General features: G+C 69.3%; 194 protein-coding genes (2 of these 194 only partly in view). 96 read left to right on the top strand and 98 right to left on the bottom strand.

Annotated features, from left to right (window positions below; genetic code table 11):
* The 9 genes from OF380_RS01580 to OF380_RS01620 form a co-directional block, all read left to right on the top strand.
* A protein-coding gene (locus tag OF380_RS01580) for an ABC transporter substrate-binding protein (protein ID WP_264049044.1) crosses the window boundary here: on the top strand, positions 1-153 show its end. Its footprint begins 1,464 nt before the window's first position; 153 of the gene's 1,617 nt are visible here — the last part of the coding sequence; its start codon lies off the left edge, out of view; it ends in the stop codon at positions 151-153.
* A 298-nt stretch (positions 154-451) separates the two neighbouring features.
* Positions 452-1,432, top strand: coding sequence for an ABC transporter permease (locus OF380_RS01585; RefSeq protein ID WP_264049045.1), 981 nt, complete (start codon positions 452-454; stop codon positions 1,430-1,432).
* Positions 1,429-2,379, top strand: a complete 951-nt coding sequence (locus OF380_RS01590) for an ABC transporter permease (RefSeq protein ID WP_264049046.1) — start codon at positions 1,429-1,431, stop codon at positions 2,377-2,379. The genes OF380_RS01585 and OF380_RS01590 overlap by 4 nt, the downstream gene beginning before the upstream one ends.
* Positions 2,376-3,359: an ABC transporter ATP-binding protein gene (locus OF380_RS01595; RefSeq protein WP_264049047.1), complete on the top strand. Its 984-nt coding sequence runs from the start codon at positions 2,376-2,378 to the stop codon at positions 3,357-3,359. The genes OF380_RS01590 and OF380_RS01595 overlap by 4 nt, the downstream gene beginning before the upstream one ends.
* Positions 3,356-4,360 (top strand): ABC transporter ATP-binding protein, encoded by a 1,005-nt coding sequence (locus tag OF380_RS01600; RefSeq protein WP_264049048.1) that lies wholly within the window; start codon positions 3,356-3,358, stop codon positions 4,358-4,360. Before OF380_RS01595 ends, OF380_RS01600 begins: the two co-directional genes overlap by 4 nt.
* Before the next feature lie 123 nt (positions 4,361-4,483).
* Entirely contained in the window at positions 4,484-5,911 is a 1,428-nt protein-coding gene (locus OF380_RS01605) for an amidase (RefSeq protein WP_264049049.1), read from the top strand.
* 16 nt (positions 5,912-5,927) lie between these two features.
* Positions 5,928-6,821 (top strand): polysaccharide deacetylase family protein, encoded by an 894-nt coding sequence (locus OF380_RS01610; RefSeq protein WP_264049050.1) that lies wholly within the window; start codon positions 5,928-5,930, stop codon positions 6,819-6,821.
* A gap of 96 nt (positions 6,822-6,917) precedes the next feature.
* Positions 6,918-7,664 (top strand): PIG-L deacetylase family protein, encoded by a 747-nt coding sequence (locus OF380_RS01615; protein WP_264049051.1) that lies wholly within the window; start codon positions 6,918-6,920, stop codon positions 7,662-7,664.
* Entirely contained in the window at positions 7,664-8,515 is an 852-nt protein-coding gene (locus OF380_RS01620) for a glycosyltransferase family 2 protein (RefSeq protein ID WP_264051144.1), read from the top strand. Before OF380_RS01615 ends, OF380_RS01620 begins: the two co-directional genes overlap by 1 nt.
* A 2-nt stretch (positions 8,516-8,517) precedes the next feature.
* On the opposite strand, the gene OF380_RS01625 is transcribed toward OF380_RS01620, so the two are convergent.
* Genes OF380_RS01625 through OF380_RS01635 form a run of 3 tightly spaced genes read right to left on the bottom strand, consistent with a single transcriptional unit; the run spans position 8,518 to position 11,751 of the window.
* Positions 8,518-9,576 (bottom strand): glycosyltransferase, encoded by a 1,059-nt coding sequence (locus OF380_RS01625; RefSeq protein ID WP_264049052.1) that lies wholly within the window; start codon positions 9,574-9,576, stop codon positions 8,518-8,520.
* The gene (locus OF380_RS01630) at positions 9,573-10,667 is read right to left on the bottom strand and encodes a glycosyltransferase (protein WP_264049053.1); all 1,095 of its coding nucleotides are present in this window, start codon (positions 10,665-10,667) and stop codon (positions 9,573-9,575) included. The genes OF380_RS01625 and OF380_RS01630 overlap by 4 nt, the downstream gene beginning before the upstream one ends.
* 1 nt (position 10,668) lies before the next feature.
* Positions 10,669-11,751, bottom strand: coding sequence for a glycosyltransferase family 4 protein (locus tag OF380_RS01635; protein WP_264049054.1), 1,083 nt, complete (start codon positions 11,749-11,751; stop codon positions 10,669-10,671).
* A 294-nt stretch (positions 11,752-12,045) separates the two neighbouring features.
* On the opposite strand from OF380_RS01635, the gene OF380_RS01640 reads away from it, so the two are divergent.
* Positions 12,046-12,204 carry a hypothetical protein gene (locus OF380_RS01640; protein ID WP_264049055.1) on the top strand — a complete coding sequence of 53 codons (159 nt, stop codon included), beginning with the start codon at positions 12,046-12,048 and terminating at the stop codon, positions 12,202-12,204.
* Positions 12,205-12,325: 121 nt separating this feature from the next.
* A complete protein-coding gene (locus tag OF380_RS01645) occupies positions 12,326-13,390 on the top strand; it encodes an HD-GYP domain-containing protein (protein WP_264049056.1) in 1,065 nt (354 codons plus the stop codon).
* A 35-nt stretch (positions 13,391-13,425) separates the two neighbouring features.
* Here OF380_RS01645 and OF380_RS01650 read toward each other — a convergent pair whose 3' ends face one another.
* The 5 genes from OF380_RS01650 to gltB form a co-directional block, all read right to left on the bottom strand.
* Positions 13,426-14,808: a class II 3-deoxy-7-phosphoheptulonate synthase gene (locus OF380_RS01650; RefSeq protein ID WP_264049057.1), complete on the bottom strand. Its 1,383-nt coding sequence runs from the start codon at positions 14,806-14,808 to the stop codon at positions 13,426-13,428.
* A gap of 189 nt (positions 14,809-14,997) precedes the next feature.
* A complete protein-coding gene (locus OF380_RS01655) occupies positions 14,998-15,303 on the bottom strand; it encodes an RNA polymerase sigma factor region1.1 domain-containing protein (protein ID WP_264049058.1) in 306 nt (101 codons plus the stop codon).
* A 60-nt stretch (positions 15,304-15,363) separates the two neighbouring features.
* Positions 15,364-17,667: an FdhF/YdeP family oxidoreductase gene (locus OF380_RS01660; protein ID WP_264051145.1), complete on the bottom strand. Its 2,304-nt coding sequence runs from the start codon at positions 17,665-17,667 to the stop codon at positions 15,364-15,366.
* A gap of 117 nt (positions 17,668-17,784) precedes the next feature.
* Positions 17,785-19,215 (bottom strand): glutamate synthase subunit beta, encoded by a 1,431-nt coding sequence (locus tag OF380_RS01665; protein WP_264049059.1) that lies wholly within the window; start codon positions 19,213-19,215, stop codon positions 17,785-17,787.
* 127 nt (positions 19,216-19,342) lie between these two features.
* Positions 19,343-24,058, bottom strand: a complete 4,716-nt coding sequence (gltB, locus tag OF380_RS01670) for a glutamate synthase large subunit (protein WP_264049060.1) — start codon at positions 24,056-24,058, stop codon at positions 19,343-19,345.
* Positions 24,059-24,705: 647 nt separating this feature from the next.
* Here gltB and OF380_RS01675 point away from each other — a divergent pair.
* A complete protein-coding gene (locus tag OF380_RS01675) occupies positions 24,706-25,620 on the top strand; it encodes a hypothetical protein (protein WP_264049061.1) in 915 nt (304 codons plus the stop codon).
* A gap of 60 nt (positions 25,621-25,680) precedes the next feature.
* On the opposite strand, the gene OF380_RS01680 is transcribed toward OF380_RS01675, so the two are convergent.
* The 6 genes from OF380_RS01680 to OF380_RS01705 form a co-directional block, all read right to left on the bottom strand.
* On the bottom strand, positions 25,681-25,971 hold the full coding sequence (locus OF380_RS01680) for a formate dehydrogenase subunit delta (RefSeq protein ID WP_264049062.1): 291 nt from the start codon (positions 25,969-25,971) through the stop codon (positions 25,681-25,683).
* 36 nt (positions 25,972-26,007) lie between these two features.
* Positions 26,008-26,871 (bottom strand): formate dehydrogenase accessory sulfurtransferase FdhD, encoded by an 864-nt coding sequence (gene fdhD, locus OF380_RS01685; RefSeq protein ID WP_264049063.1) that lies wholly within the window; start codon positions 26,869-26,871, stop codon positions 26,008-26,010.
* Complete coding sequence (gene fdhF, locus OF380_RS01690) at positions 26,858-29,719, bottom strand: formate dehydrogenase subunit alpha (protein WP_264049064.1); 2,862 nt, start codon at positions 29,717-29,719, stop codon at positions 26,858-26,860. Before fdhF ends, fdhD begins: the two co-directional genes overlap by 14 nt.
* Before the next feature lie 13 nt (positions 29,720-29,732).
* Positions 29,733-31,292 (bottom strand): formate dehydrogenase beta subunit, encoded by a 1,560-nt coding sequence (locus OF380_RS01695; protein WP_264049065.1) that lies wholly within the window; start codon positions 31,290-31,292, stop codon positions 29,733-29,735.
* Entirely contained in the window at positions 31,289-31,762 is a 474-nt protein-coding gene (locus OF380_RS01700; protein ID WP_264049067.1) for a formate dehydrogenase subunit gamma, read from the bottom strand. Before OF380_RS01700 ends, OF380_RS01695 begins: the two co-directional genes overlap by 4 nt.
* Before the next feature lie 166 nt (positions 31,763-31,928).
* Positions 31,929-32,837, bottom strand: coding sequence for a LysR family transcriptional regulator (locus OF380_RS01705; protein ID WP_264049068.1), 909 nt, complete (start codon positions 32,835-32,837; stop codon positions 31,929-31,931).
* A gap of 313 nt (positions 32,838-33,150) precedes the next feature.
* Between OF380_RS01705 and coxB the strand changes: the two genes are divergently transcribed.
* From coxB to OF380_RS01775, 14 genes are all read left to right on the top strand, one after another.
* Positions 33,151-33,990 (top strand): cytochrome c oxidase subunit II, encoded by an 840-nt coding sequence (gene coxB, locus OF380_RS01710; RefSeq protein WP_264049069.1) that lies wholly within the window; start codon positions 33,151-33,153, stop codon positions 33,988-33,990.
* An 86-nt stretch (positions 33,991-34,076) separates the two neighbouring features.
* The gene (ctaD, locus tag OF380_RS01715) at positions 34,077-35,708 is read left to right on the top strand and encodes a cytochrome c oxidase subunit I (protein WP_264049070.1); all 1,632 of its coding nucleotides are present in this window, start codon (positions 34,077-34,079) and stop codon (positions 35,706-35,708) included.
* A 166-nt stretch (positions 35,709-35,874) separates the two neighbouring features.
* A complete protein-coding gene (locus OF380_RS01720; protein WP_264049071.1) occupies positions 35,875-36,825 on the top strand; it encodes a heme o synthase in 951 nt (316 codons plus the stop codon).
* Complete coding sequence (locus OF380_RS01725; RefSeq protein WP_264049072.1) at positions 36,822-36,986, top strand: hypothetical protein; 165 nt, start codon at positions 36,822-36,824, stop codon at positions 36,984-36,986. The genes OF380_RS01720 and OF380_RS01725 overlap by 4 nt, the downstream gene beginning before the upstream one ends.
* 25 nt (positions 36,987-37,011) lie before the next feature.
* Positions 37,012-37,635 (top strand): cytochrome c oxidase assembly protein, encoded by a 624-nt coding sequence (locus tag OF380_RS01730; RefSeq protein WP_264049073.1) that lies wholly within the window; start codon positions 37,012-37,014, stop codon positions 37,633-37,635.
* A 135-nt stretch (positions 37,636-37,770) separates the two neighbouring features.
* Positions 37,771-38,628, top strand: coding sequence for a cytochrome c oxidase subunit 3 (locus tag OF380_RS01735; protein WP_264049074.1), 858 nt, complete (start codon positions 37,771-37,773; stop codon positions 38,626-38,628).
* 135 nt (positions 38,629-38,763) lie between these two features.
* Positions 38,764-39,132, top strand: a complete 369-nt coding sequence (locus tag OF380_RS01740) for a DUF983 domain-containing protein (RefSeq protein WP_264049076.1) — start codon at positions 38,764-38,766, stop codon at positions 39,130-39,132.
* Entirely contained in the window at positions 39,132-39,902 is a 771-nt protein-coding gene (locus OF380_RS01745) for an SURF1 family protein (protein ID WP_264049077.1), read from the top strand. The genes OF380_RS01740 and OF380_RS01745 overlap by 1 nt, the downstream gene beginning before the upstream one ends.
* Positions 39,903-39,985: 83 nt before the next feature.
* Positions 39,986-40,399: a DUF4864 domain-containing protein gene (locus tag OF380_RS01750; RefSeq protein WP_264049078.1), complete on the top strand. Its 414-nt coding sequence runs from the start codon at positions 39,986-39,988 to the stop codon at positions 40,397-40,399.
* A gap of 66 nt (positions 40,400-40,465) precedes the next feature.
* Positions 40,466-41,878, top strand: a complete 1,413-nt coding sequence (gene thrC / locus OF380_RS01755; protein WP_264049079.1) for a threonine synthase — start codon at positions 40,466-40,468, stop codon at positions 41,876-41,878.
* 6 nt (positions 41,879-41,884) lie between these two features.
* Positions 41,885-43,180, top strand: a complete 1,296-nt coding sequence (locus tag OF380_RS01760; protein WP_264049080.1) for a M16 family metallopeptidase — start codon at positions 41,885-41,887, stop codon at positions 43,178-43,180.
* A gap of 352 nt (positions 43,181-43,532) precedes the next feature.
* Positions 43,533-46,286: an EAL domain-containing protein gene (locus OF380_RS01765; protein WP_404810589.1), complete on the top strand. Its 2,754-nt coding sequence runs from the start codon at positions 43,533-43,535 to the stop codon at positions 46,284-46,286.
* A gap of 132 nt (positions 46,287-46,418) precedes the next feature.
* On the top strand, positions 46,419-46,769 hold the full coding sequence (locus OF380_RS01770; RefSeq protein ID WP_264049082.1) for a hypothetical protein: 351 nt from the start codon (positions 46,419-46,421) through the stop codon (positions 46,767-46,769).
* 61 nt (positions 46,770-46,830) lie between these two features.
* Entirely contained in the window at positions 46,831-47,775 is a 945-nt protein-coding gene (locus OF380_RS01775; protein ID WP_264049083.1) for a ferredoxin reductase domain-containing protein, read from the top strand.
* A gap of 106 nt (positions 47,776-47,881) precedes the next feature.
* Here the strand turns inward: OF380_RS01775 and OF380_RS01780 are convergent, their stop codons facing one another.
* On the bottom strand, positions 47,882-50,416 hold the full coding sequence (locus OF380_RS01780) for a glycogen/starch/alpha-glucan phosphorylase (protein ID WP_404810523.1): 2,535 nt from the start codon (positions 50,414-50,416) through the stop codon (positions 47,882-47,884).
* A gap of 799 nt (positions 50,417-51,215) precedes the next feature.
* Here OF380_RS01780 and glgA point away from each other — a divergent pair.
* Positions 51,216-52,721 carry a glycogen synthase GlgA gene (gene glgA / locus OF380_RS01785; protein ID WP_264049084.1) on the top strand — a complete coding sequence of 502 codons (1,506 nt, stop codon included), beginning with the start codon at positions 51,216-51,218 and terminating at the stop codon, positions 52,719-52,721.
* 150 nt (positions 52,722-52,871) lie between these two features.
* On the opposite strand, the gene glgB is transcribed toward glgA, so the two are convergent.
* The 7 genes from glgB to OF380_RS01820 form a co-directional block, all read right to left on the bottom strand.
* Complete coding sequence (glgB, locus tag OF380_RS01790) at positions 52,872-55,175, bottom strand: 1,4-alpha-glucan branching protein GlgB (RefSeq protein WP_264049085.1); 2,304 nt, start codon at positions 55,173-55,175, stop codon at positions 52,872-52,874.
* Entirely contained in the window at positions 55,176-58,433 is a 3,258-nt protein-coding gene (treS, locus tag OF380_RS01795) for a maltose alpha-D-glucosyltransferase (protein ID WP_264049086.1), read from the bottom strand. It abuts the gene before it with no gap.
* A 172-nt stretch (positions 58,434-58,605) separates the two neighbouring features.
* Positions 58,606-61,986 carry a maltotransferase domain-containing protein gene (locus tag OF380_RS01800; RefSeq protein ID WP_264049087.1) on the bottom strand — a complete coding sequence of 1,127 codons (3,381 nt, stop codon included), beginning with the start codon at positions 61,984-61,986 and terminating at the stop codon, positions 58,606-58,608.
* Between the two features lie 159 nt (positions 61,987-62,145).
* On the bottom strand, positions 62,146-67,047 hold the full coding sequence (locus OF380_RS01805; RefSeq protein WP_264049088.1) for a malto-oligosyltrehalose synthase: 4,902 nt from the start codon (positions 67,045-67,047) through the stop codon (positions 62,146-62,148).
* Positions 67,047-68,849, bottom strand: a complete 1,803-nt coding sequence (treZ, locus tag OF380_RS01810; RefSeq protein WP_264049090.1) for a malto-oligosyltrehalose trehalohydrolase — start codon at positions 68,847-68,849, stop codon at positions 67,047-67,049. The genes OF380_RS01805 and treZ overlap by 1 nt, the downstream gene beginning before the upstream one ends.
* Positions 68,850-69,079: 230 nt before the next feature.
* Positions 69,080-71,179 carry a glycogen debranching protein GlgX gene (gene glgX / locus OF380_RS01815; protein WP_264051148.1) on the bottom strand — a complete coding sequence of 700 codons (2,100 nt, stop codon included), beginning with the start codon at positions 71,177-71,179 and terminating at the stop codon, positions 69,080-69,082.
* 67 nt (positions 71,180-71,246) lie between these two features.
* Positions 71,247-72,668, bottom strand: a complete 1,422-nt coding sequence (locus OF380_RS01820; protein ID WP_264049091.1) for an alpha,alpha-trehalose-phosphate synthase (UDP-forming) — start codon at positions 72,666-72,668, stop codon at positions 71,247-71,249.
* Positions 72,669-73,014: 346 nt separating this feature from the next.
* Between OF380_RS01820 and OF380_RS01825 the strand changes: the two genes are divergently transcribed.
* The 5 genes from OF380_RS01825 to OF380_RS01845 all read left to right on the top strand — a co-directional run bounded on the left by OF380_RS01825 (position 73,015) and on the right by OF380_RS01845 (position 75,760).
* Positions 73,015-73,491, top strand: coding sequence for a hypothetical protein (locus OF380_RS01825; RefSeq protein WP_264049092.1), 477 nt, complete (start codon positions 73,015-73,017; stop codon positions 73,489-73,491).
* A 9-nt stretch (positions 73,492-73,500) separates the two neighbouring features.
* Positions 73,501-73,896, top strand: coding sequence for a phage holin family protein (locus tag OF380_RS01830; protein ID WP_264049093.1), 396 nt, complete (start codon positions 73,501-73,503; stop codon positions 73,894-73,896).
* Positions 73,893-74,285 (top strand): DUF3618 domain-containing protein, encoded by a 393-nt coding sequence (locus OF380_RS01835; RefSeq protein WP_264049094.1) that lies wholly within the window; start codon positions 73,893-73,895, stop codon positions 74,283-74,285. The genes OF380_RS01830 and OF380_RS01835 overlap by 4 nt, the downstream gene beginning before the upstream one ends.
* A gap of 66 nt (positions 74,286-74,351) precedes the next feature.
* Positions 74,352-75,062 carry a DUF883 family protein gene (locus tag OF380_RS01840; RefSeq protein ID WP_264049095.1) on the top strand — a complete coding sequence of 237 codons (711 nt, stop codon included), beginning with the start codon at positions 74,352-74,354 and terminating at the stop codon, positions 75,060-75,062.
* 146 nt (positions 75,063-75,208) lie between these two features.
* On the top strand, positions 75,209-75,760 hold the full coding sequence (locus tag OF380_RS01845; RefSeq protein ID WP_264049096.1) for an RBBP9/YdeN family alpha/beta hydrolase: 552 nt from the start codon (positions 75,209-75,211) through the stop codon (positions 75,758-75,760).
* A gap of 13 nt (positions 75,761-75,773) precedes the next feature.
* Here the strand turns inward: OF380_RS01845 and OF380_RS01850 are convergent, their stop codons facing one another.
* From OF380_RS01850 to OF380_RS01880, 7 genes are all read right to left on the bottom strand, one after another.
* Complete coding sequence (locus tag OF380_RS01850; protein WP_264049097.1) at positions 75,774-76,796, bottom strand: YcjF family protein; 1,023 nt, start codon at positions 76,794-76,796, stop codon at positions 75,774-75,776.
* Between the two features lie 22 nt (positions 76,797-76,818).
* Positions 76,819-78,258, bottom strand: coding sequence for a YcjX family GTP-binding protein (locus OF380_RS01855; protein ID WP_264049098.1), 1,440 nt, complete (start codon positions 78,256-78,258; stop codon positions 76,819-76,821).
* A 109-nt stretch (positions 78,259-78,367) separates the two neighbouring features.
* On the bottom strand, positions 78,368-79,642 hold the full coding sequence (locus tag OF380_RS01860; protein WP_264049099.1) for a hypothetical protein: 1,275 nt from the start codon (positions 79,640-79,642) through the stop codon (positions 78,368-78,370).
* A gap of 84 nt (positions 79,643-79,726) precedes the next feature.
* Positions 79,727-80,245, bottom strand: coding sequence for a SixA phosphatase family protein (locus OF380_RS01865; RefSeq protein WP_264049100.1), 519 nt, complete (start codon positions 80,243-80,245; stop codon positions 79,727-79,729).
* 236 nt (positions 80,246-80,481) lie between these two features.
* Complete coding sequence (locus OF380_RS01870) at positions 80,482-81,333, bottom strand: AAA family ATPase (RefSeq protein ID WP_264049101.1); 852 nt, start codon at positions 81,331-81,333, stop codon at positions 80,482-80,484.
* A gap of 133 nt (positions 81,334-81,466) precedes the next feature.
* Positions 81,467-82,117 carry a hypothetical protein gene (locus OF380_RS01875; RefSeq protein ID WP_264049102.1) on the bottom strand — a complete coding sequence of 217 codons (651 nt, stop codon included), beginning with the start codon at positions 82,115-82,117 and terminating at the stop codon, positions 81,467-81,469.
* Positions 82,114-83,352 carry an ATPase gene (locus OF380_RS01880; RefSeq protein ID WP_264049103.1) on the bottom strand — a complete coding sequence of 413 codons (1,239 nt, stop codon included), beginning with the start codon at positions 83,350-83,352 and terminating at the stop codon, positions 82,114-82,116. The genes OF380_RS01875 and OF380_RS01880 overlap by 4 nt, the downstream gene beginning before the upstream one ends.
* A gap of 270 nt (positions 83,353-83,622) precedes the next feature.
* Here OF380_RS01880 and OF380_RS01885 point away from each other — a divergent pair, with 270 nt between their 5' ends.
* The gene (locus OF380_RS01885; protein ID WP_264049104.1) at positions 83,623-85,467 is read left to right on the top strand and encodes a cation:proton antiporter domain-containing protein; all 1,845 of its coding nucleotides are present in this window, start codon (positions 83,623-83,625) and stop codon (positions 85,465-85,467) included.
* Positions 85,468-85,488: 21 nt separating this feature from the next.
* Here OF380_RS01885 and OF380_RS01890 read toward each other — a convergent pair whose 3' ends face one another.
* Positions 85,489-85,983 carry a hypothetical protein gene (locus tag OF380_RS01890; protein WP_264051149.1) on the bottom strand — a complete coding sequence of 165 codons (495 nt, stop codon included), beginning with the start codon at positions 85,981-85,983 and terminating at the stop codon, positions 85,489-85,491.
* Between the two features lie 263 nt (positions 85,984-86,246).
* Here OF380_RS01890 and OF380_RS01895 point away from each other — a divergent pair, with 263 nt between their 5' ends.
* Together OF380_RS01895 and OF380_RS01900 are read left to right on the top strand one after the other, a co-directional pair.
* A complete protein-coding gene (locus OF380_RS01895; protein ID WP_264049105.1) occupies positions 86,247-87,422 on the top strand; it encodes a vWA domain-containing protein in 1,176 nt (391 codons plus the stop codon).
* Positions 87,423-87,463: 41 nt separating this feature from the next.
* Positions 87,464-87,916 (top strand): bleomycin resistance protein, encoded by a 453-nt coding sequence (locus tag OF380_RS01900; protein WP_264049106.1) that lies wholly within the window; start codon positions 87,464-87,466, stop codon positions 87,914-87,916.
* Here OF380_RS01900 and OF380_RS01905 read toward each other — a convergent pair.
* Together OF380_RS01905 and OF380_RS01910 are read right to left on the bottom strand one after the other, a co-directional pair.
* Positions 87,891-88,211, bottom strand: coding sequence for a 2Fe-2S iron-sulfur cluster-binding protein (locus tag OF380_RS01905; RefSeq protein ID WP_264049107.1), 321 nt, complete (start codon positions 88,209-88,211; stop codon positions 87,891-87,893). The two genes, OF380_RS01900 and OF380_RS01905, sit on opposite strands and share 26 nt — an antisense overlap.
* A gap of 205 nt (positions 88,212-88,416) precedes the next feature.
* Entirely contained in the window at positions 88,417-88,758 is a 342-nt protein-coding gene (locus OF380_RS01910) for an Hpt domain-containing protein (protein WP_264049108.1), read from the bottom strand.
* A gap of 303 nt (positions 88,759-89,061) precedes the next feature.
* On the opposite strand from OF380_RS01910, the gene OF380_RS01915 reads away from it, so the two are divergent.
* A complete protein-coding gene (locus OF380_RS01915; protein ID WP_264049109.1) occupies positions 89,062-97,344 on the top strand; it encodes an apolipoprotein A-IV repeat region-like domain-containing protein in 8,283 nt (2,760 codons plus the stop codon).
* An 85-nt stretch (positions 97,345-97,429) separates the two neighbouring features.
* Here the strand turns inward: OF380_RS01915 and OF380_RS01920 are convergent, their stop codons facing one another.
* Both OF380_RS01920 and OF380_RS01925 read right to left on the bottom strand, forming a co-directional pair.
* Complete coding sequence (locus OF380_RS01920; RefSeq protein WP_264049110.1) at positions 97,430-97,882, bottom strand: DUF1489 family protein; 453 nt, start codon at positions 97,880-97,882, stop codon at positions 97,430-97,432.
* A 78-nt stretch (positions 97,883-97,960) separates the two neighbouring features.
* A complete protein-coding gene (locus OF380_RS01925) occupies positions 97,961-99,073 on the bottom strand; it encodes a hypothetical protein (RefSeq protein ID WP_264049111.1) in 1,113 nt (370 codons plus the stop codon).
* Positions 99,074-99,223: 150 nt separating this feature from the next.
* Here OF380_RS01925 and OF380_RS01930 point away from each other — a divergent pair, with 150 nt between their 5' ends.
* From OF380_RS01930 to OF380_RS01950, 5 genes are all read left to right on the top strand, one after another.
* Entirely contained in the window at positions 99,224-100,447 is a 1,224-nt protein-coding gene (locus tag OF380_RS01930) for an MFS transporter (protein ID WP_264049112.1), read from the top strand.
* Positions 100,448-100,510: 63 nt separating this feature from the next.
* Entirely contained in the window at positions 100,511-101,650 is a 1,140-nt protein-coding gene (locus OF380_RS01935) for an ABC transporter permease (protein ID WP_404810590.1), read from the top strand.
* 21 nt (positions 101,651-101,671) lie between these two features.
* A complete protein-coding gene (locus OF380_RS01940; RefSeq protein ID WP_264049114.1) occupies positions 101,672-102,508 on the top strand; it encodes an ABC transporter ATP-binding protein in 837 nt (278 codons plus the stop codon).
* Between the two features lie 68 nt (positions 102,509-102,576).
* On the top strand, positions 102,577-103,659 hold the full coding sequence (locus tag OF380_RS01945) for an MlaD family protein (protein ID WP_264049115.1): 1,083 nt from the start codon (positions 102,577-102,579) through the stop codon (positions 103,657-103,659).
* Between the two features lie 105 nt (positions 103,660-103,764).
* Positions 103,765-104,358, top strand: a complete 594-nt coding sequence (locus tag OF380_RS01950) for an ABC-type transport auxiliary lipoprotein family protein (protein ID WP_449818057.1) — start codon at positions 103,765-103,767, stop codon at positions 104,356-104,358.
* Between the two features lie 90 nt (positions 104,359-104,448).
* Here OF380_RS01950 and OF380_RS01955 read toward each other — a convergent pair whose 3' ends face one another.
* From OF380_RS01955 to thiE, 15 genes are all read right to left on the bottom strand, one after another.
* A complete protein-coding gene (locus tag OF380_RS01955) occupies positions 104,449-105,960 on the bottom strand; it encodes a class I adenylate-forming enzyme family protein (protein ID WP_264049117.1) in 1,512 nt (503 codons plus the stop codon).
* Positions 105,957-106,757, bottom strand: a complete 801-nt coding sequence (locus OF380_RS01960) for a VOC family protein (protein ID WP_264049118.1) — start codon at positions 106,755-106,757, stop codon at positions 105,957-105,959. Before OF380_RS01960 ends, OF380_RS01955 begins: the two co-directional genes overlap by 4 nt.
* Complete coding sequence (locus OF380_RS01965; protein ID WP_264049119.1) at positions 106,754-107,173, bottom strand: PaaI family thioesterase; 420 nt, start codon at positions 107,171-107,173, stop codon at positions 106,754-106,756. Before OF380_RS01965 ends, OF380_RS01960 begins: the two co-directional genes overlap by 4 nt.
* Before the next feature lie 11 nt (positions 107,174-107,184).
* Positions 107,185-108,201, bottom strand: a complete 1,017-nt coding sequence (locus tag OF380_RS01970) for a zinc-binding dehydrogenase (RefSeq protein ID WP_264049120.1) — start codon at positions 108,199-108,201, stop codon at positions 107,185-107,187.
* Between the two features lie 59 nt (positions 108,202-108,260).
* On the bottom strand, positions 108,261-109,247 hold the full coding sequence (locus tag OF380_RS01975; protein ID WP_264049121.1) for an ABC transporter substrate-binding protein: 987 nt from the start codon (positions 109,245-109,247) through the stop codon (positions 108,261-108,263).
* Between the two features lie 58 nt (positions 109,248-109,305).
* Positions 109,306-110,124: an ABC transporter permease gene (locus OF380_RS01980; protein WP_264049122.1), complete on the bottom strand. Its 819-nt coding sequence runs from the start codon at positions 110,122-110,124 to the stop codon at positions 109,306-109,308.
* Positions 110,124-110,885: an ABC transporter ATP-binding protein gene (locus OF380_RS01985; protein ID WP_264049123.1), complete on the bottom strand. Its 762-nt coding sequence runs from the start codon at positions 110,883-110,885 to the stop codon at positions 110,124-110,126. The genes OF380_RS01980 and OF380_RS01985 overlap by 1 nt, the downstream gene beginning before the upstream one ends.
* Positions 110,882-111,640 (bottom strand): GntR family transcriptional regulator, encoded by a 759-nt coding sequence (locus OF380_RS01990; protein ID WP_264049124.1) that lies wholly within the window; start codon positions 111,638-111,640, stop codon positions 110,882-110,884. The genes OF380_RS01985 and OF380_RS01990 overlap by 4 nt, the downstream gene beginning before the upstream one ends.
* A 460-nt stretch (positions 111,641-112,100) precedes the next feature.
* Positions 112,101-112,475 (bottom strand): hypothetical protein, encoded by a 375-nt coding sequence (locus OF380_RS01995; RefSeq protein WP_318784420.1) that lies wholly within the window; start codon positions 112,473-112,475, stop codon positions 112,101-112,103.
* Complete coding sequence (locus tag OF380_RS02000) at positions 112,466-112,573, bottom strand: gamma-glutamyltransferase (RefSeq protein ID WP_264049125.1); 108 nt, start codon at positions 112,571-112,573, stop codon at positions 112,466-112,468. Before OF380_RS02000 ends, OF380_RS01995 begins: the two co-directional genes overlap by 10 nt.
* Entirely contained in the window at positions 112,570-112,707 is a 138-nt protein-coding gene (locus tag OF380_RS02005) for a hypothetical protein (protein ID WP_264049126.1), read from the bottom strand. Before OF380_RS02005 ends, OF380_RS02000 begins: the two co-directional genes overlap by 4 nt.
* Before the next feature lie 129 nt (positions 112,708-112,836).
* Positions 112,837-113,298, bottom strand: coding sequence for a hypothetical protein (locus OF380_RS02010; RefSeq protein WP_264049127.1), 462 nt, complete (start codon positions 113,296-113,298; stop codon positions 112,837-112,839).
* A 204-nt stretch (positions 113,299-113,502) separates the two neighbouring features.
* Positions 113,503-114,132 carry a helix-turn-helix domain-containing protein gene (locus tag OF380_RS02015; protein ID WP_264049128.1) on the bottom strand — a complete coding sequence of 210 codons (630 nt, stop codon included), beginning with the start codon at positions 114,130-114,132 and terminating at the stop codon, positions 113,503-113,505.
* Between the two features lie 86 nt (positions 114,133-114,218).
* Positions 114,219-115,025, bottom strand: coding sequence for a bifunctional hydroxymethylpyrimidine kinase/phosphomethylpyrimidine kinase (gene thiD / locus OF380_RS02020; protein ID WP_264049129.1), 807 nt, complete (start codon positions 115,023-115,025; stop codon positions 114,219-114,221).
* A 28-nt stretch (positions 115,026-115,053) separates the two neighbouring features.
* Complete coding sequence (thiE, locus tag OF380_RS02025; protein ID WP_264049130.1) at positions 115,054-115,764, bottom strand: thiamine phosphate synthase; 711 nt, start codon at positions 115,762-115,764, stop codon at positions 115,054-115,056.
* 200 nt (positions 115,765-115,964) lie between these two features.
* Here thiE and OF380_RS02030 point away from each other — a divergent pair, with 200 nt between their 5' ends.
* The 6 genes from OF380_RS02030 to OF380_RS02055 all read left to right on the top strand — a co-directional run bounded on the left by OF380_RS02030 (position 115,965) and on the right by OF380_RS02055 (position 122,325).
* A complete protein-coding gene (locus OF380_RS02030; RefSeq protein ID WP_264049131.1) occupies positions 115,965-116,546 on the top strand; it encodes a sugar O-acetyltransferase in 582 nt (193 codons plus the stop codon).
* Between the two features lie 151 nt (positions 116,547-116,697).
* Complete coding sequence (locus OF380_RS02035) at positions 116,698-117,687, top strand: NUDIX hydrolase (RefSeq protein ID WP_404810591.1); 990 nt, start codon at positions 116,698-116,700, stop codon at positions 117,685-117,687.
* A gap of 151 nt (positions 117,688-117,838) precedes the next feature.
* A complete protein-coding gene (nadA, locus tag OF380_RS02040; RefSeq protein ID WP_264049133.1) occupies positions 117,839-118,864 on the top strand; it encodes a quinolinate synthase NadA in 1,026 nt (341 codons plus the stop codon).
* On the top strand, positions 118,861-120,414 hold the full coding sequence (locus OF380_RS02045; protein WP_264049134.1) for an L-aspartate oxidase: 1,554 nt from the start codon (positions 118,861-118,863) through the stop codon (positions 120,412-120,414). Before nadA ends, OF380_RS02045 begins: the two co-directional genes overlap by 4 nt.
* Positions 120,415-120,466: 52 nt before the next feature.
* A complete protein-coding gene (gene nadC, locus OF380_RS02050) occupies positions 120,467-121,330 on the top strand; it encodes a carboxylating nicotinate-nucleotide diphosphorylase (RefSeq protein ID WP_264049135.1) in 864 nt (287 codons plus the stop codon).
* Between the two features lie 332 nt (positions 121,331-121,662).
* A complete protein-coding gene (locus OF380_RS02055) occupies positions 121,663-122,325 on the top strand; it encodes a L,D-transpeptidase (RefSeq protein ID WP_264049136.1) in 663 nt (220 codons plus the stop codon).
* Positions 122,326-122,389: 64 nt separating this feature from the next.
* Here OF380_RS02055 and OF380_RS02060 read toward each other — a convergent pair whose 3' ends face one another.
* A complete protein-coding gene (locus tag OF380_RS02060) occupies positions 122,390-122,737 on the bottom strand; it encodes a DUF6460 domain-containing protein (RefSeq protein WP_264049137.1) in 348 nt (115 codons plus the stop codon).
* Between the two features lie 265 nt (positions 122,738-123,002).
* Here OF380_RS02060 and OF380_RS02065 point away from each other — a divergent pair, with 265 nt between their 5' ends.
* From OF380_RS02065 to pdeM, 3 genes are read left to right on the top strand one after another with little or no spacing between them, the layout of a single operon-like run.
* Complete coding sequence (locus OF380_RS02065) at positions 123,003-123,965, top strand: alpha/beta hydrolase (protein ID WP_264049138.1); 963 nt, start codon at positions 123,003-123,005, stop codon at positions 123,963-123,965.
* 14 nt (positions 123,966-123,979) lie between these two features.
* The gene (locus tag OF380_RS02070) at positions 123,980-126,493 is read left to right on the top strand and encodes a ligase-associated DNA damage response DEXH box helicase (RefSeq protein WP_264049139.1); all 2,514 of its coding nucleotides are present in this window, start codon (positions 123,980-123,982) and stop codon (positions 126,491-126,493) included.
* A gap of 42 nt (positions 126,494-126,535) precedes the next feature.
* Positions 126,536-127,249 (top strand): ligase-associated DNA damage response endonuclease PdeM, encoded by a 714-nt coding sequence (pdeM, locus tag OF380_RS02075; protein WP_264049140.1) that lies wholly within the window; start codon positions 126,536-126,538, stop codon positions 127,247-127,249.
* 22 nt (positions 127,250-127,271) lie between these two features.
* Here the strand turns inward: pdeM and OF380_RS02080 are convergent, their stop codons facing one another.
* Together OF380_RS02080 and OF380_RS02085 are read right to left on the bottom strand one after the other, a co-directional pair.
* The gene (locus tag OF380_RS02080; RefSeq protein ID WP_264049141.1) at positions 127,272-127,709 is read right to left on the bottom strand and encodes a DUF3429 domain-containing protein; all 438 of its coding nucleotides are present in this window, start codon (positions 127,707-127,709) and stop codon (positions 127,272-127,274) included.
* Between the two features lie 166 nt (positions 127,710-127,875).
* Positions 127,876-131,175, bottom strand: coding sequence for an SEL1-like repeat protein (locus OF380_RS02085; RefSeq protein WP_264049142.1), 3,300 nt, complete (start codon positions 131,173-131,175; stop codon positions 127,876-127,878).
* Between the two features lie 279 nt (positions 131,176-131,454).
* Here OF380_RS02085 and OF380_RS02090 point away from each other — a divergent pair, with 279 nt between their 5' ends.
* The 3 genes from OF380_RS02090 to OF380_RS02100 all read left to right on the top strand — a co-directional run bounded on the left by OF380_RS02090 (position 131,455) and on the right by OF380_RS02100 (position 135,248).
* Positions 131,455-133,242, top strand: coding sequence for an acyl-CoA dehydrogenase C-terminal domain-containing protein (locus OF380_RS02090; RefSeq protein WP_264049143.1), 1,788 nt, complete (start codon positions 131,455-131,457; stop codon positions 133,240-133,242).
* Between the two features lie 206 nt (positions 133,243-133,448).
* Positions 133,449-134,657: an acetyl-CoA C-acetyltransferase gene (locus OF380_RS02095; RefSeq protein ID WP_264049144.1), complete on the top strand. Its 1,209-nt coding sequence runs from the start codon at positions 133,449-133,451 to the stop codon at positions 134,655-134,657.
* A gap of 102 nt (positions 134,658-134,759) precedes the next feature.
* Positions 134,760-135,248, top strand: coding sequence for a DUF2059 domain-containing protein (locus OF380_RS02100; RefSeq protein ID WP_264049145.1), 489 nt, complete (start codon positions 134,760-134,762; stop codon positions 135,246-135,248).
* Positions 135,249-135,278: 30 nt separating this feature from the next.
* Here OF380_RS02100 and OF380_RS02105 read toward each other — a convergent pair whose 3' ends face one another.
* Positions 135,279-136,079 (bottom strand): EAL domain-containing protein, encoded by an 801-nt coding sequence (locus OF380_RS02105; RefSeq protein WP_264049146.1) that lies wholly within the window; start codon positions 136,077-136,079, stop codon positions 135,279-135,281.
* A 118-nt stretch (positions 136,080-136,197) separates the two neighbouring features.
* Between OF380_RS02105 and OF380_RS02110 the strand changes: the two genes are divergently transcribed.
* Positions 136,198-138,402 carry a 3-hydroxyacyl-CoA dehydrogenase NAD-binding domain-containing protein gene (locus OF380_RS02110; RefSeq protein WP_264049147.1) on the top strand — a complete coding sequence of 735 codons (2,205 nt, stop codon included), beginning with the start codon at positions 136,198-136,200 and terminating at the stop codon, positions 138,400-138,402.
* 45 nt (positions 138,403-138,447) lie between these two features.
* Here OF380_RS02110 and OF380_RS02115 read toward each other — a convergent pair whose 3' ends face one another.
* The 4 genes from OF380_RS02115 to mnmA all read right to left on the bottom strand — a co-directional run bounded on the left by OF380_RS02115 (position 138,448) and on the right by mnmA (position 142,795).
* Complete coding sequence (locus tag OF380_RS02115; protein ID WP_264049148.1) at positions 138,448-139,953, bottom strand: sensor histidine kinase; 1,506 nt, start codon at positions 139,951-139,953, stop codon at positions 138,448-138,450.
* Between the two features lie 188 nt (positions 139,954-140,141).
* The gene (locus tag OF380_RS02120; protein ID WP_264049149.1) at positions 140,142-140,939 is read right to left on the bottom strand and encodes a TVP38/TMEM64 family protein; all 798 of its coding nucleotides are present in this window, start codon (positions 140,937-140,939) and stop codon (positions 140,142-140,144) included.
* A complete protein-coding gene (locus tag OF380_RS02125; RefSeq protein WP_264049150.1) occupies positions 140,936-141,589 on the bottom strand; it encodes a class I SAM-dependent methyltransferase in 654 nt (217 codons plus the stop codon). Before OF380_RS02125 ends, OF380_RS02120 begins: the two co-directional genes overlap by 4 nt.
* A gap of 54 nt (positions 141,590-141,643) precedes the next feature.
* Complete coding sequence (gene mnmA, locus OF380_RS02130) at positions 141,644-142,795, bottom strand: tRNA 2-thiouridine(34) synthase MnmA (RefSeq protein ID WP_264049151.1); 1,152 nt, start codon at positions 142,793-142,795, stop codon at positions 141,644-141,646.
* A gap of 261 nt (positions 142,796-143,056) precedes the next feature.
* On the opposite strand from mnmA, the gene OF380_RS02135 reads away from it, so the two are divergent.
* The 8 genes from OF380_RS02135 to flbD all read left to right on the top strand — a co-directional run bounded on the left by OF380_RS02135 (position 143,057) and on the right by flbD (position 150,899).
* Positions 143,057-144,385 carry a flagellar hook-length control protein FliK gene (locus OF380_RS02135; protein ID WP_264049152.1) on the top strand — a complete coding sequence of 443 codons (1,329 nt, stop codon included), beginning with the start codon at positions 143,057-143,059 and terminating at the stop codon, positions 144,383-144,385.
* A gap of 12 nt (positions 144,386-144,397) precedes the next feature.
* A complete protein-coding gene (locus tag OF380_RS02140) occupies positions 144,398-145,072 on the top strand; it encodes a flagellar hook assembly protein FlgD (protein ID WP_264049153.1) in 675 nt (224 codons plus the stop codon).
* A gap of 101 nt (positions 145,073-145,173) precedes the next feature.
* On the top strand, positions 145,174-145,449 hold the full coding sequence (gene sciP / locus OF380_RS02145) for a CtrA inhibitor SciP (protein WP_163641852.1): 276 nt from the start codon (positions 145,174-145,176) through the stop codon (positions 145,447-145,449).
* Between the two features lie 352 nt (positions 145,450-145,801).
* Complete coding sequence (fliF, locus tag OF380_RS02150) at positions 145,802-147,415, top strand: flagellar basal-body MS-ring/collar protein FliF (protein WP_264049154.1); 1,614 nt, start codon at positions 145,802-145,804, stop codon at positions 147,413-147,415.
* A gap of 39 nt (positions 147,416-147,454) precedes the next feature.
* On the top strand, positions 147,455-148,507 hold the full coding sequence (gene fliG, locus OF380_RS02155; RefSeq protein ID WP_264049155.1) for a flagellar motor switch protein FliG: 1,053 nt from the start codon (positions 147,455-147,457) through the stop codon (positions 148,505-148,507).
* Positions 148,504-149,103 (top strand): FliH/SctL family protein, encoded by a 600-nt coding sequence (locus OF380_RS02160; protein WP_264049156.1) that lies wholly within the window; start codon positions 148,504-148,506, stop codon positions 149,101-149,103. The genes fliG and OF380_RS02160 overlap by 4 nt, the downstream gene beginning before the upstream one ends.
* 27 nt (positions 149,104-149,130) lie before the next feature.
* Positions 149,131-149,475: a flagellar motor switch protein FliN gene (fliN, locus tag OF380_RS02165; protein WP_264049157.1), complete on the top strand. Its 345-nt coding sequence runs from the start codon at positions 149,131-149,133 to the stop codon at positions 149,473-149,475.
* 56 nt (positions 149,476-149,531) lie between these two features.
* Positions 149,532-150,899 (top strand): sigma-54-dependent transcriptional regulator FlbD, encoded by a 1,368-nt coding sequence (flbD, locus tag OF380_RS02170; protein ID WP_264049158.1) that lies wholly within the window; start codon positions 149,532-149,534, stop codon positions 150,897-150,899.
* 4 nt (positions 150,900-150,903) lie between these two features.
* Here flbD and OF380_RS02175 read toward each other — a convergent pair whose 3' ends face one another.
* Both OF380_RS02175 and OF380_RS02180 read right to left on the bottom strand, forming a co-directional pair.
* Entirely contained in the window at positions 150,904-151,170 is a 267-nt protein-coding gene (locus OF380_RS02175) for a hypothetical protein (protein ID WP_264049159.1), read from the bottom strand.
* Between the two features lie 37 nt (positions 151,171-151,207).
* On the bottom strand, positions 151,208-152,521 hold the full coding sequence (locus tag OF380_RS02180) for a capsule biosynthesis protein (RefSeq protein WP_264049160.1): 1,314 nt from the start codon (positions 152,519-152,521) through the stop codon (positions 151,208-151,210).
* A 269-nt stretch (positions 152,522-152,790) separates the two neighbouring features.
* On the opposite strand from OF380_RS02180, the gene OF380_RS02185 reads away from it, so the two are divergent.
* The 3 genes from OF380_RS02185 (at position 152,791) to OF380_RS02195 (ending at position 155,219) form a co-directional block, all read left to right on the top strand.
* Positions 152,791-153,171 (top strand): (2Fe-2S) ferredoxin domain-containing protein, encoded by a 381-nt coding sequence (locus OF380_RS02185; protein ID WP_264049161.1) that lies wholly within the window; start codon positions 152,791-152,793, stop codon positions 153,169-153,171.
* A gap of 63 nt (positions 153,172-153,234) precedes the next feature.
* A complete protein-coding gene (locus tag OF380_RS02190; protein WP_264051151.1) occupies positions 153,235-154,293 on the top strand; it encodes a lysylphosphatidylglycerol synthase domain-containing protein in 1,059 nt (352 codons plus the stop codon).
* 11 nt (positions 154,294-154,304) lie between these two features.
* Complete coding sequence (locus OF380_RS02195; protein ID WP_264049162.1) at positions 154,305-155,219, top strand: EamA family transporter; 915 nt, start codon at positions 154,305-154,307, stop codon at positions 155,217-155,219.
* Between the two features lie 765 nt (positions 155,220-155,984).
* On the opposite strand, the gene OF380_RS02200 is transcribed toward OF380_RS02195, so the two are convergent.
* From OF380_RS02200 to OF380_RS02245, 10 genes are all read right to left on the bottom strand, one after another.
* The gene (locus OF380_RS02200) at positions 155,985-157,397 is read right to left on the bottom strand and encodes a dihydrolipoyl dehydrogenase (RefSeq protein WP_264049165.1); all 1,413 of its coding nucleotides are present in this window, start codon (positions 157,395-157,397) and stop codon (positions 155,985-155,987) included.
* A 128-nt stretch (positions 157,398-157,525) separates the two neighbouring features.
* A complete protein-coding gene (gene gmk, locus OF380_RS02205) occupies positions 157,526-158,170 on the bottom strand; it encodes a guanylate kinase (RefSeq protein ID WP_264049166.1) in 645 nt (214 codons plus the stop codon).
* 12 nt (positions 158,171-158,182) lie between these two features.
* Positions 158,183-159,061, bottom strand: coding sequence for a YicC/YloC family endoribonuclease (locus OF380_RS02210; protein WP_264049167.1), 879 nt, complete (start codon positions 159,059-159,061; stop codon positions 158,183-158,185).
* A 13-nt stretch (positions 159,062-159,074) separates the two neighbouring features.
* A complete protein-coding gene (gene mltG, locus OF380_RS02215) occupies positions 159,075-160,439 on the bottom strand; it encodes an endolytic transglycosylase MltG (RefSeq protein ID WP_264049168.1) in 1,365 nt (454 codons plus the stop codon).
* A gap of 794 nt (positions 160,440-161,233) precedes the next feature.
* On the bottom strand, positions 161,234-161,410 hold the full coding sequence (locus OF380_RS02220) for a hypothetical protein (protein WP_404810524.1): 177 nt from the start codon (positions 161,408-161,410) through the stop codon (positions 161,234-161,236).
* A 143-nt stretch (positions 161,411-161,553) separates the two neighbouring features.
* Positions 161,554-162,816 carry a beta-ketoacyl-ACP synthase II gene (gene fabF / locus OF380_RS02225; protein WP_264049169.1) on the bottom strand — a complete coding sequence of 421 codons (1,263 nt, stop codon included), beginning with the start codon at positions 162,814-162,816 and terminating at the stop codon, positions 161,554-161,556.
* A gap of 86 nt (positions 162,817-162,902) precedes the next feature.
* Positions 162,903-163,139 (bottom strand): acyl carrier protein, encoded by a 237-nt coding sequence (locus OF380_RS02230; RefSeq protein ID WP_018044468.1) that lies wholly within the window; start codon positions 163,137-163,139, stop codon positions 162,903-162,905.
* Positions 163,140-163,630: 491 nt separating this feature from the next.
* Positions 163,631-164,371: a 3-oxoacyl-[acyl-carrier-protein] reductase gene (gene fabG / locus OF380_RS02235; protein WP_264049170.1), complete on the bottom strand. Its 741-nt coding sequence runs from the start codon at positions 164,369-164,371 to the stop codon at positions 163,631-163,633.
* Between the two features lie 15 nt (positions 164,372-164,386).
* Entirely contained in the window at positions 164,387-165,328 is a 942-nt protein-coding gene (gene fabD / locus OF380_RS02240) for an ACP S-malonyltransferase (protein ID WP_264049171.1), read from the bottom strand.
* Positions 165,329-165,416: 88 nt separating this feature from the next.
* Complete coding sequence (locus OF380_RS02245) at positions 165,417-166,139, bottom strand: carbonic anhydrase (protein WP_264049172.1); 723 nt, start codon at positions 166,137-166,139, stop codon at positions 165,417-165,419.
* Between the two features lie 253 nt (positions 166,140-166,392).
* Between OF380_RS02245 and rpoZ the strand changes: the two genes are divergently transcribed.
* The 3 genes from rpoZ to OF380_RS02260 all read left to right on the top strand — a co-directional run bounded on the left by rpoZ (position 166,393) and on the right by OF380_RS02260 (position 170,373).
* Positions 166,393-166,803 (top strand): DNA-directed RNA polymerase subunit omega, encoded by a 411-nt coding sequence (gene rpoZ, locus OF380_RS02250; protein ID WP_238279753.1) that lies wholly within the window; start codon positions 166,393-166,395, stop codon positions 166,801-166,803.
* 182 nt (positions 166,804-166,985) lie between these two features.
* Positions 166,986-169,229, top strand: a complete 2,244-nt coding sequence (locus OF380_RS02255; protein ID WP_264049173.1) for a RelA/SpoT family protein — start codon at positions 166,986-166,988, stop codon at positions 169,227-169,229.
* 454 nt (positions 169,230-169,683) lie between these two features.
* Positions 169,684-170,373 carry a LabA-like NYN domain-containing protein gene (locus OF380_RS02260; RefSeq protein ID WP_264049174.1) on the top strand — a complete coding sequence of 230 codons (690 nt, stop codon included), beginning with the start codon at positions 169,684-169,686 and terminating at the stop codon, positions 170,371-170,373.
* 127 nt (positions 170,374-170,500) lie between these two features.
* Here the strand turns inward: OF380_RS02260 and smpB are convergent, their stop codons facing one another.
* Together smpB and dapA are read right to left on the bottom strand one after the other, a co-directional pair.
* Positions 170,501-170,974, bottom strand: a complete 474-nt coding sequence (gene smpB / locus OF380_RS02265; protein WP_264049175.1) for an SsrA-binding protein SmpB — start codon at positions 170,972-170,974, stop codon at positions 170,501-170,503.
* A gap of 82 nt (positions 170,975-171,056) precedes the next feature.
* The gene (gene dapA / locus OF380_RS02270; protein WP_264049176.1) at positions 171,057-171,956 is read right to left on the bottom strand and encodes a 4-hydroxy-tetrahydrodipicolinate synthase; all 900 of its coding nucleotides are present in this window, start codon (positions 171,954-171,956) and stop codon (positions 171,057-171,059) included.
* Positions 171,957-172,167: 211 nt separating this feature from the next.
* Between dapA and OF380_RS02275 the strand changes: the two genes are divergently transcribed.
* The 3 genes from OF380_RS02275 to OF380_RS02285 all read left to right on the top strand — a co-directional run bounded on the left by OF380_RS02275 (position 172,168) and on the right by OF380_RS02285 (position 176,169).
* Entirely contained in the window at positions 172,168-174,453 is a 2,286-nt protein-coding gene (locus OF380_RS02275) for a transglycosylase SLT domain-containing protein (protein WP_404810525.1), read from the top strand.
* Positions 174,454-174,528: 75 nt separating this feature from the next.
* On the top strand, positions 174,529-175,275 hold the full coding sequence (locus OF380_RS02280) for a competence/damage-inducible protein A (protein ID WP_264049178.1): 747 nt from the start codon (positions 174,529-174,531) through the stop codon (positions 175,273-175,275).
* A 48-nt stretch (positions 175,276-175,323) separates the two neighbouring features.
* Positions 175,324-176,169, top strand: coding sequence for a formate/nitrite transporter family protein (locus OF380_RS02285; protein WP_264049179.1), 846 nt, complete (start codon positions 175,324-175,326; stop codon positions 176,167-176,169).
* Between the two features lie 136 nt (positions 176,170-176,305).
* Here OF380_RS02285 and OF380_RS02290 read toward each other — a convergent pair whose 3' ends face one another.
* Positions 176,306-176,485: a hypothetical protein gene (locus OF380_RS02290; protein ID WP_264049180.1), complete on the bottom strand. Its 180-nt coding sequence runs from the start codon at positions 176,483-176,485 to the stop codon at positions 176,306-176,308.
* Positions 176,486-176,721: 236 nt separating this feature from the next.
* Between OF380_RS02290 and OF380_RS02295 the strand changes: the two genes are divergently transcribed.
* Positions 176,722-177,567 (top strand): outer membrane protein, encoded by an 846-nt coding sequence (locus OF380_RS02295; protein ID WP_264049182.1) that lies wholly within the window; start codon positions 176,722-176,724, stop codon positions 177,565-177,567.
* Positions 177,568-177,687: 120 nt separating this feature from the next.
* Here the strand turns inward: OF380_RS02295 and OF380_RS02300 are convergent, their stop codons facing one another.
* The 9 genes from OF380_RS02300 to OF380_RS02340 form a co-directional block, all read right to left on the bottom strand.
* On the bottom strand, positions 177,688-178,122 hold the full coding sequence (locus tag OF380_RS02300; RefSeq protein WP_264049183.1) for a GlcG/HbpS family heme-binding protein: 435 nt from the start codon (positions 178,120-178,122) through the stop codon (positions 177,688-177,690).
* Between the two features lie 179 nt (positions 178,123-178,301).
* Complete coding sequence (locus OF380_RS02305; protein WP_264049184.1) at positions 178,302-179,276, bottom strand: HpcH/HpaI aldolase/citrate lyase family protein; 975 nt, start codon at positions 179,274-179,276, stop codon at positions 178,302-178,304.
* Positions 179,277-179,406: 130 nt separating this feature from the next.
* Complete coding sequence (locus OF380_RS02310) at positions 179,407-182,166, bottom strand: phosphoenolpyruvate carboxylase (protein ID WP_264049185.1); 2,760 nt, start codon at positions 182,164-182,166, stop codon at positions 179,407-179,409.
* A gap of 271 nt (positions 182,167-182,437) precedes the next feature.
* Positions 182,438-183,331, bottom strand: coding sequence for a succinate--CoA ligase subunit alpha (gene sucD, locus OF380_RS02315; protein WP_264049186.1), 894 nt, complete (start codon positions 183,329-183,331; stop codon positions 182,438-182,440).
* 19 nt (positions 183,332-183,350) lie between these two features.
* Positions 183,351-184,529 (bottom strand): malate--CoA ligase subunit beta, encoded by a 1,179-nt coding sequence (locus OF380_RS02320; RefSeq protein ID WP_264049187.1) that lies wholly within the window; start codon positions 184,527-184,529, stop codon positions 183,351-183,353.
* Positions 184,530-184,753: 224 nt separating this feature from the next.
* Positions 184,754-185,392, bottom strand: a complete 639-nt coding sequence (gene fchA, locus OF380_RS02325; RefSeq protein ID WP_264049188.1) for a methenyltetrahydrofolate cyclohydrolase — start codon at positions 185,390-185,392, stop codon at positions 184,754-184,756.
* A gap of 5 nt (positions 185,393-185,397) precedes the next feature.
* Positions 185,398-186,258, bottom strand: a complete 861-nt coding sequence (locus tag OF380_RS02330) for an NADP-dependent methylenetetrahydromethanopterin/methylenetetrahydrofolate dehydrogenase (RefSeq protein WP_264049189.1) — start codon at positions 186,256-186,258, stop codon at positions 185,398-185,400.
* A gap of 186 nt (positions 186,259-186,444) precedes the next feature.
* Positions 186,445-187,383 carry a D-2-hydroxyacid dehydrogenase gene (locus OF380_RS02335; RefSeq protein WP_264049190.1) on the bottom strand — a complete coding sequence of 313 codons (939 nt, stop codon included), beginning with the start codon at positions 187,381-187,383 and terminating at the stop codon, positions 186,445-186,447.
* Positions 187,384-187,467: 84 nt separating this feature from the next.
* The gene (locus OF380_RS02340; RefSeq protein ID WP_264049191.1) at positions 187,468-188,676 is read right to left on the bottom strand and encodes an aminotransferase class V-fold PLP-dependent enzyme; all 1,209 of its coding nucleotides are present in this window, start codon (positions 188,674-188,676) and stop codon (positions 187,468-187,470) included.
* Between the two features lie 640 nt (positions 188,677-189,316).
* Here OF380_RS02340 and OF380_RS02345 point away from each other — a divergent pair.
* The 3 genes from OF380_RS02345 to OF380_RS02355 all read left to right on the top strand — a co-directional run bounded on the left by OF380_RS02345 (position 189,317) and on the right by OF380_RS02355 (position 191,841).
* Positions 189,317-190,087, top strand: coding sequence for a UDP-2,3-diacylglucosamine diphosphatase (locus tag OF380_RS02345; RefSeq protein WP_404810592.1), 771 nt, complete (start codon positions 189,317-189,319; stop codon positions 190,085-190,087).
* Entirely contained in the window at positions 190,084-191,163 is a 1,080-nt protein-coding gene (locus OF380_RS02350; RefSeq protein ID WP_264049193.1) for a glycosyltransferase family 4 protein, read from the top strand. The genes OF380_RS02345 and OF380_RS02350 overlap by 4 nt, the downstream gene beginning before the upstream one ends.
* A gap of 69 nt (positions 191,164-191,232) precedes the next feature.
* Positions 191,233-191,841: a ribonuclease HII gene (locus OF380_RS02355; RefSeq protein ID WP_264049194.1), complete on the top strand. Its 609-nt coding sequence runs from the start codon at positions 191,233-191,235 to the stop codon at positions 191,839-191,841.
* Here the strand turns inward: OF380_RS02355 and OF380_RS02360 are convergent.
* Complete coding sequence (locus tag OF380_RS02360) at positions 191,828-192,937, bottom strand: PA0069 family radical SAM protein (RefSeq protein ID WP_264049195.1); 1,110 nt, start codon at positions 192,935-192,937, stop codon at positions 191,828-191,830. The two genes, OF380_RS02355 and OF380_RS02360, sit on opposite strands and share 14 nt — an antisense overlap.
* A gap of 167 nt (positions 192,938-193,104) precedes the next feature.
* Here OF380_RS02360 and OF380_RS02365 point away from each other — a divergent pair, with 167 nt between their 5' ends.
* The 3 genes from OF380_RS02365 (at position 193,105) to OF380_RS02375 (ending at position 196,115) form a co-directional block, all read left to right on the top strand.
* Positions 193,105-193,626 (top strand): hypothetical protein, encoded by a 522-nt coding sequence (locus OF380_RS02365; protein ID WP_264049196.1) that lies wholly within the window; start codon positions 193,105-193,107, stop codon positions 193,624-193,626.
* Between the two features lie 438 nt (positions 193,627-194,064).
* On the top strand, positions 194,065-194,973 hold the full coding sequence (locus OF380_RS02370; protein WP_264049197.1) for a hypothetical protein: 909 nt from the start codon (positions 194,065-194,067) through the stop codon (positions 194,971-194,973).
* Positions 194,974-195,053: 80 nt separating this feature from the next.
* On the top strand, positions 195,054-196,115 hold the full coding sequence (locus tag OF380_RS02375; protein WP_264051153.1) for a TAXI family TRAP transporter solute-binding subunit: 1,062 nt from the start codon (positions 195,054-195,056) through the stop codon (positions 196,113-196,115).
* A 67-nt stretch (positions 196,116-196,182) separates the two neighbouring features.
* Here the strand turns inward: OF380_RS02375 and moaB are convergent, their stop codons facing one another.
* The 3 genes from moaB to OF380_RS02390 all read right to left on the bottom strand — a co-directional run bounded on the left by moaB (position 196,183) and on the right by OF380_RS02390 (position 198,703).
* Positions 196,183-196,740 carry a molybdenum cofactor biosynthesis protein B gene (gene moaB, locus OF380_RS02380; protein ID WP_264049198.1) on the bottom strand — a complete coding sequence of 186 codons (558 nt, stop codon included), beginning with the start codon at positions 196,738-196,740 and terminating at the stop codon, positions 196,183-196,185.
* Between the two features lie 78 nt (positions 196,741-196,818).
* Entirely contained in the window at positions 196,819-197,730 is a 912-nt protein-coding gene (ypfJ, locus tag OF380_RS02385) for a KPN_02809 family neutral zinc metallopeptidase (protein WP_264049199.1), read from the bottom strand.
* A gap of 103 nt (positions 197,731-197,833) precedes the next feature.
* Entirely contained in the window at positions 197,834-198,703 is an 870-nt protein-coding gene (locus tag OF380_RS02390) for a uracil-DNA glycosylase (RefSeq protein WP_264049200.1), read from the bottom strand.
* Positions 198,704-198,925: 222 nt separating this feature from the next.
* Between OF380_RS02390 and OF380_RS02395 the strand changes: the two genes are divergently transcribed.
* From OF380_RS02395 to OF380_RS02405, 3 genes are all read left to right on the top strand, one after another.
* Entirely contained in the window at positions 198,926-200,587 is a 1,662-nt protein-coding gene (locus OF380_RS02395) for an electron transfer flavoprotein-ubiquinone oxidoreductase (protein ID WP_264049201.1), read from the top strand.
* Positions 200,588-200,752: 165 nt separating this feature from the next.
* Complete coding sequence (locus tag OF380_RS02400; RefSeq protein ID WP_264049202.1) at positions 200,753-202,606, top strand: tetratricopeptide repeat protein; 1,854 nt, start codon at positions 200,753-200,755, stop codon at positions 202,604-202,606.
* 77 nt (positions 202,607-202,683) lie between these two features.
* Positions 202,684-203,559, top strand: a complete 876-nt coding sequence (locus tag OF380_RS02405; protein ID WP_264049203.1) for a 4-(cytidine 5'-diphospho)-2-C-methyl-D-erythritol kinase — start codon at positions 202,684-202,686, stop codon at positions 203,557-203,559.
* Positions 203,560-203,938: 379 nt separating this feature from the next.
* Here the strand turns inward: OF380_RS02405 and OF380_RS02410 are convergent, their stop codons facing one another.
* Complete coding sequence (locus OF380_RS02410; protein ID WP_264049204.1) at positions 203,939-204,958, bottom strand: polyprenyl synthetase family protein; 1,020 nt, start codon at positions 204,956-204,958, stop codon at positions 203,939-203,941.
* A gap of 176 nt (positions 204,959-205,134) precedes the next feature.
* On the opposite strand from OF380_RS02410, the gene OF380_RS02415 reads away from it, so the two are divergent.
* Together OF380_RS02415 and OF380_RS02420 are read left to right on the top strand one after the other, a co-directional pair.
* Positions 205,135-205,359 carry a putative signal transducing protein gene (locus tag OF380_RS02415; RefSeq protein ID WP_264049205.1) on the top strand — a complete coding sequence of 75 codons (225 nt, stop codon included), beginning with the start codon at positions 205,135-205,137 and terminating at the stop codon, positions 205,357-205,359.
* Positions 205,352-206,131, top strand: coding sequence for a tRNA1(Val) (adenine(37)-N6)-methyltransferase (locus OF380_RS02420; protein ID WP_264049206.1), 780 nt, complete (start codon positions 205,352-205,354; stop codon positions 206,129-206,131). The genes OF380_RS02415 and OF380_RS02420 overlap by 8 nt, the downstream gene beginning before the upstream one ends.
* A gap of 59 nt (positions 206,132-206,190) precedes the next feature.
* Here the strand turns inward: OF380_RS02420 and OF380_RS02425 are convergent, their stop codons facing one another.
* Complete coding sequence (locus OF380_RS02425; RefSeq protein WP_264049207.1) at positions 206,191-206,511, bottom strand: hypothetical protein; 321 nt, start codon at positions 206,509-206,511, stop codon at positions 206,191-206,193.
* 163 nt (positions 206,512-206,674) lie between these two features.
* On the opposite strand from OF380_RS02425, the gene OF380_RS02430 reads away from it, so the two are divergent.
* Complete coding sequence (locus OF380_RS02430) at positions 206,675-207,538, top strand: S49 family peptidase (RefSeq protein WP_264049208.1); 864 nt, start codon at positions 206,675-206,677, stop codon at positions 207,536-207,538.
* A gap of 69 nt (positions 207,539-207,607) precedes the next feature.
* On the opposite strand, the gene OF380_RS02435 is transcribed toward OF380_RS02430, so the two are convergent.
* Entirely contained in the window at positions 207,608-207,847 is a 240-nt protein-coding gene (locus tag OF380_RS02435) for a hypothetical protein (protein ID WP_264049209.1), read from the bottom strand.
* A 229-nt stretch (positions 207,848-208,076) separates the two neighbouring features.
* Between OF380_RS02435 and OF380_RS02440 the strand changes: the two genes are divergently transcribed.
* From OF380_RS02440 to OF380_RS02455, 4 genes are all read left to right on the top strand, one after another.
* Complete coding sequence (locus OF380_RS02440; protein WP_264051154.1) at positions 208,077-209,006, top strand: glycine--tRNA ligase subunit alpha; 930 nt, start codon at positions 208,077-208,079, stop codon at positions 209,004-209,006.
* Between the two features lie 1,200 nt (positions 209,007-210,206).
* Positions 210,207-210,737: an endonuclease domain-containing protein gene (locus tag OF380_RS02445; protein ID WP_264049210.1), complete on the top strand. Its 531-nt coding sequence runs from the start codon at positions 210,207-210,209 to the stop codon at positions 210,735-210,737.
* A complete protein-coding gene (gene glyS / locus OF380_RS02450) occupies positions 210,662-212,809 on the top strand; it encodes a glycine--tRNA ligase subunit beta (protein ID WP_264049211.1) in 2,148 nt (715 codons plus the stop codon). Before OF380_RS02445 ends, glyS begins: the two co-directional genes overlap by 76 nt.
* A gap of 110 nt (positions 212,810-212,919) precedes the next feature.
* On the top strand, positions 212,920-213,159 hold the full coding sequence (locus OF380_RS02455) for a hypothetical protein (protein WP_264049212.1): 240 nt from the start codon (positions 212,920-212,922) through the stop codon (positions 213,157-213,159).
* A 114-nt stretch (positions 213,160-213,273) separates the two neighbouring features.
* Here OF380_RS02455 and OF380_RS02460 read toward each other — a convergent pair whose 3' ends face one another.
* On the bottom strand, positions 213,274-213,768 hold the full coding sequence (locus OF380_RS02460; protein ID WP_264049213.1) for a GNAT family N-acetyltransferase: 495 nt from the start codon (positions 213,766-213,768) through the stop codon (positions 213,274-213,276).
* On the bottom strand, positions 213,765-215,339 hold the full coding sequence (locus tag OF380_RS02465; RefSeq protein WP_264049214.1) for a glucan biosynthesis protein: 1,575 nt from the start codon (positions 215,337-215,339) through the stop codon (positions 213,765-213,767). Before OF380_RS02465 ends, OF380_RS02460 begins: the two co-directional genes overlap by 4 nt.
* Positions 215,340-216,015: 676 nt before the next feature.
* Here OF380_RS02465 and OF380_RS02470 point away from each other — a divergent pair.
* Together OF380_RS02470 and OF380_RS02475 are read left to right on the top strand one after the other, a co-directional pair.
* Positions 216,016-217,182, top strand: a complete 1,167-nt coding sequence (locus tag OF380_RS02470; RefSeq protein ID WP_264049215.1) for a type III PLP-dependent enzyme — start codon at positions 216,016-216,018, stop codon at positions 217,180-217,182.
* Between the two features lie 144 nt (positions 217,183-217,326).
* Positions 217,327-217,914, top strand: coding sequence for a GNAT family N-acetyltransferase (locus OF380_RS02475; RefSeq protein WP_264049216.1), 588 nt, complete (start codon positions 217,327-217,329; stop codon positions 217,912-217,914).
* Between the two features lie 24 nt (positions 217,915-217,938).
* Here the strand turns inward: OF380_RS02475 and OF380_RS02480 are convergent, their stop codons facing one another.
* Positions 217,939-218,115 carry a hypothetical protein gene (locus OF380_RS02480; RefSeq protein ID WP_264049217.1) on the bottom strand — a complete coding sequence of 59 codons (177 nt, stop codon included), beginning with the start codon at positions 218,113-218,115 and terminating at the stop codon, positions 217,939-217,941.
* Between the two features lie 319 nt (positions 218,116-218,434).
* Here OF380_RS02480 and OF380_RS02485 point away from each other — a divergent pair, with 319 nt between their 5' ends.
* The 4 genes from OF380_RS02485 (at position 218,435) to OF380_RS02500 (ending at position 221,804) form a co-directional block, all read left to right on the top strand.
* Positions 218,435-219,880: a homospermidine synthase gene (locus OF380_RS02485; protein ID WP_264049218.1), complete on the top strand. Its 1,446-nt coding sequence runs from the start codon at positions 218,435-218,437 to the stop codon at positions 219,878-219,880.
* A 270-nt stretch (positions 219,881-220,150) separates the two neighbouring features.
* The gene (locus OF380_RS02490; protein WP_264049219.1) at positions 220,151-220,492 is read left to right on the top strand and encodes a hypothetical protein; all 342 of its coding nucleotides are present in this window, start codon (positions 220,151-220,153) and stop codon (positions 220,490-220,492) included.
* Between the two features lie 27 nt (positions 220,493-220,519).
* Positions 220,520-221,362, top strand: a complete 843-nt coding sequence (locus OF380_RS02495; RefSeq protein ID WP_264049220.1) for a DUF1206 domain-containing protein — start codon at positions 220,520-220,522, stop codon at positions 221,360-221,362.
* A gap of 106 nt (positions 221,363-221,468) precedes the next feature.
* Complete coding sequence (locus tag OF380_RS02500) at positions 221,469-221,804, top strand: PepSY domain-containing protein (protein ID WP_264049221.1); 336 nt, start codon at positions 221,469-221,471, stop codon at positions 221,802-221,804.
* Positions 221,805-221,855: 51 nt separating this feature from the next.
* On the opposite strand, the gene OF380_RS02505 is transcribed toward OF380_RS02500, so the two are convergent.
* The 4 genes from OF380_RS02505 to leuD all read right to left on the bottom strand — a co-directional run bounded on the left by OF380_RS02505 (position 221,856) and on the right by leuD (position 225,301).
* The gene (locus OF380_RS02505) at positions 221,856-222,779 is read right to left on the bottom strand and encodes an NAD-dependent epimerase/dehydratase family protein (RefSeq protein ID WP_264049222.1); all 924 of its coding nucleotides are present in this window, start codon (positions 222,777-222,779) and stop codon (positions 221,856-221,858) included.
* Between the two features lie 31 nt (positions 222,780-222,810).
* Positions 222,811-223,197 (bottom strand): RidA family protein, encoded by a 387-nt coding sequence (locus OF380_RS02510; RefSeq protein WP_264049223.1) that lies wholly within the window; start codon positions 223,195-223,197, stop codon positions 222,811-222,813.
* Positions 223,194-224,354, bottom strand: coding sequence for a lytic murein transglycosylase (locus tag OF380_RS02515; protein ID WP_264051155.1), 1,161 nt, complete (start codon positions 224,352-224,354; stop codon positions 223,194-223,196). Before OF380_RS02515 ends, OF380_RS02510 begins: the two co-directional genes overlap by 4 nt.
* A gap of 344 nt (positions 224,355-224,698) precedes the next feature.
* On the bottom strand, positions 224,699-225,301 hold the full coding sequence (gene leuD, locus OF380_RS02520) for a 3-isopropylmalate dehydratase small subunit (RefSeq protein ID WP_264049224.1): 603 nt from the start codon (positions 225,299-225,301) through the stop codon (positions 224,699-224,701).
* A 174-nt stretch (positions 225,302-225,475) separates the two neighbouring features.
* Between leuD and OF380_RS02525 the strand changes: the two genes are divergently transcribed.
* Positions 225,476-225,643 carry a hypothetical protein gene (locus OF380_RS02525; RefSeq protein ID WP_264049225.1) on the top strand — a complete coding sequence of 56 codons (168 nt, stop codon included), beginning with the start codon at positions 225,476-225,478 and terminating at the stop codon, positions 225,641-225,643.
* A gap of 31 nt (positions 225,644-225,674) precedes the next feature.
* Here the strand turns inward: OF380_RS02525 and ccrA are convergent, their stop codons facing one another.
* On the bottom strand, positions 225,675-226,952 hold the full coding sequence (gene ccrA, locus OF380_RS02530; protein WP_264049227.1) for a crotonyl-CoA carboxylase/reductase: 1,278 nt from the start codon (positions 226,950-226,952) through the stop codon (positions 225,675-225,677).
* 398 nt (positions 226,953-227,350) lie between these two features.
* Between ccrA and OF380_RS02535 the strand changes: the two genes are divergently transcribed.
* Complete coding sequence (locus OF380_RS02535) at positions 227,351-229,417, top strand: protein meaA (protein ID WP_264049229.1); 2,067 nt, start codon at positions 227,351-227,353, stop codon at positions 229,415-229,417.
* A gap of 55 nt (positions 229,418-229,472) precedes the next feature.
* Here the strand turns inward: OF380_RS02535 and OF380_RS02540 are convergent, their stop codons facing one another.
* On the bottom strand, positions 229,473-230,648 hold the full coding sequence (locus OF380_RS02540; RefSeq protein ID WP_264049230.1) for a CynX/NimT family MFS transporter: 1,176 nt from the start codon (positions 230,646-230,648) through the stop codon (positions 229,473-229,475).
* Positions 230,645-230,686: the 3' portion of an apolipoprotein N-acyltransferase gene (gene lnt / locus OF380_RS02545; protein ID WP_264049231.1), read on the bottom strand. 1,635 nt of this gene lie beyond the right edge of the window; only the last 42 of its 1,677 coding nucleotides appear in the window; its start codon lies beyond the right edge, outside the window; it ends in the stop codon at positions 230,645-230,647. The genes OF380_RS02540 and lnt overlap by 4 nt, the downstream gene beginning before the upstream one ends.

Genomic DNA, 230,686 nt, shown 5'->3' on the forward strand with positions numbered 1-230,686 from the left:
CAGATCAAGGAAGGCTTCGACCAGATCCAGGCCGATTGGGGCTTCATTCCGCTCCACCAGCAGGCGCTCGCCTGGGGCGTGTCGAAGAAGGTCACCCTGACCCAGCGCCCTGACAACATGCTGATGCTGTACTGGGTGTCGAAGCAGCCGTGAGATCCCGCGAGAGGTTTGTAGAGGTGCGTGGGCCGGGCTTCGATCTCGGGCGGCAACCGGAATGGGTTCGCAGCCGAGGATCATTCCACAAAGCACGCCGTCATCGTGGGGCCGCCCAGCGGTGCCCAGGATCCGGACCCGCCGTCCAGGCAGGAGTTAACGCCATCAGCGGTTCTGGATTGCACGCCGCTGGGGCGCCCCTGCGGGTCCGGGCTCGCCTCCAGCGCGCCGGAATGACGGCGCGCTTCCCCTGGCCGGTGATCGGCCGGACCGGATCTCCCGCGGAAGGCCTTCACCGATGATCGCCTTCATCCTCCAGCGCCTGCTCCAGTCCATCGCGGTCCTGTTCGCGGTGGGCCTGATCGCCTTCTCGATGTTCCGCTTCGCCGGTGACCCGGTGAATCAGATCGTCGGCGTCGACACGCCCTACGAGGAGCGCGTCGCGATCCGGAAGGACCTCGGCCTCGACGATCCCGTGGTCGTGCAGTTCCTGCGCTATGCCGGCAACGTGGCGCGGGGCGAATTCGGCACCTCGTACCAGTTTCGCCAGCCGGTCTCGGCCCTGCTCGCCGAGCGCATGCCCGCGACCCTCGAACTCGCCCTCTGCGCCACGCTGTTCGCCCTCACCGTGGGCATCCTGATGGGGGTCTACTGCGCCCTGCGGCGCGAGACCTGGCTCGCCAAGGTGTTCCTCGCGGTCTCTCTGATCGGGATCAGCCTGCCGACCTTCCTGATCGGCATCCTGCTGATCTTCCTGTTCGCGGTGACGCTGGGCTGGCTGCCCTCGTTCGGTCGGGGCGACACCGTTCGACTCGGATGGTGGACGACAGGGTTCCTTACCGCGTCCGGCCTGCGCGCCCTCATCCTGCCCTCGGTGACGCTGGGCCTGTACCAGATGACGCTGATCATGCGGCTGGTGCGGGCCGAGATGCTGGAGGTGCTGCGCACCGACTACATCCGCTTCGCCCGGGCACGGGGCCTGACCACCCGCTCCATCCACCTCGGGCACGCCCTGAAGAACACGCTGGTCCCGGTCATCACCATCGCCGGCCTGCAACTCGGTTCGGTAATCGCCTTCTCGATCATCACCGAGACGGTGTTCCAGTGGCCGGGCATGGGCCTGCTCTTCGTCCAGGCGGTGCAGAACGTCGATATCCCCATCATGGCCGCCTACCTGCTGCTGGTGGCCGCCATCTTCGTCGTCATCAACCTCGTGGTGGACGTGCTCTACACCATCGTCGATCCCCGCCTGCGCCTGTCCACGGGACGGGCCCCATGAGCGCGTCCGTGCAGGAGATGCCGGCGCCGCCCCGGCGCTCGACCCTGGCCCGCTTCCTCGATTCCGACGTCTACGCCAGCTTCCGGCGCTCGAAGCTGGCGATGGGCGCCTTCGCGGTGACGCTGCTCTTCGTCGTCCTGGCGGTCGCCGCGCCATGGATCTCGCCGCAGAACCCCTACGACCCGGCCCAGCTCGAACTGATCAATTCGAGCCTGCCGCCGCTCTGGTATCCGGACGGCGTCGCGCCGTTCACGCTGGGCACCGACGACCAGGGCCGCGACGTGCTCTCGGCGGTGTTCTACGGCCTGCGGCTCTCCCTCGTGGTCGGCCTCCTCGGCGTCCTCGTCTCGGGCACCCTCGGCATCCTGCTCGGGCTGGTGGCCGGATATTTCGGCGGGTTCATCGACACGCTGATCATGCGGGTCGCCGACGTGCAGCTCACCTTCCCGGCGATCCTGATCGCCCTGGTGGTGGACGGCGTCGCGAAGTCCGCGCTCGGCAGCCAGATGGACACGGAGGCCGCCATCGGCCTCATCGTCCTCTCCATCGGCCTCTCGTTCTGGGTGCAGTACGCCCGCACCGTGCGCTCCTCGGTGCTGGTGGAGAAGAACAAGGACTACGTCCAGGCCGGGCGGCTCATCGGCCTGTCCGCACCGGTCATCATGGTCCGCCACGTGCTGCCGAACGTGCTCGGGCCGGTCTTCGTCATCGCCACCATCAACCTCGCGCTGGCCATCATCACCGAGGCGACGCTCTCGTTTCTCGGCACCGGCCTGCCCGATTCGATGCCTTCGCTCGGCACCCTGATCCGCACCGGCAACCGCTTCCTGTTCTCCGGCGAGTGGTGGATCGTCGCCTTTCCGGGGCTGGCGCTCGCCGGCCTCGTCCTGGCGATCAACCTGCTCGGCGACTGGCTGCGCGACGCCCTGAACCCCAAGCTGCAATGACAGAACCCGTTCTCTCGGTCCGCAACCTGCGCGTAGCCTTCGCGGGCCGGCGCGGCACCCTGACCGCCATCGACGACGTCTCCTTCGACATCGCGCGGGGCGAGATCCTTGGCGTCGTCGGGGAATCCGGCGCCGGCAAGTCGGTGACCGGCTCGGCCGTGATCGGGCTCATCGATCCGCCCGGCGGCATCGTCGGGGGACAGATCCTGCTCAAGGGCGAGCGGATCGACAATCTGTCCCCGGAGGCCATGCGGCGCATCCGGGGCCGGCGCATCGGCATGATCTTCCAGGATCCGCTCACCAGCCTGAACCCGCTCTACCGGGTAGGGCGCCAGATCGTGGAGACCATTCGCACCCATACCGACCTCTCGGAGCGGGCCGCGCGGCAGCGAGCCATCGACCTCCTCACAGAGGTGGGGATCCCGGCCCCCGAGCGGCGGATCGACGGCTACCCGCACGAGTTCTCCGGCGGCATGCGCCAGCGCGTGGTGATCGCCCTGGCGCTCGCCGCCGAGCCGGAGCTCATCATCGCGGACGAGCCGACGACCGCGCTCGATGTCTCCGTGCAGGCCCAGATCATCGCGCTCCTCAAGCGCCTCGGCACCGAGCGCGGCACCGCCGTGATGCTGGTGACCCACGACATGGGCGTGATCGCGGAGGCCGCCGACCGGGTGGCGGTGATGTATTCGGGCCGCATCGCCGAGATCGGCCCCGTGCGCGACGTCGTGCAGAACCCGCTCCACCCCTACGCCAAGGGCCTGATGGGGGCGATCCCGACACTCGCCCAGGAGACCGACCGGCTGGCCCAGATCCCCGGTTCGATGCCGCGCCTCTCGAACATCCCGACGGGCTGCGCCTTCAACCCGCGCTGCCCCTCCGCCTTCACGCGCTGCGTGGCCGAACGGCCCGACCCGATCCCCGTCGGCGACCACCGCGTCGCCTGCCATCTCTACGACCGGTCGGAGGCGTCGGCCGCATGAACGCACCCGTGACACCCGCGCCCTACGTCGCCATCGACGGTCTGCGCCGGACCTTCGATGTGTCGCGCCCCTGGCTGAACCGCGTCATCGAACGCCAGCCGAAGCAGATCCTCAAGGCGGTGGATGGCGTCAGCTTCGCCATCCGCCGGGGCGAGACCTTCGCGCTCGTCGGCGAATCCGGATCCGGCAAATCCACCGTCGCCCGCATGGTGGTGGGCCTGCTGCCGCCGAGCGCGGGGGACGTGCGCATCACCGGAATCTCGATGACCGACCCGCGCGAGGCCGCCGCCCGGCGCCGGCTGCGGCGGCGGATCCAGATGATCTTCCAGGATCCCTACGCCTCGATGAACCCGCGCTGGCGGGTCCGCCGGATCATCGCCGAGCCGATCCGGGCCTTCAACCTCCTCCAGGGCGAGGCCGCCATCGGCGCCCGCGTCGGCGAACTCCTCCGGCTCGTCGGGCTGCACCCCGACGACGGCGTGAAGTACCCGCACGAATTCTCCGGCGGCCAGCGCCAGCGCATCGCCATCGCGCGGGCGCTGGCATCGGAAGCCGAGTTCCTGGTGGGCGACGAGCCGACCTCGGCCCTCGACGTCTCGGTGCAGGCCCAGATTCTCAACCTGATGCGCGACCTTCAGGACCGGCTCGGGCTGACCTACCTGTTCATCAGCCACAACCTCGCCGTCGTCCGTCACATGGCGAACCGCATCGGTGTGATGTATCTGGGACGCGTGGTCGAGATCGCAGACGGACGGGAACTCTTCCGTGCTCCGAAACATCCCTACACGCGCATGCTCCTCGACGCGGTGCCGGATATCGGCCTCACCGGGCGCAAGCGCATCCCCGTCTCGGGCGAAATCCCGAACCCGATCAATCCGCCGTCGGGTTGCGCCTTCAACCCGCGCTGTCCCTTTGCCAACGACCGCTGCCGCGCGGAAGTGCCGGCCCTCGTGGAGGGGGTTGCCTGCCACGCCTTTCAGGAGCGCCGGCTGCCGGCCTGACGCTCGGCCGCGCGCCCGAACGTGCCTCAGAGGCAGAGCATGAGTCCGAACCCAGCTCGATCCCCGGTCGAACCGACCGGCGCACCGCCCGACGCCGAGCCCGACAAACCGGCGCCTTCGATTGTGGAACTCAGCGCCGTCGAACTCTCTGCCGCGATCCACGCCCGACGCGTCTCCTGCGTCGCGGTCATGACGGCCTATCTCGACCAAATCGAGCGGCTGAATCCCGCCGTCAACGCCATCGTGGCCCTGCGCGACCGGGCGGACCTTCTGGCCGCCGCCGAGGAGCGCGATGCGCAAGCGACGCGGGGCGAGTTCCTCGGCCCCCTGCACGGCTTCCCCCTGGCGGTGAAGGACATCGACGCGGCCAAGGGGCTGCCCTTCACCCAAGGCTCGCCGATCTTCCAGGACCGCATCGCGGCGGCCGATTCCATTATGGTCAAGCGCCTGCGCAAGGCGGGTGCGATCGTGATCGGCAAGACGAACATGCCGGAATTCGGCCTCGGTTCGCACACCTTCAACCCGGTCTACGGCACCACCCGGAACGCCTACGACCCGGAGAAGTCCGCCGGCGGTTCCAGCGGCGGGGCGGCGGTCTCGGTGGCCCTGCAGATGCAGCCCGTGGCCGATGGCAGCGACCATGCCGGGTCACTCCGCAACCCGCCCGCCTTCAACAACCTCTTCGGCCTGCGCACCGGCTACGGCCGCATCCCGATCGAGAGCCGGGACGCCTTCACCGCCGGCCTCGGGGTCTCGGGTGGCATCGGGCGTTCCCCCGCCGATATCGGCCTGCTGCTCTCGGTGCAGGCCGGCTACGACGCGCGGGTGCCCTACTCGAACACCCAGGACCCGAGCGTCTTCGCCGAGGACCTCAAGCGGGACTTTTCCGGCGCGCGCATCGCCTGGTTCGACGATTTCAACGGCTACCTGCCCTTCGAGCCCGGCGTTCTCGACCTCGACCGCAGCGCGCTCGCCGCCTTCGAGGCGATCGGAGCCCGCGTGGAATGGGACCGGCCCCGCTTCGACATGGGCAAGGTCTGGCGCGACTGGCTGACCCTGCGGGCCTGGATGACCGCCGCCAACCTACGCCCGCTTTACGACGAGCCCGCCTACCGCGCGCTGCTCAAGCCCGAGGCGGTCTGGGAGGTGGAGCGCGGGCTCGCCCTCTCCGCCGATCAGGTCACCGCCGCGCAGGAGGGCCGCACCGCCTGGTACGAGGCCGTGCGCCGCTTCCAGGAGCGCTACGACTTCCTCGCGATGCCCTCGACGCAGGTGTTCCCCTTCGACGTCGCGGAGCGCTGGCCGACCTGCGTGGGGGGACGTCCCATGGACACCTATCACCGCTGGATGGAGGTGGTGATTCCCGTCACCATGAGCGGCCTGCCGGCCCTCAACGTGCCGGCCGGATTCGATCCCGCCGGCCGGCCCTCCGGCATCCAGATCGTCGGGCCGAACAACGGGGAGCGCGCCTGCCTGCAACTCGGCGCCGCCTACGACGCCGCGACGAACTGGGTGTCCCGCCGCCGGCCCGCCCTGCTGAACCCGTCCTGATCCCCCGAGACACCCGATGACCGAGACCGCCCGGCCCCATCACGGCCGCTATGCCTACAGCGCCCTGCCCGACCGGCCCGTCTACGACTGGCCGGGGGGCAAGCGCCTCGCCGTCTACATCGCCCTGAACCTGGAGGGCTTCGATTTCGGGGGCGGTCTCGGCGCCGAACTGGCACCCGGCGGGCCGCAGCCGGACGTGCTGAACTACGCCTGGCGCGACTGGGGCAACCGGGTCGGCGCATGGCGGGTGAAGGACACCCTCGATGCGCTGGAGCTTCCCGCGAGCGTCCTCGTCAACAGCCGCCTCTATGCGGATTGCCCCGGCCTGATCGAGGCGTTCCGGGCGCGGGGTGACGAGATCGTCGGGCATGGCCGCACCAATTCCGAGCGTCAGGGCGACCGCGACGAGGCGGAGGAGCGCGCCCTGATCGCGGAGGCGACGGCGGTGCTGACGCGGCACGAGGGCAAGGCTCCGGCGGGTTGGCTCGGACCCTGGATCTCGCAGAGCCGGACCACCCCCGACCTGCTGGCGGAGGCGGGCTACCGCTACCTGCTCGACTGGTGCCACGACGACCAGCCGACCTGGTTCGCGACGCGCGACGGCGGGCGCATCCTGGCGGTGCCCTATCCGCAGGAACTCAACGACATCCCCGCCGTCGTGGCGCGCAAGGAGACGGGGCAGCAATTCGCCGATGCCCTCGTGCAGGCGTTCGACGAGATGCGGGAGCAGTCGCGCAGCGCCCCCCTGGTGATGGGCATCGCGCTCCACCCCTACATCGTCGGCCAGCCGCACCGCCTGCGCCCCTTGCGTCGGGCGCTCGCCCATATCGCGGCCCACCGCGAGGAGATCTGGCTCACGAATGCGGGCGGCATCGCGGCTTTCGCCGAGGCGAGCGGCACGGCGCTGTAAGAAGGCCCTGCAAGGGGGGGCCGTTCAGGCATCGATCAGGCTGGGGCGTCTAACAGGAGCGCTCGCGCTTCGAGCGCCGTGACCCGAGCCCGTCCCATGCACGCCGATGCCTTCCTCGCCGACGCCGAACGCCTGCCCGTTGCCGACCTCGATGCCCTGACCGGGGGAACCGGCCTCGTCGTGGTGGCACCCCATCCGGACGACGAGAGCCTCGGCTGCGGTGGCGTGATGGCGGCGGCGCGCGCCCGGGGGCAGGCGGTCGCGGTGGTGATCGTCAGCGACGGCTGCGGCTCGCACACCCATTCCGCCCTGTACCCCCCGGAGAAGCTGCGGGCCCTGCGCGAGCAGGAAACCCTGGCAGCCGTGGCCGCCCTCGGCGTGCCGGCCGAGGCCGTCACCTTCCTGCGCCTGCCCGATGCCGGGGTGCCGAGCGCCGGCCCCGTCGCCGAGGCGGCCGCCGCCCGGATCGCGGAGATCGCGCGGCGCAGCGGCGCCGGGGCGGTCTGTGTGACCTGGGGACACGATCCGCATTGCGACCATCAGGCCGCCGCCGCCATCGTGCGGTTGGCGCGGCCGCATCTCGGCCCGATCGCCAGTTTCGCCTACCCGGTCTGGGGCTGGACCCTGCCCGAGGGCACCGAGGTGGGCGATCCGCCGACGGGCTTCCGGATCGATGTCGGCGCCCACCGCGCCGCCAAGGCCGAGGCGATCGCGGCCCATCGCTCGCAGACCACCGACCTTATCTCGGACGACCCCACGGGCTTTCGCCTGGAGCCCGCGATGATCGCCCGCTTCACCGGCACCCACGAGATCTTCATTCGCATGGACGCGTCCGCCCCGTGATCGCCGACACCACCGTCATCACGCTCAACAAGGGGCGTGACGCCCACCTCGCCCGCCTGCTCGAAGGCCTGGCGCGCGGCCCTCATCCCGAAGCCTGCATCGTCGTGGAGATGGGGGCAGAGCCCGAACCCCTGCCCGATCTCGGCTTTCCGATCCGTCGGATCGTCCTCGACGCCGACGGCCTTCCCCTGGCCCGGGCCCGCAACGCCGGGCGGCGCGCGGCCACGACCGAACGGCTCGTCTTCCTCGACGTCGACTGCATCCCGTCCGCCGACCTGGTGCCGCGCCTCAGCGACGACCTGACCCGGGCCGATGGCCTGATCTGCTGCGAGATCCGCTACCTGCCGGCGGGTGCCGTGGCCGATGGCTGGACGGAGGCGGGCCTGCGGCAAGCCGGACAGACCCATCCCGTCCGCGAATTTCCCCGGGATGGGATGGCGCGTTGCGAGAATGCCGGCCTGTTCTGGTCCCTCGCCTTCGGCGTGCGCGCCACCACCTTCGATCGCTTGGGTGGCTTCGACGAAGGCTTCGACGGCTACGGGGCCGAGGACACGGACCTGGCCTTCCGGGCCGATGCGCTCGGCATCCCGGTGCTGTTCACCGGCGGGGCCCAGGCCTTCCATCAGCACCACCTCGCCTGCGACCCGCCGCTGCAGCACTTCGCCGACATCCTGCGCAACGCGACGCGTTTCCAGGCGCGGCACGGCCTCTGGCCGATGGATGGCTGGCTCGACGCCTTCGCGGCACGCGGGCTGATCGGTGCGGACTGGCGCAGCGGCCCGACGATCCTGCGCCAGCCTACGCCGGACGAAATCGCCGCCACCCGGCTGCCCGCCGAGCGCCCCTTCTGACCTCAGGGGCGGCGCGCTTCTGCCCGATCGGCGACCGCGCCGATCAGGCGAGCGGCTCGTGCCACCGTACCCGGCTGACCGAGGGCGCCGATGCGCGCCGGATCGAGGCGCAAGCCCGCCGCGATGACGCCGGGCCATTCGGATGCCGTGGGCCAGGTGGGGCAGTGGATCGCCGCGCCGAGCGCCGCCAGGGCTTCCGACTTGGCGACCTGCTCGTCGAAGGCTCGGGGCTCCGGCAGGCAGACGAAGCGCTTGGCCTGCGCCGCGACGGCTGAGACGACGCCGTCGCCCCCCCCGCCCACCACCAGAGTGGCGCGGGCGAGATGCGGACCCGGATCCGCGACCCATCCGTGCAGGTGAAGGTTCGATGGACGCTGCCCGGTTCCGCCTTCCACGGGGCCGAGGACGTGCCAGGACCGGTCGGGCACCGCGCGCGCCGCCTGCGCGAGGTCGGCGATCTGTCCGCCCGCGCCGCCGCGCCCGTAGATGACGAGGATGGAACCGTCCTCAAGGGCCGTGCCGCCGGAAATCTCGGGCGCCGGCATTCCCGCATAGAGGGTTTTCGCCCGCACCCAGTCCGGGGTGCCGGCGGCTTCGAGTTCCGGCGGGAAGAACGCCAGCACCGCCTCTGCGCTGCGGAAGGCCTCGCGATGGGGCGTGTCGGTGCGGTTGCCGGAGAGGCGCACGGCCAGGGTCGGCACGGACATCAGGCGTGCGAACAGGGTGATCTCCACCGAGACGTCGGTGACGATCAGGGCCGGATCCGATTCGGTGATCCAGGCGGCCAGACGCCCCATGCGCGCCCGGACGTTGTCGGCCCCCACGGGCGCGTAGTGCAGCGCCTCCGGCCGGTCGGCCGCGCCGTCCCGCCCGTCGAAGGCGGTGAGCAGGCGGTCGTCCGGCAGGTCGAGGACCGGGACGGGGGCCTTCCCGGTATCCAGCCCGGCCAGGGTGCCGATCAGCGTGACAGGGCGGTCGAGGGCCTCGGCGATGAGGCAGGCCCGCTGCCAATGGCCCGCCCCCTGGTGGTGGACGTAATAGCCGATGGGGCGCCGGCTCATGCGACCCGCGCCGGACGCGCCTCGGCGAGCATCGCGTGCAACCCGGCCAGGGCCTCCTCCAGCGGCACGGAGACCGCCTCGGGGATCCCCTCGCCGATCCGGGCCTCGACACGCTCGACCAGCGCGATGGCGTTGGGACAGTTGGTCGGGTCGATGGCGGCGATGTCGTCCGGCGCGATGCCGAGCGCCGCCAGACCCGCCGCGACTCCTGCACGATCGGTAAAGCTGGCGGCCACCGCGCGGCGACGCGCGATGAGGGCGCGCCAATGCGCGGCCGGGGGCAGGCAATAGGTCTCGCCCCCGGTCGCCACGCGGGCCCGTCGCGTCATCTCGGTGGCCATGCCGCCTTGGACGCGGCCGATGCCGCGATCCGAGACTGCCACGGAGACGTGGGGGCAGTGGCGGACCCGGCCGCCGTGCAGGCGGACGCGCGAGACCAGGGCGTTGTCCTCCCCGCAGGGCAGGACCGGCAGGCCGCCGACCGCGCGGTAGAGATCGGCCCGCGGGCTCAGGCTCGCGGCCACGTGGTCGCCGTGGCGCGGCGCCGGATCGTGCGCGGGCGGATCGAACGCGTCCTCGAGCCCGCGCACCGCGGACCAGTATTCCTCGATCCGGTCGTGCAGGGCCCGCAACACCGGCGTGTCGGACACTTCGTCGGCCTGGAGCACGAGGCGCCCGCCCACGAGTTCGGCCCGGCGCAGGGCGCGCAGGTTGGCCCGGACCCAGTCCTCGGGGACGATCGCGTCGGCATCGGTGCTGAGCAGGACCCCGTCCGCGACGCGATCGCCGGCGAGCCATTCCACCCCGGCGTCGAGGGCGCGGCGGCGCGCGGTCCCGACATGGGCGTCCGGAGGCGGTATCGTCGCCTCGACGACCCGGAGGTCGAGGTTCGGCACATCCCCGGCCCGTGCCATCGCCCGGAGCGTGTCGGCGGTCGCGTCGGTACAGTTGTTGGCCAGCACCAGGACGCGCAGGCGGGCCCCGTCCCCCGTGCCCTGCTGTCGGTCGAGGGAGCGGATCAGGCGCGGTAGCGCCTCGGCCTCGTTGCGGGCCGGGACGCAGACCACGGCCCGGCTCAGGGACAGGTCCATCTCAGGCATTGCTGACGCGGGCCCCGGTCGCCGCGCGGGCGGCGCGCTCCAGTTCGATCGCGTAGAGTTCCTCGTAGCGCTGGGTCATCACGTCGGCATCGAACAGGTGCTCGGCCCGGCGGCGGCAATCGGCGCGGTTCAGGCGAATGGCCCGGGTCACGGCCCGTCCGAGATCCGCGACATCGTCGGCATCGGCGAGCACGCCCGAGGACGCGTCGAGGATGTCGGGGATCGCACCCCGGCGGAAGGCGGCGACCGGGGTGCCGCAGGCCAGGAACTCGGCCAGCACGAGGCCGAAGGGCTCCTCCCAGCGCGGCGTGCACAGGGCGACGTGGGCCTCGCCGACACGGCGGGCGAGGTCGTCATGCCCGAGATGGCCGAGATAGGTGATGTCGGCACCGAGGCGCGGCGCGATCTCGCTGTCCCAGTAGGCGGGGTTCGAGCGCGGCCCGGCGAATTTCAGCGGCAGGCCGGCGGCGCGGGCGGCGTCGATGGCGAGGTGGGGGCCCTTCTCGGGCACGAGGCGCCCCATCCAGATCGCGTGCGGCTCGCCTGTCGGGGTCGGCGCGTAGCGGAAGGCACCGAGGTCGATCCCGTTGCCGATGACAACGGGTTCTCCGATGAGCTCGTGCCATTCACGCGCCAGGGAGGGCGATACGGCGGCGAAGGTCATGTCGCGGGCCCGTGCCCGGACGCCGCGCACGAACGGTTCGAAGGGCGGCGTGTGCAGGGCGGTGACCATCGGAACCGCGAGCTCGCCGGCCCGCAGCAGGGGCAGGTAGTGCAGGCTGTTGTTGTGGACGAAATCGTATCCGCCGGCCGCGACGGCATCCATGATCCGCACATAGGCGGCGTGCTCGGCCGCATCGATCCGCGCCTCCGAGACGTCGTCGAAGGCGCACCCGGTCGGCGGGCAGACGGGGACGAGGTCGAACACCCCACGCGACCCTTCGGACGCATAGAGGGTGACGGAATGTCCGCGCGCCTGGAGCGCCGATGCGAGCAGATGGGTGTGCATCTCCAACCCCCCCGAGAACGGCTGGGCGATCGGGAACTTGAGATGCGCGATGATGGCGATCTTCACGGGATGCGGATCACGACGGTTCGAGGGAGGAAGCCCCCCGGTCGCGAGGACCGGGACCGCTCCCGATGGGAGTCTGCCAGGCCATCTGGCCATCCCGATCCCCAACGCCACGTGAACAAATGAGAGATTGGCGTCTCCTGGTGTACCACATGCACGATCCGAGGCGGGACGGCCGAGTCTTTCCGCCATCGAGCATCGCTGGATACTCCGGCCGCCCTGCGACATCGAAAGCATCCCAGCGGCCAGCCGGGACCGGACGGTCGCGTCAACGACGGCCGATAGGTGCCCTCCGGCTTGGTCGCGGACCTGTGGCGCCGCTTCACGAACTCAAAAGCTTTTCGCGCCAAGGTGATCGGGCTCGGCGTGGTGAACGCTTTCATGCGGGACGTCGCCCGCTTCACCGCTGCCTGCGCACCGACCCACGGATTGGCGGCTTTCATCGCCGAAACGTGATGAGAATCGTTCGATACGGATTCTCCCTCCCATCCTGCGCTGGAGCGCTCGGGCTTCCGCCGGATAAACAACTTGTTGGCGAATAGTGTCCATGGATTGCGGAGGGAGGAGCCGAGGCGACATGCAGCATGGTGCGATCTATCTGCTGACGGACCGACCCGACCGCAGTGCCGCCCTCGAGGCGATCATCAAGTCGGTCGGACGTTGCGAGGTCGTCGCCAGCGGCGATGAGCGCACCCGCGCGGTTCCCCCGCGCGCGATCGTCTCCGACCTGACGCTCAGCCGCCGTGAGGCCGTGACCCGCCTGCGCGCCTTCGTTCCGCACGGCAAGGCCATCAAGATCCCGCTCGTCTGCGTGTTGCGCTCGACCTCGGACCACGACCTGCGCCTGGCGCGTGAACTCGGCGCCACGGTCTGCTTTCCCGCCTACACGGCGCCCCACGTCGTGGTGCAGGCGCTTCTCGACCAGATCGACACCAACGAGGCCGATCCCAAGGTCGCGCCGGTGGTGCAGGGCGTCGGACGCGCCTCGGAGGTCCTCACGGGCCTGTTCAACGATGTCCGGGACGGCGGCACGATCTCGCTGCCCCTCGTCGATGCCGGTCTGGACCCGATCCTGTCGGCGGTGCGCGAAGGCGGGCTGACGCGCTGGCTCGAAACCGTCTGGACCCACGATGACGCGACCTACCAGCACTGCCTGCTGGTCGCGGGCGTCGCGGCGCAGTTCGTGCTGCATCTCGGATTCCGCGCCGAGGACCGCGAGCACTTCGTGCGGGCGGCCCTGCTGCACGATGTCGGCAAGGCGCGCATCCCCCGCGAGATCCTGAACAAGCCCGGCCGGCTCGATGCGGAGGAGATGTCGATCATGCGTCAGCATCCCGTGATCGGCTACGAGATCCTGCGGGACAGCGGGTGCGACGCCCCGACCCTCGGAGCCGTCCGGCATCACCACGAGATGCTCGACGGGTCGGGTTACCCGGACGGGCTGATCGGTGCGGAGATCGGCGACACGGTCCGGCTCCTGACGATCTGCGACATCTACGCGGCGCTGACCGAGCGGCGCGCCTACAAGGAGCCGATGTCGTCGCGCGCCGCGATGACGATCCTCGAAAGCATGACCGGCAAGCTCGAGATGGGGCTGGTGCAGCGCTTCGGCGAGGCGATGATGCCGAACGGACAGGACTGACGGACCAGCGCCGCAGCGCCGGTCCGTCGATTCGCCTATTCCGCCGCGTCGAGGCGGGGCCGCTCCACGGCGCTGCGCTCGCGCTTCACCAGTTCGGCCGTGAGGAAAGCGACCTCCAGGGCCTGCTCCGCGTTGAGGCGCGGATCGCAGTAGGTGTGGTAGCGGTCCTGCAGGTCGTCGGCCGTCAGGGCCCGGGCGCCGCCGGTGCACTCGGTCACGTCCTTGCCGGTCATCTCCAGGTGGATGCCGCCGGCGACCGTCCCTTCGGCACGGTGCACGCCGAAGAAGCTGCCGATCTCCTGCATCACCCGCTCGAACGGCCGGGTCTTGTAGCCGCCCGCCGAGATCGTGTTGCCGTGCATCGGATCGCAGACCCAGACCACGTCGCGGCCCTCGCGCTCCACCGCCCGGATCAGGCCGGGCAGGTGATCGCCGACCTTGTCGGCGCCGAAGCGGCAGATCAGCGTCAGGCGCCCGGCCTCGTTGGCCGGGTTGAGCTGATCCACGAGCCGGATCAGGCCCTCGGCATTCATCGAGGGACCGCACTTCAGGCCGATCGGGTTCCGAATGCCGCGCGCGTACTCCACGTGGGCATGGTCGGGCTGGCGGGTCCGGTCACCGATCCAGAGCATGTGCCCCGAGGTGGCGTACCAGTCGCCGGAGGTGGAATCGACGCGGGTGAGCGCCTCCTCGTAGCCCAGCAGCAGGGCCTCGTGGCTCGTGTAGAAATCCGTGGTGCGGACTTCCTGGTGCGTCTCGGGATTGATGCCGATGGCGCGCATGAAGTCCAGCGCGTCCGACATCCGGCCGGCCACGTCCTGGTAGCGGGAGGATTGGGGCGAATCCTTCACGAAGCCGAGCATCCAGCGATGCGCGTTGTCGAGGTTGGCATAGCCCCCGGTCGCGAAGGCGCGCAGCAGGTTGAGCGTCGCCGCCGACTGGCGGTACGCCTCCAGCTGCCGGCGCGGATCGGGCACCCGGGCCTCTTCCGTGAAGGTCAGCCCGTTGACGATGTCGCCGCGGTAGCTCGGCAGCGTCAGGCCTTCCATCGTCTCGGTGGGCGAGGAGCGAGGCTTGGCGAACTGTCCCGCGATGCGGCCGACCTTCACCACGGGCGAACCGCCCGCGAAGGTGAGAACCAGGGCCATCTGCAGGAACACCCGGAAGAAATCGCGGATGTTGTCGGCCGAATGCTCATCGAAGCTCTCGGCGCAATCACCGCCCTGAAGCAGGAAGGCCTCGCCGGTGGAAACCCGCGCCAGCGCGGATTTCAGCTTGCGCGCTTCGCCTGCAAAGACGAGGGGCGGAAAGCTCGCGAGCTGCGACTCGACCGATTCCAGCGCGGCGGCATCCGGATAGGCCGGCACCTGCTGGATCGGCAGGTTTCGCCAGGTCTTCGGTGTCCAACGCTCGGCCATAATCGTCTCCGCTCCGCCTTTCGGTCGGTTCCGCGCGACGGAACGCCACGCGGAAGAGCGCGGTGTATAGAGCGGTTCGTCCGTCGAGGCGAGAGCGCGCGGACGCGGCAGCCATTCGCACCGCGCCCGATGCGCCGGACCTTCGGGATGCCTATGGCAAGAGGCCTGTCCGCCCGCCTCGCCGGATCCTCAATCCCCGGTCTGGTCGCCGTCCTCGATGGCGATGCCGTGCTCGGACAGGATCCAGAAGATCGCCTCCAGATCCTCCGCTGTGACGTCGCGGGGCGGCAGGGCCTCCTCCAGATCGTCGTAGGTCAGGCTGCGCTGCCGCTGCGCCTCGGCCTTGGCGATCAGCGTATCCACGGTCCGGCGCATATCGTCGGACAGGGCGTCGTGGCTCCGGCTGCGCTCGTTCACGGACGGATGCAGCGCCTCGGCGAGCATGCGGTCGATGATGGCCTGGCGCCGGGCCTGTGCGTCGTCGGGACGTTCCATGCGGTCGATTATGGGCCTCGGACGCCGGCCGTCGAGGGACCGGCGCCCGAAAAAACCGGATCAATCCGCGACCGCGAGGGGCGCAGCCCGGCGGATGCGCACCGGAATCGCCTTGGCGGCCGGGGTCTTGGCCTGCGCGTCGTGGTGCCAGAGCGGGATCAGCGGATTCAATTCGGGATAGTAGCCGCCGACATTGCCCTCCGGGATCCCGTACTGGATCACCCGCAGGCCCTTCACCTCACGGGCGAAATCGTCAGCGGCCTCGGTGAGGAGATCCACGCTCTCGCCGTCCGCCAGCCCGAGGCGCTCCATGTCGCTGGCGTTCATGAACAGGATCATCCGGGTGCCCTTCACGCCCCGGAAGCGGTCGTCATAGCCGTAGATCGTCGTGTTGAACTGATCGTTGGAGCGCAGGGTGATGAGGTCGAGCACGTCGCGCCGGTCGGAGCGCATGTCCGGATCGGCCTCCAGCCCGCCGGGGATGGTGAAGTTCGCCTTGCCGGTCTCGGTCTCCCACTTGCGGTCGCGGGCTGCGAGCGGCTTGTGCAGCCCGCCCGGCTGGAACATCCGCCCGTTCAGGTCATGGAAGACGTCCGGGTAGGTCGCTTCGATCGCGTCGCGGACGCGGGCGTAATCGCCGACCCAGGCATCCCAATCGACCTTCGGGTTCGGCGGCAGCAGGGCCTTGGCGATCTCGCCGACGATCCAGGCCTCGGAGCGCACGGCGTCGCTCACCGGCTTCGTCTGACCGCGCGAGCCATGGAAACAGGAGGTCGAATCCTCCATCGAGACCGCCTGGGGCCCGCTCGCCTGCATGTCCACCTCGATCCGTCCGAGGCAGGGCAGGATGTAGGACACTGCCCCGTGCACGAGGTGCGAGCGATTGAGCTTGGTTGAGATCTGCACGGTGAGACGCAACGACCGCCAGGCCTCCTCCATCCGCACCGTGTCGGGTACGGCCCGGATGAAGTTGCCGCCAAGGCCGATGAAGGCCTTCACCTCACCCGAGACGATGCCCTCGCAGGCCTCCACCGTGTTGCAGCCCTTCTCGCGGGGAGGCTCGAAACCGTAGAGCTCCTTCAGCTTGTCGAGGGGCGCCAGCTCCGGCTTCTCGGTGATGCCGACCGTGCGCTGGCCCTGCACGTTGGAATGGCCCCGGACCGGGCAGAGACCGGCGCCGGGACGCCCGATGTTCCCCCGCAGGAGCATGAGGTTGACGAGCATCTGCACGCCCTCCGTCCCCCGGCGGTGCTGGGTCAGGCCCATGCCGTAGACGGCCACGACGGAGCGGGCGCGGGCATAGGCGGTGGCGGCGGCCTCGATGCCCTCGCGGGTCAGACCCGAGCGGGTCTCGATGGCGGGCCAATCCTGCCCGTCGCAATAGTCCACGAACGCGCGGAAGCCGTGGGTGTGCTCGGCGATGAAGTCGACGTCGAGGATCCGGGGGCGCCCCACCGCCATCGCCTCGCGGTCGGCGGCGATGAGCACCTTGCACATGCCGGTGATGGCGGCGATGTCGCCGCCGGCCTTGACCTGATGGTACTGCGTCGAGATCTCCGTGGAGGTCCGCGTCAGCATCTCGGTGGGCGATTGCGGGTTCGTGAAGCGCTCCAGGCCCCGCTCGCGCAGCGGGTTGAAGGTGATGATCGGGACCCGGCGCCGGCGCGCCTCCTGCAGCGGGTGCAGCATGCGCGGCGCGTTGGATCCGACATTCTGCCCGAAGAACAGGATCAGGTCGGTGGCCTCGAAATCCTCCAGGATCGTGGTGCCGACCGGGGAGCCGATCGAGGATTTCAGGCCCACCGAGGTCGGCTCGTGGCACATGTTCGAGGAATCGGGGAGATTGTTGGTGCCGTGCATGCGCGCCATCAGGCCGTACATGTACGACGTCTCCAGGGAGGCGCGGCCCGAGGTGTAGTAGATCACCGAATTGGGATCGAGCGCGCGCAGCTCCCGCCCGATCTCCGCGACGGCATCCTCCCAGGACACGGGCACGTAGCGGTCCGAGCCGGAATCGTAGCGGAGCGGATGCGTCAGCCGGCCCTTCTCTTCCAGGGCGTAATCCGTCCAGGTCAGGAGTTCGGTGACCGAGTGGCGCGCGAAGAAATCCGGCCCGACGCGCTTGGCGGTCTGCTCCCAGACGGTGGCCTTGGCGCCGTTCTCGCAATACTCGAAGGTGTTGGGCTTGGCCGGTTTCGACCAGGCGCAGGACACGCACATGAAGCCGTCGGGCTTGTTCTGCTTCATGAGCAGGGCAGCCCCCGAGACGGGGATCTGCTCGCGCGTCAGGATCTCGGCCAGCGACCCCGCCGAACCCCAGCCCCCGGCTGGTCCATCGTAGGGTTCGATCTTCGGCTCGGCCATCGGCTCGGTCATGTGCGGGTCCCGACGTCTGAATGTCGGGAGTGCAATGACGGGGAGGCTCGCGGTGTTCCGGACTGCGACGGTGGGGCCGCCGCAATCCGGTGTCGGTGAGGCGCCTCAGCGCGGCAGGATGCTCGCGCCCATCAGGGCCTCGTCGATGGAGCGCGCAGCCTGACGGCCCTCGCGGATCGCCCAGACCACGAGGGACTGCCCGCGGCGCATGTCGCCAGCGACGTAGATCTTCTCGTTCGAGGTCCGGTAGTCGAGCTCGTTGGCGGTGACGTTGCCGCGCTTGTCGACGACGACGCCGGATTCCTCCAGCAGGCCTTTGCGGACGGAGCCCGCGAAGCCGATCGCCAGGAAGACGAGATCGGCCGGCAGGGTGAACTCGCCGCCCGGAACCGGCTGGCGCTTCTCGTCCACGCGGGTGCAGACCACGCCAGTGAGCTTGCCCTTCTTGCCCTCCAGGCGAAGGGTGGCCGCCTGGAACTCGCGCTCGGCACCCTCGGCCTGGCTCGACGAGGTCCGCATCTTGGTGGGCCAGTAGGGCCAGACCGAGAGCTTGTCCTCGCGCTCCGGCGGGCGCGGGCGGATGTCGAGCTGCGTCACCGACAGGGCGCCCTGGCGGAAGGAGGTGCCGACGCAATCCGAGGCCGTGTCGCCGCCGCCGATCACCACGACGTTCTTGGCGGTGGCGAGGATCGGGGCCTCGCCGTTGCCGGGCATCGGCTCGGCGCCGACGCGCCGGTTCGACTGTACCAGGAACGGCATGGCGTAGTGAACGCCGGCGAGTTCCTGACCCGGCAGCTGCGGGTTGCGCGGATCCTCGGCGCCGCCCGTGAAGAGCACCGCGTCGAAGGCGGCAGTGAGTTCGTCGAGCGGCTTGTTCACGCCGACATTGACGCCGTAGTGGAACTGGACGCCCTCCCCCTCCATCTGCTTCACGCGCCGGTCGATGTGGCGCTTCTCCATCTTGAAGTCGGGGATGCCGTAGCGCAGCAGGCCGCCGGCCTTCGGCTCGCGCTCGAAGACATGGACGTCGTGGCCGACGCGGGCGAGCTGCTGCGCCGCCGCCAGACCGGCCGGGCCCGAACCGATCACCGCGACCTTCTTGCCGGTCTTGTGCTCGGCGGGCTCAGGCTTGACCCAACCCATGTTCCAGGCACGGTCGGCGATCGCCTGCTCGATGGTCTTGATCGCCACCGGCTGGTTCTCGAGGTTCAGCGTGCAGGCCTCCTCGCAGGGCGCGGGGCAGATGCGGCCGGTAAATTCGGGGAAATTGTTGGTGGAGTGCAGGTTGCGCGCCGCCTCCTCCCAGTCGGACTGGTAGACGAGCTCGTTCCAGTCCGGAATCTGGTTGTGGACCGGGCAGCCGGTATCGCCGTGGCAGAATGGGATGCCGCAATCCATGCAGCGCGCGGCCTGCTTCTTCAGGTCATGCTCGTCGAGCGGCAGCGTGAACTCGCGGAAGTGACGCACGCGATCGGCGGCGAGCTGATACTTCTGCTCCTGCCGGTCGAATTCGAGGAAACCCGTGATCTTGCCCATCGTCTGATCGTCTTTCGCGAGTCTGTCTGATCCGTCGCGCGGAGAGCGGCCGGATCGGCCTGTTCCGCTTGTCACCAATCGGACCGGCATCACCGCCGGTCCGCCTCTTTCGTCGGCGTCGCGGGCCTTACTCGGCCGCCACCGGCATCCGCGCCATTTCCATCTCGCGAAGCGCCCGGCGGTACTCCACCGGCATCACCTTGACGAACTTCGTGCGGTAGCCGGCCCAATCCTCCAGGATCGCCTTGGCACGCGGCGAGCCCGTGTACTTCAGGTGATTGGTGATGAGCTGGGACAGGCGCTCCTCGTCGTGGCCGGACATGTCGGCCAGGATGTCGACGCGCCCCTTGGTCTCGAGGTCGCCGTCCTGGTGGAAGCGACGCATGATGTCGTCCTCCTCCTCGACGGGTTCGAGATCGACCATGGAGAGGTTGCAGCGCGCCGAGAACGAGCCGTCCTCGTCGAGCACGTAGGCGATGCCGCCCGACATGCCGGCCGCGAAGTTGCGCCCGGTCTCGCCGATCGACACCACCACGCCGCCGGTCATGTACTCGCAGCCATGGTCGCCCATGCCCTCGACCACCGCGATGGCGCCGGAGTTGCGCACGGCGAAGCGCTCGCCGGCCGAGCCCCGGATATAGGCCTCGCCCGCGATCGCCCCGTACAGGACGGTGTTGCCCGCCATGATGGTGTGCGCGCCCGGCGCCTTGAGGGCATCCGAGGGCCGGATGATGAGCTTGCCGCCCGACAGGCCCTTGCCGACGTAGTCGTTGGCATGGCCCGTGAGCACCACGGTGACGCCGGCGGCGAGCCAGGCGCCGAAGCTCTGGCCGGCGGTGCCGGAGAGTTCGACCCGGATGGTGTCGTCGGGCAGGCCCTCGTGGCCGTAGGCCTTGGCGACCATGCCGGAGAGCATGGCGCCCGCGGTCCGATCCGAGTTCCGTATCACGTCCCGCACGACCACGGGCTCACCGCCGTCGAGGGCCGACTGCGCCCCCGCGATCAGGCGGCGGTCCAGCACCGTGTCGATGGGGTGGACCTGCTTCTCGGTGTGGCGGATCGCGACGTGCGCGGGCACCTCCGGACGGTGGAACAGCTTCGAGAAGTCGAGGCCGCGCGCCTTCCAGTGGTTGATGACCTCCAGCGTGTCGAGGAAGTCGGCCCGGCCGATGAGATCTTCGAGCTTGGTGAAGCCCATGGCCGCCATCAGCTCGCGCAACTCCTCCGCCACGAAGAAGAAGTAGTTGATCACGTGCTCGGGCGTGCCCTTGAAGCGCTTGCGCAGGACGGGGTCCTGCGTCGCCACGCCCACCGGGCAGGTGTTGAGGTGGCACTTGCGCATCATGATGCAGCCGGCCGCGATCAGCGGCGCGGTGGAGAAGCCGAACTGGTCGGCCCCGAGCAGCGCCGCGATCAGCACGTCGCGGCCCGTGCGGATGCCGCCATCGGCCTGCAGCACGACGCGCCCGCGCAGGTGGCTCAGCACCAGCGTCTGCTGGGTCTCGGCCAGACCCGTCTCCCAGGGACCGCCCGCATGCTTGATCGAGGTCAGCGGCGCGGCACCCGTGCCGCCATCGAACCCGGAGATGGTGATGTGGTCGGCGCGCGCCTTGGCCACGCCGGTGGCCACCGTGCCGACGCCGACTTCGGAGACGAGCTTCACCGACACGTCGGCCGCCGGGTTCACGTTCTTCAGGTCGAAGATCAGCTGGGCCAGATCCTCGATCGAGTAGATGTCGTGGTGCGGCGGCGGCGAGATCAGGCCGACGCCCGGGGTGGCGTAGCGGACCTTGGCGATCTTGGCGTCGACCTTGTGGCCGGGCAGCTGACCGCCCTCGCCGGGCTTGGCGCCCTGCGCGACCTTGATCTGCATCATGTCGGCATTGACGAGGTATTCCGTCGTGACGCCGAAGCGGCCCGACGCCACCTGCTTGATGGCCGAACGGCGCGAACGCCCATCGGCCATCGGCTTGAAGCGCTCGACCTCCTCACCGCCCTCGCCCGAGTTCGAGCGGCCGCCGAAGGAGTTCACCGCGATGGCGAGCGTCTCGTGCGCCTCCTTCGAGATGGAGCCGTACGACATCGCGCCCGTGGCGAAGCGCTTGACGATGTCGGCCGCCGGCTCGACGGAGTCGATGTCGACCGGTGCCCGGCCGAGTTCGGCCGCCTGCTTGATCCGGAACAGGCCACGGATCGTCTTGAGGTGGTTCTCCTGCTCGTTCACCAGACGCGCGTATTCGCGATAGCGATCGGGCAGGCCGAGGCGCACGGCGTGCTGGAGCGTGGCCACCGAATCCGGCGTCCAGGTGTGGCTCTCGCCGCGCAGGCGATAGGCGTACTCGCCGCCGACATCGAGGGCGGTGCGGTAGATCGGCGAGTCGCCGAAGGCGTCGGCGTGCCGCCGCGCGGTCTCCTGCGCGACCTCGGCCATGCCGATGCCCTCGATCGTCGTCGCTGTGCCGAAGAAGTCCCGCTCCACGAAGGAGGAGTTCAACCCGATGGCGTCGAAGATCTGCGCGCCGCAATAGGACTGGTAGGTCGAGATGCCCATCTTGGACATGACCTTCAGCAGGCCCTTATCGATCGACTTGATGTAGCGGTAGACGATCTCGTCCGGCGTCAGGTCCGGCGGGAACTCGTCCTTCATCGCGATCAGCGTTTCGAAGGCGAGATAGGGGTTGATCGCCTCGGCGCCGTAGCCGGCCAGACACGCGAAGTGGTGCACCTCGCGCGGCTCGCCCGATTCGACCACGAGGCCGACCGAGGTCCGAAGCCCCTTGCGGATCAGGTAGTTGTGCACGGCGGCCGTGGCCAGCAGCGCGGGAATCGCGATGCGGTCCGGTCCGATGCCGCGATCCGACAGGATGATGATGTTGTAGCCGCCGCGCACGGCCGCCTCCGCCCGGTCGCAGAGACGGTCGACGGCGCCCTCCATGGCCGCCGCACCGGTCTCGGCCGGGAAGGTCATGTCGAGGGTGCGGGTGTCGAACCGGTCCTCGAAATGCGAGATCGAGCGGATCTTCTCGAGATCGCCGTTGGTGAGGATCGGCTGGCGCACCTCAAGGCGCTTCTTGCGGGACGCCCCCTCCATGTCGAGCAGGTTCGGGCGCGGACCGATGAACGAGACGAGGCTCATCACGGCCTCCTCGCGGATCGGATCGATCGGCGGGTTCGTGACCTGCGCGAAGTTCTGCTTGAAGTAGGAATAGAGCGACTTCGGCTTGTCGGACAGCGCCGAGAGCGGCGTGTCGGTGCCCATGGAGCCGACCGCCTCCTGGCCGGTGACGGCCATTGGCGCCATCAGCAGCTTCAGGTCTTCCTGGCTGTAGCCGAAGGCCTGCTGGCGATCGAGCAGCGCGACGTCCGAGCGCGAGGCGCGCGGGATCACGGGCTTCAGGTCCTCCAGCACGATCTGGGTGTTCTTGACCCACTCGGCATAGGGGTGCGCCGCGGCGAGCTCCCGCTTGATCTCCTCGTCGGAGACGATGCGGCCCTTCTCCAGGTCGATGAGCAGCATGCGGCCCGGCTGCAGGCGCCAGGACTCGACGATCTTCTCGTCCGGGATCGGCAGCACGCCCATCTCGGAGGCGAGCACCACGAGGCCGTCATCGGTGACGAGGTAACGCGCGGGCCGCAGGCCGTTGCGATCCAGCGTCGCGCCGATCTGGCGACCGTCGGTGAAGCAGACGGCGGCCGGGCCGTCCCACGGCTCCATCAGGGCGGCGTGGTACTCGTAGAAGGCGCGACGCTCCTCGCTCATCAGCGGGTTGCCGGCCCAGGCTTCGGGGATGAGCATCATCATCGCGTGGGCGAGCGAGTAGCCGCCCTGCACGAGGAACTCGAGGGCGTTGTCGAAGCAGGCGGTGTCGGACTGGCCCTCGTAGGAGATCGGCCAGAGCTTCGAGATGTCGTTGCCGAACAGCTCGGAATCGACGCTCGCCTGGCGGGCCGCCATCCAGTTGACGTTGCCGCGCAGCGTGTTGATCTCGCCGTTATGCGCGACCATCCGGTAGGGGTGCGACAGGCGCCAGGTCGGGAAGGTGTTGGTGGCGAAGCGCTGGTGAACCAGGGCGAGGCCCGAGACGAAGCGCTCGTCCTGCAGGTCGCGATAGTATTCCCCGAGCTGGTCGACCAGCACCATGCCCTTGTAGACGATGGTCCGGGTCGAGAGCGAGACGGGATAGTAGGTGCTCGTGCGCTCGTCCTTCAGGCCGTAGACCTTGTTCGAGATGACCTTGCGGGCGGTGAACAGGCGGCGCTCGAACGCGTCCTCGTCCGCCACCGTCGCGGGGCGGCCGATGAAGATCTGCCGGTGGCAGGGCTCCGTCTCCAGGACCATCGCGCCGAGGTCGCTCGGGTCGACCGGCACGTCGCGCCAGCCGAGGAAGGGCAGGCCCTCGTCGGCGAGCGCCTGCTCGACGATCTGCTCCACGAGGCCGCGCGCCTCGGCATCCTTCGGCATGAAGAACTGGCCGACGCCGTAATGGCCGGGCTCCGGCAGGGTGATTCCGAGGGCCTCGCACTCCGCCTTGAAGAAGGCGTGCGGGATCTGCACCAGGATGCCGCAGCCGTCGCCCATCTTCGGATCGGCGCCCACCGCCCCGCGATGATCGAGGTTGCGCAGGATCTGGAGACCCTGCTGCACGATGGCATGGGTGCGCCGGTCATGCATGTCGGCGACGAAGCCGACGCCGCAGGCATCGCTCTCGCGGGCCGGATCGTAGAGCCCCTGCGCCTTCGGAAGGGCACGGTCGCGCACGATCAGCGGCGCGCCGCCGTCGCGGGTGGCGGGAACCGACGCCTGGAGCGCCCCGAACTCAGACAATGCGACCACGTCCACCATCTCTCGCCTCCGACCTGCCCGCATGCGAGCATGTTTCATGCCCGGGGCCCAGGGGGCCTCCAGGTTTCGCGTCTCTCGACAGCGTCGGCTCTTAAGCGGGGTCTTCGGTCAGAAGCGCCCGCTTCTCGCGGGCTCGACGCCGGCTTGGTCTCAAGCCGTGCGGGCCCGGATCGCCACGATGGCGATCGGCTTCGAATCTCGTTTGGTCGCCGGCAACGTCACCTGGACGAGATCCTCACAGCCTTCCGGACAGGGACCCTGCCGGAGATGGGACAGCCTTGCTGTCCTACCGAGCGAAAGTGACAGATTTTAACCGCTCCAGCAAGTGTGTGCAGGGGCGCACATCGCGGTTTTGGAGGCCGAATCCCGTCTTCCCGCCCGCGATGATGACGCAGGAGCGAAGCCTCCCCGGGATTGGCGCCTGCCGGCCTGTGCGGGACGCTCGGCCTGTCGATACGGTTTCCGCCGCGCCCGGTCCGTAATGTCGCCCCAATCGAACGCTTAACAAGGTCTTGCCGAGCACAAGCGGCATGCGGGGTTGCGAGACCCGGCGGATCATGGATCGGGGGACCTGCGCCAACAGCAGGCCTCCGAACCGATCCCACCCCTGGAAATTCCTCCCGATGGATCTGGATCGCAGAACGCCCATGCGTGCATCCCCGTCGCCCCGTGGCCTCTTCTCGGGCATCCTTGCGGGCTTCCTCACGGTGTCCGCCCTGGGAGCGGGCACGGCGCGGGCGCAGTACGCCTACGAGTCCGACATGCTGATGCCGCCGCGCGCGGTGGTCTGGCGGCTGAACGACCGCGGCTTCACCGAGGTGACGCGGCCCCGGTTCGACGGGCAGGCCTACATCGTCGAAGCCTCCAGCCCGTACGGCGACCGTGTGCGCCTGTTCGTGGATGCCCGCGATGGGCGGATCGTCGGGCGCCAGCGCCTCGATGCGCCCCTCGAACCCCCGGCCCGTGTGGTGCGCCGCGCGCCGGGCTACGGTTGGACCGAGGAGGACGAATCGATCCGGCGTCCGGTTCGCGAGGCGGAGCGGATCGTTCCACCCGCCGACATCCCCTTCCCTCAGGGGCAGGCGCGCCGCGTTCGTCCGGAGGCCGTGGAGCGGCCGGAGCCCGGGATGCGCACCGCCGCTCCCGCGCGGCCTGATCCCGTCGATCGCAATCCGATGGGCCTGAACCCGGATGCGCGTGGGGCGGAGACGCGGCCGTCCTCGGACGCTCCTCGCAAGGTCGTACGGCTGAACCCGCCGGCCAAGGCGGCGACACCGCCCGCGACGCCCTCCGCACCCAGGCTCTCCGACGTGCCGCCTGCCGCCGCGAAGGTCGACGCCGCGCCGGGTTCCGAGAGCGCGGCGGTCTCGCCGCCGAAGGCGTCCTCGCCGGCGGCGTCGGGCTCCGCCATGACCCCGGCATCGGTCCAGCCGCCGGCTGCCGAGAAGTCGACCGCCCAGGCCTGGAAGGACGTCCCCGGGGATGCCAAGCGCCCCGTGCGGGTGATCGGCGGCGCTACGGTGGTGCCCGGCACGACCACGAAGGACGCCGACCAGAACTGAAGGCGGCCCGAGGCCGCAGCGAAGACGCCGCGCGGTGTCTGCCGCGCGGCGTCTTCGTTTTCAGCCGGCGTCGCTGGCGCCCGCCCCCTGGAGATGCGGGTCGCGGGTTCCGGCGCGAACCGGGCTGTCCGCTTCCGGCCGCTCATGCAGGGCACGAAGCGCGAGAGGGTCGAGCCCGCTCTCGGGACGTGGCGCATAATCCGCGAGGGCCTCCCGCATCTTCGGCGTCCAGAACGCCACGATGTGCTTGTGGATGCCGGCCACCGCTTCCTCCTCCGGATAGGAGCGGAAGAAGGTGGCGATCTGGTTCGCCATGCGAACGAGCCGGTCGTTGGACGAGGTGGCGCTCATGGGATCGGAACTCTGATCGGGGACGGGATCGCGCCGTCAGGGGGGCGGCGCGAGATCGAGGCGTTCGCGGCCGGTGAAGACCGTCAGGGTGTCGGAGCGGGCGATGGCGCACAGCGTCATGCCGTGCAGCTTCGCCCGGTCGATGGCGAGCGAGGTCGGCGCCGAGATCGCCACCAGCACCGAGGCGCCGAGGCTCGCCGCCTTCTCGACCATCTCGAACGAGCAGCGACTGGTGATGACGACGAAGCCCTCCGCCGGGTCGGTGCCGCGCCGGATCAGCGCGCCGATGAGCTTGTCCAGCCCGTTGTGGCGCCCGACATCCTCGCGCAGCGCGACCACGGCCCCGTCGAGTCCGGCCCAGGCGGCCGCATGGACCGCGCGCGTCTCGGCGTTGAGCACCTGTGCGTCGCCCATCGCCTGCAATGCCCGCTGGATCGCCGCGATGCCGACCCGCCCGGCCCCGCCCAGGGGCGCCTCGGCCTTCGGCAACTGGTCGAGATCCTCGATCCCGCAGACACCGCATCCGGTACGCCCCGACATCGCCCGCTTGCGGGCGAGATGCTCACGCAGGCGTCCGGGCACGAGATCCACGAGGAGGCGCATGCCGCCCTCCGCCGCGTCCCGCTCGACGTCGACCGAGCGGATCTCGTCGGCCGCCGCGATTATGCCCTCCGTCAGGCTGAACCCGTAGGCGAAGTCCACGAGGTCGGCCGGCGTCGTCATCATCACCGCGTACGGCACGGTGCCGTAGACAAGGTTGACCGGCATCTCGACGGCGAGCGGCCGGGTCCCGTCCCGTGGGACCGGATCGTCGTAGGCGACGACCAGGGTGGGGACGCGCCGGGCCGTCTCGGCCGACGCGTCGGTATCGTTCAGGTCCGCGTGGTCACTCGGCCGCATTCAGCTGGGTCGCAATCCGGGTCAGCGAGAAGTCTTCCTCGAAGAACCGCGCCTGCCAGTCGGAAGGACGGTTCGTCCGCCGGACCTGCACCGCCGTGACCTTGTACTCGGGGCAGTTGGTGGCCCAGTCCGAGTAGTCGGTGGTGATCACGTTGGCGCCGGTCTTGGCGTGGTGGAAGGTCGTATACACGACACCGGGCTGCATGCGCTCGGAGACGATCGCCTTGAGGGCGATGTCGCCGGAGCGGCTCTCCAGGGCGACGAGGTCGCCGTCCACGATGCCACGCACCTCCGCGTCGAAGGGGTGGATCTCCAGCACGTCCTCCTCGTGCCAGCGCGAGTTCTCCGTGCGGCGGGTCTGCGCGCCGACATTGTACTGCGACAGGATGCGGCCGGTGGTGAGAATGAGCGGGAAGCGCGGACCCGTGCGCTCCTCGGTGGGCACGTACTCGGTGATCATGAACTTGCCGAGGCCGCGCACGAAGCGGTCCACGTGCATCATCGGGGTGCCGAGCGGGGCAGCCTCGTTGCAGGGCCACTGGATCGAGCCGAGTTCGTCGAGCTTGGCGAAGCTGACGCCCGAGAAGCTCGGGGTCAGGGACGCGATCTCGTCCATGATCTCGCTCGGGTGGTTGTAGCTCATCGGGTAGCCGAGGGCGTTGGAGAGCAGCATCGTGCCCTCCCAGTCACCGACGCCGGAGAGCGGCGGCATGACCTTGCGCACGCGGGAGATGCGGCGCTCCGCGTTGGTGAAGGTGCCGTCCTTCTCCAGGAACGAGGCGCCCGGCAGGAAGACGTGGGCGTACTTGGCCGTTTCGTTCAGGAAGATGTCCTGGATGACGATGCACTCCATCGCCATCAGGCCTGCGGTGACGTGATGCGTGTCGGGGTCGGACTGGGCGATGTCCTCGCCCTGGATGTACATGCCCTTGAAGCCGCCATCGACGGCCTCGTCGAGCATGTTGGTGATCCGCATGCCCGGATCCTTGTCGAGGGACACGCCCCAGAGGGCCTCGAAGGTCTCGCGGGTGGCGTCGTCCGAGACGTGGCGGTAGCCCGGCAGCTCGTGCGGGAACGAGCCCATGTCGCAGGAGCCCTGGACGTTGTTCTGGCCGCGCAGCGGGTTCACGCCGGCACCCAACATGCCGATGTTGCCGGTGGCCATGGCGATGTTGGCCATGCCCATGACCATGGTCGAGCCCTGGCTGTGCTCGGTGACGCCGAGGCCGTAATAGATGCCCGCGGCCCCGCCCGTGGCGTAGAGGCGGGCGGCGCCCCGCAGTTCCTCCGGATCGATGCCGGTGTAGACCGCCTGCGCCTCCGGCGAGTGGCGCTCGTCGGCGACGAAGCGGGCCCAGGACTCGAAGTCGGCGAGATCGCAGCGCTCGCGGACATAGGCCTCGTCGATCAGCCCTTCCGTGACGATCACGTGCGCCATGGAGTTGATGAAGGCGACGTTCGAGCCCGGCTTCAGGGGAAGGTGGAAGTCCGCCTGGATGTGGGGCGACTTCACGAGGTCGATCTTACGCGGATCGGCGACGATGAGCTTCGCGCCCTCGCGCAGGCGCTTCTTCATGCGTGACCCGAAGACCGGGTGACCATCGGTCGGGTTGGCGCCGATGACCAGGATCACGTCGGAATGCGCCACGGAGGCGAAGTCCTGCGTGCCGGCGGAGGTGCCGAGCGTCGACATCAGGCCGTAGCCGGTGGGCGAGTGGCAGACGCGGGCGCAGGTATCGACGTTGTTGTTGCCGAAGGCCGCGCGCACCAGCTTCTGGACGAGGTAGGCTTCCTCGTTGGTGCAGCGGGACGAGGTGATGCCGCCCACCGAATCCTTGCCGTACTTGGCCTGGATGCGCTTGAACTCGGATGCCGCGCGGTCGATCGCGACCTCCCACGACACCTCCTGCCAAGGGTCCGTGATCTTGTCACGGATCATCGGCTTGGTGATGCGGTCCTTGTGGGTGGCGTAGCCGTAGGCGAAGCGACCCTTGACGCAGCTATGGCCCTCGTTCGCCTTGCCGCCCTTGTAGGGCACCATGCGGACGATGCGGGTGCCCTGCATCTCGGCCTTGAACGAGCAGCCGACGCCGCAATAGGCGCAGGTCGTGACCTCGGAATGGTCCGGCTGGCCGTGCTCGATGATCGACTTCTCCTGGAGCGTCGCGGTCGGGCAGGCCTGCACGCAGGCGCCGCAGGACACGCACTCGGATTCCATGAAGTTCGTCGGCCCGGCGGCGACGCGGCTGTCGAAGCCGCGGCCCTCGATGGTCAGCGCGAAGGTGCCCTGCACCTCCTCACAGGCGCGCACGCAGCGATTGCACACGATGCACTTCGAGGGATCGTAGGTGAAGTAGGGGTTCGAAGTGTCCTTGGGCAGGTACTGCTCGGAGGTCGGCTTGACGTGGTTGGCGCCGTCGTAGCCGTAGCGCACGTCGCGCAGGCCGACCGCGCCGGCCATGTCCTGCAACTCGCAATCGCCGTTGGCCGCACAGGTCAGGCAGTCGAGGGGGTGATCGGAGATGTAGAGCTCCATCACGCCCTTGCGGAGCTTGGCGAGCTTGTCCGTCTGGGTCGAGACCACCATGCCGTTCTCGGCCGGGGTCGTGCAGGAGGCGGGCGTGCCGCGCCGACCCTCGATCTCCACGAGGCAGATGCGGCAGGAGCCGAAGGCTTCGAGCGAGTCGGTGGCGCAGAGCTTGGGGATCTGCGTGCCGACATGCATCGCGGCGGCCATCACGGAGGTGCCGGCCGGGACCGTCACGCTCATACCGTCGATGGTCAGGGTCACGGTCTGATCCGAGACGCGGATCGGGGTGCCGTAGTCGATCTCTTTGATGAGGGCCATGGGTCGCGCCTCCTTATTCGGCGGCGACGGACATGGGTCCGCGCTGCTGGAAATCCTCGGGGAAGTGGGTGATCGCGCTCATCACGGGCATCGGCGTGAGCCCGCCCATCGCGCAGAGCGAGCCGTCCGTCATGACGTCGCAGAGGTCGGCGACCACCGCGAGGTTCTCGTCCGGCCGGATGCCGGCAATGACCTTGTCCATCGTCTCGACGCCGCGTACCGCGCCGATGCGGCAGGGGGTGCACTTGCCGCAGGATTCGACGGCGCAGAACTCGAAGGCGAAGCGGGCCTGCTTGGCCATGTCCACGGTGTCGTCGAACACCACGATGCCGCCATGCCCGACGAGGCCCTTCTTGGCCGCCATCGCCTCATAATCGAGGGGCGTATCGAGGAGGTGGTCGGGGAAGTAGGCGCCGAGCGGGCCGCCGACCTGGACCGCGCGGACCGGCCGGCCGCTCTGCGTGCCGCCGCCGAAATCCTCGATGATCTCGCGCAGGGTGATGCCGAAGGCATACTCGATCAGCCCGCCGTGCTTGATGTTGCCCGCGAGCTGGATCGCCAGGGTGCCGAGCGAGCGTCCCATGCCGTATTCGGCATAGGCCTTGGCCCCATGCTCGAGGATGTAGGGCACCGCCGTGAAGGTCATCACGTTGTTGACCAGGGTCGGCTGGCCGAGGAAGCCCTTCAGCGCCGGGATCGGCGGCTTGGCGCGAACGATGCCGCGACGGCCCTCCAGGCTCTCCAGCAGCGAGGTCTCCTCGCCGCAGATATAGGCGCCGGCGCCGAGGCGGACCTCCAGGTGGAAGGCCTTGCCCGAGCCCATGACGTTGGCGCCGAGGACGCCCGCGTTGATCCCGTTGGCGATCGCCTCCTTCAGGGTGGCGAAGGCCTGGGGATATTCGGAGCGCAGGTAGATGTAGCCCCGCGTCGCGCCGGTCGCGATCCCGGCGATGGTCATGCCCTCGATGAGGTTGAAGGGGTCACCCTCCATCATCATGCGGTCGGCGAAGGTTCCGGAATCGCCCTCGTCGGCGTTGCAGACCACGTATTTCTGCGGCGCCTGCGCCAGCATCACCGTGTTCCACTTGATGCCGGCCGGGAAGCCCGCGCCACCACGGCCACGCAGGCCGGACTCGCGAACCTCCCCGACGATACCGGCGGCGTCGAGCTTCAGGGCCGCTTCGAGACCCTTGTAGCCGCCATGGGCCCGGTAATCGTCCACCGAGACCGGATCGACCACGCCGCAGCGCTGGAAGGTCAGGCGGTGCTGACGCGCGAGATAGGGGATCTTCTCCGGGTCGCCGAGACGCAGCGCGTGCTCCCCGCCCGTGGCCAGGCCGGCGTCGAGCAGGCCGTCGATGTCGGCCGGCGTGACCGGACCGTAGGCGATGCGACCCTCTGGGGTCACGACCTCGATCATCGGCTCCAGCCAGAGCATCCCGCGCGAACCCGTGCGCACGATGGTGACGTCGAGACCCCGACGTTCGGCCCCGGCGAAGAGGGCGCGGGCGACGCGGTTGGCGCCGAGGCCCAGGGCGACGGCGTCGCGCGGAACGGTGATCGTGATGCTCACGACTTCATCTCCGTCAGGGCGGCTTGCAGGGAGTCCGCGGTGAGGCGGGCGATGGGCTCATCGTCCACGAGGGCGCCCGGGCCGTTGGCGCAGAGGCCGAGGCAGTAGACCGGCTCGACCGTCACGGCGCCGTCGGCGGTGGTGCCGTGCCACTCCACCCCGAGGCGGGACAGGATCTCGGCATGAAGCGCGTCGGACCCCATCGCCTGGCAAGCCTCGGCCCGGCAGAGCTTGACCTGATGGCGACCCGAAGGTGCGCGGCGGAAGTCGTGATAGAAGGTGATGCAGCCGTGAACTTCGGCGCGAGACAGGTTGAGGGCGTCCGCGATCAGCGGCACGGCCCCCTCGTCGACGTAGCCGAAGGTCTCCTGCAGGGCATGGAGGATAGGCAGGGTCGCTCCCTCCAGGTGAATGTGTTCGGCGATGATCCCGGCGGCGCGTGGCTCGCTCCAGGGCTCGTTCGGCACCATTGTTCCTACCCAGACTGATCTTGTTCTCATTCCAGTGTGGTATATCACCAGATAGCGATCAATCGTGCAGATCGGTTGGACGACAACGGAATTTTGTTGAGCGAGCGTTCCGCAACGCAAAATCGTTGGTCAACCGCCTTCTTTTTTGAAGCGGCTTCAAATTTTTCTAAAGAGCATCGATGGTCTGACCGATGCTCGCGGCCACACTCCGCGCCTCCACGATGAGACCCGCGCAGAGCGGAGTCATCGGTTCACGCTCCGGCACCACCAACCCGACGAGGTGGCTGACGTCCGGTTCCACGATCGGCACCGCCCGCACCCGGTCACTGAGCCGGAAGGTGTCAGCGAGGACCGCCGGCATGATGCTCGCCCATTTCGCCGTGCGCACATGGGTGAGCAGCACGATCATCGAGTTCGATTCGAGGAGCGGCGCGGATTCGGTGCCGGCATGCAGCAGCTGCCGGTCGATGATGCGCCGGTTCTGCATGTCCGGGGTCAGGAGGCAGAGTGGCAGGCTCGCGACTTCGTCCCAGGTCACGGCATCGCGCTCGCCGAACAGACCGTCCACGGCGGTGAGCAGCCGATAGCGCTCGCGGTAGAGCGGGACTGCCGTCAGCCGACCAAGGGGCTCGTTCTCCAGATAGGTGATGCCGGCATCGATCTCGAGGTCGGCGATGAGGCGGCCGATCTCTCCGGAGGTTGTGGATTGCACCGAGAACCGCACGTTCGGATGGCGCGCGCGAAACGGCGTTGTCAGCGCCGCAACGATGGGTGTCGCAGTCGGAATGGCGGCGAGCCGCAGGGTGCCGGAGAGGCCGCGCCTCAGGCTCGACACCTCCTCGCGCATGGCTCGTGCGTCTCCGACGATGCGGCGCGCCCATTCGAGGACGCGTTCACCCTCGGGGGTGAAGCCCTGGAAGCGCGAGCCGCGCTGGACCAGAAGCACGCCGAGCCGGTCCTCGAGCTGCTTCACGCCGGCTGAAAGCGTCTGCTGCGAGACGTTGCAGGCCTGGGCCGCCCGTCCGAAGTGTCGCTCGCGCGCCAGGGCAAGGATGAATTCGAGTCGATCGATCACGCATGGGCCTCGGATGTGCGGGACGTCCGAATCCGGTGTTCCACTGGCGTATGGAATACCTGGGGACGTCGGCGCAGCGACTGCGACATTTGGATAGAGTGTCAACGGGCCGAATCGAGACCACGAAGGTGCTTGATGCGACGCTGTTGCGGTTGCACACCTCCCGCCCTTGTGGTCTGACACGCGCATCGGCCAGACGTGGGTACAATTCCGCGAACGGCCCGCGATCCGCGAAATGCACTTGCGATTTAGTCCAAACCCAGCAAGACGCGCGGCATCGTCGATCACCATCACGGGGAGCCAAGAGAGGCACATGCGGACGACGCAGGCGCAACACCGGTCATCATGGGGGCTTGCCGCGCTCGGCGCGTTCCTCGTCTCAACGTCGTCGGCGCTCGCCGCCGGCATCGGCCAGCCCGTGCCATGGCAGATGGACCGTCAGGTCGGTGTCACCGAGAACGCACGGGATATCCACGCGTTCGAGCACGGCATGCACTGGCTGTCGTTCGGCATCTCGCTGTTCGTGCTCGGGCTGATCCTCTACTGCGTGTTCCGCTTCTCCGAGAAGGCGAACCCGAAGCCCTCGAAGACCACGCACAACACCATGATCGAGGTGGCCTGGACGATCGTCCCGGTCCTGATCCTCGTGGCGGTGGCGATCCCCTCGTTCCGCCTGCTGCGCACGCAGCTGTCCGATCCGAAGGCCGACGTGCTGGTCAAGGTCATCGGCCACGCCTGGTACTGGTCCTACGAGTACCCCGCCGTGGAGAATGGCGGCGGATTCACGTTCGACGCCAACCTCGACGAGGACAAGCAGCCCAAGCTGCTCGGCACCGACAACGACATGGTCGTTCCGGTGAACAAGATCGTGAAGGTCCAGGTGACCGCCGCGGACGTGATGCATTCCTGGGCGGTGCCGTCCTTCGGCTTCAAGATCGACGCCGTGCCGGGCCGACTGAACCAGTTCTGGTTCAAGGCCGACCGCGAGGGCACCTATCACGGCCAGTGCTCGGAGCTCTGCGGCTCCCGCCACGCCTACATGCCGATCACGGTCCAGGTCGTGAGCGAGGAAGCCTACGCCAAGTGGCTCGTCGAGGGTAAGACCAAGTTCGCCCGCATCGACGGCCCCTCGAAGTTCGCCGACGCCCGGTAAGGGCGTGCAACCCGGAGGCGGGCCCTCGCGGCGCCCGCCCCACCCATCGCGATGATCACGAGAAACCTGGACTAAGGTCTGCATCCATGGCGAACGCCGCTGCACATACGGGGCATCACGATGCCCACGACCATCACATGCCGTCCTTCTTCGCCCGCTGGTTCCTGTCGACGAACCACAAGGACATTGGCACCCTCTACCTGCTGTTCGCCTTCTGCGCGGGCATCATGGGCGCGTTCCTCTCCTTCGGTATCCGTATGGAGATGGAGCAGCCCGGCCTGCAGTACTTCGCCAATCCCGGCACCTACAACGTGTTCGTGACCGGCCACGGCCTCATCATGGTGTTCTTCATGGTGATGCCGGCCCTGATCGGCGGCTTCGGCAACTGGTTCGTGCCCCTCATGATCGGCGCGCCCGACATGGCGTTCCCGCGCATGAACAACGTGTCGTTCTGGCTGACGGTGGCGGGCTTCCTCAGCCTCGTCTGCTCGCTCTTCGTGGAAGGCGCGCCCGGTTCCAGCGGCGCCGGCACCGGCTGGACCGTGTATCCGCCGCTCTCCAGCGCCGGCCATCCCGGCCCCGCCGTCGACTTCGCGATCTTCGCCCTGCACCTCTCGGGTGCCGGCTCGATCCTCGGCGCGATCAACTTCATCACCACCATCCTGAACATGCGCGCGCCGGGCATGACCCTGCACAAGATGCCGCTGTTCGCCTGGTCGATGCTGGTGACCGCGTTCCTGCTGCTCCTGTCGCTCCCGGTGCTCGCCGGCGCGATCACGATGCTGCTCACCGACCGCAACTTCGGCACGACCTTCTTCGACCCGGCCGGCGGTGGTGACCCGGTGCTCTACCAGCACCTGTTCTGGTTCTTCGGTCACCCCGAAGTGTACATCATGATCCTGCCGGCCTTCGGCATCGTCTCGCACATCATCTCGACCTTCTCGAAGAAGCCCGTCTTCGGCTACCTCGCCATGGCCTACGCCATGGTCGCGATCGGCGTGGTCGGCTTCGTCGTGTGGGCCCACCACATGTACACGGTCGGCCTGAGCCTGCAGACGCAGTCCTACTTCGTGTTCGCCACGATGGTGATCGCAGTGCCGACCGGCGTGAAGATCTTCTCCTGGATCGCGACGATGTGGGGCGGCTCCATCCGCTTCACCGCCGCCATGCACTGGGCGGTCGGCTTCATCTTCCTGTTCACGGTCGGCGGCGTCACCGGCGTCGTGCTCGCGAACTCGGCGATCGATAAGTACCTGCACGACACCTACTACGTGGTGGCGCACTTCCACTACGTGCTCTCGCTCGGTGCCGTGTTCATCATCTTCGCCGGTGTCTACTACTGGTTCCCGAAGATGACCGGCCACATCATCCCGGAATGGGCCGGCAAGCTGCACTTCTGGCTCGCCTTCATCGGTGCGAACGTGCTGTTCTTCCCGATGCACTTCCTCGGGCTCGCCGGCATGCCGCGTCGCTACGCCGACTACCCGGAGGCCTTCGCCGGCTGGCACAAGGTCTCGACCTGGGGCGGCCACATCTTCGCGCTGGGCATGGTGGTGTTCTTCATCGGCGTGGTGCTGGCCTTCCGCTCCAGCCGACGCGCCGCTGACAACCCGTGGGGTGAGGGTGCGACCACCCTCGAGTGGACCCTGTCCTCGCCCCCGCCCTTCCACCAGTTCGAAACGCTGCCCCGCATCGTCGACGAGCCGGGCCACCACTGAGCCGCAACACCACGATTCGGATTGCGAGGACCGCGCGAGCGGTCCTCGCTCTTTCCCGGAGGCCCCGGCCAAGCTTTCACAGCTGGGTCTGGACCTCCCGCAAAGGGCGGCGCCCGACGGCGCGATCCGAAGCCCGAACCGGACACGAGAACCGTATCAGGAACCCATGACGAGCCTGTCGAACAGCCTATCCGCTGGCGCCGAGCCGCAAGTTCTGTCGCCGGTCGGCGGCGAGGTTTCGGACTTCTTCGCCCTGCTGAAGCCCCGCGTGATGGTGCTGGTCATCTTCACGGCGCTCGTCGGCATGGTGGTCTCGAACGTCCATATCCAGCCGGTGGTCGGCTCCATCTCGCTCCTCATGATCGCGGTGGGCGCCGGTGCGTCCGGGTGCCTCAACATGTGGTGGGATGCCGATATCGACGCGGTGATGACGCGTACCGCCAAGCGCCCGATTCCGGACGGCCGCATCCGGCCGGACGAGGCCCTCACCTTCGGCATCGTGCTGTCGGTGGGTTCGGTGCTGGTGCTCGGCCTCGCCTCGAACTGGCTCGCCGCCGGGCTCCTCGCCTTCACCATCGTGTTCTACGCGGTGGTCTACTCGATGTGGCTGAAGCGGGCGACGCCGCAGAACATCGTCATCGGCGGCGCCGCCGGCGCCCTCCCCCCGATGGTCGGCCAGGCCGCCGTCACCGGCAGCCTCGGCATCGAATCGCTCGTGCTGTTCATGATCATCTTCATCTGGACGCCGCCGCACTTCTGGGCCCTGGCCCTGATCAAGTCGGCCGATTACGCCAAGGCCGGCATTCCGATGATGCCGAACGTGGCGGGTCCCGATTCGACCCGGCGCCAGATCATCGCCTACTCGGCCCTGCTCTTCCCCGTCGGCCTCACTCCCGTCTTCCTCGGCTTCGGTGGCTGGCTCTACGCCGTGACGGCCTTCGTCGGGGGCCTCGCCATGCTGGCCTTCAGCGTCCACGTCTACCGCAACCGTGAGGGCGAGCCCGAGCGCAAGGCAGCCATGGGCATGTTCGGCTTCTCGATCCTGCACCTGTTCCTGATGTTCGCCGCCCTGCTCGCCGAGCAGAGCCTCGGTCTGTTCCGCGCGGTGACCCTGTGAGCGAGCGTCCCGTGCAGCCGCGCCCGCTGACGCCGGAGGAATCCCAGCGCCGGCGCAAGCGCTCGATCGCCATCGCGGCCGTGCTGTTCGCGCTGGTCACCATCTTCTACGTGCTGACGATCGCCAAGCTCGGACCTCAGGTCCTCAGCCGCCCGATCTGACCGCACCGCGTCGCGACGGAGCCCCATGACCGACCGCAGAGACGACAAGCCCCAGCGCCCCAAGGCGAAGACGAGCAACGCCGGCGTTACGGCCTTCGCCTGCGCGGGCCTCGCCTTCGGCATGACCGGCCTCGCCTTCGCGTCGGTGCCGCTCTACGACATGTTCTGCAAGGCGACCGGGTTCGACGGCACGCCGCGCAAGGGCCTTGCGCCGACGGCAGCGGCCACCGACGATCGCATGCTGGTCCGGTTCGACACCAACGTCGCGACGAGCCTGCCCTGGCGCTTTCAGGCCGAATCGCCCCAGGTCGAGGCGCGACTCGGTGAGACCAAGACGGTGTTCTTCCGCGTCCGGAACACCGGCACGACGCCGTCCACCGGCATCGCCACCTTCAACGTGCAGCCCGGCCTGATGGGCGGGTTCTTCGTGAAGGTGGAGTGCTTCTGCTTCAACGAGCAGACGCTGCAGCCGGGTGAGACCATGGATTTCCCGGTTGTGTTCTACATCGATCCGGACGTGCGCAAGGATTCGAACACCGCGCACCTCTCCGAGATGACCTTGTCCTACACCTACTTCGCCTCGAAGAACGGCCAGCCCACGGCCGCGCTTGCGACAACGGGCGGCACGGGGACGAAGTCGAATTTTTGACGGAGCAAGCGTGACAACAGCGCGCGACCCTGGGTAAGGGTTCGGCACAACAATCCGGGGCAACCCGGTCCAGATCGGCATTCAGTGGATCGCGGGCCGGCAATGGCCTGAGGTCTGGGGCAGGAGAAGAGTTAGATGGCCGAGGCAGGCGCCAAAAATCACGACTTCCACATTCTGGCCCCGAGTCCGTGGCCGCTGATCGGCGCGTTTTCGGGCTTCCTGATGGCGTTCGGCGCCGTGTTCTGGATGAAGAGCCTGCAGATCGGCACGCTCACCCCCGGCCCCTACATCTTCGGCGCGGGCACCATCGGCGTCCTCTACGTGATGTTCGCCTGGTGGAAAGATGTCGTCCACGAGGCCGAGAGCGGCGACCACACCCGCGTGGTGCAGCTTCACCACCGCTACGGCATGATCATGTTCATCGCCTCCGAGGTGATGTTCTTCGTGGCGTGGTTCTGGGCCTACTTCGAGGCCGCCCTCTACACCGCCGACCCGATCCAGGCCTCGCGCCTCGACTTCACGGGCGGGACGTGGCCGCCGAAGGGCATCGAGGCCTTCGATCCCTGGCACCTGCCGCTCCTCAACACGCTGATCCTGCTCACCTCGGGCACGACCATCACCTGGGCGCACCACGCGCTCCTGCACGATGACCGCAAGGGCCTGAAATACGGCCTCTGGCTCACGATCATCCTCGGCGTGCTCTTCTCCGCCTGCCAGGCCTACGAATACGCCCACGCGCATTTCGGCTTCTCGGGCAGCATCTACGCCTCGACCTTCTTCATGGCGACGGGCTTCCACGGCTTCCACGTCATCATCGGCACGATCTTCCTCGCGATCTGCCTCTACCGCGCCTATCTCGGCCAGTTCACCGTGCGTCAGCACCTCGGCTTCGAGTTCGCCGCCTGGTACTGGCACTTCGTCGACGTGGTCTGGCTGTTCCTGTTCGCCTCGATCTACGTCTGGGGCGCCGGGGTCGGTCACGGCGCGCACTGAGCGCGGGTCCGGTCGCCGACCGATCTCGAGAAGGGCGGCGCGAGCCGCCCTTTTTCATGTCCGGCGCGTGTGGAGCGCCTCTTGGGTTCCCATATCGTGCGGGCCGGCGCGTCGTCGGCCGAGGAGTTTTCCATCTTGGACGTATCGCGGCCGACACCTTCGCCCGTCTCCGCCGGCCTGCGCGGCCGCTGCCCACGCTGCGGCGAGGGGCACATGTTCGATGGCTTTCTGACGTTCCGCCCGTCCTGCGAGGTCTGCGGTCTCGATTACGAGAGCTTCAACTCCGGGGACGGACCGGCCTTCTTCGTGATGTCGATCGTCGGCATCATCGTGGTCGGCCTCGCGCTCTGGATGGAGATCACCTACGAGCCACCGATCTGGGTCCACGCCCTCGTCGCCGGAACCCTCTCGATCGGCCTCAGCCTCCTGCTGGTGCGGCCCCTGAAGGGAATCCTCGCGGCGCTGCAATTCACCAACAAGGCCGAGCAGGGGCGCTTCCGCTAGTGACCGCGATCCGACCCGGTGCCTGGCGCGGACTGATCGCGCCGGGCCTCGTCTCCCTGCTCTGCCTCGCCATCCTGCTCGGGCTCGGAACCTGGCAACTCGGCCGCAAGTCCGAGAAGGAGGCGCTGATCGCGCGCATCCTGGCGCGCTCGAAGGTCGAGCCCCCGGCCCCCCTCCCCGCACCGGAAACCTGGCATCCCGAGCGCGACGAGTTCCGGCGCGTACGCGTGGCCGGCAGCTTTCAGCACGAGGCGGAGACCCTGGTTCACGGGCTCGCCGCCGGCGAGGTGCCGGGCCGGGCCCTGCAGGGCTACTACATCCTCACCCCGTTCCGGCTCGAGGATGGCGGCACTGTCCTGATCAACCGTGGCTTCGTGCCGACGGAACGCAAGGCGCCCGCCAACCGCTCCGCCGGGCAGGTCGCCGGACCGACGACGGTGACCGGGATCCTGCGGGGCTCCGAGCTCCGGACCATGTTCGTGCCGGCGCCGGATCCCGTGCGCAACGAGTGGTTCAACCGCGACATCGCCGGTATCAGCGCGAGCCGGGGCCTCGCCGACCCGCGTCCCTACCTCGTCGAGGCGGATGCGACCCCGAACCCCGGCGGCTGGCCGAAAGGCGGACAGCTGCGGGTCGACCTGCCGAACAATCATCTCCAGTACGCCTTCACCTGGTTCGGTATCGCCGCGTGCCTCCTCGGGGTCTTCGGGGTGTTCGCGTGGCGGCGGCTTCATGACGAACCGGAGCCCGCCGTCTCCGCGCGATCGTGAAAGCCCTGGTCCGGACCCGGACTTGCGGGCGGGGGGGATCGGCGTAGGCTCTTGCCTCGCGGTCACCTCCCGGAGTGGGCACCATGCGCACGGTCCTCCTGTTCCTCGCATGCCTCGTCGCAACGGATGCGCGGGCTGCGGACGAGGCTGCCCGGGACGCGGCCCGCGCGACGGTGGAGCGACAGATCGAGGCGTTCCGCCGCGACGATGCGGCGACCGCCTACGCCCAGGCCGCACCGCAGATCCAGAGCCTGTTCCCGTCTCCGGAAACCTTCCTCGCCATGGTCCGGCAGGGCTATGGCGCGGTCTATCGCGCCCGCCGCTTCAGCGTGGACCGGATCGAGGAGGCCGGCGACGACGGACTCGCCCTCGGCGTGACGATCCAGGACGAGGCCGGTGCCGATTGGGCCGCCCTCTACAGCCTGCAGAAGCAGCCGGACGGTGCCTGGCGCATCACCGGGTGCCGCCTCGTGAAGGCGCCGGGAAGCAACACCTGACCCGCATGACGGCTTTCGACACGCCCGCCGACATCGTGTAGACGGGGCGCCTTCCCGGAGGCCCCCTTGCTTCACGTCTCGACCCGCGGCGCTGCGGCGCCCCTCAGCTTTTCCGATGCCCTCCTCGCCGGGCTTGCCCGCGACGGCGGTCTCTACGTGCCCGAGACCTGGCCGCAGATCACCAAGCCGGCGATCGCGGATCTCGCGGGCGTGCGCTACGCCGATGCCGCCAAGACCGTGCTGCGGCCCCTCATCGACGGGGAGATCGCGGACGCGGACCTCGATACGATGATCGAGGATGCCTACGCGACGTTCCGGCATCCGGCGGTCTGCCCACTGACGCAACTCGACGACAACCTGTTCCTCCTCGAACTCTTCCACGGCCCGACGCTCGCCTTCAAGGATGTGGCGATGCAGCTCCTCGGGCGCCTGATGGACCACGTGCTCCGGGCGCGCGGCGCGCGGGCGACCATCGTCGGCGCGACCTCCGGCGACACCGGCAGCGCGGCGGTGGAAGCCTTCCGGGGCCTCGATCAGGTGGACATCTTCATCCTGTTCCCGGAGGGGCGCGTCTCCGAGGTGCAGCGCCGGCAGATGACCTCGGTGGGGGCGCACAACGTCCACGCCATCGCCATCGACGGCAATTTCGACGATTGCCAGAACATCGTCAAAGCCCTGTTCCAGCACGCGGATTTCGCCGACGACGTGCGCCTGTCCGGCGTCAATTCCATCAACTGGGCCCGCGTCGCCGCCCAGGCGGTCTATTACTTCACCTCCGCTGTAGCGCTCGGCGCGCCGCACCGTCCGGTTTCGTTCGCGGTGCCGACGGGCAATTTCGGCGACATCCTCGCGGGCTGGGTCGCCAAGCGCATGGGCCTGCCCATCGAGCGCCTGATGATCGGCACCAACGCCAACGACATCCTGGCGCGGACCCTGGAGCACGGGTCCTACGAGGTGCGCGGCGTGCAGCCGACCACCTCCCCGTCCATGGACATCCAGATCTCCTCGAATTTCGAGCGGCTGCTGTTCGAGGCCCTGGGGCGTGATTCGTCGAGCCTCGGCCGTCTCATGGCCGGGCTGAAGCAGTCCGGCGGCTTCCACCTCGATCCAGGGGTCCTCGCCACGGTGCGTTCGGAGTTCGACGCCACCGCCGTTTCCGAGCCCGAGGTGGTCGCCGAGATCGCCCGCACCCACGCCGAGACCGGTCACGTCATCGATCCGCACAGCGCGATCGGCGTCCACGCGGCGCGCAAGCTTCTGCTGCAGGACCCGCGCACGCCCGTGGTGGCGCTGGCCACTGCGCATGCCGCCAAGTTCCCGGACGCGGTGGCCAAGGCGATCGGCGGACGGCGCCCCGAACTGCCGCCGCACCTCGCCGACCTCATTGACCGCAAGGAAGAGTTCTCGCGCGTCGCCAACGATCAGGCGGCGGTCGAGGCCTTCATCCGCGAGCGCGCCCGCATCACGAAGGGAGCCTGAGCGCTCATGAACCAGCACTTCGCCACGCATGGCGCCTCGCCCGACCTGAAGATCACCAAGCTCGCGAACGGGGTCACGGTCGTCACGGAGGCGATGCCGGGCGTGGCCACCGCCACACTGGGGGTCTGGGTCGGCGCGGGCTCGCGCCACGAGCGCGCGGATGAGAGCGGCCTGAGCCACCTCATCGAGCACATGGCGTTCAAGGGAACGAAGACCCGCACGGCCCGTCGCATCGCCGAGGACATCGAGAATGTCGGTGGCGACATCAACGCGGCCACCAGCGCGGAAGGCACGAGCTACACCGCCCGGGTCCTCGGCGAGGATGCGGGGGTCGCCCTCGACGTCATCGGCGACATCCTGACGGGTTCGGTGTTCGATGCCGGCGAACTCGCCCGGGAGAAGAGCGTGATCCTGCAGGAACACGCGGCCATCGAAGACACCCCCGACGACGTCGTCTACGAGGCCTTCACCGAGGCGGCCTTTCCGAACCAGCCGATGGGCCGGCCGATCATCGGCACGCCGGAGACGATCAAGAGCTTCGACCGGACGGCCATCGAGGCCTACATCGCCCGCGAATACACGCCGGACCGCATCGTGCTCGCCGCCGCCGGGGCGATCGGACACGATGCGATCGTGGAATCCGCCGAGCGCTACTTCGGAGGCTTGGCGCCGACGCGCCCGCCCGAAGCCGTGGCGGGAATCTATGGCGGCGGCGAGAAGCGGCTGCCGAAGAAGCTCGAACAGGCCAACGTCGTCCTCGGCCTGCCCGGGTTGTCGTTCCGCGACGAGAACTACTATGCCCTGCACCTGTTCGCGCAGGTGCTCGGGGGCGGGCTGACCTCCCGGCTCTGGCACGAGGTGCGCGAGACGCGCGGCCTCGCCTACGAGATCCAGTCCTTCCACTGGTCCTTCTACGATTGTGGCTTGTTCGGCATCGGCGCCGGCACCTCCGGCGGCGACCTCGTCGAGCTCATGGACGTGACCCTGGACGCCACCATCCGGACGGCGGCGGATGCCGACACGGCCGAGGTCGCTCGCGCGAAGGCACAGTTGAAGGTCGCGCTGCTCTCCGCCCTGGAGACGCCGGGGGGCCGCATCGAGCGCAACGCCCGCCAGATCCTCGCCTGGGGCCGGGTCATCCCCGCCAGCGAGGTGATCGCGAAGGTCGATGCGGTCACGGTGGAGGACGTCCGGGCCGCCGGCAAGCGCCTGCTCGCCGGGGCCCCGACCTTGGCGGCGATCGGCCCGATCAAGAAGCTACCGGGCCTCGAGCGGATCGCCGCCACCCTGCGGGCGGCCTGATCCGGCGGCGCACGGCTTGTTTTGGCCGCAAAGGGGGGCGATCGAAGCGGCTCGGTGTCACGGTTGAGAAACGGTGAACGTCCTCGCGCATGGCGCCTGTCCGCCTTGCCCGCGGAGGAACCCACCGATACGACTGGGCCGACAAGCTCGGCCTTATCTCATCGCCCGATTCCTCGATCACGCCCCGCTTGGCCGGAACACTCGCCCGTTGCGTAGAATCGCCCCCGTCATCGCCGCCATTCTGCCGGCCTTCGTCGCGGCCCTGCTGAGCGCCCTGCTCGTCAGCGCGCCGGCCCGGGCCGTCGAGGCGGTCCGGGTCACCGTCGACGCACCGGCGATCGACTTGACGCCGATGATCGAGCGCTATCGTTCGGACGGCGACCTCATCCAGATCTCCACGGCACCGGGTAAGGACGGGATCGTGCGCCGCATCGTGGTGAAAGCCCGCGATACCGGCGCGCGGCCGGACTGGATGGTCTTCGCGCTGACCAACGACACCGACGAGCAGGTGGACCGGGTCCTCGTCGCCCCGCATTTCCGTTTTGTCGGCTCGGGCGTGATCTGGCCGGATCTCGGCGGCTCGCGCATCGCGGCGATCACCGCGAGCCAGGGTATCCGCCCGGAGCGCGACGAGAACCCGGAATCTGATCAGTTCGTCATCACCCTCGATCCCGGTGCCACCGTCACCTACGTGGCGGAGTTGCGCGGGCCCAACATTCCGCAGGTCTACCTGTGGGACCAGGAAGCCTACCGCAAGAAATCCACCGGCCTGACCCTGTACAAGGGTATCATCATCGGCATCGCCGGCCTGCTCGCCCTGTTCCTGACGATCATCTTCGTCGTGAAGGGTGCGATCATCTTCCCCGCCGCCGCCTCCCTGGCCTGGGCGGTGCTGGCCTACGCGTGCATCGATTTCGGCTTCCTGCAGCGCGTGTTTCCCATCACCGAGGTGGCCGAGCGGGTCTATCGCGCCTCCACCGAGGCAGTGCTCGGCGCGACCCTCCTCGTGTTCCTGTTCGCCTATCTCAACCTCAGCCGCTGGCACGTGCGCTACAGCCACGTCGCGGTGATCTGGCTCCTGTTCCTTGCCTGCCTCGTCGGGCTCGCGGTGTTCGATCCGCCCGTGGCGGCGGGGGTGGCGCGCATCTCCATCGCGGCGGTGGCCGGCGTCGGACTGCTGCTCATCGTCTATCTCGCCGCCCATAACGGCTACGACCGGGCGATCCTGCTGGTGCCGACCTGGTGCCTGCTCCTGGTCTGGGTGGTGGCGGCCGGCTTCGCGATCACGGGGCAGATCGGCAGCGACCTCGTGCAGCCAGCCCTCATCGGCGGCCTCGTGTTGATCGTGATGCTCATCGGCTTCACGGTGATGCAGCATGCATTCGCCGGCGGTGGCCTGACCTACGCCCTTGTCTCCGACACCGAGCGCCGGGCCCTGGCACTGACGGGCGCGGGCGACGTGGTCTTCGACTGGGACGTGCCGGGCGACCGGGTCTTCGCCGGCCAGGAGATCGAGGGCCAGCTCGGCCTGAAGCGCGGCAGCCTGGAGGGGCCGGCGGCGAACTGGCTCAGCCTCGTCCATCCCTTCGACGTGGACCGCTACTCGGCGGCCCTCGACACGGTGATCGAGGAGCGGCGGGGCCGCATCGTCCACGATTTCCGCCTGCGCTCCACGGTGGGGCCCTATTACTGGTACCGTCTCAAGGCCCGCCCGGTGATCGGTTCGGACGGCGAGGTGATCCGCGTCGTCGGCACGATCAGCGACGTCACCGAAGTGAAGACCGCCGAGGAGCGACTGCTCCACGACGCGGTGCATGACAGCCTCACCGGCCTGCCGAACCGCGAACTCTTCTACGACCGCCTCGACGCCGCCCTCGCCTTTGCGAGCCAGGACCTGCGGCTGAAGCCGACCACGATCGTCCTCGACATCGACCGGTTCAAGGCCATCAACGAGGCGATCGGCCTCTCGGCGGGCGATTCGATCCTGCTCACCCTCTCGCGTCGCCTCGGACGCCTGTTGCGGCCACAGGACACCCTGTCCCGCGTCGCCGGCGACGAGTTCGCGCTGATCCTGCTCTCCGAGCGCGAACCCGACCGCATCCTCGCCTTCGCGGAAATGATCCGCAAAGCCATCGCGACGCCCATCACCTACGCGGATCGCGAGATCTTCCTCACCGTCTCCGTGGGCATCGCCCTGCACGAGGGCGGCGCGAACTTGAAGCGGGAAGAGGTGTTCAAGAACGCCGAGATGGCGATGATCCAGGCCAAGCGCGGCGGCGGCGACCGCACCGAGGTGTTCCGCGCCACCATGCGCAATGAGCGTAGCGACCGCCTCATGCTGGAGGCGGACCTGCGCCGCGCCCTGGAGCGCAACGAGATGAAGGTGCTGTTCCAGCCCATCGTCCGGCTGGAGGACCGCACCGTGGCGGGCTTCGAGACCCTGCTGCGCTGGGACCATCCCAAGCTCGGCCGCATCACCCCAGCGACCTTCCTGCCCATCGCGGAGGAGAGCGGCTTCATCGTCAACCTCGGCATCTTCGCCCTGGAGCGCACGGCCCTCGAACTGGCCGCCTGGCAGCGTTCGCTCGACGTCGATCCGCCGATCTTTGCCTCCGTCAACGTCTCGTCGCGACAGCTCCTGCGCCACGACCTCCTGCACGACGTGAAGACGATCCTCGCCCGTTCCGGCGTCATCCCCGGCTCACTGAAGCTCGAGATGACCGAGAGCCTGGTGATGGAGAACCCGGAATACGCGGCCCAGATGCTCCATCGCATCCACGATCTCGGGGCCGGCCTCTCGCTCGACGATTTCGGCACCGGCTATTCCGCCCTCTCCTACCTCCAGCGCTTCCCCTTCGATACGATCAAGATCGATCAGTCCTTCGTCCGTCAGATTACGACCGGCCAGACGGCCATCCTGCGGTCCATCGTCAAGATGGCTCAGGAACTCGGTCTGGCGATCATCGCCGAGGGCGCGGAAACCGAAGCTGATACGCAGGCCCTGTTCGAATTGGGCTGCGAATACGCGCAGGGCTTCGCCTTCGGCGAGCCGATGTCGATGCTGCAGGCACGCCAATTGTTGGGAGCGGCGACGGAAGCCGCTTGAATTACGCGCCTCAACGGATCCGGGCCATCGGCGCGGTCTGGTTAAACCTCCCTTAACCATAATCCGCCATCGTCAAGTCCGGAACAGGTGCGGGCGGCAGAGCGCGACCGCCTTCCGGCAGGAGATGGCGTGATGGCGCAGGCTGCGTTGCGGATCGTGGACGACGAGATCGATACCCGCCTCGTCCGGCGCCTGATGGGTCGCCCGCTCCGCGTGGTCGCCGAACCCGTCTCCGACGTATCCGATGCCGAACCCACCGCCGCTACCGAGGTCGCGAAGGCCGCACCCGCCGGAGAGGTGTCCCGCCTGCGGGCGGAACTGATGGTCATGAAGGCCGTCCTCGGCGCCGAGCGCCGCGAGGCCGAGCGCCTGCGCGCATGCCTGACCCGCATGGACGAGGCCGCGCCCCTGACCCCCGAGGCGCGCGCCGTGCGTGACCGCTGGGCCGCCCTGGTCGACACGCTCCTCGACGCCCCGCGCTGACCCGCAGGGGACGAGGCACGATCCGACGCTTCCCCTTATCTTCTCGAAACGAAGGACGACCATGAGCGCCCGCTGCTCGCTCGTCGTCAACGGCAAGTCCGTGCGCGTGTCCACCGGCGACACGCCGCTGGAGGCCGCCCTTGCCGATGGGATGATCGCCCCCGCCCCCGGTCTCAACGGTCAGGGGGCCGGTCCGGCCCCGCGCCGGGCGCAGACCCGCGCGCATCGCAGCGAATCGGTGAAGCTGTCGCTCCCGCGCGCCAGCGGAATCGAAGCGCCGCGTCCCCTGGTGCTGCCGACGCGGCCCGTCGCCGCGCAGAAGCGCACCGGCACCGTCACCGAGATCAGCTCGCTCGGGCCGCACACCGTGCAGGTCGTCGTGACGATCACGCGCCGGCTCGCCCTCGAACCCGGTCACCAGGTGGTCGCCACCTTCGAGGGGTTCGAGCCGGTGACCCTGAGCCCGACCCTGCGGGTCGATGGATCCGCCGAACTCAACGAACTCGTCTTCCACCTGCGCCTGGCGCACGACGGCACCGGCCTCGGCCATGCCTTCGGCGAGTCGATCGACCTCGATCATCCGGTCAAGCTGAAGGGGCCCGTCGGCCGGGGCTTCTATCGGCCGGGCAGCGGACGCCTCGTCCTCGTGGCCGCCGAGACCGGCTTCGCGCCGATCTGGTCGATCGCCCGGGCGGCCCGCTACATCGATCCCGCCCGTGAGATGACCGTGATGGTCGGCGCGCGCGATCCCCTCGACCTCTACATGCGCCCGGCCCTCGACTGGCTGCGCGCCACGGGCGTGACCCGGATCGTCGTGGTCTCGGACCGCATGCGCCAGCGTCCACCCGAGGTCCGACCCGGCCCGCTGACCGCGCACCTGCCCTCCCTGCGCAGCACGGACGTGGTGCACGTGGCCGGCGATGCCTCCACGGTCGGGGCCGTCGAGGTGCTGGCGGCCGCGACCGGCGCCCGCTGCTATCCCGTGCTGCTCGATACGGGGATCTGAACGCCTGCCGGAATGGAAAGAGGCGCGTCTCCGGTCGGGAGACGCGCCTCTTTCATGTGCGTACGGCGCGAAGCCCGGCCGCGGAGGCGACCGGGCCCGCGGGGACTCAGGCGACGCGGACGCGCCAGATCTCCTCGGCATATTCCCGCATTGAGCGGTCCGAGGAAAACCAGGCCATCCGGGCCGTGTTGAGGATCGCCGCGCGCCACCAGGCCTTCGGGTCGTTCCAGGCGGCGTCGACGGCGCGCTGCGCCCGCCAGTAATCGTCGAAATCGGCCGTGAGCAGGTAGCGGTCGTTGCGGCGCAGGTCGTCGACAATCGCCTGGAAGCGGCCGGGCTCCTCGGGGAAGAACCCGCCGGCTTCGATGATGTCGAGGGCCGCCTTGAGGCGCGGCGAGGCCGCGATGGCGGCTTCCGCGTAGTTCGGCTCGCCCATCCGGGCCTGTACCCCGGCCGCGTCGAGGCCGAAGATGAAGATGTTGTCCGCGCCCACATGGTCGCGAATCTCGATATTGGCGCCGTCCAGCGTGCCGATGGTCAGCGCGCCGTTGAGGGCGAGTTTCATGTTGCCGGTGCCGGAGGCTTCCATGCCGGCGGTAGAGATCTGCTCCGAGAGGTCGGCCGCCGGGATGATCGCCTCGGCCAGGCTCACCGAGTAGTTCGGCAGGAAGGCGACCTTCAGGCGGCCGGCGACGTCCGGATCCGCGTTGACGATCCGGGCGACATCACAGGCGAGCTTGATGATGAGCTTGGCCTGGACATAGCTCGGCGCGGCCTTTCCGCCGAAGATCTTCACGCGCGGCGTCCAGTCCGCCGTCGGATCGGCCTTGATCGCCTGGTACAGGGCCACCGTCTCGATGACGTTGAGAAGCTGGCGCTTGTACTCGTGGATGCGCTTGATCTGCACGTCGAACAGGGCCGAGGGGTCGACCACGATGCCGGTGCGCTCCGCCACCACGCGGGCGAGCGCCAGCTTGCGGCCCCGGCGCATGGCCGCGTAGCGGGCCTGAAAGCCGGAATCGGACGCCATGTCGGCGAGGCCGGCGAGACGCTCGGGGTGATCGAGCACCTCGGGTCCGACGGCCTCGACGGCGAGGGCCGTGAGTTCGGGGTTCGCGTTGTGGAGCCAGCGGCGGAAGGTGATGCCGTTGGTCTTGTTGACGATCTTGTCGGTGTCGAGGGCGTGCAGGTCCTTGAACACCGTCGAGCGCATCAGGTCCGTATGCAGGGCGGAGACGCCGTTGACGCGCCGCGCGCCGAGGAACGCGAGATGGCCCATGCGCACGCGCTTGCCGTGGCTCTCGTCGATGAGAGAGACCGAGGCGAGTTGCTCGGCCGTCCCGCGACCCTGCTTGCCCTGCTCCTCCAGATGCATCCAGTTGATGAGGTAGATGATCTGCATGTGGCGCGGCAGGACGCGCTCCATCAGCTCCACCGGCCAGGTTTCCAGCGCCTCCGGCAGGAGGGTGTGGTTGGTGTAGCCCAGCGTATGGGTGGTGATGTGCCAGGCATCCTCCCAGTTCAGGCCGTGATCCTCCAGGAGGAGGCGCATCAGCTCCGGAACGGCGATGGCCGGGTGGGTGTCGTTCAGCTGGATGGCCGCGTGGTCCGGCAGCGAGCGCAGGTCGCCGCGCTCGGCCACGTGGCGCCGCAGGAGGTCCTGCAGCGAGGCGGAGGTGAAGAAGTATTCCTGGCGCAGGCGCAGTTCCTGGCCCTCGGCGGAGGAATCGCTGGGATAGAGCACCCGCGAGATCGCCTCGGCCCGGGCCCGCCCCGCCACGGCGCCCACATGGTCGCCGCCGTTGAAGCGCTCGAGCTCCACCGGTGTCTCGGCCTCGGCCTTCCACAGGCGCAGCGTGTTGACGTGGCGCCCGCGCCAGCCGACCACGGGCACGTCGTGGGCCACGGCGCGCACGGTCTCGGCCGGGCACCAGTGGCGCCGGATCACGCCCTCCGTCACCGAAGACATGGTGACGTGGCCGCCGAACCCGATCGTGTAGGTCGCCTCCGGCCGCACGAACTCCCAGGGGTTGCCTTCGGCGAGCCAGGTCTCTGGAGCTTCCTTCTGCCAGCCATCCTCCAGCGACTGCCGGAACAGGCCGTGATCGTAGCGGATGCCGTAGCCGATCGCAGGGATCGAGAGGCTCGCCATGCTTTCCATGAAGCAGGCGGCGAGGCGCCCGAGGCCGCCATTGCCGAGCGCGGCGTCCGGCTCGGCCGCTTCCACGTCGCCGAGGTCGATACCGAGCTCACGCAGGGCGGCCCGCGTGGTCGCGACCAGGCCGAGGTTGTTCATGGCGTCGGACAGGAGCCGGCCGATGAGGAATTCGAGAGAGAGATAATAGACGCGCTTGTTCGGCACCGCCCGCTCGTTGTCCACGCAGGCATCGACGATGCGGTCGCGCAAAGCGAGGGCGGTCGCGGCGAACCAGTCGCGCTCACGGGCGTTGCTGGGCGCCTTTCCGATGACGTAGGCCAGCTTGGCCAGGATCGCCTCGCGCAGGTCGGCGACGTCGTTGCCCGACGTCACCTTGGTTGGAATGGTGCGTGCCGGCGCGGCAAGAGCCTCGGGCGTCTGCTTCTGGTTCGGAACGTTCGCGGCGGATGCGTCGTCCCGGCGGATCAGGTTCTCGTTCAACACGTCTCAGGTCCCCCCCTTTCTCGACCGTGGGACATGGTCACGAAATCCGGAACGGCAACCCCGAAAGTCCGCTCCAGTCTAGCGATCCTGTCCATCCTTCGGTCCAGCTCACTACAATCGCGCGCATTCATCATTTCTGAACAATGCGACAAGATCATCAAACACTTGCTGGTACTTCCTCCTTTTGGGGGAAGAACAGCAGACGGTCTCGCGCTCGGGGGCTGCCCCCTCACGGTTCCGCAAGGGGTTCAACCTGTACCGGGTTGCTTGCCCGGGCCTGCCGGCTGGATCGATCCCGACCTGATGAAGACGGAATTTCCATCCGCGTCGCCGATGCTCCCAGCCAATGCGTCCAGGAATAAGACCACATGACGTTCGAATATTGTCTGAACGCCCGAGCCGATGGGTGCTCCACCGCCTGAAAAGCCAATTGCCGGTGCGTGCTCACGTGCCAGACGAGGCTGATCTTTTCTCGTCTCATGGGGCAAAGCCACGGACCGGATCCGGGGACCGAGAGTCTGTTCACGGGCCACACCGCCGAACTTGTGTGCGACGCAGCAGAGCGTTGCACGCGCTGTGTGCACAATCCACGGATGTGGCCATTTTAAGGGCGACGATGGCCTTTCCCGTCCCAAAGGCATTCCAGGGGCGTGGGCGGGCGCGGCGAAATAAACAGTCTGAACGTGGCTTGAATTGTGCGATGCAACGGAACTGCTAAGGATTTAGGGCGTTAATGATGTCGACGTCGATGTTGGGCTGCCGTCCGTCTCCGCCCATTGCACGACGTGGGGACATGTACATGAGTCCGGCGGATCTGACCGACCACGTCGACACGCACCACCCCCTTCGATCCCGCTCCCATCTCAAGCCCCGCATCCTCTTCGCCACCCCCGAGATGTCCGACTTCGTGAAGACCGGCGGTCTTGGCGAGGTGGCAGGCTCCCTCCCGCGGGCGCTGCGCAGGCATTACGATGTCCGGGTCATCATTCCCGGTTACCGTCGGGTCGTCGAGCGGTTCGACCACATCCCCGTCATCGCCCAGTTGCCCGGAAGGGCCGGCGTCCCACCCTGTGACCTCGGCCTCGTCGAGACGAGCGACGGCCTGCAGGTCTACGTGATCCTGAGCGCCGAGCTCTATCAGCGCGACGGGACCCCGTACGGGAACGCGCAGGGCGATTTCGGCGATAACGACATCCGCTTCGCCCGCCTGAGCCTTGCTGCCGCAGAGATCGCGCGCGGGATCGATCCGGCCTGGGCCGCCGACCTGCTGCACCTGAACGATTGGCAGGCGGCCCTCGCGCCGGCCTATCTCGCCTGGAGCGGTCTACGGATCCCCAGCATCCTCACGGTGCACAACCTCGCCTATCAGGGTGTCTTCCCCCGCGAATCGCTCGGCCGCCTCGGCGTCCCCGAGGATGCGTTCCAGATGGACGGCGTCGAGTTCTATGGGCAGATCTCCTTCCTCAAGGCGGGGCTCTATTACGCGTCCCACGTAACGACGGTGAGCGAGACCTACGCCCGGGAGATCACCACCCCCGAATCCGGCTGCGGTCTCGACGGGCTGCTGCGCACGCGCGCGGCCCAGGGACGCCTCGCCGGCATTCTGAACGGCATCGACGAGAGCTGGGATCCCCGCACCGACCCGCACCTCTCCGCCCGCTTCGAGATCGACGACTGGAAGGGTAAGCGGGCCAATGCCGAGACCGTGCGCCGCCGCTTCGGCCTCGCCGTCTCGCGCGGGCCGCTCTTCGCGATCGTGTCGCGCCTCGTCCATCAGAAGGGCATCGATCTCAGCATCAATGCCGCCGAATCGATCGTCGCCGAGGGTGGACAACTGGTTGTGATCGGCCAGGGTGAGAGCCGCTTCGAAGGCGCGCTTCGCGACCTCGCCCGGCGCCACCCGGCCTCGGTGGGCGTCCATGTCGGTTTCGAGGAGGCGGATGCCCGCCGGATGTTCGCTGGCAGCGACTTCCTGCTGATGCCCTCGCGGTTCGAGCCCTGCGGTCTCGCCCAGATGTACGCCCAGCGCTTCGGCTCGCTGCCGATCGTCCACGGCACCGGCGGGCTCGCCGACACGGTCGAGGACGGTGTGACGGGCTTCACCTTCGGCGAGGCGTCTCCGCGGGGCTTCGCGACGGCGATCCGCCGGGCGATGGACACCTTCGCCCAGAAGAAGCGCCTGAACGCCATGCGCCGCCACGCGATGTCGCGGTCCTTCGGGTGGGACAAGGCGGCCCTGGACTACGTCTCCCTCTACACCCGCGCTATCGGCAACACTCCCGGCCTGCGCCTGCGCGCCGCCTGAACGGGATCTCGATCGCAGGACGAAAGAAGCCGGCGGGGCATCCCTCGCCGGCTTCTTCGTATTTGCAAGGCTGTCTCGCAGGTCCGCCGTAAAACCACCGGGCCTTGCGCCCCCTTTCGCGATGGAAAGGAGGCGCGAGGCGGCGTTGTATCAGTCTTCCCGCACGAAGATCGTGGTTGCCAGCGGCGGGATCGTCAGCGCGATCGAGTAGGGCTGGCCGTGGCTCGGCGTTTCTTCGGCGCGGACGCCGCCCATATTGCCCACGTTCGAGCCGCCGTAGCGTTCGGCATCCGAGTTGATCGCCTCGCGATAGAAGCCGGGCGCGGGGACACCCACGCGGTAGCCCTCGCGCGGGACGGGTGTGAAGTTCGAGACCACGACGGCGAGTTCACCCGCCTCGCGGCCCTTGCGGGCCCAGGCGATGACCGAATTGTCCTGGTCGTCCGAAACCAGCCACTGGAACCCGCCGGCCTCGGTGTCGCGCGCATGCAGGGCCGGCGTCGCCTTGTAGAGATGGTTCAGGTCGCGGATCAGATCCTTGACGCCCTGGTGCATCCCGTCATCGAGCAGGTGCCAATCGAGGCTCTGGTTGTGGTTCCACTCCTTCTCCTGGCCGAACTCGCAGCCCATGAAGAGCAGCTTCTTGCCGGGATGCCCCCACATGAACCCGTAATACGCCCTGAGATTCGCGAACTTCTGCCAGCGGTCGCCCGGCATCTTGCCGAGCAGCGAGCCCTTCCCGTGCACCACTTCGTCATGGGACAGCGGCAGGATGAAGTTCTCCGAGAAGGCGTAGAGCAGGCCGAAGGTGAGGTCGTGGTGGTGGTAGCGCCGGTGGATCGTCTCCTTCGAGACGAAGTTCAGGGTGTCGTGCATCCACCCCATGTTCCACTTGAAGCCGAACCCGAGGCCGCCCGTGTAGGTCGGGTGCGAGACGCCGGGCCAGGAGGTCGACTCCTCCGCCACCGTGAGCGTGCCCGGCGCGTGCGCGTAGGTCGCCTCGTTGGTCTTGCGCAGGAATTCGATGGCGTCGAGGTTCTCGTTGCCGCCGTAACGGTTCGGGATCCACTCGCCCTGCCGGCGCGAATAGTCGAGGTAGAGCATCGAGGCGACGGCATCCACGCGCAGGCCGTCGAGGTGGTAGTGCTCCAGCCAGAATCGCGCGTTGGCGGCGAGGAAGCTCGACACCTCCGTGCGGCCGAAATTGTAGATGTAGGTGCCCCAATCCTGGTGGAAGCCCTGGCGCGGGTCGGCATGCTCGTAGAGATGCGTGCCGTCGAACTGGCCGAGGCCGTGCGCGTCGAGGGGGAAGTGACCCGGCACCCAGTCCAGCATCACGCCGATGCCGGCCGCGTGGGCCGCGTCCACGAAGGCGGCGAAGTCGTCCGGCGTCCCGAAGCGGCTGGTCGGCGCGAACAGCGAGACCGGCTGGTAGCCCCATGAACCGTCGAACGGAAACTCCGTGATCGGCAGCATTTCGATGTGGGTGAAGCCCATCTCCTTGACGTAGGGGATCAGGCGCTCGCTCAGCTCCCGGTAGGTCAGGTAACGGTTGCCCTCCTCGGCCACGCGGGCCCAGGAGCCGAGATGGACCTCGTAGATCGAGATCGGGACGTGGCGCGGATCCTTCGCGCCCCGCGTCTCCATCCACTGCGCGTCGTTCCAGGCGGGATCGTTCGTGCCCTGCAGGACGGAGGCCGTCTCCGGCGGCTTCTGCGCCGCGAAGGCGACCGGATCGGCCTTGAGCGGCAGCACGGAGCCGTCGGCCCCACGGATCTCGTACTTGTAGTGGGCCCCGGCCTTCAGCCCGGGGATGAACAGCTCCCAGACGCCGCCATTCTGCCAGAGGCGCATGGGGTGGCGCCGGCCATCCCAGTTGTTGAAATCGCCCACCACGCTGACCCGGCGGGCGTTCGGTGCCCAGACCGCGAAGCGGAATCCCTCGATCCCGTCGACGTTGCGGGCCTGCGCCCCGAGGATGCGGTAGGTGACGTTGCTGCCGACCTCACGCAGGTTGTCGATGTCCTCCTGGCGCAGGGACGAGCCGAAACCGTAGGGGTCGTGGCGCGAGCGCTCGGTGCCGTCCCAGGCCTCGACGGCGAGCTCGTAGAGCGGGCGCCCCTGACTCGGCACGCGGGCGACGAAGAAGCCGTCCGGATGCTTGCGTTCGAAGGCGATACGCTGTCCGCCCACCAGAAGGCTCGCGGCCTTCGCCTCCGGCAGGACGGCACGGACCTCCCAGAGATCCGGTCCCACCTGATGGGGACCGAGGACCGAGAAGGGATCGCCGTGGTTCGCCGCCATGATGGCCGCGACGGCATCGGGGTGGAGCGACGCCGTCTCGGACGCCGCACCCTGCGGCGCCCGGGTGGCACCGGGCGCAACGTCCGCCGATCCGGAGGCGCCCGACGCGAGTCCGGTCCTGCTCGCGAACGTCTCGTCGATGCCCATCATTCAAACGCCTTTCTTGATCTCGTCCAGAATGTTGAGAACCCCACGTGCGGGGATTTCGATCCAGTCGGGACGATTGTTGGCTTCGTAATCGACCTCGTAGAGCGCCTTCGTCAGGAGCGAGAGCTTGAGGAGGCGGCTCTCGGTCTCCGGATCGGTCACGGCGGCGCGGCTCACCGAGACCGCCTCGCGATACCCGTCGAGGAAGGCTGCATCGATCATGCCGCGCCAGGCGATGGAGGCCCGGCGTGCACGCTCCTCGGAATCCGAGAAGCGGGCGGCGATCCCGCGCGTGACCGTCTCCGCGCCGTAGGCGAAGGAGCGCAGCATGCCGGCGACATCGCGCAGGGGCGTCGACTTGGTGCGCCGCTCATCGGCCGGCCGCGAGGGTTCGCCCTCGAAATCGACGATGATGAGGTCGTCCTCGGCGGCCAGCACCTGACCCAGGTGATAGTCGCCGTGGATGCGGGTCTTCATGGCGCCGAGGGGCGCGCGGGCGGTCAGCGTCTCGATCGCGGCCTCGACCTCGCGGCGGCGACCCGCCAGTTCGGTGCTCGCCGCGTTGGAGCCGCGTCCCGCCAGGCCGTCGAGGCCCCGGAAGGCACGCTCGGCCTGCCGGCGGGTGTCGTCGCCGAGCGCATGAAGGTCCGCGTGCTCGAAGGGTTCGGCCGCGAAGGCCGGGTCGTCCGTCTCCACCGCGAAGGCGTTGTGCATCTCGGCGGTGCGTCGGCCGAGCAGGATCGCCCAGCGCAGGTGCGGCTCGAAGGCATCGGCCGGGGACGGCGCCTCGCTTTCCGGCGCCAGCACGACGGTGTCGAAGTCGCGGCGCAGGCCCTCGAGCATCAGGCTCCAGGCATCGCCCTGGTTCGGCACGAACTTCTGCAGCACGGCGAGCGCCGTGCGGGTGCCCTCGGCATCCACGTGCTCCAGCACGCCGAGCAGCGCCGGCGTGTTGGTGAAGTGCGCCGTCTCGGTGAGGAAGCGCCCGACCTCGATCTCCGGATGCGTTCCCGTCTGCAGCCGGCGCAGCAGCTTGAGCATCATCTTCGAGCCGATGGCGATCGACGTGTTGCTCTGCTCGGCGTTCAGCGAGCGGACCTCGCCCGCGTCGATGGTAACCTCGGGATCGAAGGCCGAGGTGGTGGAGAACACGAGGCGCCCGTTCTCCGTGGCGACCTCGCGTCCGTCGCGCATGGCCTCGATCATCGAGACCGCGAAGGCGGGGGACGCCGAGGCGCCCAGGAGCAGGCCGGTGCGCGGGCCGCGACGCACGCGGGCGACGGCGTGCTGGAGCATCGCCTCGTCCTCGCGGCCCTCGTCCACGGCCACGGGCACGAAGTAGTCCTGACGCTCGCCTGTGGAGAGGTGGACGGCGACGCGGGGCAGCAGGAAGCGCGCCTCGCCGGTGCTGTCCTTCAGGGCGACGCTGTCTGTGACCTGCACCGACTTGATGCGCGAGCCCTTCGCGGCGAACCAGCGCCGGGTCGCGATGAAGCGCGGCGCGACCGTGCGCTCGAAGGCGGTGCGCTCGCGCCCCGCCATCAGGGATTCGATGCCGCCAGTGAGCACCAGCGTGAACAGCTCCGGCAGTTCCGGCTGCGGCCCGATGCTGCCGGTGTTCGCCGCGCTCAGGGAGAACCAGTAGAAGCCGTAGGACGGCAGCGTCAGCAGGTAGGGCAATTCGCCGATCGCCGGGAACTCGGAGCCGCCGGTCAGCTCGATCGGGACCGCGTTGCGCAGTTCGGACAGGTCGAGCTGCACGGCCTGCGGCGCCCGCGAGAGGTTGGCCACGCAGAGCACGCGCTCACCCTCGAACTCGCGGATCCAGGCGAGCACCTTGCGGTTCGACGGATACAGGAACTGCATCCCGCCGCGTCCCAGCGCGACCGAGTTGTTGCGGATCGCGATCATGCGCCGTGTCCAGTTCAGCAGGCTGGTCTGCGACTGGGTCTGCGCCTCGACGTTGATCGCGTCGAAGCCGTAGATCGGGTCCTGCACGGAGGGCAGGAACAGCTTCTGCGGGTTGGCCCGCGAGAAGCCGCCGTTGCGGTCGGGCGTCCACTGCATCGGGGTCCGCACGCCGTCGCGGTCACCGAGGTAGATGTTGTCGCCCATGCCGATCTCGTCGCCGTAGTAGAGCACCGGCGTGCCGGGCATCGACAGGACGAGGGACTTCATGAGTTCGATCTTGCGCCGGTCGTTCTCGAGCAGGGGCGCGAGGCGGCGCCGGATGCCGAGATTGATGCGGGCGCGGCGCTCGGCGGCGTAGAACGACCAGAGGTAGTCGCGCTCCTCGGCCGTCACCATTTCGAGGGTCAGCTCGTCGTGGTTGCGCAGGAAGATGGCCCACTGACAGCCTTCCGGGATCTCCGGGGTCTGGCGCATGATGTCGGTGATCGGGTGCCGGTCCTCGCGGGCGATCGCCATGTACATGCGCGGCATCAGCGGGAAGTGGAATGCCATGTGGCACTCGTCGCCGTCGCCGAAATACTGCGCGGTCTCCTCGGGCCACTGGTTGGCTTCCGCCAGCAGCATCCGGTCGGGATAGCTCGCATCGAGGGCGGAGCGGATGGCCTTGATGACCGTATGGGTCTCCGGCAGGTTCTCGCAGTTCGTGCCGTCGCGCTCGATCAGGTACGGGATCGCGTCGAGGCGCAGCCCGTCGACGCCCATATCGAGCCAGTAGCGCATGACCTCGATCACGGCCTCGAGCACGGCCGGGTTGTCGAAGTTCAGGTCGGGCTGGTGGCTGTAGAAGCGGTGCCAGAAATACTGCTTGGCGACCGGATCCCAGGTCCAGTTCGAAACCTCGGTGTCGAGGAAGATGATGCGCGTGTCCGAGTACGGCGTGTCGGTGTCCGACCAGACGTAGAAGTCGCGCTCCGGGCTGCCGGCGGGCGCCTCGCGGGCCCGCTGGAACCAGGGGTGCTGGTCCGAGGTGTGGTTGATGACGAGCTCGGTGATGACGCGAAGCCCGCGCTCGTGGGCGGCGTCCACGAACTTCCGGAACTCCTCCATCGTCCCGTAGGACGGGTTGACCTCGCGGTAGTCGCCGATGTCGTAGCCGTCGTCGCGCAGCGGCGAGGGATAGAACGGCATCAGCCAGATCGCCGTGACGCCGAGGTCGCGCACGTAGTCGAGCTTCTGGGTCAGGCCCTCGAAATCGCCGATCCCGTCATTGTTGGAGTCGAAGAACGACTTGACGTGGATCTGGTAGATGATGGCGTCACGGTACCATTGCGGATCGCTGCGATCGATCATCGCGTCGTTGCCTCATACGTCGAGTTCAAGGGCGTTTTCGGAGTTTCCGCAACGACCTCCCGGAAGAGGCGTCCGCGCATGCCGTCCACGTTGGGGATAGGCGCCGACACTGAGGCGACACCGCGACGATCGTTGCCGATCGCCGGGTTTTTTGCTGACACGGGCACGCGCCTCACGCAACCCGGCGCGGCGCCCGAAGCCGCCAGACCACCGCCGAACGCTCGGCGGGGTCGAGGGCGATCCGGTGCGATTTCCCACGCAGCTCGAACTTGTAGCCGAGCAGCAGGTCCTCGACCTCGACGGCGCCGTCATCCGGCTCGCCGAGCAGCCAGAGCGGAACCTCGTAGGTGCATTCCTGGCGGTTGCGCGGGTCGAGATTGACCAGCACGAAGATGCAGTTGTCGCCTTCCGGGGTGATCTTGGCGTATCCGATGATCTGGTCGTTGTAGGTGCCCGTGAAGGTCACGTTGCGGAAGTCCCACAGGGCCGGATTGTCGCGCCGGATCGTGTTCAGCTTGATGATGTGCTCGCGGATATTCCCGGGCCGGTCGTAGTCCCAGGCCTTCAACTCGTACTTCTCGGAGTTGAGGTACTCCTCCTTGCCGGGATAGGGTGCGGCTTCGCAGAGTTCGAAGCCGTTGTAGATACCCCAGACGCTAGAGAGCGTCGCGGCCAGTGTCGCCCGCACGACGAAGCCCGCCCGTCCGCTGGTCTGCAGGTAGATCGGATTGATGTCGGGCGTGTTCGCGAAGAAGTTCGGCCGATAATACTCGCCCATCTCGCCGGCGAGCTCGGTGGAGTAGGCGATCAGGTCCACCTTGGTATCGCGCCAGGTGAAGTAGGTGTAGCTCTGCTGATAGCCTGCCTTGGCGAGCTTCTTCATCATCTTCGGGCGGGTGAACGCCTCGGCAAGGAAGATGACGTCGGGATAGCGGGCGTTGACCGCGGCGATCATCCATTCCCAGAACGGGATCGGCTTGGTGTGCGGGTTGTCGACCCGGAAGATGCGCGCGCCGAGGGCGGCCCAGCCCATCACGATGTCGCGCAATTCGATCCAGAGGGAGGGCAGCGCACCGCCGTAGAAATGGACGTTCGAGATATCCTCGTACTTCTTGGGCGGATTCTCGGCGAATTTCAGGGTGCCGTCCGGACGCCACTCGAACCACTCGGGGTGATTCTTGATCCAGGGGTGATCCGGCGAGCACTGGATCGCGAAGTCGAGGGCGATCTCCATGCCATAGGCATGGCTCGCGGCCACGAGGCGTCGGAAATCGTCGAGGGTGCCGAGTTCGGGGTGGACGGCCTCGTGCCCGCCCTCCTCGGAGCCGACCGCATAGACCGAGCCGACATCGCCCTCAAGCGCCTTCAGGATGTTGTTCTTGCCCTTGCGGTTGGTCTTCCCGATCGGATGGATCGGCGTGAAATAGAGTACGTCGAAACCGAGTTCGCGGATCTCGGGCAGGCGCCGGATCACGTCGTCGAAGGTGCCGTGCCGGTTGACGTCCATCGACTGCGAGCGCGGGAAGATCTCGTACCAGGCCGAGAACCGGGCCGCGAGACGGTCGGCGATCACGGGGACGTCGACGGGGTAGCGCGAGAGGTTGATGCGCGGGGCGTGCCGGCGGATCAGGCTGGCATTCGTGGGTTCCAGCATGAGGTCGAGCTGGGCCGCCGAGCCGGATTCCCGGCCCTCCAGGTCATCGACCAGGGCGTTCAGGCGCTCGCGGTCCGGGCCCCCGGCATTCTGGGCGGCGCCGGTGACGAACTGGACACCCTCGATGGTCTCCAGCCGGACATCCACGCCGGCTTGGCGCTTCTTCAGGGTGTCGCGGACCCAGGAGGAGTAGCCGTCCCGCCAGGCCTGGACGGTGAACTCGTAGCGGGCGTTGCGCAGCAGCGGGAAGTGGCCGCCCCAGCGGTCGTTGTCCACGAAGACCATGCGGTCGGCGCGCCAGTCCGTCTCGCCCACCACGCGGGACAGAATCTCGGCGTCGATGATCTCGTGGCCGTCGCTGAAGATGTCCGCGGTGACGTAGACGCTCTCGCCCACCACGCGCTTGACGGCCGAGCGTCCCCCATCGAGTTCGGGCATCACCGCTTCGATGACGACGCGGCCTTCCCCCGTGGGCGTGCCGGATTCCGGAGGCACCGCCACGGTGGCGCGCTCGGCGGAAAGGATGCGGACCTCGCCGGGCGCCAGCGCCAGGGCGATGCCGGGCCGGAAATCGATCGGCTCGGCCTCCGGCGTGCGGTCGATGAAGTCGCCGAGCATGCCACCAGTGCGGGCGAGCAGCGTCCCCGGCTCGACCGGCACGGATGTCTCGGTCGGGTTGTGCAGCACCAGGGTGGCGCTGTTCGCGGAGGCGCCGTGGCCGGTGTCGAAGCGCAGCAGGGCGACGTAGGCCGCGTCCGGCGCGGAGATGCGGGCCTGGGCCCCTTCCACGTTGGCGGCCGGCAGGTCGGCGCGCAGCGCGTTGATCGCGGACACATAGCCCGAGATGTCGATCCCGGTGTCGCTCTCGCGGGCCTCGGGCGTGGTGTCCACCACGTGCAACGCGGTGCGGTAACCCCACTCGTAGCCGATCGGCAGGAGCACGCCGGCCGAGAAGAAGGCCGCTAGAGCGTAGCGTGCCTTCAGGGCCTGCGCGATGGCCGCGGTGTCGCCGTCGAGATCCGCCGCGAGGCGGGCCATGTCGTGGTTCTCGGGGAAGGCGATCGACGGCGCGATCACGCGCAGGCGGTCATACTGCTCCAGCGCCCACGAAGCCTTGAGGTCCCACCAGGCGAAGCTGTTGAAGAGGTAGTCGAAGCCGGCTCCGGCCGTGGCCTGCGCCTCCTCGAAGGTGCAGCCCAGCGTCTCGGCCGCGAAGAGGCATTCCGGTTCCAGGGCTTTCGCCGCGCCGATCAGGTCGCGCCAGACCTCGGCCGGCACCTTGTAGGCCGCGTCGCAGCGGAAGCCGCCCACGCCGAGGTCCTGCAGACGATTGACGTATCCCGACCAGAACCGGGTGAGTTCCTGGCGCGGTGCCTCGGAATGGTAGTCGAGTTCGGCGAGGTCGCCCCAGACCGTGCGGAGCGAGGGATCGACGGGATCGACCGCGTAGGGGCTCTCGATCCGTCCTTCCGCATCCCTCAGGAACAGGTCGGGACGCTGCGCGGCCAGGGGACCGTCCATGGCCGTGTGGTTGATGACGAGGTCGGTCATCACGCGCAGGCCGTGCGAGGCGGCGGCGGCGCAGAACCGTCGGATCTGCTCGTCGTCCGAGGTGCCGTCATCGTCGCGGAAACGCGCGTCGAGGTGGTCCGGGTCGGCCACCGCGTAGAGGCTGCGCGACCCGCCCGTCTGATGGAACGGGTTCAGGTAGATCCAGTCGAAGCCCAGCGCGGCGATGCGGGGGAGTTCCGCGGTCCAGGCCGAGACGCGACCCACGAGCAGGGGGAACAGATTGTAGATGCGCGGCCCCTCGGCGCGGGGCGCGAGGCTGGCCGGCAGCGGCACCTGACCGGCTTCGGTCCGCTGGGCGGCGGTCGTTGCGGGGCTCGGTGCGTTCATGCGTGCTCCATTCCAGTCGTTCATGTGTCGGACGCGGGTCCGGGGCGGCCCGCGTCGCACCGATCCCGGACAGCGGGATCGTCGCGGGGGAGGCTCACCCCTCCCCCTTTGGTCGTCAGTGCCGCTGTGCCTCGCGGGGTGGCGAGGCGGCAGGCGGCGTCAGCGGGTCCGCTTCAGGACGACGTAGGGCAGACGCGCGAAGGCCCGTCCCAGTTCGATCCGTCCATCCTCGGTGACAACCTCGTCGCCCGTCACGAGATCGGTCCAGGCCGTCCCGGGCGTCACCGGGAGACTCGTTCCCACGTAGGCCTCGCTCGACCAGACCGCATCGCCGACGAACCCGGCGACGAGGCGCGGCACGGCCACCACGAGATCGCCCTCGCCCGTCGTCGCATCCGAACGTGTGAATGCGATGACATGCGCCGCCTTCGGACCCGTCGCGGGCAGCGCCTGATAATCGGCGTCGGCATAGAAGGTCGGGCGCGCCGCGCGGTCGGCGAGCAGCCGTGCGAGGGTCGCCTGCTTCACGCGGCCGTCGGGCCAATGCGCCAGCAGGTCGACGGCCGGAGCCCCCTCCTCCAGGGCGCGGGTCAGCGCCGGGTAGTCCACCGGACGGCGGTTGTCGGGATCGACGAAGGAGAAGTCCCAGAACTCGGTGCCCTGGTAGGTGTCCGGCAGGCCCGGCAGGGTCGCCTTCAGCACGGTCCGGCCGAGGCCCGCGATCATGCCAAGATGGGCGAGCCGCTTCGCGAAGGGGCGCAACTGCGCCAGGAACGCCGAACCCGGCGCGACCAGCTTGGCGAAGAGCGCGTGCACGGCGCCTTCGTAGGCCTCGTCCACGTTGACCCAGCTCGACCGGCGCTTCGATTCCCGCAGCGCCTTCTCCGCATAGGCGTCGAGGCGCTTGCGGAAATCCTCGATCGCGGCCGGCTCGTCCCGCTCCAGCAACTCCAGCGGCCAGGCACCGAGGATGGCCTGGAAGAACATCCACTGGTCGTTGGCGTCGGGGGCCGGCTCCTTGTCGATGGCGGTGAGATGGGGCGTCGCCAGGGCGGTCCATGTGTCCCAGGCCTCGGCCCAGGCCTCGGGTATCTCCGAGAGGGCGAGGAGGCGCGAACGGGCATCCTCGCCACGCTTGGTGTCGTGGGTCGCCGTAGTGATCATGGCGTTCGGCCAGTCGCGGGCGCGGGCCGCCTGGAGCGCGTGGAAATGCTCCGCGTCGAGGCCGTACTCGCCCGGATCGCCGCCGACCTCGTTCAGGGCCAGGAGTTCGGCGAACCGGTAGAACAGCGTGTCCTCCAGGCTCTTGGCCATCACGGGACCGGTCAGCTGCTGGAAGCGGCGGCGGAAGCGCAGGATCACCTCCGGATCGGGCCGGCCCGATCCGGTCACGTCGATGCGCCCGAGCATGGCGTCGGCGGCGAAATCATGCACCGAGCGGTCCGGCAGGGCGCTCCAGCGCTTGGCCTTCTTCACCGCCGTCTCGATGAGGCGGATGTCCTCATCCTCCACATCGCTCTCGTCGAGATCCCCCGGCAGGTAGCTGCGATAGGTCGGGAAGCGCGCGATGATCTCGATCAGCGCCCGGCGGATGGCATTGACCGAGAAGTCGCGGGTGCGCCGGTCCGCATCCGCCACCGCTTTCAGGTCGGAGGTCATCACCTCGAGTTCGGAGGCGAAGCTGATCTCCAGGATCTCGGCCTTGGCGGCGCGGAGCATGAACTTGTAGGGCTCATCGAACTGTGTGCGGCTCTCGTAGAGCTTGCGCACCTCCGCCCGCTTGCCCTGATCCACCAGGATGCCGTCGAGGTGGTTGAGCACGTCGTAGCCGGTGGTGCCCGCCACCGGCCAGGGCCGCAGGCGCTCGCCGGGCTCGAGGATCTTCTCCACCACCACGTAGAAGCCCGGCCCGATGGCGGCCTGCAACGCGCGGGCGTAGCCGAGGGGGTCGGCGAGACCGTCGATATGGTCGATGCGCAGGCCGTCGATCCGTCCCGCCTCGATGTGGCGGAAGATGGTCTCGTGCGAGCGCTGGAACACGTCAGACTTCTCGACGCGCAGGCCCGCGAGCCCGTTCACGTCGAAGAAGCGCCGGTAGTTGATGTCGCTCGCCGCGATTCGCCAATGGGCGAGGCGGTAGGATTGCTGCTCGAGCAGACGGTGCAGCGGGCCGAAGCTGTCGGCATGGCCCTTGGCGCCGTTGAGCAGCCGGAGCGTGCGCCCGATCGCCGCCGCGATGGCGGGGGACGCCGCCACCGCCTCCACGAGACGGCCCTTCAAATCCTCGGCCTCAGCCGGGAAACCGCGCCGCCGCTCGTCGCTGGTGTCCTCGCCCATCGTACGCAGCCGCTCGGAGATGCCGAGCACCTCGAGGGCGGCGGCATCGTCGATCTCGCCGAGCGCCGCCAGCGAACGGTTGAGGATGGTCGGGTATTGCAGCGGACAGATCGGGAATTCGTGCTCGTAGTGCCAGACGCTGAAGGCGCCCTTCGCGGCATCGAACTTGAGCTCCAGCGTGCCCTTCTCCAGGGCTTCGCCGTAGCGATCGCCGAGGAAGGGCACCACGAGCTTGCTATTGGCCCCGAGCCGCGACCAATCGATGTCGAAGGCCTCGGCCGAGGGCGAGAGACCGCCCCATTCGAGCACCGAGAGCCACCACGGGTTGTCGGCGCCGCCGACGCCCATGTGGTTGGGCACGATGTCGAGGAGGAACTTCAGGCCGGCGCCGTGCAGCGCGTCGGAGAAGCGGATGAAGCCCTCCTCGCCGCCGAGCTCCGGGTTGATCGTGGCGTGGTCGACGATGTCGTAGCCGTGGGTCGAGCCGGGGCGCGCCTTCTGGATCGGCGACGCGTAGACGTGGCTGATGCCGAGCTTGGCCAAGTACGGAACGATCCGCTCTGCATCCGCGAAGGTGAAGTCCTTGTGGAACTGCAGGCGGTAGGTCGCACGCGGCGGAGGCGAGGCGAGGCGCGCGGCGCCCGAGCGGGGACCGCGATCCTCGGCGGCCAGCGAGGCTGCGAGCTTGGCGAGCGGGCCACCGGGGGCGGCAATGCTCTCGAGGGTCCGGTCGAGCTTGCGGCGCCAGTTGGGGTAGCCCTCCGTCGAGCCGGGGACGTTCGCCTGCGACAATTCCGAGACCACGTCCTCGTACTGGACCGCCGTCAGCATGGACGGGGCCCGGCCGAGGTAGCGCGCGGCGGCCTCCAGGGGCGCCGCTTCCGGCGGGTCGTAGCTCGGCAGCAACTGCTCGGAGGCCAGCGCCTCCGTCAAGCGCGCGCGCTCCTCGACGCGCTCGCGGCGCTCGGCTTCGGCCCGCTCGGAATCGTAGAGGCCCAGCGCCTGGCGGGTGTCGGTGTCGACCCCGCGCCACCAGCCCATGAAGGTCGGCAGGTCGTGCGTGGTGATGGCGGTGAGCGCGTCGCGGGGATAAGCGCCCGGCGGCTTGAAGCGGGCGCCCTGCTCGCGCTCGAAGGCGAGGATGCGGTAGCTCAGGATGCCCGCCTGCATCAGCGCATCGGAGAAGCCCTCGGGCGCCGTGCCGAGATCCTCGGCGATGACGAGGCACTTCGCGCGGTGGCTTTCCAGGCGCAGCACCGCGAGCATCGGCTCGAAGGGCATCGCCACGTAGGCGCCTTCCTTGGCCGAGCGGCCCACCGGGATCAGGAACAGGCGGGCGAGCTGGAAGGCGTGATCGATGCGGATCGCGCCGGCATGGCGCATGTTCGCCACCACCAGCGCCCGGAAGGCCGCGAGCCCGTCCCGTTCCATTTCCAGGGGATGGAAGGCCGGCAATCCCCAATCCTGGCCCTTCGGCGCCAGCAGGTCCGGCGGGGCGCCGATGGAGACACCGTTGGCGAAGCGCTCCGGGTGCGACCAGATCTCGGACCCGCCGCGGTCGGCACCCACCGCGAGGTCGCGGTAGAGGCCGAGGCGCATGCCGGTCCCGAGCGCCGTGCTGGACGCGTCCTCGAGCTGCCGGTCGGCGAGGTACTGAAGCCAGATGTGGTAGGTCACCGCCTCGGCATGTGCCTTGGCGAAGGCCTGGACGGCCGGGGTGCCGTTGCGGCGCATGTCCTCCGGCCAGTCGCCGAGCCATTGCGCCCCTTGGACCTGGAAGTGCTCGGCTAGGGCTTCGAAGGTGCCATGGGCTTCGAGGTCCGCGCCCCCAACGGTCCGGAAGTCGGAGAAGCCCGCATCGGCGCCCTCGCGGGCGGCGGATTTCTGCCAGAGTTCCCGCAGCACCGGCGAGAGCACGCCCCAGATGCCGGCATGATCCACGAGCTTGGCCTCGCGCAGGGCCTCGACCCGGTCCGCCATCGAGGCGAGCAGCGCCTCGGCCTTCGACCCTGCGAAGCCCGGCAGCACGCCGGGCTCAATGAACAGGGTCTCGAGGAACAGTCGCGAGGACGGCGAATAGGGCGAGATCTTGGTCCGGTCGGTGGCGAACAGGGCGTGGACAGGGCTCAGGCCGAGGAACGAGGCGCCGCGCAGGCCCGCGTCATGCGCCGCCCGCCCGGCATCCACGTAGGAGCCGATCCCGAGGTTGTGCGGCGAACGCAGGCCGTAGAGCTGCGCGGCCAGACCCCAGTCGCGGGCCCCCTCATCCGCATAGGCACGCGGACGCCAGCAGCGCTGCGGCGCCGCGATCACCCAGGCCTCCGCCCGGTGCTCGCCGAGGCTGACGGTCAGGCTGTGATAGCCCGGCGTCAGGGGCGGCAACTCGAAGGTCTTGCCGGAGACGGCGACCCGACCCTCGCGATGGAGCCCGCGCTCGTCCACGAGGCGCCAGGACAGCGTGCCGGTGGCACCCGGGATCTGGATCGGGACGGTGATCGCGCGCCGCGCCTCGGCCGGCAGCAGGGGCGGGATCAGGCCGCTGCGCACCGCCTCGACCTCCGCGAGGCTGCGCGCGATGTCCGCGTCGGTTTCCACCGGGAAGCCCAGGGCCGAAATCATGCCGCGCCGCACGTCGAGATCGGTATCGACCCGCTGCCCGAAGGCGTCGGTGTAGCCGGCGGCGACACCGAGAAGGTCGGCGAGGCGTTCGAGGTCGCGGCTCATCAGTTCACACCCGTCAGGAAGACACCCGTCCAGGACGGGAGTTCGATCGATCCGTCGGCCGATCCGTTCGACCACACCACCTGGCCGGTGCCGCGCTCCGCCGTGAAGTCGTCGGTGCCCACGTTGGCGACGAAGCGCAGCCAGCCGCCCTCGTAGGACCAGGTACAATCTACCACGTCCGGGCGTGGCTGGATCGCCTTCGCGCCGAGGTAGCGGGTCTTGGTCAGCGGCACGACGGTCTGATGCCGGATCTGGAGCAGATTGCGCGTATCGGCCCAGACGGAGCGGTGCGGCGCGGCCGCGGCCTCGGCCCAGTCGATGCGCGAATCCGTGAAGGTCTTCTCCGCGGTCGGATCGGGGATCACGGAGGTGTCGTCGGCGAACGCCGCGAAGCTCTTGAACTCGCGGCGCCGCCCCTCGCGCACCGCCTTGTTCAGGTCCTCGTCCGGCGCGAAATCCACGAAGAAGAGGAACGGCGCGGAGGCCGACCATTCCTCGCCCATCCACAGCATGGGGATCTGGGGGCTCAGCAGCAATCCGGCCCGGGCCAGCCCCAGCTTGGCGGGGTCGGCGAGCGCGCTCAGGCGCTCACCCAGGGCCCGGTTGCCGACCTGATCGTGGTTCTGCAGGAAGGTGACGAAGGCCGAGGGCGGCAGGTGGGCGGAGGGCTCGCCGCGCGGGTGATTGTCGAGGGTCGGGAAGGGCTCGCCCTGATAGGCGAAGCCCTCCGACAGGCAGCGGGCGAGATGCGCGACGGGCTTGTCGGCGAAGCTCGCGTAGTAGCCGGCATCCTCGCCCGTCAGCAGCACGTGCCAGCAATGGTGCAGGTCGTCCGCCCACTGGGCGTTGTGCTGGATCGCCGCGCCCTGCGCGTCCCGCTCCAGCCAGCGGGCCTGATTGGCCTCGTTCTCCAGGACGAGGTGGATGTGGCGGCCGGGCAGGCGGGCCCGGATCGTCTCGGCCAGTTCGCCGAGGAAGTGCTTGGGGGAATCGTCCAGGATCGCATGGACCGCGTCGAAGCGGATGCCGTCGAAGTGGAACTCCTCCAGCCAATAGAGCGAATTCTCGATGAAGAAGTCGCGAACGACCGGCCCGCTGGTCTCTCCGTCGAAGTTGATGCCCGCGCCCCAGGGCGTCTGGTGACGCTCGGTGAAGAAGGTCTTGGCGTAGGCGTTGAGATAGTTCCCGGCCGGGCCAAAGTGGTTGTAGACGGCGTCGAGGAACACCATCAGTCCGAGGCCATGCGCGGTGTCGATGAGGTGCTTCAGATCCTCGGGGCGGCCGTACACGCCATCCGGCGCGTAGGGCAGCACGCCGTCGTAACCCCAGTTGCGCGTGCCCTTGAAGTCGGCGAGCGGCAGGAGCTCGATCGCGGTGACGCCGAGGTCGCGCAGGTCCTCGAGCTTGCCTTCGAGCGCCGCATAGGTGCCCTCCGGCGTCGCGGTGCCGACGTGGAGTTCGTAGAGCACCACCTCTTCCCACGGGCGCCCGGTCCAGGCCGTATCGGACCACGCGTAGGCGCCGGGGTCGACGACTTCGCTCAGGCCCGAAACGTCGTCCGGCTGGAAGCGCGAGGCCGGGTCGGGCACCACGAGGTCGCCGTCGATGCGGTAACCATAGCGCGCGCCGCCCTTGACGCCAGGCACCGTGACCCGGCGCCAGCCCTCGCCGACCTCCGGAATCGGGTGGTCGGTCCCGTCGAGCACCAGGGCGACCCGCTCGGCCGTCGGTGCCCAGAGGGCGAACCGGACTCCGTCCTTCGTGACTTCACTGCCGAAGGCCATGCTATGGGCGCGCCGCATCAGGCCACCATCTTCCGTGTCTCGAGTTCGCCAGGGTGTCGTCTGCGTCCGCCGCACCTTCCAGAAGCCCGCGCGCCCGCCGTTGTTCCCTGGATCGTCACTGCCGAGGTAAGGCGTGGCTTGGATGCGACAACCGCTGCGCGAGAGAGTTTTGTGCAGCGCACGGCCACGCGGGTTCCGGGCCGTGCCGGGACACACCGCCCGTACCCCCCCAGCGCGGGCGACCGGCCTCAGCGCGTATAGGCGGAGGCGGGCCGGGCGCGCAGGACGTAGATGGAGCGCGCCTCGAGCCGCACCCCCGCGCCGGCCGGGAACAGGGCCTGGCCCGCCGGCACCGCTCCGGTCGGCCGGGTCGTGTCGAACACGAGCGTCCAGGGACCGCCGACCACCGGCGCGAGGGTGAAGTCGCAGGGCGTGTCCGCCGCGTTCAGCAGGATGAGCAACCGGTCGGCCTGCGGCAGGTCGTTGCCGATCTGCATGCCGAAGACCTGACGCTCGCCGTCGCCCCAATCGTCCTGGCCCATCTCGGTGCCGCCCGGCGCCAGCCAGTGCACGTCGCGCAGTGACCCCTCCCCCACGGGTGCCCCGGTGAGGTAGTCGCGGCGGCGCAGGGCGGGCTGCTCGCGCCGCAGCCGGGTCAGGTTGCCGACGAAGGTGGTGAGCGCCGGATCGGGGTCGGTTTCCCAATCCATCCAGCTCGCAGTGTTGTCCTGCGCGTAGGCGTTGTTGTTGCCGCCCTGGCTGCGCGAGCGCTCGTCGCCCATCAGCAGCATTGGCACGCCCTGCGCCAGGAACACCGTCGCGAGGAGGTTGCGCTTCTGCCGGGCGCGCAGGCCGAGGATGGCCGGATCGTCGGTCTCGCCCTCGACGCCGTAATTGCGCGAGAGATTGTGGCCGTGGCCGTCGCGGTTGTCCTCGCCATTGGCGAGGTTGTGCTTCTCCTCATAGGCGACGACGTCCGCGAGGGTGAAGCCGTCATGCGAGCCGGCAAAGTTGATGCTGGAAAGGGGCCAGCGCCCCGAGGCCGCGAAGATCTCGCGGGATCCGGACAGCCCCTGCGTCACCTTCGCGAGCGTGCCGCGATCGCCGCGCCAGAACCCCCGGATGCTGTCGCGGAACTGGTCGTTCCACTCGCTCCATCCGCGCGGATAGCCGCCGAGCTGGTAGCCGCCGGGACCGATGTCCCAGGGTTCGGCGATCAGCTTCACGTGGGCCAGGACCGGATCCTGCGCCACCGCCTGGAAGAAGGCTGCCTTCGGGCTGAAATCGTGTGGATTGCGGCCGAGGCTGCTTGCTAGGTCGAAGCGGAAGCCCGCGACCCCGTAGGCCGTCACCCAGTGGCGCAGGGAGTCCAGGACCATCTGCATCACGCGCGGATGGTCGAGGTCGAGGGTGTTGCCGCAGCCGGTGCAGTCGAACTCCTGACGCGGGTTGCCAGGGTCGAGCTTGTAGTAGCTGGCGTTGTCCACGCCCCGGAACGAGAGGGTCGGGCCGGTGTGATCGGCCTCCGCCGTATGGTTGTAGACGACGTCGAGGATGACCTCGATCTCGGCGGCGGCGAGTTCGCGGATCGCCGCGCGCAGGCCTCCGATGCCGGCGGGCCCGCGGTAGCGTGGGTCGGCGGCGAAGTAGTTCAGGGGCGAGTAGCCCCAGAAATTGACCAGCCCCTTGTCCACCAGGAAGCGGTCATCCGCGAAGGACTGGATCGGGAGCAGCTCGATCGCGGTCACGCCGAGCTTCAGCAGGTGCTCGATGATCGCCGGATGGGCGAGGGCCGCGTAGGTCCCGCGCGCGGCCTCCGGGACGTCCGGATGCACCTGCGTCAGCGCCTTCACATGCGCCTCGTAGATCACGGTCTGCGCGAGCGGACGGCGCACGGGGGGCACGGCGAGGTCGGGCAGCTCCGGCGGCGCGACGATGCCGCGCGGCATGAAGGCGGCGCTGTCGCGCCGGTCGATCTGGTCAGCGCGCTGGAGGCCCCGGCGGTGCCCGTACAGGGAGTCGTGCCAGCGGATGCGCCCCTGCACGTCCCGCGCATAGGGGTCGAGCAGGAGTTTGGCCGGGTTGAAGCGGTGGCCGTGCGCCGGGTCCCAGGGGCCGTAGACGCGGTAGCCGTAGAGCTGGCCGGGAAAGACGCCCCGCAGGTAGCCGTGCCAGACGTCGTCAGTCCGGCAGGGGAGGCGGATGCGGCGGGTCTCGTGCCGCTCGCCGGGCTCGAACAGGCAGAGGTCGACCGCCGTGGCGTTCTGCGAGAACAGGGCGAAGTTGACGCCGCGACCGTCGAAATGCGCGCCGAGCGGCGCCGGCACGCCGTCCTCGACGCCGATCATGTTGTCCGATGCGATCAAGGAGTGAGGCCGTCCCGGGTTTTAGGCGCCGAGGGACGGCGCCCGAGGATCATTCCGCAGCGGCTGCGGCGCGGGGCGGCTCACGCTCGATCGTCCGGAAGTTCTCGAGTTCCGACATGAAATTGCGTGCCCACCAGTCGACATCCTCGCGCGTCATGCGGTCGACCATCGGCTTCCAGCGCTCGAGGCGCTCCCCGCGCGGCATATAGAGTGCGGTGCGGATCGCCTCCGCCACCTCGAAACGGTCGTAGGGATTCACCAGCAGGGCCTCGGGCAATTGCCGGGCCGCCCCCGCGAACTTCGACAATACGAGGACGCCCGGATCCTCGTCGGACTGGGCGACCACGAACTCCTTGGCGACGAGGTTCATGCCGTCGCGCATGGGCGTGACGAGCCCGACCCGCGCCGCACGGTAGAGGCCCGCCAGGACAGGGCGCGGATAGGCCTTGGTGACGTACTGAATCGGGGTCCAGTTCGGTTCGCCGAGCGTCCCGTTAATGTGCCCGACCGTCTCGTTCACCTCGCGGCTGAGTTCCTCGTATTCCGGAACCTCCGTGCGCGATTTCGGCGTGATCTGGAGATAGACGACGTTGCTGCGCTGGTCCGGATTGGACGCGAAGAAGCGGTCCACCGCCTCCATCCGCTCCGGAACGCCCTTCGAGTAGTCGAGGCGGTCGACGCCGATGAGGAGCTTGCGCGTGCGCAGGCCGGCCATAGTCTCGCGGACGGTCCGGTTCGAGCCGGCATTCTCCGCCGCCTCCTTGAAGCCGGCGACATCGATGCCGATCGGGAAGCTGCGGATGCGCGTGCGCCGGCCGTCGACCATCAGCGACCCGCCACCGAGCGGGATCGCGCGCAGCTCGTCGATGAGGTTGCGGGTGAGGTTGTGCACGTCCGGATCGGTCTGAAGCCCGATCAGGTCGTAATCCGCGATGCCGCGCAGGAGGTCGTTGCTCGCGGGCAGCGTATTGAACACGTCCGCGGCCGGCCAGGGGATGTGGTGGAAGTAGCCGATCGGGTTCGCGATCCCGAGGCCGCGCAGTTCCGAGGCCAGCGGCAGCAGATGGTAGTCGTGAACCCAGATGATGTCGTCGGGCTCGACGAGGTTGGCCAGTGCCCGCGCGAAGATGCGGTTCACGCGCTGGTACCCGGCATAGTCGGAGCGCGAGAAGGCCCCGAGCCCGAGCCGATAATGCATGATCGGCCAGAGTGCCCGGTTGGCGAATCCGCTGTAATATTCCCGGTGATCCTGGGGTGACAGATCCACCACGGCGTAATTGACTCGGCCCCGATCGATCAGGGTCGGCTCCGTCGAGGGCTCCTCGACGACGTTGCCGCTCCAGCCGAACCAGAGTCCCTCATAGGCCGTGAAGGCCTCCTTGACGGCGACGGCGAGCCCGCCGGCCGCCACGGCCTTGCCCCCTTCCTCAGGGATAGCAACGCGGTTCGATACGATGACGAGACGTGCCACGAAGCCGGCTCCGGTCCTCACGGGTCTCGCGCCGGAGCGACGCTCGACCAGAATGATACAGGTGGTGAACGCGCGGAAGCCGAGCGCGATCCGTGCTCCCAGCCAAGCGCGTTCGGCATCCCTGGGTCAAGGGCTGTTTCTCCCGGCTGCACGGCAATGATTCCGGTTACGGGTCGCATCGGCTCCGGATCGGCACGGTTTCGCATCCTTGCGGTCGACGCGGACCGTGGATGCTGTGGATGCGGCCGGGTCCATTCGGAACGCGCGGAACCCTGTCTCTCCCGACGCTGTTGAAACGTCGCAACTGCTTGTGTCTTCCCAAGAACCCGTGTCGAGGAGTGTCGCCGTGACCGCTAATCAATCCCCAGGCCCGACCGGCGCGGAGCCGGCGAACCCGCAGGCCGACTGGCGGGCCCTGCGCGGCGATGTCGAGGGGATCGCGGACGTGGCCGCAGAGCGCGGCCGCAGCTTCGTCGATGCCGCGCGTGCGCATGCCACCGACTACGTCGACCAGCGCAAGGGCGACGCCGCCCGCTCGGTCACCGATCTCGCAAAGTCCGTGCGCGAGTCGAGCAAGACCTTCGAGGCGCAGCCGAACATCCGCGCGTTCTTCGACAGCGCCGCTGACGGCCTGGAGCACCTCGGCACCTCCATCGAGGAGCGCAGCTTCTCGGAGTTCTACGAGGATGCCGAGGCGTTCGCGCGCCGCGCGCCCGTCGCGGTCGCCGTCGCCACGTTCCTGACCGGGTTCGTGGTAGCACGCTTCATCAAGTCGACGAGCGTGCAACCGCTGAACGACACCTATTCCGACCATCGCCTCTGAGGTGCCGGCATGACCACCGGTCCGCAATCCAGCATCCAGGGCCTGATCGGCGATGCCCTGCGGGAAACCAACGAACTCGCGCGGAAAGAGATCGCCCTCTTCCGCAATGAGATGACGAGCAATGTCCGAGCCCTGTTCATCGGGCTCGGCCTCCTCGTCGGCGCCGCCGTGTTCGGCGTCGTAGCCCTCTTCGTCCTCGTGGATGCCCTGGTGAAGTGGCTGGCCACCGTGGTGCATTCCGAGGCCCTGGCCGCCCTGATCGTCGGCGGCGTGCTCCTCGTGGTCGCCGTGGTCCTGGCGCTGATCGGCCGGAATGCCATGTCGCTGTCGACGCTGGCCCCGGTGCGGACCTCGCGCCAGGTCCGTGAGGACGCCCGTACGTTGTCTGAGAGGGTGTCGGGATGACCGAGTCGCTGAACGAGCTTGAGAAGGATATCGAGGCGAGCCGGGCCCGCCTCGATCAGACCATCGACCAGATCCAGGAACGGCTTTCGGTCTCTAGCATCGTGGACGAGATGCTCGGCAATGCCCGGCGCACGCCCTTGAGCGGGGCGTATGACGGGGCGCTCGAAGCGGTCCGGCGCAATCCGGTCCCGGTGCTGCTGATCGCGGCGGGCGTGGGCTGGCTCATTCACCGCATGACGAAGGACGGGTCCGACCCGGCCGCGCGTCGCCGCGCCCGGCTCGCGGTGGACGGCCTTCCGGTGACGAAGACCGGCGCGGACCGCATCTATGACCCCGACCTCCCGACCCAGCATCCGGTCAAGGATTTGTCCGCCACGACGCAGATCTGAGCCCGACTCCATCCGAGACCGGTCCCCCGGCCTCCCGAAACCATCGCCGATCCTCAGGAGTGACCCATGAGTTCCACCCAGAAGCCGGGCGACGAGCATCGCTCCCTCCCCGACGACATCGCGCTCGCCGCCGGTATGCCGCGCGGCAGCCAGACGGAGGGGTCGCTGCACGACGTCCCGAGCCCGGGCACCTACACCGCCGCGCACCACACCACCGGCACCCAGACCCACAGCATCCGGAACGAGGGCGGCTCCGACGCCTCCGTGCAGGCGCGGGTCGGGGATCTGAAGGATCGGGCCACGGAAGCCGCGAACGATGTGCGCGACCGCGTCTCGGAGACGGCGCAGGACCTGCGTCAGCGCGCCACCAGCGCCTATGACGATGCGCGCGACTGGGCGTCCGATACCCACGCGACCGGACGGCGCCACCTCAGCGACCTCGGCGAGCGCGGCAATGCCCGCCTGCGGGACGGCCGCTCGGCGGTCGAGGACTTCGTGTCGGAGAACCCGCTGCTGGTCGGCGTCGTCGGCCTCGCGGCCGGCCTCCTCATCGGCGCCCTGCTGCCGCGCACCCGCACCGAGGACCAGAATGTCGGTCCCTGGGCCGACGAGGTCCGTGACCAGGGCCTGCGTTACGCCCGCGACTTCACCGATCGCGGCCGTGAGTTCGTCTCGACGGCCCTCGATCCGGAGAACCTGAACGCCGCCGTGCAGCGCGCGAGCGGCCAGGAGCAGCCGGCACCCCAGCCCGAGGCGCCCGCGGCCCGTCCGCACTGACGCTTCGATCGACCTTCATCGACGGCACGAGACAGGGGGTGGCACCGAAAGGGCCGCCCCCTCTTCGTCTCGGCCTCCGCTTCGCATCGCCAGCGCCGCGCCCCGACCTCTCGACGCGTTTCCGCCTAGCCGCTATCGGAGGGCGCATGAAGATTGCCGATTGCGAGATCCTCATCCTGCCCGGCTATGCCGGTTCCGAGGACGAACACTGGCAGGCCCGCTGGGCCGAGCGCCTCTCCACGGGCCGGATCGTCGAGCAGGACGACTGGCACCACCCCGATGCCGAGGCGTGGCGCGACCGCATCGTCGCGGCGGTGGAGGCGGCCACCCGCCCCGTGGTGATCATCGCCCACAGCCTCGGTGTGGTGGCGGCCGTCCAGGCGGCCCCGCGCTTCCCCGCCGGGACCGTGCGGGGCGCCCTGCTCGTCGCGTTTCCGGATGTCGAGACCACGCCGAACCTGCCGTCGCGGGTCACCGCCTTCGCGCCCGTCCCCCGCGATCCCCTGCCCTTCCCGGCCCTCCTCGTCGCCAGCCGCAACGATCCCTATTGCAGCTACGAACGGGCGGAGGATTTCGCCTATGCCTGGGGCGCGGTGGTGGTGGATGCCGGCGAATCCGGCCACATCAACGTGGCGAGCGGCCACGGCCCCTGGCCGGAGGGACTGATGCGTCTCGCCGGTTTCATGAAGACGCTCTGAGGCCGGCTCCGGGTCAGGCTTTCGCGTCGTCCCCGAGCGGCTTCAACAACTCGCCGGCCACATCGCCGAGGCGCGGGGGAGCTTCCCGGACGAACGGCAGGGGCCGGCACACCGCCATGGCGGCGAGGCCGAAGCGCGCGGTCATCAGCCCGTTCAGCACGCCTTCCCCGAGCTTGGCCGAGACCCGCGCGGCGATGCCGAGACCGAGCACCTGCTGGATCATGCTCTCGCCCACCGCCATGCCGCCGGTGACCGTGAGATGCGCGAAGGCCGAGCGGGCCAGCCGCAGGAAGCCGAGAAAGCCGGGACGCCCGCCATAGATCGTCGCGATCCGGCGCAGCAGGCGCACGGCGGCGAAGACCACGAAGGCGACGTCCACGATGGCGCGGGGGCTCAGCGCGGTCACGGCCGAGACCTGCTTGGCGGCCGACGCGATGGCGTTGCGGGCCTGCCGGTCGAGGGGCGCCAGCAATTCGTGCTCCGCGAGCCCGATGCGGTCGTCCACATCGAGGATCGCGTCGCCCAGGGTATCGAGGCGGGTGCGGCCCGCCGCGAGGGCCGAACGGTCGGCGTAGAGGGTGGTCAATTCCCGCACCACGCCCTGCGCGGCGGAGTGATCGCGGGTCGTGATCGCCTCCATCGCCTTGCCCCGGATCCGTTCGATCTGGCGTTCCCGCCAGATGCCGGACAATTCGCGGGCGACGAGCGCGAGGAATGCCACGGTCGCGATGGCGAGGAGGACCAGCGCCACGGCCCCGAGCCAGGGCGCGGCGCTGAACAGGTCGGCGATCAGCCGCTCCACCGAGAGCCCGACCCCGAGGGTGACGAGGCCGCCCAGCGCGACGAGGAGCAGGCTGAGCCAGGGCGCGCGCGCCTTCGGCGCCACCGGCACGGCGACCCCGTCGGCGGCCTCCACGATCTCGAAGGGCTCGTCCACCATCCGCACCTGCGAGGGCGGCGGCGCCGCGCCCTCGGGGCTGTCCTGCGGCGCGGCGGGCGGGATGCGGAAGGCGCGGGGGCGGTTCGTCGAACTCATGGGGAGAGCTTCCTCACGGGCCTCAGGCGAGCTTGTCGCCGATGAGGAACTGCATGGCGCGGTCGAGGCGGATCTGCGGCAGGTCGCCGGGGCGGCCCAGGGCGTCGGGCTTCACCAGAGGCGGTCGAAAGCGCGGAAAGCGCAGGGAGCCGGGCGGCACCGCGCCCTCCAGGACGGATTCGGGGCGCTGCGGCAACTCGCCGGGGAATATCGCGGCCTCGCTGAGGCCGTCGAAGACCTCGTCGCCCACGGCCTCGCCGGCCTCGGGCGTGCCCGACACCGCCCGCAGGACTTCGCCGCCGTCGTGGATCGTGGTCTCCCGCGTCGCCCGCACGGAGGCCAGCGCCACGGTGCCGACCCGGGCGCCGGCGGCCTCCGTCCGGCGCATGGCCCGGGAGACGAGGAGGCGCAGCAGGGCGTCGAGCCGGTCGTGGCTGGTCTGGTGCAGGTGATCCGCCTTGGTCGCGGCGAAGAGGATGCGCTCGGCCCGGGGCGCGAACAGGCGAGACAGGATCGTATTGCGCCCGATGCGGAAGCTGAGGAGCACGGAATCCAGCGCCTCCTCCAGCTCGGCCAGCGCCGCCGGACCCGCATCAACGGCGGCGAGCACGTCCACCAGCACGATCTGGCGGTCGACCCGCTGGAAGTGGTTGCGGAAGAACGGCTCAACCACCTTGGCCTTGTAGGCCTCGAACCGGCGCTCCATCAGGCCGGCGAGGCTGTCCGGCGCCAGGACCTCCGGCAGGTTGTCGAGGGGCGCGAAGGTCAGGGCCGGCGAGCCCGCGAGATCGCCGGGCATCAGGAAGCGACCCGGCGGGGTCGTGGCCACCGCCTCCGGCCCGGCCCGGAGCGCCGAGAGATAGGTCTTGAATGCGGTGCTCGCCCGTTCCGCCACCACCTCGTCCAGGGCCCCCTGCGGATCCAGGGCCTTCAGGGTCTCCAGCCAGGGGGCCGCCATGGCGCCGCGCCCGCTGCGCCGGGTGCCCGCGATGGTGGCGCGGGACCAGGCGGTGTAGCTCTGCTCGATCAGCGCAAGGTCGAGGAGCCACTCCCCGGGGTAATCCACCACGTCGAGCATCAGCGTGCCCGGTCCCGAGCGCCAGCCGCCCGCGCGCTCGTACTCGATGGCAAGGCGGAACTGGCTGATCCGGTCGGTGGAGCGCGGCCAGGCACGCGCGTCCGTCAGCGCGGACAGGTGCTCTTCGTAGGGAAAGCGCGGGATGTCGTCGTCCGGCTGCGGCACCAGCCGGGCGCGGCGCAGGCGGCCTTCGTGGGCGGGCGCGAAGGCCGGCAGGGCATGCGCCTCCACGAGGTGATGGATCAGGGCCGTGGTGAACACGGTCTTGCCCGAGCGCGCGAGGCCGGTGACTCCGAGGCGCAGGGTCGGCTGGATCAGGAGGTCGCTCGACGCCTCGGCGAAAGCCTTGACCGCGGAACCCGCGCGCGCGGCGAAGCTGTTCATGGCAACCTGTTTGACGATGGGCTGAGGGCTGGGCGGAAGGTCCGGGCGGGTGTCGCTGAGGTGGCGCCCCGAATGCGCCACCGCAAGGCTTCTGGCGCGGCGGCGAGGCTCAGGGCGCCGGTGTCCCGAGGGCGGCGAGCGTCGTGGCGTCGAGGCGGGCGATCGCCGCCTCGACCAGGGCCGGCCCGGCGCGCAGGCTCCCGAGTTCGACGCTCGACATCGCGAGCATGACCGCGCGCAGGTTCGGCGACGGGCGTCCCTCGGCGTCGAAGAGCTTCAGGTCGTCCTCGACCTTGAGGCCGACGCTCGCGGCGATGCGCCCGGCGTAGTTGCGGATCCGCGTCTCGTCATTGGCGCAGAGGGGCGCCGGAACGCTGAGGTCGAGGAGCGGCAGGCCGGCGACCAGCGCCGGCAGGGCGGCCGATTCGGCGACGAAGCGCTCCTGCAGGCCGCCCCCCGAGGCGGTCCGTGCGCGCGGAGCGTCCCTCCGGGTCGCGGCGGCCCCGCCGAGGACTGCCGTCGGCTCGACGAGCAGGACCGAGGGTTTGGCAATGATCGTGGACGGTTTCACGAGGAGTTCGGAGGGACGCACCAGGAGGTGGCCCCTGCCCGGCGCGGCCGCCGCCTTCGTCCGACCGCCGGGCGGCACCCGCGCTGGGTTCGACGCCAGCTTGGGCGCGCTCTCGGCAGCCGTCTTCGGTGGGGCCGCCGCGCGGGGCGGATGGCCGCCCATCCGGGCGAGGGGTGACCAGGGCTGGATGCGCAGCGCCCCCCCGCGCGACGCGACGGCGGCACGGGGCGCGCCGCCACGCGGGTTGCGCGCAAGGAAGCGGGCCCGCAGGGTCCGGCCGATGCCGCGCGGGGCCAGATCCGTCGAGACCGCCGGGGCGCGGACACGGGCCGGCAGGGCCGTACCGCCGACCCGGCACTCCGCCGGCGCCCAGCGCCGCACGATCGCCAGCGCGGTGCGGCGTCCATACTCACGATAGTAGCGCCGCAGCAGCTGCGCCGCCGCATCGGCCCCGTCGGCGGCCGTAGCGAAGCCCGTATGGCCCTCGGCATCGCCGCCGATCTCGCCGTTCCAGCGTGCGCGCTTGATGCACCAGTAATTGTTCAGCTTGACGCAGCGCGCCACGAAGGCCGGATCGACCAACGCGTAGCGCGCCACGAGCGCAAGCGACGCGGGCCGCAGGGATTCACCCGCCTGGATGCGCCAGTTCGAGACTGCCCGCGCCTCCGGCTGGAAGGTTGGGAAGACGGGGGCCACGGCCTCCCGGGACGGCCAGGCCGCGCCGAGGGCCCGGAACTCGGGACGGATCTCCCGGGCCGGGCCTTCGAGGCGCGGCACCAGGGTCGCCAGGACGAGGAGCGTGGTCAGGAGCACGGGATCTGCAAAGCTTGCCGGGGACCAGGGCAACGACCCGCGCCGGGGAAGGGTTCAATCCGCCCCGGGGCACGGGTGTTCGCGTCAATCCTCGAGTTCGAGGTCGCGCGGCGCGAGGAAGCGCTCCAGGCGCCCGCTGCCGGCCGCGACCGCGTGCCAGCCCTCGCCCTCGAAGTCGATCACCGCGATCGCGGCGGTCGGAAACTCGACGGTGAGGCGCTTGCGCCCGGTCCGGTCGCCCGAACCCGCGAGCCGAAGCGCCAGATCCTGGAAGCCCGGATTGTGCCCGATCATCAGCAGGCTCGACGCCGAATCGGGTGTCGCCTGCACGACCGCCAGAAGCGCGGCCTCCGGCGCCTCGTAGATCGCCTCCACGATCTCCGGATCCGGCCCCTTCAGGGCGACCTGCACGGCCTCCCAGGTCTGGCGCGTCCGCAGGGAGGGCGAGACCGCCACGGCGTCCGGCCGCAGGCCTTCCGCCGCCAGGTACTCCCCGATCCGGGGTGCCACCCGCCGCCCACGGGCATTCAGGGGCCGCTCGAGGTCGGCGACACCCGCCGGGCGATCGGATTTGGCATGGCGCAGGAGGATGAGACGACGCATGGGCCTTCGGACTTTCTCGCCGGCGGTGTCGGACGGTGACGCGGCCACGATGCGGCCGCGCCGGAAGCGATCTCACCGGAAACGCAAGGCGTTTTCATGGACACCGGCCACGGGAGCCGGGACGGCGGGGGCCGGGCTGCCGAGGCATCGATCCCCGGCAGGTGATGGGGTGCGGCGCACGTCCATCTGGTCACGCGGCAGCGCGTGGCCAGGGGCGCTGCGCGGTTCGGCGGAGCTCAGCCGCCGCGCTGCTCGCGCCGCATCATGAAGGCGAGCTTTTCGAAGAGGCTCACGTCCTGCTCGTTCTTCAGGAGGGCGCCGTGCAGGGGCGGGATGAGCTTGCGGCCGTCGCGCTCGCGCAGGGTCTCGGGCGCGACGTCCTCGGAGACGAGGAGCTTGAGCCAGTCGAGCAACTCGGAGGTGGAGGGCTTCTTCTTCAGGCCGGGGACCTCGCGGGTCTCCAGGAAGACCCGCAGGGCCTCTTCCACCAGCCGGTGCTTGATGCCGGGGTAATGCACTTCGACGATGGCCTTCAGGGTCTCGGCGTCGGGGAACTTGATGTAGTGGAAGAAGCAGCGGCGCAGGAAGGCGTCCGGCAGTTCCTTCTCGTTGTTCGAGGTGATGATGACGATGGGCCGCCGCGCGGCCCGGACCGTCTCGCCGGTCTCGTAGACGTGGAACTCCATCCGGTCGAGTTCGGTCAGGAGGTCGTTGGGGAACTCGATATCGGCCTTGTCGATCTCGTCGATGAGCAGTACGGGCCGCTCGGCATGGGTGAAGGCCTCCCAGAGCTTGCCGCGCCGGATGTAGTTGCCGATATCGGACACGCGTGGGTCGCCGAGCTGGCTGTCGCGCAGGCGCGAGACCGCGTCGTACTCGTAGAGGCCCTGCTGCGCCTTGGTGGTCGACTTGACGTTCCAGGTCAGCAGCGGCGCGCCGAGCCCCTTGGCGATCTCCTCCGCCAGCACCGTCTTGCCGGTCCCGGGCTCCCCCTTCACCAGGAGCGGCCGCTCCAGCACGATGGCGGCGTTCACCGCCGTGGTCAGGTCGGAGGTCGCGACGTAATCGGCGGTGCCGGTGAAGCGCATGAAGGGGCTCGCGGGGTTCGGGACAGGCCCCAGGGGTTAAGCCGCGTCCCGCCCGCCCGCAAGGCGTCGAGCCGGCCTGTCCTCGGCCAAGCCCTATCCAGCTCCGCTCGGAGCGTATTCCCTAGCGCCTTCCCTACAGTGTCTTCCCGTCGTGCCAGACGCAGTTCGAGGCCAGGATGCCGAGGTTCACGTCGGATTTCTGGGGCTGCGGCAGGGTCTTGCCGTCCATGGCGAGGTCGATCTTGATCTCGACCTGGCCCTTCTGCTCGTTCTGGCGACGGGAGAAGTAGCAGTATTGCTGGAAGGGCTGGTCCTCGTTGGCGCGGAAGTTCCAGCCGGTGACGATCTGGCCGTCCATGTAGGGCACCTGCTTGAACACCGTGAAGGTGGTGTTGACCGGTGCCTTCGAGGCCGGCGCGGCGTCGTTGCCGAGCTGCGCCTTGGTGGGCGTCGGCGCCCCGCCTGCCTTGGGCAGTGCGCCTTCGAGCTTGAGCACGTTGTCGGTGAGCGTGACCTCACCCTTGGTCTTCAGGGTGACGTCCGACAGGGCCGCCTGCATGGCGGCGGCGATCTTCTCGGCGGCCGAGTCGAACTGGTTCATGTAGGCGTAGCCGTAGGAGGCCGCCCCGACGCCCATGCCGGCCAGCAGCAGGAAGGCGCCGGCCCCGAGGGATCGGAACAGGAAGGCGCGGGCGGCGACGATCCGCGCCTCCGCGCGGAGGCGGCCGTTCACGCTCTGGGCGAGGACGACGTTCTCGGGCGTGCCGGGCGTGTGGATGCTCATGCGCCGGCTCCCGCGCCGACGGCCTGGGCCGGGGCGCGCCGGTCGATCGGGATCACCGCGCCGCCGGGCGGTGCCGCCTGCGCCGCGGGCGCGACGCCGGGTGCGACGGGTGCCGCCGCCGGCTCATCGGGTGCGGTGCGGGCCTGGTTCAAGGCCATCTCCGCGCGCAGTGCGCCGGTGATCGAATCCAGCATGTAGGGGGTCGCCGCCGGGTCGACGGTGGCGCCGAGGTCGTCCTCGTCCATGAAGGTCGAGCGCACCGAGACGGCGCAGAGCGCCAGGATCGTGGAGGCGAAGGCCGCGCAGAGGGCCGGCACGAACACGAAGATGCGCAGGAAGGCATGGACCTGGGCCTCGCTCACGTCGATCGGATCGACGCCGTAGACCATGGCGGTGAAGGAATGCAGCTGCGAGCGGTTGACCGCGTTGCGATAGGTCTGCTCCGCATCGGCGACCTTGCGCTCGGCCGCGCCCCGGTCGAGCTCACCCCGGGCCTTGCGGGCCTCCTCGAGAAGCTTCGTCACCCCGCCCCGGTCCGTGCCGGCCTTGGCGACGCTGGCGTTCAGGGTAGCGGTGCGCGGGTCGGTGACGCACTTCATGTTCGAGTAGCGCTGCCCCCGGCTGTTGGTGCCGTAGACGCGCTCGCAGCGCTGCGGCGGCAGGCCGGCGAGCTGGCTCGCGTTCTCGGCCGCGCGCTTCTCGATCTGGTCGAGTTCGGTGGTGTATTGCGCGACGCGGGCATCCGCGGCGGAGATGCGGTTGTCGATGGTGCCGCGATCGGCCTGGGCGTCCTTCAGGGCGGTCTTGGCCTTGGCGGCGTCCATGAGGCGGGGATGGAACATCATCTCGCCGAGCTGCGACACCGACTTCGTGGTCACGCCCGCCGCGAAGATGATGCCGATCACCGCCAGCATGCGGATGACGTAGGAGCGCTGCGTCCGCGCCAGGATGCCGAGCGGCACGCGGCAGAGTTCCACCGCCGCGTAGACCAGCGGCGCCAGCAGCATGAAGTAGAACGCCTTCGAATCGCCGTCGCTGTAGACCCCGGCGAACAGCCAGGCGCCCCACAGGGAGGCGCCGATGACCATGAACTCGACGAGGTAGGCGATGCCGACATAGCCCCACTTGATGCGGTAGCCCTTCTCGACGTCACGCTCGTGGACCCACCGGTCGGTTTCCCGGCGCCAGTCTCGGGCTTCCCGCTGCACGTCCCGGTTGGGCGGCGTCTTTCGCATGGTGTACTCATGTCTCATGACGCGACGCGGCGCGCTTAACGGACCATCAACATATTGCCTATGCGCATATTGTGCCGTTTTTGCGCCGCGTCGCCGTGCTTAGCAGCACGGTCTCCCTGTCCCAATGGTCGCAACCGGCGGATTTCGCAATTCCGCGTGTGAACGTGGTTGCGCCGGGACGGCGCCAGCGCCCATGGTCGCTGGCAGGACCGCCACCGTGACCCCGCGTCGTGGCGTCCCACCCGCGATCCCAGGAGCTTGCCCGAACCGATGACGGACGTTCACGCCGGCTCCTACAAGGAAGCGATCCTGTTCCTCGTCACCGCGGGCGTGGTGGTGCCGTTGTTCCATCGCCTGCGCATCAGTCCGGTGCTGGGTTTCATCGGGGCGGGCGCCCTCCTCGGTCCCTTCGGGCTCGGGCGCTTCGCGGAGGGCCATCACTGGGTCTCGACCTTCACCATCGCCAACCGGGCGGAGATCGCGCATCTCGCCGAGTTCGGCGTGATCTTCCTGATGTTCATGATCGGCGTCGAACTGTCCTGGGAGCGCCTGCGCACCCTGCGGCGCCTCGTCTTCGGGCTCGGCTCGATCCAGGTGCTCGCCTCCTCTGTCGTCATCGCCGTCATCCTGATCGCCCTGTCGGTACCGATGGCCGCCGCCGCCATCGTCGGTCTCGCGCTGGCCCTCTCGTCCACCGCCATCGTGCTGCCGGTGCTCGCCGACCAGAAGCGCCTGAACACCCCCTCCGGGCGCGCCAGCTTCGCGGTGCTGCTGTTCCAGGACCTCGCGGTCGCCCCCGTGCTCTTCGCCATCGCGGTGCTGGGCCGCAGCGATGCGGGCCACGTGGGCGGCGCCCTGGCGCTGGCCCTGGCGCAGGCTGCGGTCGCCATCGTGGTAATCGTGGTGGTCGGGCGCCTCGCCCTGCGGCCCCTGTTCCAGCTCGTCGCCCGCACGCGCTCGCCCGAACTCTTCATGGCGGCCTGCCTCCTCGTCATCATCGGCACCGCCGTCACCGCCGCCGCCGCCGGCCTTTCGATGACGCTGGGCGCCTTCGTCGCCGGCCTGCTGCTGGCCGAAACCGAGTATCGCCGGGCCATCGAGGCGACGATCGACCCCTTCAAGGGGCTCCTGCTCGGCGTCTTCTTCGTCTCGGTGGGCATGAACCTCGACCCGGCGCAGCTGATGTCGGCCCCGGGCGCCGTGCTGGGCCTCGCCGCCGCGCTCATCCTGATCAAGGGCGCGGTGATCGTCGCCGCCGCCCGCTTCCTGAAGCTCTCGAAGGCGGTGGCGATCGAGGCGGCGCTGCTGCTCGGCCCCGGCGGCGAGTTCGCCTTCGTGCTGATCGGCGGGGCGCTCGCCGGTGGGCTGGTGCCCGAGGAGGTGGGACAGGCCGCTCTCATCGTCACCACCGTGACGATGATCGCGATTCCCGCGCTCGCCGTCCTCGCGCGGCGCCTCGGCAAGCGCATGAGCGCCGCGCAGCTCGGCCGTGCCCGGGCGGAGCCGGCACCCGACCGGCAGCAGAATCGCGTCATCATCGCGGGCTACGGCCGGGTCGGTCGCCTCGTCGGCGAGATGCTGGCGCGGCACAAGATCCCCTACCTCGCCCTCGACGCGGATGCCGCCCGCGTCTCCGAGCATCGCCGCCTCGGCAACCCGGTCTATTTCGGGGATTCGGCCAATCCGGAACTGCTGCGGCGCTGCGACATCGCCCATGCCCGCGCCCTCGTCGTGACCCTGGACAACCCGCGTGCCGTTGAGGCCGTGGTGGAGGCCGCGCGGGCCGAGCGGGCCGACATCACCATCGTGGCCCGCGCCCGCGACGCGCGCCATGCCACCGCCCTCTACGAGATGGGCGTCGACGATGCCGTGCCGGAGACCATCGAGGCCTCCCTCCAGCTCTCGGAGGCGGTGCTGGTCGATGTGGGCGTGCCGATGGGCCTCGTGATCGCCTCGATCCACGAGCGTCGGGACGAGTACCGGGCGATGCTGCGCCGGAAGGAGAGCGAGGTCCGTCCGGCCTTCCGGGCACGGCGCACCGTGGGCAAGGGCGCGGAGCCGCGCGAGGGCGCGTCGCCGAAGGACGAGGCCAAGCCGGTGGTCAAGAGCGCCTGAGAGCGACGGGTCCGGCGCGATTCAGAGCAGACGGCCCTGGCCGCGCGCCGGCATCCGGGGGGATGGCAGCGGGTTCGGCGTGGCGGGCACGGTCTTGCGCGCAGGCGGCCGGACCGCGTCGGGCGGTTTGGGCGGCCTCGGGCTGGCGCGCCGGGGCTGCGGGCGGGCGTCGGGGCCGGTGCCCGGTGCGTAGCTGCAGCGGTAGATGATCTCGTCGGGCGGCCCGAGGCCGGTGTCGAGGGGGATCGCGACGGTGTCCTCGTGGAAGCGCCACTTGCGCGTTCCCTTGTCCCAGTAGAGCCAGATCGTGGTCGGGTGGCCCTGCACCGAGAAGATCGCCGCCTTCTTCGAGACGGCGCGAATCGTACGCGGCTCGTACATCCCCTTGGCACGGTAGGCCTCCCCGAAGGAGGCGGGCTGGCGCTCGATGAAGGTGTTGCGCACCACCTGAATCGTGGCACCCGGTTCGGCGAGGAACCGCTTGAAGTCGCTCAGCGAGCGCAGCACCAGCGCCATGTCGGTCACCCCCGATGCGATCCGAAGACCTTTATTCCGATGTCCTGCCTTGAATGATGTCCTGCCCTGACTGATACGTCCTGATCTGACCTGCACGACACTGTGCTGGCACGATGTTCGATCTCGATGACAAGTCCCTGTGCTGAGAACGACCAGCACAGTGGGATATCAACAGGAATCGGAAGTTATACCCAGTTCCTCGAACGGTGACGGCTCCCGGAGCGCGACTTGACCCGGGGCGTGGCTTCCCGCGTTGTCGGACCATGCTGCTCTCGTTCTTCACCGCCCTGCGCGAGGCCAAGATTCCCGTCACCCTGCGGGAGTTCCTGACGCTGCTGGAGGCCCTCGACCGCGACCTGGCGCAGAAGCGGGTGGAGGAGTTCTACCTCCTCGCTCGCACCGCCCTGGTGAAGGACGAGCGCAACCTCGACCGCTTCGACCGGGTGTTCGGCACGGTGTTCCGGGGCGTCGAGACCCTCGGCGAGGCCGCCGCCCCCAGCGCGATCCCCGAGGAATGGCTGCGCAAGCTCGCCGAGAAGTACCTGACCGAGGCCGAGAAGGCCGAGCTGCAGGCGCTCGGCTGGGACAAGCTGTTCGAGACCCTGAAGGAGCGGCTGGCCGAGCAGCGGGACCGGCACCAGGGCGGCAACAAGTGGATCGGGACCGGCGGCACCTCCCCCTTCGGCGCCTACGGCTACAACCCGGAGGGCATCCGCATCGGCCAGGACGGCAACCGCAACTACCGCGCGGTGAAGGTCTGGGACAAGCGCGAATTCAAGGACCTCGACGACACGGTGGAGCTCGGCACCCGCAACATGCGCGTGGCGCTCCGGCGCCTGCGCCGCTTCGCCCGCACGGGGGCGGCCGACGAACTCGACCTCGACGGGACCATCCGGGAGACCGCCGCCAAGGGCTACCTCGACGTGAAGCTGCGCCCCGAGCGGCGCAACGCGGTGAAGGTGCTGCTCTTCCTCGATGTCGGCGGCTCGATGGACTGGCACGTGGCGCTGGCCGAGGAGCTGTTCTCCGCCGCCCGCTCGGAGTTCAAGCACTTCGAGCACTTCTACTTCCACAACTGCCCCTACGAGCGCGTGTGGCAGGAGAACCGCCGCCGGCACGACGAGACGCTCCCGCTCCTCGACGTGCTGCGCACCTACCCGCCCGACTACCGCGTCGTCTTCGTCGGCGACGCCGCGATGAGCCCCTACGAGATCGCCATGGCGGGCGGCTCGGTGGAGCATTGGAACGAGGAGCCGGGCGAGGTCTGGCTCAACCGCATCCTAGAGCGCTTTCCGAAGGCGGTCTGGCTGAACCCGGTCCCGCCGGAGCAATGGGCCTACACGCAATCCATCGGCATGGTCCGCCGGTTGATGAACGACCGCATGTTCCCGCTCAACCTCGAAGGCATCGACGCCGGGATGCGGGCCCTGGTGCGGTGAGCGGGATCTCGCCGGCCTCTAACCCCATGGGAGTACGGTCGATGCAGGACAGTAGACCGGCGGGCGGCTTCGCACCCCTCATCCCCGAACTCGACGTCCGGGACCTCGGCGCCAGCCTCGAATTCTGGGTTTCCGCCCTCGGCTTCGCCGTGGCCTATGCGCGTCCGGAATCGGCCTTCGCCTATCTGGAGCGCGCGGGCGCGCAGGTGATGCTGAATGCGATCAACGGCAACTGGAGCACCGGGCCGCTGGACCCGCCGTTCGGACGCGGGATCAACCTCCAGATCGAGGTCGCCTCGGTCGATCCCATCCTCGAACGCCTCGCGGCGCGGGCCTGGCCGCTGTTCCGGCCCTGCCACGACGCCTGGTATCGCCTCGGAGGGGAGGAGATCGGCTGCCGTCAGTTCCTGGTCCAGGATCCGGACGGCTACCTTCTGCGCTTCAGCCAACCCCTCGGGGCACGACCCCTCAACCCTGGCGTGCCGGCGTCGTGACGCTGAGGCCGTCGAGCTCGGGGGTGATGCGGATCTGGCAGCACAGGCGCGAGGTCGCGCGCACGTCGGAGGCGAAGTCGAGCATGTCCTGTTCCATCGCCTCGGCGGGGCCGACGATCCCGGCCCATTCGGCGTCCACGTAGACGTGGCAGGTCGCGCAGGCGCAGGCACCGCCGCACTCCGCATCGATGCCCGGCACGTTGTTGCGGATCGCCGCTTCCATCACGGTCGACCCCACGTCGGCCTCCACGGTCCTGGCCGTTCCGGCGTGGTCGACGTAGGTGATCTTGGGCATCGGGGGCTCCGGGCTCGTACAACAGGAGGTTGGCCGGTTGTGCGGCGCAAGACTGCCTCAGTGGGCCGGACTGCCTTGAAGGGGCAGCCTCCCGAATGCAAGCGCGCTCACCCAACGGGCGTACAATCCTGCGCTTACGCCGGAGAGGCCGCGCCGTTCCATACCCGCGACGCGAGGTCCGGACCCGGACACCGGGACCCGGACATCAGGACGCGGGCGACACCACCGCCAGGGTCGCTGCCACCGCCTCCGTGAGCGCCTCTTCGGCACCCTCCCCCGGCGCGGCGCCGGCCCGCAGCGCGTCCTCGATCGCCGCAGACAGTCGCGCGATCCGCAGCGCCCCGATCCCGAGGGCGGACCCCTTCAGGGTATGGGCGAGGTCGGCACGCTCCGGGTCGGCCAGGCTCCGGTCCACGATGCCCGGTAGCAGGCGCCGGCACTGCCCGGCGAACAGGTCCAGGAGCTCGCGCGCGAGCGCCGCGTCGTCGAAGGTCTGTTGCGCCAGGTATGCCCGGTCGAGGAGCGGTGTCGCGTCCGGATCCTGCAAGCCCGTCTCCATCCCGAAAGCGTGATGCCCCGAGCCCGTCCGCCCTGGGGCCGTCCGGACTATCCACAGCCGAGGCCGCGTCGCGTTCGCTTCCGCTTAAGCGTTGAGGCATCATGCGGAAAGACGACGGCGCGGTTCCGGCCCCAGGCTTGGTAACCATTCCGTTAAGGTTTTTTGGGCGCAGCGGCGGGCTCGGGTATCCGGGCCTCGTGCCGAAGTCTAAAGTTCCTTGGTAAATTGGTAAAAATATCCTTGCTCGCCGGGCGCGGCCGGCGATCGAGGATGCGCGTAACGAGGCGTTGCATGGCCACCGAAAAGAAGCTCAAGGATCCGGCCGAGGCGGCTCTTTCGGCCATCGAGCAGGCGCTCAACCTCGACGCGTTCGCGCGCGGCGAGGACGAGGCCCGCGTCGAACCGCGCCTTCCGGACGTCGGTGACGGCGATCCCTTGCGCGATCCCAGTGGCCGTCTCGCCCCGCCCCGCCTCGACCTCGACCAGCCGCTCGCCTCGGACCTGCCGCCGCCGGACCGCAGCCGCCCCCGCCGGGAGGGTGGTCTGCTGCCGCCCGACCGTTCGATGGTCGCGAACGACGACCGCCAGAACATCGGCATCCTCCAGCAGACCCTCCGGGTCCGGCCGTCGCGCACGCCGTACCTCATCGCGGCGGGCGCCGGCGCCCTCTGGGTCGCGGGCCTCCTCGCGCTCGCCTGGATCCAGTCCGGCGGCGACCTGCGCGGCTTCTTCCACGGCCTGACGGCGATCCAGGGGGCGGTGGCCGCCACGGCCCTCGTCGGTCCCGTCGTGCTGTTCGCCATCATGGCGATGCTCGCGGTCCGCGCGCAGGAAATGCGCCTCGTCGCGCGTGCCGTCGGCGAGGTGGCGATCCGCCTCGCCGAGCCCGAGAACTTCTCCACAGACGCTGTCCTCACCATGTCGCAGACGGTGCGCCGCGAGGTCGCGGCCGTGGGCGATGGCGTCGAGCGCGCCCTGGCCCGCGCCGGTGAGCTCGAAACCCTGGTGCGCAGCGAGATCGCCACCCTGGAACGGGCCTATTCCGACAACGAGATCCGCATCCGCTCCCTGGTCGACGAACTGGTCGCCCAGCGCGAATCCATCGTCGCCAATGCCGAGCGCGTGCGCGGCGCCATCGCGGGTACCCACCAGAGCCTGACGGCGGAACTCGACGGCGCGGCCGAGCGCATCGTCTCGGCGGTCAACGGCGCGGGCGACCGGGTCACCGGCGCCCTCGACGCGCGCGGCGAGGCCATCACCACGGCGCTGGGGCAGCGCGGCGACACCATCACCGCCGCCCTCGGAGAGGCCGGCGAACGCGTGGTCGAACTGGTCTCCGGCCGGGGCGACGACCTCGTCCAGCGGCTCACCGCCACCAGCGACGGCGTGCGCGGCAGCCTCGCCGAAGTCGGTACCGCACTCACCCAGTCCCTCGAGGCCCGCGCCGACGAGGTCACCCGCGCCTTCGAGCGCACCGGCGGCATCCTCACCACGACGCTGGCCGAGAATGCCGGTCAGGTCGCCCGCACCCTGGCGCAGACCGGCGCCGAGGTCATCGACGCCCTGAACCGCCAGGGCGGCGAGGTCCGCCAGACCTTTGAGACGTCCGCCCGTGGCCTGGAGGACGCCTTCCTGGCGCGCGGCACCGAACTGACGCAGCAATTCTCCTCCACGGGCGGCGAGATCACCGCCCGCTTCGCCGAGACCGGCGACGCCCTGCGCCTGCATTTCGCCGAGACCGGCGCCACCCTCACCCGCGAGATCGCCGCCCGGGGCGATGCCCTGCGCAGCGAACTCGAGACCGCCGGCACCGGCGTCTCCGAGCTCATCGAGACCCGCGGCCGCGAGGCCCAGGCCGGTCTGGCGCTGGCCGCCAGCGGCATCGTGGAGACTTTCGGCACCCGCGCCGCCGGCGTGCGCGACGACCTGATCCGCTCGGTCGAGGACATCGCCAGCGGCATCGACGCGCGCGGCGGCGCCCTGGCGGAGCGCATCGAGACGGTGGCCGCCCGCCTGCACGACACCATCACGGTCCAGGGCACCGACGTGGCGAGCCTCATCGAGGCGCGCGGCCGCGACACCCACGCGACCCTGACCGAGACCACCGGCAGCCTCGTCGACGCCTTCGGAGCGCGCGCGGATGCGCTGCGCGAAAACCTCGTCGGTTCGGTGGAGGCCATCACCACCGAGCTCGACGCGCGCGGCGGCGTCCTGGCCGAGCGCATCGCGGCCGTGGCGGCGCGCCTCAACGAGACCCTGGCCGCCGAGGGCGGCAACGTCTCCGAGCGCATCGACGCCAGCGGCCGCGAGGCCCAGGCGGCCCTAGCTCTGGCCGCGAGCGCCATCGTGGAGACCTTCGGCAACCGGGCCGGCGCGGTGCGCGACGACCTCCTGCGCAGCGTCGAGGGCCTCGCAGCGGCCGTTGACCAGCATGGCGGCGCGCTCGCCGACCGCATCGAGACCGTTGCGGGTCGCCTGCACGAGACCATCGCGGTCCAGGGCCAGGGACTGGAATCCACCCTCGGCGCCACCGGGGACCGCGTCGGCGACCTCGTGGCCCTGCGCACCCGCGAGGCCGCCGAAACCCTCGACGGTGCCCTGAGCGCCCTCGGTCAGACCTTCGAGACCCGGGCCGCCGAGGCCGTCGCGAGCGTCCGCCGCAGCGCGGAGGAGACCACCGTGGTCCTCGGTGCCGGGACCACCGAGGCCGCGCAGGCCCTGCGCCGCGCCTCCGCCAGCGCCACCGGAGAACTGGAGGCCCGCACCGTCGAGGCCGTTCAGATCTTCGAGCGCCACGTCGCGGCCGCCTCGGGCGACCTCGCCGCCCGGACCGCTGAAGCGGCCGAACTCCTGCGCCGCGCGGCGGACGGGGCCGGCGGCTCCGTTGGAGACCGCGCCGAGGCCTCCATCGAGGCCCTGCGCCAGACCCTCGAGGCGGTCAACGCTGAACTGGCCCGTCGCGCCGACGAGGCCGCCGGCACCATCGCCCGCGCCACCGAAGGCCTCGGCGGCGATCTCGCGGCACGGGTCCGCGACCTCGAGACCACCTTCGGCGACCACGGCCGGACCCTCGGCGACCTCATCGCCGCCCAGGCCCAGGAGGCCCAGGCCCAGCTCGCCAATACCGGCCGCGACATCGTCCTCGCCGTCACCGCGCAGGGCGCTCGGGTCAACGACGCCCTCACCCGGAGCGGGGCGACCTTCACCGACACCGCCGCCTCCCGCTCCGAGGCGATCGACCGCGTGCTGACCGACCGCCTCGCCACCCTGCAGGAGACCATCGCCCGCGGCGACATCCTCGCCGACCGGATCTCCCGCGACACCACCGCCCTCAGCGAGACGGTGTCGGGGCGCCTGGAGGAGATGGACCGCGTCATCACCGTCCAGGGCCGCGCCGTGGCCGAGACCATCGCCGAGCGCACCCGTGAGGCGCAGGACCTGGTCGAGACCCAGCTCGGCGCCCTCGAGGAGCGCTCCCTGCGTCGCTCCGCCGAGATCGGCGAGACCTTCGCCACCCTCGTCGCCCAGATCGACGGACACCTCGGCAGCCGCGCCACGGCCCTCAACGAGGCCCTGATCGTGCGTACCGCCGAGATCGCCCGGACCATGGTCGAGGGCAGCCGCGACCTCGTCTCGACCCTCGACGCCCGCGCCGACGGCATGGCCCTCGACATCGCCGCGCGCAGCGCCGGCCTCGGCGATGCCCTCGGCGAGCGCGTGGCCGAGATCGGCCGCCGCCTCGACGAGCAGACCCTCGATCTCACCCGCCGCCTGGACGAGGGTGCCGGGCGCTTCGACGCCGGCGTGATCGGCCGCCTGGAGGCGATCGGTACCGCGCTGGAAGAGCGCAGCCGTCTCATCGAGGAATCCTTCGGGGCGCAGGCCTTCGAGGCGATCCGCCTGATCGAGAGCCGGACCCGCGCGGTGGACGAGGATCTCGCCAACCGCACCCGCGAACTCGTGGACATGATCGCCGACCGCACCAGCGGCGCGAACGCGGCCCTCGACGGCCAGACCGTCGCGATCCGCGAGGCCTTCTCCTCGCGCGCCGACGAACTCGCGCGCCTCATCGACGCCCGCACGGCGGCGATGGCCACCGAACTCGACGAGAAGGGCCGTGCCGTGTTCGGCGCCCTGGGTGGCCGCATCACCGAACTCGCGCGCCTGTTCGACATCGGCAGCAACTCCCTCGGCGAAGTGCTGGAGCAGCGCAGCGAGTCGATCCTGGCGCGCCTGCGCACCATGGTTGCGGAGGCCGAGCGCCAGCTCACCGAGGGCGAGGGCCGCCTCGGCACCACCCTCGACCGCCGCACCTCGGACATCAGCTCCCTGCTGGACGAGGGCGTGCGCACGGTGCACCAGCTCCTCGACGACCGCACGGGCGAGATCCGCGCCCTCCTCGACACCCATGCCAGCAGCATGGGTAGCCACTTCAACGAGCGCATCGCGCCGCTGCACGAGAACCTCGACCAGCGCGGTCGCGCCCTGGTCGACACCATCGCGGCGAGCCTCGGCAGTGCCACGGAAGCCGTCGAGGCGCGCACCCGCGCCCTGGCGAGCCTCTTCGACGAGCGCATCGACCACCTCGACGAGGTCGTGGAACGGCGCGGCGGCAGCCTCGCCGATGCGGTGGAGGCCCGGACCCGGGCCCTGGCCGAGACCTTCGACCAGCGCCTCGGCGCCCTGGACGAGGTCGTGGGCCAGCGCGGCGCCGCCCTCGTCGGGCGGGTCGAGGACCGCACCCGCGACCTGACCACCACCTTCGACCGGCAGATCGGCGTGCTCGACACGCTGGTGGACCAGCGCGGCGACCGTCTCGCCGAGAGCGTCGGCCAGCAGGCCCAGTCCCTGGTGGCGCAGCTCGACCAGCGGATCGGCACCATCGAGGAGATCGTGGAACGTCGCAGCGACGCGATGGCCGAGGCGGTGGACTCTCGCACCCGGGCGCTCGCCAGCCTGTTCGACCACCGCATCGGCCTCCTCGGCCAGCTCGTGGACGGCCGCGGCGCGCAGCTCACCGAGAGCCTCGACAGCCGCGCCGAGACCCTGGCCACCCTGTTCGACGACCGCATCGGTGCCCTCGAAGGCATCGTGGAGGGCCGCGGCACGCATCTCGCCCAGGCGCTCGATACCCGCGCCCAGGGCCTGCGCGCCCTGTTCGACGAGGTCCTGGCGGCCCTCGACGGCCTGGTCGACCGCCGCGCCGACAGCCTGACCGACCGGGTCGATGCCCGCACGCAGCGACTCATCACCCTGTTCGACGAGCGGATCGGCGCTCTCGACCAGCTCGTGGATCACCGCACCGCCACCCTGACCGACGAGGTCGATGCCCGCGCCCAGGCCCTGGTCGCCCTCGTCGACGGCCGTGTCGGTGCCCTGGACCGGATGGTAGACGACCGCGCCGGTGGCCTGCGGACCCAGGCCGAGGCCGTCAGCCAGGCCCTCGTCGCGCTGTTCGAGGAGCGCCTGCGCAGCCTCGACGGCCTCGTGGCGAACCGCTCCGAGACCCTGGCCGCCCAGGCCGAGGACCGCACCCGGACTCTCGTGACGATCTTCGAGGAGAGCCTGCGCGCCCTCGAGGCCCTGGTGGACGGCCGGGCCGGCACCCTCGCGGACCGCGTCGAGGCGCGCACCCAGTCCCTCGTCGCCGCTGTCGACGAGCGGATCCAGGGCCTCGACGCGGCCGTGGACGGCCGGGCCGACGCCCTCGCGGCCCAGGCCGCGGAGCGCACCCGCGCCCTGGTGGCGATCTTCGACGAGCGCCTGTCCGCCCTCGAGGCGCTGGTGGAAGGCCGCGCCGGCACCCTCGCCGACCGGGTCGACGAGCGCACGCGCTCCCTCGTCTCGGTGTTCGACGACCGCCTGCGCGCCCTGGACGACGCCGTGGACAACCGCTCGGGCGCCCTCGCGGCCCAGACCGAGACCCAGGTCCATGCGTTGGCGGGCTTCTTCGACGAGCGCCTCGGCAACCTCGAGCGCCTCGTGGACGGCCGGGTCGACACCCTCGCCGAACGCGTCGAGGCGCGCACCCAGGGGCTGGTCACCGTCTTCGACGCGCGTCTGAAGGCCCTGGACGAGACCGTCGATCACCGCGCGAGCGCGCTCGCCGAGCAGACCGAGACCCGGGGCCGTGCCCTCGCGACGATCTTCGACGAGCGCCTGTCCGCCCTCGACAGCGTCGTGGATGCCCGTGCGGCGGCCTTCGCCCGGACGATCGAGGCCCAGGGCACCGCCCTCGCCGAGAGCGTGGACGGCCGCGCGGCCGCCTTCACCAACCGGATCGACAACCGGATGAAGGTGTTCGCGACGCTCGTGGCCTCGCGCGGCGACGCCCTCGCCTCCGCCTTCGATGACCGCCAGGACGCCTATGCGGCCCTGGTCGACGAGCGCACCGCCGCCATGCTGTCGGCCTTCGACGAGCGCGTCGGCCGTCACGCGGCGCTCGCCGAGGCCCATGCCCAGGCGCTGGCCTCCGCCCTCGACCAGCGCAACGAGGCCGTCGCCACGCTGATCGACGGCCGCAACAGCGCGATGACCGACGCCTTCGACCGGCGCTCGACCGCTCTGGCCAGCCTCGTGGAGGCGCGCGGCCAGTCCCTCGCCCGCCGCCTGGCGGAGAGCGCGGAGACGATCACCCGTGCCATCGAGGAGCGCGGCGGCGCGCTGCTCGAGACCCTGGACGGCCGCGGCGGTGCCGTGGTGACCTCCCTCACCGACCAATCGGAGCGCCTGCGCGCCATCGTCGAGGGACCTGCGACCGAGCTCGTCGAAGCCCTCGCCCTGCGCGGCGACGCCATCGAACGCAGCCTGCGGGAGAGCGGCGCTCCCCTGCTCGATGCGATCCGCGAGCGCACCGACGCCCTGGCCGCCCAGTCGCGGGCCTCGGCCGAGGCGCTGGTCTCGGCCATCGACGGCGGCGCGGCCCGGGCCATCGCCACGCTGTCCAACGCCAGCGAGCAGATGAGCCGCGAGCTCGCGACGGTGATGGAGCGCGTGGACCACGCCAACGGCGCCCTGCGCAATCTCCTGGAAGGCACCGGCGAGAGCTTCGTCGGCATCGAGACCAGCCTGACGGGCCGGATCACGGAGATCCGCGAGACGCTGGCCGCCGTGACCGGCGAGACCGCGCGCGCCAGCGCCGGTGTCGCCGAGCAGGTCGATCTGCTGAAGGCCGTGGCCGAAGGCGCCCTGCAGGACGCCGCCGAACTGGCGGCCTCCCTCGACGCCCGTGGACGCACCCTGAGCGAGATCGGGCAGAACCATGCGGGTACCCTGGCGCAGGCGGCGGGCCGGCTCGAGGGCGCGGCCGACCACCTCGCCGGGGCAGAGGGCCATCTGTCCGAGCGCCTCGCGGAGCGCGAGGCGGCGATCGCCGGCGTGCTGGCGCGCATCGAGGAGCGCTCCGGCACCCTCGAGGCCCAGACGGCGCGCTTCGACGCGATGATCGGCGAGACCCTGCGGGCCGCCGAGGAGCGGGCACGGGCGCTCGGCACTAGGCTGTCCGAGACCGCCTCCGGAGCGGGCGCCAGCGTCACGCGGGCCTTCGAGGGCCTGCGCGCCGACGCGGATACCGAGGGCGCGCGCACCGCCCAGGCCGTGCAGACGGCGATCGAGGCTGCCTCGCGGCAGATGATGTCGGTGTTCGAGACCGCCTCCACCCGCTTCGGCGAATCGGTCACGAGCCTGCACGCGATGGCGGCCGAGATCCGGCGTGAACTCGACGCCACGCGGGCCGACCTCCAGCGCGGCGTGCTGGAAATCCCGCGCGAGACGCAGGATGCCACCGGCGAGATGCGCCGGGTGGTCTCCGAGCAGCTGAAGGCACTGACCGAGCTCTCGACCCTGGTCCAGCGTTCGGGCCGGGCCGTGGACGCGGTGGCGCCCCAGGTCTCCGAGCCCCGCCGGCCGGATGCGCCCCCCGAGGCTTCGGCTCCGGCGAAGCCCGCCCCGGCAAAGCCCGCCGCGGCGGCACCCGCCAAGGTCGCGGCCCCGGCCCAGAAGGCGGCGCCCGCCGCCCGGCCGGGCCAGACCATCAACGTGGTCCCGGCCCCCGCCACCCGCACGGGCGAGGTCATGCGCCCGGGTGCGGCGCGGCCGGACGCCCGGGGCGCGGAGAACCGAGGCTGGCTCTCCGATCTCCTGACCCGCGCCTCCCTCGACGACGATGTCGAGGCGCCGCCGGCCGCCAAGGCCCCGAACGAGGCGCAGGTGAACGCGGCCGAGCGCGGGCGTACCGCCCTGGAGACGATCTCCAGCGACATCGCCAAGATGATCGACCACCAGACGGCGGTGGATCTCTGGGAGCGCTATCGCCGGGGTGAGCCGGACCTGTTCGACAGCCGGATCTACACCGCGCAGGGCAAGCAGACCTTCGAGGAAGTCCGCCGCCGCTACGCCGCCGACGCCGATTTCCGGCGCACGGTGGACCGCTACGTCGGCGAGTTCGAGCGCCTGCTCGGCGACGTCTCGAAGAACGACCGCGACTCCTCGCGGGCGGATGCCTACCTCACCTCCGAGACGGGCAAGGTCTACACGATGCTGGCCCATGCCAGCGGCCGCTTCGACGGCGCGTAGGACCGGCCAGCTCGGGCAAGACAACCCCGCCTCCCCTCATGGGGGGCGGGGTTTTTCGTTCGCGGGTCGGGAATGGGCGGGCCGGTCAGATCAGCCCGAGGCTCGCGAGTTCGCGGCGCAAGGCTTCCGGCATCTCGGCGAGACCGCCGGCGGTGCGGGCATCGAGGTCGGCCGGCGCGTCCTCCGCCTTCAGGTAGCGCCAGCCCTGGAAAGGACGGCACGGCCGGGGCGACACGGTGGTGACGATCGGATCGAGCACCAGCCGGCACCGGCCGATGCCGTCGGCGTCGGTGAAGGGCATGATGGCGCTGATGGATTGCCGGCAGAGCAGCGTGCCCTTGATCACCCAGTAGATCGAGCCGCGCCCGACGATCTCGCCGGCCCGGGTCGGCAGCATCCGGGTGGTGTGGACGGGGACGGGGGCGCGCCCGAGGCGCAGGGCCTCGTCGCGGTTCTGCGCGATCCGCGCTTCGAGTTCGCCCACGCTGGCGGGGCCGACGCAGAGCTTCAGCAGGTGGAGGGGCGGCGAGGCGGGCATCGCGGGCTTGTAGCAGCGGTGTCGGGTGCGTGCGCCGCGTCGATGGCGCGACTCCGTGCCGCTGACCCCGCGCGGGCCTCAGGAGAACAGTGCGCGCCGCTCCTCCTCGGACAGGGCGTCGATCTCGGCGAAGGCGCTCGCGATGTCCGTCTGTTCCGGGGGATCGATCGGCTCGGCGGCGCTCGCCATCGCCTGCGCCACCGCGTCGACCGGGGTACCCGCCTCCGGGGTCACCGCATCGTCGGCGTCGTCGCTGGGCGACTCCTCGAAGGTCTCGACCTGCGGGTGAGCCATGACGATCTCCGTCGCGGGCTCATCCATGTCCGGCGCGACCGTGTCCGGCTCGGAAGACAGAGCCGCTTCACCCTCGACCTCCGTGACGGGCTCGGGAGCCGCCGGCTCGGGGGCCGGCGCCGTCCCGGGGGTGGTCACCTCGCGGAAGACGACGTCGTCGGCAACCATGTCGCCGGCGGGCATCCGGTCGGCCGGAGGGATCGGCGCGGCCGACGAGGCATCCATGTCGATGTAGCGGTCGACGTCGCTCTGGCAGAGATCGACCGGGACCACGACGGAGCGGGCCGAGCCGGGCGGGGCCGGTACGGTGTCGAGGTCGTCCCCCCAGATCGCCATCATCGCGGCGAGGCGGTCCTCGAGGTAGCGCAGGGTGTGGATGATCCGAGCCGTGCGCTGCCCGTTGAGGTCCTGGAACGAGCAGGCGGTGTAGATCGCCGTGGCGCGCCGATCGAGTTCGTCGCAGATTGCCGCGTCCGAGCCGGATTCGCGCAGCGTCCAGGCGGCTTCCTGCACCTGCTCGGCCGCGCCGAGGATGTCGGAGGTGGCGCGCTCGGTGGAGAGCACGATGGCGTCGAGGGCGGCCGAGGCGCCGCCGAGGCGGCTCTGGTCGTGGTCCGGCGCATGGATGGCGGCGATCTCCGCCTTGGTCCGGGCGATGGCATGGGCCATGTCCATCACGTCCCCGCGCAGGCGGCCGATCTGGCCCCCGTCGCGGTCACCGGTGACCGCGGATTCGAGCCGTCCGATCGCGTCGAGGAGGATGCCGGTGTCGTGCGCGCGGTTGCGGGCGAGGTATTCCTGCAGGAACCAGCGCCCGCGCTCGCTCTCGCTCATCGCGGCCTCGATCCGATCGTATTCCGAAACGTCGATCGACGTCAGAGAACGGGAACTCGACATCAGGCACGGATCCTCGGCGGTGCGGCGACCCGGCGCGCGGCGGCGGGTGCTGCAAATCCCGTGCAGGTTGACACGATCGCTTTAACGCCGGCTTTACGCAGTTCCGCCTCGGGCTCCGCTCCGGAGGCCCCCTCGTCCCGCCCGGTCGACGTGTCCAGCATCGCTCCCGCCCCGCCGGAGCCGAAGGCCCTCCGGCTCTCGGTCCTCTACGCCGTCGTCTTCGTCGAGATCGGCATCGCGATGCCGTTCATGCCGGTCTGGCTGAACGCGCTCGGGCTCGATGCCGCCGTGATCGGGGCCCTGCTCGCCCTACCCATCGCCATCCGCATCGTGGCGACCGCGCCGCTGGTGGGCCTGATCGACCGGGGTGTCGCCGCGCAGCGCATCCTGCTCACCGGAAGCCTCGTCCTGGCGGCGACCTATGCGCTCATGCCGGCCGGCGCCGCCATCGGCTGGCCCCTGCTCGCCCTGCTGATCGCCGTCAACGCGGTTGCGGCCGCCCCCCTGGTGCCGAGCATCGACTACATGACGCTCAGCGCCGTGCGCCGCAGCGCGCGCCTCAGTTACGCGCGCATCCGCATGGCCGGATCGATCGGTTTCCTCCTCGCCAATCTCGCGGGCGGCGCGGCGCTCGGGGCGATGGGTGAGCAACTGGCGATCCCCCTGCTCCTGACGCTGCTGGCGCTCATTGCGGCGACGGTGGCGCTCGTCGCCCGGGTCGAGGTGCCCGCGGCGCCGCGCGATCCGGAGGCGCCGCGCCCGCGCCTGCCCGCCGTGCTCTGGCTCTCCATCGGCGCCGCGGCCCTGATCCAGTCGAGCCATGCGGCGATCTACGCCTTCGGCAGCATCCACTGGAGCACGCACGGGATTCCACCCTCCTGGATCGGCACGCTGTGGGCCATCGGCGTCGCCTCCGAGATCCTGCTGTTCGCCGGAATCGGGCGGCTTCCGCCGTCCTGGCGCGGTCCCTTCGCGCTGCTTGCGCTCGGCGGCGGCGCGGCCCTTCTGCGCGCCCTCGGGATGGCGTGGTTCGGAGAGCGGCTCGGGGCCCTGATCGCCCTGCAGGTGCTGCACGGCCTGACCTTCGGCGCGACCCAGCTCGGGGCCATGGCGGCGGTGTCCCGCTTCGCGCCGGACGGGGCCCGGGGTCGGGCGCAGGGTACGGTCAGCTCGGCGGGGGCGCTCGCCTCAGCCAGCGCGACGCTCCTCACCGGCGTCGCCTACCAGGCGGGCGGCGGCCCCCTCGCCTTCGCGCTGATGGCGCCCCTGGCGTTCGCCGGCCTGTGCCTGGTGGCACGCGCCGCGCGGGCCGCTCACGCTTTCGGCCTTCACACCACCACGTTTGTGGGCCAGCAGGCACGACGACGGGATTAACCTTGACCGTTCGGTAACCGCGATGGGCGATGACTCCTCGCGGCATGGAGCGCGGCGCCGGTGGTGAAGGCCGAAATCAGGACCGGTGCGGAGGCCGCCGAAGCGGTCATCGAGGACGGCGGACGCGTCGGCCTGTCCGGACGCTGGACGGCCGACCAGGGGGCCGCCGTGGAAGCCGCCGCCGCCCGGATCATCGGGACCGCCGCGGGTGTCGCCGTCGTCGTCGACCTCAGCCAGGTCGTCCGCCTCGATACCCTTGGAGCCTGGGTGCTGGAGCGGACCCGCGCCGAGATCGAGGCCGCCGGAGGGCGCCTCGCCTATGCGGGGGCGGCCCCGGAACACCGCATCCTGCTCAGCGAGGTCAAGCTGCGCGCGGCCGAGCCCGCCCCGGCGCCGCGCGGACGCCTGATCGGCTTCCTGGAGGATCTCGGACGCCGGGTGGTCGGAGCGAAATCGGATTTCGTCACCGGCCTCGCCTTCTTCGGCGAAGTGGTCACCGCCTGCATCCGGGTCGCGGCCCGGCCGGGCACCTTCCGGGGCACGGCCCTCGTCAACCAGATCGAGCAGGTCGCCTTCCGGGGCGTGCCGATCATCGTCCTGATCTCGTTCCTCGTCGGCGGCATCGTCGCCCAGCAGGGCATCTTCCAGCTCCAGCGCTTCGGCGCCCAGAGCTTCGTGGTGAACCTCATCGGGCTCCTGATCCTGCGCGAGCTCGGCGTGCTCCTGACCTCGATCATGGTGGCGGGCCGCTCGGGCTCCGCCTTCACCGCCGAGATCGGCTCGATGCGGATGCGCGAGGAGGTCGACGCGCTGCGGGTGATGGGCCTCGACCCTATCGAAATCCTCATCGTGCCGCGCATCCTGGCGCTGGTCATCGGCCTGCCGATCCTGACCTTCCTCGCCTCCCTGGCGGCCCTCGCGGGGGGCGGGCTCACCGCCGCGCTCTACGGCGGCATGACGGTGGACGCGTTCCTGGCCCGTCTGCAGGCGGCGGTGTCGCTGCACCACGTGGCGGTCGGCCTGATCAAGGCGCCGTTCATGGCGCTGATCATCGGCATCATCGCGACCATCGAGGGCTTCGCCGTGGAGGGCTCGGCCGAGTCGCTGGGCCGCCACGTCACGGCCTCAGTCGTCAAGTCAATCTTCATGGTGATCGTCCTCGACGGATTGTTCGCCGTCTTCTTCGCTGCGATCGATTTCTGAAGGCCCGAATCCCCGAAATCCATGCAGACCCTGTCCGCCCCGCACCCGCAGACCTCCGGCGCGCCCCGACGCGCGGCGCCGGCCCCGATCATCCGGGTCCGCGACCTCGTCGTCGGCTTCGGTAACAAGATCGTGATGAAGGGGCTGAACCTCGACATCCGCCGGGGCGAGATCCTCGGCTTCGTCGGCCCGTCGGGCCAGGGCAAGTCGGTGCTCACCCGCACGATCCTCGGCCTCGTGCCGAAGCGCGCCGGCACCATCGAGGTGTTCGGCGAGGACGTGGACGGGCTCACCGTCGCCCGCCGGCGCCAGATCGAGCAGCGCTGGGGCGTTCTGTTCCAGCAGGGCGCTCTGTTCTCGGCGCTCACCGTCAAGCAGAACATCCAGATGCCGATGCGCGAGCATCTCAACCTGTCCGAGCGGCTCCTCGACGAATTCGCCCGCCTCAAGATCGAGATGGTGGGCCTGAAGCCGGATGCCGCCGACAAGCTGCCGTCCGAGCTCTCCGGCGGCATGATCAAGCGTGCGGCGCTCGCCCGCTCCCTCGCCCTCGACCCCGAGATCCTGTTCCTCGACGAGCCGACCTCCGGGCTCGACCCGATCGGCGCCGGCGAGTTCGACGAACTCGTCGCCACCCTGAAGCAGACCCTGGGGCTGACCGTGTTCATGGTCACGCACGACCTCGACAGCCTCTACACGGCCTGCGACCGCATCGCGGCGCTGGGCGACGGCCAGATCATCGCTCAGGGGACGATCGCCGAGATGCTCGAGAGCGACCATCCCTGGCTGCGCTCCTACTTCCACGGCAAGCGCGGACGCGCGGTCGTCCCTCAGGGAGGTCCGCATGCCCGCGCCTGACGCCGCCGACGCGACAGGTGCGACCCCGCACCGCGCCCGCCCCATCCCCCCAAGGTATCGCTGATCCGATGGAGACCCGCGCGAACTACGCCCTGATCGGCGCCTTCACCCTGGCCGTACTGGTCGCGGCCTTCGGATTCGTGTTCTGGCTCCAGGGCGGCTCGCGCAGCCAGGTCCGGCAGGCGGTACGCATCGTGTTCTCCGGCAGCGTCGGCGGCCTCGCCAAGGGCTCCACCGTCGCCTTCAACGGCATCAAGGTCGGCGAGGTCACGGATGTGCGCCTGCTGCCGCAGGATCCGCGCCGCGTGGTCGCCCTGGTCGAGGTGGAGCGCACCACCCCCTTGCGGGCCGACACCCGCGCCCGCCTCGATTCCGCGATGCTGACCGGCGTCTCCACGATCTCGCTGTCGGGCGGCAACGCCGATGCGCCCGCCCTGACCCCGGGATCCGGCGACCAGATGCCGACGATCTTCGCGGATTCCTCCGACATCCAGGACATGATGGCGGCGGCCAAGCAGATCGCCCAGCGCGCCGACGACGTGCTTCAGCGCCTCGACAAGGTGGTGGCCGGCAACGAGGGCGCGATCACCCGCACGCTCGCCAACGTGGAGGCCTTCTCGAAGACCCTCGCGGAGGCCGGCCCGGCGGTGAGCGGCCTCGTGAAGGCCATCGACGGGCAGAAGCTCAACCGCGTCATCGACAACGCCGAGCGCTTCTCCGGGGCGCTCGCCGCCGGCAGCCCCGACATCGAGGGCGCGCTCAAGGACGCCCGCTCGCTGGCCGCCAAGCTCAACGCCTCGGCGGACCGGGTCGACGCGGTGCTGAAGGGCGCGGAAGGCTTCCTCGGCTCGGCCTCCGGCTCGGCCGGCACCAGCACCTTCACGGAGGTGCGCGAGGCCGCGATCTCGGTGCGCGACGCGGGCCGCGCCTTCCGGACGCTGTCCGAGAACCTCGACAAGCGCACCTCGAACATCGCCACCAGCTTCAACCGCCTGAGCGGCACCGGCCGGCGCGAGGTCGAGGCCCTCTCGACCGACGGCCAGCGGACGCTCAACACCCTGAACCGGACGGTCAAAAGCCTGGAGCGCGATCCGAGCCAGGTGATCTTCGGCGGCAAGCCATCGTTGCCGGAATACAACGGTGGCCGCTGATCCGGTGAGTTCCCGGGCCGAGGGTGTCGCGGCGCACGGCACCACCAGCGACATACGTTAGTTTACCGCCACGCCGCGCGCCTGCGCGGTGACGGGCTTTCCGGAATGCGTATGACGATCCCCAAGACAGCCCCCGCGCTCGTCGCGATGTTCCTGGCTGCCGCGCTCGGCGGCTGCGGCGGGGGTGCGGTGCCGCTGACCTTCGACCTCGCCGCCCTGCCCGCGACCGGCCGGGCCGGCACCTCCGCGCGCGCGTTCAGCGTGGCCGAACCGGTGGGCATCCAGCCCTTCGAGGCGGACCGCATCATCGTGCGCGAGCCCGGCGGCGCGCTCTCGTTCCTCGGGGGCGGCCAATGGGCCGACCGTCTGCCCCGCCTGATCCAGACCCGCCTGATCCAGAGCCTGGAGAATTCCGGGCGGCTGAAATCGGTGAGCCGCCCCGGCGACAAGATCGTCTCCGAGTTCCAGCTGATCAGTGAGATCCGGGCCTTCGACATCGCGGCCGGCACCGGCGAGGCCGTGGTCGATATCTCGGCCAAGATCGTCGCGGAGGGCACCGGCAAGGTGGTGGCCGCGCGGATCTTCACCGCGCGCGTGCCCGTGCCGAAGGTCGATGCCGGCAGCGCCGCAGTGGGCCTCGACGCCGCCCTGGCGCGGGTGCTCGCCGAGATGGTCGCCTGGGTCAATTCCGGGCGCTGAGGCGCCGCGGGTCTCATTCGACTCCGGGCGTTCGCTTCGGGGCTCCGGCGGCGGCTGATGGGGATCCGATCCGCAGCGGGCTCGCCGATCTCAGCCGGTCCGCAGCAGGTCCTCCGCACGCTGGCGCAAGGCGTTGCGGTCGATCTTGTTGGTCGAGGCCAACGGCATCGCGTCGATGAACCAGACACGGCGCGGATGCTGGTAGGCGGGGGCGTTGGCGAGTGCGTGCGCCTTCAGGCCCGCCTCGTCGACGGATCCGTTGGGCCGGCGCACCACGAAGGCCACGGGCTTGGTGCCCTTGATCGCGTCGTCGACCGGCACCACGCAGGCCTGAAGCACATCGGGATGGCCCTGGAGGACCGCTTCGACCTCACCGGGGAAGATGTTCTCGCCACCCGACACGAACATGTCGTCGGTCCGGCCAAGGAAATAGTGCATGCCGTCGCGGTCGCGGCGGAAGACATCGCCGGTGTCGTAGTAGCCGTCGGGCGTGATCGGGCTGCGCACCTCCGGCCTGTCGTGATAGCCCAGCATGATCGCGGGACTGCGGATCTGCAGGACCCCGGTATCGGGCGCGTCCGGGCCGACGAGGCGCACCGACACTTCGCGATGAGGATAGCCCACCGAGTCGACCGGGATCGGAAGGCCGTTGGGATGGCCGTCGAAGACGACGGGGCCGCCTTCCGTGGTTCCGTAGGCGTTGAGGATCCGTGCGTTCGGTAGCAGCGCGCGGATCTGGTGGGCCAGGGCTTCGCTGACCGGTGCCGAGCCCATCCGCACCACGCGCACGCTCGTGAGATCGGCCGCCCGCAACGCCTCGTCCTCACGCAGCATCATCGCGATCATCGGCGGCACGGCTGTCAGCCAGGTGCAGCGGTAGCGGCTGATCGCGTCGAGATAGGCCTTCGCCTCGAACTGCGGCAGCAGCACCACCGTCGTGCCGGCCGCGCAGGCGAGGAGCGCCAGGGCCAGGGCGTTCATGTGGTAGAGCGGCGCCGCGATGAGGATCCGGTCCCCGCGCAGGTCGGTTCCGGCCATGCGGGTGCGCACGACCCAGAGATGGCTCGCATGCGAGAGCCGTACGCCCTTCGGCCGGCCGGTGGACCCCGAGGTGTAGAGGAACAGGGCCGCCTCGTCCGGTTCGGGGGCGATGGGCTCGAAGGGGCCGGGATCGAGCCAGGCTGCGAAGCTCGCGCCGCCCTCGGCGTCGAACGCGGCGACGCGCGTGTCCGGCCCCAGACCGTTGAGCTGCGCCCGGCGCGGCCCGTCGCAGAGGATCAGCCGCGCGCCGCAATCCGCGATCACCCGCGCGATCGTGGCGGGCGGGAACTTATGGTTCACCGGCACCGGAACGACGCCGGCCCGCATCGCGCCGAGGAGCGCGGCGAGGGCGTCCGCCCGGTTGGCCGAGAGGATCGCGATCCGCTCGCCGCGGCGGATTCCGCCGCGCAGGAGCCCGCGCGCGAAGGCGTCCGCCAGCGCCTCGAACCCGGCGCGGCTCATGATCTCGTGCTCCTCGCCGGGCCGGACCCCGATGATCAGGGGCCGCTCGGGATCGCCGCTCCGATCGACGAAGGCACCGAGATTCGTCACGGCTTTCATGATCGATGTCGACACAGGAGATGAAGATCGAAGGCGGGGAGCGCCAGCGCCCCCGTTCCCGGGCCGAGCCGGGTCCAATGGGCCCCGGGAAGGGACAGGGCCCGCGCCGCGAGGGCGTCGAGACCGTCAAAGACGAGGCCGAGATCGCGGAAGCACGCCCGCTCCCCCGGGACGAGCGTGATCGTCATGCCGTCGAGGCGGATCCGCCAGGCCCTGTCGATGACGGCGGCCGGGGCCCCGCAGGCGGCGGCGTAGCGGCCCGCCTCTGCCTCGGGATCGGGGCTTTCGACCGTCAGGGTGTCGAGCCCGAGGAACCCGTTCGGATGCTCGAAGGCGTCGGGCCGCCAGACCAGTTCCGGCGTCAGATGCTCGCAATGGTAGAGTCGCCCGGCGGGAAACAGGTCCGCGCGCAGGCGTACGGTGCGGAATCGGGCCTCCGCGACGGCTCCGTCGACCGTCACCGGCCGCGAGAAGGCCACGGGCGGCCCGGCGGTAAGGCCCGCCGCCGCGAGGCGGGCCTGGGTGGCGTCGGCGTCCTGGCTCCTCAGGACGAGGCCGTTCAGGCCGAACGGACTGTCGATGATGTCCTGACGCTGCGGACCGGCCTCGGGCAGGCCGACCAGTTCGAGATAGGCGCCCGGCGTCATCATCAGGTGGTTGATGGAGCCGAGGGAGTGGTGCCCACGGGGTGTCAGCTGGAAGCCGAGCGCCGCGAAGCAGGCGGCGGCCTCGTCCATGCGGCGCTGGACGTTGATCACCACGTGGTCGAGGACGCCACCCGTCGCGGCCGCGCTCATTTGGCCGGTGCGGTCATGTAGACGCCGCGTCCGCTCGCGAGCAGCCGGCCCTCGCCGTCGAGGATCTGCGCCTCGGCCACCGAGATCTGGCCGCCGAACTTCACGACCTTGCCCCGGCAGGTCAGGTCGCCCTGCATCGCGGCCCGGTGATAGTCGACGCGCAGGTCGACCGTCGGCACGCCCCGGCCGGTCTTCGAGACGAGCGCCCAGTCGGCCGTGAGGTCCACGAGCGTCGCCAGGATGCCGCCATGCGTGTAGCCGCGCTCGGCGTTGACGACCCATTCGGGGCGCCATGTGGCCCGGAGTTCGATCTCGCCCTCGCCCACCGAGACGACGCCGAGGCCGAGCCATTGGTGGAAGGGCCCTCGCAGGAGGAGCGCTTCGACCTGCTCTTTGGTCAGGATTGTGTCGGACATTGCGATGCTCCTCAGGGGGTGACCACGATCTTGCCCAGGACCTCGCGGTCGCGGATCAGGCGCAGGCCTTCCGCCGCCTGATCGAGGGGCAGGACCTTGTCGATGGTGGGCTTGAGCGTGCCGGCCTGGATCATCTCCATCAGCGCCGAGAGGTCGTCGTGGTAGAAGCTGTTCGAGCCGATCACCTTCAGCTCGAAGCTCCAGATGTAGCGCAGGTCCTCCTTGGGATCGTGACCGGCGGTGGCGCCGCAGACCAGCAAGGTCCCGCCCCGCTTCAGGCACTTCAGGGACGGGACCCAGGTGTCGCCGCCGGTGAAGTTGATCACCACGTCCACGCCGCCCTCGTAGGTTCGGCGCTGGGGCTTGCCGTAATGCTGGATCGCCCATTTCGAGAAGTCGGTCTCGTGGTAGTTCACCACGTGATCGGCCCCGAGCTCCTTCAGGCGCTGCGCCTTCTCGGCGCTGCCGGCGCAGGCGATCACCTCGGCGCCGAGTTGCTTGGCGAGCATCACGCAGCCCGTGCCGACGCCGCCGCTGGCGCCGAGGATCAGCACCCGGTCGCTGGCCTTGATCGTCTTGTGCGTGATCAGCATCCGGTGCGCCGTGCCGTAGGCGACCGGAAGCGAGGCCGCGTCCACGTAGCTCACGTCCGGCGGCATCGCGATGAGCTGGTCGGCGGAGACGCGGCAATACTCGGCCATGCCGCCGTCGAGCATCTCGCCCATCAGGCCCTTGGCCTTGTTGAGCGGGTTCACGAGCACCCGGTCGCCGTCCCGCCAGGGAGTGACACCCGGGCCGACCTCGACGATCTGTCCCGCCATGTCGAGGCCGATCACCACCGGGAACGGCACCTTGATGCCGGGCATGCCCTTCACGGTGAAGACATCGTGGTAGTTGAAGGACGAGGCACCGACCCGGATCACGACCTCGCCGGGACCGGCCTCGGGATACGGATGGTCCTCGGTGACCTTCAGATCCTCGATATCGCCGTGCTGCCCGAGCACGAGCGCTCGCATCGTACGCGCCATGACGTTGCGTCCTCTTCAGAATGATCGTTGGATTTCAGGGGAGACGAAGGAGGCGGCGGTCAGCGGACCGCCTTCGCGGCCTCGTAGGGGGCCGTGACGAGGGCGGAGGCCGGCAGGTCGCCCTTCACGGCGCCGACGGTCCTGTAAACCTCGAAAACCTGGCGCAGGGAGGCGACGTCCGCCGGCTCCATCCGCACGGTGTAGATGCTGTCCCAGAGGGCGGCGTAGGCCTTCGCGTCCGCCTCGCTCAGGTTGGCCGCATCCCGCAGCGCCTTGGCGACCGCCGCCTTGTCGGACCGGCCGAATTCGTAGGTCTTGCGCATGGCCGCCACCACCTTGGCGGGGCCGCCCGGGTTCTCCGTCATCCAGGCGTTGCGCATCAGGCCGACGCCGAGCACGGGCGGCGCGTCGGAGTTCGTGATCTTGCGCCACTCCTCGCGAAAGCTGCCGATCTTGCGCAGCTTCATCTCCGGCAGGAGCGCGATCGTGACCGTGCGCAGCGCCGCCGCGTCGATGTCCTTCTGGGCCAGGAACTGCGCGAGGCGCGGGTCGTTGCCCGGCACGCCCTGGTAGTCCCCGCTCGCGATGCCGTAGTTCGTCGCGAGGATCGCCGCGGTGATCACCGCCGTGGCGCTGCCGGCGGGCGAAGTGCCGATCTTCTTGCCCTTCAGGTCCGCCATCTGCCGGATCGGCGAATCCTCGGGCACGACGAAGTCGAGGTCGGCGACCTGGCTCGCCAGGACGATGCTGAGCGGCAAGCCGTCGGCGATCACGCTGAAGGCGGTGCCGGCACTCGCGCCGATCGCGAAGTCGATCGCGCCGGCCGCCATTGCCTTGGTCGGCGCATTGACGTCGGGGAACTTCACGTACTCGACCGTGAGCCCCTCCTTCTCCATGTACCGGCCCGCCTCGAGGACGGCGCCGAAGCCGAGGCTGACGCCGGAACTCCAGTAGCCGATCCGCACGGTTTCGGCACGTGCGGGGGCTCCCGACAGGCTTCCGAGCGCGAATGCGGCCACGGCCGTGAGATATCGAATCCGCTTCACGCTCTTCTCCGAATTCCAGACTACTGCTGGCCCATGTATTCCGCATGTTCAGCCGTATTCACGACTGAGTGGTCTTCTTCCACGCGAAGAGTTGCCGTTCGATCGGCTTCAGAACGAAGCTCTCGAGTCCAATCATCAGGGTCACGAGGGTGAGCGTCCAAGCAAAGACCTGGTCCGTCTGCACCAGGTCGGCGGCCTGGCGGAGCCGGTAGCCGATGCCGCTGCTGGCCCCCAGGGATTCCGCGACGAGGCTGACGCGGGCGCCGAAGCCGAAGGCGAGCCGCGCCCCGGAGAAGAAATTCGGCAGGATGGTGGGGAGATAGATCTTGGTGAGCACCTTGCTGCCGGGCATGCGGAAGGTCCGGGCGAGCTCCAGGTGCTCGGCGCTCACCGTCCGGGTGCCCTGCCAGACGTTGGTCAGGATCAACGGCATCGCGGTCATGAAGACCACGAAGATCGTCGTCCAATTGGACAAGCCGAACCAGATCAGCGCGAAGATCGCCCAGATCGTCGAGGAGACGGTGTTCATCACCGTCAGTGCGGGCTCGAAGAAGCCGCCCAGCGTCCGGCTCGCACCGAGCAGGAGCCCCAGCGGCAGGCCGACGAGGGTGGCGAGCGCGAAGCCCGCGGCGATCCGCCAGAAGGTGATGCCGAGATCGGCCGCAAAGCTCGGCTGGACCACGAGGCTGCTCCAGGCGGACCAGACCCGGGTCGGGCTCGGCAGGACGAAGCTCGGCGCGTGCAGCGAACCGAGCTGCCAGGCGATCAGCGCCAGGACGAGGAGAGCGAGGCGCTGCAGGATCGCTCCGGCCCAGCCTCGCCGGGCGTCGGATCGCCTCGGTCCGTGAACGAGGCGCGCGGGTGTCTGGGCCAGCATCACGCGCTCGCGGTGGACAGGCTGATCCGCAGGCGACGGACCGCCTCGGTGACCGCCTCGGACAGGGGATCGCGCGGATAGGGCAGATCGATATCGCGGATCTCGCCGATCCGGCCGGGCCGGGGGTGGAGCACCACCACCCGGTTTGCGAGCACGACCGCTTCCTCCACGTCGTGCGTGACGAAGACGAGCGTCATCGCCCGAAGCGCCGCGATGCGCAGGAGTTCGGCATGCATCTGCGCGCGAATGCCCGGGTCGAGCTTCGAGAACGGCTCGTCGAGGAGCAGGATCCGCGGCTCGGTGACCAGGCTGCGGGCCAGCGCCACCCGGCTGCGCATGCCGCCGGACAGCTCGTGCGGATAGGCGTCCCGGAAGCCCGCGAGGCCGACGAGCGCGAGGGTATCCTCGACCCGGTGCTCCCGTTCGGACCGGCGCATCCCGCCGGCTTCGAGACCGAAGGCCACGTTCTGGGCGGCCGTGCGCCAGGGCAGGAGCCGATCCTCCTGGAACATGTAGGTCATCGCCCGCCAGTCCCGGAACGCGTGGGAAGGGATGCCGTCGAGGCGGATCGCGCCCTCGTCCGGCTCGAGCAGGCCCGCGATCATGTTCAGGAGCGTGCTCTTCCCGCAGCCGGACGAACCGAGGATCGCGACGATGGCCTGCTGCGGGATCGCGACGGTGACGGTGTCGAGCACGTGGAGGGGGGTGCCGCCGCGCTGATCGAACCACTTGCTGACCCGATCGAACTCGATCGCGTTCATCGGGCGTCTCCCGGGCTGCGCGAAAGACCGGCCGGTATGACAGCCGTGTCGCGCAGGCTCGCGATGATCTTCTCCAGGACCATCTCCCGGAAGGTTTCGACGTGCCGGCGCGCCACCCGGGCGGCGCTCTCGGCATCACCCGCCACCAGATGCTCGATCAGCGCGGTGTGGTCGTTCTCGATATTGGGCCGCACGCCCTGCACGCCGAAGCCGAGGGCGACCAGCCGGGTCATCTCGTCGAGCAGACCCGACAGGGTTCGGCACAGGCGCCGGTTCCCGGACGCGACCGCGATCGCCATGTGGAAGCTGCGATTGGCCTCCAGGAAGAAGTCGATCTGGTTGCCGACATCGACCTCGATGCGCTGGCGGCAGGCCTGCTCCAGGCGCTCGAGTTGGGCGCGGTTCACCTGTCCCGCGGCGCCCCGGGCGGCCAGGGGCTCGAGTTCGCTGCGCAGCGCGAACACCTCGTCGACATCTTTCACGCTGATCGGCACGATCCGGTAGCCGTGGCGCGGCATCGAGGTGACGAAGCCGTCCTGGGTCAGGCGCTGCAGGGCGATGCGGCAGCTGGCCTTGCCGAGCTCGAACCGCTCCATGACCTCGGCTTCCGTGAAGCGGGTGCCGGGCAGCAGGCGGCAGGACACGATCTCGCGCCGCAGGGTTTCATAGGCCGCGTTGCCCTTCAGCGTCGCGTCGGGAACGGCGACGAGACCGGTCCGAGCCGGCGCGTCGCGAAGACGTTCTTCAGCCTTCACGATGAACTCCCACGTGTCCCCTCCGACACTCGCATCGGCGTGTCCCGGCGGCTCCGCCGAGTACAAATGCCCTGCCGGATGATCCGGGGGTTTGGATGCGCATCCGAGATGCAAATTGATCGGCCCACCATCACTGGTGAGCGGCTCAGAAAGATCTTGTAGATCGTTTGTCCATCTCTGTGAATAGAATATTGTATTTTATTAAGCTGAAGCCAAGACTGATACATCTATCGACTGTCGCTTTTAGAGGATTTGTAGTTCGACTGCATTTTCCTGCTGGTGCGATCTGCTCCCAACGATGCGTCGCGATGCCGATCGAGGGGTCGGATCACGCGCACCGGACCGTTTGGCGGGCACTCTCCAACGGCTGGCGGGCCACTCGAGGAACGCGGCGCGCCTTTGGGCGCCTCTGGCCTCGGCGGAAATGCTCACGGAAGCTGGGCGGCGTGGCAGCCGACGATCAGGCTTGAAAGCCGAGGGGCGAGCGGGCCCGAGGTCTGAGGGCGCGGGCGGCTTTGGACAGGCGATCAGGGGAGATGGCCTGCCACACCCCGAAGCGCCCCTCCGTGCGATCGGGTTGGCCTGACCTGCGCGCGTCGGGGGGATCGACATAGCCCTCGGTCGCGGGATCGCCCATGCGCGGGATGAACCGGCGGGCGCCGAAATCCTGGTGGCTGTCCTCGATCACGTCGACCCGGTGGCCCCGGTCCAGCAGCCCCTGGAGGGTCGCCGCCGGCATGGTCGCCCCGGCGTTGATCTCCAGGCCGGCATTGAAGCGCCAGCGCGGCGCGTCGCAGGCGGCCTGCGGGTTCTGGCCGTGGTCGATCATCCGCACCAGCGGAAGCCGTAGCCGCGGTTCTGCAGGGACAGGCCCCATTCGGGCACCACCACGCCCGAGCCGAAGCTCATGACGTTCGACTGGATGAAGCTCACACCGCGTTGCCGCCCTGCCAGAGCATGCGGATGCCGGCCCGGGCCGCGAGCGCGTGCGAGGGCGAGACCATGTTGCGGCCGAAGATCGGCATCCGCACGGAGGGGTGGCCGGTGGTCCCGTTGAGCGGCGTCACGAAGCGGGTTCCCTCCGACGAGAGCAACGGGAAGAACGCCGAGCGAGACAGCCGGGCATCGTCTGCGGGCGCGGAGGCAGGCCTGGGCCGCGTCGATCCAGCCACGCGATGCCATCGCTTCGGAACGGGTCATCCCGGCCCCGCGAACGCGAAGAGATCCAGCTGCCTCGCATGCGTCGGCGATGATCGCCGCGTGGTCCGTCGCGGCGCCGGGGATGTGACGGCGGGCAACGCCACGGACCCTCGGCCATGAAGCACGGCACCGACGATCTGGCATCCGTCGCCACGATGATAGACGTAGGCCCGGAAGGGGCCCGAACCGAAGATCTCCTGCACGAGCGCCTCGTCGCCCTGCAGGACGTCGAGCGCTCGAAGAAGGCAGGCGAGGCCGAGCGCCGGCGTGCGGGACGTGCGGAACTCGAAGCTCTGCCCGGCCCAGGTGCTGCGCTGCGCCCCGGCCGAGGTCGTCCGGAAGGGGTTGATGCTCGGCTGCGTCGCCGGATCGAGGAGGAAGCCGGCGATCGCCTCACGGTCCGCGATGTGCGCACAGGCGCGAAGCGAGGCCGCGAGTTGACGTTGGGTGACCGGCACGGATCCTCCTCTCGGGCTCGCGCTGAGGATGCATCAGGTTCGCACCGGCTCGGCTGTTCCGGAAGCAAACCCATCCGGGTCTGCTCGATCGGGGAAAGATCCGGAAGCGGCGGCGCACCGCTTCCGATCCGAACACACTGCTTTCTTGGAGTGGCGGACGGGATCAGGCAGCGAAGCGGATGCGGTCGCACCCCGCCGGCCGCCCTACTCCATCACGGCGGCCTTCATGATCACCACCATCACGGCCTTTGCCGGCTCCGTGCCGAGGCAGCGCACCGTGTGCGGCCGGTCGCAGCGGTAGCGCAGGGTCTCGCCGGCGCGGGCGCGCTGGACGGTGCCCGCGACCTCGACCTCCATCAGGCCGGACGTCACCGTGAGCGATTCGACCGACCCCCGCTGGTGCGGGTCGGAATCGAGCTGTCCGCCCGGATCGGCGCTGACGTCGTACCATTGCAGCCACTCGACCGTCTTGATCCAACCGATGATGGCCAGGCGCACCTTGCCGTCGTCCGAGACGAGGATCGGCGTGTCGGCCCGAGAGGTCTTCTCGATGAAGGGTTCCTCGTCGCTGGTGGCGAGCACCCGCTCGATCGACACGTCGAGGGCCTGGCTCAGGCGCCAGATCGTGGCGAGCGTCGGATTGGTCTCGTTGCGCTCGATCTGGCTGATGATCGATTTCGCCACCCCGGATTGCTCCGCGAGTTCGGACAGCGAGAGGTTATAGGCCTTGCGCAGGCGCTGGATCGTCTTTCCGAGTTGGCCGGAGAGCACCTGCGCTCCGGTGAGAATTTCGCGCTGCCGTCCGCGTTCGGACGTCGTCACCTGGTCTTCCATCGTCCCTGACTTCCGCGCATCCGTTCCATGAACCGGACGCTTGTACGTTACTTCAAACGCAAACGGCGGGTCGGCGCAAGGCGCGGTCAGGCCCAGAGGGCATGGAAATGATGCACCGGGCCGTGTCCATGGCCCACCGGTACGCTGTCCGCGCGGGCGATCGCGGCGGAGACGTAGCGCTTGGCCTGGGCCACGGCCTCGACCAGGGGCAGACCGTGCGCGAGCCCCGCCGCGACGGCCGAAGACAGGGTGCAGCCCGTCCCGTGCGTGTTGCGGGTCTCGATGCGGGGCGCCGCGAAGCGACGCAGCCGGCCATCGGCCTCCATCAGGTGGTCGACGCTCTCGCGTCCGGCCGCATGGCCGCCCTTCACCAGCACGGCGCGAGCGCCCCGGGCGAGGAGGCGGCGGCCCTGTGCTACGGCGTCGTTCTCGCTCACGGCGGCGGGCTCGTCGATCAGCGTGGCGATCTCGGGCAGGTTCGGGGTGACGAGGGCCGCCAGCGGCAGCAGGTGGCGGCGCAGGGCGTCCACCGCCGCCTCGGAGATCAGGCGGTCGCCCGAGGTGGCGACCATCACGGGGTCGAGCACGAACGGAATCGCGCCGGCATGGCGCGCCAGCCCCGCCGCCACCGCCTCGATGGTGGCGACCTGTGACAGCATCCCGATCTTCACGGCCGTGACGGCGAGGTCCGAAAACACGCTGTCGATCTGCGCCGCGACGAAATCGGCCGGCACGTCGTGGATCGCCTGGACCCCCCGCGTGTTCTGCGCCGTCAGGGCGGTGACGACGCTGGCGCCGTAGACCCTCAGCGCCGCGAAGGTCTTGAGGTCCGCCTGAATCCCCGCGCCCCCGCTGGAATCGGATCCCGCGATGGTGACCGCGATCGGTGTCATGACGTCGTCCCCAGAGCTTTTCGGCAGCTTAGGCCGATGCACCCCGCGCGGCGAGGGCGGAATCGACCCGGAAGCGCAGGTCGCGCGCGCGCGCCTCCACGGACTCGCCGGAGAACAGGGAGGAGATCACCGCGATGCCGTCCGCCCCCGCCCCGATCACCGCCGCCGCGTTGCTGGCGTCGATCCCCGCGATGGCCCCGAGGGGAAATGCGGCCCCGCGCGCGAGGCGGCCCCGGAAGACGATCCGGGCGAGGCCGTCGAGGCCCACCGGCGGATCGGGGTTGTCCTTGCTCGCGGTCGCGAACACGCCGCCGATGCAGGCATAGTCCACGGGCAGGCGGTAGAGTTCGTCGGCCTGGGGGCCGGCCTTGAGGGTCAGCCCGATGATCGCGTCGCGCCCGAGCAGGCGGCGCGCATCCGCCGGATGCAGGTCGCCCTGGCCGAGATGGACCCCCTCGACGCCGGCCGCGAGGGCGAGGTCGACCCGGTCGTTGACGAGGAGCGGCACGCCGCTGCCGGCCAGCGCCACGTGGATCGCCCGGATGCGGGTCAGGGCCGCGCGCGCGTTGTCGATGGATTTCTCGCGGTATTGCAGGAGCGTACAGCCGCCCCGGACGGCCTCGACCGCCATCGCGGCGAGTCTCGCGCCGTCATGGCCGGAGATTCCGGTGTCGAGCAGGCCGTAGAGTCGCAGGTCGACCCGCCGCCCTCCGGCTTTTCCTTCATCCCGTTCGATCACACCCTGCCTCACCCGGTTCATCCACGCGGCCATTCTAGAGCGTGCCGTCACGCTGTCATCAGGCGTTGGCCCCCTCGGAGCGGGAGAGACGGGCGAGCACCGGCGCGACGGCCCGTGCCGAGGCCGCGCAGCGGAGCCCGGGATCCTTGCCGGTCCCCGTGGCGTTGCGTCCTCGACCCGCCGAGGAGCCCCGAGACCCGATGGATCTGACCCCGAAGCAGAAGATGCTGTCCGGCGCGCATTACCATCCCGACGATCCGGAACTGCACGCCGACCACCACAGCGCCAAGCTCTGGATGCAGCGCTACAATGCGTCCCTGACCGAGCCCCCTTCGGTCCGCCGCGAACTCCTGCGCGAGCGCTTGGCCGCCGTCGGCGAGGGCGCAGTGGTGCGCCCGCCCTTCCACTGCGATTACGGGCTGCACATCAGCCTCGGCGCGCACGTCTTCCTCAATTTCGGCTGCGTCATCCTGGATTGCGCGCCCGTGAGCATCGGCGACCGGACGCAGATCGGCCCCGGCGTCCAGATCCTCACCCCCGACCATCCCCGGGAGCCCGGTCCCCGCGAGGCCGGCCTCGAATTCGCCCGCGCGATCCGGATCGGACGCAACGTCTGGATCGGGGGCGGCGCCCTGATCCTGCCCGGCGTGACGGTCGGCGACGATGCCATCGTCGGCGCCGGCGCCGTCGTCACCCGCGACGTGCCGGCCGGCGCGACCGTGGCGGGCAACCCGGCGCGCATCCTGCCGCGGCGCGCGGGCGGGACATCCCCCGTGGCGTGACGCGTTATTACACGTTCATCGCGGGCGCCCGATATGCCATGACCCGCTAGGCAACGCGCAGGCGTCCCACGGGACGCGGGGCGTCCGGCGGGTTGGTGAGCGGCGCGCGGGCGGCATGGATATCGGGCGGGGATCGGACGGCGTGACCACGGTGGAGGAGACTCAGCGGAGCCGGGAGGGGAGCCTCCCCAACCCGTCCGCCGTCGGGCTCGTCGCCGTGATCGTCGCGGCCACCGACGGCGAGCCGCGCGCCCTCACCGTTCAGGTCGGCGGCCAGGCCCGGGGCCGCTCGGACGGGTTGCCGGCGGGCCCGCTGGTGCCCGAGCACCCCACCCTGGAGCGGGGCCTGCGCGCCTGGGTCGAGCGCCAGACCCACCAGCGCCTCGGCTACGTCGAACAGCTCTACACCTTCGGCGACCGCGACCGGCAGGGCGACGATGCCGGCGGGCTGCACTCGCTCTCGGTGGCCTACCTCGCCCTCGTGCGCGAGGTCCGCCCGGCGGGGCTCGCGGAAGCCTCCTGGCGCAACTGGTACCGCTTCCTGCCGTGGGAGGACTGGCGGGCGGGACGGCCCGAATCGCTCGGCGAGATCGAGGCGCAACTCCTCGCCTGGGCGGAGGGCGCCGGCGACCCGAAGCTGCGGCGCCGCCGCGAGGACCGCCTCGGCCTGACCTTCGGCCTTTGTGGCGGAGCCTGGAACGAGGAGCGTGTGCTCGAGCGCTACGAATTGCTGTTCGAGGCCGGCCTGATCCCCGAGGCGCAGGGGCAGGCCGGTGCGGCCGGGGACGCCGACCTGCGGATCACGGGCCAGCCCATGGCCCTCGACCACCGCCGCGTGCTCGCCACCGCGATCGGGCGCCTGCGCGGCAAGATCAAGTACCGCCCCGTGGTGTTCGAACTGATGCCGCCGACCTTCACGCTGTTCCAGCTCCAGCGCACCGTGGAGGCGCTCTCGGGCACCAACCTGCACAAGCAGAACTTCCGGCGGCTGGTGGCCCAGCAGGGGCTCGTGGAGGAGACGGACGGCGTCACCAGCGGTGCCACCGGACGCCCGGCCCGCCTCGTGCGATTCCGCCGCGAAGTCCTGCTCGAACGCCCGGCCCCGGGCTTCCGCCTGCGACCGCAGCGCCGGCCCGCCTGAAGCGACGGTCCCGCCCTGACATTTGCGCTGCAGCGTCATTCTCGCATCGCAAAAACGTTATGCTCAAAGGCTGCATATCTGGACAAGGCGGTACGGCGCGCCTACGTTAGTCGGCGCAATGCTCAGATTGAGCATAAGTAAGGACGCGTCAATGGCGGCGACCAGTCACCCGAACGGCATCATGGTCCAGGGCTTTCCCGGTGGCCTGCCCCTGCCGCACATCTACGCGCGGGTCAGCCGCCACGTGCCCGCGATCGAGTGGCCGGCGCTCGCCGACGACGTCGCGGCGATCCTCGAGCTCAAGAAGACGCGCAACGCCGTCATCCTGGCGCACAATTACCAGGCGCCCGAGATCTTCCACACGGTCGCGGACATCGTCGGCGACAGCCTGGCGCTCGCCCGCGAGGCCGTGACGGTGGATGCCGACGTGATCGTCCTCGCCGGCGTGCACTTCATGGCCGAGACCGCCAAGCTGCTGAACCCGGCCAAGACGGTGCTGATCCCCGACATGCGGGCCGGCTGCTCGCTCGCCGATTCGATCACCGCCGCCGACGTGCGGGGCCTGCGCGCGAAATATCCCGGCGTGCCGATCGTGACCTACGTCAACACCTCGGCCGCCGTGAAGGCGGAGTCGGACCTCTGCTGCACCTCGGGCAACGCTGTCGAGGTGGTGCGCTCCCTGAACGCGCCGCGCGTGCTCATGATCCCCGACGAATTCCTGGCCCAGAACGTCCAGGCCATGGTGCCCGAGGTCGAGATCCTGACCTGGGCCGGGCATTGCGAGGTGCACGAGCAGTTCACCCCCGCCGACATCCGCGAGGTCCGCGAGAGCTATCCGGGCGTCACCGTCATCACGCACCCGGAATGCCCGCCCGAGGTGGTCGCCGAGGCGGATTTCTCCGGCTCCACCGCGATGATGATGAACTTCGTCCTGGAGAAGCGCCCCAAGCAGGTCGTGCTCGTGACCGAGTGCTCCATGGGCGACAACATCGCGGCGGCCAATCCCGACATCGAGTTCATCAAGCCCTGCAACCTGTGCCCGCACATGAAGCGCATGAGCCTCAAGAACATCCGCCACGCCCTCGAGACCATGACCCACGAGGTCACGGTGGAGCCGGAGCTCGCCGAGCGGGCCCGGATGGCGGTGGAGCGCATGCTGGCGGTGCGGGTCCGATGAACGCGCACGCACCCTTCTCCTTCGCGCGTCCCGACTCCGACCGCATCGTCGTGATCGGGGCCGGCATCGCCGGTCTCGCCACGGCCCTGCGGCTCGCGCCGCGCCCCGTCACCCTGGTCACCGCCGCCCCCCTCGGCATCGGGACCGCCACGGGCTGGGCGCAGGGCGGCATCGCCGCCGCCATCGGCGCGGACGACGACCCCGAACTGCACGCCGCCGACACCCTGGCGGCCGGCGCCGGGCTGACGGAGACCGATGTCGCCGCCCGCGTGGCCGCCGCCGGGCCCGGACTGATCGACTGGCTCGTGGGCTTCGCGGCACCCTTCGACCGCGATGAAGCGGGCGCCCTCGCCCTCGGGCTGGAGGCCGCGCATTCGCGCCGCCGCATCGTGCGGGCCGGCGGGGATTCCACGGGCCGCATCGTCCTCGAAACCCTGGTGCGGGCGGTCGGCCGCACGCCCTCCGTCACGGTGCTCGTGGCCGAGGCGCGCGACCTGATGCGGGACGCGCGCGGAGCCGTGGCGGGCGTGGTCTGCGCCCGCGACGGCGCGACCTTCGCCCTGCCGGCCCGCGCCGTGGTGCTCGCCACCGGCGGCGTCGGCGCGCTCTACGCCTCGACCACGAACCCGCGCGGGGCCACGGGTCGCGGCCTCGCCCTGGCGGCGCGGGCCGGCGCGACCCTGCGGGACATGGAGTTCGTGCAGTTCCACCCCACCGCCATCGCCTGCGGCGCGGATCCGATGCCGCTGGCCACCGAGGCCCTGCGCGGCGAGGGCGCGCGCCTGATCGACGGAACTGGCGCGCCGGTCATGGCCGGCATCACGGGGGGCGACCTCGCGCCCCGCGATGTCGTGGCCCGCGGCATCTTCCAGGCGCGTGCGCGCGGCGCGGAGGTGTACCTCGATTGCCGGGGCGCCCTCGGCGACCGCATGGCCACGCGCTTCCCCACCGTCGCGGGCCTCTGCGCGGCGGCGGGCATCGACCCGCGCCTCCAGGCCATCCCGGTCCGTCCGGCCGCGCATTATCACATGGGCGGCGTGATGGTGGATGCGGCGGGCGCCAGCACGGTGCCGGGCCTGTTCGCCTGCGGCGAGGTCGCCTCCACGGGCCTGCACGGGGCCAACCGTCTGGCCAGCAACTCGCTCCTCGAGGCGATGGCCTTCGCGCCCTGGATCGCCGAGGCGGTGGCCGCCCTGCCGGCCCCCGCCCTGCCCATCCAGCCGCACGCCTTCGCGGAACCGGCAGCGGACGCCCTCGATCTCGGCCTCCTGCGGGGCGTGATGGAGCGGCAGGTCGGCGTCGTGCGCGAGGCCGAGGGCCTCGCCGACGCGGTGCGCCACCTCGGTCCGGCGGCGCGGGCCGGCAGCGACGCGGCCCTGACCGGGCTGGCCATCGCGGCCTCCGCCCTGTCGCGGCGGGAAAGTCGCGGCGCCCATTGGCGCAGCGACCACCCGGCCCAGCAGCCGCCCCGGCACACCGAGGTGACCTGGGCGGAGTTGCGGGCGATGGCCGAGGCCGTCGAGCCCGGACGGGACGTCGTCGCGGCCTGATCCCGCGCGGCTCGATTCCGCGCGTCTCACCATTCTGAAAAAGGCAGCAGCCATGCCCGACCGCACCGACCTCGCCCCCCTGCCCCGCCTGATGCTGGAGCCGATCGTCCGGGCGGCGCTCCTGGAGGATCTCGGCCGGGCGGGCGACATCACCACGGACGCGATCGTACCGGCCTCAGCCCGCCTGGAGGGTGTCATCGCGGCGCGCCAGGACGGGGTGATCTCCGGCGTCGATACGGCGATCCTCGCCTTCGGCCTCATTGATCCGGCCGTGTCGGTCTCCGTCGAGCGCGGCGACGGCGCCCGCGTGGCGCCCGGCGACGTGGTGCTTCGCCTCTCGGGTCCGGCCCGCGCCATCCTCACCGCCGAGCGCGTCGCCCTGAACCTCCTGTGCCGGATGTCCGGGGTGGCCACCGCCACGGCGTCCCTGGTGGAGGCGGCCCGCCCGCACGGCAAGGCCCGCATCGTCTGTACCCGCAAGACCACCCCGGGCCTGCGCGCGCTGGAGAAGCACGCCGTGCGGGCCGGCGGCGGCTCGAACCACCGCTACGGCCTCGACGACGCGGTGCTCATCAAGGACAACCACGTGGCGGTGGCGGGCGGCATCGTCCCGGCCATCGAACGGGCCCGGGCCTATGCCGGCCACCTCGTCAAGATCGAGGTCGAGGTGGACACCCTGGAGCAGCTCGAACAGGCCCTGTCGGTGCGCGCCGACGCCGTGCTCCTCGACAACATGACCCCCGACCAGCTCGCCCGTGCGGTGGCGATGATCGACGGCCGGGCCATCGCCGAGGCCTCGGGGCGGATCAACCGCGAGACGGTGGGCGCCGTCGCGGCCTCCGGGGTGGACCTGATCTCCTGCGGTTGGATCACCCACTCCGCGCCGATCATCGACCTCGGCCTCGACGCGGTCTGAAGCGTTTTTCGGCGAAGACCGGGGACGCGAAGATCAGTTTCGCGCAAGCCACGGGGACCATGCGGGGTGCGGATCCCCGGCGGGCGGGTAGCCGCCGGGCCGGTACGGCGCCCGAGCGAAGCCCGGATCGGTCATTTCCGAGGCATCGAGCGAATCGGGGTCCGCCACGGTGTTGCCACGAAATCACGACGCCGGGGCAAGCGTCGCGGTGGCGTGGATAGAGCTTGGCTTTGAAGCGTGAGCGTTTACGTCTTGGGCAGACTTCGCACCGTAACGTGCGTCAAGTTTTCCAGATCGTTTCCGCAAGTTTCGTTCGCCTTCGAGAGGCTCCGATGCGCCGTTTCGCCCCCGCCCTGACCGGGCTCGTCTGCGCGCTGGGCGCGTGGGCGTCGCCCGCTGCCGCCTACGAGATCGACCCCCTCACCCGCCAGCCGTTGGACAACGCCCTGGTGATCCGGGTGCGCCCCCAGAACGAGCCGGTGGCCCTGCCGACCGCGAACGCCTCCCTGCCGGCCGACCCCATGACCCCGGCCTCCGCCGTGCCGCAGATGTCGGCGATCCAGCGCGAGGAAGTCGCCTTCGCGGGCGGGTATGCCCCCGGCACTATCGTGGTCTCCACCGCCGAGCGCCGCCTCTACTACGTGCTGGGTGACGGCAAGGCCCTGCGCTACGGCGTCGGCGTCGGTCGCCCGGGCTTCACCTGGGGCGGCGTGCAGACCATCACGATGAAGCGCGAATGGCCGGATTGGCGTCCCCCGGCCGAGATGCTCCGCCGCCGTCCCGACCTGCCGCGCTTCATGAAGGGTGGCATGGAGAACCCGCTCGGCGCCCGCGCCATGTATCTCGGCAACTCGATCTACCGCATCCACGGCTCCAACGAGCCGGAGACGATCGGCACCGCCGTGTCCTCGGGCTGCATCCGCATGACCAACGACGACGTGGCCGACCTCTACACCCGCGCCAAGGTCGGCGCGAAGGTCATCGTCCAGCGCTGAGCCGTCCCGAACCGAACGGATCCCAGGGGGGCCGGTGCTTGCACCGGCCCCTTTTCGCGTGGCGCTACTTCGAGACCGCGAAGAAGCGCGACAGCAGCCAGAGCGGCACCACCACCACGGCGCCGGCCAGGATCCAGCGGCCGAAATCGTGGAAGGTGTCGAGGCCGAGGTCGATCAGGGCCCGGACCGCATCGTAGGCGTGCCAGAACAGCAGGCCCGGCGTGACGCCCAGGGTCGCCATCACGGCGCCCACCAGCACCGACAGGAACAGGAGCTTCACGAACACGGCGGCCGGCGAGCCGCCGAGGAAGCGCCGCAGGGTCGAGCGGCGCTCGCGCTCCGGGAAGGGCGCGCCCGCATAGGGCTGGCCCGGATAGGGCGAGGGGCGGCGCGGATCGTGGTCGGCGGTCATGCGAGGGTTCCTGAGGACGCTCCGGCCGGTCTCCCGCCGGCTCCGGTACGGCCCCTGGGATCTCGGGTGCCGGACCGCCTTTCTCAACCCGGGGAAGCCGGCGGAAGCGTGGCGCCCACGACACAGGTTGTACGAAACCGGATCCGCCCTCGGGCGTTAGGCGGTTTCCCAGGTGGCACGGATGGCACCCTTCCGTGCACGGTCCCATTCTGTGAGAAGCGGCCCGCACCTGCGGGGCCAGCCAGTTGATGAAACGAACGGAATCATGATCGACCACGCCCTCTTCGATCCGGCGATGATCGATCCGGAGACCAAGCGCCTGAACGCCGAGGTCGTGGCCGCCCATGCCGCGCAGGCGGATCCGTGGTCGATCCCGATGACGGAGGTGCGCGCCCGCCGCCGCCAGGGCACGCAGGCCTCGCCGGCCATGCCGCGCAGCGCCCGGGCCGAGACCCTGACGATCGACGGTCCCGCCGGCCCCCTCGCCCTGCGGGTGATCCGCCCGAACCCGAAGAAGTGGGCGAAGCTGCGGGGCGCCTACCTGCACATCCATCGCGGCGGCTGGGTCTGGGGCTCGGCCGACGAGCAGGATCCGTGGCTGGAACGGATCGCCGATACCTGCGGCTTCGTCTGCCTCTCGGTGGAGTACCGGCTGGCGCCGGAGCACCCCTATCCCGCCGCCCTGGAGGATTGCGAGGCCGCCGCCCTCTGGCTCGCCGGCCCGGGCAAGGCCGAGTTCGGCGTCTCCGCGCTGACCATCGGCGGAGAATCGGCCGGGGCGCAGCTCGCCGTGATGGTGCTGCTGCGCCTGCGCGACCGGCACGCCCTGCCCCGCGCCTTCCGGGGCGCCAACCTGAACGCGGGCTTCTTCGACCTCGGCCTGACGCCGAGCGTGCGCAACTGGGGCGAGCAGCGCCTGGTGGTGAACACCGAAGACCTGACGCGCTTCGCCGACGTCTACGTGCGCGACGGCATCGACCGGCGCCGGCCGGACGTGTCGCCCCTCTACGCCGACCTGAAGGGGTTGCCGCCGGCCCTGTTCACGGTGGGCACGCACGATCCGCTCCTGGACGACACGCTCTACATGTCGGCCCGCTGGGCGGCGGCCGGCAATGGCGGTCACACCGCGATCTATCCGGGGGGGTGCCACATCTTCGTGCGCTACCCCGGCGCGATGACCGAGCGGGCGCTGGAACTCATCGACCGCTTCCTGATGGCCCTGGCCTGAGCAAGCCCGCGTCCGTGCTGCCGGAGCGCTTCGCGACCTGGTTCGCGTCGCGCGGCTGGTCACCCCGGCCGCACCAGCTCGAACTGCTCGACCTCGTGCGCGGCGGCCATTCGGCCCTGCTGGTGGCACCCACGGGCGCGGGCAAGACGCTGGCGGGCTTCCTGCCGAGCCTCACCGCCCTCGCCGGCCGGGCGCCCTCCCCGAAGGGCCGGGGCCTGCACACCCTCTACATCTCGCCCCTCAAGGCGCTGGCCGTCGATATCGCGCGCAACCTCGACGCGCCCATCGCCGAGATGGGGCTCGATATCCGGGTCGAGACGCGCACCGGCGACACCCCCTCGCACAAGCGCACTCGGCAGATCGCGCGTCCCCCCGACATCCTGCTGACCACGCCGGAGCAGTTGGCCCTGCTCATCGCGCACCGGGAGGCCGCCGATTTCTTCGCCACGCTCTCCTGCGTCGTCCTCGACGAACTGCACGCGCTGGTGACCTCGAAGCGCGGCGACCTCCTGTCCCTGGGTCTCGCGCGCCTGCACCGCCTCAGCCCCGGTCTGACCGCGATCGGCCTCTCCGCCACGGTGCGCGAGCCGGACGAATTGCGGCGTTACCTGGTGCCGCAGACGCCGATCCCTTCCCCCTCCGCAGAGGAGGGCGCGGGGCCGGCGGCGATGGCCGAGCTCGTCGTGGTGAAGGGCGGTGCCGCCCCCGACCTGCACATGCTCGAGACCGGCCACACCCTGCCGCTCGCCGGCCACACGGCCTGGCAGGCGATGCCGGCGATCTACGACCTGATCGGGCGGCACCGCACGGTGCTGGTCTTCGTCAACACCCGGCTCCAGGCCGAGTACACCTTCCAGGAACTCTGGCGCATCAACGAGGCGAACCACCCGATCGCCCTGCATCACGGGTCGCTGGACGCCTCGCAGCGCCGGCGGGTCGAGGCCGCCATGGCGGCGGGGCAGCTGCGCGCCATCGTCTGCACCGCGACCCTCGACCTCGGCATCGACTGGGGCGACGTCGACCTCGTCGTGAACATCGGCGCGCCGAAGGGGGCGAGCCGTATCATGCAGCGCATCGGCCGCGCCAACCACCGCATGGACGAGCCCTCCAAGGCCTATCTGGTGCCGGCCAACCGCTTCGAGATGCTCGAATGCCAGGCCGCCCTCGACGCCGTGGAGGCCGCCGCGCAGGATACGCCGGACGCCCGCCTCGGCGCCCCCGACGTGCTCGCCCAGCACGTCCTCGGCATAGCCTGCGCGGATGCGTTCGACCCGGTGCAGCTCTACGACGAGATCGTCTCGGCCGCCCCCTATGCCGGGCTGTCCTGGGAGGCGTTCGAGGCGGTGGTCGATTACGTGGCGACGGGGGGCTACGCCCTGCGAGCCTACGAGCGCTTCGCCAAGATCCTGCGCGGCGCGGACGGGCTCTGGCGGGTGCGCGACGCCCGCATCGCGCAGCAGTACCGGATGAACGTCGGCACCATCGTGGAATCCGCCAAGGTGAAGGTGCGCCTCGCGCGCGGGGTCCGCGGCAAGCCCGGGGCGATCCTGCCGAAGGGCGGCCGGGTGCTCGGCGAGATCGAGGAGGATTTCGCCGATACGCTGACGCCGGGCGACACCTTCCTGTTCGCCGGCGAGGTGCTGCGCTTCGAGGGTCTGTCCGAGGACGAGGCCCTGGCGACCCGCGCCGGGCCGGGCACCGACCCGGCCATCCCCTCCTATGCGGGTGCGAAGTTTCCGATCTCGACGTTCCTCGCCGCGCGGGTGCGGGCGCTCATCGCGGACCCCTTCGAGTGGGACCGCCTGCCCCGCCAGGTCTCCGACTACCTCCTGCAGCAGCGGACCCGCTCGGTGCTGCCGGGGGCTACCGGCCTGCTCGTCGAGACCTTTCCGCGCGCGGGGCGCTACTACCTGACGGCGTTTCCGTTCGAGGGGCGGCTCGCTCACCAGACCCTCGGCATGTTGCTGACCCGGCGCCTGGAGCGCGCCCGAATGCGGCCTCTGGGATTTGCCGCCAACGATTACGGCATCGCGATCTGGCTCACCCGCGACGTCAGCGCCCGCATCGGCGCGGAGCCGGACTTCCTGGAGGGATTGTTCGCCGAGGACATGCTCGGCGACGACCTCGAGGCCTGGCTCGACGAATCCGCCATGATGAAGCGCACCTTCCGGCAATGCGCGGTCATCGCCGGGCTGATCGAGCGGCGCTATCCGGGCCAGGCCAAGACCGGCCGCCAGGTCACGATCTCCACCGACCTCGTCTACGACGTGCTGCGCAAGCACCAGCCCGACCACCTCCTCCTGAAGGCCGCGCGCCAGGATGCGGCAACCGGACTCCTCGACGTGAAGCGCCTCGGTATGATGTTGAGGCGCATCCAGGGGCGAATCATCCACAAGGCGCTCGATCGCGTCTCGCCGCTCTCCGTGTCCGTCATGCTCGAGATCGGGCGCGAACGGGTCTATGGCGAGGGCGCGGACGAGATCCTGGCCGAAGCCGAGGCGCAGCTGCTCGAAGAAGCACTGGGCTGACACGCGGTGACGCGCCCCGTTTCAGAGACAGAGGATGCGGTTTTGGCGCTCGGCCAGAGACTTGAGAAGACCATCCGGGCCCCCGGCCTGACGCTCGCCGGTGAAACCCTCGCCCTCGACCTCTGCGGCGGCCTCTGGCTCGCCCGGCACCGGACGCTCGTGGTGTCCGACCTGCACCTGGAAAAGGGCTCCGCCTACGCAGCCCGCTCGGGCCAGTTCCTGCCGCCCTACGACACCCGCGAGACCCTGGCCTGCCTGCACGAGGTCGTGGCCCGCCTCGACCCGGCCCGCGTGGTGGCGCTCGGCGATTCCTTCCACGATTCGCGCGGACCCGAGCGCATGGAACCCGGCGACCGCGCCATGGTGGCGGCGCTGCAGGAGGGGCGCGACTGGGTCTGGATCGCGGGCAACCACGACCACGCGGTGAGCGAGGGCGTCGGCGGGCGCTACGCCGAGACCCTGGCGCTCGGGGGCCTGACCCTGCGGCACGAACCGAGCCTCGACGCGCCCGAGGGCGAGGTCGCCGGCCACCTCCACCCCTGCGGCAAGGTCGCGATGCGGGGTCGCGCCGTGCGCCGCCGCTGCTTCGTCACCGACGGGCGCCGCATGATCATGCCGGCCTTCGGCGCCTATGCGGGCGGGCTCAACGTACGCAACCCGGCCTTCGACCCGCTGTTTCCGGCGGGCTTCACGGCACATCTCCTGGGGGACGGCCGCGTCTTCGCCATCGGCAAGGGGATGCTGAGCAAGGACTGACGCGAGCCCCCGCGGCCCGGGTTCAGGCCGCGATCAGCAGCGAGGCTCCGGCCACGCCCGAGAGGACGAGCCGCAGACGCCCGAGCCAGACCGGGACGAGCCCTCGGCGCGGCAGATCCTGGTCCACGAGGCCCCAGGCCAGCACGAGCACCCCGAGGATGCGCAGGTCCCAGGGGGCGGGCGCGGCCAGAGCCGCCCAGGCGATCAGCGAGGGCAGGATGGCGATGGCGTAGTCGGCGCCCCCCGAGTTCCGGGCGGCGGCGGCGCCCCAGCGGATCCCGCCGAGGAACGAAGCGATGACCGCCCCGTAGGTCGAGAGCACGAGGCGCGGGCTCAGGCCGATGGTGCTGAGGCCCCCGTCGGAGCCGCTGACCGAGAGCAGGGCGAAGCCCAGGAACGGGATCAGCCCGGCGATCCCGAGGATCAGGGCGACCGGTGGAACCGTCGTCACGCGCGCCATCGACTCTCCGGTCATCAAGGCCACCCGGAGGGGCGGCAGGGGCATCGAAATCCCGGCACGGGTTCGCGCGCAGCGCCCCCGTCCGGTCCATCAACGCCGATGGCGGCCTCTTCGCTGCGTCGCACGAAGGTGGCAGAAGCCCGCAGGCGCGCGCGGCGCCCCCGGTTCAGATCCGGCGGGCGGGCGCGACCGTCCCGGGGCTCGGCGGCGGCGCGCCGAGGAGGCTCATCGCGTTGTCGAGCACGATCGGCGCCGGCGGCTCGTTGGCGGCCGGATCCGGAACCTTGGGCTTGAAGGCGGCGGCCTGGGCCTTCGCCGTGGCGAGGGCCTTTGGCTCCAGCTTCAGGGCCACGTCGTCGCGCTTCTTGGCGGCGTCGACGTCGCCCTGGCCGGAGGCCGCCGAGAACCAGAGGTAGGATTGCTCCAGGTCCTGCTGCACGCCCATCCCGCGCGCGTAGAGGACGGCGAGGTTGTACTGGCTGTCCCGCAGGCCGAGTTCGGCCCCGCGCCGGAACCACTGCGCGGCGGTGGCGAAGTCGGGCTTGCCGCCCACGGCGGGGTTCTCGGCGTGGATGACCGCGAGGTTGTGCATGGCGCGGGCATTGCCGCGTTCGGCGGCGCGGCCGTACCAGAGCCTCGCCTGAGCGAGGTCGCGCGGCAGGCCGACGCCCTTCTCGTGCAGGCTACCGAGCTTGTACTGCGCCGGGGCGTAGCCGGCCGAGCCGAGCTTCTCGAAGATCTTCGCGGCCAGCGTGCCGTCGCGCGGCATGCCGCGACCTTCGGCGGCCCGCGCGGCGAGGTCGTAGGCGGCGCTGCCGTCGCCGTCGAGGGTGGCCTGGCGCAGCTTGCCCAGGGCGGGCGGCACGGCCGCGAGGTCTGGGACGAGGCTCGCGAGGGTGGGCACGCGCGGAACCTCGATCCGGGAAGGGCCCGTCGCAGGGGCGGCGGCCGGATCCGCGAGCGACTGGGTCGTCTGCGGGTCGGCGAGCGGCTTCGGGCCCGCCTTCGCATCGGCGGCCTTGGTGTCCGAGGCAGCCTTCGTGTCCGACGTTTGTGCCGGCGCTGCGCCGGCGCCCTCGGGCGTCGGCTGGGTCAAGCCGGTCTCGGCTACCTTGGAATCGGCCACCTTGGAATCGGCCAGCTGGGGATCGGCCGGGCGGCGGGCGGACACCGCCTGGAGGGCCCCCAGGGCCAGGACGATGGCAGCCAGTCCGAGGAGCAGGGGCTTGCGGCGGCGGTCGATTCCACCGCGCAGGCGCGCCAGCAGGCTGTCCCGCCGGGCCTCCACCGGCCCGTCGCGAACCTCGGCTTGCAGATGACCGGCCTGCCCCGCAGCTTCGGCCTGGGCGGCCTGGGCCGCGCGCCGGGCGGCGGCGATGAAGCTGCTCTTGATGTCGCTCTCAGCACCGATCGGCGCGTCACCCGCCTCGACCGGGCGCTCGCGTCCGGGCCGACCGGCCCCCGGCTCCAGGGGAAGGTCAGGGCCGGTGTGGAGGGCGCTCGAAGCCTGTCGCCGTTCGGCGCGCAGGGCTTCCTGGCGCGGCGTGACGGAATTCGCGCGCTCGGCCAGGGTCTCGCGCAGCGTGCGCGCCGAGGCCGGACCCGTCCCTTCGCCGTCGGGGGTGCCGACGCGGCCGACCAGGCGCTCCAGCGCGGCATAGACGCCCGTGAGGGTCGATTGCATCCGCTGCTCGGACGCGACCTGATGCGCGCGCAGGTCGGCGAGGCTGGCGCGCAGCAGGCCGACCTCGCTCGGGTCGGCGGCCCCCATGGACTCGGCGACGGCGTGGCGGGCGGCGCGTTCCACCGCCGCCTCGATGGGGGCCTCGGCGCGCAGGGCCGAGACCTGATCGAGGAGGTCGCTCATCGTCCGTTCGAGGCCGGCGATCGCCGGGTCGGCGTCACGGGTGTCGATCCGCTGGGCCAGCGCCAGGACCTGCTGCTCCAGGGCGTCGAGGCCCTCGTCGCGCGGGCCGTCGCCGGTGCCGATGCGGTCGAGCTTGACCGCGAGGTCGTGCAGCATGGCGTGGATGGAGGCGATGTCCTCGCCCGGCACCACGGGGCGGCGCAGGGTGGCGCCGAGGTCCTCCAGGCGCCCGATCAGGTCGCCGACCGGGTTGATGTGGACCCGCTCGACCTGCTCGGCGAGGGCGTCGAGCCGATGGAGGATCGCGTCGGATTGCCCCTCGAAGCCGACGGGGGCGCTGCCGCGCAGGGCGTCGAGCTTGGCCCCCATCTCCTCGATGCGCTCGCCGATGGCGGCGTCCGGCCCGGAGCGGAGGCCGCTGCGGATCTCCTCGAGGATCGGGCGCAGTTCGGCGTAACCGCCGCCCTTGCCGGGCATGCCGTCCTGAAGCTGCGTGATCTGGTTGCTGATCGCCTGCAGGCCGGCGGCGAGGCTCTGAATCCGCTCGGGGCCGGCGAGCGATCCGATCAGGCGGCGGATCTCGTCGAGTTCGCGGTAGAGGCCCGCATGGGCATCCGCCTCGCCGAGGCCGGCCGGCGCGCTGTGGAGCGCGCCCTCCACCTTCGCCGCGAGGCGCTCCACATCCGCCGCCACGCGGGCGTGGACGTTCTCCGCCACATCCTCGGCCAGGCGCTCGACCTGCACCCGCAGCAGCTCGATCGGCGCCGCGATGGCGGCGAGTTCGGACGGGGCCTGCGCCTTCTCGACGCCCGCCGCGAGGGCGCGCATCGCCTGTTCGAGGGCGCCGACGTCGCGGCCGCTGGCGAGGCCACCGATCGATTCGCGCAGGCGGTTCGTCTCGCTCTGGAGTTCGGCGATGGCGGGAGGGCCGGCTTTGCGTCCCTCCGGCTGGGCCGCGCCGCCCGCGAGTTCGCGCTGGCGCTGGCGGATCTCGCTGACGGCATCGCGGATCTCGGTGATGGCGGGACGGCCGCGCCGGCCGATCGCACGCGGCGCCGCGACCTGCTCGCCGATCTCGTTCATGCGCCGCTCGATCTCGGCGAGGCGCAGCGCCATCTCGGAGGTCGCGGCCGGGGCGGATTCGGCGGCCGGGCGCCCGGCAGCGCCGCCCGTCGCGGGGCCGGCTTCCGGGAGGCTCCGGGGGACGCGCCGGTCGAGGGCGTCGAGGCGCCGCATCATCTCGGACAGCGCGGAATCGAGGCCGGCGCTCGCGGCGGGCGCCTCGGCCCTCGGAGCCGCCACCGGCGCGGCGGCCTCGGCGCGCGTCTCCGGACCCGGCGCCTCGCCGGGCGATTCGGAGCGGGCGACGGATGCGGCGGGCTTGTCCGGACGGGTCGGCTCGCGTGCGGCGGCTTGCTGTGGGGTGTCTTGGTGAGAGGCGGCTTGGTGGGGGGCGGCCTGATGTGGGCCGCTTTCGGGTTCGACGATGGAGGCGATCCAGGTCTCCACCGGCACGCCCGCGCGCCGGGCCACGTCGCGCGCGGCTTCGAGCACGTCGGGATCGAAACCATCGAGGCTGAGCGTGGCGTTGCGTGTCATCGTCAAACCTGACTCGGCGAAGTCCGTGGCTCGATCCGCGGCAGACCCCAGGCGGAACGCGCATGAGGCCTTAACGGCAGATCCTGTGATGGGGACATTTGATAATCTTGGTAAACAGGCAGTTAAGGTTTAGCGAATGCCATCGGGAACACCGTCGGGCCGCCGGGACGCCACCCCTTTGCGGCGCCCGAAAAATAGTTTAGATGTGAACCATCAGGTGCGCCGGCCGGTCGAGAGGCGGGGTCAGGATCGCAACCGTTTCCGGGGAGATGCTGCGCGATGCCAAGCTACAAGGCGCCGGTCGAGGACGTCCTCTTCCTCCTGAACGACGTGCTCGCGTTCCATCGCTACGACAACCTGCGCGGGTTCGCGGATGCTTCCGCCGACGTGATCGAAGCGGTGCTCAACGAGGGCGCCAAGCTCGCCGAGACCGTGCTCGCGCCGCTCAACGCCATCGGCGACCGGGAGGGCTGCACCCGCCACCCGGACGGAAGCGTGACGACGCCGAAGGGCTTCAAGGCGGCCTACGACGCCTATGCGAATGGCGGCTGGATGGGGCTGTCGATGCCCGAGGCGTTCGGCGGCCAGGCCCTACCCCACACCCTCAACATCGCGATCCAGGAATTCGCCTCGGCCGCCAACCTCGCGCTCGGCATGTATCCGGGCCTGACCCAGGGGGCGATGGCCGCCCTCCTCGTCCACGGCTCGGAGGAGCAGAAGGCGACCTACCTGCCCCAGATGGTCGAGGGCGCCTGGACCGGTACCATGAACCTCACCGAGCCGCATTGCGGCACGGATCTCGGCCTCCTCAAGACCAAGGCGGTGCCGAACGGCGACGGCTCCTACAGCCTCACCGGCACCAAGATCTTCATCTCGGCGGGCGAGCACGACCTCTCCGAGAACATCATCCACCTCGTCATCGCCCGCATCGAGGGCGCGCCGGCCGGCACCAAGGGCATCTCGCTCTTCGTGGTGCCGAAGTTCCTGGTGAACGCCGACGGCTCGGTCGGTGAACGCAACCCGGTCTCCTGCGGCTCCCTCGAGCACAAGATGGGCATCCACGGCAACTCCACCTGCGTCATGAACTACGACGGGGCGAAGGGCTGGCTCGTCGGCCAGGAGAATCGCGGCCTCAACGCGATGTTCGTGATGATGAACGAGGCCCGCCTCGCGGTCGGCGTGCAGGGACTCGGGCAATCCGAGGTCGCCTACCAGAACGCCGTCGCCTACGCGCGGGACCGGCTGCAGGGCCGTTCGCTCACGGGCGCCAAGGCGCCCGAGAAGGCCGCCGATCCGATCATCGTCCACCCGGACGTGCGCCGGACGCTCATGGGCATCCGCGCCTTCAACGAGGCCGCCCGCGCCCTCGTGCTCTGGACCGCGCTCCAGGCCGATATCGGCCATCGCTCCGAGGACGAGGCCGAGCGGCAGCGCGCGGAGGACCACATGGGCCTGATGACCCCCGTGGTGAAGGGCGTGCTCACCGACCGGGGCTTCGCCAACGCGGTCGAGGCCCAGCAGATGTTCGGCGGCCACGGCTACATCGAGGAATGGGGCATGTCGCAGTTCGTGCGCGATGCCCGCATCGCCATGATCTACGAGGGCGCCAACGGCATCCAGGCCATGGACCTGATCGGCCGCAAGCTGCCCAAGGACGGCGGCCGCGCCATGATGAGCTTCCTCGGCGAGGTCCAGACCTTCCTCAAGGACCACGGCGAAGACGAGGGCATGAAGCCCTTCGTCGCCCCGCTCCAGGCCGGGCTGAACGACCTCCAGGGCGCCACCATGTGGTTCATGCAGAACGCCTTCACCAAGCCCGACAACGCGGGCGCGGGGGCCACCGACTACATGCACCTCCTCGGCCTCGTGGCCCTCGGCTACATGTGGGCGCGCATCGCCAAGGCGGCCCTCGCCCGCCAGGCGGAAGGCCCGTCCGAGACGATGGCCGCCAAGCTGGTGGTCGGCCGCTTCTACATGGAGCGGATGCTGCCCGAGACCGGGATGCGGCTCACGCGCATCAAGGCGGGGTCGGACACGACGATGGCGCTCGGCGCCGAGGCGTTTTAGACCGGACCGACCGCACGCCGGAACACCACGTCATTCCGGGGCGCCCGCGGGGCGGGCCCGGAACCCGGAACCGCCGACGCGGGCGACCTTGCCACGACCTGCGGTTCCGGCTTCCGGGCTCCGCTTCGCGGCCCCGGAACGACGTCGGGACCGAATACAGTTTTGAATGCCGGCGCCCGACGAGGGCGACCCATGGGGAAACGCACATGCCCGAGGCCTTCATCTACGACCACGTCCGGACCCCCCGGGGCCGCGGCAAGCCCGATGGGTCGCTGCACGAGGTGACGGCCCTGCGCCTCGCCGAGGTGGCGCTCCGCGCCCTCAAGGAGCGCAACGACCTCGATACCCGGCGCGTGGACGACGTGGTGCTCGGCTGCGTCGATCCCGTGGGCGAGGCCGGCGGCGACATCGCCCGCGCGGCGGCGCTGGTCGCCGATTACGGCACGCACGTGCCCGGCGTGCAGATCAACCGCTTCTGCGCCTCGGGCCTCGACGCGGTGAACTTCGCCGCCGCGCAGGTCATGGCCGGGCAGCACGACATGACGGTGGGCGGCGGCGTCGAATCCATGAGCCGTGTCGGCCTCGGCGCCTCGGGCGGCGCCTGGCCGGTGGACCCGGCCATCGCGATCAAGTCCTGGTTCATGCCCCAGGGCGTCTCGGCCGACCTCATCGCCTCGAAATACGGCTTCAGCCGCGACGATTGCGACGCCTACGCGGTCGAGTCGCAGAAGCGCTCCGCCGCCTCCTGGGCCGAGGGGCGCTTTGCCAACGCCGTCGTGCCCGTGCGCGACATCAACGGCATCACCCTGCTGGCCCAGGACGAGCACATGCGCCCGTCGACCGACATGCAGTCGCTCGGCCAGCTGAAGGCGTCCTTCGTGCAGATGGGCCAGATGGGTGGCTTCGACGCGGTGGCGATCGACGCGCATCCCGACGTCGAGATGGTCGACCACGTCCACCACGCCGGCAATTCCTCGGGCATCGTCGACGGCGCCGCCGCCGTGCTGATCGGCTCGGCCGAGGCCGGCAGCGCCGCCGGGCTGAAGCCCCGGGCTCGCATCCGCGCCTTCGCCAATATCGGCTCGGATCCGGCCCTGATGCTCACCGGCCCGGTCGACGTCACGAAGAAGGTGCTGGCCCGGGCCGGCATGAGCCTGTCCGACATCGACCTCTTCGAGGTCAACGAGGCCTTCGCCGCGGTGGTCCTGCGCTTCCAGCAGGCCTTCGACGTGGATCCGGCCCGGATCAACGTCTGCGGCGGCGCCATCGCCATGGGCCATCCGCTCGGCGCCACCGGCGCGATGATCCTCGGCACGGTGCTCGACGAACTAGAGCGCACCGGCAAGGAGCGCGCGCTCGTCACCCTGTGCATCGGCGCCGGCATGGGCACGGCGACCATCATCGAGCGGGTGTGAGAGCGGTGCGCCTCCCAAAGCCCGCGCAACTGCGCTAGAGGGCGGCGCCCGGCGCGGTTGCGCGGCGGGCACAAGAACCAAGACCGTTGAGGAAACGCCACGATGACGCGCCTGCTCGCCACCCTCTGCCTGACGACCGCCCTGTGCCTGCCGATGGCCGCCCGCGCCGACGATGCGGCCGACCGGATCGCGGCGGCCAAGGACCTCGTCCAGAAGACGACCCTGAAGAACCTGGAGGTCGGCTTCACCGGCGCGCTGGAGAAGACGGTCGCTCCGATGAAGGAGGACAAGGCCGAGGCGGTCCGCAAGGAGATCCGGGCCGAGTTCGACAAGCAGCGCGAGACCATGCTCGACGGCCTCTCGAAGGCCTACGCCGAGAAGTTCACCCTCGACGAGTTGAAGCACCTCTCGGGGATCTACGGCGACAAGACCTACCAGAAGTTCCAGGCGATCAACGCCGACCCGGCCTCCTCGGTGACGGCGGTTTCCCAGGCCGCGGTGACGAAGCTCCTGAACATGCTGGCCATCGCCTCGGCCGGCGATTCGCAGGCCACTGGGGGTGCCGCCCCCATGCCGATGCCGGCGCGCTGAGGCGGGACGGCGGGCGCTCCGATGGCCGGCTCAAGCCACCTGCGCGAGGGCGTGAGCGTCCATCGGCAAACCGGAGGCCGAGAAGCCGGCCACCGGCGGCAGCGCCTCGAGCTGGGGCTTGGAGAAGTGGTAGCCCTGGAACAGGGTCGCGCCGAGGCCGCGCAGGGTCTCGAGCTCGGCCTGGGTCTCCACGCCCTCGGCGATCACCGCGATGCCGAGGGACCGGGCGATCCCGATGATGCCCGCCACGATGACCCGGCGGCGGGCATCGCCGTCGATGCCGCGCAGCAGGTCCATGTCGATCTTGATGAGGTCGGGGCTGAAGTTCGCCAGCAGGTTCAGGCCGGCGAAGCCCGCGCCGAAATCGTCGAGCGCCGTGAGGAAGCCCTGGCGGCGATACTCCGCCACGATCCGGGTGACATGGGCGGTATCGCGGAACTTCTCGTTCTCGGTGAACTCGAACATGATCCGGTCGTGGGCGAAGCCCGCGCGCCGCGCCGCCTCCAGGGACGAACGGATGCAGGCCGCCGGCTCGTAGACGGCGTTCGGCATGAAGTTGATGGACAGGCGGGTGGCCGCGTCGGCCGGGAACAGGCGGCCGGCGAGCTCGATCGCCTTCACCCGCGCCGCCTGGTCGAAGCGGTAGACGGTCTCGGGGGTGACCCGGTTGAGGATGGAGGCCGCCGATTCGCCGCCGGCGCCGCGCACCAGGGCTTCGTAGCCCCAGACCCGGTTCGCTTCGAGATCGAGGATCGGCTGGAACGCCATGGTGAAGGCAAAATCGAGCTCGGCGCCGTCACGGCAGCCCTGGCACCCGGTGCGTCCGATCATGGTGGTGTCCTGTCGCGTTGCGGTGCCCCCCGGCGAGTCCGGATGCACCGACAAGTTTTGACATCGGCTTAAGAAGACGGCCGATGGTCCACACCCGCCGCATATTCGAGGATCAGCGATGAATCTCACCAACTTCCGCCTTGAGACCGATGCCGATGGGATCGCGCTGGCGACCTGGGACATGCCCGGCCGCTCCATGAACGTCTTCACCGATGCGGTGATGGACGAACTCGCCCAGGTCATCAACGCGGTGGTGGCGGATCCGGCCGTCAAGGGCTGCGTCATCGTCTCGGGCAAGGACAACTTCTCGGGCGGCGCCGACCTGACCATGCTCCAGGGCCTCGGGCGCGCCTTCGAATCCCTGAAGGCCGAGCGCGGCGAGGAGGAGGCGATGCGCCACTTCTTCGAGGAGTCGCGCAAGCTCACCCTGGTGTTCCGCAAGCTCGAGACCTGCGGCAAGCCCTTCGCGGCGGCGGTGCACGGCATCTGCCTCGGCGGGGCCTTCGAACTCGCCCTCGCCTGCCACTACCGGGTGCTGTCGGACGATCCCAAGACCCGCGTGGGCCTGCCCGAGATCAAGGTCGGCCTGTTTCCGGGCGGCGGCGGGACCCAGCGCGTGGCGCGCCTGATGCAGACGGGCGATGCCCTGCAGATGCTGTTCAAGGGCGAGCAGATCCGCCCGCTGATGGCGAAGAACATGGGCCTCGCCCACGAGGTGGCGGGCCGCGACGAGATCGTTGCCAAGGCCAAGGCCTGGATCGCGGCCGGCGGCTCGGCCATCGCGCCCTGGGACCAGCCGAAATTCAAGGCGCCTTCGGGCAAGGTCTACTCGCCGGCCGGCATGATGATCTGGCCGCCGGCCAACGCGATCTACCGGCGCGAGACCCACGACAACTACCCGGCCGCCAAGGCCATCCTTGCCTCGGTCTACGAGGGCCTGCAGCTGCCCATGGACCAGGCCCTGCGGGTCGAGAGCCGCTACTTCGCGCATATCCTGCGCAGCAAGGAAGCGGCGGCGATGATCCGCACGCTGTTCCTCTCCATGGGCGAACTCAACAAGGGCGCGCGCCGCCCGAAGGACGTGCCGGCCACGAAGATCCAGCGGGTCGGCGTCGTCGGAGCCGGCTTCATGGGCGCGGGCGTGGCCTATGTTAGCGCGCAGGCGGGCATGGAGGTCGTGCTCGTCGACCAGTCGCAGGAGGCGGCCGAGAAGGGCAAGGCCTACGCGCACAAGCTCGTCACCGACCAGATCAACAAGGGCCGCGCCAAGACCGCCGACCGGGACGCCCTCCTCGCCCGCATCCAGACGAGCGCCGACTACGCCGACCTCTCCACCTGCGACCTCGTCATCGAGGCGGTGTTCGAGGATCCGGCGGTGAAGGCCGAGGTGATCGCCAAGGTCGAGGCCGTGATCCGGCCCGACGCGATCTTCGCGTCCAACACCTCGACCCTGCCGATCACCGGCCTCGCCAAGACCTCGGCCCGGCCCGAGCAGTTCGTCGGCATCCACTTCTTCTCGCCGGTGGAGAAGATGATGCTGGTCGAAATCATCAAGGGCGACCAGACCGGGGATCCGGCGCTCGCCGCCGCGCTCGACTACGTGCGGGCGATCAAGAAGACGCCCATCGTGGTCAACGACGCGCGCGGCTTCTTCGCCAATCGCTGCGTCGGCGCCTACCTGCTGGAAGGCCACACGATGCTGAACGAGGGCATCCCGGCGGCGATGATCGAGAATGCCGGGCGCCAGGCGGGCATGCCGGTGGGTCCGCTCTCGCTCACCGACGAGGTGGCGGTGGATCTGGCCCTCAAGATCGTCAAGGCCACCGAGGCGCAACTCGGGGCCGACAGCATCGACCCGGCCCAGAAGGCGCTGCTCACCACCCTGGTGGAGGGCGAGGGTCGCCTCGGCCGCAAGAACAAGCGGGGCTTCTACGATTATCCCGAGGGTGCGCCGAAGCGCCTGTGGCCGGGCCTCGCCGAGATTCAGCCCACGCGGGTCGATCCCGACGCGGTGGATTTCACGGAGCTGAAGCAGCGCCTTCTGGTGGTGCAGGCGCTGGAAGCCGCCCGCACCGTCGGCGAGGGCGTGGTCACAGATCCGCGCGAGGCCGATGTCGGCTCGATCCTCGGCTTCGGCTTCGCGCCGTTCACCGGAGGCGCCCTCTCCTACATCGACTTCATGGGCGCGCAGACCTTCGTGTCCCTCGCCCAGCGCCTGGAGGCCAAGCACGGCCCGCGCTTCGCCGTGCCCCAGAACCTCCTCGACATGGCGGCCCGCAACGGCACCTTCTACGGGGACGCGGCGGCCCGCAAAGCAGCCTGATCCGGGAACCGGCCGGCGTCCGGTCGGCGCCTCCGCGCCCCGGAATCAGGCGCCGGCCGGGTCCGGGATGACGATGCGGAAACAGGTGCCGATGGCGGTCTCCTCGTGGCTGAGGGTGCCGCCGTTGAGCTGGATCAGCTCCGACGCGATGGCGAGGCCGAGGCCGGTGCCGCCGGGGCGCGACGAGCCCCGGAACGGGCTGAACAGGTGTTCGCGCGCCCGCGCCGGCAGGCCGGGGCCATTGTCCGTCACGCGGATGGTGGTGCTGCCGCCCCCCGTCTCCACCCGCAGCGCCTCGATGGTGATGGTCGGTTCGGACCGCGCCCGCGCCTCGTCGCCGGGCCTGGGAGGGCCCAGGGCCTGCACGGCGTTGCGCACGATGTTGGCGAGGGCGCGGGAGAGGTGCTCCGGGTCGACGCAGATCTTGAGCCCGTGCGGGCAGATCTCCCGGATCACGATGTCCGAGCCGCGTTCCCGCCCCGACAGGTCCGCCTGCTCGGCGATGATCGGGCTCAAGGGAACGAACCGGCGATGCGGGTTGCGTTCGCTGACGCGGCCATAGGCCAGGGTTTCCTCACAGAACCGGATGGCGCGGTCGAGGGTCGCGACGAGGCGGGGGGCGACGCGCTGCACGATCGGATCGGTGACGCCGTCGAGGCGGTCGCTGAGAAGCTGGGCCGTCGTGAGGAGGTTGCGCAGCTCGTGGTTGATCTTGCTGACCGAGAGCCCGAGCCCGGCGAGGCGCCGCTTCTCGCGCAGTTCCCCGGCCAGCGCCCGCTCCATCCGCGCGAGCGCGATCTCCGCGTGGCCGATCTCGTCCGTGCGCCGCGACGGCACGATGACTCCGTCGATCGCCTCGGGCGATTCCGCGAATTCCGTGATGTTGTGCACGAGGCGGCGCACCGGCCGCACGATCACCCGCTGAAGGACGAAGAAGATCAGCGCCGCCACGGCGGCCGCGATGGCGAGCGACGACAGGGCGAGGCGGATGGCGAAGGCCGCCACGGCGTCGTGGAGGGGAGTGCGGTCGATCAGGATCTCGACGCGGTCGAAGCCGTCGCGGCCCTTTCCGATCACCCGCACGGGGTGGGGCGAATCCTGGAACAGGGTGCGGACGACGCCCCGGATCGACTCGACCCAGTCCTGCTCGCGCAGGTCGATCAGGTCCGACACCGTGTCCGGAACGGTCTCGTCGGCGAGCAGGCGCCGGGCGCCGTTGCCCTGGACCGCGATGGCGCGGGCGCCGACACCGGCCAGCAGCCGCTGGGACAGGCCCTCGGAGACGTGCTGGTCGGGCGCCGCATCGAGCACCAGGGCGGCGACCTGGGCGGCGGCGATCCGGTCCGAGAGCCACATCCGGCGGTAGTTCGAGACGGTGGGGACGTAGATCAGCACTTCGATCAGGGCGACGAAGGCGACCGTCAGCAGAAAGAGTCGACCGGACAGGCCGAGGTGGCGCCCGAGACCCCGAAACGCCGGAAGACGGGTTTCGGCGGCCCGTTCCTGACCTGAGCCCCGTTCCTGACCTGCGACGCGCGAATTCACACCCATCTCAACTCTTAGGTTCGGGATGTCCCACTGGCGCGGCGGGTGTCGACACGGTCCGTCCGAACCGGATCGCTCGGACGATGCTTAACAGGCTACCGGATCGGGATGTAACAGCCCCGTCAACGCTCGGAAACCGCCTAGGGTGCCTCCGGACCTAGATATTTCTTCATCAGCTTCATGGCTAAAATTTATCAGTGGCTCGCAGCGTTCCGGCGCTGGAAGCGACGGCGCAGGAACACGGAGAGCAGCGCGAAGGCGGCGAGCGCCGCCAGCCCCGCCATCATCTTCGGCGTGACCAGGGCGCGCAGGGTCAGGGCGTTGTCGCAATCGAGGCCGCCGGCCGCCAGGCAGGCGGCCTTCGCGCTCTCGTGGGCCAGCACCACGTCCTCGATCGCCGCGCCGGTGGAGGCGTAGACGAAGACGCCGGGCAGGAGCCCGAACAGGGTGGCGAGCACGAAGGTGCTGCGCTTCACCCCGAAGGCGGCGGGGGCGAGGTTCGTCATCCAGAACGGAAAGATCGGCAGGAGCCGAAGGAAGGCGATGTAGCCGAAGGCATCCGCTCGGAAGCCCGCGGCGAGACCGGCGAGGCGCGGCCCCGCCCGCCGCAGCAGGAGTTCGGAGGCCGGGCCGCGCCCGATGGTGAAGACGATGGCCGCCCCCGTCGTGGCCGAGGCCAGGGCGATGAGGGCGCCGGGCACGATCCCGAACAGGAAGCCGCAGAGCATGGTCAGGAACAGGGAGGCCGGCACCGAGACGACCACCGCCCCGACATAGACGAGGTAGGCGACCACCATCGCGCGGAACCGGTCCTCCGCCACCCAGGCATTGAGCCAGGCGCGCGAGGCCAGCAGCCGGTCGAGGCTGAGGAGGTGCGAGGCTCCCGAGACGAGGACGGCCAGCGAGGCACAGACCAGCAGCAGGAGGGGAAGCCAGCGCAGGACGCGCCGCAGCCCGCCGCGCCCGGCCCCCGAAGGCGTCGCCGTGCTCACCCGGGCTTGCGCATCCGCAGGATCTTGAAGAACCCGCCCGGGAAGGTCGGCGCGACGCCGATGAACTCGACGCCGTGGGCGCGGGCCCAAGCCTCGATCCGGGTCGACTTGAAGGCGGAGGACCAGCCGATCTTGGTGCAGAGCGGCGCCACGATCTCCTCCACCTTCGCGAGGGTGCCCGCGTTCTGGCCGAAATGGTTGGCGAGCACGATCTCGCCGCCCGGCCGCACCACGCGCAGGAACTCCGAGAGGGCGGCCTCCGGATCCGGCACCAGGGTGATGAGGAACTGGGCCACAACCGCGTCGAAGCTGGCATCGGCGTAGCCGAGCCGGCAGACATCCATCACCTGGAGGCCGCGCACGTGGTTCAAGCCCCGGCGCAGGACCTTGGCGCGGGCGCGCTTCAGCATGTCCTCGGAGAGGTCGACGCCGCAGACGAAGCTGGAGGCGGGGTAGTAGCCGAGCGACAGCCCCGTCCCGACGCCGGCTTCGAGGATGCGCGGGCCGCAGGCGACGGCCGCCTCCACCGCGTCACGGGCGGCGGGCTCGGTCAGCTTGTCGTAGACGACGTCGTAGACGGGCGCCCAGCGCGCATAGGCCTTGCGCATCAGGGCGGTGCTCGGACCGGCCTCCCGCGGCTCGCTCAGCATGTCGATCTCGAAGTCCTGTGAAGGGGTGAGGGGTGTCGGACCGCCGGTTCCGCCTCAGGCGGCCTCGGCGGCTCCGGTCGCCAACGCGTCGACGCGGCGGATGGTGCCGCCGCCGAGGACGCGCGCGCGCGGGCCCTCGTCGGCATAGATGACGCAGGCCTGCCCCGGGGAGACGCCGTCCTCGGGCGTCGCCAGCACGATCTCGGCGGTGCCGTCCCGGGCATCGCGGGTGAGCAGCGCCGGCCGGGGCTCGCGGGTGGAGCGCACGCGCACCGCCACCGCCCGCTCGCCGGTGTCGGCGCTTCCCCCGAGCCAATTCAGGTCGCTCAGGCGGATCCGGGTGGTGGCCAGGGCCTCGCGCGGGCCCACCACCACGCGGGCGGTCTCGGGCTCCAGGCGGATCACGTAGAGCGGCGCGCCGACCGCGAGGCGCAGGCCCTTCCGCTGGCCGACCGTGTAATGGATGATGCCGTCGTGCCGGCCGAGCACCTGGCCGCCGAGGTCGACGATGTCCCCGGGCCGGGCCGCGTCGGGGCGCAGGCGCGCGATCACGTCGGCGTAGCGGCCCTGCGGCACGAAGCAGATGTCCTGGCTGTCGGCCTTCTCGGCCACCGCGAGGCCGAGGTCGCGGGCGAGGCGCCGGGTCTCGTCCTTGGGCAATTCGCCCAGGGGGAAGCGCAGGAAGTCGAGCTGCTCGGCCGTGGTGGCGTAGAGGAAGTAGCTCTGGTCGCGGGCCGGATCGAGGGCGCGGTAGAGCCCGCGTCCGCCCGACGCCTCCGGGCGGCTGGCCACGTAATGGCCGGTGGCGAGGCAGTCCGCCTCGAGGTCGCGGGCGGTGCTCAGGAGGTCGCGGAACTTGATCGAGCGGTTGCACTCGACGCAGGGGATCGGCGTCTCGCCCGCGAGGTAGCTCTCGGCGAAGCGGTCGATCACCGATTCGCGGAACCGGTCCTCGTAGTCGAGGACGTAGTGCGGGATCGCCAGCGCCTCGGCGACGCGGCGGGCATCGTGGATGTCCTGGCCGGCGCAGCAGGCGCCCTTGCGGTGGGTGGCGGCGCCATGGTCGTAGAGCTGGAGCGTGATGCCGACGACGTCGTAGCCCTGGCGCTTCAGGAGCCCGGCCACGACGGAGGAGTCGACGCCGCCGGACATGGCGACGACGACGCGCGTCTCGTGCGGGGCCTTGGGAAGATCGAGGGAGTTCATCGCACCGGACTTTGGTCGGGAGGGGCCGGTCGGGCCCCGCGCGAGAGTCTATAGCGATCCTCGGGCGCGAGTTCCAGGGAGGGCCTGGCCGCGCCCTCGGCGACGGGGATCGGCCAAAGCTGCCGGGATGCGGGCAGGTTTTGCCGGGCGCGCCGCGAAGATCCAAGATGCCCCGGAAATCTGCGTTGTTTCACAGTCGCTTGGCCGCGCCGGTCTCTGGCCCCACACTTGCGGAAGCTTGCGCACGGAGGAATGCGGCGCATGGCTTTATCGAGGATCGACAGCGAGGGGCCGGCGTTACGTCCCGGTGCGTCGATGGCCGCCCGGCCGCAGCGGCGCGCCACCGAAGCCTTCACGATCAGACCGGAGGAGCGGAACGCGGCGCCGTCGCGGGCCGAGGTCACCGCCCCGCGCAGGCCCGCCGCCGAGGCCCCGCGCCGGGACGCGCTCCGCACCACCGCGGACCGAAACTCCGAGGCGCCGGCGGCCAAGTCCACGCAGAAGGCCACGCAGAAGGCGACGGACGCGCCCCGCGCACGGGCCGAGCCCACCGGGCGCGAGGCCGGGCAGCCCGCCTCCTCGAAGGTCCCCACCCCCCGGCAGGCCCCCGATACCCCGGGGGACACCCCCGTTCCGGCCGCCTCCGAGGCAGTCGCCCAGGCCACCGTCGAGGGGGAGACGGCGAAGGCGTCCGCCGAACCGGAGGAGGTCGAGGAAGGCCGCGAGGGCGCGACGGAAGCCGCCGCGCCGACCTCGATCCCGCTGCCCCCCATCCTGGCCCAGACCCCGCCGCCGGGCGTCCCGGGCCTGACGCCGCCGCCGACCTCCGGCCAGGCCCCCACGGGCGCGTTCCAGGCCGGGTCGCCGCAGGCCGCCGAGGCCGTCGCCGAGGGGGCGGCCCGGGAGGCGATGTCCGGAGCCCCCGTGGCGCTGCGCATCCAGGGCCAGGCCGGACGCGGCGATTCCGGGGACGGCGACGGCCAGGCGGGGAACAAGCCCGAGGGCGAGGCCGTCGCCCTCCCGGCGGTCGCCGAGGCCCCCACCGGCGGCTCCGCGCTGGCGGATCTCCTGCCTGCCCCGGCTCCCGGAGCGCATGGCCGGACGGCGGAGGCGGCCGCGCCGGCCCCCGCCGGCGCCGGCCCCACCGCGCCGGCCGAGGCGCCCGTTCCCCTCGGCGCGGTGCCGATGACCATCGGCCTGCGCTCGCTCGCCGGCAGCAACACCTTCGAGATCCGCCTCGACCCCAAGGACCTCGGCCGCGTCGAGGTCAACCTCGCCATCGACAAGGACACGGGCACGGTCCAGGCCACGCTGGTGGTCGACCGGCCCGAGACCCTGGCGCTGCTCCAGCGCGACGCCGGCAACCTCCAGCAGGCCCTGTCCCAGGCGGGCCTCGACGCCCCCGACGGCAGTATCAGCCTGAGCCTGCGCAACGACGGCGGTGCCGCGTCCGGCGGCTCGGGCAACGGCGACCAGCCTGCCGGCACCCCGGGCCGAAACCGGCGCGACGAGTCCAGCGACATTTCCCTGCCCGCCGCCGTTCCGCTGCGCCTCTACGGCGGCGGACGCGGCCTCGATATCCGCATCTGAGGACCCGATCCCATGGCTTCCGGCATCAGCACCGCCACGAGCACGGCCTCGACGGGCACCACGCAGAAGACCTCCTCGCAGGAACTCGCGGGCAACTTCACGCAGTTCCTCACGCTGCTCACCACGCAGCTGAAGAACCAGAACCCCCTCGACCCGATGGACACCAACCAGTTCACCCAGCAGCTGGTGCAGTATGCCGGCGTCGAGCAGCAGCTGAAGTCGAACGACCGGCTCGACTCCATCCTCGGCAACGCCAAATCGTCGAGCGCCGCCTCCGCCACCGGGTTCATCGGGCAATCGATCACCGCGGACGGGCGCACGACGGCCCTGAAGGACGGTAAGGCGAACTGGACCCTGACGCCGGCCCGCGCCGCGACCCAGGCCACGATCACGATCAGCGACGCCAAGGGCAACGTCGTCGCCACCCAGACGAAGGCGCTGGCGGCCGGCGCGCAGTCCTTCGCCTGGGACGGGCGCTCGTCCAGCGGCTTCACCGCCGCCAACGGCACCTACGCCATCAAGGTGGATGCGGTGGACGCCACGGGCACCAAGATCGCGGTGGACACCAAGGTCAGCGGCACCGTCGACGGCGTGGATCTGAGCGGCACGGAACCGGTGCTTCTGCTCGGGACATCGCGCGTCCCGGTCTCCACCGTGCAGAACATCGGAGCCGGGTTATCCACATGACGACCTGACCGAATCCAATGTGAGCGATCCGCTTCAAGATATCTTAAGCGGGCAGGACTAGCTTCAGAACTCGACAGGTCAGTCGAGTTGTAGAGCGTATCATGACCGAACCAAGCCGCCCGAGAGTGAAATACGTGATCGGGCCTGATGGAAGTCCGTTAACCATTGCGGATCTTCCGCCGATCACCACGCGCCGATGGGTCATCCGTCGCAAAGCCGAAGTGGTCGCCGCCGTGAGGGGCGGACTTCTCAGTCTCGAGGAAGCATGCCAGCGCTATACCCTCACCACGGAGGAATTCCTGAGCTGGCAGTTCTCCATCGATCAGCACGGGCTGGCAGGACTGCGCACCACGCGCATCCAGCATTACCGCCACTGATCTGACGACCGTCCGGGTCTTCGATGACCCCCTCGGTCCCATCCGGATTGAAAAGCCGCGTCCCTCACCCGGGCGCGGCTATCCCGTTTCCGGTGCCCCGCCTGGGCTCCCGCGCCCCGTCACACTGGACCCGTTTCGGCATCGGGTGCCGTGCCGCCCGGCCAACGGCCGGCGCCGCGCGCTCGCGCGGGCTGCCCTCCGGGCGCATTTCGTGGACCCGGGTGGCGCGAAGCCGGGTGCCGCGTCCGGCTTCGTTCGAACACGTTAACGCGATGCTAACCATGACCTGGGCAAATTTTGCCGGGCGAGCGCGGAGGGTCCGTCGCCGCGTGTCGGGTGGGTGCGTCGCTTCGTGAAACCGGTCCTCGACCTCGTGACCAAGCTCGGCCCGGCGCGCCTCGCCGCCATGGCCGCCGTCACGATGACGCTGATCGGCTTCTTCGCCTTCGTGATCCTGCGGGTCTCGAAGCCCGACATGGGCGTCCTGTTCGCCGACCTCTCCATGTCGGATTCCTCCGCCGTGATCCGCGACCTCGATGCGCGCGGCATCAAGTACGAGACGCGCGGTGACGCGGGCCAGACCATCCTGGCGTCCCGCGCCGACCTTCCCCGCCTGCGCATGGACCTGGCCGGCAAGGGCCTGCCGAGCCAGGCGGGCGTCGGCTACGAGATCTTCGACAAGGGCGATGCCTTCTCGTCCACCAACTTCGTCCAGAACGTGAATCACCTGCGCGCCCTGGAGGGCGAGCTGTCCCGCTCGATCCGCGCCATCGGCCGGGTCCAGGCGGCCCGCGTCCACCTGGTGATCCCGGAGCGCCGCCTGTTCGAGCGCGACCGCGAGAGCCCGAGCGCCGCCATCGTGCTCAAGCTGATGGGGGACCTCGACCCCTCGCAGGTGCGGGCCATCCGGCACCTCGCCGCCTCCGCCGTGGAGGGCCTGAAGCCCGAGCGCGTCTCCATCGTGGACGAGCGCGGGCGCCTGCTCGCCGACGGCGCGCGCGGGGCCGAGGCCGAGGGCGGCGCCGGCATGGAGGAGAAGCAGGTCGGCATCGAGCGCCGCCTGCGCACGCAGATCGAGGAGATCATCGCCGGCATCGTGGGTGCCGGCCGCGCCCGCGTCCAGGTCAGCGCGGAGCTGGACCTCAACCGGATCGAGAGCCGCTCGGAGAGCTACGACCCGGAGAGCCGGGTGGTGCGCTCCACCCAGACCCGCAGCGAGAATTCCCTCACGGGCGGCGCGGAGGGGGCGGTGAGCGTCGGCAACGAGTTGCCGGGGGCCAACCAGCCCGGCCCCAACCCGGCCCAGAAGGATTCCACCAACAAGAACGAGGAGACCACCAACTACGAGATCTCCCGCGTGACGAAGACCGAGGTCGCCGAGGGCGGCCGGGTCAAGCGGCTCTCGGTGGCGGTGGTGGTGGACGGCGCCTACGTGCCCGGCCCGGACGGCAAGCCCGTCTATCAGCCCCGTCCGGCGGCGGAGGTCGACCGCATCGCCGCCCTGGTGCGCAGCGCCATCGGCTTCGACAAGGCCCGTGGCGATCAGGTCGAGGTCGTCAACCTGCGTTTCGCCGAGACCCCGGCCCAGGCCGAATTCATCGAGCCGACCCTGGTCCAGTCGCTGCTGTCCGTCTCCCGGGATGAGATGATGCGGATCATGGAGCTTGCCGTGCTCGGCATGCTCACGATCATCGTGATGATGGCGGTGGTGCGCCCGCTGCTCAAGAAGGCGCTGACCTCCGAGCCGATCCAGGTCGCCCTGGTCTCGGGCGCGGGGGCGGCCGGGGCGGCCGCCGCCGGCGAGGCGATGCTGGCCCCGCCCGACAACCCCACCGCGCGCCTCGTCGACTTCGCGCAGCTCAACGGCAAGGTCCAGGCCGAGACGGTGCAGCGCGTGGTCGACATGGTCCGCGCCAGCCCCAGCGAGACCGTGGAAGTGCTGCGCAACTGGATTCACGAGAACTGATGTCGATCGCCCTTCACCGTTCCGCGAGGCGCTGAGCCCATGTCGTCGGGATTGAACCTCCAGGCCGAGCTCGCCAAGGGCAGCAACGGCGCCTTCGGGGCCATGACGGGCGCCCAGCGCGCCGCCGCGCTCCTGCTGCTGCTCGGCGAGAACGAGGGCGCGCCGATCTGGCAGATGCTGGACGAGGACGAGGTCAAGCTCGTCTCGCACGCCATGGTGCAGCTCGGCTCGCTGGAGGCCGAGACGGTCGAGCGCCTCATCGTGGACTTCGTCTCCCGCCTCTCGTCCGGCGGCGGCATCACCTCGAACTTCGAGCGCACGGAGTCGCTGCTCCTCAAGATCTTCCCCTCCGACCAGGTCTCGGCGATCATGGCGGAGATCAAGGGCGCTTCGGGCAAGCGCGTCTGGGCGAGCCTGACTCAGATCGACCCCGAGATCCTGGCCTCCTTCCTGCGCAACGAGTACCCGCAGACCGTGGCGGTGGTGCTCTCGAAGGTGCGCTCGGACTACGCCGCCAAGGTGCTGACCATCCTGCCGGAGGAGTTCGCCATCGACGTCCTCAACCGGATGCTGCGGATGGAGACGGTGCAGAAGGAGGCCCTGCGCCACATCGAGGAGACCCTGCGCGTCGAGTTCGTCTCGACCATCGCCCAGACCACGCGGCGCGACGCGCACGAGCTCATGGCCGACGTCTTCAACGCCTTCGACCGGCAGACCGAGGGGCGCTTCCTCACCGCCCTCGACCAGGCCAATCGCGGTTCGGCCAAGAAGATCCGCCAGCTCATGTTCACCTTCGAGGACCTGCTCAAGCTCGATGCCGGCAGCGTCCAGACCCTGCTGCGCAAGGTCGACAACGAGACCCTGTGCCGGGCGCTCAAGGGCGCCGACGACCGCGTGCGCGGGTTCTTCCTGCGCAACATGTCCACCCGCGCGGCCAAGAACATCACCGACGAGATGGGTTCGCTCGGCCCCATCCGCCTCAAGGACGTGGACGAGGCCCAGGCCAAGATGACCGAACTCGCCAAGGAGCTGGCCGAGAAGGGTGAGATCATGATCGCCAAGTCGAGCGGCGAGGAGGAACTGGTCTATTGAACGCGCGCCGCTTCCTCTTCGACACCGATTTCCGCCCCCGCGCGGACCATCCCGCCCAGGCTCGGGAGGCCACCGCTCTCGCGGAGGCGGTGGCGCGCGCCGAGGCCGAGGGCCATGCGCGCGGCCTGCGCGAGGGCCAGGCCCTGGCCGAGCAGCAGATCCAGGCCCGGCTCTCGGACGCCATCACCCGCCTCGGCCTCTCCGCCGCCGGCCTCCTCGGCCAGTCCGACGCCCGGGACGTCGCGCGCGAGGACGAGGCGATGGACTTCGCCATCGCGCTCGCCCGCAAGATCGCCGGCGAGGCCCTCGACGCCCATCCCCTCGCCGCCATCGGCGACACCGCCCGCGCCGCCCTGCAGCACCTGCGCGGGGTGCCCCACCTCGTGGTGCGGGTCCACGAGAGCCTGGTCGACGAGGCCGAGGCGCTGGTGAAGCGGCTGGCCCGCGAGCGCGGCTTCGAGGGCCGCCTGGTGGTGCTCGGCGAGCCGGACCTCGCGCCCGGCGACGCCCGCATGGAATGGGCCGATGGCGGCGTGGTGCGGGACCGCGCCCGCATCGAGGCCGCCGTCCTCGGTGCCCTCGGCATCGTCCCCTGAACCGCTCCGAGACCCTGAAAGACCGCCATGTCCGACGATTTCAGCCTGCCCCAGCTCAACGGATTGGACGCCTCGTTCGACGGGCTCGGCACCGAGTCGATCCGCGAGACGCCCACCACCCCGAAGAGCGCCGCCGATCTCGAACAGGTCTTCGACGTGCCCGTGATGGTCTCGGCGGTGCTCGGCTCCTCGCGCATGCCCATCGGCGACCTGCTGCGGCTCCAGCCCGGGGCGGTGCTCGAGCTCGACCGGAAGGTCGGCGAGGCCATCGACATCTACGTCAACAACCGCCTCGTGGCGCGCGGCGAGGTCGTCCTCGTGGAGGAACGCCTGGGCGTGACCATGACCGAGATCATCAAGAGCGACCACTGACCCCTTTCGGCCGCCGCGCGCCGGCGCGAAGCCACATCTGACGGAGACCCTGGGCCATGCGGCTACTCATCATCGGACGCCTGAACGGCGAACTGATCACCGCCTCGAAGATCGCCATGAACCGGGGCGCCGCCGTCACCAACGCGGAGAGCCTCAGCCAGGGCCTCGCCGTGCTGCGGGCCAAGGGCGCCGACCTCATCATGATCGACGTGGCGCTGGCGATCCGCGACCTCGTCACGGCGCTGGCCGACGAGCGCATCCGCACCCCCGTCATCGCCTGCGGGGTCGCCACCGACGCCAAGGCGGCGGTCGCCGCGATCCAGGCCGGCGCCCGGGAATACATCCCCCTGCCCCCGGATCCGGAGATGATCGCGGCGGTGCTGCAGGCGGTCTCCGAGGACGGACGCGCCTTCGTCTGGCGCGACGCCTCCATGGAGAAGGTGGTCAAGCTCGCCGAGCAGGTGGCGCGTTCGGAAGCCTCGGTGCTCATCACCGGCGAGAGCGGCACCGGCAAGGAGGTGCTGGCCCGCCACGTCCACGGCCGCTCGAACCGCGCCAACCGGCCCTTCGTCTCCGTGAACTGCGCCGCCATTCCCGAGGCGCTGCTCGAATCGGAGCTGTTCGGCCACGAGAAGGGCGCCTTCACGGGGGCCGTCGCCCGGCGCATCGGCCGGTTCGAGGAGGCCAACGGGGGCACGCTCCTCCTCGACGAGATCTCCGAGATGGACGTGCGCCTGCAATCGAAGCTGCTGCGCGCCCTCCAGGAGCGGGTGATCGACCGGGTCGGCGGCACCGCGCCGGTGAAGGTCGATATCCGCGTGCTCGCCACCTCGAACCGCAACCTCGTGGAGGAGGTCCGCAAGGGCACGTTCCGCGAGGATCTCTATTACCGCCTCAACGTCGTCCACCTGCGCCTGCCGGCCCTGCGCGAGCGTCCCGCCGACATCCTAGAACTCGCCGCCTACTTCGCGCGCAAGTACGCCGAGGTGAACGGCCTGCCCGTGCGGCCCCTGAGCGCCGAGGCCCAGGGCATGGTGCGCGCCAACCCGTGGCGCGGCAACGTGCGCGAACTCGAGAACACGCTTCACCGCGCGGTGCTGCTCGCCTCCGGCTCCGAGATCGGCGCGGACGCGATCCTGACCCCGGAGGGCGACAGCATCGCGCCCGTCTCGGCCGGTCCCGCCGAGCGCGCCGCCCGGGTGGCGGAGGCCGCCACCCGCGGCCTCGTCGGCCAGACCGTGGCGCAGGTCGAGTGCGACCTCATCCTCGACACCCTGGACCATTGCCTCGGCAACCGGACCCACGCCGCCAAGATCCTCGGCATCTCGATCCGGACCCTGCGCAACAAGCTCAACGAATACGTGGATGCCGGCCTCTCCGTGGCCGAGCCCGGCAGCGTGCGGGCGGTGGCGGCCTACGGCTGAGGGCTCAGCCGGGCTCGGACGCCATCTGCGCCGAGTGGGCCCGCTCGAGCTTCTCCAGGGAGAGGAAGCGGGCGATGTCGGCCTCGACGTTGCGGATCGTCTCCTCGACGAGGTGCTGCTGCAGGGCGACGCGCGCATCGTCCGGCTCCAGGCCGTCGCGGGCCTGCAGGCGCGCCACCGCCTGCTTGACCACGCCGTAGACCGTCTCCCGCTCGGCACGGGGCATGGTCGGGTTCACGGCGCGGGCGATGAGATTGCTGAACTCGGACATGGCGTCGGTCGGGATACCGGGTCGGGCGGGGTGGCGGTCAGAGGCGCTGGTCGTTCACGCCCGCGATGATCATCGCGATCGAACTCCAGATCACCAGGCAGCAGAAGAACACCACCATCGTGGCGTGGCCGCGCATGGGATAGAGCGAGTCGACGGGCAGGGACGGCTCCACGAAGGTGGCGAGGAAGATCTGCTGCTTGCCCGACGCGATGCGCGCGCGGTCGACCATGAGGTTGGCCGATTCGTTGAGCTTCGTCGCGATGGTCCGCTCGATCTGCAGCCCCTCGTATTCGAGCAGGGCGCGGGTGATGTTGTTGCCCGGGTCCACGTCGGTGGCGCCGTCGGTGGTGAGCTGGTCGGTGAGCTTCTTGATCTGCTGGTCCAGGGCGGCGATCAGCAGGACCAGGTTCTGGATGCTGCGCGACTTCTCGTCGAGGGCCGAGGCGCGCAGCACCACGAGGTCCGATTCGGCCTTGTAGCGGTCCTTGCGCAGGGTGCCGATCGTGGTCAGCGTCGTCTCGGCGGACTTGATCGGGTCGATGATGCCCCAGCGGTTGCGGAACGTCTGGAGCGCCAGGTGCGCCTTGCGCAGGCGGTCCTGCGCCCGGGCCGCGTCCGCCTCCGCATGCACGAGCATGTCGGCCTGGGCGCGCCGGGAGATCTCGTTGACCAGGGTCTCGCTGCGCGTCACCACGGCCTGGGCGATGGCCAGGGCATCCTGCGGGGTGAAGGCGCGGACGTTGAGGGTGATGATGCCCGAGATGACCTCGATGCGCGTCTGCACGTGCTTGCGCCAGTAGAGCACCAGCTCCTCGATGGGCTGGTTGGTGTTGTAGCGCTCCCAGAAGTCGGCCTCGGGGCGCGAGAACAGCTTCGACACCTTCAGGCTGTCCTCCACGGCCGAAACCAGGGGCTGGCTCCGGATGAAGTCCCGGACGATGAAGCTGTCCTGGGAATTGTGCTTCTGGATCAGCCCGGAGAAGTTGCCGCCCGGACTCTCGTCCATCGGCTCGACGTTGCCGCGAATGGCGAACTGCGCCGTGGCGATGTACTGGTCGGAGGCGAAGGCATAGAAGTACAGGGCCGCCAGCGCCGTCGGCAGCAGCACGAAGATGCCGAAGTGCTTCAGCACGCCGGCGATGATGTTCTTCGGCTTCGTGGCGGGCTGGCGGATGATCGGCAGGCGCCGCCAGTCCAGCCGCTCCCGCGCCCGCCGCAGCAGCGAGACAGACCGGCCGGGCGCGACCGGCTCGACCGTCTCGGCATTCCGCCGCAGGTCGGGCACCGAGCGCAGCGCGAGGTCGATCACCCCGCGCAGGCGGTCCGTCTGCTTGGGCTCGTCGAGCTTCATCTCTTCAGGTTCCCAGAACTCGGCTCGACACGTCTGCCCGCGCTCCGGCGCGGCGCGGCAAGGATGCCATGACCGACGCCATTACCGGCCGCATGGGCCGCGATCCCCCTCGGGCCGGACGACGCTGCAAATGGTCACGCTGGTGGAGCCCCCTCGACACCGTGTCGTTGTCCCGCCGCATCCCGTGTTTTTCGGCCCTTTTTAAGGCGTCGCTGTTCGCGTAACGGGGGAGCCGGGCGTCGCGCGGGGATGACCCACTCGAGGATGGCATGGACATCAAGGACGCGGGCGCGCTGCCGCCGGCCCGGATTCGCGTAGCCCGGGCCAAGTTCACCGAACTCGTGCTCGTCTGCACGAAATGCGTCAAGCGCCAGGGGCTCAAGAAGGGCTCGCTGCGCAGCCGCCTCAAGCGCGAGTTGAAGGCGCGCCCGCTCGCGGGCAAGCCCCGCGTGGTCGAGGTCGGCTGCCTCGGGCCCTGCCCGAAGCGCGCCCTCGCGGTCGCCACAGCCGAGAGCCTGGCCAAGTGGCGCATCCACCTGATCGATCCCGCTGCGACGCCCGCCCAGGCGGTCGATGCGCTGTTCCCCGATTTCGGCCCCAAAGGCACCCTAACGCAGGCCGCGATCGACGCCCGGCGCGACGGGACCTGAGAAGGCGACGGGACCTGAGAGGGCGGGACCTGAGAGGATAGGACAGGACGCTTGACCGAACCGATGCGACAGGCGGCCGTCCCCGCGCGGGGGCTGGGCCGGGCCTTCCTGCGACGGCTGCCGCTCGTCGGCACCCTGCTCGGGCTCGCCCTCGGCACCTGGCTGGTGGCGACCAACGACCTCACGGCCATCGCGGACGCCTTCGGCCGGGTCGGCGCAGCGGGGCTCGCCGCCATCGTGCTGGTCCGGGTCGCCATCCTGGTCCTGTGCGGCCTGGCCTGGGGGCAGACCATCCAGGGGCTCGCCGGCCTGGGCCGGGCGGGATCCGGCGCCTTCCTGGTGCTGCGCTTCGTGCGCGAGGGCATCAACGTGCTGCTGCCCGTGGCCTCCGTGGGCGGGGACGTGGTGGGCGGGCGCCTGCTGACCTTCTGGGGCGCCACAGGGGCCCTCGCGGCGGCCTCCATCCTCGTGGACATGCTGTTCCAGGCCGGGACGCAGGCCGCCTTCGCCCTCCTCGGGGTCGGGCTCCTGATGCAGGTCGGCGGCGAGGCGGCGCAGGCGCTCGCCGCCTGGGGCCTGCGCGCCCTGGCGGTGACCGCGCTCCTGCTCGGCGCCTTCCTGGTGGCCCAGCGCAGCCCCGTCCTGCGACGGGCAGCGCAGCGCGTCCTCGCCTCCCTGCGCCGGACCCTGCGCGGACCGGCCGCCGACGCGCCCGCCGGCGGCGGCGTCTCCGCGGCCCTCGACGCGATCTGGGCGCCCGGGCGCTGGCGCAGCCTCACGGCCTCCGTCGTGCTGCACGGGGCGGCGTGGCTGCTCGGAGCCGCCGAGATCGGGATCGCGCTCGCCTGCATCGGGGTCCACGACGTCGGGATCGCCGAGATCCTCATCATCGAGGCGCTGAGCCAGGCCATCAAGTCGGCCGCCTTTCCGGTGCCGAGCGGCCTCGGGGTGCAGGAGGGCGGCTTCGTCCTGCTCGGCAGCCTGTTCGGCATCGATGCCGGCACCGCGCTCGCCCTCTCGCTGGTCAAGCGCGTGCCCGACGTGGTGCTCGGCCTGCCCGCCCTGCTCGTCTGGCAGAACCTCGAAGCGCGGCGGGGCACGATCCTGCCGCCGCAGGCTTAGGGGCGGCGCGCATGCGGTCCCCTTCGAGCGCGCCCGCCGTCTCCGGCGGTGCGCTGGCGAGCCTCGCCCCCGTGGCGGCCCTGCTCGGCAGCATGGTCTCCCTCGGCGTCGGCACCTCCTTCGCCAAGCCCCTGTTCGCGACCCTCGGTGCGGAGGGCACCACCGCCCTGCGGGTGGGCCTCTCGGCGCTGATGCTGCTGGCCCTGTGGCGCCCCTGGCGCCTGCGCCTGACGCGGGCTGATCGCGGCGCGCTGCTGCTCTACGGCGCGGTGCTCGGGGCGATGAACCTGCTGTTCTACCTGTCCCTGCGCACGATCCCCCTCGGCCTCGCCATCGCCATCGAGTTCTCCGGTCCCCTCGCCCTCGCGCTGGCGACCTCGCGGCGGGCCGGCGACTTCCTCTGGATCGGCTGTGCGGTCCTCGGCCTGTCGCTCCTGCTGCCGGTGAGCGGCCTCTCCACCGGGCTCGATCCCACGGGGGTCGCCTGCGCGCTGGGGGCCGCCCTGTGCTGGGCGCTCTACATCATCTTCGGTCAGCGCGTCGGGCATCTCCCCGGCGGTCCGGCCGTGGCCCTCGGCATGTCGGTGGCGGCGCTGGTCGTGATGCCCTTCGGCCTCGCCGCCGCGGGCACGGTCCTGCTCGACCCGGGCATCCTCGCCGTCGGGCTCGGTGTGGCGGCGCTGTCGAGCGCCCTGCCCTACACGCTGGAGATGGTCGCCCTGAAGCGCCTCACGAAGCAGAGCTTCGGCGTGCTCCTCAGCCTGGAGCCCGCCATTGGCTCGCTGGCGGGTCTCGTGATCCTGGGGGAGCGCCTCGCGCCCACCGAATGGCTCGCCATCGCCTGCATCGTCGTGGCCTCCGTCGGCAACACGGTGAGCACGCACCGCCGGCGGAACGCGCTGGCGGCCCCGCCGCCGATGGTGTGAGGCGGGATCCGGGGGGCCGCTTCGGGGCCGCGCGAACCGAATTGTCGTGATTCCTCGTTCGCCCGGAAGGCTGTCGTCGTCCCACCTCTCGCGGAACACGCAGGTCCCCTCTCCTTCGGGAGAGGGACAGGGTTTGGGGCGTGAGTTTTCCGGAGAGGGACCACACCTCACCCCAACCCTCTCCTTTCAGGAGAGGGATCGCGGTCGTGCTTCACGAGCGAACCGGGATGATCCGCACGACGACGTTCTCCCGGAAGGCTCTCGCCGCTCCACCCCTGGAGTAACCCGCGGGTCCCCTCTCCTTCGGGAGAGGGACAGGGTGAGGTGCGTGGCCTTTCCGGAGAGGGACCACACCTCACCCCAACCCTCTCCTTCCAGGAGAGGGAGCGCGGTGGTGCTTCACGAGCGAACAGGGATGGCGTGTATCCCGTCGTTCTCCCGGAAGGCTCTCGCCGCTCCACCTCTGGAGACACCCGCGGGTCCCCTCTCCTTCGGGAGAGGGACAGGGTTTGGGGCGTGGCCTTTCCGGAGAGGGACCACACCTCACCCCAGCCCTCTCCTTTCAGGAGAGGGAGGGCGGTCGTGCTCCATCACCGAACCGGATTTGTCGTCAGCCCTCCTTCTCCGAAAGCTTCACCGCCAGACCTTTCGAGGAACCCGCGTCAATCCTCTCGACCTTGCGAACCCATCAACCGCGAGCCGCGTCAGATGCCGGCCCGGCAGCACCGAGGCGGGCGGGTCGAAGCAGTCCCGCCGCTGCGCTCCTCACGCCCCGTCGAGGGTCGCCACGATCGCATCCAGGGCCGTCTTCAGCCCCTCCTCCACCGTCGGGTGGTAGAAGGGCCGGTCGAGAAGGTCCCGCGCCGACAACCCGTCTTCGATCGCCAGGGCGAGGAGATGGGCGAGGTGCTCGCATTCGGGGCCGAACATCTCGGCGCCCCGGAGGCGGCCGGACCGGTCGGCATGCAGGCGCAGGCCGCCGGCGTTCTCGCCGTGGATCCGGGCCCGGCCCTGGTCGCCGAAATCCACGGTGCCGAGGACAAGGTCCGGATCCTCCGCGTCGTAGGGTGTGCCGACGCTCGCCGCCTGGGGCTGGGTGAAGACCATGGCGAGGGGTGTCCAGCGCCGGGGCGCCGCGACGGCCTCCCGGCCGGACGCCACGAGCCGGGCCGCGTTGGCGCCGGCGATGCGCCCCTGGCGCGAGGCCTCGTGCAGGACCGGCCGCTCGGCATTGGCGTCCCCGGCGATCAGGATCGGCGCGCCTGCGCAGAGCAGCGTGCGCGCATCGAACTCCGGCAGGCCGTCTTCATCGCGGGTGAGGTCCGTGGCTTCGAGCCCGAGACCCCGGACGTTCGGGGGCCGCCCGGCGGCGGAGAGCACCTGGGCGAAGCGGCCGGAATGCGTGTCCCCTCGCGCGTCCGTCCAGTGCAGGCACGCCCCGTCGCCATCGCCGTCGCCGTCGACCGCGCCCGCCGTCACGGTGGAGCCCAAATGCAGGGACATCTCCGCGCCGAAGATCCGCGCGGCCTCGGCGGCGAGCCCGTCGTCGCGTAGGGACGCGAGGTGCGTGCCGGGATCGAACAGGCTGACGGCGACGCCGAGGCGCGCCATCGCCTGGGCGATTTCGATGCCCACCGGGCCGCCGCCGAGTACCGCCAGGGAGGCCGGCAGGTCCGCGATCTCGAACAGGGTGTCGGTGGTGAGCACGCGCGCGCCGAGATCGGCCAGGGCCTTCGGTACCGCCGGGCTCGACCCCGTCGCGATGATGGCGGCGCGAAAGCCGAGGCGCGTGTGGTCGTCGATCGCCAGGGTGTCGTTGCCGGTGAAGCGGGCGCGCCCGTCGATGCGGGCGGAGGCCGGGATGCGCGCGACGCCCTCGCACACGCCGGCGACGAAGTGGTCGCGCTCGCGGCGCAGGCGCACCATCACGGCGCGGCCGTCGACCCGCACCGGGCCGGCCTCGACCCCGAAGCGCCCGGCGTGGCGCGCGCCGTGCGCGGCCTCGGCGGCGGTGACGAGGAGTTTCGAGGGCATGCAGCCGACGCGGGCGCAGGTGGTGCCGCCGGGCCCCGCCTCGATCAGCACGGCGTCGGCGCCGGCCTCGCGGGCGGCGTGGAAGGCGGCGAGCCCGGCGGTGCCGGCCCCGATCACCGCGACGTCACAGCTTCGCTCGCGCATTCTTCGCCCCCCCGCCGCAGGTCGGCGCGGCGGCGGGCCAACCCGGTGTCCCGCCGAACGTTCCTGGGGGCCCGCTCACATCTCGGGCAGGTCCGTCGGTCAGGCAGGTCCGTCGGTCAGGCAGTGCGTCAGTCGGGTTCGGCGAGGAGGGCTTCCACGAAGGGGGTGAGGCCGGTGCGCCGCGCCCGCTTCAGGCGCTCGGCGATGAGGATGCCTTCGAGGGACCGGAAGGCATCGTCGAGGTCGTCGTTGACGATGACGTAGTCGTACTCGCTCCAGCGTTGGATCTCCAGGCGGGCGTTGGCGAGGCGCTTCTCGATGGTATCGGGGGAATCCTCGGCCCGGCGCTCCAGGCGGTGGCGCAGCTCGGCGAGGGAGGGCGGCAGGATGAAGACCGTGACCACGTCGTCGGTGAGCTTGGCCCGCACCTGCCGGGTGCCCTGGTAGTCGATGTCGAAGATCATGTCCCGGCCGGCGCCCAGCACCTTCTCCACCGGCTTGCGCGGGGTGCCGTAGAAATTGCCGTGCACCTCGGCGCATTCGAGCAGGTTGTCGGCGCCGCGCAGGGCGTCGAAGGCCTCGCGGTCGATGAAGTTGTAGTGCTTGCCGTCGATCTCGGAGGGGCGACGCTGCCGGGTCGTCACCGAGATCGAGACGTCGAGTCCCCACGTGTGATCGGACGCCAGTTGGCGCGTCAGCGTGGTCTTGCCCGCCCCGGAGGGCGAGGACAGGATGAGGATGAACCCGCGCCGCCCGATCGTCGTGGCCTGCATGCTCGGAAAAACCTACTCGACGTTCTGAACCTGCTCCCGGAATTGCTCCACCACGGCCTTCAAGTCGAGTCCGATCCGCGAGAGCGTGACGTCGCCGGCCTTCGCGCACAGGGTATTGGCCTCGCGGCCGAGCTCCTGGGCCAGGAAATCGAGCTTGCGGCCGACGGGGCCGCCGGCGGCGAGCAGGTCGGCGGCGCTGGCGAGGTGCGCGCGGAGACGGTCGAGTTCCTCGCGGACATCGGCCTTGGCGGCGAGCAGCACGGCCTCCTGGTGCAGGCGGTCGGGGTCGAGGCCGCCGGCCTCCGTCAGGCTGGCGACGGTGGCGGCGAGGCGCGCCTTGACCGCCTCGGGCCGGCGGGCGGGGCAGGCCTCGGCGGCGGCGGTGAGGCGGGCCATCTCGGCGAGCTGGCCCTCGACGACGCCCTTCAGCGCCCGCCCCTCCGCGCGGCGGGCCTCCACGAGGTCGGCGACCAGGCGGACCACGCCCTCGGCGAGGTCCCGGGCGAGCGCCTCGGTGTCCGAGCCCGGCTCCTCGTCGGATTCGATGACGCCCCGGATGCCGAGCAGCCCGTCGAGGCTCGCGGGCGCCATGCCCTCGGGGCGCGGCACCCGGGCGACGGCGGCGGCGAGCTCGCCGAGCAGCGTCTCGTTGATGCGGACGCGGGGCGCGGCCTCGGGGCGGGTCAGGGCGAGGGAGAGCTGGCACTGGCCGCGGGCCAGGGTCTTCTGCAGGGCGGTGCGGGCGATCTCGCCCACCGCGTCGTAGCCGTTCGGCACGCGCAGGCGCACGTCGAGGCCGCGCCCGTTCACGCTGCGGACCTCCCAGGCCCACTGGACCGGCCCGCTGCTGCCGGCGGCGCGGGCAAAGCCCGTCATGCTGGAGAGGATCATGCCGCCGGACTCCCTACGGCTGCCGCAGCACGGGCACGCTTTTCGGCGAATTCAGGTCGAAGGTCTTGTTGCGCAGGGGGTCGAGGCGGGTGCCCTCGGAGGCGTCGAAGGCCTTCGGACGGGGCCCGCCCGGCTCGGCGCCGCCGGCGAAGTTGGTGCCCTCCGGCGCGTAGGCCGAGGCGGTGCCGGGGACGCTCGCCGCCCCCGGCGGGTCGGCCTTGTCGACCGCCATGTCCGGCGCGGGCGTCTGGCGGGCCTTCTCAACCTGGCGCCAGCGGGCGACGTTGCGCGAATGGCCCTCCAGGGTCTCGGCGAAGGCGTGGCCGCCGGTGCCGTCGGCCACGAAGAACAGGTCCTTGGTGCGCGAGGGGTTGGCCACCGCCTCCAGGGCCGCGCGGCCCGGATTGGCGATCGGGCCCGGCGGCAGGCCCTCGATCACGTAGGTGTTGTAGGGCGTGGCGCGGTCGATCTCGGAGCGCTGGATGCCGCGCCCCAGGGTGCCACGCCCGCCCACGAGCCCGTACACGATGGTGGGGTCCGATTGCAGCTTCATGCGCTTGTTGAGGCGGTTGACGAACACGCCGGCGACGCGCGGGCGCTCGTCGGCCCGGCCCGTCTCCTTCTCCACGATGGAGGCCAGGGTCACCATCTCGGCGGGGGTCTTGACCGGGATCTCGGCCGAGCGGCGCAGCCAGATCTGGTTCAGGACCTCGCGCTGCTTGGCGCGCATGAGGTTGACGATCTGCTGGCGGGTGGCGCCGCGCTCGAACTTGTAGGTGTCGGGCAGGAGCGAGCCCTCGGGCGGGATCTCGTTGATGTCGCCGCTGAGGATGTCGTTGTCGTTGAGGCGCACCACGATCTGCTCGGAGGTCAGCCCCTCCGGGAAGGTGATGGCGTGCTGGACCTGCCGGCCCGAGGACAGGGTCTCGATGGCGTCGCCGATGCTGGCATGGGACTTGAAGGTATACTCGCCGGCCTTCAGCGCCTTGCCCGAGAGCCGCGCGGCCCATTCGAACAGGGCGGTGTGGGCGATGACACCCTCGCGGGCCAGCGCCTCGGCGATCTCGGAGGTGCCGCTGCGGGGCGGGATCACCACGACCTTGTCGGCGGGCAGCGGCCCCGGCTCCTTGGTCTGGCGCTCGAACAGGGTCACGCCGATCATCACCGCGATGGCGAGCACCACGGAGGCGGTGAGCAGGCCGGAGATGCGGGCGAGCAGACCGCCGCGCTCACGGACCGGCCGCTGGGGCGGCGGCGGCGCGGCGGTGGGCTTGATCGCCTCGGACGGGCTGCGCGGCGACAGGCGGTTCGGCAGGGCCGGCTCGTCGGCGGGGGTCGGCGTCACCGCCGGGGTCTTGTCGCGCTTGCGGAAGAACATGGACATCCTGTTCGGGCCTCAGGTCCCCGCCCCGGCCGCCGCCGGATGTTTTGGGGGATTTCGTGCGCCCGAGTCGAGGGGTCGGGCACACGGGGCGGGCAGTTTGGCGCGCGAACTTGGTGGGTTTTGTGGCGGAGCGAGGCTCAGAGCGACTGACTTCGGTACAGAGCTGGATGAAGCGATGTTAAATGACCTTTGGAACGTCGGCCTTTCCGAGCCGCTCCGTCATCCCGGGGCCGCGCAGCGGAGCCCGGGATCCAGAAACACAGTTGGTGAAAGACCTTGCACCGTCAGCGGTTCTGGATTCCGGGCTCGCCTGCGGCGCCCCGGAATGACGATCGTGCAACGAACGAAAGCATTGCGTCCCGCGAAAAGTGGATTGCACGCAGGAGTAGCACTCGATAGACTGAGTGAGCTGATGAGCAAATATGATTGGCAATAACTATCGAATAGGGAAGTTGTAGTGGAAGCAATAAAGGCGGTTGGATACCCTGGCAGCTGGTTCGCGAAAATCGGAGAGGAACTTCTTCCGTGCGTCCACCAAGAGAGGATTACAGATGGCGTCTACATGGAGCCCCACGTAAAGGCTAGTAAGGGCAAGTGGCCAAAATTCTTGGCCGCAATCAAGGATGGACGAAGGGTGGCTGTGACACGCAGCGTCATGAAAGACGGCGAGCCCAAACGACGGGCTGGCTATATCGCCGTATATCGCATTGAAGACTTCACCCTCGATGGAACGACGATGCAGTTCCGAGTTGGCGAATTTTTGCAAGCACTGAAGTAAGCGAGAAAGCTCACTCCACCCGCCGCATCACCGTGTTCGCAATGGTCCCACCAAACCCAAACGAATTCGACGGTACCGTATCCACGCGCTTGGCCTCGCGCGGTACGATGTCGATGGCAGCCCCGACGGAGGGGCTGTCGAGGTTGCGGGTCGGCGGGAAGAGACGGGGCGGGTGGATCAACCCCAACAGGCCCCCTCTCCTGGAAGGAGAGGGTTGGGGTGAGGTGTGGTCCATGTCTGGAGAGGTCACACACCTCACCCTGTCCCTCTCCTTACAGGAGAGGGGACCCGTGCTTCACGACCAACGAACGGAAACGTGCAAAGTGGACGTTAATCCACCCGCCGCATCACCAAGCTCGCATTCGTCCCGCCAAACCCGAACGAGTTCGACAGCACCGTATCCACCCGCTTGCGCTTGGCCTCGTGCGGCACGAGGTCGATCGCGGTTTCCACGGAGGGGGTGTCGAGGTTGAGGGTCGGCGGGAGGATGCCGTCGCGGATGGCGAGGATCGAGAAGATGGCTTCCACGGAGCCGGCGGCGCCGAGGAGGTGGCCGATCGAGGATTTGGTAGAGGACATCGAGGCGCGTGCCGCGTGCTCGCCCAGCAGGCGCTCCACGGCCTTCAGCTCCAATTCGTCGCCCATGGGCGTCGAGGTGCCGTGGGCGTTGATGTAGTCGAGGTCGCTGGCCTGGATGCCGGCGCGCTTCACGGCGGCGCTCATGCAGCGGAAGGCGCCGTCGCCGTCCGGGGCCGGCGAGGTGATGTGGTAGGCGTCGCCGGTCAGGCCGTAGCCGATGACCTCGGCGTAGATCTTCGCGCCGCGCGCCTTGGCGTGCTCGTACTCCTCCAGCACCACCACGCCGGCGCCCTCGCCCATGACGAAGCCGTCGCGGTCCTTGTCGTAGGGGCGCGAGGCCTTGGTGGGGGCGTCGTTGAAGCCGGTGGAGAGGGCGCGGCAGGCGGCGAAGCCCGCGAGCGCGAGGCGGTTCACGGGGGATTCGGCGCCGCCCGCCACCATGACGTCGGCATCGCCGAACTGGATCAGCCGGGCCGCGTCGCCGATGGCGTGGGCGCCGGTGGAGCAGGCCGTGACCACCGCGTGATTCGGGCCCTTGAGGCCGTGCGCGATGGAGATCTGGCCCGAGGCGAGGTTGATGATTCGACCGGGGATGAAGAAGGGCGAGATCCGGCGCGGCCCCTTGTCGTGCAGGGTCACCGAGGCGTCGTAGATGCCGCCGATGCCGCCGATGCCGGAGCCGACCATGACGCCGGTGGCGCACTGGTCCTCGTAGGAGGTCGGGTGCCAGTCGGCGTCGTTCAGGGCCTCGTGGGCGGCGGCCATCGCGTAGACGATGAACGGATCGACCTTGCGCTGCTCCTTCGCCTCCATGACGGCGTCGGGGTTGAAGCTGCCCGCGCTGCCGTCACCGAAGGGAACCGAGCAGGCGATGCGGCAGGCGAGATCGTCCACCGGGAACGCCGTCACGACCTTGGCGGCGGACTCGCCGGCGATCAACCGGCTCCAGGTGGCTTCGACTCCGCTGGCCAGCGGCGTCACCATCCCCAAGCCTGTCACTACGACCCGACGCATCGTACGTTCCCGAACCAGTCCCATCGACAAAAACGGATGGCGCGCGGGGCCGAGACCGACCCCGCTCGCGCGCGACCCGGTGTGGTTTAAGCGGAGTTCTTCTCGAGGAACTTCACCGCGTCGCCGACCGTCTGGATGGTCTCGGCGGCGTCGTCCGGGATCTCGACGTTGAACTCCTCCTCGAACGCCATCACGAGCTCGACGGTGTCGAGGCTGTCGGCGCCGAGATCATCGATGAAGTTCGCGCCCTCGACCACCTTCTCCGGCTCCACGCCGAGGTGCTCGACAACGATCTTCTTCACGCGCTCAGCGATATCGCTCATCGGTCTTGGTCCTTAGCTCTTCAAGGTCGAGGTGGTGCAAGGTCTTGGCAGGTGCAAGGTCTTTGCAGGTGAAGGTGCCGTGACCGCCGTCCCATCCCGGGACGTATTCGAGAATGGCGGCCGGTGTGTTCGATGGCGCGTTTCGGTCAAGTCGCCGTACTTGTCCAGCCGGTGACCCGTTTTTTTCAAACTCCCGCAACGCGCTGAATCGGCACCCCCCTCGCACGGCAGGCCGGGTGTTAACACAGGGTTCCGACGCTGGCGAGGGCCGGTTCACAACCCGTTCATCGCTGTGGCTTTTTCGAGCCAATCGGGACTTTTTTCGGGTGTGCGGTGCAGCAGGAATCCCCCTCCCCCTTGCGGGGAGGGGTCAGGGGTGGGGGTGTCGGCGCCAGCGCACGTCGACGACCCGCGAGCTCGCACCCCCACCTCCAACTCCTCCCCGCAAGGGGGAGGAGAGCCGGTTCCGGGGGGTGAGAGCCGGTCGTGCCTCACACCATCGCCATGCCGCCGTTCACGTGGAGGGTCTGGCCGGTGACGTAGGCGGCCTCGTCCGAGGCGAGGTAGATCGCGGCCGCCGCGATGTCGGTGCCCGTGCCCAGCCGCCCCATGGGAACGCGGCCGAGGATGCCCTCGCGCTGCTTCTCGTTGAGGGCGTCCGTCATCGGCGAGGTGATGAAGCCCGGCGCGATGCAGTTGACCGTGAGGTTGCGGGTGGCGACTTCCGCCGCGAGCGCCTTGGTCATGCCGACGAGGCCGGCCTTGGCGGCGGCGTAGTTCACCTGCCCCGGATTGCCGGTGGTGCCCACCACCGAGCCGATGTTCACGATGCGGCCGTAGCGGCGCTTCATCATGCCCTTCACGGCGGCCCGCGAGAGCCGGAAGGCGGCCGAGAGGTTGACGGCGATCACCGCGTCCCACTCGTCGTCCTTCATGCGCAGCACGAGGTTATCCCGGGTGATGCCGGCGTTGTTGACGAGGATGTCGAGGCCGCCGAGCGCCGCTTCGGCCGCCGGCACCAGGGCCTCCACCGAGGCCTTGTCGGAGAGGTCGCCGGCCACGACGTGGACGCGCTCGCCCCCGAGCTCGGCCGCGAAGGCCTCCAGGGCCGCCTGGCGGGTGCCCGAGATGGCGACGGTCGCCCCCTGCGCGTGCAGGCCCCGCGCGATGGCGCCGCCGAGGCCGCCGGTGGCGCCGGTGACGAGGGCCTTGCGGCCGGTCAGGTCGAACATGGACAATCCTGTGGTTCAGCCGAGGCTGGGAAACGCGGAGACGTCGTCGGGGGTGCCGACCGCGCCGGCCGAGGCCCCGGCGGCGATGCGCTTGACGAGGCCGGTGAGCACCTTGCCGGTGCCGACCTCCGTGAACTGGTCGACCCCCGCCGCCGCCATGGCGGCGACGCTCTCGCGCCAGCGCACGGTGCCGGTGACCTGGGCCACCAGGGCTTCGCGAATCGCGGCCGGATCGGAGATCGGGGCGGCGAGCACGTTGGCGTAGACCGGGACCACGGGGGTGTGCATGGCGACCTCGGACAGCGCCGCGCGCATGGCCTCCGCCGCCGGCGCCATCAGCGCGCAGTGGAACGGCGCCGAGACGTTGAGCATGACCGCGCGCTTGATCCCGCGCGCCTGCGCCAGGGCGACCGCGCGCTCCACCGCCGCCTTGGCGCCGGAGAGCACGACCTGTCCGCCCCCATTGTCGTTGGCGACCTCGCAGACCGCGCCCTCGGCGGCCTCGGCCGCGATGCCCCGCGCGGTCTCGGGATCGGCGCCGATCAGCGCCGCCATGGCGCCGGCGCCGGGGGCCACCGCGTCCTGCATGGCGGTGCCGCGAATCCGCAGGAGCCGGGCGGCGTCGGCGATGGAGAAGGTGCCGGCGGCGGCCAGGGCCGTGTACTCGCCGAGCGAATGGCCGGCGACGCAGGCCGCGTCGCGCTTCAGGTCGAGGCCGCGCTCGGCCTCCAGGACGCGGAGCGCCGCCAGGCTCGCGGCCATCAGGGCCGGCTGGGCGTTGGCGGTGAGGGTGAGTTCCTCCACCGGACCCTCGAACATCAGGCGCGAGAGCGGCTGGTTCAGGGCGTCGTCCACCTCCGCGAACACGTCGCGGGCCTGGTGGAAGTGCTCGGCGAGCGCCCGGCCCATGCCGACCGCCTGGCTGCCCTGGCCGGGGAAGATGCACGCGCGCGCCATGGGATATCCTCCTCAAGCCGGGTCAGCCCCGGGAAGGGCGGCGCAGTCGCACCGCCCGCCACCTGTGTCAACATGGCACCGGCGCCGGTCAGCCCTCGTTGAAGAAGTCCACGGTGCCGTTGTCGAGGCTGTAGGAGGCGCCGATCACCCGCAGCTTGCCGGCCTTGAGGGGATCGAGCAGGGCCGGCTCGGAGGCCGAGCGCAGGCGCTCCACCACCCGGTTGACGTTGGCGCGCACGCAGTTCTCCACGAAGTCGCCCGGCTTGTCGCGCTGGCTGAGCACCGCCGGGACGATCGGCTCGATCATCCGGCCGATGGAACCCGGATAGACGGTGTTGTTCTTCACCACGTCGACGGCGGCCTCCACCGCGCCGCAGCGGCTGTGGCCCATCACCAGCACCAGGGGCACCCCGAGCTGCGAGACCGCGTATTCGATGGAGCCGAGCGCCGCCGTATCCACGCAGTTGCCGGCGTTGCGCACGATGAAGAGCTCGCCGAGGCCGCGCCCGAACAGGATCTCCGGCGAGACGCGCGAATCGGAGCAGCTCACCAGCACCACGAACGGCGTCTGGCCGAGCGCGATCTCGATCCGGCGCTCGCGGCCCTGGACCGCCCGGACCGGGCTGTCGGTGTGGTAGAGGCGGTTGCCCTCCTTGAGGGCTTCCAGCGCCTGGTCGGCGGACAGGGTGGTCTTCTTGGAGGACGGGCTCGCCGCGAAGGCCAGATCCGGCAGGGCCGTCGCGGCGAAGCACGCGGCCCCGAGTGTGCACCCGCAGCCGAGCAGGCTGCGACGGCTGAGCATCGTGGTCATGGTCCGGTCTCCCCCTTGGCCGAATCGTTTCCCCGATCCGGATTTGCTCCCTTATAACCGCGCCGCCCGGCCGTCGCAGGGGCATTTGGCGCCGTGCGCGCCCGGGATTGCGGGTGGATCTCGCACGTGTGCCGGATGATGCAGGGCCGCGCGCAGCATGATGCAACACCGCGCGCCGCTTGTTGCCCGTCGTGAAGGCGTGTATGACGCGGGTTGAACCCCGAAATTCCGTCCGAGGAAGGAGCCGTCCGCCATGGCTCGCGTCACCGTTGAAGACTGCATCGACAAGGTCGAGAACCGCTTCGAGCTGGTCCTGCTCGCCAGCCATCGGGCTCGCCTGCTCGCCGCCGGCGCGCCGCTGACCATCGACCGCGACCGCGACAAGAACCCCGTCTGCGCCCTGCGCGAGATCGGCGACGAGACGATCACGGCGGACGACCTCAAGGAACAGCTCATCCATTCGATGCAGAAATACGTCGAAGTCGATGAGCCGGAAGCGGAAACCGTCCCGCTGCTTTCCAGCTCGCCGGCCGCCGCCGCCGTCGCCCCGCAATCCTCCAGCGACGACAGCGCCGTGCAGTTCGACCGCATGAGCGAGGAAGACCTGCTGCGCGGCCTCGAGAACCTGGCGCCGCCCACCGAGACGGACGACGAGGCCGAGTAGGCTCCGTCCCCGCGCATCCGCGTCGAAAACCCGGCCCCGCGCCGGGTTTTTTTTCGTCCCGCCTCCCGGATTTCCGCATCCTGCGACGCCTTGGGGCTGGCGTGCCCGCGTGCAATGCGGGACACATCGCTGCATCACGCCCCATGCCGGGCGCGCTCAAGCGTGGAAGGGTCCCTCGGCGGATGATGCGCCAATACGAGCTTGTCGAGCGGGTCAAGCGCTACAATCCCGCGGCGGACGAGGCCCTGCTCAACCGCGCCTATGTCTACGCAATGCGCGCGCACGGCACACAGAAGCGGGCCTCAGGCGATCCCTTCTTCGCTCATCCCCTTGAAGTCGCAGCGATTCTCACCGATCTCCGCCTCGACGACGCGACCATCGTAGCGGCGGTGCTGCACGATACGGTGGAAGATACGGCCGCCACCCTCGACGAGATTCGCGAGATCTTCAGCCCTGAAATCGGTGCGCTGGTCGACGGCCTGACCAAGCTGAAACGTCTCGATCTTGTTTCGAAGCGGGCAGCCCAGGGCGAGAACTTCCGGAAGCTTCTCTTGGCGGTCGCGGCAGACGTTCGCGTGCTTCTCGTAAAGCTCGCCGACCGCCTGCATAACATGCGCACCCTCCACCACATGCGCGTCGACAAGCGCGAGCGCATCGCCCAGGAAACCCTGGATATCTATGCTCCGCTCGCAGGCCGAATGGGCATGCAAGAGCTACGTGAGGAACTCGAAGATCTTGCGTTGCGCAATCTCAAACCTGAGATTTACGCCACCATTGCCCAGCGCCTCTCCGATCTCTCAGCGAAGTCCGAGCGGCTGGTTGAAAGTATCGAGCAGGATCTCACCGCAAAACTCTCGGCCCAGGGGATTAAAGCAGTCGTCACGGGGCGGCAGAAGCGGCCCTACTCAATCTCTGCCAAGATGGAACGGAAATCCGTCGCCTTCGAGCAATTATCGGACATCTTCGGATTCCGGGTCGTGGTGGAGACGCTTTCCGATTGCTACGGCGCCCTCGGCGTCGTCCACACGAGCTGGCCGATGGTTCCAGGGCGCTACAAGGATTACATTTCAACGCCGAAGCAGAACGATTATCGCTCGATCCATACGACGGTGATCGGACCGAAGAGCCAGCGCGTCGAACTCCAGATCCGCACGGCTGCGATGGACGAAATCGCCGAGTACGGTATCGCCGCGCATGCCCACTACAAGGAAAGCGGCGGAAAGGACGAGATCGGTGGTGGTCATCCGCGCCTTGCCACCGAAAGCGGGGCCTATCAATGGCTCCGCCGTACGATCGAACTGCTTGCGGAGGGCGATAGTCCGGAAGAGTTCCTCGAGCACACGAAACTCGAACTCTTTCAGGATCAGGTGTTCTGCTTCACGCCCAAGGGCCGGCTGATTGCCCTGCCCCGTGGGGCCACGCCGATCGACTTCGCCTATGCGGTTCACACCGACGTCGGCAATTCAGCAGTCGGCGTAAAGATCAATGGACGCATGGCGCCCCTGTTGCATGAACTCGTGAACGGTGACGAGGTCGAGATCGCGCGCTCGGACGGCGCGTCCCCGCCGGCAGCTTGGGAATCGTTAGTCGTCACCGGTAAGGCGCGCTCCGCGATCCGCCGGGCGACGCGCTCGGCCGTCCGGCGTCAATATGCTGGCCTCGGGCGCCAGATCCTCGATCGGGCCTTCGAGAGAGCTGCGAAAAGCTTCTCGGACGACAAACTGCGGGGCGCACTGCCTCGCCTCGCCCGCCAGAGTACCGAAGACGTCTTCGCGGCCGTTGGCCGGGGTGAAATGTTCTCGGGCGACGTCGTACGAGCGGTCTATCCCGATCACAAGGACGAACGCCGCGGAGCCCCGGCTCCCCTGCCGCAACCGGCCTCGGGCGACGGGGCGGGCCGCTTGAGCCTCGCCAAAGATCAGACGATGCGCCTGACCTTTCCTGACGGTCGAGCCTCCGATCTTGGACGCGCGGATGGTATCCCGATCCGTGGGCTCGACGGCGATCTGCCGGTCAGCTTTGCACCGAATGGCGGTGCGGTCCCCGGCGATCGGATCGTCGGCATTCTGACTCCCGGGATCGGTGTCACGATCTATCCGATCCAGTCGGCCGCTCTGGCTGCCTTCGACAACGAACCCGACCGGTGGCTTGATGTACGATGGGACGTGGAGGCAGGGACGAGCGAGCGTTTCCCAGCGCGTCTCGCGCTGCAGTCCATCAACGAACCTGGCGTGCTCGCGCAGATCGCCCAAGTCATCGCGGATCACGACGGTAACATCGACAATGTTTCCATGAAGCGGAAAACTCAGGATTTTACGCAGATCGTCATCGATCTTTCCGTCTGGGACCTCAAGCACCTCAATGCCATCATCGCGGAGTTGCGCGGCAAAAGAACCGTCAACAAAGTCGAGCGAGTCAACGGGTAAGCAGTGGCGCGTGGCATGCAGATGTCGTCGCGAGATACAACATTCAGGTGTCTCGCCGACCGTTCTGCATTCAACTACTGCCTACCAAGCTGCTACGCAGGATAAGACTGATTAAAAATCTTGAGCTCAGCGCGCAAGCGATTTGCGATGCATTACCGGATTCCTGAACGCTGGACCCAGTAAACTCGGGAGGGGCAAGTTGGGATATTTACCTTAGGTTGAAATAAAGGCAAAACGCAGGATTAGACTTGACTTTCTTTCGATTATGCCTGAGTAAATCATCTTCTTTTCTTCATCCGTCTTTCTTTTGCGAATTTACGGCACGCGGGAAATTCCCGACCCGCCCATTCAATACTCAGGTCGAGAGAGTGTAAAGCTCAGACAATAGACCCATTGATAATGGATTGCCGGTGAATGTTGCGAAATAAGGCCTTTTAGAATATTGGGTTCCGTAATGAGCGCACACCAACGTAGCGCCCTCTTTATCGATGGGGCAAACCTTTACTCTGCAACGAAGGCTCTTGGAGCTGACATCGACTATCGAAGGCTTCTCAAAGAATTTCAGTCGCGAGATCAGCTCGTTCGCGCTTTTTACTACACGGCCATCGTAGAGGATCAGGAATATTCTTCGATTCGGCCGCTGATTGACTGGCTGGACTACAATGGATTCTGCGTTGTCACGAAACCTGCCAAGGAATTCGTCGACTCCATGGGTCGCCGGAAGGTCAAGGGTAACATGGATATCGAGCTCGCGATCGACGCGCTCGAACTTGCGCCGCGCATCGACCACATGGTGCTGTTCTCCGGCGATGGAGATTTCCGGTCTCTCGTGGAGGCCATGCAGCGGCGCGGCGTCCGAGTCACCGTCGTATCCACCATACAAACCCAACCTGCGATGATCGCCGACGATCTCCGGCGTCAGGCCGACGAGTTCATTGACCTCGCTCATCTCCTTGGACGCATTGGTCGCGACGCGGGTGAGCGCGCGGTGCGCAACCAGGACGCACGGGGGCCCGACACCCGAGGGCAAGCGGACACACCGACGCGCTCGCGCGGCGAGACACCGGAACGGTCCGCTCGACCGAGCGCGGCACTTGAGAGCCGTTACGGTATCCGCCAGGATGAGGTCGCACCGGACGCATAACGCGCGCCTCGCGCCAATCTAGCGGTTCGCCCGGCTCATCCACGACGATGTGCAGCCCGTCTTCGCGTCGGTATCACCCGATCAGCCTCTCTCAAGGCTGATCGGTCGGACCTACCAGCGTCGAACGCTAGCCCCGGTCTCGCAGGATACGCGCACGGTCGCGCTGCCAGTCCCGCTCTTTGGCGGTCTCACGCTTGTCGTGAAGCTTCTTACCCCGTCCAAGTCCAAGTTCGATCTTGGCGCGCCCACGCTCATTGAAATAGATCTTCAGCGGAACCACCGTGAAGCCTTCCCGCTGGGTGGCGCCGATCAACTTGTTGATCTGCTTGCGATGAAGCAGCAGACGGCGGGGGCGCTTCGTTTCATGATTGAAACGGTTCGCCTCCACGTATTCGGGGATGTAGGCATTGAAGAGCATCAGGTCGGTACCGGATGGCCCGGCATAGGCCTCGCCGATCGTCGCCTTCCCTTTGCGCAGGGATTTGACCTCGGTCCCCGTTAGGGCGAGCCCGGCCTCAAGCGTATCCGTGATCTCGTAATGGTAGCGGGCGGCGCGGTTATCGGCGACGACGCGGCGGTTCGATTCAGGTTTGGGAGCCATCACAACGTCGGGTCAGGCCGACCGCGACAGCGCGACCGGGCCGAGGGATATGGTTCGTCGCGCTTCGCTTTGCCAGATGTGGTCAGGCGTCGAGCAGCCCGGCATGACGCAGCGCCGCGTCTACCAGGGCCTTCGTCTCGTCGCTTACCGTCAGCAAGGGCAGACGGACTTCATCCGTCATCAGGCCAAGCCGAGCGAGCGCGTATTTCGCCGGGGACGGGTTCGGTTCCACGAACATGCTGGCGTGCAGGGGCAGCAGCCGGTCCTGGATCTGCAGGGCCTTGGCGTAATCGCCCCGCAGCGTCGCCTCCTGCAGATCTGCGCTGAGCCGGGGCGCCACGTTCGAGACGACGGAGATGCAGCCGCAGCCTCCATGCGCATTGAACCCGAGCGCCGTCGCATCTTCGCCTGAAAGCTGGACGAACTCTTCGCCCATGGCTTGGCGCTGCAGACTGACCCGGTCAAGCTTGGCCGTGGCGTCCTTTACCCCGGCGATATTCTTGAGCTCATACAAGCGTGCCATCGTTTCGACGCTCATATCGACGATGGAACGTCCTGGGATGTTGTAGAGGATGATCGGAATGCCGATGGCATCGTTCACGGCCTTGAAATGCGCGTAGAGCCCGGCCTGCGTCGGCTTGTTGTAGTAGGGCGTGACCACCAGCACGGCGTTCGCTCCCGCCCTCTCGGCATGTCGGGCACGCTCGACGGCTTCGGCGGTGGAATTCGATCCGGCACCGGCGATCACCGGCACGCGGCCCGCGGCCTCCTCAATGCAGATCTCGACGACGCGATCATGCTCCGCGTGACTCAGCGTCGGGCTCTCGCCGGTCGTTCCGGTGGGGACGAGACCATGGATGCCTTGCGCGATCTGCCAGTTCACGAACTTGCGAAAGGCGGCTTCGTCGAAGGCACCGTCCTTGAACGGGGTCACGAGGGCGGATATCGCGCCGCGGAGGCGTCGGGTGGAGGTCTCGGTCATCCTGGCGTTCCCAGCCGTCGGTCTTGTCATGCACCGGTTGTCCGGCAGCGGCACCGCTTCGCGCGGATGGGCAGACATAGGCCCTCGCCCGCACCGGCGCAAACGCTCCTTTCACGGGGTTAATGCCTTCTTAATGCCCTCTGGGTGAGCTTGTTCATGCCCTCCGGGCGAGCTTGGGGGCCTGTCCGCATACGACGGGACTGGAAGAACCATGGTGTTCTCGACGCAGCACGCGACCCTGATGCTGGTCCTCGCCCTCGCCTCGGCGGGCTCCGTCCTCGCGGCCTCCTCCGGCCCGGGAACGGACGCTCCGACGCTCCGTCCCGCGAGTGACGCAGTGGCGCCGTCCGCTGCCCTGCCCGAGTCGCGGATTGCGGATCCAGTCGCGGCGGATGCCCTCAAGATCGAGGCCAAAGCCCCCGAGACCGTGCCGAGCCAGGGCCTGCCGGCTGCGCTGCCCGCCTCGGCCAAAGCTTATGCCTCCGCCGATCCGGAGGCGGGGATCGCATTTCCGCTGCCGGATGCCGCCGTCTCTCCCGTAGCGCCGGTGCCGGAAGTGCCTGATCCATCGCGCGCGGCGCAGGTCGCGCCCGGCATCGATCTTCCGGCGCTGCGTCAAGCGATCGATGCCTATCGCAAGGGACGGGTCAGCGAGGGGGATCGCCTGCGCGACGGCTTCAAGGATCCGGCTGCCCGCGCACTGCTCGAATGGGTGGCGATCCGCGCTGGCGCGGGGATCGGTTTCGAACGAACAGTCGCCTTCACGCGCAGCAATCCCGATTGGCCGGCGGGGCCTCTGCTCCGTCGCCGGGCGGAGGAGGCGCTGCTCACCGAGCGCAGGAATGCCGCGACGGTCCGCGCCTTCTTCGCTGCCTCCAAGCCCGCCAGCGCTCCGGGTAAGTTCGCCTTGGCCCTCGCTCTCAAGTCCGATGGTTTGGACGAGGATGCCGCCGCGCTTGTGCGCGATCTCTGGCGTTCGGAAACTTTCGGGCGCGGTCTGGAAAGCCGGGTGACCGATGCCTTTCCGGGGCTGCTCACCCGGATCGATCATCGCTACCGGATGGAGCGCGCACTCCTGAAGGAGGATTACGAGACGGCCGGTCGGGCCGCCGCCTCGGCAGGCGGCAGCTACGCCACCCTCGTGCGGGCGCGGCGGGCCGTCGAGGATAAGAGTGCCGCGGCTCCTGCCGCCCTCAACGCGGTGCCCCCATCTCTGCGGAGCGACTCCTCCTACATCCTCTCCCGCGCCCAGCACTTGCGCCGCCAGGATAAGTTCGTGGAGGCGGCGGCCCTACTCGCCATGGCGCCGTCGAACCCCGACGTCCTTGTCGATGGCGATGAGTGGTGGGTGGAACGCCGGATCGTGGCGCGCAAGCTCGTCGACGCCAACGATCCTGCGACAGCCTACGCGGTGGCGAGCGCGCACAGCGCCCGCACGGTGGAGAAGCGGATCGAGGCGGAATTCCACGCCGGCTGGATCGCCCTGCGTTTCCAGGAGGATGCCGCCAAGGCCACGCGCCATTTCGCAGAAGCCGGGCGTATCGCCGAGACCCCGATCTCATTAGCGCGGGCCGCGTACTGGCAAGGCCGCGCCGCCGAGGCCCTGGGGCAGACCGATGAAACCAGGGCCTTCTACGAGCGGGCGGCGCTTCAACCCATTGCCTATTATGGACAATTGGCGCGGGCCAAGCTCGGGCGCTCCAGCCTGTCCCTGCGCAGCATCCCGGAACTCGATGCAATCCGGCAGGCCGCCTTCGATCAGAGACTCTACGTTCGCGCCTTGAAGATGCTCGAGGCGGCGGCCCTGAAGGACCTTGCGCTTCCGCTCTATATCGACGCCGCCAACCGCCTGACCGACGCGGCCGAGATCGATGCGCTCGGCAATGTCGCGGCGGAGCAGCGCAACGCTCGGGCGCTCGTCGCCATCGGTAAAATCGCCGTACAGCGCGGCCTGCCCCTCGACGCCCACGCCTACCCCACGATCGGGATTCCGACCTATGAAGCCTCCTCGGCGGTGCCGCTGGTTGAGAAGGCGATGGTCTTCGCGATCGCGCGCCAGGAGAGCCAGTTCGATCCTCAGGCGCAGTCGAGCGTCGGCGCACGCGGGCTGATGCAGATGATGCCGGCCACCGCTCAGCGTACGGCCCGCCGGGTCAGCGCCAGCTTCGATCAGGACCGGCTGACCGGAGATCCCGCCTACAACGCCCGCCTCGGCCAGGCGCATCTCGGCGAACTCATGGAAGATTGGCGTGGCTCGTACATCCTCGCCTTCGCCTCGTACAATGCCGGCGGCGGCAACGTGAAGAAATGGATCGATGCCTACGGCGATCCCCGTAAAGGCGGCGTCGATCCGATCGATTGGGTCGAGCGCATCCCCTTTACCGAGACGCGCAACTATGTGCAGCGGGTGATGGAGAACCTGCAGGTCTATCGCAATCGCCTGGATGGAAAGAGCGCCCTTCTGATCGAAGGCGACTTGCAGCGCGGCGCCCGATGACGGAACCCGAGGGCGTGGCCGGGCCGCGCCTCGGGCGCTACCTTGGTTGCACACGCTGCTCCCAACGGATCCACCATGACGCAAGCTGCCATCACCGCCGCCATTCTCGTGATCGGTGACGAGATCCTGTCCGGGCGCACCAAGGACAAGAACATCGGCACCATCGCCGATTACTGCACGGCGATCGGGATCGATCTCCGGGAGGTGCGTATCGTACCGGATGAGGCGGACCGGATCGTTGCGGCGGTCAACGCCTTGCGAAATGACCACACCTACCTCTTCACCACGGGCGGCATCGGGCCGACACACGACGACATCACCGCCGATAGCGTGGCTGCCGCCTTCGGTGTGAGCATCGACGTCGACCCCCGCGCCCGGGCGATGCTGCTGGAGCGCCATAAGCCCGAGGACCTCAACGAGGCGCGCCTGCGCATGGCGCGCATACCGGCCAGCGCCGACCTGATCCCGAACCCGGTCTCGAAGGCGCCCGGGTTCCGCATCGGCAACGTGTTCGTGATGGCCGGCGTCCCGGCGATCATGCAGGCGATGCTCGATCAGATCGGGCCGACGCTGACCACCGGGGCCAAGGTCCTCTCGGAGACCATCGAGGCGGGAAACCTTCCGGAGGGGACCTATGCGGGCGGGCTCGCAACGATCGCGAGGGCACACGAGGCGGTTTCGATCGGTTCTTATCCGTCGATGACGCCGAACGGATTCGCCAATCGCGTCGTCGTCCGCGGCAAGGATCCCGAGGAAGTCACCAGGGCGCGGGATGCGGTCGTCGCTCTGCTGGATGCCTTGCGCGAGGGCGCTGACGCCTGATCCAGGCCAGTATCGCCCACGGTTTTCTGTCAGGTACGGGAGAGTGGGATGGCAGAAGGGCCTGAACAGGGGGACGATGAACGGCGCCGAAGCATTGCCGAGGTAGGCCGACCGGGTGCTTTCGTCCTGCACGAGGCGATCCGACTGGAAGGCGACGAGGAGCTGCGCCGTCACGGGGGCGCACTCCTGGTCTCGGCCGTTGCTGCGGGCCTGACCATGGGGTTCTCCCTAATCGTACCCGGTGTGCTCAAGGCGCACCTGCCGGATGCGACATGGACCAGCCTGGTGACCAGCCTCGGCTACGCAACCGGCTTCCTCATCGTGGTTCTGGGTCGTCAGCAGCTTTTCACCGAGAACACGGTGACGCCGATTCTGCCGCTGCTGCACGACCGGACGATGAAGACCCTGCGGCGCGTGCTGCGCCTCTGGGGCATCGTCCTGGCCGGTAACATCGCCGCTACCGCCGCCATCGCAGCCGTCCTGTCCCACTCGGAGGCATTTGAGCCGAACATCCGGGACGCCTTTGCGCAGATCGGCCGCCATGCGGTAGGTTCGGCCTTCGGCACGACCGTCATCAAGGCGGTCTTCGCAGGTTGGCTCATTGCCCTGATGGTCTGGATGCTGCCCGCCACGGGCGCGACCGCGCCCTTCGTGATCGTCCTGATCACTTGGCTCGTCTCGATGTGCGACCTGTCGCACATCGTCGCCGGGTCAGTCGACGCGTTCTACCTCGTCTTTATTGGCGAGGTGACGATGCTCGATTACGTTTGGCGCTTCTTCCTACCGACCCTGATCGGCAACGTCTTCGGAGGCACGGCCCTCGTGGCCGTTCTGAACTTTGGTCAAGTTGCACCGGAGGTCGAGCAGCAGAAGGTTTCGGATGGCGAGGCGTGACGCCACCCGCCCGCTTTGAGAAGGACGGCGGATCCGGTTCTCGACTCGGACACGCCGATCCCCCCTGACGGCTCCGAAGCGTTCGGTCTTCGGATGATAAGCGGCACCAGGGCTCCAGAGTGCCCGATGCTGTCCCTCAGGCGCGCGCGACGGTCCTTCCCTTGATCGCGGCGGCCAGGGCCTTCAGGTTTCGGTTGAGGTCGGCGATCTCGTTCAGGGCGATCGTCTTGTGCCCATCCTTGACCGCGCGCTCGATGTCGCTGACCTGATCGGTGGCCATGCGCTTCAGTTCGGCGGCGAGTTGGTCCCGTGTCATCGTCGCTCCCGTCACGGCTGGAGAATGTCGCCTATCGGAATAGCGCAGCATGCTTAAGCCTCCGTTCCCACGGGCGTCGCGGAGGCCGTAGGCGAAAGTCGGAACGGCAGCCGCTTGTGCTGCATCTCGGTACGCCCTGGGACGCTTCGGCGGACGGGTGTGGCTTGGCGGGCATAGTCCGTAAGCCAAACCCCAGGTAGCGTGGCCGAAATTCTGGACATGGGATACGAAACCCGATGATCGCAAAGTCAATCCTGGGCGGCCTGGCCTCGTTGGTCGCCATCGGCGCGGCCTCCGCCGCCGATCTGCCGCGCCGCCAGGCACCCCCGCCGGTCTTTACGCCGGTACCGGTCTTCACCTGGACGGGCTTCTACCTTGGCACGCACAGCTCCTACGCGTTCAGCGACCGTCAGAACATCCGCAACACAGGCAACGAGCTGGGCACGCAGACCGCGATCGCCGCCAATCGGTTCCCGCTGAATGTCCGTTCTGAACAGGACGGAATCGGCAATGTGGGCGGCGGCATCGGCTATAATTACCAGTTCACCCCGGGCGCCGGCTTCGTGGTCGGCGTGAACGCGGACGTGACCTGGACTGACATCAGCAAGCGCTACGGCACGCTCGGTTCGCTCAACGAGTCGGCAACCTTCCGCCAGCGCCTCGACTACCTCGGCACCGTCCAGGGTCGCCTCGGCTACGCGTTCGACCGGTTTCTCGTCTACGGGACCGGCGGCTTCGCCTACGGCAGCGTCGACTACCGCTCGAACTTCTTCAACAGCGCCGGCGTCCTGGCCTATAGCGGCCGGTACAACGAGATGGAGACCGGCTACGCCTATGGCGGCGGCATCGAGTACGCCATCCCGACCGACAGCTTCCTGAACCGCTTCAACTTCATCGGTGGCCTCATCGGTGCCAGCGCCATCACGTTGAAGGCCGAGTACCTCCATTACGACCTCGGCAGCCGCAGCGTTCAGGTCAACAACCTGAGTGTCCCGCTGTCCACCGGCTCCTACACCTCGCGCTTCGAGACCCAGGGCAATATCATCAAGGCCGGCTTCAACTATAAGTTCGGCAGTCTCTAAGGCGAAAGGCGTCGGCATCCATTCGGGTGCCGACGGGTAAGATACGAAGAAGCCCTGCTCGCGCGAGCAGGGCTTCTTTTATTTCAACGAACGCCTGGTCGAGCCGCGTCCGAAGCGCCCTCAAGTCCGCCAGGGATGAGCAGGCAGTTCAGTGGATCCGATCGAGCTGGCTCCGGCCAGCGCCACGGCATGGTCGTTCTCCACCGTCGAGCCGCTGACGCCGATGGCGCCGGACATCTCTCCGTCCTTGTCTACGATGGGAATACCGCCCGGGAAGGTGATCAGCCCGTCATTCGAATGCTCGATGCCGTAGAGTGGGCCGCCGGGCTGCGAGAGCCCGCCGATCTGTCCGGTCATCATGCCGAAGAACACGGAGGTCTTGGCCTTCTTCTGTGCGATGTCGATGGAGCCGACCCAGGCGCCGTCCATCCGGTAGAAGGCCTTCAGGTTGCCCCCCGAATCCACGACGGCGATACACATCTGGGTGTCGAGTTCCACGGCCTTGGCTCGAGCTGCTTCGATGGCTTTGTGTGCGTCTTCGATGGTCACGTGCATGGTCAAACCTCCCTAGAGAGCCAGAGATAAACTTAGGTAAGCCGGAGCGTTGCGTATCGCTAACGAGCGACAGCCCGAATCAGTGCCGGTTTGTTTGCGGTCGCGCTACACTCATAAAATTGGCCGCCTCCGGGGAGGCGGCTGAGTCAGGTCTCAGATCGAATCGATGCGGCCGCGGCTCAGTTCGACGCCATGGCGTTGGCCTTCTCGATCAGCGCTTCGGCCATCCGGATCGAAGCGATGTCGATGAGGCGGCCGTCGAGGGAAACGGCGCCCTTGCCGGCCTTGGCTGCGTCTTCCATGGCCGCCAGGATGCGGCGAGCCTTCTCCACTTCGGCCGCGGAGGGGGTGAACACCTCGTTGGCCAGTTCGATCTGGCTCGGGTGGATCGCCCATTTGCCCTCGAAGCCGAGGGCGGCGCAGCGGCGGGCAGCGGAGGTGTACCCGTCCGGATCGGAGAAATCGCCGAACGGACCGTCGATCGGGCGCAGGCCGTAGGCGCGGCAGGCGACCATCATGCGGGCCTGGGCGAACAACCAGGGATCCTGCCAGTGAATCTCGCGGTTGCCGGCCTCGTCCTTGTCGGTCAGAATCGAGTAGTCCTTGTTCACGCCGCCGATGACGGTCGAGCGGGCGCGGGTGGAGGCGGCGTAGTCCGCCACGCCGAAAGACATGGCCTCCAGGCGCTTGGAGGAGGTGGCGATCGCCTCGACATTGGCCATGCCGAGCGCGGTCTCGATCAGTACCTCGAATCCGATCTTCTTCTCGCGCTTCTTCGCCTGCTCGATCTGCGTCACCATCACGTCGATGGCGTAGACGTCGGCCGGCACACCGACCTTGGGGATCAGGATCATGTCGAGGCGCGGACAAGCCTCGACGATGTCGACCACGTCGCGATACATGTAGTGCGTATCGAGACCATTGATGCGGATCATCATGGTCTTGTTGCCCCAGTCGATCTCGTTGAGCGCCTGGATGATGTTCTTGCGGGCCTGCTCCTTGTCGTCCGGCGCAACGGCATCCTCGAGATCGAGGAAGATCACATCGGCTTTCGAGGCCGCCGACTTCTCCATGAAGGTTGGGTTGGAGCCGGGGACCGCGAGTTCCGAGCGGTGGAGGCGCGGGGTCGCCTGCTGGATCAGGGTAAAGCTCATTGGGGATCCTTCCTGTTGGATTGTGTCTGAACGTCCATGAGGCCCGAAGGTCGAGCCAGCATACCGGTCGCAGCGCGTTTTCGCGCTCGACCGGGCAGCTCAGCGGCCGCCCGGTACCCTGACGAATTCGTCAACCCGTCGCGCCGAAGCCGACGGCGATGCAGTTGATCGAGAGCAGCAGGGCGGACTTCACCGCCTCGCGCTGGTCTTCGTCCTCTTCCGAGCGGAAGCGGCGCAGCAGTTCCACCTGCTCGCGGCTGACCTGATTGATGGTCGGCAGACGTCCGTTGAGGCGATCGCGGAACAGGGGAAAGCGCTCGGCGAGTTCGCGGTCACCGCTGACCCGCAGGGCCATCTCGCGGGTCAAGGCATACTCCGCCTCGATCAGCGGGAAGATGCTATCGCGGGCACCCGCGTCGGGGACGAGGCTCGCGTAATCACGGGCGATCTCGAGATCGACCATGAGAAGCGTCTTCTCGACTTCATCGAGGATGAGCCGGAACGGCTTCGATTCCGCGAACAGGCGCTTCAATTGCGCCTCACCCTGCGCACCGCGCACGTCGAGGAAGCTCTTGAGGCCCGACCCTACGCCGTACCAGCCCGTGATGACATGCCGGTTCTGCGACCAGGCGAAAACCCACGGGATCGCCCGTAGGTCGGAGAGCGAGCGAGCCCCAAAGCGGCGGGCTGGGCGTGAGCCGATATTCAGCAGCGCGATCTCGTCAAGCGGGCTCGCGGCGCCGAAATAGGTCACGAGGTCGGGATGCTGGATGAGATTCACGTAGGCCGCCCGCGATGCGCCTGACAGGGCTTCGAGGCAGTCGTCGAACTCGTTGCGCGGGGTCTTGGCAGCCTCGCGCTCGGACTTCAGGGCATGCTCGAACACGGAGGAAGCAAGCAACTCCATCTGGTAGGCCGCCGTACCCCGGTTGGCGTATTTGAACGAGACAACCTCGCCCTGCTCCGTGGTTCGGAAGCGGCCGTTGATCGAGCCTGGCGGCTGTGCCGCGATGGCCCGCGCCGTCGGCGCGCCGCCGCGGCTCACCGAGCCACCGCGCCCGTGGAAGAACGCGATCGGCACGCCCGATGCCTTGCCGAGCTGAGTCAGCTTGTCCTGCGCCTTGTACAGCTCCCAATTCGAGGCGACGAAGCCGCCGTCCTTGTTCGAATCCGAGTAGCCGATCATCACCTCCTGCACGCCGCCCTGCCAGCGGGTCGAGCGGCGCACCACGGGAATCGAGAACAATTCCTTCATGATCGCAGGGGCGGCGCGCAGATCATCGATGGTTTCGAACAGCGGCACGATCGGCAGACAGCAGATCTCGGTGCCGGCGGCATCGAGGAAGTTGCCCGTCTCCTTGGCAAGCAGATAGGCGCCGAGGATGTCCTGCACGGAGCGGGTCATCGAGAGGACGAAGGAGCCGAAGGCCTCGCGGTCGAGCTGCTCGCGCATCTCGCCGACCAGAGCGAAGGTGTCCAGGGTCTCGCGGGCGTCGTCGGGCAGGGATTCGAAGCTGCGCTCCCGGGCGCGAGGCTTGGCCAGTTCGCCAAGGAGCCATGCCTTCCACTCCGCCGAATCGATGTCGGGCGGCGTTCGGTTCTGGCCATGGGCCTGTTGCCACAGGGCGTGCAGCGTCTTCGTGGTGCGGGTGGTGTTCTCGCGCAGATCCAGGCGGACGGTGGAGAAGCGGAAGATCTCGACCATGCGCCGAACCGGCCGCACGAGGTCGATGGCGAGGGAGGGGCATTTCGCGTCCGTGAGCCCCTGTTCCAGGACCCGCAGATCGTTGATGAGGCCATCCGCACTCGGGTAGTCCGGCCCCGTGGGACGCTGACCCTTGTTACGTAGGATCGTCGCTTCGAGCTTGCGGAGGATACAGGTGAGGAACTGGCGATAGGCCTCCCCCGGATTCCGGCTGGCGATGGCGCGGCTATCCCCACTCTCGGTGAGCATCTGCGCCAATTCAGCCTTGAAGGTCGGCGGCACGGGTAGGGAACGTTCGGTGAGCGAGAGCGTGCGGCCAAGGGCCGTGACACCATCCCGGTAGCGCCGCAGCGAAGCGAGCGCGTTGCGCTGCAGGGTGGCCCGGGTGACGGAAGAGGTCACGTAGGGATTGCCGTCGCGGTCGCCGCCGATCCAGGATCCGAACTGGAAGAACGGCGGTACCTCGAACTTCTCGTCCGGGTAATACTGCGCCAGGCTCTCCTCAAGAGAGTAGAGCACTTCGGGCAGCATCTCGAACAGCGTTTCGTCGAAGAAGTGCAGGCCCCAGGCGACTTCGCGTTCGACGGTGGCCTTCTCCAGATGGAGTTCACCGGTCATCCAGACGAGCTCGATCTGGTCGCGCAGTTCGTTCATGAGGCCGTTGCGCTCGCGCTCAGTCCAGCGCGGCAGCTCGAGCTCGCGCAGCACGAGGTAGATGCGACGGAACTTCTCCAGCACCGTAACCCGCTTACCCTCGGTGGGATGCGCCGTGATCGTCGGCCGGATGCGCAGATCCTTGAGGAGCGCGTGGATCTCCGGCGCCTTGATGCCGAACGCCGCCGCATCCGCCAGGACGGCACTGAAGCTTCCTCCCAAGGCTTCCCGGCCCTTGGTGCGCTCCACCTGCCGGCGGCGGCGCATTGCTGCATTCTGCTCGGCAATGGACAGGAGCTGGAACCAGATTCCCTGGACCTGCAACGCGCGGGCGAGGAGCTCCGGTGAGAACTCCGAGATGTTGGCGCGGCCATGCAGGACGTCTTCCAGTTCCGGCTCGTGCCGGCGAGCGACCGCGAGCAGGGCATGGAACAGGATATCGAGCGCTTCCTTCGACGACGTGCCCGTGATGACGGGGGGTGCGAAGGTCTGGTCGATGGCTCCGACCGGAGCATGAAGGGTATCCGTCATCGAAGGTGACCTTGATGAAAGTTTCAGCCGATCGACCGCGACGGAGGCGGGCGATGGAAGGGCGATCGCCTCGTTTGAAAGAGGCAAGCCGCCGGAACGATTGAGTGTCGGGTTGCAGAGCAGACTTGTATGCACCGCCCTCTCTCCTCTGCGGCTGAGGGTGGCCCGTTGAGCGGGTCGGGTGAGGGAAGCACGCTGTCCGCAGTGGTCGCCCTCTCTCCCGGTCGCTCCGCGACCACCCTCCCCCGCAGCGAAGGAGGGATTTTGGCACTTACGCCGCGAGCTTGCGCATCACCTGTGCTACGGTCGAGCCGAACTCGCCGGGGCTCGGCGCCACGGTCAGCCCATACGAGCGCATGATCTCCGCCTTCTCGGCGGCCGAGTCGCCGGTCGCCGAGATGATCGCGCCGGCATGTCCCATGCGGCGGCCCTTCGGAGCCGTGAGGCCTGCGACGAAGCCCACCACCGGCTTCGACATGTTCTCCTTGATCCAGGCCGAGGCTTCCGCCTCCTGCGGACCGCCGATCTCGCCGATCATCAGCACGGCCCGGGTCTCCGGGTCCTGCTCGAACAGGGCCAGGTGGTCGAGGAAGGACGAGCCGTTGATGGGGTCTCCGCCGATGCCCACCGAGGTCGAGATGCCGATGCCCTCAGCCTTCATCTGCGCGGCAGCCTCGTAGCCGAGCGTGCCGGAACGCGAGATCACGCCGACATTCCCCTGGAGGTAGATGTGGCCGGGCATGATGCCGAGCATCGACTTGCCCGGCGAGATGATGCCGGCGCAGTTCGGGCCCACCACCATGGTGCGCTTTTCTTTCGGGTAGCGGCGGAGATACCGCTTCACCCGCATCATGTCCTGGGCCGGGATGCCATCGGTGATCGAGCAGATCAGAGCGAGGCCCGCATCGGCGCCTTCCATGATGGCGTCGGCCGCGAAGGGCGGGGCCACGAAGGTGATGGAAGTCGTGGCGCCGGTAGCCTCGACGGCCTCCTTGACGGTGTTGAACACCGGCACCCCGAGATGGGTCTTGCCACCCTTGCCGGGTGTGACGCCGCCGACCACGTTGGAGCCGTACTCCATCATCTCCTTGGCGTGGAAGGTGCCCTTGTCGCCTGTGATGCCCTGAATGAGAATCGGGGTCTTCTCGTCGATCAGAATGCTCATCGCGTATCCTCCCCTTCGCTCAGCGGTTGGTCTTGGCGGCGGCGCAGGCTTCGACAGCCTTGGCGGCCGCATCCGACAGGCTGTCGGCGGTGATGAGGTCGAGGCCGCTCTCGGCCAGGATCTTCTGGCCAGCCTCCACATTCGTGCCGGCCAGCCGGACGATGAGGGGCACATCGATCTTCACCTCCCGCGCCGCCTGAATCACCCCTTGGGCGACCCAGTCACAGCGGTTGATGCCGGCGAAGATGTTGACGAGAATCGCCTTCACATTGCGGTCAGAGAGCACGAGGCGGAAGGCTGTCGCGACCCGGTCCGGCGAGGCGCCGCCGCCGACATCGAGGAAGTTCGCGGGCTCACCGCCCGCGTGCTTGATCATGTCCATGGTCGCCATGGCGAGCCCTGCGCCGTTGACGATGCAGCCGATCTCACCTTCGAGGCCGATATAGGAGAGGTTGTGTTCGGCGGCCTGGGCCTCGCGCGGATCGCCCTGCGAGGGATCGTGCATGTCGGCGATGTTGCGCCGGCGGAACATGGCGTTGTCGTCGAAGGACATCTTGGCGTCCAGCGCCAGCACCCGGTCGTCCTTGGTGACGACGAGGGGATTGATCTCCAGCATGGTGCCGTCGCAATCGCGGAACGCCCGGTAGGCGTTCATGATCGTCTTTACGGCGGCCGAAACCTGCTTGATGTTCAGCCCGAGCCGGAACGCGATCTCGCGGGCCTGAAATTGCTGAAGCCCCACCGCCGGCTCGACAACCACCTGGATCAGGGCCTCGGGCTCGTTGGCGGCGATCTCCTCGATATCCATGCCGCCGCGCTGGGACGCGATGACTCGGACGCGCTCGGCCTTCCGGTCGAGGACATAGCCGAGGTAGAGTTCCCGCTCGAACGGATCGGCAGTCTCGACGTAAACTCGCTGGACAGGCTTGCCCTCGGGCCCGGTCTGAATGGTCACCAGGCGCTTGCCGAGCAGGTCCTTGGCCGCGTCGCGGACCTCGTTGTAGGTTCGGCAGAGCTTGATCCCGCCGGCCTTGCCGCGGGCACCGGCATGAATCTGCGCCTTGACGGCCCAGAACGATCCTCCGAGCTCGGTCGCCGCGTAGACGGCCTGATCGGCGCTGAAGGCGACAGCGCCCTTCGGAACGGCCACGCCGAAGCCGGCGAGCAGCTCCTTGGCCTGGTACTCGTGCACGTCCATGGGCGTTCTCCTCGACGTTTCTTCCCTTGGCGCGACTGTCTCGTAAATTTCACTTCACGGAAAGTGCTTCGCCACTTATATTTTTTTATAGTCTCTTCCAGTCCGTCTTGAAGGTCAGCAGACTGTATTCATTTTGCAGGAGAGCTGCCCCGATGGCGTCGGTAACAGCTCTCGGTCTTTCAGATCTTGCCCATGTCTTGCCCCGGTTATCCGGGGCGTGGGCTTCAGTTCACCTTGGCCTTGACGACCTCATAGACCGCTTCGTTGAGCGGTCCGGCCGAACCGAGCAGAGTCTCGAGTTCGCGCAGGCGCTCGTCGGCGAAGGCGCGGTCGTCGAGCCCTTTGGCGTTGACATAGACGTTGAGCGCTGCGCTGCGCAGGCCGGCATGGGCCGAAAGGACCGCGACGCCGGCATCCGAGATGACGTTGAGGTTGCCCTTGTCGGCCACCGCCTGAGACAGATCGATGACCTTGCGGCAGGCCCGACAGCAGGCGAGCGGCACGTCGGTGGCGATCTTCAATGCCGCCTGGATCCGGTCGGCACGGGCCGCCTTCTCCTCGTCCGTGGCCTTGGGCAGCCCATAGGCCCCCATCACCGCGTCAAAGGCCGCGACATCGTCGGCGATCATTCCGGTGAGTTCGGCGCGCAGTGCCTCGGATTGCCCGAGGATCTCACGCAATTCGCCCTCGACCTCGACGTACTTCTTCTTCCCGATGGTGAGGTTGCACACCATGCTGAGGAGGGCGGCGCCCATGGCGCCGGAGATGGCGGCGGCACCACCCCCACCAGGGGTGGGGGCCGCGCTGGCCAGACCGTCGAGGAAGGTCTGAAGGGTATCCTGGGCTGGATTCTCCTTGGCCATGTCGGTCAGGCCATCTTCTTGGCGAGGGCGTAGATCGCCTCGGCATCGAGAACCTGCTCCGTGCTGTCGAAGAGCTGCCCGACGCAGGCCCGGTGGAGCTTCAGCTTCAGCCCGCCGATACCCAGCGCGCCGAAGACCTTCTTGCCGTGACGCTCCTTGGCCTTGTCCATGGCCTCGATACCGCCGAAGCCGAGTGGCGGCTGCGCGTTGTAATCCGCCACAAATTCGATGCTGGCCTCGTCCTTCCAGGCGTCCTCGGGCAGAAGCTCGAGACCGATGGCGCCGGCCGAGAACACGATGTTCTGGCCCCTGACGATCGCGGCACGCGAGGCTGCATCCGGCGTCTCGGCCGCCTTGATATTCACCTTAAAGCGCGCGTTGATCTGGTCGGCGGCAGCCTGCGCCTTGTCGAGCGATCGGCCACAGAGCGTCACCTCGGCACCCTCCTGGGCAAGGAGCGCGGCCGAACGCATGCCGACCGGTCCGGTTCCGGCGAGCACGACGGCCTTCTTGCCCTGGAGCGAGCCGGCCGACTTCTGGACCAGCGCGACGCCAGCGGCAGCCGTGGTATTGGACCCGTTCGAATCCAACATGATCGAGACGCGGAACGGACCGAAGAAGCGCTTCTTCACCGCCTCGAACACCGCTTCGCCAGCCGCCATGCTGCCGCCGCCCACGAAGATCGCGGTGGACTTCTTCTCAGAGCCGCCGCGCGTGTAGATGGTGCCATCGACCAGCGCACCAACATTCTCCGGCGTAACGTTGCCGTAGCCGGTGATGTGATCCGCGCCGCCATCGTAGCCGACGACCACGTCGAACACGCTCGGGACGGTGTCGGTGTCGAATTGGAACAGCAGCTTTTTCATTGTTCTTGATCCCTGTCGGTCCCGCGCTTGGCGCGGCTGGTCGTTCTCAGTCTCAAATGGCGGATCGCGGCTCTTACGCGTCACCGTCGCGGGAAACAGTGAGTAGGCTTTGCCAAGCTCGTAAGCTTGAGGATCGCCCGATCACTCCGACCCACGATCCCCCCGTGAGGGGAAGTCCGCCAAGCATCACACCACGTTCTGCGGCTTGCCCGCGACGTACGCCTCGACATTGTCCACGAGCTGGTCGGCCAGGATCTGCATGGCCTCCTTGCTCGCCCAGGCGACGTGGGGCGTCACGATGAGATTAGGCAGATCGAGTTCGCACAGGATGTTGCCGTTCTTCGGGGGCTCGTTGACCACCACGTCGAAGCCCGCGCCGCCGATGGTGCCCGCTTTCAGGGCTTCGGCCAGGGCTTCTTCGTCCACGAGGCCACCGCGGGCGGTATTGATCAGGATCGCATGCCGCTTCATCTTCGCGAGCTCGTCGCGCCCGATCATGTTGCGGGTCTCGGGCGTCAGGGGTGCGTGCAGCGTGATGACGTCGGAGTCGCGCAGGATGGTCTCGAAATCAACGAGGCCTTCCTGGGGAAACACGTCGTAGGCGATGACCTTCATGCCCAGCGCTTCCGCCCGCTTGGCGATCGACTTGCCGAGCGCTCCGTAGCCGACGATACCGAGCGTCGAGCCGGCGATGTCATGGATCGGATAGTCGAAGTAGCAGAACTGGGTGGACTTCGCCCAATCGCCCCGGCGCACCGAGTTGGCATAAGGAACGATGGCGCGTCGCAGCGCGAACATCAGGCCGATCACGTGCTCGGGCACGGTATTGAAGGCATAGCCGCGAATGTTGACGACGGTGATGCCCTGGGCCTTGGCGGCCTCCTTGTCGACGACATCCGTTCCGGTCGCGGCCACCGCGATGAGCTTGAGGTCGGGCAACTGCTTGAGCGTCTCGGCCCGCATCGGCACCTTGTTGATCAGGGCGATCTCGGCGCCCTGCAGGCGTTCGACGATCTCCTCGGGCGTCCAGGTCGATTCGTGCTCGACGTAATCGTGCGGGAAGCTGAAGGGGCGGACCTTGGCGTCCAGGGACTCGCGGTCGAGGAACACGATCTTCTTCGTCATGGAATCCTCTGGCCGATCCGGCCGGGTCACGGGTAGGGTCGTGGGGTGTCACGGGGCGGGCTCGCCCGCCCCGTCACCGAAACGTCAGGCCTTCGCCAGCGGGTTCTCGCGCAGGTAGCTCGAGGCCGCGGCGACGCCGGAGCCGGGCTGCACCTTCACGCCGTTGTCGAGGAGCGACATCTCTGCGCCCGCGATGGCGCCGAGCAGAGACAGCTCGTTCATGTCACCCACGTGGCCGATGCGGAACACCTTGCCGGCCACCTGGCTCAGGCCGGCGCCGAGGGCGAGGTTGTAGCGCACATAGGCGTGCTTGATGATGGCGGCAGCATCGACGCCCTCCGGAACGACGATCGCCGTGACGGTATCGGAGTTCCACTTCGGCTCCTTAGCGCAGGTCTTCAGTTCCCAGGCGGCCACGGCCTGGCGGGTCGCCTCGCCGAGCACGTGATGGCGATGGAAGACGTTCTCCAGACCCTCTTCCTTCAAGCAGGCGAGGGCTTCGCGCAGACCGTAGAGCAGCGGCAGCGACGGGGTGTAGGGGAAGTAGCCGCTCGGGTTCTGCTTCTGGTGGTCAGCCCAGTCGAAGTAGACATGCGCGAGGCGGTCGTTCTGACCCGATGAGGTATCGGCTGCCTTCAGCGCCTTCGGGCTGACGCAGATCACGCCGAGGCCGGCGGGGAGCATCAGGCCTTTCTGTGAACCCGCAATCGCGCAATCGACCTTCCACTCGTCCATTTTGAACGGCAGCGAGCCGATGGAGGAGACGCCGTCCACGAACAGGAGCGCCGGGTGACCGGCGGCGTCGATGGCCTTGCGCACGGCGCCGACATCGCTGGTGACGCCGGTGGCGGTCTCGTTGTGGACCACCATCACGGCCTTGATCTCGTGGTTCTTGTCAGCCCGCAGGGCCTCGCCGATCCGCTCAGGATTGGCCCCGGTGCCCCACTCTTCGTCCTGCACGACGACTTCCAGGCCGAGGCGCTGGGCCATGTCGATCCAGAGATGGCTGAACTGGCCGAAGCGTGAGGCCAGGACCTTGTCACCGCGCGAAAGCGTATTCGTCAGGGCCGATTCCCAGATGCCCGTGCCGGACGCCGGAAACAGGAAGATGGTGCCGTCCGTCGAACCGTAGACAGCCTTGCTTTCCTCGAAGAGCGGCTTCGTCAGCGCAGGAAAGTCCACCGAGCGGTGATCCTCGGACTGGACGATCATCGCGCGCATCACGCGATCCGGGATGTTCGTCGGGCCCGGAACGAAGAGGTGGTTCCGGCCGGGACGTCGCGTTGCCGCCATGATGTGTTCTCCGTGTTTGACAATGCGCCCGCGGACTAGGTTCGCGCGGCGGCACAGATGCGTCGATGGGTGGGGCGAACCGCGCGGACCGGCCCGAGTCGAATCGGGATGTCCTTGGCGGCTGCGGGTTAGATGAATCGCGGGACGATCGCGTTGGCGCTCAGCATTCAGACGGATGCCGGAGGGATGTCCGCCGGCGCCGAAGGTCTACCTTCAACGCCGCTGGCCGCGAGCGCCACCGAATACCTCAAGCCTCTTCTCCATGGGCCGGGTCACGCGCTCGACGTGCGCACACCGCTGGGCCGTTTCAGCGTCGTCGTCCCCGGGGACGGCACCCTTAGTTCGCCTCGATGGGCTCCGGTCATGCGTCCACGGACGCGGCCCGGTGGGGCACCTTGAGCGCGACTATGCCCGCCTTCGGGGCGAATGGAAAACCCGAAATACTTGGTTCCAAATCAAAATTTTTTTCGTGGAAGAAGAGCTTACGTCGCGTCGCCGAAGAGCCGTGTGGTCGCTGACCGTGGCGTCATCAAACTGATACGGGAATCCGGTTTGGCTCGTCGTATCGGAGGCTGTCCCGGAGGCGAGCGTGGGCGAAGATACCGATACGACCCGCGTCCGGACCTTGTTCCTGTCCGACATGCACCTCGGCACAAAGGGGTGTCAGGCGGACCTCCTCCTGGAGTTTCTGCGCGACTACGATGCGGACGAGATCTATCTCGTCGGCGACATCGTGGACGGCTGGCAGCTGAAATCGGGCTGGTACTGGCCGCAGAGCCACAACGACGTGGTGCAGAAGCTCATGCGCAAGGTCCGCAAGGGCTCGACGCTGGTCTACGTCCCCGGCAACCACGACGAGTTCCTGCGCGATTATATCGGCATGACATTCGGCGGGATCGAGATCGCCGACCAGCGGGTACACGTGGCCGCGGACGGCAAGCGTTACCTCGTCATTCACGGCGACCAGTTCGACATGGTGGTGCGCCACGCCAAGTGGCTCGCCTTCCTGGGAGACGGCGCCTACACCTTCGCGCTCTTCGTCAACACCTACGTCAACACCGCGCGCCGGCGCCTCGGGCTCGCCTACTGGTCGCTCTCGGCCTGGGCCAAGCTGCGCGTCAAGAACGCCGTCAACTTCATCGGGAAGTTCGAGGAACTGTTGAGTGCCGAGGCCAAGCGCGTCGGCGCGGACGGCGTCATCTGCGGGCATATCCACCATGCGGCCAACCGCCAGATCAATGGACTGACCTACCTGAACACCGGCGACTGGGTGGAATCCTGTACCGCCATCGTCGAGCACTACGACGGCACAATGGAGGTGCTCCACTATCCGACCCTGTTGCGCGCCCGCGCCGCCCGGACCGATGCCATCGGGCATCCGCATGCCCGTGGGGCGCGAGCCGTCGCGTGAGACTCCTCATCGCCACCGATGCCTGGCACCCGCAGGTCAACGGCGTCGTCCGTTCCCTGGAGAACATGGCGGCGGCTGGTCCCGCCTTCGGGTTCGAGCCGATCTTTCTGACGCACCAGGACTTCGCCTCGCTGCCGCTGCCGGGATACCCAGAGATCCGTCTCGCCTATGCCACGAAGCGGCATGTGGCCCGGCTCTGGGACGACCTGCGTCCCACCCACGTCCATATCTCGACGGAGGGTACGGTCGGCTTCGCGACGCGCCGCTACTGCCTCGCACATCGCCGCCCCTTCACGACGAGCTATCACACGCGATTTCCAGAATATCTCTCTGCTCGCGCACCCGTGCCGGAAGCCTGGAGCTATGCGTGGCTGCGCCGGTTCCACGGCGCCTCGAACGGCACGATGGTCTCGACGCCATCGCTGGAGCGCGACCTCGGCGGGCGCGGCTTCACCAACCTGATGCGCTGGACGCGGGGCGTCGATACCGACCTGTTCCGCCCCCGGGAACCCGGATCGCCGGAGCCCGCGATCCTGGCCGGCCTGCCGCGACCGATCTTCCTGTCCGTCGGCCGGCTCGCGGTGGAGAAGAACCTCGACGCCTTCCTGAGCCTCGACCTGCCGGGCACGAAAGTCGTCGTCGGCGACGGGCCGGATCGGGCGCGCCTCTCCGCCATCGATCCCGGTGTCCGCTTCCTTGGGACGCGGACCGGGGCCGACCTCGCCGACATCTACGCCGCCGCCGACGTCTTCGTGTTTCCGAGCCTGACCGACACCTTCGGGATCGTACTGCTCGAGGCCCTCGCTTGCGGTGTCCCGGTCGCAGCCTTCCCGGTCACCGGCCCTCTCGACGTCATTGGCGGCACCGGCGTCGGCGTTCTCGACACTAACTTGGCGACCGCCGCCCTCGCCGCCCTCCAGATTCCGCGCGCGCAGTGCCGCGCGGAGGCCCTGCGCTACACCTGGGCGGAGAGCGCGCGTCAGTTCTACGACAACATTGCCATCGCCCATGGAACGGCGCCCGCCCGGACATGGGCCGCGGGTAAAGCGCCCCGGAGCGTGGTCGGGCTCGGCTGAGACGTGGACCGGCCGTCGGTGCCACGCTAGGGACCGACGGCAATCACACCCGTTCCGGATCTCCCTGCAATGCCGCCGTTCGACCCGAGCCTGGCTTCGACCTACCCGGCCGTGATCGGCTGCGACGAGGTCGGACGCGGGGCGCTCTGCGGACCCGTCATCGTCGCGGCGGTCTGGTTCGATCCGGCCGTGTTCCCATCCGATCTGCTCGCGCGTCTCGACGACAGCAAGCGCCTGAAGGCATCCGAGCGTGAGGCCCTGACGCCCCTGATCCGTGCGCGGGCGCAGGTCGCGGTGGCGGCCGGCTCACGCGCCCTGGTGGATCGGCTCAACGTGCGTGGTGCCACGCTCGACGCCATGCGGCGGGCCGTGTCGGCCCTCGAACGTGACGCACCGGTGCGCGTCGATGGTCGCGACGTGGTGCCGGGGATCGACCTCCCCTGCCAGGCCGTGATCGGTGGCGACCGGCTGGTGCCGCAGATCGCGGCCGCTTCGATCGTTGCGAAGACCCTGCGCGATGCCCTGATGCGACGGCTGGCCGGACGCTACCCCGATTACGGCTGGGCCAGCAATGTCGGCTACGGGACGCGGACCCACCTCGCCGGCCTCGCCGCGCGTGGGCGCTCGCCGCATCATCGCCTGAGCTTCACCCGGGCCTACGGACTTAGAACAGGCTGAGTTGATCGCTTGGCACGCGGAAGAGGTCAGTGCGCAGGCGACGCCGCGTCTCCGGATAGCCGAGACGGCGCCGGGCCAGGCGCATGCGCTGGTCGATCAGTTCGGCGTAGGCGCCGATTCCCGTCATGCGCGTCCCGAAGGCCGCATCGTAGGCTTTTCCATTCCGGGCCGCGCGCACCAGCGACATGACGTGCTGCTGCCGGCCCGGGTAATGCTCCGCGAACCAGTCATTGACCAGGGAGTCGAGTTCAAGAGGCAGCCGCAGGAGGACATGGCTGGCCTCGACGGCGCCGAGGTCGCGGGTCCGGGCCAGGATCGTCTCGATCTCGTGGTCGTTCAGGGACGGTATGATAGGCGCGACGATGACCATCACGGGAATTCCCGCAGCACTGAGGCGTTCGATTGCCTCCAGGCGCTTCTCAGGGTGCGGCGCGCGGGGCTCCATCCGCCGTGCCAGCCCCGGGTCGAGGGTGGTGACAGAAATCGCCACTTTCACCAAGTCGTCCCGTGCCATGTCGCTCAGGAGGTCGATGTCGCGGGTGACGAGATTCGATTTCGTGACGATTCCGACCGGGTGCCGGAAACGCGCCAGCACCTCCAGCACCGCACGGGTGAGGCGATGGCTTCGCTCGATCGGCTGGTAGGGATCAGTGGCCGTGCCCAACGCGATGGTGGCGGGGGCGTAGCCCCGCGCTGACAATTCCCGCTCCAGCAGGGCGGCGGCATTCGCCTTCTGGAAAAGCTTCGTCTCGAAGTCCAGCCCGGGAGACAGCCCGACATAGGCGTGGTTCGGGCGAGCGAAACAATAGACGCAGCCATGCTCGCAGCCCCGGTAGGGATTGATCGAGCGATCGAACGAGATGTCCGGCGACCTGTTGCGCGTGATCAGGGTCCGTGCCTGCTCAAGCATCACCTCGGTGCGGAGTGGAGGGCACTCGGGTGACGCCTCCCAGCCATCGTCGAACACGACTTGCCGTGTCGGTTCGAAGCGACCTGTGGGATTGGCGGTCGCTCCCCGACCGCGCCGCACCGGGGACGGTGTCGTCGCATCCCCCAAGCGTTGCGTTCCGGGTTGCGCCGGTCGTGGCGTTCGCATGCTTTGCTCGGCTCCGTTCCAGGAGAACGGAACATATCAGGAACATTTCGCAAGCGAATGCATCTATTTGCGGCAAACGGCGGTACGAGCTCCGTTTCGAAGCGTCTTATCGAGGACCGTGGGAACACCCCCGCTTTCGACGTCGCGAAAATGCGGTATGCGCGCGCATGATTTCGGCTCTGATCTCGGTGGCAAGGCCAACCGACCCCGACGCGATCGATCACCTCGCGGATACGCTCGGCGCGCTGGTGGCGGGCGTCGCAGCGGGTCTGATCGGCGACGCGGTCATCGTCGTGCCGGTCGCAAACCTGGCCGTCGAGACGGTGGCGGAGGCAACCGGCGCCAAAGTCGTGCTGCGAAGCCGGGGGGCGTCGCCCTGGTCGGCGGGGGCGAAGGTGGCACGTCGGGACTGGATCCTCTGCCTGGAAGCAGGCGACGTACCGGCGGAAGGCTGGATCCGCCTCCTCGACCGGTTCATCGGCACGGCCCGGCCGGATGTCTCGCTTGCCAGGCTGCGACGTTCGCACACCGGCCTGCCGGCCCGCCTTGCAGCCCGAAGCGAGACCGTGATCGGTGTGAGTGCTCCGAGGCCTGGTGATCTTGTACGCCGGGACCGCCTGCTGAACGGCCCAAACTTTCCCCGCCGGCTCAGGGTCCGCCGCTTGTCCGCACGCCTCGACCGCGCCTGACGGATCGGACTGAAAGCGGAGACGGTTTTCCAATTCGTGCCGGTGCCGTTCCTGACGCTACGGTCCGGCACTCAGGGGGCGCCCGCGTGAGATCCATGGCTGGCGCGCCTTGGCCGATCGTCGGCTCGATACCCCATCGCGACGACCCGTATCTGGATCGGGTAGGATTATGGCGTGGTGGAGATCAAAACTGACGCGGATGTTTGCTTTAACTTTTGGCAGCATTCATGCTGTGATTCCGCTCTTCATTTCTTGTCGGAATTCGTTCTATATTAGACGGGTTCGATGAAATGCGGGGTGTAACCGATGGTGGTTCATCGGTGTTGGGCAAAGCGGCAATCAAGCTTCGTTTCGGCCTTCAGCTTGATCGCTTGGCTCGGACCGATATTGGGATCTGTTGCGCAGGAATCGGAGGGCGCCGTGTCTGGCGAGGCACCCATGATGCGGGGTCCGACCACGACCCGCGTGCTCCCAGGGAACGAACCGGACGCCATCAGGAATTCTCGGCAAGGCCTCGTCCTTACCAGCCGGGATATCCGCGGCGAAAGCGGTCAACGTTTACCGCTCAACATTTCGATACGCCGTAAGAACGATATCACCGTCGAGAGTATCAAGCTCGTGGGCCTACCGGCCGGGTATGTTCTCGGCGATTCCCTTCGTTCTGTCAGGTCCGACGAGAGCGGTGAGAACCTCGACGTGACGGGATGGGACAGATCCAGTCTCTGGATCGAGCCACCCGACAAGCGCAGCGAACACTTTTGGCTGTCCCTCGTCGTGGTCTGGAAATGGAAATCCAGCGGATCGATCGAAGTCACCATGACTGACTTCTCGGTCGAGGTTTCACCGAACGTCGGATCTCGTGGAATCTCGACAGGTGCTTTGCTTCATCACCCAAGCCCAGACGAAAACGGCCAGACGCCCAGCAACGCCATTGTCCCATTGCCTCCGGGTCCAGCATCGCCTGAACCACAGACGTCCAAATCCGACATCACGTCCATGCGCGACGCTGACACGAGCATCCCTTCGAAGGAGGCGAGGGCCCCGCCCCCAGCGCCGAAGCCGTCTTCCCCAGCGCAATCCACGGATGCCCGCTCCTTCGTCGTGCGTGCGAAGGATCTGATCGCGCGGGGGGACATCAGCGGCGCCCAACTCTTCCTCGAGCGAGCACGCGCTCGCAACGAGCCGGACGCGACCTTCCTGCTGGCCCAGACCTGGGATCCGAAGATGCTGCGTCAATGGAACGTCCGCGGTCTTCGACCCGATCCGGAGCGCGCCCGCGCCCTCTACGACGAGGCGAGTAAGGGCGAGACGACGGACGAACGGCTGCGGTCGGCCAAGAACCGGTGAACTGGATACGACGAACAGGAAGGACGGATGACATGTGGAGGTTTTTCGGGTGCGCATCCCTCCTCAGCCTTCTGATCGCCATGGCTGGTCTATCGGTGCGGCACGCGGAGGCAACGCCCGCGCTCCCCGTACCGGAGCCTTCGACGGAAGCTGCGCTCGGCGAACGCATGAACGCCAACACCGTCTCGGTGATCACTGGCACCCCCGGCGGAACCTATTTTCGCATCGGTGCCGATCTGGCCTTCGTCCTGAACAATGGTGACAAACTGCGGGTCCTGCCGATCCTCGGCAAAGGCGCGGGCGAGAATGCCTATGACATCCGGTTCCTGAAGGGCGTGGACCTGGGTTTCGTTCGAACGGATACCCTGGAGCAGCTCCGCCGGGACACGCGCCTCAGGAACATCGAGCAGCACATTCACTTCATCGCCAAGCTCTTCAACGACGAGCTCCACATCATCGCGCCATATGCGGTGAAGGGCGTCGGTGATCTCGCCGGCAAGCGTGTCAGCTTCGACGTCAAGGGCAGCGGGACGGATTACAGCGGCCGCGTGATGTTCCGCGAACTCGGCGTTGCGGTCGAAGCGATCAACGTCGATCAGCCCACGGCCCTGGAGATGCTGCGCAACGGTGATCTGGACGCCGTGGTCTCCGTCGCCGCCAAGCCCGTGGCGTTTATCACCTCATTCGACCCGGGGGACCGGTTTCATCTCGTGCCTGCACCCTACCCCAATACGATCAGCGAAGCTTACGTGCCAGCCTCGCTCTCGCCCGCGGATTACCCGAAACTCGTCCGGGGCGATGTCCGAGAAACCCTGGCGGTCGGCACTGTGCTCGGAGTGTACAACAGCCAGAAGGGCACGGTCCGGTACGAGAAGCTCGTGCGTTTCGTGGACGCGTTCTTCGGGCAGTTCGACAAATTCTTGGCGCCTCAGCGGCATCCAAAGTGGCGGGAGGTGAACCTCGCGGCTTCAGTGAAGGGTTGGACCCGATTTCGGCCCGCTCAGGACTGGCTCGACCGCCATCGCGAGCAGGATGTCGCCTCACAATCGGAACTCGACCGCTTCCTCCTCACGCAGTCCGCACGGCCGGCCGGGAAGGAGGAGGTCTATCAAGCGTATCTGAAGTGGCGTCAGGCGCGGTAGCCGGTCCCGGACAGAAGCCCCCGATCCGCCCTCGTGGAAAGACACCTCCGACGCGGACGCCGACACCTCAAACCGGAATTGAAGCACCCCGACGCAGGTGCTCGTCGAGGCGCGGCATGATCTCGACGAAGTTGCACGGACGGTGGCGATAATCGAGTTGCGCGCCCAGGATCCCATCCCAAGCGTCACGGCAGGCACCGGGCGAGCCCGGCAGGACGAAGACATAGGTGGCGTTCACGACTCCGGCGGTCGCGCGGGATTGCAGTGTCGAAGTGCCGATCTTGTCGTAGGAGATACGATGGAAGACCGCCGAGAAGCCGTCCATGCGCTTCTCGAACAAGGGTTCGATCGCTTCGGGTGTCACGTCGCGACCTGTGAACCCGGTACCGCCCGTGGTGATGACCACGTCCACCCCGGGGTCGCGGCTCCAAGCCTCCACCCGCTGCCGGATAGCCTCGACCTCGTCGGGCACGATGGCACGCGCCGCGAGTTTATGCCCGGCTGTGCCCAGCCGTTCGACCAGGGTATCACCGGAGCGGTCGTCCTCCGCCTTGCGGGTGTCCGACACTGTGAGGACGGCGATGGCCAGCGGGATGAAGCTGCGGGTCTTATCGGACGCGACCATCGTGGCGGACCTTTGATCGGGAGCAGGTAGAGCCGTCGTAACTGCGACAATCATTGGTCCCGCCGGCGGGAGCCCGCTTCAGTTACGGGCTGCGCGGAACGTATCGCAGGATTTTGTCTGGCCGCTGCGATAACCGGTCATGAACCAGCGCATCCGCTGCTCTGACGAGCCGTGGGTGAACGAATCCGGCACTGCGTAGCCCTGGGACTGCTTCTGAAGCTTGTCGTCGCCGATGGCGCTCGCAGCCTGCATGGCCTCCTCGATGTCGCCCGGCTCCAGCGCATTGTACTTGTCGTTCGAGTTCTTGGCCCAGACGCCCGCGAGGCAATCGGCCATGAGTTCGACGCGCACGGACAGCTGGTTCGCTTCCGTCTTGCTCGAGGCGCTCTGCTGACGGCCCTGCACCTTGCCGAGAATACCGAGTTCGTCCTGGACGTGATGACCGACCTCGTGGGCGATCACGTAGGCATAGGCGAAGTCACCCTTCACGCCGAACTTCTGCTCCATCTCCTTGAAGAAGGAAGTGTCGAGATAGACCTTCTTGTCGAGTGGGCAGTAGAATGGCCCCATCGCCGCCTGCGCCGAACCGCAGCCGCTGCGCGTTCCGCCCTTGTAAAGCACCATCGTCGTCGGACGGTACTGGCGACCCGTCTGGTTAGGCATGACCTCTTTCCAGACGTCCTCGGTGTTGCCGAGGATCGCGGAGGCGAAGCGCCCGCTCTCATCCGTCGGCTTGGTCCGGCGCTGGGACTGCGTCTGCGGATCGACCTGGTCCTGGCGCGGGCGCCCACCGCCCGACATCTGCTCGGCCCCGCCGATCAGGATCGCCGGGTTGATCCCCGTGACCCAACCGATGATGCACAGGACGACGATGGTGCCGATGCCGAGACCGCCCGCACCGCCACCGGGGAAGCCGAATCCACCGCCGCCACCGCCCTCGCCGCGCCGGTCCTCGACGTTGTCCGAACTCCGGAAATCTTCCCAGCGCATAATCTCGTGACACCCTGTTCGGACCTGCGGCGTCACACACGGCCGCGTGAAGTAAGTCGTGGGCGCGGGATACGGTTCCGCTTGGGAAATGGCCCTAGCGCTCTCAGGCCTTCCCGTCGAGTGCCGCACGCAGGGTGCGGAAGTCACGCCAGGCCAGGCGCTTCTGCAGGGGCTGCCGGAGGAGATAGGCCGGATGCAGCGTAGCCAGTACGCGGATCTCGCGCTCGCCGACTCGGTAGAGATAGAAGCGGCCCCGTGCCTTCAGGATGCCGTCCTTCGTGCCGGTAATCGCCTGAGTGGCCGGGGAGCCGAGACAGACGATGAGGTCGGGATCCGCCAGTTCGATCTGCCGTTCGATGAACGGCTTGCAGATCGCCACCTCCTGCGGGGTTGGATTGCGGTTCCCCGGCGGCCGCCAGGGCACGATGTTGGTGACGTAGGCGGAGGTCCGGTCGAGGCCGACAGCCGCCATCATGCGGTCGAGGAGCTTGCCCGAGCGCCCCATGAACGGCTTGCCGATGCGGTCCTCGTCGGCCCCGGGCGCCTCGCCGATGAACATCAGCTTCGCGGCCGGATTGCCATCGGCGAAGACGAGGTTCTTGGCTGTGAATTTCAGCGGGCAGCCGTCGAAGCCGGCGAGCAGCGCCTCGAGTTCCTCCAGGGATCCGACGTCACGCGCCCGCGCCCGTGCATCGCCCGCCGCCTCGCCGGGTCGGGCCGCCGCCGACTGCCCGAAGGTCCGGTTCTGGGCCGGCAGCGTGGCACCGCGGGGCGGCAGTTCGGTGCGGAACGGTTCCTCCCGTGGGGCGGGCTCCGGTGACACCCGCATCGGCGCGTTTTGAGCCGCCTCCGGTGCATCAGCCTCATTGAAACGATCGTGTGGCGTCTCGTCCAGAAACAGGTCCAGGCCTGCCTCGACGTGGAAGTCGAGGTTGGCGATAAGATCCCGCTGCCTGTCGTCGGTCTGGCTCATGCTCCGGATGTGGCGTACCGCGCGCCTGTGGACAACGGGCCCTGCGGCACCACGCACCACCTTTCCCCTCGCTTTCCTCGAGCTGCGCCGACGTGCTGTGCATGAGCGCGGCGGTGCGCCGCTTGCGTTCGCAGGTTGGAATGGGTTGAGAGTGATCGCCAGACATGTGATCGCACCACAAACGCCCCGTCATTCAATCGGGGCTCCCCAGGAGGATGACGGATGGCGCTGCCCGAACGCGAGGCGATGGAATTCGACGTGGTGATCGTGGGAGCAGGCCCGGCCGGCCTCGCCGCCGCGATCCGCCTCAAGCAGATTGCCGCCGATGTCAGCGTGGTGGTGGTGGAGAAGGGTTCCGAAGTCGGGGCGCACATCCTGTCCGGTGCCGTCATCGACCCGTCGGGTCTCGACACACTGCTGCCCGAATGGCGCTCGGACGAAGCCCGTCCGCTCCGGACGGCCGTGGAGCGCGACGAATTCATGTTCCTGACGAAGAACAGCGGCGTCACCATGCCGAACCTGTTCTTCCCGAAGCTGATGTCTAACCACGGCAATTTCGTCGGGTCGCTCTCCAACGTGACGAAGTATCTCGGCGCGAAGGCGGAAGAACTCGGCGTCGAGATCTATCCGGGCTTTCCCGCCTCCGAAGTGCTCTACGATACGGCCGGCGTCGTCGTCGGCGTCGCGACCGGCGACCTTGGTATCGGCAAATCCGGCGATCCGCGCGACGATTATACGCGCGGCATGGAGCTTCGGGCCAAGTACACCGTCTTCGGTGAAGGCGCTCGCGGCTCGTTGACGAAGACGCTGATCGACCGCTTCAAGCTTAATGCCCATAGCGACCATCAGAAGTACGGCCTCGGTGTCAAGGAACTCTGGCAATTGGCACCCGACCGGTTCCAGGCCGGGCTCGTGCAGCACACCATGGGCTGGCCCTTGCCGAACAAGGCCGGCGGCGGCTCCTGGCTCTATCACTTCGATGACGGCCTGCTCTCGGTCGGCTTCGTGACGCACCTGAACTACGAGAACCCGACCCTGTCGCCGTTCGAGGAGTTCCAGCGCTTCAAGACTCATCCGATGATCCGCGAGACCTTCGAGGGCGCGAAACGCATCGGTTATGGCGCCCGCGCGATCATGGAAGGCGGCTGGCAATCGGTCCCGAAGCTCGTCTTCCCGGGAGGTTGCCTCGTCGGAGATTCCGCAGGCTTCGTGAACGTGCCCCGCATCAAGGGATCGCATAACGCGGTGCTCTCGGGCATGCAGGCGGCGCAAGCCATCGCGCAGGCTCTGGAAGCGGGGCGCCAAGGTGACGAACTCAGCGCCTACGAGAACGGCTGGCGCGACAGCCCCATCGGTCAGGACCTGAAGCGCGTGCGCAACGTGAAACCGCTCTGGTCGAGGTATGGCACCCTGGTCGGCGTCGGCCTCGGCGGTCTCGACATGTGGTCGAACACCATTCTGGAAGCTTCGCCTTTCGGCACGCTCAAGCACGGCAAGCCGGACCACGCCACCCTGAAGCCGTTGGCCGAGGTGACCCCGATCGTCTACCCGAAGCCGGACGGCAAGCTGACCTTCGACCGGCTTTCCTCGGTCTACCTCTCGAACACCAACCACGAGGAGGATCAGCCCGCACACCTCAAGGTGCTCAACCTCGACCTGCAGAAGACCTCCGAGCACGATGTCTACGGCGGCCCGTCGGCACGCTACTGCCCAGCCGGGGTCTACGAATGGGTGGCGGATGCGGGCACCAGCGACGGCGTACGCTACCAGATCAACGCGCAGAACTGCGTCCACTGCAAGACCTGCGACATCAAGGATCCCAACCAGAACATCAACTGGGAGACCCCGGAGGGACCCGGCGGGCCGAACTATCCCAACATGTAAAGGGCCGCTCGTTCACGGGTCGATGAGCTGAGTCGAATGCGGGATGGCGGGCGCGGATGCCGCCATCCTTATGCCTTGCTAGGAGGGCGGTAAGAGTCCAGTGTCCCGCCCCAAACGAGCCCGGCTGCGTCACTGGCCGGTGCGCAGGAGCCGTGATCGGTGCCCATGAACGGAAACGTCAAGACGCCTCGGAACGCCGGGCGGGCCCTCTCGGCCCTCGCCCTCTGCCTCGCGGCGTCCCTGCCCGCATGGGCAGCCCAGCCTCGCGAATCCGCACCGGTCTCGGAGTACGAGCCCGCGGAATCTCTTGAGGGTAATTTCCTCTCCGCCTACATCGCCGGGGCCTCCAAGGACACGGCGGCCGCCGCCAGCTTCTACCGTGAGGCCGTGAAGGCGGACCCGCGCAATGCCGAACTGCTGGAGCGCGCCTTCGTATCGCTGCTCGCGGATGGCTCCCTGCCCGACGCCTTCCGGGCAGCCGAGCGCCTGACCAGCCGCGACGGCTCGAACGGCCTCGCCCAACTCGCCCTCGGCGTCCGTCAGATCAAGGCCGGTCAGTTCGCCCAGGCCCGCCAGAATTTTGCGCGCAGCGGCCGGGGTGCTGCCGCCGATCTTACGGGCACACTTCTCACCGCCTGGGCCTTCGCCGGGGCCAATGACGGCAAGCGGGCGCTCGACACGATCAACAAGCTGAAGGGCGAGCGCTACTACAACACCTTCCGCGACTTCCATGCCGGATTGATCGCGAGCCTAGTGGGCGATCAGGCTGAGGCGGAGCGCCGTCTCAAGGCCGCCTACGACGCCGACCGCAATACCCTGCGGATCGTCGACGCCTATGCGCGCTTCGAGGCACAGGCCGGCCGCACCGACCTTGCGATCCAGGCCTATACCGAGTTCGACAAGGTGCTGCCGCGCCACCCGATCGTGCGCGACGCCCTGACCAAGCTGAAGGAAGGCAAGCCCCTCGCCCGCTTGGTGAATTCGGCGCAGGAGGGAGCTGGCGAGGTCCTGTACGGCCTCGGCTCCGCCGGCTCGACCCAGGGCGACGAACTGCCTGCAGTGGTCTACCTGCGACTTGCCCTCTACCTCGCGCCCGAGCACGCCCTCGCTCGCCTGACCCTGGCCGACATCCTCGATCGGATGAAGCAGACAGATCGCGCCAACGAGGCTTACGCGCAGATTCCCACGACCTCCCCGCTGCGCCTCAACGCAGACGTCCAGATCGGGTTGAACCTGGAGCAGATGGGCAAGGGCGAGGAGGCGATCACGCACCTGGATGCCGCCATGAAGGCGCATCCCGACGACATCGATGTCATCTCGGCGCTCGGAAACGTCCAGCGCTCGCGCAAGAAGTACGAGGAGGCGGCCGAGACCTACAGCCGCGCCATTGCGCTCATCGGCGACCGCCCGGCCTCCAACTACTGGACGACGTTCTACTTCCGCGGCACGGCCTACGAGCGCGCCAAGCAGTGGCCCAAGGCCGAGGCTGACCTGAAGAAGGCCCTGGAACTCGTGCCGGCCAGCCAGCCCGGCGCCCGGGCCCAGGTTCTGAACTACCTCGCGTATTCCTGGGTCGACCAGAACATGAATATCGACGAGGCCTTCACGATGCTCAAGCAGGCGGTCGATGCCGCCCCGCGCGACGGCATGATCATCGACAGCCTCGGCTGGGCTTACTACCGCCTGGGGCGCTGGGACGATGCGGTGCGCGAACTGGAGAAGGCGATCGAGCTCAAGCCCGGCGATCCCACGATCAACGATCACCTCGGCGATGCTTACTGGCGCGCCGGTCGCCGCCTCGAAGGGAAGTTCCAGTGGCAGCATGCCAAGGACCTGAACCCCGAGCCGGAGGATCTGGAGAAGATCAACGCCAAGCTCAAGGACGGCCTGCCCGAGCTCGACAAGCCGGCTGCCACCGCCGAGAACCCGCCCGAAGGCAAGGCCAATCCGGAACTGCCGAAGGGCGCCCCTGCACCGAGCGAACCCCCGGGCGCAGCTGACAAGAAGAGCGGCGGCTGAACTGCGAGGCTTGACGCGATGCGCGCTCCGGGGCCAGACCCGCCGCGCATCCGTTCCACGTCGAGCCCCGAGGGTCCGTGTCCCGTCTCGCCACCCGTGCCCCGGCCAAGATCAACCTGACCCTGCATGTCCTCGGCCGCCGCGCCGGGGACGGCTACCATGAGCTCGAAAGCCTCGTGGTCTTCACCGGAGCTGGCGACGGCCTCACCCTGGACCCCGGCCCGGATCTTGGCCTGACGGTCACCGGTCCAACGGCAGGTCCGGCTGGGCCACTTGGCGACAACCTCGTCATCCGTGCAGCGCGCCATCTTGAACGCCAGCGGCCTGGTCTTGCGCTCGGCAGCTTCCATCTCGTCAAGCGCCTGCCCGTAGCGGCCGGGATCGGTGGCGGCTCGTCCGATGCGGCTGCCGCCCTGCGTCTCCTCGCGCGCCTGAACCGCATGGCCGCAGACGATCCGGCCCTGCTGGCCGCCGCCCGCGCCACGGGAGCCGACGTCCCGGTCTGCCTCGACCCTCGGGCGCGCATGATGCTGGGGGCGGGCGAGACGATCGGTCCGGCGCTCGGGCTCACGCCCATTCCTGCCGTCCTGATCAATCCCGGCGTCCCGGTCGAGACGGCTCCAGTCTTCCGCGCCCTCGGGCTCACCCCCGGGCAGCGTCATCCCGGTGACCCGCATCCGACGATCGGTCCTGGGCTGGCGCCGGAGGCCTTGCTGCAGGCGCTCGTGCCGGCGCGCAACGACCTCGAAGCCCCCGCCCGGCAACTTGCCCCCGTGATCGACGACGCCCTCGGAGCCCTGCGCGGCAAAGCGGGTTGTCGATTGGCGCGCATGTCCGGATCGGGTGCGACCGTGTTCGGCCTCTACGGGGACCGATCGCAAGCCTCCGCGGCCGCCAGAGCCATCAGGGCTGCACACCCGAATTGGTGGGTGGCCTCGGCCCTTCTTCGCTGAGAGCTTTAGCTTCCTCGCGTCTCGAGGTGTGACCGCCTATCACGCATGGCGCTCGAACGAGCCAGAAGCGTTCATGCGCGGAAAATCTTCACGCGACGGTATCCCGGCAGGCGGTCCAATCAGCCGCTTCGATTGAAACGCCTCTGCGATCCTAGTCGGTGCGGGAAGGATGCGCAAAACGGGAGCGCATAACGAAGGACATCGCGGCTACGCTCTCGATACCCGTTGCCGACGCAGGGATCATCTGAGGATCGCCGCAGCGCGCGGTAACCCCATCACCATGCCGGGTATCCGGACCGTGGAGCCACTGCTGCGCCCGGCTGAGATCGCCAAACCCGCCGAGCCCATCGGCTTCGTGGTGGACTGCTTCCGAGCCGGGTCAGTAGGCGCGGGCGATGCAGAAATCGACGACCTGCAGCAGCGCCTGCTTCATCGGGCTCGGCGGGAAGGTTCCCAGTGCCGCGCGGGCTCGGTCTCCATAGAGGCGTGCCCGGGCCATCGTCTCTTCGAGGGCGCCGTGGCGTCGCAGGGTTGCCCGGGCCGTGTCAAGATCCTCGGCCTTCACGTCGCCCTGCTCCAGGGTCCGCGTCCAGAACGCCCGTTCGGTGTCGTTGGCACGGCGAACCGCCAGCACGATCGGCAGGGTGATCTTGCCCTCTCGGAAATCGTCACCGACATTCTTGCCGAGGCTGTCGCTGGTGCCGCCGTAATCCAGGACGTCGTCAATGAGCTGGAAGGCGATGCCGAGGTTCATGCCATAGGCACGGCAAGCAGCTTGTTCGGCTTCCGTCCGGGCCGCGAGCACGGGCCCGACTTCGCAAGCTGCGGCGAAGAGTTCCGCCGTCTTGGCGCTGATCACCGCAAGGTATTCGTCCTCGCTTGTCTCGATGTTCTTGGCTGCGGTGAGCTGCATCACCTCGCCCTCGGCGATGATTGTTGCCGCCGCCGAGAGGATATCGAGGGCCTTCAACGACCCGACTTCCACCATCATGCGGAAGGCCTGTCCGAGCAGGAAGTCGCCCACGAGGACGCTCGCCTCGTTGCCCCATTTGATGCGCGCTGCGACCTTGCCGCGCCGCATGTCGCTCTCGTCCACGACATCGTCGTGCAGGAGCGTGGCCGTGTGCATGAATTCGACGCTGGCTGCGAGCTTGACCGCCCCATCTCCGGAATAGTCGCATAGATCAGCGGTGGCCAACGTCAGAATTGGCCGCAGGCGCTTGCCGCCCGAGGAGATCAGGTGGTTGGCCACCTCGGGAATCATCTCGACGTCCGACCCGGTGCGGGACAGAATCGTCGCGTTGACCCGCTCCATGCCGCCGGACACCAGCGCCACGAGGTCGGCCAGGCTCGCCTCCGGGTCGCGGTTGCTCTCATCGATCGGAACTACGACGCCCAAAACCGCGCGGCCTCCACATCCCTGCGCCCTCGCGGCGCCTCACGACCCGATATTCTGCGGCACCCCATCGCATGCGCCCGGTGGCGCTGCAACACACACCATGCCGCAAGGTATATGCGCAGCGGGGACCCGACCATGCCGCGCGCCCGCGGCATCAGCAGACCGGATAGGCCATCATGACCGAGTTGATCCGCAGCAACGACCCCGTCCTCATCGGTTTTGCCCAATCCGTCCTGGAGGGCGCCGGCATTCCGGTCCTCGTGGCCGACCAGCATATGAGCCTGCTGGAAGGCTCGATCGGCGCCTTCAGTCGGCGCATGCTGGTTCCCCGGGACCACGCCTCGCAGGCGCGACGCCTGCTGACGGATGCCGGGCTCGCGGCGGAACTGCGTGATGCCTGAGGCCGCCGCGGCGCCGGAAAGCCCGCCGGATGCCTGGCTCGGCGGGACGTTGCAGTTGCATCATGCTGCGCGTGGGGCGCATCGGGCGGGGACCGATGCGGTGTTGCTGGCGGGTCTCCTCGATCCAAGCGACGATGCAGTGATCTGCGATGTCGGATCCGGAACCGGCGCCGTCGGTCTGACGATGGCGCGGCGGGTTCCGACCGCGCGCGTGATCCTGGTGGAGCGCGACCCGGACGTCGCGGCCCTGGCCCGCCGCAACGCCGAGCTCAACGGGTTGTCGGCGCGTTCAACGGTCCTGACGGTGGATGTCCTGGCGCCGGGCAGCCTGCGGCACGCGGCCGGGCTCGTTCCCGACCTCGCCGACCTCGTGCTGACCAACCCGCCCTTCTTCGAGGCGGGCCACTACCGGCCCTCCCCGGTCGCCGGAAAGGCGGATGCCCACGGATTCCCGCCGGGAAGCCTGTCCGGATGGCTCCGGACCTGCGTCGACGTCCTGCGGCCCGGCGGCCGTCTGGGGCTGATTCACCGGGCCGATACCCTGCCGGCCTGTCTCGATGCCCTGAAGGGCCGATTCGGCGCCGTGGCCGTACGGCCGGTCCATGCCCGGGCGGAGCAGGCCGCCATCCGCGTCCTGATCACGGCGGTGAAGGGCAGCCGTGCCCCCCTGGCCCTGCTGCCCCCGCTGGTGCTCCAGGACGCCGGCGGGCGGTTCACGCCGCAACTCGCCGAGCTGAATGCCGGCCGGGGCTGGATCGGGTCCTCGCCGTGAGGAAGCCGGGGCGCGGCGTCATTCCCGCGTCGCACCCCGCCGATGGGCAGAGCGGAGGCTCAGTAGAAGGTGCGGACCCGATAGGGGCGATGCCAGCCGTGATGGCGCCGCCAGTGGTGGCGGTGATGCCAATGCCGACGGTGGTGCCAGTGCCGGCGATGGTGCCAGTGGCGGTGACGATGCCAGTGGCGGTGACGATGCCAGTGGCGGCGATACCCGTGGCGCCTGTGATGGCGCCAGCGCGCCTGTTCCACGAGCGGGGCCTGCCCCGTGGCTGTGACGCCCGCCACGGGCAGGGGCGCCGCCTGCCCGGCCGCCCCGAGCCCGATCGCGCCGCCCGCGATCCCGAGGGCGATGATCATCCAACGAAAGAACCGCATCCGATGAGCCTCTCTGTCCGTTGCCGGGGCCCGGCCGGGCCCCGCTGGCCGCCGGGGTGCGGCGGCATGGGCAGCAACAGCGAATCTGGCAAAAGGGTTCGCTCGGCCCCACGTCACGCTTGGCGCCGGCGCAGGGCCGGACCCGTCACGAGACCGAACCCCCATGCCGCTTTCCGTACCCGCGCGCCTGCGTGCCCTCCTGCCCCGGCGCTGGCGCACGAAGCGTCCGCGCGTGGCGGTCATCCGCCTCAGCGGGGCGATCGGCGCGGTGTCGCCGTTCCGCGCCGGCCTCTCGATCAGCGGTCTGGCGGGGAGCCTGGAACGCGCTTTCGCAATGCCCGGCATCGCCGCGGTCGCCCTCGTGATCAACTCGCCGGGGGGCTCGCCGGCCCAGTCGCACCTCATCCACCAGCGCATCCGGGCATTGGCGGCGGAGAAGAAGGTGCCGGTCCTGGCCTTCGTGGAGGATATCGCCGCGTCGGGCGGCTACATGATCGCCTGCGCGGCCGACGAGATCATCGCCGATCCGATGTCCCTGGTCGGATCCATCGGCGTGGTGTCGGCGGGCTTCGGCTTCGACCGGCTCATCGACCGGATCGGCATCGAGCGCCGCGTCCACACCCAGGGCGAGGCCAAGGGCATGCTCGATCCGTTCCGCCCGGAGGATCCGGCGGATGTCGCCCGGCTCAAGCTGATCCAGGCCGATGTCCAGGCGCTGTTCACGGCTCTGGTCAGCGAGCGGCGACCGGGGCTGGCGCCGCAGGGCGAGAACCTGTTCACGGGCGCGGTCTGGACCGGACGGCAGGCACTGCCGCTCGGGCTCGTCGATGCCCTGGGGGACGCGCGCTCGATCCTGCGGGCCCGCTACGGCGACACGGTCGACCTGGTGCTGGTGGCGGAGAAGAAGGGCTCGCTCGTCGCCCGCCTGCTGCGGCGGACCGCGCCGGGCGGAACGGCCACCGCGATCGCCGGTGAGGTTCTGGGAGCGATCGAGGACCGGGCCGCCTACGCGCGCTACGGCCTGTAGGGGCCGCGCGCCCCATTGCCCGTTGTCAGTCCCGGTGCCGACGCGAGCTTCGCGTCGGCTCGGCGGACTTCAGCGGCGGCAGGTTTCGCCGGCATAGCCGGCATAGACCACGCGAACCTTGCGGGTGCAGGTCTCGGCGGCGACGGGGGCCGGCACCGTGACGACTTCGATCGGGGTCACGGCGGCCGGCATCGTCACCGCATCCGTATGATCCGGCGTGGCGAGCGCGTTCGAGGCGCTGATGACGATCGGCGTCGCGACGAGCGAAGCAGCAACGAGGGCGGCGAAGACTGTGAAAGAGGAGCGCATGGCCCGTGATTCCAAATTAACCGCCGTCGCGCACGACAGCGAAGACCCCTTGGTTGCGTCATAAACTTGGCAGCAACGAGAGCGTTCCACTGCTTAGGTGAATCGTGGCCGAAATGTGTGTGGGGCCGCACGCGTGCGGCGCACCCGCCTCGCTTGACAGGTCGGGCGAGCCTCTTAAACGCTGGCCGCCCCGTCACGGACCGGATGCCCCATGTCGACCGGAACTACGATGTCGAGCGCCGTCGATCTCGCGCCCAAAACCTCGTTCCAGGGCCTGATCCTGACGCTCCAGCGCTTCTGGGCCGCGCAGGGCTGCGTGATTCTCCAGCCCTACGACATGGAGGTCGGGGCCGGGACCTTCCATCCGGCGACCACCCTGCGGGCGCTCGGGCCGAAGCCCTGGAAGGCCGCCTACGTGCAGCCGTCGCGCCGCCCCAAGGACGGCCGCTACGGCGAGAACCCCAACCGCCTGCAGCACTATTATCAGTTCCAGGTCATCCTGAAGCCAAACCCGCCGAACCTGCAGGAACTCTACCTCGCCTCCCTCGATGCCATCGGCGTCGACCTGAAGCTGCACGACATCCGCTTCGTGGAGGACGACTGGGAGAGCCCGACGCTGGGCGCCTGGGGCCTCGGCTGGGAGTGCTGGTGCGACGGCATGGAGGTGAGCCAGTTCACCTATTTCCAGCAGGTCGCCGGCTTCGAATGCGCGCCCGTGGCGGGCGAACTCACCTACGGCCTGGAGCGCCTGGCGATGTACGTCCAGGGCGTCGAGAACGTCTACGACCTCAACTTCAACGGCGGCAGCGGCGACGACCGCGTCTCCTACGGCGACGTCTTCCTGCAGTCCGAGCAGGAATACTCACGCCACAATTTCGAGGCCGCCGACACCGCGATGCTGTTCCGCCAGTTCACCGACGCGGAGAAGGCCTGCCGGACCTATCTCGATGCCGGTGCGCCCGAGGGCGAATCCGGCCTGCACCGGATGGCCCAGCCGGCCTACGACCAGTGCATCAAGGCGAGCCACGTCTTCAACCTGCTCGACGCCCGGGGTGTGATCTCGGTGACGGAGCGCCAGAGCTACATCCTGCGCGTGCGCGAACTCGCCAAGGCCTGCGGGGCGGCTTATCTGCGGACGGCTGGGGGCGGGGCGGTTTAGGATCGTTGCCGGGGGTTTGCGCCGGCACCCCCACCTCCGGCTCCTCCCCGCAGGGGGGAGGAGAGCGGCGCTGGACCTGTGTCGGTTTAGCGCTTGGGCAATCGGTCTTTTCTGCCCAGGCGTGAATGTGAAGCCGGGGGATGTCCTGGCGCTCGAACCGCGACGGCCTCCCCTCCCCCTTGCGGGGAGGGTCAGGGTGGGGGTGCCGGCGCGCCGGTTCTGAATTCCCACCAGCCAAATCGCCGAAAGTGCGTGAGCTTTCGAAGTAAGGCGCCGGCACCCCCACCTCCGGCTCCTCCCCGCAAGGGGGAGGAGAGCGGTGCTGGACGGACTTGGGTTCGTGCTTGGGCCGATCGGTCTTTCCTGCCCCCGCGCAGATGTGAAAGCTGGCGACATCCGGCTTCGAACCACAACGGCCTCCCCTCCCCCTTGCGGGGAGGGTCAGGGTGGGGGTGCCGGCTCGCCGGTCCTGAGTTCCCCCGAATCAAGTCGTCGAAGGTGCGTGAGCTTCCGAAGTAAGGCGCCGACACCCCCACCTCCGGCTCCTCCCCGCAAGGGGGAGGAGAGCGGCGCTGGAGCTGTGTAGGTTTGCGCTCGTGCGATCGGTTTCCCTACCCCGAACGCGAATGTGAAGCCTGGGGATGTCCTGGCGCTCGAACCACAACGGCGTCCCCTCCCCCTTGCGGGGAGGGCCAGGGTGGGGGTGCCGGCACGCCGCTCCGGAGGTCCCCCGAACCGGGTCGCCAAAGCGCCTCAACGTCCAAAGCGATGCGCCGGCACCCCCACCTCCGGCTCCTCCCCGCAAGGGGGAGGAGAGCGGTGCTGGACGGACTTGGGTTCGTGCTTGGGCCGATCGGTCTTTCCTACTCCCGCGCAGATGTGAAACCTGGCGACACCCAGCGTTCGAACCACAACGGCCTCCCCTCCCCCTTGCGGGGAGGGTCAGGGTGGGGGTGCCAGCGCGCCGGTCCTGAATTTCAGCGAACGGGATCGCAAAGAGCCCCCTGAGCTTCCCAAGCGAGGCGCCGCCCCCCCAACCGCCAACTCCGCCCCAAGAGAGAGAAGAGCAGCGCCAGTCCGGAAACGGTTGAGACCCAACCTCAACTGTCGCCACAAACGGGCGAACCAGCCTTGGCAGCCCCCACCACGGTCTGGTCTGTTCCCCCACCGGAATCCAATCTCACCACGAGACCCGATTCGGTGAGGGCCAGCACGTCGATGCCGAGGTCGCGCAAACCCGGAATTCCTCGCGCCCGCACCCTGCGCAAGCGGATGACGCCGGCCGAGACCAGGCTGTGGTGGCATCTCGGCCGGGTGCCGGTGGCGGAGACGCACTTTCGACGGCAGGCGCCGATCGGCCCGTACGTCGTGGATTTCGTCTGCCACCGGCACCGCCTCGTCATCGAGGTCGATGGTGGGCATCACGGGCTCGCGGATCAGGCCTCGGCGGATACCCGGCGGACGGCGTGGCTGGCGACGCGGGGGTACCGGGCGCTGCGATTCTCCAACGCCGAAGTGGCGTACCGCATCGCGCCCGTCCTCGACACGATTTACGCGGCTCTCTACACGGGCGCCATGATGCCCGGCGGCGACGCCGGGGACCCACCCTCGAGCCTCTCCGTGCCTGCGGAGGGGAATAGGTTGCCCGCCCCGCCATGCCCGACCTCCTCCTCGAACTGCGCTCCGAAGAGATCCCCGCCCGCATGCAGCGGCGCGCGGCCGACGATCTGAGGAAGCTCGTCACCGACGCCCTGGTGGAGCGCGGCTTCCTCTACGAGGGCGCCAAGGCCTTCGCGACGCCGCGCCGGCTGGCCCTGCACGTGGCGGGCCTGCCCGCGCGCGGGCAGGACCTGCGCGAGGAGCGCAAGGGGCCCCGCGTCGGCGCGCCGGACGCCGCGATCCAGGGCTTCCTGAAGGGTGCCGGGCTGGCGAGCCTCGACGAGGCGACCGTCGTCACCGACCCGAAGAAGGGCGCGTTCTACGTGGCGGTGATCGAGCGGCCGGGCCGCGCCACCCTCGACGTGCTGGCCGAGATCCTGCCGCAGATCATCCGCAGCTTCCCGTGGCCGAAATCCATGCGCTGGGGCACGGCCTCGGCGCAGCCGGGGGCGCTCCGCTGGGTGCGCCCGCTGCAGTCGATCGTCGCCACCTTCGGGCCGGAGACCGAGACGCCCGACGTGGTGCCGTTCGCGGTGGACGGCATCGCGGCCGGCACCACCACCTACGGCCACCGCTTCCTGGCACCCGAAGCCATCGAGGTCCGGCGCTTCGACGATTACGTCCGGGCCCTGGAGCGGGCCAGGGTCGTGCTCGACGTGGAGCGGCGCAAGGACATCATCCTGCACGATGCCCGCGACCTCGCCTTCGCGCGCGGCCTCGAACTGGTGGAGGACGAGGGCCTGCTGGAGGAGGTCGCCGGACTCGTGGAATGGCCGGTGGTGCTGATGGGCTCCTTCGAGGAGGCCTTCCTCGACATCCCGGCCGAGGCGATCCGCGCCACCATCCGGGCCAACCAGAAATGCTTCGTCCTGCGGGCGCCCGGCACCGAGCGGCTCGCCCCGGCCTTCGTGCTGGTCTCGAACCTCATCGCCAGCGACGGGGGTCTCGCCATCACCGCCGGCAACGAGCGCGTGGTGCGGGCGCGGCTGTCCGACGCGAAGTTCTTCTGGGAGACCGACAAGGCGACCCGGCTCGAGGAGCGGCTGCCGAAGCTCGATTCGATCGTGTTTCACGAGAAGCTGGGCACGCAGGGCGCGCGCGTCGAGCGCATCGCCGCCCTGGCCCGCGAACTCGCGCCCCTCGTCGGCGCCGATGCGGATCTGGCCGAGCGGGCGGCGCGCCTCGCCAAGGCGGATCTCGTCACCGAGATGGTCGGCGAGTTCCCCGAGCTTCAGGGGCTGATGGGCCGCACCTATGCGGCGCTCCAGGGTGAGGACGCCAGCGTCGCGGCCGCCATCGAGGACCACTACAAGCCGGCGGGCCCCTCCGACCGGGTGCCCACGGACCGGGTCGCCGTGGCGGTCGCGCTGGCCGACAAGCTCGATACCCTGGTGGGGTTCTGGTCGATCGACGAGAAGCCGACGGGCAGCAAGGACCCGTTCGCCCTGCGCCGGGCGGCCCTGGGCGTGATCCGCCTGATCCTCGAGAACGGCATCAAGCTGTCGCTGCTGCGCGACGGATATCAGGCGGCATCCGATGGCCTGGGCAATTACGGCACGCCGGCGTTTGAAGCCGGTGACGCTTCGGCGGAGCGGGACACCGATGCCGAGGCGCAGAACCTGCTCGCCTTCTTCGCCGACCGCCTGAAAGTCTACCTGCGCGACCAGGGCGCCCGGCACGACCTCATCGACGCCGTCTTCGCCCTGCCCGGCCAGGACGACCTGCTGATGGTCGTCCGCCGTGTCGAGGCCCTCGGCGCGTTCCTGGAGACCGACGACGGCCGGAATCTCCTCGCCGGCTACAAGCGGGCCGCCAACATCCTGCGCATCGAGGAGAAGAAGGACGGCCGGGCCTACGACGACGCCCCGGATGCGGCCCTGGCCGCACGGGGCGAGCCGGAGGAGCAGGCCCTCGCGGAGGCCCTCGCGGCGGCCCGGGAGACCGCCTCGGCCGCCGTGGCGGCGGAGGATTTCGCCGGGGCCATGCGGGCGCTCTCGACCCTGCGCGCGCCGGTGGACGCGTTCTTCGAGCGGGTCACGGTGAATGCCGAGGATCCAGCCCTGCGCGCGAACCGGCTCGCCCTCCTCAACGCCCTGCGGGCGGCCACCCGCGCGGTCGCGGACTTCTCGCGGATCGAGGGCTGAGTCTCGATGGGGCGGCGCTCGGGGACATTGCGCAACCGACCTCGGGAATAAGCGGAACGGTTTCGGGGTCGGCGCCGTTGCAGCCGCAGTTTTCCACGAGGGAGATCCCCATGCGCACCCCCATCCTGTTCGCCCTGACGCTGGCAACGCTGTGCGGCGCCTCCGCCGTCCAGGCCGAAACCACGGTGATCCGCCGCGATGCGCCCGAGACCGTGGTGGTCGACCGGCCCTCGAGCGAGAGCCGCACGGTGGAGCGTCGCGAATCCAGCGACGGCTGCTCCTCGAAGACCGTGACCAAGGAGAACGAGCTCGGCGACCGCAAGACGGTCACCAAGGAGAGCTGCGACTGATCCCGATCCCCGACCGGTGACGTCACGAGACCCGCTCCGGCCCCGCCGCGGCGGGTCTTTTCGTTCGGAAGAGCTCCGCGTCGGGTTGGCTTGCCGCTCAGAGGGGCTTGGCGCTCAGAGGGGCTTGGCGTAGCGCCAGGCCTCCATCCCGTCCTCGTAATAGTCCGGGATCACCGCGAATCGGGCGTAGCTGCGCCGCTCGTACAGGCGGATGCCGGCGCCGTTGTCGGCGCGGACTTCGAGACGCAGTTGCGTGCAGCCATGCGCCCGCGCATCCGCCTCGGCGGCGTCGAGGACGAGGCTGCCGAGGCCCAGCCCGGCGCGTGCGGGCGAGACCGCGATGGAGGACAGGCGGGCCTTGCGGCTGCCCCGCCGCCGCTCCAGCGTCGCGGCGCCCACCAGGGTCTCCCGGCCGGCCTCGTCATCCATGACGGCGGCCAGGACGGTCATGCTGGCCGAGCGGATGGCGTGGCGGATCGCCCGGCGCTCGGCCCGGTCGCTGGCGAAGGCCGCGTGTTCGAGGGCGACCAGGGCGTCGAGGTCGGCCAGCGTCGCCGGCCGCAGCGTCACGACCGGCGGCGGCTCGGCCCTGAGCGAGGTCGCGCTCACGCAGCGGTCCAGGGATAGAGCCAGGTCTCGGTCAGGGCGCGGCCGCCGGCCCGCAGGAAGACCCGCAGGTCGGTGGATTGGCCGGGCGCCTCCAGGGCCACGTCGATGGCGGCGCGAAAGCCGTCCACATGCGGGTTCGGCGTCAGCGAGGTGGCGGTGATCCGCCCCACGGCGGTGCCGGCCACGACCTCGACCCGGCCGGGCGCGGCGCGGTAATAGGCGAGATCGCCCCCGGCGAAATCCACGAGAAAGCGGCGGCTGAGGCCGCCCTTCGCCTCCTCGGACTTGGCGGTGCCGCTCGCCACGGGTGCCACGCTGAAGGTGTTGACCACGCGCCCGCCCGGATGGAGCGCGGCGCCGCCGACGGCGCGCACCCGGTAGGACAGGCTGACGGGCACGCCGGCCGGGTAGGGCTGGGCCGGGCGCCAGCAGGCCACGACGTTGTCGTTGGTCTCCGTGTCGGTGGGCAGTTCCATCAGCATGACCGCGCCCTCGCCCCAGGCACCCTCGGGCTCGACGAAGTAGCCCGGGCGCCGGTCGTAGGAGGCTTCGAGGTCCTGGTAGGTCTCGAAGCGCCGGTCCCGCTGCATCAGCCCGAACCCCTTCGGGTCGCGGTCGCCGAACTGGGAGATGCGGCGCCCGCGCGGATTGTCGAGGGGGCGCCAGAGCCATTCGCCGCTGCCGGCCGCGATCTGCAGGCCGTCGGAATCGTGGAGCTCGGGCCGGTAATCGTCGGCATGGCGGCGGTCGTTCTCGCCGATGAAGTACATCGAGGTCAGGGGCGCGAGCCCGACCGTGGCGAGGTCCGCGCGGGGGATCAGCGTCGCCGTCACCGCCACGCTGGTCTCGTCGCCCGGCGTCACGGTGAACCGGAAGGCGCCGGTGAGCGAGGGCCCGTCGAGGAGGGCGTGGATCTCCAGCGCGTCCGCGTTCGTCTCCGGGGTGACGACCCAGAACTCGCGGAAGGTCGGAAACTCCTCCGCGCCGCCCCGCCCTTCGACGTTCACCGCGAGGCCGCGCGCGGAGAGGCCGTAGAGCTGGTCCCGCCCGAGGAAGCGGTAGTAGCTCGCCCCGAGGAAGACGATGAGCTCATCGAGCAGGTTCGGCTTGTTCAGGGGCGAATGGATGCGCAGGCCCGCGAAGCCGAGGTCCAGGGGCAGCGCCCGGTCGAGCTTGGTCCGCCCCATGTCGTAGAGGCTCGCCTGATAGGGAATCGGCGTCGCGAGGCCGCCCCGCACGAGGTTCACCGTCACGGGCCGCGTATAGAGGAAGCCGAGGTGGAAGAGCTGGAGCCGGAACGGGCTCCCCTCCCCGAGGAAGGCCTTCTCGGGCTTGAAGCGGATGTCGCGCCAGGCGTCGTAATCGAGCTTGGCGATCGGCGCGGGCAGGGCCGGGACGCGCCCGTCGTAGGGCCGCGCCGCGAGGTCCTTCGCCCGCCGCTCCACGTCCGCGAAGCCGAAGGGCGTCTCGGGCCGTCCCTCCGCCCGCTGCGCGCTGGCCTCCCCCGCACTGACCAGGAGTGCGGCGCTGGCCAGACCCTGGACGACGATCCGCCGGTTGAGTTCCGTCATGAGCCTGGGACCACGTTCGAACGCGCGAGAAACGTTGCGCTCAATGGCCCGTCCGCCGCCCCTTGGGAAGGGGCCATCGCGGGCCGGCGGGAGGAGAGCGCGACGTTTGGGCAACAGCCGCCACGCCTGCGGGGATATTGCCCTGAAAAATCGGATTTTCCCTTGTGGCGGGAACGGCGTGACCGTATATGCGCCTTGCCCAATTTCGCACGTGCCTGTGGCCGCGTGTCGGTTGGTGGGCATCCGGCCAACTGCCGGACAGCCGCCAGGGGTCTTAAAGGATCGATGGTCGATAGGGTGGATTCCCTCCGGCCGGCATCCAGGTGGCAACACCGGACCCCGACAACAACCGGCAGCCGGAGGCGAAACCGGCGAACCCCGCTCTCCACGGGGGACGCAGCTTAAAGCAACGACGAACGGGCTTTTTTGGTCTCGTCGGCCCTCCAAAGGCCGGCACCGAAGAGGCTTGTTTCTCTTTGCCCGGCGTGCGGTGGGGATCCCCCTTCCAATCCACGGCAGCTTCCGGGTGCTGATGCGCCCGCGTCCGACGACGTGTCTCCAAAGCACGCCGCGCGTCGCGTCGCATCGCCCCAGACGCCGGACGACGCCTGTCGTCCAGACATTCGACAGCGCGCCCCACGAACGGGCGCTCGCGAACCTGTGGGTTGGACCGACCATGACCGATCGCATCCGCGACTTCCTGCGTGCACGCCGCGACATGGGCCAGGACGAAGGCCCGGTGATGGTCCTCGACCTCGAGGTCGTGCGCGACAACTACACCGCCTTCGCCCGCGCCCTGCCCGACACCCGCGTCTTCTACGCCGTGAAGGCGAACCCGGCGCCGGAGGTGCTGCGTCTGCTCGCCGAGATGGGCTCCTGCTTCGACACGGCCTCCGTGGTCGAGGTCGAGATGGCCCTGGCCGCCGGCGCCACCGCCGACCGGGTCTCCTTCGGCAACACCATCAAGAAGGAGCGCTGCATCACCCGCGCGCTCAAGCTCGGCGTGCGCCTCTTCGCGGTCGATTGCGAGGCCGAGGTCGAGAAGATCGGCCGCGCTGCCGCGGCGGCCGGCGTGGATGCCGCCGACGTGCAGGTGTTCTGCCGCATCCTCTGCGACGGGGCCGGCGCCGAGTGGCCGCTCTCGCGCAAGTTCGGCTGCGTGCCGGAGATGGCCGTCGACGTGCTGGAGCACGCTTTCCGCCAGGGCCTGACCGCCTACGGCGTCTCCTTCCACGTCGGCTCGCAGCAGGGCAACACCGGCGCCTGGGACGGGGCGCTCGCCTCCGCCGCGATGATCTTCGCCGAATGCGCCCAGCGCGGCATCGCCCTCCAGATGGTCAACCTCGGCGGCGGCTTCCCGACCAAGTACCTCAAGGCGGTGCCGGGCGTGGAATCCTACGGCGACGCGATCTTCCGGGCGCTCACCAAGCATTTCGGCAACCACCTGCCCGAGACCATCATCGAGCCGGGCCGTGGCATGGTCGGCAATGCCGGAATGATCGAGGCCGAGGTCGTGCTGGTGTCGAAGAAGTCCGATGCCGAGGACGAGGTGCGCTGGGTCTACCTCGACATCGGCAAGTTCGGCGGCCTCGCCGAGACCATGGACGAGTCGATCCGCTACGCGATCCGGACCGAGCACGACGAGGACCGCATGTCCCCCTGCGTGCTCGCCGGCCCGACCTGCGATTCGGCCGACGTGCTCTACGAGAAGGTGCCCTACCCGCTGCCGGTATCGCTCTCCATCGGCGACAAGGTGCTGATCGAGGGTGCCGGCGCCTACACCACCACCTACGCGGCGGTGGCGTTCAACGGCTTCCCGCCCCTGCAGCAATACGTGATCTAAACCTGTTCACGCGCACGACGTGAGCGCCGGACCTTCCGCGAAGGGGGGTCCGGCCGTCGACCCCCACGACCCTCGCCCCGCGCGCACCCGATGGTGTCGCCGGATCGTCTCGTCGCCTGCCCAACGTTCGGGAAGGGTGCGGCCTTGGTCCAGATTCGTGATGAAGTGCCGGGTGACGTCGTCGCCCGCGAGCATCTGCTCGATGCCTGCTTCGGCGAGGCGCGCCGCATGAAGACGTCGGAGCGCCTGCGCGAGGGACGCCTGCCGGCGGAGGGCCTCGCCCTCGTCGCCGAGCGGGACGACCGCGTCATCGCTACCGTGCGCCTGTGGCACGTGGAGGCCGGCCCGCGCCGCCCTGCCCTGCTGCTCGGGCCGCTGGCGGTGGATCCGGCGAGCCAGGGCCTCGGTCTGGGCGCGAGACTCATGCAGGGCGTCCTGCGGCGCGCGCGCGATCTCGGCCACGGTGCGGTGCTGCTGATGGGCGATGCGGCGTACTATGCGCGCTTCGGGTTCTCGCCGGCGTACGCGCAGGGGCTGTTCATGCCGGGGCCCTTCGAGCGCGATCGCTTCCTGGGTCTGGAATTGCGCGCGGGTGCCCTGGCCGGGGCACGCGGCATCCTGCGGGCGACGGGCGACTGGGGCGATGCCGTGCCCGCTTCGAACGTGGTCGTATCCGATAGGCCCGCCGAGGTCGCCGCGGCCGGTTCGGCGGCGCGACGACGGGTTGCCTGAGCGGTCATCGGACGGAAGGTCGGATCAGACGTTGGTGTGATGGTCGGCCTTGGCGGCCAGGTCGCAGCGGCGCTGGAAGGCGGCGTCGTGACGGCGCGTGACGATGCGGAGCAGCGAGGCGGCCAGGGTGATGATACCGGGATCGCGGTCGATCGGCTCGTCGACGGGAGCGGCGAGGCGCGCGGTGATGAGCGAGAGCATGGCAGAGGTCCGTGGCGTAGGGGGACGGACGCTTCCTCGTAGGGGGTTCGCTGTTGTTCTGTTGCAGTGCAATATCGGAGTGGGTGGTGGACGCGGCAATGCGCTTGGGTGGGATGTCGCCCTGCGTTGAGAGCATGCGCATCTTCAATGTTCCGTAACCCTGTGCGTCTGCCCGCCGATCCCGACCGCCCTCGACGCGGTTGACCCTGGGGGCCGCAAACGTCACTGAGCCCGTCGCCTGTTCGTCATATCGGGCGCCTAAGCCCTGCGGTCGCCGTGCGACGACCTCGATACCCGTTTGAGAAGGATTACCCTGCCCATGACCGAAGCCGCGACCTCCTGGCCCGTCCACGGCCGCATCACCGGCCCCATCGTGATGATCGGCTTCGGCTCCATCGGACGCGGTACCCTTCCCCTGATCGAGCGCCACTTCGAATACGACAAGGCGCGCTTCACGGTCATCGAGCCCTCCGACGCGCACAAGTCGCTGGCCGACAAGCACGGCCTGCGCTTCGAGCAGGTCGCGCTCACCCGCGAGAACTACCGTGACGTGCTCACGCCACTCCTCACCGAGGGCGGCGGACAGGGCTTCTGCGTCAACCTCTCGGTGGACACCTCCTCGCGCGCCATCATGGAGCTCTGCCGCGAACTCGGCGCCTTCTACATCGACACCGTGGCCGAGCCCTGGCCGGGCTTCTACTTCGACAAGAACAAGAGCCAGGGTGACCGCACCAACTACGCGCTGCGCCAGGACATCCTCGATGCCCGCGCCGCCTCCCCCGGCGGCACCACCGCCGTGTCGTGCTGCGGTGCCAATCCCGGCATGGTCTCGTGGTTCGTGAAGCAGGCGCTCCTCAACATCGCGGGCGACCTCGACCTGAAGACCCCCGAGCCGAAGGATCGCGCGGGCTGGGCCGCCCTCATGCGCGAGGTCGGCGTCAAGGGCGTGCACATCGCCGAGCGCGACACCCAGCGCGCCAAGTCGGCCAAGCCCATGGGCGTGTTCGTCAACACCTGGTCGGTGGAGGGCTTCGTCTCCGAAGGCAACCAGCCGGCCGAGCTCGGCTGGGGCACCCACGAGACCTGGATGCCGGAGAACGGCCGCGAGCAGGAGAAGGGTTCGCGCTGCGCGATCTACCTGCTCCAGCCCGGCGCCGACACCCGCGTGCGCTCCTGGACGCCCACCGCCCAGTCGCAATACGCCTTCCTGGTGACCCACAACGAGGCCGTCTCGATCTCCGACTACTACACCGTTCTCGAGGGTGAGCGCGCCGCCTACCGGCCGACCTGCCACTACGCCTACCACCCCGCCAACGATGCGGTGCTTTCGCTCCACGAGATGTTCGGCAACGGCGGCAAGGTCCAGGAGACGATCCACATCCTCGACGAGACCGAGATCGTGGACGGCATCGACGAGCTCGGCGTGCTCCTCTACGGCCACGCCAAGAACGCCTACTGGTACGGCTCGCAGCTCTCCATCGAGGAGACCCGCCGGATCGCCCCCTACCAGAACGCCACCGGCCTGCAGGTGACCTCGGCGGTGCTCGCCGGCATGGTCTGGGCGCTGGAGAACCCGGAAGCCGGCATCGTGGAAGCCGACGAGATGGACTTCCGCCGCTGCCTCGAGGTGCAGACCCCGTATCTCGGCCCCGTCATCGGCGTCTACACCGACTGGACCCCGCTGACCGGCCGCCCCGGCCTGTTCCCGGAGGACATCGACACCAGCGATCCGTGGCAGTTCCGGAACGTGCTCGTGCACGGCTGAAAACCGGTCCCCTGATCGGGGCTTGAGACCATCGGCGCTCTCCCCTGGAGGGCGCCGATGGCGTTTGCGGACGATCCCCACGCGCGATCGGACGACGACGCTGTCGGAATCGGGCGACGCGAGGCCGGCAGCGCATGCGTCTTCGCGTACCCCGCGGCGGGGTGCCGGAATTGCCGGACCCCGCGTTGTCTCCGCGAGCTGCAGGCGTCTACGATGGTGTCGCGCCCTGACGCGCCCCATCTTCGTCTCCAGCCAGGACTGAGCCGCCCGGTGCCCCATTTCGAAGATTTCTACGCCGCCAAGCTGCGCGGCTCGCTCGGCGTCACCGACGCCGAATCCGTGCTCGACCTGCGCGGCAGCAATCGCCCCACGGCGGAAGCCTCCCTCGCCGACATGCTGGAGCGCAGCCGCTTCGGAAAGGGCAAGACGGTGGCGATCCGCCTCGATCCGCCGCCGGAGGGCGGCGGCGAGACGCTGTTCCAGCCCACCGGCCGCCTGCTGCTCGACGCCAAGCGCAAGGGCCTGGTCGAGCGCCTGCAGACTCTGCCGGCCGGCGACGGGCTCGGCTTCTACGTGGCACTTTCCGGCAAGGCTGCGCGTTCTCAGGACTGACATCGTCGCGAAGAACCGGGAAACGCCTTGCTCAAGCTTGGACGAAACACGATCGAGCGCCTCGCCCGGTTCGGCTACGGCGCGCGCGGCGTCGTCTACTGCATCGTGGGCGGCCTCGCCCTCCTGGCCGCCATCGGCAAGGGCGGGCGCGCGGGCGACAGCGAGAGCGCGATCCGCTGGGTGCTGGCGGGGCCCCTCGGCGCCGTCCTGGTCGGCCTCATCGCGTTCGGCCTGGCGGGCTTCGCCCTCTGGCGCCTGATCGAGGGCATCACCGACGCGGATCGGCGCGGCACGTCCCTGAAGGGCATCGTGGTGCGCCTCGCGCATCTCCTCAGCGCCGCGATCTACACCGGTCTGGCGATCACCGCCGCCACCCTCGCGCTCGGCCTGGGTCGCGGGGGCGGCGACGCGGCGCAGGACTGGACGGCCTGGCTCCTCGGAAAACCCCTCGGCCTGTGGCTCGTCGGCCTGATCGGGCTCGCGGTGATGGGCGGCGGGGTCGCGTTCCTGGTCAAGGCCTTCAAGGGCGACGTCACCGACCGGCTCAAGCTCGACGCCGAGCGCTGCCGCTGGGTGAAGCCCGTCGGGCAGTTCGGCTACGCCGCGCGCGGCATCGCCTTCCTCATCATCGGCGGGTTCTTCCTCGCGGCCGCCTGGCATCAGGCCTCCTCGGAGGTGAAGGGGCTCGCCGGCGCCTTCGCGGCCCTGCGCGCGCAGCCCTACGGCTGGGTGCTGCTCGCCGTCGTGGCTGCCGGGCACTTCGCCTTCGGGGCGTTCGGCCTGATCCAGGCCCGCTTCCGGCACATCGACGCGCCGGATATCGACCGGACCGACGACGCCGTGGCGGCTGCCCTGCGCGCGGTCCGCTGAGCCGAATCGGGAACCAATCCTGTCATAGGTTGATTGTGGCGCTGACCGCGTGACACGGCATCCGGCCGCGCTCCGCCCTCGCGATGCCCGTGGAAGGGAAGTCCCAGTGCAGTTTCGTTCCAATTTCCTGACCGGCGGCCTCGTGGCGCTCGGCCTCGGCCTCGCCGCCGCCCCGGCCGTCGCACAGGGCATCTCCATCGGCCCCGGCGGCGTCCAGGTCGATCCCGGATACCGGCGCGGCTACGACGATCGCGGCCCGCCGCGCAGCGAACTCAGCCGCGGCGAGGCGGCTCGCATCGCCCGGCGCGAGGGCCTCGTCGATGTGGACAACGTCGACCGTCGCGGACCCCGCCTGATCGTGCGCGGTTCGGACCGGCGCGGCGACGACATCACGGTAGTGCTCGACAGCCGCTCGGGCGACGTCCTCGACGTCCGCCGCTGATAATCAGCCCCGGATGGTTCGACGAAGGCCCGGCCCGCAGCCGGGCCTTCGTCACGTCTGGCCGCGTGCGAACGTGGTCAGCCCCTCCCGGGTCGGCGTCGCCGGGGACCAGCCGAGTTCGGTCAACCCATCGGCCCGCGCGACGAGGCTGGTCGACAGGCGGTCATAGGCCTCCCCATGGCCGGCCAACCGGCAGGCGAGGCCGAGCAGGCTGCGGGGGATGGGCAGGAGGCCGGGTCCGCGCCCGAGGCCGGCCCGGAGGGCGGCGATCATCTCCGGCACGCTCAGCGCGTCGGGTTCGGCCACGATGAGCGGGCGACGCAGAGGGCCGGGTGCTTCGAGCACCGTCGCCACGGCGGAGGCGAGACTCTCCACCGAAACCAGGGAGCGGCGCGCGTCCAGGCCTCCGAACGGCAGGGGGGCGGGCGAGCGGGCCAGCCGCATCAGGGTCGCGACGTTGCCCTTGGCGCCCGCGCCGTAGACGAGGACCGGGCGCAGGGCGACCCAGTCGAGCCCCGTCCCCGCCAGCGCCAGCTCCGCATCCCGCTTCGAACGTCCATAGGCATCGGTGGGCGACGGTGTATCCGCCTCCGTCACCGGGCCGGGCGCCGAGGGTCCGGTCTGCGCGCGGATCGAGGACAGGAACACGAAACGCGGGACGCGGGCCCGGGCCGCCGCCTCGGCGAGACGCAGGGTCGCCTCGGTGTTCGACGTGCGGAAATCGTCCTCGGGCGTCCCCGACATCGCGGGGCCGAGGCCGGCCGTGTGGACCACCGCATCGACGCCGGCGAGCGCCGCCGCCATGTTCATCGGCCGGGCGAGGTCCCCGACCACGGCGCCGCTGGCCCCCTCCGGCACCTCCACCGGCCGACGCAGCAGGACGCGGATCCGGTAGCCCCGGCGCGACAGGCTGTGCAGGAGGTGGCGCCCGATGAAGCCCGTGGCCCCGGTGAGTGCGATCAACCGTACGCCCATGAGCCGAACCTTCCCTATGGGCGCTTGGCCCCTATGGGCGCTTGGCCGTGACCTCGATCTCGACCTTCATCTCGGGCCGCAGCAGCCCGGCGACGATCACGATGGTCGCCGCCGGACGGATGTACGCCAGCACGCGCCCGCAGACGGCGAGGACCGCTTCGACCTCCGCACGGTCGGTGACGTAGTAGGTGGCCCGCACGATCTGCGTCAGCGACGTGCCCGCATCCGCCAGCACGGCCGCGATGGTCCGCCAGCAGGCCTCGGCCTGCTCGCCTGCCGAATCGGGCAGCGCCATCGTGGCGTAGTCGTAGCCGGTGGTGCCGGCGACGAAGACGAAGCCGTCCTGCACCACCGCCCGCGAATAGCCGTAGGCCGCCTCGAAGGGCGAGCCGGAGCTGATGAGGCGCCGGCCGCTCATCCGCGACGCAGCGCTTCGAGCACCTTCGCGCCGGGACGGCCGGTGGCCGGCATGCCGAGGCTGCGCTCGACCTCCTTGATGGCATCGCGGGTCTTGGACCCGACCTTGCCGTCGGGCTCGCCGACGTCGAAGCCGCGCTTGGTCAGGCGCGCCTGGAGGTCGCGGCGCTCGGCCCGCGACAGGGGCGGATCGTCGGTCGGCCACTCGGCCTGGATACCGGCGCGCCCGCGCAGCCGGTCGGACAGCACCGCGATGGCGAGCCCGTAGGATTCGGCGGCGTTGTAGGAGTAGAGCGCGTCGAAGTTCTTCGTGACGAGGAAGGCCGGGCCATCGCTTCCGGCCGGCAGCAGGATCCCGACCGGACCCTCGCCGGAGAGCGGACGGCCGTCGATCCGGGTGACGCCGAGCGACGCCCAGTGCGCCACGGCCTTCTTGTTCTTGCGTCCGGCCGCCCCGGCGTTGAAGCCGCGCGGCACCTTCACCTCGTAGCCCCAGGGCTGCCCGTTGTTCCACTTCGCCACCCGCAGGAAGTTGGCGGTGGAGGCGACCGCATCGGGGACCGAATCCACGAGGTCGCGGCGCCCGTCGCCATCGCCGTCGACGGCGAGACGCTGGTAGGTGGTGGGCATGAACTGGGTCTGGCCGAAGGCGCCGGCCCACGAGCCGGTGAGGCGCGACGGGTCGATGTCGCCGCGCTCGATGATCTTCAGGGTGGCCATCAGCTCGCCCTTGAAGAAGTCCTTCCGGCGATGGTTGGCGCAGATCAGGGTCGCGAAGGACTGCACCAGCGGCATCTTGCCGAGATTCTTGCCGAAGTTGGATTCGACGCCCCAGACCGCCGCGATGGTGTGGCGGTCGACGCCGTAGCGGGCCTCCGCGCTGGCGAGGGCCTGGGCATGCTGGCGCATGGCGGCCTTGCCGTCGTCGACGCGCTCCTCGTCCACCAGGGCCGCCATGTAGTCCCAGATCGGCGTCTTGAACTCCGGCTGGGCCTGGGAGAGTTCGAGCACCTTCGGGTCGTAGGCGATGCCGGTGGTGGCCGCGCGGAAGGTCTGGGCGGAAATCCCCTGCGCGGCGGCCTGGGCCTGCAGCCCCGCCAGACAATCCTCGAAGTCGGCGCGGGCCGGAGCGGAGAGCGTCAGGAGGGCCGCGGCCATCCCGAGGGAGAGGGTCGCCGTCTTACCCGGTCGGCCGAATGCCATCGTGATCTCCGCCAATGCGTCCGCACAGAATGTGAGCGGCGATTCAGGCGATACCAGGGTTAACGAACGGTTGAGGCCCGGGCCGAATGATCGGGGCGTCGGTCCTGGTGCGCGTGCGAGCCGGCGCGGCGGACATCGGGCGCGGCGCGGCTCGCCGCCGTTTTTTCAGGCGCGATGGGGTCGGGGTGGCCTCGAGCGGCGAGGTCTGCGGCGAGGTCTGCGGCGACACCCCCACGCCTGGCCTCTCCCCGTAAGGGGGAGAGGGATCTGTCGCGGTTCCGGCGCTCGCGTGGCGAATGTCAGGCGAACCCGCGGGCCGCGAGCTTCGCCTCGTAGGCGTCGATGGCGGGCGCGCGCTTCAGGGTGAGGCCGATCTCGTCGAGGCCGTTGAGGAGGCTCTCCTTGCGGCCGGGATCGATGTCGAAATGCAGGGTGCCGCCGTCCGGGCCCCGGATGGTCTGGGCCTCGAGATCCACCGACAGGGTGGCGTTCGAGCCGCGCTCGGCATCCTCGAAGAGCTTCTCCAGGTCTTCCGGCGACACCGTGATCGCCAGGATGCCGTTCTTGGCGCAGTTGTTGAAGAAGATGTCGGCGAAGCTCGTGGAAATGACGCAGCGGATGCCGAAATCGGTCAGCGCCCAGGGCGCGTGCTCGCGCGAGGAGCCGCAGCCGAAATTGTCGCCGACCACGAGGATCTTGGCGTTGCGGTAGGCCGGCTTGTTCAGGACGAAGTCCGGGTTCTCGGATCCGTCGTCCCGGTAGCGCATCTCGGAGAACAGGCCCTTGCCGAGGCCGGTGCGCTTGATGGTCTTCAGGTATTGCTTGGGGATGATCCGGTCGGTGTCGACATTGATGATCCGCATGGGCGCCGCGACGCCCTCCAGGGTGGTGAATTTTTCCATGATGCCGGTCGCCGTGGTCTCGCGTTGCGCGGCGTCCGCATCCGGTGACGAAGCGGGGCTCGCGCTTGGGGAGACGTCTATCAGCCGGGCGGCGCCGCCGAAAGACGAACGTCCGCGTCTCGCCGTCGTCGCGCAACGCGCCTATGCTCGGGACAACCGAGGATGGGGGCAGCGATGACCGAGAGTGCGAACCAGTTCAAGAAGGCGCCGAAACGCAAGAAGGAGAAGGCCCGCTCGGTGACGGTGTCGCCCGAGATGCGCCAGGCCTATGCAGACCTGATCAAGCAGAAGGAAGAGCGCGAGGAATACGCCAAGCACCTGCCCTCCGAGAAGGGCAGGTGATCGTCGGGAAGAGGTATTCAGCGCGGAACGCTTAGAGCTTTCCGGCCTCGATCACGTCCTCAACCGTGCGCAGGCCGGCGCGGGGGGCGTTCACGAGGCAGGCCATGTTGCCCGGCGCGTGCTGGTTCTTCCACATCTTGGTGTGGGCCTGGGGAATCTTGTCCCAGGGGAAGACCTCGCTCATGCAGGGGTCGATGCGCTGGTCGAGAACGAACTGGTTGGCCGCCGAGGCCTGCTTCAGGTGCGCGAAGTGCGAGCCCTGGATACGCTTCTGGCGCATCCAGACGTAGCGGGCGTCGAAGGTGATGTTGAAGCCGGTGGTGCCGGCGCAGAACACGATCATGCCGCCGCGCTTGGCCACCAGCGTGGAGACCGGGAAGGTCGATTCGCCCGGATGCTCGAACACGATGTCGACGTCGTTGCCCTTGCCGGTGATCTCCCAGATCGCCTTGCCGAACTTGCGGGCCTCTTTCAGCCAGGTGTTGTACTCGGGCGAGTTCACCTTGGGCAGCTGGCCCCAGCAGTCGAACTCCTTGCGGTTGATGACGCCCTTGGCGCCCAGGCTCATCACGTAGTCGCGCTTGGTGTCGTCCGAGATCACCGCAATGGCGTTGGCGCCCGACGCCGCGCAGAGCTGCACCGCGAACACGCCGAGGCCGCCCGAGGCGCCCCAGACCAGGACGTTCTGGCCCGGACGCACGGTGTGGGGCGCGTGGCCGAACAGCATGCGGTAGGCGGTGGCGAGGGTTAGGGTGTAGCAGGCCGCCTCTTCCCAGGTCAGGTGCTTGGGGCGGGCCATCAGCTGGCGCGACTGCACCCGGCAATACTGCGCGAAGGATCCGTCGCCCGTCTCGTAGCCCCAGATGCGCTGCGAGGGGGAGAACATCGGGTCGCCGCCGTTGCACTCCTCGTCGTCGCCGTCATCCTGGTTGCAGTGGATGATGACCTCGTCGCCGACCTTCCAGCGCTTCACCTTGGCGCCGACCTTCCAGACGATGCCGGACGCATCCGAGCCCGCGATGTGGTACTCGCCCTTGTGCACGTCGAAGGGCGAGATCGGCTCGCCGAGGCCGGCCCAGACGCCGTTGTAGTTGACGCCGGCGGCCATGACGTAGACCAGCACCTCGTCGTCGCCGATCTCCCAGACGGGGAGCACCTCGAGCAGGTGCGACTGCTCCGGCGGACCGTGGCGCTCGCGCCGGATCGCCCAGGCGTACATCTTCGCCGGCACGTGACCCAGCGGCGGGACCTCACCCATCTCGTACAGGTCCTTGAGTTCCGTCGTGCTCGACGCAGGGCTCGCGGCCATTCTGGTTCTCCCCATTTGGTTTGCTTTGTGAGGCGACCCTATATCGGTGAACCTGAACCGCTCCAAGGCCCCGAAAAGGCCATGAAGACCTCACCGGTGTGGGCAACCCGGCCCGTCCGCGGCCCCTTCCCGACGTATACAATATTACGGAGCGGTCGCGCGGTACGCTTCACGGAAGATCTTGCTGTCTTGCCAATTGGTTGCGTGCAGTCTGGTGTTCCTCCATCGCTTCGCGCCGTTCAATTCGCTTGCGGCGGACATTGAGTATTTTTCCAAGCTTTCACGCGCGGGCACGACCGTACTGGACCTGAGGCCAGATGACGGACGCCGACGGCTTGGATAGTGTCCCGCGCATCACGCGCCTCGGCGCGGCACACAATCGAACGGAGTCGAGTGGAATGAGCGCGAGTGCGACCGTCGCTGAGGTCAAGCGCGACAAGCCCTGGATCATCCGGACCTATGCGGGTCACTCCAACGCGGCCGAATCGAACGCCCTGTATCGCGGCAACCTGGCCAAGGGGCAGACCGGCCTCTCGGTGGCCTTCGACCTGCCGACCCAGACCGGCTACGACCCGGACCACGAGCTGGCGCGCGGCGAGGTCGGCAAGGTCGGCGTCTCCATCGCGCATCTGGGCGACATGCGGACCCTGTTCGACCAGATTCCGCTCCAGCAGATGAACACCTCGATGACGATAAACGCCACGGCGCCGTGGCTGCTGTCGCTCTATCTGGCGGTGGCCGAGGAGCAGGGCGCGCCCATGAGCGGCCTGCAGGGCACGACCCAGAACGACATTATCAAGGAATACCTGTCGCGCGGCACCTACGTGTTCCCGCCGGCCCCTTCCCTTCGCCTGACCAAGGACGTGATCCTGTTCACGACCAAGGAAGTGCCGAAGTGGAACCCGATGAACGTGTGTTCCTACCACCTGCAGGAGGCCGGGGCGACGCCGGTGCAGGAGCTCTCCTACGCCCTCGCCATCGCCATCGCGGTGCTCGACACCGTTCGGGAGGATCCCGATTTCGACGCGGCGAGCTTCGCCGACGTGTTCAGCAGGATCTCGTTCTTCGTGAACGCGGGCATGCGGTTCGTCACCGAGATCTGCAAGATGCGGGCGTTCGCGGAACTCTGGGACGAGATCGCCCAGGAGCGCTACGGCATCACCGACCCGAAGAAGCGCATCTTCCGCTATGGGGTCCAGGTGAACTCCCTCGGACTGACCGAGCAGCAGCCCGAGAACAACGTCCACCGCATCCTCATCGAGATGCTGGCCGTGACGTTGTCGAAGCGGGCGCGGGCCCGCGCGGTGCAGCTTCCGGCCTGGAACGAGGCGCTCGGCCTGCCCCGCCCCTGGGACCAGCAATGGTCCATGCGCATGCAGCAGATCCTGGCCTTCGAGACCGACCTGCTCGAATACGACGACATCTTCGACGGTTCGAAGGTCATCGACGCCAAGGTCGAGGCCCTGAAGGCCGAGACCCGCAAGGCCCTGGAGGAGATCGGCGGCATCGGCGGCGCGGTCGCCGCCGTGGAGACCGGGGCCCTCAAGCGGGCGCTGGTCGAATCCAACGCCAAGCGCATCTCGGCCATCGAGGCGGGCGACCAGATCGTCGTCGGCGTCAACAAGTTCCAGGCCGGCGAGCCCTCCCCGCTCACCGCCGGCGAGGGCGCGATCTTCACCGTCTCCGAGACCGTCGAGATGGAGGCCGAGCAGCGCATCCGCGACTGGCGGGCCAAGCGCGACGATCGGGCCGTCGCGCGGGCGCTGGAGGACCTCGAGGCGGCCGCGCGCTCGGGCGCCAACATCATGCCGGTCTCGATCGCGGCGGCGAAGGCGGGCGTCACCACGGGTGAGTGGGGCGAGCGCCTGCGTCAGGTCTTCGGCGAGTACCGCGCACCCACCGGCGTGACCCTGGAGACCGTGTCCTCGGGTGCGGCCGAGGATGCCAAGCTCCTGATCGCGGATCTCGGCGAGCGCCTGGGCGAGACCCCGAAGCTCGTGGTCGGCAAGCCCGGCCTCGACGGCCACTCCAACGGCGCCGAGCAGATCGCGCTGCGCGCCCGCGACGTCGGCTTCGACGTGACCTATGACGGCATCCGCCAGACCCCGGCCGAGATCGTCGCGAAGGCCAAGTCGACCGGCGCCCACGTGGTCGGCCTGTCGATCCTCTCGGGCAGCCACGTGCCGCTGGTGCGCGACGTCAAGGCGAAGATGCGCGAGGCCGGCCTCGACCACATTCCCGTGGTCGTCGGCGGCATCATCTCGCCCGACGACGAACTTGTGCTCAAGAACATGGGCGTCACGGCGGTCTACACGCCAAAGGACTACATCCTCGACACCATCATGGTGGGCATCGCCCGGGTCGTCGGGCGCGCCCTCGACAAGCGCGCGGCCGAGCAGGCCGACGAAGCGGCCGGTATCGCCGGAGCAGCCCCGCGCGGGGACAAGGCCGAGACGGTGTTCTGACCGGGTCGCGCGCGAATCGGGGCGGCGCAGGCGCCGTCCCGTCCGACACGATGGCTCAGGGCGCGCCGACGTAGCGGTCCCGGCCGGCGCCGAGACTGCACAGGAAAGCGCCGACGGCGATGGCGCAGAACAGGATCGTCGAGGCGGCCCAGCCCCCGGTCAGGTCGTGCGCCAGGCCGAAGCTCAGGGGTCCGAGCGCGGCGAATGTGTAGCCCACGCTCTGCGACATGGCCGCGAGGTTGCCGGCCGCCGCCGCGTCGCGGGCCCGCAGGACGATGATGGTCAGCCCGAGGCCGAACAGGCCGCCGAGGCCGGCTCCGAGCAGGATGCCCAACGGCAGGGCCCAGGCCAGGGGCCCGTTCACCAGCGTGACGAGGCTCGCGACGCAGAGGACCAGCAGGGCGACCGCGAACAGGCGCTGATCGCGGAAGCGCGCGGCGAGGGCCGGAATCACGAGGGCGGCCGGCGCCTGTCCGAGGCTCATCAGCGAGGTGGCGAAGCCGGCTTCCACGGCGCTCAGGCCGCGGTCGTGCAGGACCAGGGGCAGCCAGCCGAACATGATGTAGGCGAGCGACGATTGCAGGCCCATGAAGCCCGTGACCTGCCAGGCCAGCCGATCGCGCCAGAGCGAGCCCCGCCGCGCGGCGCCGGCCTGCGCCGTCGGGGCCCGGGCGAAGGGGGCCCAGGCCAGGGTCGCCAGCAGGGCCGGCACCGCCCAGACCGCGAGCGCGGCGGGCCAGCCCCCGAGGGGCTCGGCCAGCGGTACGGAGAGGCCCGCCCCCGCCGCCGCGCCGAGGCAGAGCACCATGGTGTAGAGGCCGGTGAGCAGGCCGGTGCGGTTCGGGAAGTCGCGCTTGACGAGACCGGGCAGGAGCACGCCCGACAGGCCGATCCCGAAGGCCGCGAGGCAGGCCCCGAGGAAGAGCGGCAGGGTGCCGCCGAACCCGCGCAGGCCCGAGCCCACGGCGACGATGGCGACGGCGAGGAGCACGCCGCGATCGGCGCCCAGCCGCCGCATCACCAGGGGCCCGAGGGTGCAGGCGAGGCCGATGCAGAGCACCGGCAGGGTCGTGAGCAGGGCCGCTCCGGCGGCGGTGAGCCCGGTCTCGCCGCGGATGCGCTCCAGGAGCGGGCCCACGGTGGTCAGGGCCGGACGCATGTTGAAGGCGACGAGCATGATGCCGAGCCCGAGCAGGATCGGGCGGCGCGTTCGCGACGGGGTTCGGCTCACGCGTTTCGGCGCCTCGCCGTCAGCACCCAGAGCAGGGC

This window comes from Methylobacterium sp. FF17 (assembly GCF_025813715.1).
Taxonomy (GTDB): domain Bacteria; phylum Pseudomonadota; class Alphaproteobacteria; order Rhizobiales; family Beijerinckiaceae; genus Methylobacterium; species Methylobacterium flocculans.

Coding starts and splice junctions, on each gene's coding strand:
- OF380_RS01585 (WP_264049045.1), top strand. CDS start 452: ATGATCGCCTTCATCCTCCAGCGCCTGCTCCAGTCCATCGCGGTCCTG.
- OF380_RS01590 (WP_264049046.1), top strand. CDS start 1,429: ATGAGCGCGTCCGTGCAGGAGATGCCGGCGCCGCCCCGGCGCTCGACC.
- OF380_RS01595 (WP_264049047.1), top strand. CDS start 2,376: ATGACAGAACCCGTTCTCTCGGTCCGCAACCTGCGCGTAGCCTTCGCG.
- OF380_RS01600 (WP_264049048.1), top strand. CDS start 3,356: ATGAACGCACCCGTGACACCCGCGCCCTACGTCGCCATCGACGGTCTG.
- OF380_RS01610 (WP_264049050.1), top strand. CDS start 5,928: ATGACCGAGACCGCCCGGCCCCATCACGGCCGCTATGCCTACAGCGCC.
- OF380_RS01615 (WP_264049051.1), top strand. CDS start 6,918: ATGCACGCCGATGCCTTCCTCGCCGACGCCGAACGCCTGCCCGTTGCC.
- OF380_RS01625 (WP_264049052.1), bottom strand. CDS start 9,576: ATGAGCCGGCGCCCCATCGGCTATTACGTCCACCACCAGGGGGCGGGC.
- OF380_RS01630 (WP_264049053.1), bottom strand. CDS start 10,667: ATGGACCTGTCCCTGAGCCGGGCCGTGGTCTGCGTCCCGGCCCGCAAC.
- OF380_RS01645 (WP_264049056.1), top strand. CDS start 12,326: ATGCAGCATGGTGCGATCTATCTGCTGACGGACCGACCCGACCGCAGT.
- OF380_RS01650 (WP_264049057.1), bottom strand. CDS start 14,808: ATGGCCGAGCGTTGGACACCGAAGACCTGGCGAAACCTGCCGATCCAG.
- OF380_RS01655 (WP_264049058.1), bottom strand. CDS start 15,303: ATGGAACGTCCCGACGACGCACAGGCCCGGCGCCAGGCCATCATCGAC.
- OF380_RS01660 (WP_264051145.1), bottom strand. CDS start 17,667: ATGGCCGAGCCGAAGATCGAACCCTACGATGGACCAGCCGGGGGCTGG.
- OF380_RS01665 (WP_264049059.1), bottom strand. CDS start 19,215: ATGGGCAAGATCACGGGTTTCCTCGAATTCGACCGGCAGGAGCAGAAG.
- gltB (WP_264049060.1), bottom strand. CDS start 24,058: ATGGTGGACGTGGTCGCATTGTCTGAGTTCGGGGCGCTCCAGGCGTCG.
- OF380_RS01675 (WP_264049061.1), top strand. CDS start 24,706: ATGCGTGCATCCCCGTCGCCCCGTGGCCTCTTCTCGGGCATCCTTGCG.
- OF380_RS01680 (WP_264049062.1), bottom strand. CDS start 25,971: ATGAGCGCCACCTCGTCCAACGACCGGCTCGTTCGCATGGCGAACCAG.
- fdhD (WP_264049063.1), bottom strand. CDS start 26,871: ATGCGGCCGAGTGACCACGCGGACCTGAACGATACCGACGCGTCGGCC.
- fdhF (WP_264049064.1), bottom strand. CDS start 29,719: ATGGCCCTCATCAAAGAGATCGACTACGGCACCCCGATCCGCGTCTCG.
- OF380_RS01700 (WP_264049067.1), bottom strand. CDS start 31,762: ATGGTGCCGAACGAGCCCTGGAGCGAGCCACGCGCCGCCGGGATCATC.
- coxB (WP_264049069.1), top strand. CDS start 33,151: ATGCGGACGACGCAGGCGCAACACCGGTCATCATGGGGGCTTGCCGCG.
- ctaD (WP_264049070.1), top strand. CDS start 34,077: ATGGCGAACGCCGCTGCACATACGGGGCATCACGATGCCCACGACCAT.
- OF380_RS01720 (WP_264049071.1), top strand. CDS start 35,875: ATGACGAGCCTGTCGAACAGCCTATCCGCTGGCGCCGAGCCGCAAGTT.
- OF380_RS01730 (WP_264049073.1), top strand. CDS start 37,012: ATGACCGACCGCAGAGACGACAAGCCCCAGCGCCCCAAGGCGAAGACG.
- OF380_RS01735 (WP_264049074.1), top strand. CDS start 37,771: ATGGCCGAGGCAGGCGCCAAAAATCACGACTTCCACATTCTGGCCCCG.
- OF380_RS01750 (WP_264049078.1), top strand. CDS start 39,986: ATGCGCACGGTCCTCCTGTTCCTCGCATGCCTCGTCGCAACGGATGCG.
- OF380_RS01760 (WP_264049080.1), top strand. CDS start 41,885: ATGAACCAGCACTTCGCCACGCATGGCGCCTCGCCCGACCTGAAGATC.
- OF380_RS01765 (WP_404810589.1), top strand. CDS start 43,533: ATGATCGAGCGCTATCGTTCGGACGGCGACCTCATCCAGATCTCCACG.
- OF380_RS01770 (WP_264049082.1), top strand. CDS start 46,419: ATGGCGCAGGCTGCGTTGCGGATCGTGGACGACGAGATCGATACCCGC.
- OF380_RS01775 (WP_264049083.1), top strand. CDS start 46,831: ATGAGCGCCCGCTGCTCGCTCGTCGTCAACGGCAAGTCCGTGCGCGTG.
- glgA (WP_264049084.1), top strand. CDS start 51,216: ATGAGTCCGGCGGATCTGACCGACCACGTCGACACGCACCACCCCCTT.
- glgB (WP_264049085.1), bottom strand. CDS start 55,175: ATGATGGGCATCGACGAGACGTTCGCGAGCAGGACCGGACTCGCGTCG.
- treS (WP_264049086.1), bottom strand. CDS start 58,433: ATGATCGATCGCAGCGATCCGCAATGGTACCGTGACGCCATCATCTAC.
- OF380_RS01800 (WP_264049087.1), bottom strand. CDS start 61,986: ATGAACGCACCGAGCCCCGCAACGACCGCCGCCCAGCGGACCGAAGCC.
- OF380_RS01805 (WP_264049088.1), bottom strand. CDS start 67,047: ATGAGCCGCGACCTCGAACGCCTCGCCGACCTTCTCGGTGTCGCCGCC.
- treZ (WP_264049090.1), bottom strand. CDS start 68,849: ATGCGGCGCGCCCATAGCATGGCCTTCGGCAGTGAAGTCACGAAGGAC.
- glgX (WP_264051148.1), bottom strand. CDS start 71,179: ATGATCGGCGTCGAGGACGGCGTGCCGGCGCCGCTCGGCGCGCATTTC.
- OF380_RS01830 (WP_264049093.1), top strand. CDS start 73,501: ATGACCACCGGTCCGCAATCCAGCATCCAGGGCCTGATCGGCGATGCC.
- OF380_RS01835 (WP_264049094.1), top strand. CDS start 73,893: ATGACCGAGTCGCTGAACGAGCTTGAGAAGGATATCGAGGCGAGCCGG.
- OF380_RS01840 (WP_264049095.1), top strand. CDS start 74,352: ATGAGTTCCACCCAGAAGCCGGGCGACGAGCATCGCTCCCTCCCCGAC.
- OF380_RS01845 (WP_264049096.1), top strand. CDS start 75,209: ATGAAGATTGCCGATTGCGAGATCCTCATCCTGCCCGGCTATGCCGGT.
- OF380_RS01850 (WP_264049097.1), bottom strand. CDS start 76,796: ATGAGTTCGACGAACCGCCCCCGCGCCTTCCGCATCCCGCCCGCCGCG.
- OF380_RS01855 (WP_264049098.1), bottom strand. CDS start 78,258: ATGAACAGCTTCGCCGCGCGCGCGGGTTCCGCGGTCAAGGCTTTCGCC.
- OF380_RS01865 (WP_264049100.1), bottom strand. CDS start 80,245: ATGCGTCGTCTCATCCTCCTGCGCCATGCCAAATCCGATCGCCCGGCG.
- OF380_RS01870 (WP_264049101.1), bottom strand. CDS start 81,333: ATGCGCTTCACCGGCACCGCCGATTACGTCGCGACCTCCGACCTGACC.
- OF380_RS01875 (WP_264049102.1), bottom strand. CDS start 82,117: ATGAGCATCCACACGCCCGGCACGCCCGAGAACGTCGTCCTCGCCCAG.
- OF380_RS01880 (WP_264049103.1), bottom strand. CDS start 83,352: ATGCGAAAGACGCCGCCCAACCGGGACGTGCAGCGGGAAGCCCGAGAC.
- OF380_RS01885 (WP_264049104.1), top strand. CDS start 83,623: ATGACGGACGTTCACGCCGGCTCCTACAAGGAAGCGATCCTGTTCCTC.
- OF380_RS01890 (WP_264051149.1), bottom strand. CDS start 85,983: ATGGCGCTGGTGCTGCGCTCGCTGAGCGACTTCAAGCGGTTCCTCGCC.
- OF380_RS01895 (WP_264049105.1), top strand. CDS start 86,247: ATGCTGCTCTCGTTCTTCACCGCCCTGCGCGAGGCCAAGATTCCCGTC.
- OF380_RS01900 (WP_264049106.1), top strand. CDS start 87,464: ATGCAGGACAGTAGACCGGCGGGCGGCTTCGCACCCCTCATCCCCGAA.
- OF380_RS01905 (WP_264049107.1), bottom strand. CDS start 88,211: ATGCCCAAGATCACCTACGTCGACCACGCCGGAACGGCCAGGACCGTG.
- OF380_RS01915 (WP_264049109.1), top strand. CDS start 89,062: ATGGCCACCGAAAAGAAGCTCAAGGATCCGGCCGAGGCGGCTCTTTCG.
- OF380_RS01920 (WP_264049110.1), bottom strand. CDS start 97,882: ATGCCCGCCTCGCCGCCCCTCCACCTGCTGAAGCTCTGCGTCGGCCCC.
- OF380_RS01925 (WP_264049111.1), bottom strand. CDS start 99,073: ATGTCGAGTTCCCGTTCTCTGACGTCGATCGACGTTTCGGAATACGAT.
- OF380_RS01940 (WP_264049114.1), top strand. CDS start 101,672: ATGCAGACCCTGTCCGCCCCGCACCCGCAGACCTCCGGCGCGCCCCGA.
- OF380_RS01945 (WP_264049115.1), top strand. CDS start 102,577: ATGGAGACCCGCGCGAACTACGCCCTGATCGGCGCCTTCACCCTGGCC.
- OF380_RS01950 (WP_449818057.1), top strand. CDS start 103,765: ATGCGTATGACGATCCCCAAGACAGCCCCCGCGCTCGTCGCGATGTTC.
- OF380_RS01955 (WP_264049117.1), bottom strand. CDS start 105,960: ATGAAAGCCGTGACGAATCTCGGTGCCTTCGTCGATCGGAGCGGCGAT.
- OF380_RS01960 (WP_264049118.1), bottom strand. CDS start 106,757: ATGAGCGCGGCCGCGACGGGTGGCGTCCTCGACCACGTGGTGATCAAC.
- OF380_RS01965 (WP_264049119.1), bottom strand. CDS start 107,173: ATGTCCGACACAATCCTGACCAAAGAGCAGGTCGAAGCGCTCCTCCTG.
- OF380_RS01970 (WP_264049120.1), bottom strand. CDS start 108,201: ATGGCGCGTACGATGCGAGCGCTCGTGCTCGGGCAGCACGGCGATATC.
- OF380_RS01980 (WP_264049122.1), bottom strand. CDS start 110,124: ATGCTGGCCCAGACACCCGCGCGCCTCGTTCACGGACCGAGGCGATCC.
- OF380_RS01985 (WP_264049123.1), bottom strand. CDS start 110,885: ATGAACGCGATCGAGTTCGATCGGGTCAGCAAGTGGTTCGATCAGCGC.
- OF380_RS02015 (WP_264049128.1), bottom strand. CDS start 114,132: ATGGAAGACCAGGTGACGACGTCCGAACGCGGACGGCAGCGCGAAATT.
- thiD (WP_264049129.1), bottom strand. CDS start 115,025: ATGACACCGATCGCGGTCACCATCGCGGGATCCGATTCCAGCGGGGGC.
- OF380_RS02030 (WP_264049131.1), top strand. CDS start 115,965: ATGGATCTGACCCCGAAGCAGAAGATGCTGTCCGGCGCGCATTACCAT.
- nadA (WP_264049133.1), top strand. CDS start 117,839: ATGGCGGCGACCAGTCACCCGAACGGCATCATGGTCCAGGGCTTTCCC.
- OF380_RS02045 (WP_264049134.1), top strand. CDS start 118,861: ATGAACGCGCACGCACCCTTCTCCTTCGCGCGTCCCGACTCCGACCGC.
- nadC (WP_264049135.1), top strand. CDS start 120,467: ATGCCCGACCGCACCGACCTCGCCCCCCTGCCCCGCCTGATGCTGGAG.
- OF380_RS02055 (WP_264049136.1), top strand. CDS start 121,663: ATGCGCCGTTTCGCCCCCGCCCTGACCGGGCTCGTCTGCGCGCTGGGC.
- OF380_RS02060 (WP_264049137.1), bottom strand. CDS start 122,737: ATGACCGCCGACCACGATCCGCGCCGCCCCTCGCCCTATCCGGGCCAG.
- OF380_RS02065 (WP_264049138.1), top strand. CDS start 123,003: ATGATCGACCACGCCCTCTTCGATCCGGCGATGATCGATCCGGAGACC.
- OF380_RS02080 (WP_264049141.1), bottom strand. CDS start 127,709: ATGGCGCGCGTGACGACGGTTCCACCGGTCGCCCTGATCCTCGGGATC.
- OF380_RS02085 (WP_264049142.1), bottom strand. CDS start 131,175: ATGACACGCAACGCCACGCTCAGCCTCGATGGTTTCGATCCCGACGTG.
- OF380_RS02090 (WP_264049143.1), top strand. CDS start 131,455: ATGCCAAGCTACAAGGCGCCGGTCGAGGACGTCCTCTTCCTCCTGAAC.
- OF380_RS02095 (WP_264049144.1), top strand. CDS start 133,449: ATGCCCGAGGCCTTCATCTACGACCACGTCCGGACCCCCCGGGGCCGC.
- OF380_RS02100 (WP_264049145.1), top strand. CDS start 134,760: ATGACGCGCCTGCTCGCCACCCTCTGCCTGACGACCGCCCTGTGCCTG.
- OF380_RS02105 (WP_264049146.1), bottom strand. CDS start 136,079: ATGATCGGACGCACCGGGTGCCAGGGCTGCCGTGACGGCGCCGAGCTC.
- OF380_RS02110 (WP_264049147.1), top strand. CDS start 136,198: ATGAATCTCACCAACTTCCGCCTTGAGACCGATGCCGATGGGATCGCG.
- OF380_RS02115 (WP_264049148.1), bottom strand. CDS start 139,953: ATGGGTGTGAATTCGCGCGTCGCAGGTCAGGAACGGGGCTCAGGTCAG.
- OF380_RS02125 (WP_264049150.1), bottom strand. CDS start 141,589: ATGCTGAGCGAGCCGCGGGAGGCCGGTCCGAGCACCGCCCTGATGCGC.
- mnmA (WP_264049151.1), bottom strand. CDS start 142,795: ATGAACTCCCTCGATCTTCCCAAGGCCCCGCACGAGACGCGCGTCGTC.
- OF380_RS02135 (WP_264049152.1), top strand. CDS start 143,057: ATGGCTTTATCGAGGATCGACAGCGAGGGGCCGGCGTTACGTCCCGGT.
- OF380_RS02140 (WP_264049153.1), top strand. CDS start 144,398: ATGGCTTCCGGCATCAGCACCGCCACGAGCACGGCCTCGACGGGCACC.
- sciP (WP_163641852.1), top strand. CDS start 145,174: ATGACCGAACCAAGCCGCCCGAGAGTGAAATACGTGATCGGGCCTGAT.
- fliG (WP_264049155.1), top strand. CDS start 147,455: ATGTCGTCGGGATTGAACCTCCAGGCCGAGCTCGCCAAGGGCAGCAAC.
- fliN (WP_264049157.1), top strand. CDS start 149,131: ATGTCCGACGATTTCAGCCTGCCCCAGCTCAACGGATTGGACGCCTCG.
- flbD (WP_264049158.1), top strand. CDS start 149,532: ATGCGGCTACTCATCATCGGACGCCTGAACGGCGAACTGATCACCGCC.
- OF380_RS02175 (WP_264049159.1), bottom strand. CDS start 151,170: ATGTCCGAGTTCAGCAATCTCATCGCCCGCGCCGTGAACCCGACCATG.
- OF380_RS02180 (WP_264049160.1), bottom strand. CDS start 152,521: ATGAAGCTCGACGAGCCCAAGCAGACGGACCGCCTGCGCGGGGTGATC.
- OF380_RS02185 (WP_264049161.1), top strand. CDS start 152,791: ATGGACATCAAGGACGCGGGCGCGCTGCCGCCGGCCCGGATTCGCGTA.
- OF380_RS02190 (WP_264051151.1), top strand. CDS start 153,235: ATGCGACAGGCGGCCGTCCCCGCGCGGGGGCTGGGCCGGGCCTTCCTG.
- OF380_RS02195 (WP_264049162.1), top strand. CDS start 154,305: ATGCGGTCCCCTTCGAGCGCGCCCGCCGTCTCCGGCGGTGCGCTGGCG.
- OF380_RS02200 (WP_264049165.1), bottom strand. CDS start 157,397: ATGCGCGAGCGAAGCTGTGACGTCGCGGTGATCGGGGCCGGCACCGCC.
- gmk (WP_264049166.1), bottom strand. CDS start 158,170: ATGCAGGCCACGACGATCGGGCGGCGCGGGTTCATCCTCATCCTGTCC.
- OF380_RS02210 (WP_264049167.1), bottom strand. CDS start 159,061: ATGATCCTCTCCAGCATGACGGGCTTTGCCCGCGCCGCCGGCAGCAGC.
- mltG (WP_264049168.1), bottom strand. CDS start 160,439: ATGTTCTTCCGCAAGCGCGACAAGACCCCGGCGGTGACGCCGACCCCC.
- fabF (WP_264049169.1), bottom strand. CDS start 162,816: ATGCGTCGGGTCGTAGTGACAGGCTTGGGGATGGTGACGCCGCTGGCC.
- OF380_RS02230 (WP_018044468.1), bottom strand. CDS start 163,139: ATGAGCGATATCGCTGAGCGCGTGAAGAAGATCGTTGTCGAGCACCTC.
- fabG (WP_264049170.1), bottom strand. CDS start 164,371: ATGTTCGACCTGACCGGCCGCAAGGCCCTCGTCACCGGCGCCACCGGC.
- fabD (WP_264049171.1), bottom strand. CDS start 165,328: ATGGCGCGCGCGTGCATCTTCCCCGGCCAGGGCAGCCAGGCGGTCGGC.
- OF380_RS02245 (WP_264049172.1), bottom strand. CDS start 166,139: ATGACCACGATGCTCAGCCGTCGCAGCCTGCTCGGCTGCGGGTGCACA.
- rpoZ (WP_238279753.1), top strand. CDS start 166,393: ATGGCTCGCGTCACCGTTGAAGACTGCATCGACAAGGTCGAGAACCGC.
- OF380_RS02255 (WP_264049173.1), top strand. CDS start 166,986: ATGATGCGCCAATACGAGCTTGTCGAGCGGGTCAAGCGCTACAATCCC.
- OF380_RS02260 (WP_264049174.1), top strand. CDS start 169,684: ATGAGCGCACACCAACGTAGCGCCCTCTTTATCGATGGGGCAAACCTT.
- smpB (WP_264049175.1), bottom strand. CDS start 170,974: ATGGCTCCCAAACCTGAATCGAACCGCCGCGTCGTCGCCGATAACCGC.
- dapA (WP_264049176.1), bottom strand. CDS start 171,956: ATGACCGAGACCTCCACCCGACGCCTCCGCGGCGCGATATCCGCCCTC.
- OF380_RS02275 (WP_404810525.1), top strand. CDS start 172,168: ATGGTGTTCTCGACGCAGCACGCGACCCTGATGCTGGTCCTCGCCCTC.
- OF380_RS02280 (WP_264049178.1), top strand. CDS start 174,529: ATGACGCAAGCTGCCATCACCGCCGCCATTCTCGTGATCGGTGACGAG.
- OF380_RS02285 (WP_264049179.1), top strand. CDS start 175,324: ATGGCAGAAGGGCCTGAACAGGGGGACGATGAACGGCGCCGAAGCATT.
- OF380_RS02290 (WP_264049180.1), bottom strand. CDS start 176,485: ATGACACGGGACCAACTCGCCGCCGAACTGAAGCGCATGGCCACCGAT.
- OF380_RS02295 (WP_264049182.1), top strand. CDS start 176,722: ATGATCGCAAAGTCAATCCTGGGCGGCCTGGCCTCGTTGGTCGCCATC.
- OF380_RS02300 (WP_264049183.1), bottom strand. CDS start 178,122: ATGCACGTGACCATCGAAGACGCACACAAAGCCATCGAAGCAGCTCGA.
- OF380_RS02305 (WP_264049184.1), bottom strand. CDS start 179,276: ATGAGCTTTACCCTGATCCAGCAGGCGACCCCGCGCCTCCACCGCTCG.
- OF380_RS02310 (WP_264049185.1), bottom strand. CDS start 182,166: ATGACGGATACCCTTCATGCTCCGGTCGGAGCCATCGACCAGACCTTC.
- sucD (WP_264049186.1), bottom strand. CDS start 183,331: ATGAGCATTCTGATCGACGAGAAGACCCCGATTCTCATTCAGGGCATC.
- OF380_RS02320 (WP_264049187.1), bottom strand. CDS start 184,529: ATGGACGTGCACGAGTACCAGGCCAAGGAGCTGCTCGCCGGCTTCGGC.
- fchA (WP_264049188.1), bottom strand. CDS start 185,392: ATGGCCAAGGAGAATCCAGCCCAGGATACCCTTCAGACCTTCCTCGAC.
- OF380_RS02330 (WP_264049189.1), bottom strand. CDS start 186,258: ATGAAAAAGCTGCTGTTCCAATTCGACACCGACACCGTCCCGAGCGTG.
- OF380_RS02335 (WP_264049190.1), bottom strand. CDS start 187,383: ATGACGAAGAAGATCGTGTTCCTCGACCGCGAGTCCCTGGACGCCAAG.
- OF380_RS02340 (WP_264049191.1), bottom strand. CDS start 188,676: ATGGCGGCAACGCGACGTCCCGGCCGGAACCACCTCTTCGTTCCGGGC.
- OF380_RS02345 (WP_404810592.1), top strand. CDS start 189,317: ATGCACCTCGGCACAAAGGGGTGTCAGGCGGACCTCCTCCTGGAGTTT.
- OF380_RS02355 (WP_264049194.1), top strand. CDS start 191,233: ATGCCGCCGTTCGACCCGAGCCTGGCTTCGACCTACCCGGCCGTGATC.
- OF380_RS02360 (WP_264049195.1), bottom strand. CDS start 192,937: ATGCGAACGCCACGACCGGCGCAACCCGGAACGCAACGCTTGGGGGAT.
- OF380_RS02365 (WP_264049196.1), top strand. CDS start 193,105: ATGATTTCGGCTCTGATCTCGGTGGCAAGGCCAACCGACCCCGACGCG.
- OF380_RS02370 (WP_264049197.1), top strand. CDS start 194,065: ATGATGCGGGGTCCGACCACGACCCGCGTGCTCCCAGGGAACGAACCG.
- OF380_RS02375 (WP_264051153.1), top strand. CDS start 195,054: ATGGCTGGTCTATCGGTGCGGCACGCGGAGGCAACGCCCGCGCTCCCC.
- moaB (WP_264049198.1), bottom strand. CDS start 196,740: ATGGTCGCGTCCGATAAGACCCGCAGCTTCATCCCGCTGGCCATCGCC.
- ypfJ (WP_264049199.1), bottom strand. CDS start 197,730: ATGCGCTGGGAAGATTTCCGGAGTTCGGACAACGTCGAGGACCGGCGC.
- OF380_RS02390 (WP_264049200.1), bottom strand. CDS start 198,703: ATGAGCCAGACCGACGACAGGCAGCGGGATCTTATCGCCAACCTCGAC.
- OF380_RS02395 (WP_264049201.1), top strand. CDS start 198,926: ATGGCGCTGCCCGAACGCGAGGCGATGGAATTCGACGTGGTGATCGTG.
- OF380_RS02400 (WP_264049202.1), top strand. CDS start 200,753: ATGAACGGAAACGTCAAGACGCCTCGGAACGCCGGGCGGGCCCTCTCG.
- OF380_RS02415 (WP_264049205.1), top strand. CDS start 205,135: ATGACCGAGTTGATCCGCAGCAACGACCCCGTCCTCATCGGTTTTGCC.
- OF380_RS02420 (WP_264049206.1), top strand. CDS start 205,352: ATGCCTGAGGCCGCCGCGGCGCCGGAAAGCCCGCCGGATGCCTGGCTC.
- OF380_RS02425 (WP_264049207.1), bottom strand. CDS start 206,511: ATGCGGTTCTTTCGTTGGATGATCATCGCCCTCGGGATCGCGGGCGGC.
- OF380_RS02430 (WP_264049208.1), top strand. CDS start 206,675: ATGCCGCTTTCCGTACCCGCGCGCCTGCGTGCCCTCCTGCCCCGGCGC.
- OF380_RS02435 (WP_264049209.1), bottom strand. CDS start 207,847: ATGCGCTCCTCTTTCACAGTCTTCGCCGCCCTCGTTGCTGCTTCGCTC.
- OF380_RS02440 (WP_264051154.1), top strand. CDS start 208,077: ATGTCGAGCGCCGTCGATCTCGCGCCCAAAACCTCGTTCCAGGGCCTG.
- glyS (WP_264049211.1), top strand. CDS start 210,662: ATGCCCGACCTCCTCCTCGAACTGCGCTCCGAAGAGATCCCCGCCCGC.
- OF380_RS02455 (WP_264049212.1), top strand. CDS start 212,920: ATGCGCACCCCCATCCTGTTCGCCCTGACGCTGGCAACGCTGTGCGGC.
- OF380_RS02465 (WP_264049214.1), bottom strand. CDS start 215,339: ATGACGGAACTCAACCGGCGGATCGTCGTCCAGGGTCTGGCCAGCGCC.
- OF380_RS02470 (WP_264049215.1), top strand. CDS start 216,016: ATGACCGATCGCATCCGCGACTTCCTGCGTGCACGCCGCGACATGGGC.
- OF380_RS02480 (WP_264049217.1), bottom strand. CDS start 218,115: ATGCTCTCGCTCATCACCGCGCGCCTCGCCGCTCCCGTCGACGAGCCG.
- OF380_RS02485 (WP_264049218.1), top strand. CDS start 218,435: ATGACCGAAGCCGCGACCTCCTGGCCCGTCCACGGCCGCATCACCGGC.
- OF380_RS02505 (WP_264049222.1), bottom strand. CDS start 222,779: ATGGGCGTACGGTTGATCGCACTCACCGGGGCCACGGGCTTCATCGGG.
- OF380_RS02510 (WP_264049223.1), bottom strand. CDS start 223,197: ATGAGCGGCCGGCGCCTCATCAGCTCCGGCTCGCCCTTCGAGGCGGCC.
- OF380_RS02515 (WP_264051155.1), bottom strand. CDS start 224,354: ATGGCCGCGGCCCTCCTGACGCTCTCCGCTCCGGCCCGCGCCGACTTC.
- leuD (WP_264049224.1), bottom strand. CDS start 225,301: ATGGAAAAATTCACCACCCTGGAGGGCGTCGCGGCGCCCATGCGGATC.
- OF380_RS02525 (WP_264049225.1), top strand. CDS start 225,476: ATGACCGAGAGTGCGAACCAGTTCAAGAAGGCGCCGAAACGCAAGAAG.
- ccrA (WP_264049227.1), bottom strand. CDS start 226,952: ATGGCCGCGAGCCCTGCGTCGAGCACGACGGAACTCAAGGACCTGTAC.
- OF380_RS02535 (WP_264049229.1), top strand. CDS start 227,351: ATGAGCGCGAGTGCGACCGTCGCTGAGGTCAAGCGCGACAAGCCCTGG.